The sequence below is a fragment of the Devosia sp. XGJD_8 genome (assembly GCF_046614475.1).
Lineage (GTDB): Bacteria > Pseudomonadota > Alphaproteobacteria > Rhizobiales > Devosiaceae > Devosia.
In genome coordinates this window covers 277,097-507,782 of record NZ_JBKJHF010000001.1, presented here as the reverse complement: position 1 = coordinate 507,782, position 230,686 = coordinate 277,097, and the positions used below count along the sequence as shown (strand labels likewise).

General features: G+C 63.7%; 191 protein-coding genes, 1 tRNA gene, 2 pseudogenes and 1 riboswitch (2 of these 195 cut by a window edge). Of the genes and pseudogenes, 94 read left to right on the top strand and 100 right to left on the bottom strand.

Annotated features, from left to right (window positions below; all coding sequences use genetic code 11):
- The 10 genes in view from ACLI1C_RS02350 to ACLI1C_RS02305 are tightly spaced (at most 6 nt apart) and all read left to right on the top strand, a layout consistent with a single transcriptional unit that may run on beyond the window.
- Window positions 1-471, top strand: the 3' portion of a protein-coding gene (locus ACLI1C_RS02350) for an N-acetyl sugar amidotransferase (protein WP_411395248.1). It extends 870 nt beyond the left edge of the window; 471 of the gene's 1,341 nt are visible here — the last part of the coding sequence; its start codon lies beyond the left edge, outside the window; the stop codon is at window positions 469-471.
- Window positions 468-1,229, top strand: a complete 762-nt coding sequence (gene hisF / locus ACLI1C_RS02345; RefSeq protein WP_411395247.1) for an imidazole glycerol phosphate synthase subunit HisF — start codon at window positions 468-470, stop codon at window positions 1,227-1,229. The genes ACLI1C_RS02350 and hisF overlap by 4 nt, the downstream gene beginning before the upstream one ends.
- Window positions 1,226-1,873 carry an imidazole glycerol phosphate synthase subunit HisH gene (hisH, locus tag ACLI1C_RS02340; RefSeq protein ID WP_411395246.1) on the top strand — a complete coding sequence of 216 codons (648 nt, stop codon included), beginning with the start codon at window positions 1,226-1,228 and terminating at the stop codon, window positions 1,871-1,873. Before hisF ends, hisH begins: the two co-directional genes overlap by 4 nt.
- A gap of 6 nt (window positions 1,874-1,879) precedes the next feature.
- Window positions 1,880-2,884, top strand: a complete 1,005-nt coding sequence (locus ACLI1C_RS02335) for a Gfo/Idh/MocA family protein (RefSeq protein ID WP_411395245.1) — start codon at window positions 1,880-1,882, stop codon at window positions 2,882-2,884.
- Between the two features lies 1 nt (window position 2,885).
- Window positions 2,886-3,608 (top strand): cytidylyltransferase domain-containing protein, encoded by a 723-nt coding sequence (locus tag ACLI1C_RS02330; protein ID WP_411395244.1) that lies wholly within the window; start codon window positions 2,886-2,888, stop codon window positions 3,606-3,608.
- Between the two features lie 4 nt (window positions 3,609-3,612).
- Window positions 3,613-4,419, top strand: coding sequence for an SDR family oxidoreductase (locus tag ACLI1C_RS02325; RefSeq protein ID WP_411395243.1), 807 nt, complete (start codon window positions 3,613-3,615; stop codon window positions 4,417-4,419).
- The gene (gene neuB / locus ACLI1C_RS02320) at window positions 4,416-5,447 is read left to right on the top strand and encodes an N-acetylneuraminate synthase (protein WP_411395242.1); all 1,032 of its coding nucleotides are present in this window, start codon (window positions 4,416-4,418) and stop codon (window positions 5,445-5,447) included. Before ACLI1C_RS02325 ends, neuB begins: the two co-directional genes overlap by 4 nt.
- Complete coding sequence (gene neuC / locus ACLI1C_RS02315) at window positions 5,447-6,586, top strand: UDP-N-acetylglucosamine 2-epimerase (protein WP_411395241.1); 1,140 nt, start codon at window positions 5,447-5,449, stop codon at window positions 6,584-6,586. Before neuB ends, neuC begins: the two co-directional genes overlap by 1 nt.
- Window positions 6,576-7,214: a NeuD/PglB/VioB family sugar acetyltransferase gene (locus tag ACLI1C_RS02310; RefSeq protein WP_411395240.1), complete on the top strand. Its 639-nt coding sequence runs from the start codon at window positions 6,576-6,578 to the stop codon at window positions 7,212-7,214. The genes neuC and ACLI1C_RS02310 overlap by 11 nt, the downstream gene beginning before the upstream one ends.
- A 5-nt stretch (window positions 7,215-7,219) precedes the next feature.
- Window positions 7,220-8,671, top strand: a complete 1,452-nt coding sequence (locus tag ACLI1C_RS02305) for an aminotransferase class I/II-fold pyridoxal phosphate-dependent enzyme (protein ID WP_411395239.1) — start codon at window positions 7,220-7,222, stop codon at window positions 8,669-8,671.
- A gap of 559 nt (window positions 8,672-9,230) precedes the next feature.
- Here the strand turns inward: ACLI1C_RS02305 and ACLI1C_RS02300 are convergent.
- The 3 genes from ACLI1C_RS02300 to ACLI1C_RS02290 form a co-directional block, all read right to left on the bottom strand.
- Complete coding sequence (locus tag ACLI1C_RS02300; RefSeq protein WP_411395238.1) at window positions 9,231-11,168, bottom strand: polysaccharide biosynthesis protein; 1,938 nt, start codon at window positions 11,166-11,168, stop codon at window positions 9,231-9,233.
- 58 nt (window positions 11,169-11,226) lie between these two features.
- On the bottom strand, window positions 11,227-11,793 hold the full coding sequence (locus tag ACLI1C_RS02295) for a sugar transferase (RefSeq protein WP_411395237.1): 567 nt from the start codon (window positions 11,791-11,793) through the stop codon (window positions 11,227-11,229).
- Window positions 11,794-11,935: 142 nt separating this feature from the next.
- Window positions 11,936-12,877 (bottom strand): NAD-dependent epimerase/dehydratase family protein, encoded by a 942-nt coding sequence (locus ACLI1C_RS02290; protein ID WP_411395236.1) that lies wholly within the window; start codon window positions 12,875-12,877, stop codon window positions 11,936-11,938.
- A gap of 707 nt (window positions 12,878-13,584) precedes the next feature.
- Here ACLI1C_RS02290 and ACLI1C_RS02285 point away from each other — a divergent pair.
- The 4 genes from ACLI1C_RS02285 to ACLI1C_RS02270 all read left to right on the top strand — a co-directional run bounded on the left by ACLI1C_RS02285 (window position 13,585) and on the right by ACLI1C_RS02270 (window position 18,307).
- Complete coding sequence (locus tag ACLI1C_RS02285; RefSeq protein ID WP_411395235.1) at window positions 13,585-13,797, top strand: hypothetical protein; 213 nt, start codon at window positions 13,585-13,587, stop codon at window positions 13,795-13,797.
- Between the two features lie 588 nt (window positions 13,798-14,385).
- A complete protein-coding gene (locus tag ACLI1C_RS02280; RefSeq protein ID WP_411395234.1) occupies window positions 14,386-15,192 on the top strand; it encodes a class I SAM-dependent methyltransferase in 807 nt (268 codons plus the stop codon).
- Window positions 15,193-15,270: 78 nt separating this feature from the next.
- Window positions 15,271-16,806: a sulfatase-like hydrolase/transferase gene (locus ACLI1C_RS02275; RefSeq protein WP_411395233.1), complete on the top strand. Its 1,536-nt coding sequence runs from the start codon at window positions 15,271-15,273 to the stop codon at window positions 16,804-16,806.
- A 439-nt stretch (window positions 16,807-17,245) separates the two neighbouring features.
- Window positions 17,246-18,307 (top strand): acyltransferase family protein, encoded by a 1,062-nt coding sequence (locus tag ACLI1C_RS02270; RefSeq protein WP_411395232.1) that lies wholly within the window; start codon window positions 17,246-17,248, stop codon window positions 18,305-18,307.
- A 931-nt stretch (window positions 18,308-19,238) separates the two neighbouring features.
- Here ACLI1C_RS02270 and ACLI1C_RS02265 read toward each other — a convergent pair.
- The 4 genes from ACLI1C_RS02265 to ACLI1C_RS02250 all read right to left on the bottom strand — a co-directional run bounded on the left by ACLI1C_RS02265 (window position 19,239) and on the right by ACLI1C_RS02250 (window position 24,458).
- Window positions 19,239-20,126, bottom strand: a complete 888-nt coding sequence (locus ACLI1C_RS02265; RefSeq protein WP_411395231.1) for a tyrosine-type recombinase/integrase — start codon at window positions 20,124-20,126, stop codon at window positions 19,239-19,241.
- Window positions 20,123-22,099, bottom strand: coding sequence for an AAA family ATPase (locus ACLI1C_RS02260; RefSeq protein ID WP_411395230.1), 1,977 nt, complete (start codon window positions 22,097-22,099; stop codon window positions 20,123-20,125). Before ACLI1C_RS02260 ends, ACLI1C_RS02265 begins: the two co-directional genes overlap by 4 nt.
- 95 nt (window positions 22,100-22,194) lie before the next feature.
- The gene (locus ACLI1C_RS02255; RefSeq protein ID WP_411395229.1) at window positions 22,195-23,418 is read right to left on the bottom strand and encodes a DUF4357 domain-containing protein; all 1,224 of its coding nucleotides are present in this window, start codon (window positions 23,416-23,418) and stop codon (window positions 22,195-22,197) included.
- Window positions 23,419-24,146: 728 nt separating this feature from the next.
- Window positions 24,147-24,458, bottom strand: coding sequence for a hypothetical protein (locus tag ACLI1C_RS02250; protein ID WP_411395228.1), 312 nt, complete (start codon window positions 24,456-24,458; stop codon window positions 24,147-24,149).
- A 179-nt stretch (window positions 24,459-24,637) separates the two neighbouring features.
- Between ACLI1C_RS02250 and ACLI1C_RS02245 the strand changes: the two genes are divergently transcribed.
- The 3 genes from ACLI1C_RS02245 to ACLI1C_RS02235 all read left to right on the top strand — a co-directional run bounded on the left by ACLI1C_RS02245 (window position 24,638) and on the right by ACLI1C_RS02235 (window position 31,225).
- Complete coding sequence (locus ACLI1C_RS02245; protein WP_411395227.1) at window positions 24,638-25,444, top strand: transglutaminase-like domain-containing protein; 807 nt, start codon at window positions 24,638-24,640, stop codon at window positions 25,442-25,444.
- Window positions 25,445-26,069: 625 nt separating this feature from the next.
- Window positions 26,070-30,548, top strand: coding sequence for a peptidoglycan-binding protein (locus ACLI1C_RS02240; protein ID WP_411395226.1), 4,479 nt, complete (start codon window positions 26,070-26,072; stop codon window positions 30,546-30,548).
- Window positions 30,549-30,838: 290 nt separating this feature from the next.
- The gene (locus ACLI1C_RS02235) at window positions 30,839-31,225 is read left to right on the top strand and encodes a septal ring lytic transglycosylase RlpA family protein (protein WP_411395225.1); all 387 of its coding nucleotides are present in this window, start codon (window positions 30,839-30,841) and stop codon (window positions 31,223-31,225) included.
- A 247-nt stretch (window positions 31,226-31,472) separates the two neighbouring features.
- Here ACLI1C_RS02235 and ACLI1C_RS02230 read toward each other — a convergent pair whose 3' ends face one another.
- The gene (locus tag ACLI1C_RS02230; protein WP_411395224.1) at window positions 31,473-32,423 is read right to left on the bottom strand and encodes a DUF72 domain-containing protein; all 951 of its coding nucleotides are present in this window, start codon (window positions 32,421-32,423) and stop codon (window positions 31,473-31,475) included.
- Window positions 32,424-32,558: 135 nt separating this feature from the next.
- On the opposite strand from ACLI1C_RS02230, the gene ACLI1C_RS02225 reads away from it, so the two are divergent.
- Window positions 32,559-33,380 carry a Ku protein gene (locus ACLI1C_RS02225; protein ID WP_411395223.1) on the top strand — a complete coding sequence of 274 codons (822 nt, stop codon included), beginning with the start codon at window positions 32,559-32,561 and terminating at the stop codon, window positions 33,378-33,380.
- A gap of 29 nt (window positions 33,381-33,409) precedes the next feature.
- Here the strand turns inward: ACLI1C_RS02225 and ACLI1C_RS02220 are convergent, their stop codons facing one another.
- Window positions 33,410-34,279: a Ku protein gene (locus tag ACLI1C_RS02220; protein WP_411395222.1), complete on the bottom strand. Its 870-nt coding sequence runs from the start codon at window positions 34,277-34,279 to the stop codon at window positions 33,410-33,412.
- 485 nt (window positions 34,280-34,764) lie between these two features.
- Here ACLI1C_RS02220 and ACLI1C_RS02215 point away from each other — a divergent pair, with 485 nt between their 5' ends.
- Window positions 34,765-35,001, top strand: coding sequence for a hypothetical protein (locus tag ACLI1C_RS02215; protein ID WP_411395221.1), 237 nt, complete (start codon window positions 34,765-34,767; stop codon window positions 34,999-35,001).
- Window positions 35,002-35,274: 273 nt separating this feature from the next.
- Here the strand turns inward: ACLI1C_RS02215 and ACLI1C_RS02210 are convergent, their stop codons facing one another.
- A complete protein-coding gene (locus ACLI1C_RS02210) occupies window positions 35,275-36,573 on the bottom strand; it encodes a DUF763 domain-containing protein (RefSeq protein WP_411395220.1) in 1,299 nt (432 codons plus the stop codon).
- Window positions 36,574-36,692: 119 nt separating this feature from the next.
- Here ACLI1C_RS02210 and ACLI1C_RS02205 point away from each other — a divergent pair, with 119 nt between their 5' ends.
- From ACLI1C_RS02205 to ACLI1C_RS02190, 4 genes are all read left to right on the top strand, one after another.
- Entirely contained in the window at window positions 36,693-36,932 is a 240-nt protein-coding gene (locus ACLI1C_RS02205) for a KTSC domain-containing protein (RefSeq protein WP_411395219.1), read from the top strand.
- A gap of 468 nt (window positions 36,933-37,400) precedes the next feature.
- Window positions 37,401-37,652 (top strand): hypothetical protein, encoded by a 252-nt coding sequence (locus tag ACLI1C_RS02200; protein WP_411395218.1) that lies wholly within the window; start codon window positions 37,401-37,403, stop codon window positions 37,650-37,652.
- Complete coding sequence (locus ACLI1C_RS02195) at window positions 37,652-37,843, top strand: DUF4167 domain-containing protein (RefSeq protein ID WP_411395217.1); 192 nt, start codon at window positions 37,652-37,654, stop codon at window positions 37,841-37,843. Before ACLI1C_RS02200 ends, ACLI1C_RS02195 begins: the two co-directional genes overlap by 1 nt.
- Window positions 37,843-38,865 (top strand): fatty acid desaturase, encoded by a 1,023-nt coding sequence (locus ACLI1C_RS02190; RefSeq protein ID WP_411395216.1) that lies wholly within the window; start codon window positions 37,843-37,845, stop codon window positions 38,863-38,865. The genes ACLI1C_RS02195 and ACLI1C_RS02190 overlap by 1 nt, the downstream gene beginning before the upstream one ends.
- 264 nt (window positions 38,866-39,129) lie before the next feature.
- Here ACLI1C_RS02190 and ACLI1C_RS02185 read toward each other — a convergent pair whose 3' ends face one another.
- The gene (locus tag ACLI1C_RS02185; RefSeq protein WP_411395215.1) at window positions 39,130-39,276 is read right to left on the bottom strand and encodes a hypothetical protein; all 147 of its coding nucleotides are present in this window, start codon (window positions 39,274-39,276) and stop codon (window positions 39,130-39,132) included.
- A 410-nt stretch (window positions 39,277-39,686) separates the two neighbouring features.
- Window positions 39,687-41,534, bottom strand: a complete 1,848-nt coding sequence (locus tag ACLI1C_RS02180; RefSeq protein ID WP_411395214.1) for an ice-binding family protein — start codon at window positions 41,532-41,534, stop codon at window positions 39,687-39,689.
- A gap of 292 nt (window positions 41,535-41,826) precedes the next feature.
- Here ACLI1C_RS02180 and ACLI1C_RS02175 point away from each other — a divergent pair, with 292 nt between their 5' ends.
- A complete protein-coding gene (locus tag ACLI1C_RS02175) occupies window positions 41,827-42,339 on the top strand; it encodes a L,D-transpeptidase (protein ID WP_411395213.1) in 513 nt (170 codons plus the stop codon).
- Between the two features lie 515 nt (window positions 42,340-42,854).
- On the opposite strand, the gene ACLI1C_RS02170 is transcribed toward ACLI1C_RS02175, so the two are convergent.
- On the bottom strand, window positions 42,855-43,412 hold the full coding sequence (locus ACLI1C_RS02170; RefSeq protein WP_411395212.1) for a diguanylate cyclase domain-containing protein: 558 nt from the start codon (window positions 43,410-43,412) through the stop codon (window positions 42,855-42,857).
- Between the two features lie 295 nt (window positions 43,413-43,707).
- On the opposite strand from ACLI1C_RS02170, the gene ACLI1C_RS02165 reads away from it, so the two are divergent.
- On the top strand, window positions 43,708-44,490 hold the full coding sequence (locus tag ACLI1C_RS02165) for a transglutaminase-like cysteine peptidase (RefSeq protein WP_411395211.1): 783 nt from the start codon (window positions 43,708-43,710) through the stop codon (window positions 44,488-44,490).
- A 66-nt stretch (window positions 44,491-44,556) separates the two neighbouring features.
- Here ACLI1C_RS02165 and ACLI1C_RS02160 read toward each other — a convergent pair whose 3' ends face one another.
- The 6 genes from ACLI1C_RS02160 to ACLI1C_RS02135 all read right to left on the bottom strand — a co-directional run bounded on the left by ACLI1C_RS02160 (window position 44,557) and on the right by ACLI1C_RS02135 (window position 63,541).
- Window positions 44,557-57,207 (bottom strand): DUF5801 repeats-in-toxin domain-containing protein, encoded by a 12,651-nt coding sequence (locus ACLI1C_RS02160; RefSeq protein ID WP_411395210.1) that lies wholly within the window; start codon window positions 57,205-57,207, stop codon window positions 44,557-44,559.
- A gap of 168 nt (window positions 57,208-57,375) precedes the next feature.
- Window positions 57,376-57,999 carry a ribbon-helix-helix domain-containing protein gene (locus tag ACLI1C_RS02155; RefSeq protein WP_411395209.1) on the bottom strand — a complete coding sequence of 208 codons (624 nt, stop codon included), beginning with the start codon at window positions 57,997-57,999 and terminating at the stop codon, window positions 57,376-57,378.
- Window positions 57,989-59,317 carry an HlyD family type I secretion periplasmic adaptor subunit gene (locus ACLI1C_RS02150; RefSeq protein ID WP_411395208.1) on the bottom strand — a complete coding sequence of 443 codons (1,329 nt, stop codon included), beginning with the start codon at window positions 59,315-59,317 and terminating at the stop codon, window positions 57,989-57,991. Before ACLI1C_RS02150 ends, ACLI1C_RS02155 begins: the two co-directional genes overlap by 11 nt.
- Complete coding sequence (locus ACLI1C_RS02145; protein ID WP_411395207.1) at window positions 59,314-61,458, bottom strand: type I secretion system permease/ATPase; 2,145 nt, start codon at window positions 61,456-61,458, stop codon at window positions 59,314-59,316. The genes ACLI1C_RS02150 and ACLI1C_RS02145 overlap by 4 nt, the downstream gene beginning before the upstream one ends.
- 305 nt (window positions 61,459-61,763) lie before the next feature.
- Complete coding sequence (locus ACLI1C_RS02140; protein WP_411395206.1) at window positions 61,764-63,164, bottom strand: TolC family protein; 1,401 nt, start codon at window positions 63,162-63,164, stop codon at window positions 61,764-61,766.
- A gap of 29 nt (window positions 63,165-63,193) precedes the next feature.
- Window positions 63,194-63,541: a hypothetical protein gene (locus ACLI1C_RS02135; RefSeq protein WP_411395205.1), complete on the bottom strand. Its 348-nt coding sequence runs from the start codon at window positions 63,539-63,541 to the stop codon at window positions 63,194-63,196.
- A gap of 812 nt (window positions 63,542-64,353) precedes the next feature.
- Between ACLI1C_RS02135 and ACLI1C_RS02130 the strand changes: the two genes are divergently transcribed.
- Complete coding sequence (locus tag ACLI1C_RS02130) at window positions 64,354-64,578, top strand: hypothetical protein (protein ID WP_411395204.1); 225 nt, start codon at window positions 64,354-64,356, stop codon at window positions 64,576-64,578.
- Window positions 64,579-64,938: 360 nt separating this feature from the next.
- Window positions 64,939-65,382 carry a MucR family transcriptional regulator gene (locus ACLI1C_RS02125; protein ID WP_411395203.1) on the top strand — a complete coding sequence of 148 codons (444 nt, stop codon included), beginning with the start codon at window positions 64,939-64,941 and terminating at the stop codon, window positions 65,380-65,382.
- A gap of 699 nt (window positions 65,383-66,081) precedes the next feature.
- On the opposite strand, the gene ACLI1C_RS02120 is transcribed toward ACLI1C_RS02125, so the two are convergent.
- The 3 genes from ACLI1C_RS02120 to ACLI1C_RS02110 all read right to left on the bottom strand — a co-directional run bounded on the left by ACLI1C_RS02120 (window position 66,082) and on the right by ACLI1C_RS02110 (window position 68,249).
- Complete coding sequence (locus tag ACLI1C_RS02120; RefSeq protein WP_411395202.1) at window positions 66,082-66,348, bottom strand: hypothetical protein; 267 nt, start codon at window positions 66,346-66,348, stop codon at window positions 66,082-66,084.
- A gap of 164 nt (window positions 66,349-66,512) precedes the next feature.
- Window positions 66,513-66,749, bottom strand: a complete 237-nt coding sequence (locus ACLI1C_RS02115; protein WP_411395201.1) for a hypothetical protein — start codon at window positions 66,747-66,749, stop codon at window positions 66,513-66,515.
- A 162-nt stretch (window positions 66,750-66,911) separates the two neighbouring features.
- Entirely contained in the window at window positions 66,912-68,249 is a 1,338-nt protein-coding gene (locus ACLI1C_RS02110) for an EAL domain-containing protein (RefSeq protein ID WP_411395200.1), read from the bottom strand.
- A gap of 343 nt (window positions 68,250-68,592) precedes the next feature.
- Between ACLI1C_RS02110 and ACLI1C_RS02105 the strand changes: the two genes are divergently transcribed.
- The 3 genes from ACLI1C_RS02105 (at window position 68,593) to ACLI1C_RS02095 (ending at window position 72,668) form a co-directional block, all read left to right on the top strand.
- A complete protein-coding gene (locus ACLI1C_RS02105; protein WP_411395199.1) occupies window positions 68,593-69,627 on the top strand; it encodes a polysaccharide biosynthesis protein in 1,035 nt (344 codons plus the stop codon).
- Window positions 69,615-70,898: an NAD(P)/FAD-dependent oxidoreductase gene (locus ACLI1C_RS02100; protein WP_411395198.1), complete on the top strand. Its 1,284-nt coding sequence runs from the start codon at window positions 69,615-69,617 to the stop codon at window positions 70,896-70,898. The genes ACLI1C_RS02105 and ACLI1C_RS02100 overlap by 13 nt, the downstream gene beginning before the upstream one ends.
- A 582-nt stretch (window positions 70,899-71,480) precedes the next feature.
- A complete protein-coding gene (locus ACLI1C_RS02095; protein ID WP_411395197.1) occupies window positions 71,481-72,668 on the top strand; it encodes an O-antigen ligase family protein in 1,188 nt (395 codons plus the stop codon).
- 189 nt (window positions 72,669-72,857) lie between these two features.
- Here ACLI1C_RS02095 and ACLI1C_RS02090 read toward each other — a convergent pair.
- Window positions 72,858-72,934 (bottom strand) — tRNA-Arg (locus ACLI1C_RS02090).
- A 637-nt stretch (window positions 72,935-73,571) separates the two neighbouring features.
- Between ACLI1C_RS02090 and ACLI1C_RS02085 the strand changes: the two are divergent.
- Window positions 73,572-73,919 (top strand): annotated as a pseudogene (locus tag ACLI1C_RS02085) (transglycosylase SLT domain-containing protein); the annotation flags it as partial.
- A gap of 54 nt (window positions 73,920-73,973) precedes the next feature.
- On the opposite strand, the gene ACLI1C_RS02080 reads toward ACLI1C_RS02085, so the two are convergent.
- Together ACLI1C_RS02080 and ACLI1C_RS02075 are read right to left on the bottom strand one after the other, a co-directional pair.
- Window positions 73,974-76,319 (bottom strand): PAS domain-containing protein, encoded by a 2,346-nt coding sequence (locus tag ACLI1C_RS02080; protein WP_411395196.1) that lies wholly within the window; start codon window positions 76,317-76,319, stop codon window positions 73,974-73,976.
- Window positions 76,316-77,848: an ATPase domain-containing protein gene (locus ACLI1C_RS02075; RefSeq protein WP_411395195.1), complete on the bottom strand. Its 1,533-nt coding sequence runs from the start codon at window positions 77,846-77,848 to the stop codon at window positions 76,316-76,318. The genes ACLI1C_RS02080 and ACLI1C_RS02075 overlap by 4 nt, the downstream gene beginning before the upstream one ends.
- A gap of 149 nt (window positions 77,849-77,997) precedes the next feature.
- On the opposite strand from ACLI1C_RS02075, the gene polA reads away from it, so the two are divergent.
- The 3 genes from polA to ACLI1C_RS02060 all read left to right on the top strand — a co-directional run bounded on the left by polA (window position 77,998) and on the right by ACLI1C_RS02060 (window position 83,222).
- A complete protein-coding gene (polA, locus tag ACLI1C_RS02070) occupies window positions 77,998-80,913 on the top strand; it encodes a DNA polymerase I (protein ID WP_411395194.1) in 2,916 nt (971 codons plus the stop codon).
- Window positions 80,914-81,447: 534 nt separating this feature from the next.
- Window positions 81,448-82,269, top strand: a complete 822-nt coding sequence (locus ACLI1C_RS02065) for a DUF1206 domain-containing protein (RefSeq protein WP_411395193.1) — start codon at window positions 81,448-81,450, stop codon at window positions 82,267-82,269.
- Window positions 82,270-82,742: 473 nt separating this feature from the next.
- Window positions 82,743-83,222 (top strand): DUF1810 domain-containing protein, encoded by a 480-nt coding sequence (locus tag ACLI1C_RS02060; RefSeq protein ID WP_411395192.1) that lies wholly within the window; start codon window positions 82,743-82,745, stop codon window positions 83,220-83,222.
- Here the strand turns inward: ACLI1C_RS02060 and tsaE are convergent.
- The 9 genes from tsaE to ACLI1C_RS02015 all read right to left on the bottom strand — a co-directional run bounded on the left by tsaE (window position 83,219) and on the right by ACLI1C_RS02015 (window position 92,610).
- The gene (gene tsaE / locus ACLI1C_RS02055; RefSeq protein WP_411395191.1) at window positions 83,219-83,644 is read right to left on the bottom strand and encodes a tRNA (adenosine(37)-N6)-threonylcarbamoyltransferase complex ATPase subunit type 1 TsaE; all 426 of its coding nucleotides are present in this window, start codon (window positions 83,642-83,644) and stop codon (window positions 83,219-83,221) included. The genes ACLI1C_RS02060 and tsaE overlap by 4 nt on opposite strands.
- A complete protein-coding gene (locus tag ACLI1C_RS02050) occupies window positions 83,644-86,037 on the bottom strand; it encodes a PAS-domain containing protein (protein ID WP_411395190.1) in 2,394 nt (797 codons plus the stop codon). The genes tsaE and ACLI1C_RS02050 overlap by 1 nt, the downstream gene beginning before the upstream one ends.
- Before the next feature lie 474 nt (window positions 86,038-86,511).
- A complete protein-coding gene (gene ahcY, locus ACLI1C_RS02045; protein ID WP_411395189.1) occupies window positions 86,512-87,912 on the bottom strand; it encodes an adenosylhomocysteinase in 1,401 nt (466 codons plus the stop codon).
- A 95-nt stretch (window positions 87,913-88,007) separates the two neighbouring features.
- Window positions 88,008-88,511 carry a DUF2937 family protein gene (locus ACLI1C_RS02040; protein WP_411395188.1) on the bottom strand — a complete coding sequence of 168 codons (504 nt, stop codon included), beginning with the start codon at window positions 88,509-88,511 and terminating at the stop codon, window positions 88,008-88,010.
- Between the two features lie 167 nt (window positions 88,512-88,678).
- Complete coding sequence (locus ACLI1C_RS02035) at window positions 88,679-88,990, bottom strand: HPr family phosphocarrier protein (protein WP_411395187.1); 312 nt, start codon at window positions 88,988-88,990, stop codon at window positions 88,679-88,681.
- A 29-nt stretch (window positions 88,991-89,019) separates the two neighbouring features.
- Complete coding sequence (locus ACLI1C_RS02030) at window positions 89,020-89,421, bottom strand: PTS sugar transporter subunit IIA (RefSeq protein ID WP_411395186.1); 402 nt, start codon at window positions 89,419-89,421, stop codon at window positions 89,020-89,022.
- A 178-nt stretch (window positions 89,422-89,599) separates the two neighbouring features.
- On the bottom strand, window positions 89,600-90,070 hold the full coding sequence (locus ACLI1C_RS02025; RefSeq protein ID WP_411395185.1) for an HPr kinase/phosphorylase: 471 nt from the start codon (window positions 90,068-90,070) through the stop codon (window positions 89,600-89,602).
- Window positions 90,071-90,079: 9 nt separating this feature from the next.
- Complete coding sequence (locus ACLI1C_RS02020; protein ID WP_411398187.1) at window positions 90,080-91,885, bottom strand: stimulus-sensing domain-containing protein; 1,806 nt, start codon at window positions 91,883-91,885, stop codon at window positions 90,080-90,082.
- A gap of 14 nt (window positions 91,886-91,899) precedes the next feature.
- Entirely contained in the window at window positions 91,900-92,610 is a 711-nt protein-coding gene (locus tag ACLI1C_RS02015; protein ID WP_411395184.1) for a response regulator transcription factor, read from the bottom strand.
- Between the two features lie 244 nt (window positions 92,611-92,854).
- Between ACLI1C_RS02015 and pckA the strand changes: the two genes are divergently transcribed.
- Window positions 92,855-94,447: a phosphoenolpyruvate carboxykinase (ATP) gene (gene pckA, locus ACLI1C_RS02010; RefSeq protein ID WP_411395183.1), complete on the top strand. Its 1,593-nt coding sequence runs from the start codon at window positions 92,855-92,857 to the stop codon at window positions 94,445-94,447.
- Between the two features lie 109 nt (window positions 94,448-94,556).
- Here the strand turns inward: pckA and ACLI1C_RS02005 are convergent, their stop codons facing one another.
- The 3 genes from ACLI1C_RS02005 to ACLI1C_RS01995 all read right to left on the bottom strand — a co-directional run bounded on the left by ACLI1C_RS02005 (window position 94,557) and on the right by ACLI1C_RS01995 (window position 97,385).
- Window positions 94,557-94,760, bottom strand: a complete 204-nt coding sequence (locus tag ACLI1C_RS02005) for a hypothetical protein (RefSeq protein ID WP_411395182.1) — start codon at window positions 94,758-94,760, stop codon at window positions 94,557-94,559.
- 548 nt (window positions 94,761-95,308) lie between these two features.
- Window positions 95,309-96,133, bottom strand: coding sequence for a cell wall hydrolase (locus ACLI1C_RS02000; protein ID WP_411395181.1), 825 nt, complete (start codon window positions 96,131-96,133; stop codon window positions 95,309-95,311).
- Window positions 96,134-96,701: 568 nt separating this feature from the next.
- Window positions 96,702-97,385, bottom strand: coding sequence for an HAD family hydrolase (locus ACLI1C_RS01995; protein WP_411395180.1), 684 nt, complete (start codon window positions 97,383-97,385; stop codon window positions 96,702-96,704).
- Window positions 97,386-97,536: 151 nt separating this feature from the next.
- Here ACLI1C_RS01995 and ACLI1C_RS01990 point away from each other — a divergent pair, with 151 nt between their 5' ends.
- Both ACLI1C_RS01990 and ACLI1C_RS01985 read left to right on the top strand, forming a co-directional pair.
- On the top strand, window positions 97,537-98,946 hold the full coding sequence (locus tag ACLI1C_RS01990; RefSeq protein WP_411395179.1) for a protein adenylyltransferase SelO: 1,410 nt from the start codon (window positions 97,537-97,539) through the stop codon (window positions 98,944-98,946).
- Window positions 98,947-98,957: 11 nt separating this feature from the next.
- Window positions 98,958-99,512: a gamma carbonic anhydrase family protein gene (locus ACLI1C_RS01985; protein WP_411395178.1), complete on the top strand. Its 555-nt coding sequence runs from the start codon at window positions 98,958-98,960 to the stop codon at window positions 99,510-99,512.
- On the opposite strand, the gene ACLI1C_RS01980 is transcribed toward ACLI1C_RS01985, so the two are convergent.
- A complete protein-coding gene (locus ACLI1C_RS01980) occupies window positions 99,509-100,921 on the bottom strand; it encodes a helix-turn-helix domain-containing protein (protein WP_411395177.1) in 1,413 nt (470 codons plus the stop codon). The two genes, ACLI1C_RS01985 and ACLI1C_RS01980, sit on opposite strands and share 4 nt — an antisense overlap.
- Before the next feature lie 121 nt (window positions 100,922-101,042).
- On the opposite strand from ACLI1C_RS01980, the gene ACLI1C_RS01975 reads away from it, so the two are divergent.
- From ACLI1C_RS01975 to ACLI1C_RS01940, 8 genes are all read left to right on the top strand, one after another.
- On the top strand, window positions 101,043-102,575 hold the full coding sequence (locus ACLI1C_RS01975) for an acyl-CoA carboxylase subunit beta (protein ID WP_411395176.1): 1,533 nt from the start codon (window positions 101,043-101,045) through the stop codon (window positions 102,573-102,575).
- A 10-nt stretch (window positions 102,576-102,585) separates the two neighbouring features.
- The gene (locus ACLI1C_RS01970) at window positions 102,586-103,464 is read left to right on the top strand and encodes a hypothetical protein (protein WP_411395175.1); all 879 of its coding nucleotides are present in this window, start codon (window positions 102,586-102,588) and stop codon (window positions 103,462-103,464) included.
- Window positions 103,461-105,476 carry an acetyl-CoA carboxylase biotin carboxylase subunit gene (locus ACLI1C_RS01965; protein WP_411395174.1) on the top strand — a complete coding sequence of 672 codons (2,016 nt, stop codon included), beginning with the start codon at window positions 103,461-103,463 and terminating at the stop codon, window positions 105,474-105,476. Before ACLI1C_RS01970 ends, ACLI1C_RS01965 begins: the two co-directional genes overlap by 4 nt.
- Window positions 105,476-107,596 carry a methylmalonyl-CoA mutase gene (gene scpA, locus ACLI1C_RS01960; protein ID WP_411395173.1) on the top strand — a complete coding sequence of 707 codons (2,121 nt, stop codon included), beginning with the start codon at window positions 105,476-105,478 and terminating at the stop codon, window positions 107,594-107,596. The genes ACLI1C_RS01965 and scpA overlap by 1 nt, the downstream gene beginning before the upstream one ends.
- On the top strand, window positions 107,593-107,997 hold the full coding sequence (mce, locus tag ACLI1C_RS01955) for a methylmalonyl-CoA epimerase (RefSeq protein ID WP_411395172.1): 405 nt from the start codon (window positions 107,593-107,595) through the stop codon (window positions 107,995-107,997). Before scpA ends, mce begins: the two co-directional genes overlap by 4 nt.
- Before the next feature lie 2 nt (window positions 107,998-107,999).
- The gene (locus ACLI1C_RS01950; RefSeq protein ID WP_411395170.1) at window positions 108,000-108,788 is read left to right on the top strand and encodes a DeoR/GlpR family DNA-binding transcription regulator; all 789 of its coding nucleotides are present in this window, start codon (window positions 108,000-108,002) and stop codon (window positions 108,786-108,788) included.
- Window positions 108,789-108,888: 100 nt separating this feature from the next.
- On the top strand, window positions 108,889-111,552 hold the full coding sequence (locus ACLI1C_RS01945; protein ID WP_411395169.1) for an EAL domain-containing protein: 2,664 nt from the start codon (window positions 108,889-108,891) through the stop codon (window positions 111,550-111,552).
- A gap of 71 nt (window positions 111,553-111,623) precedes the next feature.
- Window positions 111,624-112,664, top strand: a complete 1,041-nt coding sequence (locus ACLI1C_RS01940) for a Gfo/Idh/MocA family protein (RefSeq protein ID WP_411395168.1) — start codon at window positions 111,624-111,626, stop codon at window positions 112,662-112,664.
- Between the two features lie 12 nt (window positions 112,665-112,676).
- Here ACLI1C_RS01940 and ACLI1C_RS01935 read toward each other — a convergent pair whose 3' ends face one another.
- The 5 genes from ACLI1C_RS01935 to ACLI1C_RS01915 are packed head-to-tail and all read right to left on the bottom strand — an operon-like array spanning window position 112,677 to window position 117,937.
- Window positions 112,677-113,510: an ABC transporter ATP-binding protein gene (locus ACLI1C_RS01935; protein ID WP_411395167.1), complete on the bottom strand. Its 834-nt coding sequence runs from the start codon at window positions 113,508-113,510 to the stop codon at window positions 112,677-112,679.
- Window positions 113,507-114,355 (bottom strand): ABC transporter ATP-binding protein, encoded by an 849-nt coding sequence (locus ACLI1C_RS01930; protein WP_411395166.1) that lies wholly within the window; start codon window positions 114,353-114,355, stop codon window positions 113,507-113,509. The genes ACLI1C_RS01935 and ACLI1C_RS01930 overlap by 4 nt, the downstream gene beginning before the upstream one ends.
- Window positions 114,356-114,358: 3 nt before the next feature.
- A complete protein-coding gene (locus ACLI1C_RS01925; protein ID WP_411395165.1) occupies window positions 114,359-115,273 on the bottom strand; it encodes an ABC transporter permease subunit in 915 nt (304 codons plus the stop codon).
- A gap of 8 nt (window positions 115,274-115,281) precedes the next feature.
- The gene (locus tag ACLI1C_RS01920; RefSeq protein ID WP_411395164.1) at window positions 115,282-116,289 is read right to left on the bottom strand and encodes an ABC transporter permease subunit; all 1,008 of its coding nucleotides are present in this window, start codon (window positions 116,287-116,289) and stop codon (window positions 115,282-115,284) included.
- Window positions 116,290-116,341: 52 nt separating this feature from the next.
- Window positions 116,342-117,937, bottom strand: a complete 1,596-nt coding sequence (locus ACLI1C_RS01915; RefSeq protein WP_411395163.1) for an ABC transporter substrate-binding protein — start codon at window positions 117,935-117,937, stop codon at window positions 116,342-116,344.
- Between the two features lie 225 nt (window positions 117,938-118,162).
- Between ACLI1C_RS01915 and ACLI1C_RS01910 the strand changes: the two genes are divergently transcribed.
- From ACLI1C_RS01910 to ACLI1C_RS01900, 3 genes are read left to right on the top strand one after another with little or no spacing between them, the layout of a single operon-like run.
- A complete protein-coding gene (locus ACLI1C_RS01910) occupies window positions 118,163-118,558 on the top strand; it encodes a VOC family protein (protein WP_411398185.1) in 396 nt (131 codons plus the stop codon).
- A gap of 14 nt (window positions 118,559-118,572) precedes the next feature.
- Complete coding sequence (locus ACLI1C_RS01905) at window positions 118,573-119,037, top strand: hypothetical protein (protein ID WP_411395162.1); 465 nt, start codon at window positions 118,573-118,575, stop codon at window positions 119,035-119,037.
- Between the two features lie 26 nt (window positions 119,038-119,063).
- Window positions 119,064-120,002, top strand: coding sequence for an aldo/keto reductase (locus ACLI1C_RS01900; RefSeq protein ID WP_411395161.1), 939 nt, complete (start codon window positions 119,064-119,066; stop codon window positions 120,000-120,002).
- Window positions 120,003-120,012: 10 nt separating this feature from the next.
- Here the strand turns inward: ACLI1C_RS01900 and ACLI1C_RS01895 are convergent, their stop codons facing one another.
- From ACLI1C_RS01895 to ACLI1C_RS01885, 3 genes are all read right to left on the bottom strand, one after another.
- Window positions 120,013-120,951: a Gfo/Idh/MocA family protein gene (locus ACLI1C_RS01895; protein ID WP_411395160.1), complete on the bottom strand. Its 939-nt coding sequence runs from the start codon at window positions 120,949-120,951 to the stop codon at window positions 120,013-120,015.
- A 90-nt stretch (window positions 120,952-121,041) separates the two neighbouring features.
- Window positions 121,042-121,392, bottom strand: coding sequence for a VOC family protein (locus ACLI1C_RS01890; RefSeq protein ID WP_411395159.1), 351 nt, complete (start codon window positions 121,390-121,392; stop codon window positions 121,042-121,044).
- A 66-nt stretch (window positions 121,393-121,458) separates the two neighbouring features.
- Window positions 121,459-122,712: a glycerate kinase gene (locus ACLI1C_RS01885; RefSeq protein WP_411395158.1), complete on the bottom strand. Its 1,254-nt coding sequence runs from the start codon at window positions 122,710-122,712 to the stop codon at window positions 121,459-121,461.
- A gap of 114 nt (window positions 122,713-122,826) precedes the next feature.
- On the opposite strand from ACLI1C_RS01885, the gene ACLI1C_RS01880 reads away from it, so the two are divergent.
- The 5 genes from ACLI1C_RS01880 to ACLI1C_RS01860 all read left to right on the top strand — a co-directional run bounded on the left by ACLI1C_RS01880 (window position 122,827) and on the right by ACLI1C_RS01860 (window position 125,617).
- Window positions 122,827-123,516, top strand: coding sequence for a DUF1045 domain-containing protein (locus ACLI1C_RS01880; protein ID WP_411395157.1), 690 nt, complete (start codon window positions 122,827-122,829; stop codon window positions 123,514-123,516).
- On the top strand, window positions 123,513-124,643 hold the full coding sequence (locus ACLI1C_RS01875) for an alpha-D-ribose 1-methylphosphonate 5-triphosphate diphosphatase (RefSeq protein WP_411395156.1): 1,131 nt from the start codon (window positions 123,513-123,515) through the stop codon (window positions 124,641-124,643). Before ACLI1C_RS01880 ends, ACLI1C_RS01875 begins: the two co-directional genes overlap by 4 nt.
- A gap of 4 nt (window positions 124,644-124,647) precedes the next feature.
- On the top strand, window positions 124,648-125,214 hold the full coding sequence (phnN, locus tag ACLI1C_RS01870) for a phosphonate metabolism protein/1,5-bisphosphokinase (PRPP-forming) PhnN (protein ID WP_411395155.1): 567 nt from the start codon (window positions 124,648-124,650) through the stop codon (window positions 125,212-125,214).
- Window positions 125,215-125,277: 63 nt separating this feature from the next.
- Window positions 125,278-125,427, top strand: coding sequence for a hypothetical protein (locus tag ACLI1C_RS01865; protein WP_411395154.1), 150 nt, complete (start codon window positions 125,278-125,280; stop codon window positions 125,425-125,427).
- Entirely contained in the window at window positions 125,414-125,617 is a 204-nt protein-coding gene (locus ACLI1C_RS01860; protein WP_411395153.1) for a hypothetical protein, read from the top strand. Before ACLI1C_RS01865 ends, ACLI1C_RS01860 begins: the two co-directional genes overlap by 14 nt.
- Before the next feature lie 50 nt (window positions 125,618-125,667).
- Here ACLI1C_RS01860 and ACLI1C_RS01855 read toward each other — a convergent pair whose 3' ends face one another.
- Complete coding sequence (locus ACLI1C_RS01855) at window positions 125,668-125,892, bottom strand: hypothetical protein (protein WP_411395152.1); 225 nt, start codon at window positions 125,890-125,892, stop codon at window positions 125,668-125,670.
- A gap of 525 nt (window positions 125,893-126,417) precedes the next feature.
- On the opposite strand from ACLI1C_RS01855, the gene ACLI1C_RS01850 reads away from it, so the two are divergent.
- Window positions 126,418-127,467 carry a LacI family transcriptional regulator gene (locus ACLI1C_RS01850; RefSeq protein WP_411395151.1) on the top strand — a complete coding sequence of 350 codons (1,050 nt, stop codon included), beginning with the start codon at window positions 126,418-126,420 and terminating at the stop codon, window positions 127,465-127,467.
- Between the two features lie 14 nt (window positions 127,468-127,481).
- On the opposite strand, the gene ACLI1C_RS01845 is transcribed toward ACLI1C_RS01850, so the two are convergent.
- Both ACLI1C_RS01845 and rirA read right to left on the bottom strand, forming a co-directional pair.
- Window positions 127,482-129,299, bottom strand: a complete 1,818-nt coding sequence (locus ACLI1C_RS01845) for an ABC-F family ATP-binding cassette domain-containing protein (RefSeq protein ID WP_411395150.1) — start codon at window positions 129,297-129,299, stop codon at window positions 127,482-127,484.
- A gap of 217 nt (window positions 129,300-129,516) precedes the next feature.
- Window positions 129,517-129,978 carry an iron-responsive transcriptional regulator RirA gene (rirA, locus tag ACLI1C_RS01840; RefSeq protein ID WP_411395149.1) on the bottom strand — a complete coding sequence of 154 codons (462 nt, stop codon included), beginning with the start codon at window positions 129,976-129,978 and terminating at the stop codon, window positions 129,517-129,519.
- A 203-nt stretch (window positions 129,979-130,181) separates the two neighbouring features.
- Here rirA and ACLI1C_RS01835 point away from each other — a divergent pair, with 203 nt between their 5' ends.
- Window positions 130,182-130,502, top strand: coding sequence for an HU family DNA-binding protein (locus ACLI1C_RS01835; protein WP_411395148.1), 321 nt, complete (start codon window positions 130,182-130,184; stop codon window positions 130,500-130,502).
- Here ACLI1C_RS01835 and ACLI1C_RS01830 read toward each other — a convergent pair.
- Entirely contained in the window at window positions 130,473-131,681 is a 1,209-nt protein-coding gene (locus ACLI1C_RS01830; RefSeq protein ID WP_411395147.1) for an ROK family transcriptional regulator, read from the bottom strand. The two genes, ACLI1C_RS01835 and ACLI1C_RS01830, sit on opposite strands and share 30 nt — an antisense overlap.
- A 316-nt stretch (window positions 131,682-131,997) precedes the next feature.
- Here ACLI1C_RS01830 and ACLI1C_RS01825 point away from each other — a divergent pair, with 316 nt between their 5' ends.
- The 4 genes from ACLI1C_RS01825 (at window position 131,998) to ACLI1C_RS01810 (ending at window position 135,798) form a co-directional block, all read left to right on the top strand.
- Window positions 131,998-133,068 carry a DUF4037 domain-containing protein gene (locus tag ACLI1C_RS01825; protein ID WP_411395146.1) on the top strand — a complete coding sequence of 357 codons (1,071 nt, stop codon included), beginning with the start codon at window positions 131,998-132,000 and terminating at the stop codon, window positions 133,066-133,068.
- Between the two features lie 178 nt (window positions 133,069-133,246).
- The gene (locus tag ACLI1C_RS01820; RefSeq protein WP_411395145.1) at window positions 133,247-133,804 is read left to right on the top strand and encodes a TetR/AcrR family transcriptional regulator; all 558 of its coding nucleotides are present in this window, start codon (window positions 133,247-133,249) and stop codon (window positions 133,802-133,804) included.
- 158 nt (window positions 133,805-133,962) lie between these two features.
- The gene (locus ACLI1C_RS01815) at window positions 133,963-135,387 is read left to right on the top strand and encodes an MFS transporter (RefSeq protein WP_411395144.1); all 1,425 of its coding nucleotides are present in this window, start codon (window positions 133,963-133,965) and stop codon (window positions 135,385-135,387) included.
- Window positions 135,388-135,441: 54 nt separating this feature from the next.
- Window positions 135,442-135,798 carry a hypothetical protein gene (locus tag ACLI1C_RS01810; RefSeq protein WP_411395143.1) on the top strand — a complete coding sequence of 119 codons (357 nt, stop codon included), beginning with the start codon at window positions 135,442-135,444 and terminating at the stop codon, window positions 135,796-135,798.
- 20 nt (window positions 135,799-135,818) lie between these two features.
- Here the strand turns inward: ACLI1C_RS01810 and ACLI1C_RS01805 are convergent, their stop codons facing one another.
- The 5 genes from ACLI1C_RS01805 to ACLI1C_RS01785 form a co-directional block, all read right to left on the bottom strand.
- Window positions 135,819-136,874: an ABC transporter ATP-binding protein gene (locus tag ACLI1C_RS01805; RefSeq protein ID WP_411395142.1), complete on the bottom strand. Its 1,056-nt coding sequence runs from the start codon at window positions 136,872-136,874 to the stop codon at window positions 135,819-135,821.
- A gap of 10 nt (window positions 136,875-136,884) precedes the next feature.
- Window positions 136,885-140,085: an alpha-mannosidase gene (locus ACLI1C_RS01800; RefSeq protein WP_411395141.1), complete on the bottom strand. Its 3,201-nt coding sequence runs from the start codon at window positions 140,083-140,085 to the stop codon at window positions 136,885-136,887.
- Window positions 140,082-140,897 (bottom strand): carbohydrate ABC transporter permease, encoded by an 816-nt coding sequence (locus ACLI1C_RS01795; protein WP_411395140.1) that lies wholly within the window; start codon window positions 140,895-140,897, stop codon window positions 140,082-140,084. Before ACLI1C_RS01795 ends, ACLI1C_RS01800 begins: the two co-directional genes overlap by 4 nt.
- Entirely contained in the window at window positions 140,897-141,787 is an 891-nt protein-coding gene (locus ACLI1C_RS01790; protein WP_411395139.1) for a carbohydrate ABC transporter permease, read from the bottom strand. Before ACLI1C_RS01790 ends, ACLI1C_RS01795 begins: the two co-directional genes overlap by 1 nt.
- 286 nt (window positions 141,788-142,073) lie before the next feature.
- The gene (locus ACLI1C_RS01785; protein ID WP_411395138.1) at window positions 142,074-143,390 is read right to left on the bottom strand and encodes an extracellular solute-binding protein; all 1,317 of its coding nucleotides are present in this window, start codon (window positions 143,388-143,390) and stop codon (window positions 142,074-142,076) included.
- A 282-nt stretch (window positions 143,391-143,672) separates the two neighbouring features.
- Between ACLI1C_RS01785 and ACLI1C_RS01780 the strand changes: the two genes are divergently transcribed.
- Window positions 143,673-144,704, top strand: a complete 1,032-nt coding sequence (locus tag ACLI1C_RS01780; protein ID WP_411395137.1) for a LacI family transcriptional regulator — start codon at window positions 143,673-143,675, stop codon at window positions 144,702-144,704.
- Window positions 144,705-144,789: 85 nt separating this feature from the next.
- The gene (locus tag ACLI1C_RS01775; protein WP_411395136.1) at window positions 144,790-147,024 is read left to right on the top strand and encodes a putative bifunctional diguanylate cyclase/phosphodiesterase; all 2,235 of its coding nucleotides are present in this window, start codon (window positions 144,790-144,792) and stop codon (window positions 147,022-147,024) included.
- Window positions 147,025-147,063: 39 nt separating this feature from the next.
- On the opposite strand, the gene ACLI1C_RS01770 is transcribed toward ACLI1C_RS01775, so the two are convergent.
- From ACLI1C_RS01770 to ACLI1C_RS01755, 4 genes are all read right to left on the bottom strand, one after another.
- Window positions 147,064-147,363 (bottom strand): hypothetical protein, encoded by a 300-nt coding sequence (locus ACLI1C_RS01770; protein WP_411395135.1) that lies wholly within the window; start codon window positions 147,361-147,363, stop codon window positions 147,064-147,066.
- A gap of 397 nt (window positions 147,364-147,760) precedes the next feature.
- Window positions 147,761-147,970 carry a cold-shock protein gene (locus ACLI1C_RS01765; RefSeq protein ID WP_332688721.1) on the bottom strand — a complete coding sequence of 70 codons (210 nt, stop codon included), beginning with the start codon at window positions 147,968-147,970 and terminating at the stop codon, window positions 147,761-147,763.
- A 232-nt stretch (window positions 147,971-148,202) separates the two neighbouring features.
- Complete coding sequence (locus ACLI1C_RS01760; protein WP_411395133.1) at window positions 148,203-148,481, bottom strand: hypothetical protein; 279 nt, start codon at window positions 148,479-148,481, stop codon at window positions 148,203-148,205.
- Window positions 148,482-148,504: 23 nt separating this feature from the next.
- On the bottom strand, window positions 148,505-148,738 hold the full coding sequence (locus ACLI1C_RS01755) for a hypothetical protein (RefSeq protein WP_411395132.1): 234 nt from the start codon (window positions 148,736-148,738) through the stop codon (window positions 148,505-148,507).
- Window positions 148,739-149,171: 433 nt separating this feature from the next.
- Between ACLI1C_RS01755 and ACLI1C_RS01750 the strand changes: the two genes are divergently transcribed.
- The 3 genes from ACLI1C_RS01750 to ACLI1C_RS01740 are packed head-to-tail and all read left to right on the top strand — an operon-like array spanning window position 149,172 to window position 152,183.
- Window positions 149,172-150,404 carry a polysaccharide biosynthesis/export family protein gene (locus ACLI1C_RS01750; protein ID WP_411395131.1) on the top strand — a complete coding sequence of 411 codons (1,233 nt, stop codon included), beginning with the start codon at window positions 149,172-149,174 and terminating at the stop codon, window positions 150,402-150,404.
- Between the two features lie 44 nt (window positions 150,405-150,448).
- On the top strand, window positions 150,449-151,243 hold the full coding sequence (locus tag ACLI1C_RS01745; RefSeq protein ID WP_411395130.1) for a family 16 glycosylhydrolase: 795 nt from the start codon (window positions 150,449-150,451) through the stop codon (window positions 151,241-151,243).
- A gap of 46 nt (window positions 151,244-151,289) precedes the next feature.
- The gene (locus ACLI1C_RS01740; RefSeq protein WP_411395129.1) at window positions 151,290-152,183 is read left to right on the top strand and encodes a polysaccharide pyruvyl transferase family protein; all 894 of its coding nucleotides are present in this window, start codon (window positions 151,290-151,292) and stop codon (window positions 152,181-152,183) included.
- A 3-nt stretch (window positions 152,184-152,186) separates the two neighbouring features.
- Here ACLI1C_RS01740 and ACLI1C_RS01735 read toward each other — a convergent pair whose 3' ends face one another.
- The 7 genes from ACLI1C_RS01735 to ACLI1C_RS01705 form a co-directional block, all read right to left on the bottom strand.
- Complete coding sequence (locus ACLI1C_RS01735; RefSeq protein WP_411395128.1) at window positions 152,187-153,668, bottom strand: lipopolysaccharide biosynthesis protein; 1,482 nt, start codon at window positions 153,666-153,668, stop codon at window positions 152,187-152,189.
- A 14-nt stretch (window positions 153,669-153,682) separates the two neighbouring features.
- Window positions 153,683-154,684, bottom strand: coding sequence for a glycosyltransferase (locus ACLI1C_RS01730; protein WP_411395127.1), 1,002 nt, complete (start codon window positions 154,682-154,684; stop codon window positions 153,683-153,685).
- The gene (locus tag ACLI1C_RS01725; RefSeq protein WP_411395126.1) at window positions 154,677-155,936 is read right to left on the bottom strand and encodes an O-antigen ligase family protein; all 1,260 of its coding nucleotides are present in this window, start codon (window positions 155,934-155,936) and stop codon (window positions 154,677-154,679) included. Before ACLI1C_RS01725 ends, ACLI1C_RS01730 begins: the two co-directional genes overlap by 8 nt.
- Before the next feature lie 8 nt (window positions 155,937-155,944).
- Entirely contained in the window at window positions 155,945-157,156 is a 1,212-nt protein-coding gene (locus tag ACLI1C_RS01720; protein ID WP_411395125.1) for a glycosyltransferase family 2 protein, read from the bottom strand.
- 33 nt (window positions 157,157-157,189) lie between these two features.
- On the bottom strand, window positions 157,190-157,555 hold the full coding sequence (locus tag ACLI1C_RS01715; protein WP_411395124.1) for a hypothetical protein: 366 nt from the start codon (window positions 157,553-157,555) through the stop codon (window positions 157,190-157,192).
- Between the two features lie 8 nt (window positions 157,556-157,563).
- Window positions 157,564-158,235: a sugar transferase gene (locus ACLI1C_RS01710; RefSeq protein ID WP_411395123.1), complete on the bottom strand. Its 672-nt coding sequence runs from the start codon at window positions 158,233-158,235 to the stop codon at window positions 157,564-157,566.
- Between the two features lie 457 nt (window positions 158,236-158,692).
- Window positions 158,693-158,866 carry a hypothetical protein gene (locus tag ACLI1C_RS01705; protein WP_411395122.1) on the bottom strand — a complete coding sequence of 58 codons (174 nt, stop codon included), beginning with the start codon at window positions 158,864-158,866 and terminating at the stop codon, window positions 158,693-158,695.
- Window positions 158,867-159,398: 532 nt separating this feature from the next.
- On the opposite strand from ACLI1C_RS01705, the gene galU reads away from it, so the two are divergent.
- The gene (gene galU, locus ACLI1C_RS01700; protein ID WP_411395121.1) at window positions 159,399-160,331 is read left to right on the top strand and encodes a UTP--glucose-1-phosphate uridylyltransferase GalU; all 933 of its coding nucleotides are present in this window, start codon (window positions 159,399-159,401) and stop codon (window positions 160,329-160,331) included.
- A 69-nt stretch (window positions 160,332-160,400) separates the two neighbouring features.
- Here galU and ACLI1C_RS01695 read toward each other — a convergent pair whose 3' ends face one another.
- The 11 genes from ACLI1C_RS01695 to ACLI1C_RS01645 all read right to left on the bottom strand — a co-directional run bounded on the left by ACLI1C_RS01695 (window position 160,401) and on the right by ACLI1C_RS01645 (window position 173,013).
- Window positions 160,401-162,704: a Wzz/FepE/Etk N-terminal domain-containing protein gene (locus ACLI1C_RS01695; protein WP_411395120.1), complete on the bottom strand. Its 2,304-nt coding sequence runs from the start codon at window positions 162,702-162,704 to the stop codon at window positions 160,401-160,403.
- A 21-nt stretch (window positions 162,705-162,725) separates the two neighbouring features.
- Entirely contained in the window at window positions 162,726-163,637 is a 912-nt protein-coding gene (locus tag ACLI1C_RS01690; RefSeq protein ID WP_411395119.1) for a glycosyltransferase family 2 protein, read from the bottom strand.
- Complete coding sequence (locus tag ACLI1C_RS01685; protein ID WP_411395118.1) at window positions 163,634-164,641, bottom strand: glycosyltransferase family 2 protein; 1,008 nt, start codon at window positions 164,639-164,641, stop codon at window positions 163,634-163,636. The genes ACLI1C_RS01690 and ACLI1C_RS01685 overlap by 4 nt, the downstream gene beginning before the upstream one ends.
- A complete protein-coding gene (locus ACLI1C_RS01680) occupies window positions 164,638-165,789 on the bottom strand; it encodes a glycosyl transferase family 1 (protein WP_411398183.1) in 1,152 nt (383 codons plus the stop codon). The genes ACLI1C_RS01685 and ACLI1C_RS01680 overlap by 4 nt, the downstream gene beginning before the upstream one ends.
- Window positions 165,790-166,077: 288 nt before the next feature.
- Window positions 166,078-167,022, bottom strand: coding sequence for an N-acetylglucosamine kinase (locus tag ACLI1C_RS01675; RefSeq protein ID WP_411395117.1), 945 nt, complete (start codon window positions 167,020-167,022; stop codon window positions 166,078-166,080).
- A complete protein-coding gene (locus ACLI1C_RS01670) occupies window positions 167,019-167,684 on the bottom strand; it encodes an N-acetylmannosamine-6-phosphate 2-epimerase (protein ID WP_411395116.1) in 666 nt (221 codons plus the stop codon). The genes ACLI1C_RS01675 and ACLI1C_RS01670 overlap by 4 nt, the downstream gene beginning before the upstream one ends.
- Complete coding sequence (locus ACLI1C_RS01665; RefSeq protein WP_411395115.1) at window positions 167,681-168,544, bottom strand: carbohydrate ABC transporter permease; 864 nt, start codon at window positions 168,542-168,544, stop codon at window positions 167,681-167,683. The genes ACLI1C_RS01670 and ACLI1C_RS01665 overlap by 4 nt, the downstream gene beginning before the upstream one ends.
- Window positions 168,541-169,461: a carbohydrate ABC transporter permease gene (locus tag ACLI1C_RS01660; protein WP_411395114.1), complete on the bottom strand. Its 921-nt coding sequence runs from the start codon at window positions 169,459-169,461 to the stop codon at window positions 168,541-168,543. Before ACLI1C_RS01660 ends, ACLI1C_RS01665 begins: the two co-directional genes overlap by 4 nt.
- A gap of 186 nt (window positions 169,462-169,647) precedes the next feature.
- Window positions 169,648-170,889 carry an extracellular solute-binding protein gene (locus ACLI1C_RS01655; RefSeq protein ID WP_411395113.1) on the bottom strand — a complete coding sequence of 414 codons (1,242 nt, stop codon included), beginning with the start codon at window positions 170,887-170,889 and terminating at the stop codon, window positions 169,648-169,650.
- Between the two features lie 49 nt (window positions 170,890-170,938).
- Window positions 170,939-172,003 (bottom strand): ABC transporter ATP-binding protein, encoded by a 1,065-nt coding sequence (locus tag ACLI1C_RS01650; protein WP_411395112.1) that lies wholly within the window; start codon window positions 172,001-172,003, stop codon window positions 170,939-170,941.
- A gap of 158 nt (window positions 172,004-172,161) precedes the next feature.
- Window positions 172,162-173,013: a MurR/RpiR family transcriptional regulator gene (locus ACLI1C_RS01645; RefSeq protein ID WP_411395111.1), complete on the bottom strand. Its 852-nt coding sequence runs from the start codon at window positions 173,011-173,013 to the stop codon at window positions 172,162-172,164.
- A 214-nt stretch (window positions 173,014-173,227) separates the two neighbouring features.
- Here ACLI1C_RS01645 and murQ point away from each other — a divergent pair, with 214 nt between their 5' ends.
- Genes murQ through ACLI1C_RS01605 form a run of 8 tightly spaced genes read left to right on the top strand, consistent with a single transcriptional unit; the run spans window position 173,228 to window position 181,837 of the window.
- Window positions 173,228-174,181 (top strand): N-acetylmuramic acid 6-phosphate etherase, encoded by a 954-nt coding sequence (gene murQ, locus ACLI1C_RS01640; RefSeq protein WP_411395110.1) that lies wholly within the window; start codon window positions 173,228-173,230, stop codon window positions 174,179-174,181.
- 21 nt (window positions 174,182-174,202) lie between these two features.
- A complete protein-coding gene (locus ACLI1C_RS01635; RefSeq protein WP_411395109.1) occupies window positions 174,203-175,723 on the top strand; it encodes an ABC transporter substrate-binding protein in 1,521 nt (506 codons plus the stop codon).
- A gap of 55 nt (window positions 175,724-175,778) precedes the next feature.
- The gene (locus ACLI1C_RS01630; protein ID WP_411395108.1) at window positions 175,779-176,738 is read left to right on the top strand and encodes an ABC transporter permease; all 960 of its coding nucleotides are present in this window, start codon (window positions 175,779-175,781) and stop codon (window positions 176,736-176,738) included.
- The gene (locus tag ACLI1C_RS01625; RefSeq protein WP_411395107.1) at window positions 176,738-177,577 is read left to right on the top strand and encodes an ABC transporter permease; all 840 of its coding nucleotides are present in this window, start codon (window positions 176,738-176,740) and stop codon (window positions 177,575-177,577) included. Before ACLI1C_RS01630 ends, ACLI1C_RS01625 begins: the two co-directional genes overlap by 1 nt.
- Window positions 177,574-179,304 carry an ABC transporter ATP-binding protein gene (locus ACLI1C_RS01620; RefSeq protein ID WP_411395106.1) on the top strand — a complete coding sequence of 577 codons (1,731 nt, stop codon included), beginning with the start codon at window positions 177,574-177,576 and terminating at the stop codon, window positions 179,302-179,304. The genes ACLI1C_RS01625 and ACLI1C_RS01620 overlap by 4 nt, the downstream gene beginning before the upstream one ends.
- Window positions 179,301-180,290 carry a serine hydrolase domain-containing protein gene (locus tag ACLI1C_RS01615; protein WP_411395105.1) on the top strand — a complete coding sequence of 330 codons (990 nt, stop codon included), beginning with the start codon at window positions 179,301-179,303 and terminating at the stop codon, window positions 180,288-180,290. The genes ACLI1C_RS01620 and ACLI1C_RS01615 overlap by 4 nt, the downstream gene beginning before the upstream one ends.
- 10 nt (window positions 180,291-180,300) lie before the next feature.
- The gene (locus tag ACLI1C_RS01610) at window positions 180,301-181,422 is read left to right on the top strand and encodes an anhydro-N-acetylmuramic acid kinase (protein ID WP_411395104.1); all 1,122 of its coding nucleotides are present in this window, start codon (window positions 180,301-180,303) and stop codon (window positions 181,420-181,422) included.
- Window positions 181,415-181,837 carry a GNAT family N-acetyltransferase gene (locus ACLI1C_RS01605; RefSeq protein WP_411395103.1) on the top strand — a complete coding sequence of 141 codons (423 nt, stop codon included), beginning with the start codon at window positions 181,415-181,417 and terminating at the stop codon, window positions 181,835-181,837. The genes ACLI1C_RS01610 and ACLI1C_RS01605 overlap by 8 nt, the downstream gene beginning before the upstream one ends.
- A 3-nt stretch (window positions 181,838-181,840) precedes the next feature.
- Here ACLI1C_RS01605 and ACLI1C_RS01600 read toward each other — a convergent pair whose 3' ends face one another.
- Genes ACLI1C_RS01600 through ACLI1C_RS01590 form a run of 3 tightly spaced genes read right to left on the bottom strand, consistent with a single transcriptional unit; the run spans window position 181,841 to window position 184,789 of the window.
- Window positions 181,841-182,851: an NAD(P)H-quinone oxidoreductase gene (locus ACLI1C_RS01600; protein ID WP_411395102.1), complete on the bottom strand. Its 1,011-nt coding sequence runs from the start codon at window positions 182,849-182,851 to the stop codon at window positions 181,841-181,843.
- Between the two features lie 7 nt (window positions 182,852-182,858).
- Complete coding sequence (locus ACLI1C_RS01595) at window positions 182,859-183,848, bottom strand: fumarylacetoacetate hydrolase family protein (RefSeq protein ID WP_411395101.1); 990 nt, start codon at window positions 183,846-183,848, stop codon at window positions 182,859-182,861.
- The gene (locus ACLI1C_RS01590; RefSeq protein ID WP_411395100.1) at window positions 183,845-184,789 is read right to left on the bottom strand and encodes a DUF6282 family protein; all 945 of its coding nucleotides are present in this window, start codon (window positions 184,787-184,789) and stop codon (window positions 183,845-183,847) included. The genes ACLI1C_RS01595 and ACLI1C_RS01590 overlap by 4 nt, the downstream gene beginning before the upstream one ends.
- A 102-nt stretch (window positions 184,790-184,891) precedes the next feature.
- Here ACLI1C_RS01590 and ACLI1C_RS01585 point away from each other — a divergent pair, with 102 nt between their 5' ends.
- From ACLI1C_RS01585 to ACLI1C_RS01565, 5 genes are all read left to right on the top strand, one after another.
- Window positions 184,892-185,683 carry a helix-turn-helix domain-containing protein gene (locus tag ACLI1C_RS01585; protein WP_411395099.1) on the top strand — a complete coding sequence of 264 codons (792 nt, stop codon included), beginning with the start codon at window positions 184,892-184,894 and terminating at the stop codon, window positions 185,681-185,683.
- A 137-nt stretch (window positions 185,684-185,820) separates the two neighbouring features.
- On the top strand, window positions 185,821-186,282 hold the full coding sequence (locus ACLI1C_RS01580; RefSeq protein ID WP_411395098.1) for a tripartite tricarboxylate transporter TctB family protein: 462 nt from the start codon (window positions 185,821-185,823) through the stop codon (window positions 186,280-186,282).
- A 2-nt stretch (window positions 186,283-186,284) separates the two neighbouring features.
- Window positions 186,285-187,781, top strand: coding sequence for a tripartite tricarboxylate transporter permease (locus ACLI1C_RS01575; RefSeq protein ID WP_411395097.1), 1,497 nt, complete (start codon window positions 186,285-186,287; stop codon window positions 187,779-187,781).
- Between the two features lie 10 nt (window positions 187,782-187,791).
- Window positions 187,792-188,247, top strand: coding sequence for a MaoC family dehydratase (locus ACLI1C_RS01570; protein WP_411395096.1), 456 nt, complete (start codon window positions 187,792-187,794; stop codon window positions 188,245-188,247).
- 5 nt (window positions 188,248-188,252) lie between these two features.
- Window positions 188,253-189,782 carry an AMP-binding protein gene (locus tag ACLI1C_RS01565; RefSeq protein WP_411395095.1) on the top strand — a complete coding sequence of 510 codons (1,530 nt, stop codon included), beginning with the start codon at window positions 188,253-188,255 and terminating at the stop codon, window positions 189,780-189,782.
- Here the strand turns inward: ACLI1C_RS01565 and ACLI1C_RS01560 are convergent, their stop codons facing one another.
- The 7 genes from ACLI1C_RS01560 to ACLI1C_RS01530 form a co-directional block, all read right to left on the bottom strand.
- Complete coding sequence (locus ACLI1C_RS01560) at window positions 189,783-190,229, bottom strand: MaoC family dehydratase (protein WP_411395094.1); 447 nt, start codon at window positions 190,227-190,229, stop codon at window positions 189,783-189,785.
- Between the two features lie 4 nt (window positions 190,230-190,233).
- The gene (locus tag ACLI1C_RS01555; RefSeq protein ID WP_411395093.1) at window positions 190,234-191,595 is read right to left on the bottom strand and encodes an MmgE/PrpD family protein; all 1,362 of its coding nucleotides are present in this window, start codon (window positions 191,593-191,595) and stop codon (window positions 190,234-190,236) included.
- A 125-nt stretch (window positions 191,596-191,720) separates the two neighbouring features.
- Entirely contained in the window at window positions 191,721-192,683 is a 963-nt protein-coding gene (locus ACLI1C_RS01550) for a Bug family tripartite tricarboxylate transporter substrate binding protein (RefSeq protein ID WP_411395092.1), read from the bottom strand.
- A gap of 218 nt (window positions 192,684-192,901) precedes the next feature.
- A complete protein-coding gene (locus tag ACLI1C_RS01545) occupies window positions 192,902-194,059 on the bottom strand; it encodes a mandelate racemase/muconate lactonizing enzyme family protein (RefSeq protein ID WP_411395091.1) in 1,158 nt (385 codons plus the stop codon).
- Window positions 194,060-194,137: 78 nt separating this feature from the next.
- Window positions 194,138-194,890: a FadR/GntR family transcriptional regulator gene (locus tag ACLI1C_RS01540; RefSeq protein ID WP_411395090.1), complete on the bottom strand. Its 753-nt coding sequence runs from the start codon at window positions 194,888-194,890 to the stop codon at window positions 194,138-194,140.
- Window positions 194,887-196,839, bottom strand: coding sequence for an ABC transporter permease subunit (locus ACLI1C_RS01535; RefSeq protein WP_411395089.1), 1,953 nt, complete (start codon window positions 196,837-196,839; stop codon window positions 194,887-194,889). Before ACLI1C_RS01535 ends, ACLI1C_RS01540 begins: the two co-directional genes overlap by 4 nt.
- Before the next feature lie 146 nt (window positions 196,840-196,985).
- Window positions 196,986-198,386, bottom strand: coding sequence for an ABC transporter substrate-binding protein (locus tag ACLI1C_RS01530; protein WP_411395088.1), 1,401 nt, complete (start codon window positions 198,384-198,386; stop codon window positions 196,986-196,988).
- 385 nt (window positions 198,387-198,771) lie between these two features.
- On the opposite strand from ACLI1C_RS01530, the gene ACLI1C_RS01525 reads away from it, so the two are divergent.
- The 7 genes from ACLI1C_RS01525 to ACLI1C_RS01495 all read left to right on the top strand — a co-directional run bounded on the left by ACLI1C_RS01525 (window position 198,772) and on the right by ACLI1C_RS01495 (window position 206,788).
- Window positions 198,772-199,830 (top strand): ABC transporter ATP-binding protein, encoded by a 1,059-nt coding sequence (locus tag ACLI1C_RS01525; protein ID WP_411395087.1) that lies wholly within the window; start codon window positions 198,772-198,774, stop codon window positions 199,828-199,830.
- Window positions 199,831-200,227: 397 nt separating this feature from the next.
- Window positions 200,228-201,442 carry an ROK family protein gene (locus tag ACLI1C_RS01520; RefSeq protein WP_411395085.1) on the top strand — a complete coding sequence of 405 codons (1,215 nt, stop codon included), beginning with the start codon at window positions 200,228-200,230 and terminating at the stop codon, window positions 201,440-201,442.
- A complete protein-coding gene (locus tag ACLI1C_RS01515) occupies window positions 201,439-202,698 on the top strand; it encodes a M20 family metallopeptidase (protein WP_411395084.1) in 1,260 nt (419 codons plus the stop codon). The genes ACLI1C_RS01520 and ACLI1C_RS01515 overlap by 4 nt, the downstream gene beginning before the upstream one ends.
- A gap of 27 nt (window positions 202,699-202,725) precedes the next feature.
- Window positions 202,726-203,781: a substrate-binding domain-containing protein gene (locus tag ACLI1C_RS01510; RefSeq protein ID WP_411395083.1), complete on the top strand. Its 1,056-nt coding sequence runs from the start codon at window positions 202,726-202,728 to the stop codon at window positions 203,779-203,781.
- Between the two features lie 57 nt (window positions 203,782-203,838).
- The gene (locus ACLI1C_RS01505) at window positions 203,839-204,828 is read left to right on the top strand and encodes an ABC transporter permease (RefSeq protein ID WP_411395082.1); all 990 of its coding nucleotides are present in this window, start codon (window positions 203,839-203,841) and stop codon (window positions 204,826-204,828) included.
- A 9-nt stretch (window positions 204,829-204,837) separates the two neighbouring features.
- Entirely contained in the window at window positions 204,838-206,037 is a 1,200-nt protein-coding gene (locus ACLI1C_RS01500) for an alanine racemase (RefSeq protein WP_411395081.1), read from the top strand.
- Between the two features lie 10 nt (window positions 206,038-206,047).
- Window positions 206,048-206,788, top strand: a complete 741-nt coding sequence (locus ACLI1C_RS01495; RefSeq protein WP_411395080.1) for an ATP-binding cassette domain-containing protein — start codon at window positions 206,048-206,050, stop codon at window positions 206,786-206,788.
- Window positions 206,789-206,831: 43 nt separating this feature from the next.
- On the opposite strand, the gene ACLI1C_RS01490 is transcribed toward ACLI1C_RS01495, so the two are convergent.
- Complete coding sequence (locus ACLI1C_RS01490; protein ID WP_411395079.1) at window positions 206,832-207,677, bottom strand: helix-turn-helix transcriptional regulator; 846 nt, start codon at window positions 207,675-207,677, stop codon at window positions 206,832-206,834.
- Window positions 207,678-207,867: 190 nt separating this feature from the next.
- Between ACLI1C_RS01490 and ACLI1C_RS01485 the strand changes: the two genes are divergently transcribed.
- From ACLI1C_RS01485 to ribH, 9 genes are all read left to right on the top strand, one after another.
- Entirely contained in the window at window positions 207,868-209,385 is a 1,518-nt protein-coding gene (locus tag ACLI1C_RS01485) for a sugar ABC transporter ATP-binding protein (RefSeq protein ID WP_411395078.1), read from the top strand.
- Window positions 209,385-210,458, top strand: coding sequence for an ABC transporter permease (locus ACLI1C_RS01480; RefSeq protein ID WP_411395077.1), 1,074 nt, complete (start codon window positions 209,385-209,387; stop codon window positions 210,456-210,458). Before ACLI1C_RS01485 ends, ACLI1C_RS01480 begins: the two co-directional genes overlap by 1 nt.
- Window positions 210,459-210,486: 28 nt before the next feature.
- Window positions 210,487-211,593: a substrate-binding domain-containing protein gene (locus ACLI1C_RS01475; RefSeq protein WP_411395076.1), complete on the top strand. Its 1,107-nt coding sequence runs from the start codon at window positions 210,487-210,489 to the stop codon at window positions 211,591-211,593.
- A 68-nt stretch (window positions 211,594-211,661) separates the two neighbouring features.
- Entirely contained in the window at window positions 211,662-212,579 is a 918-nt protein-coding gene (locus ACLI1C_RS01470; protein WP_411395075.1) for a polysaccharide deacetylase family protein, read from the top strand.
- A 14-nt stretch (window positions 212,580-212,593) separates the two neighbouring features.
- Window positions 212,594-213,814 carry an L-2-hydroxyglutarate oxidase gene (gene lhgO / locus ACLI1C_RS01465; protein WP_411395074.1) on the top strand — a complete coding sequence of 407 codons (1,221 nt, stop codon included), beginning with the start codon at window positions 212,594-212,596 and terminating at the stop codon, window positions 213,812-213,814.
- Window positions 213,815-213,978: 164 nt separating this feature from the next.
- Window positions 213,979-214,128: riboswitch (FMN riboswitch) on the top strand.
- Between the two features lie 89 nt (window positions 214,129-214,217).
- Window positions 214,218-215,267, top strand: a complete 1,050-nt coding sequence (gene ribD, locus ACLI1C_RS01460) for a bifunctional diaminohydroxyphosphoribosylaminopyrimidine deaminase/5-amino-6-(5-phosphoribosylamino)uracil reductase RibD (RefSeq protein ID WP_411395073.1) — start codon at window positions 214,218-214,220, stop codon at window positions 215,265-215,267.
- On the top strand, window positions 215,248-215,856 hold the full coding sequence (locus ACLI1C_RS01455) for a riboflavin synthase (protein WP_411395072.1): 609 nt from the start codon (window positions 215,248-215,250) through the stop codon (window positions 215,854-215,856). The genes ribD and ACLI1C_RS01455 overlap by 20 nt, the downstream gene beginning before the upstream one ends.
- Window positions 215,832-217,052, top strand: a complete 1,221-nt coding sequence (gene ribB / locus ACLI1C_RS01450; protein WP_411395071.1) for a 3,4-dihydroxy-2-butanone-4-phosphate synthase — start codon at window positions 215,832-215,834, stop codon at window positions 217,050-217,052. The genes ACLI1C_RS01455 and ribB overlap by 25 nt, the downstream gene beginning before the upstream one ends.
- Window positions 217,045-217,488 (top strand): 6,7-dimethyl-8-ribityllumazine synthase, encoded by a 444-nt coding sequence (ribH, locus tag ACLI1C_RS01445; protein WP_411395070.1) that lies wholly within the window; start codon window positions 217,045-217,047, stop codon window positions 217,486-217,488. The genes ribB and ribH overlap by 8 nt, the downstream gene beginning before the upstream one ends.
- Window positions 217,489-217,612: 124 nt before the next feature.
- Here ribH and ACLI1C_RS01440 read toward each other — a convergent pair whose 3' ends face one another.
- The 12 genes and pseudogenes from ACLI1C_RS01440 to ACLI1C_RS01385 form a co-directional block, all read right to left on the bottom strand.
- Window positions 217,613-218,221 (bottom strand): hypothetical protein, encoded by a 609-nt coding sequence (locus tag ACLI1C_RS01440; protein WP_411395069.1) that lies wholly within the window; start codon window positions 218,219-218,221, stop codon window positions 217,613-217,615.
- Between the two features lie 361 nt (window positions 218,222-218,582).
- Entirely contained in the window at window positions 218,583-219,569 is a 987-nt protein-coding gene (locus ACLI1C_RS01435; protein WP_411395068.1) for a diguanylate cyclase, read from the bottom strand.
- A gap of 158 nt (window positions 219,570-219,727) precedes the next feature.
- Window positions 219,728-220,741: an ABC transporter ATP-binding protein gene (locus ACLI1C_RS01430; RefSeq protein WP_411395067.1), complete on the bottom strand. Its 1,014-nt coding sequence runs from the start codon at window positions 220,739-220,741 to the stop codon at window positions 219,728-219,730.
- 20 nt (window positions 220,742-220,761) lie between these two features.
- Window positions 220,762-221,787: a zinc-binding dehydrogenase gene (locus tag ACLI1C_RS01425; protein WP_411398181.1), complete on the bottom strand. Its 1,026-nt coding sequence runs from the start codon at window positions 221,785-221,787 to the stop codon at window positions 220,762-220,764.
- Between the two features lie 22 nt (window positions 221,788-221,809).
- Window positions 221,810-222,628, bottom strand: coding sequence for a carbohydrate ABC transporter permease (locus ACLI1C_RS01420; RefSeq protein WP_411395066.1), 819 nt, complete (start codon window positions 222,626-222,628; stop codon window positions 221,810-221,812).
- Window positions 222,625-223,485, bottom strand: coding sequence for a carbohydrate ABC transporter permease (locus ACLI1C_RS01415; protein ID WP_411395065.1), 861 nt, complete (start codon window positions 223,483-223,485; stop codon window positions 222,625-222,627). Before ACLI1C_RS01415 ends, ACLI1C_RS01420 begins: the two co-directional genes overlap by 4 nt.
- Window positions 223,486-223,547: 62 nt before the next feature.
- Window positions 223,548-224,852 (bottom strand): ABC transporter substrate-binding protein, encoded by a 1,305-nt coding sequence (locus tag ACLI1C_RS01410; RefSeq protein ID WP_411395064.1) that lies wholly within the window; start codon window positions 224,850-224,852, stop codon window positions 223,548-223,550.
- Between the two features lie 42 nt (window positions 224,853-224,894).
- Window positions 224,895-225,722, bottom strand: coding sequence for a sugar phosphate isomerase/epimerase family protein (locus ACLI1C_RS01405; RefSeq protein ID WP_411395063.1), 828 nt, complete (start codon window positions 225,720-225,722; stop codon window positions 224,895-224,897).
- Window positions 225,723-225,901: 179 nt separating this feature from the next.
- Entirely contained in the window at window positions 225,902-227,566 is a 1,665-nt protein-coding gene (locus ACLI1C_RS01400; protein WP_411395062.1) for an extracellular solute-binding protein, read from the bottom strand.
- Window positions 227,567-227,745: 179 nt separating this feature from the next.
- Window positions 227,746-227,988: pseudogene (locus ACLI1C_RS01395) on the bottom strand (alpha/beta hydrolase domain-containing protein); the annotation flags it as partial.
- A gap of 178 nt (window positions 227,989-228,166) precedes the next feature.
- Window positions 228,167-229,147 carry an ABC transporter permease gene (locus ACLI1C_RS01390; RefSeq protein ID WP_411395061.1) on the bottom strand — a complete coding sequence of 327 codons (981 nt, stop codon included), beginning with the start codon at window positions 229,145-229,147 and terminating at the stop codon, window positions 228,167-228,169.
- Window positions 229,140-230,686 carry the 3' portion of a sugar ABC transporter ATP-binding protein gene (locus tag ACLI1C_RS01385; protein ID WP_411395060.1) on the bottom strand. Its footprint extends 25 nt past the window's final position, so only the last 1,547 of its 1,572 coding nucleotides appear in the window; its start codon lies beyond the right edge, outside the window — the gene reads right to left on this strand; the stop codon is at window positions 229,140-229,142. The genes ACLI1C_RS01390 and ACLI1C_RS01385 overlap by 8 nt, the downstream gene beginning before the upstream one ends.

Sequence of the window (230,686 nt, the reverse complement as noted above, 5' to 3'; positions counted from 1 at the left end):
TGGCATCCGCAGAGCTGCTACTATTATGCCGTAGAGCATGGCGGCTTCCAAGCGTCTCCTGAGAGGACGCCGGGTACTTATAGCAAATATAACAGCATCGACGACCGTATCGATGACTTTCATTACTATACGACCGGCACGAAATTCGGCCTGGGTCGCGCCAGCTATGACGCAGCGCAGGAAATCCGCTCGGGCGATATTAACCGCGAAGAGGGTGTCTCGCTGGTCAAGCGCTTCGACCACGAATGGCCAGAGCGTTTTGCCGACGAAATCTTCCGTTATCTCAGCATCCCGGAGAACGAGTTCCCCGATGCCAGCCGCATGTTCGAAGAACCCATTATAACGCGTGAATATTTCCACACGCTGACCGACACCTTCCGCAGTCCGCATCTGTGGAAATGGCAGGACAATCGCTGGCAGCTCCGCCATGCGGTGTGGCACGAGAGCCAGGCGGCTGAAGGACAGTCGTGAAGAACTTCCGCATCATTCCACGCCTCGACATCAAGGGCCCCAACCTGATCAAGGGCATCCATCTCGAGGGCCTGCGGGTGCTGGGCGATCCGCACCTGTTCGCCGCCCGCTATTACGAAGCGGGCGCTGACGAGCTGGTTTTCATGGACATCGTCGCCAGCCTCTACGGCCGGAACAACCTCAGCAATATCATCGAGCGTGCCGCCGACCACGTCTTCATCCCGATTACGGTGGGTGGCGGTATTCGCTCAGTGGCTGACGCCAAGCACATTCTGCGGTCCGGGGCCGACAAGGTTGCCATCAATACAGCGGCCATCGGCCGTCCCCAATTGATCACCGAAGTCTCGCGGGAATTCGGGTCACAAGCAATGGTGCTCTCGGTGGAAGCCAAGCGGACGGCACCGGGCCAGTGGGAAGCGTTCACCGACAATGGACGTGAACGCACGGGCCTCGATGTGGTCGACTGGGTACGGCGCGCCGTCGACCTGGGCGCTGGGGAAATCCTGCTAACCTCGGTCGACCAGGAAGGCACCCGCAAGGGTTATGAACTCGCACTGATCGACGCGGTGACCGCCGCAGTCCCCGTGCCTGTCATCGCCAGCGGGGGCATGGGCACGCTCGAGCACTTCCGGCAGGCAGCGAACCTGCCGCATTGCCGTGCCCTGTCGATGGCCGACGTGCTCCACTATAACCGTGTGACGCTGCCTAGCATCAGGCAGGCGGCACGCGATACCGGCATGACGGTGAGGAGCCTATGACCACCCCCATCACACTGGTCGATTATGGCATGGCCAACCTGCTGAACGTCGCGCGGGCACTGCGACACTGCGGCGCCGATGTGCGTGTCGTCGAAAACGCGGCCGAGGTCAGCGTGGCAGACAAGCTCGTCGTGCCCGGCGTCGGCGCTTTCGAAAACAGCATGAAGGCGCTTCGCGCCCGCGGCTTCGACGGCCTGATCGCGCGCCATGTCGAGGCCGGAAGACCACTCTTGGGCATTTGCGTCGGCATGCAGATGCTGTTCGATGCCAGCGAGGAATTCGGCGAACATGGCGGTCTGGGCCTGTTGCCTGGCCGCGTCGTTAAGGTTCCGTCCATTGATACAGATGGACGTCCCCAGAGTGTGCCCCATATCGGCTGGAGCAACCTGGTGCCCCCCCAACAAGGTCGCGACTGGACCGGGACGCTGCTTTCCGAGCTTTCGGAGGCTCAGGCCAGCGTCTATTTCGTGCATTCCTTCGCCGCCCGGCCGGATCGTGCGGAGGATCGGCTGGCCGATTGCCTCTATGGCGGGCACCGCATCTGTGCAGCCCTGCAGCGTGACAACATCATGGCCACCCAGTTCCATCCCGAGCGGAGCGGAAACATTGGCCTCTCGCTGCTCACCAAGTTCATTTCTCTCTGAGATGGCATGATCGGTCCGGTTCAAAAGGTCCTGATCACCAGCTTGGGCAGCATTGGCCGGCGTCATTTGACCAATCTGCGCGCGCTGCTGCCTGAGGCGACCATCGGAGCCCTTCGCCTGACGGCCGGCAGCCTACCGCAAGGCGCGGCACCCGACCGGAGCTTCGAGACGCTGGCCGATGCGCTGGCCTTCGAGCCGGATGCCGCGATCATTGCCAGTCCAGCCTCGGAACATCTGCGCCTCGCGACAGAGCTAGTGGGGCGTGGCGTTCCGGTGCTGGTCGAGAAGCCCTTCGCGGTGACTGGCGAGGGGCTGGGGGCAGTTGTCGCGCTCGCCGAAGCCCGTAGTGTGCCGCTCCGCATCGCCTACAATCTGCGCTATCACCCGCTGCTGCGTCATGTGCGGCAGTTGGTGCAGGCGGAGGCCATCGGCCGGGTCATTTCCGTTCGTGCCGAGGTTGGCCAATACCTGCCGGACTGGCGCCCGCAGAGCCGATATCAGGATGGCGTTTCGGCCAACCCGGCTTTGGGTGGCGGCGCCCTGCTGGAGCTCAGCCATGAGCTCGACTATCTCTACTGGATGTTCGGCCGACCCGGGCGCGTTTTCGCCGCGGGAGGCACGCTGGGTGACCTAAACATCGCCGTCGAGGACATTGCGTCGCTCACCATGACCTATGACGCGCCCGAGAGGTTGATCAGCGTCCATCTCGATTTCCTGCAGCGCGCGGTCAGCCGCACCTGCAAGCTGATCGGCACGCAGGGGACCATCGTTGCCGACATTGTCAGCGGCCGGCTGGACCTCTACAATGCAGCGAGTAAAAGCTGGATGACCCAGCACCATTCGCCGCTCGATCCCAACCAGACCTACCGCGATGAAATTGCCGCGTTTCTGGCGTCCCTTTCGGGTAGCCAATGCGACCTGCCTTCGGGCTCAGAGGGTCTCGACGTGATGGGCATTATCGATGCTGCCAGGCGATCGATGAGCAGCCGACAACTCGAAGAGGTGCGATGAGATGAGCGAAGCGGGTTTTCGTTCGGTCGGTTTCATTTTCGCGAGGGGAGGCTCCAAGGGCGTGCCGGGCAAGAATATCCGCCCCTTGGCGGGCAAGCCGCTGATTGCGCATGCCATAGAGGTGGGCCTTGCCACCCCCGGGATCGAGACCGTCATCGTCTCGACCGACGACGCTGCCATTGCGGAGGTCGCCCGCGCCCATGGCGCCGAGGTGCCGTTCGAGCGCCCGGCAGAACTGGCCCAGGACAATTCGCCCGAGTGGTTAGCCTGGCAGCACGCGATCCGCTGGCATTATGACAATCGGGGGCGTTTTGATTGCTTCGTTAGCCTGCCGGCGACATCGCCCTTCCGGGTGGTGGGGGATGTCGCCGCGTGCATCGATATCGTCCGGCAAGACCCTGAGACTGACGCGGTCATCACGGTGACCGCGTCCAACAGATCGCCCTATTTCAACATGGTGACAATCGGGGCCGACCTTCTGGCAGAAGTCGTGATCAAAAGCGACGGCGCTGCGGCATTCCGGCGGCAGGACGCGCCGCCGGTATATGATATGACCACAGTGGCCTATGCGGCGCGACCCGATTTCGTGCTGGGCGCCGAACGGCTGTTCGCCGGTCGCGTGCGCGCCGTGACCGTCCCGGTGGAACGGGCCGCCGATATCGATACCGAGTTCGATTTCTGCATGGCCGAAGCGATTGCTGCGATGCAAGACGAAGGGAAGTGACAGCGTGACGAGCCTCCACAATCTCATGTCCATGACCGACCGGGTGGTCCTGGTCACTGGCGGCGCCGGTCATATCGGTCGCGCCATTTCGGCGGGGTTGGGCGAGCTCGGCGCTTCGATCTGCCTGGTTGACCGTTCCCAGCCGGCGCTGGACGACGCGCGCCGCGAACTGCAGACTGAGACACCGGATCTGCGCGTCGAAACGCTCTGCATCGACCTTGAGAACGAGACCCAGCGCGTCGGCATGGTCGAGGCGGTCACGGAAAAATTCGGGCGTCTCGATGTGCTGGTCAACAATGCCGGCTTTGTCGGCGACAGCACGCTCAGCGGCTGGGCCGTGCCCTTCGAACAGCAATCCATTGCCACCTGGCGCCGCGCGGTGGAGGTCAACCTCACCGCCGCATTCCATCTGTGCCAGGTGCTGGCGCCGCTGCTGCGCAGCTCGAGCCATGGCGCCATCATCAACGTCTCGTCCATCTATGGCAATGTCGGGCCCGACATGAGCCTTTATGACGGTACGGCGATGGGCAATCCCGCCGCCTATGCGGCGAGCAAGGGCGGGATGGTGCAGTTGACGCGCTGGCTGTCGACCGTGCTCGCCCCGGATATCCGGGTTAATTGCGTCAGTCCCGGTGGAGTGGCGCGCGGCCAGCCGGCGGCCTTTGCGGAGCGCTACGTGGCGCGTACGCCGCTTGGTCGCATGGGGCACGAGGATGATTTCAAGGGTGCGATCGCCTATTTCGCGAGCGACCTTTCCGGCTGGGTAACTGGCCAGAACCTGATGGTTGACGGCGGCTGGACCGCCTGGTGAGAGGATATGCCGTGGCGACGAATAGCGTTTTTATCATAGCCGAAGCCGGTGTGAACCATAACGGGGACACTGAAATGGCCCTGCGCTTGGTGGACGTCGCCGCCGATGCGGGCGCCGACGCGGTCAAGTTCCAGACCTTCTCGGCCGAGAAGCTGACCCGGCGCGGCGCGCAGAAAGCCGAGTACCAGAAGCAGGCGACCGGCGACGGCGACCAGCTCGACATGCTCAAGGCCCTCGAGATGTCGGTTGACATGCACGAGGCGGTGTTCGAGCGCTGCCGGGAGCGCGGCATCGAGTTCATGTCGACCGCGTTCGATGAAGACTCCTTCGACTATCTGGTGAAGCTCGGCATCAAGCGGGTGAAGGTGCCGTCGGGGGAAATCACCAACCTGCCGTTTCTGCAGCACATGGCCCGCGCAGGGTTGCCGCTAATCCTGTCGACGGGAATGGCGACGCTGGACGAAGTCCGCGATGCCGCGGACGTGGTGCGATCCCAGCCGACCGCGGGTGGCCTCACCGTGCTACACTGCACGTCGAACTATCCGGCGGCGCCCGAAGACGTGAATCTGCTGGCGATGCATACGATTGGGCGCGAGCTGCATGTACCCGTTGGCTATTCCGACCATACCCTGGGCATCACCGTATCGGTAGCCGCCGTGGCGCTGGGAGCGGAAGTGATCGAAAAGCACTTCACGCTCGATAAGAGCCTGCCGGGCCCGGACCATCAAGCCTCGCTCGATCCGCAGGAGCTGCTGGCCATGGTCGCGGCGATCCGGGTGGTGGAGGCGGCAAAGGGAGATGGCGTCAAGGCGCCGCGCGCGTCTGAATTGCCGGTTCGCAACCTGGTGCGGCGCAGCATAACCGCCGCTGCCAATATCGCGTCGGGAGCCGAGATTCGCAGTGCCGACCTAGTACTGCTGCGTCCCGGCAACGGCATTCCGCCTGCAGGGCTCGATACGGTCATCGGCCGGAAGGCGGCACGCGACATCGCGGCTGGACAAACGCTGGCCTGGAGCGACTTGGCCTGATGGGCAAGCGCCGGATTGCATATCTGACCGGAACGCGGGCCGATTTCGGGCTGATGCGCACCACACTGCTGCGGATAGCGGCGCAGCCTGATATGTCCCTGGCGCTCTATGCGACCGGGATGCATCTGGACCCGAGCCTAGGCAACACGATCCGGGAGGTGGAAGAATCCGGCCTCCCGCCGGCGACGATCATCGAGACGGAACAGGGCCATCCGAGCGGGGCGCTTACCGCATCCAATATCGGTCGGATCATCGGCCGGCTGGTCACTCTGCTTGCTGCCGACCGTCCTGACATCTTCCTGTTGCTGGGCGATCGGGGGGAGATGTTAGCGGCGGCCATCGCGGCGATTCATCTCAATATCCCCATTGCCCATATCCATGGCGGAGAACGGTCGGGCACGGTAGACGAGCCGGTGCGGCACGCCATTTCCAAGCTGGCGCACCTACATCTAGTTGCCACGGCCGGAAGCCGGGCTCGCCTGATCCGGATGGGGGAGCGCGACGACGCAGTGTATGTCGTGGGTGCGCCTGGGCTCGATCAGATCCTGCAATCGGCCAACCGCGACGCTGCCGCAGTCTTTGGGGCGCATGGTCTGGACTGGACCAAGCCGGTTGCCCTGCTGCTCTACCATCCGGTGCTTCAGGAAGCCGGGGCCGCGTTGGCCAGCGCGCAGGCGCTGATCGCGGCGCTAGTCGAGGCGAACCTGCAGATTCTGGCACTGAGGCCCAATTCTGACGCCGGCAGCGCCAGCATCGTCACCGCGCTTGAAGACGCGCGGGACAAGGGCCAACTTGTCTTGGTCACTCACCTAGCGCGCGAGGACTACCTGTCGGCATTGCGCCACGCGACATTGCTCGCGGGTAATTCCAGCAGCGGCGTTATAGAGGCCGCCAGCTTTGGAACGCCGGTGGTCAACGTGGGATCGCGGCAGAACCTGCGGGAACGCAACGCCAATGTCGTCGACGTGACCACGGACCCGGCATCCATCCGGGCCGGCATAGCGCGAGGGCTGGCTCTCGGGCGAACCGATGGCACAAATCTCTACGGCGACGGGCAGTCTGCCGACCGGATCGTTTCCACCCTGCGCGCGCTCGATCTGATGTCCCCCGAGCTACTGGCAAAAGTAAATGCATACTGAGCGCATTCAACTTCTTGGAGCCGGTGGGCATACGGCTGTGGTTGTCGATGCCCTCCTTGCCTCGGGTCAACCTGCCGACCAAATTGACGTCTGGACTCAAGGCCAGATCGAAGCCGGCCAGAATGTGCTGGGCATCGCCGTGCGGCATCTCTTGGTGCTTGCCGCCTTGGCCGGACTGCCGTTTCATATCTGCATCGGGGACAACCGCACACGCGGCAGGCTCTACGCCGAACTGAGCGCTCTGGACGCTCGGCCCTTCAGCATCGTTCATCCGGCCGCGACCGTATCGCCATATGCCACTATTGGCAGCGGAACCTTGGTGGCAGCTCGCGCGATCATCGCGCCACGGGCTGCTGTCGGCAAGGGTGGGATCATCAATCACGGCGCCGTCGTCGACCATGATTGCCATGTGGGCGATTTCGCGCATATCGCTCCAGGGGCTACCCTGGGTGGGGCCGTGCAGGTTGGAGACCTGGCGCTGATAGGCGCCGGCGCCAATATTCTGCCGTCGCGCAGGGTGGGTCGCGGCGGCACGATCGGCGCAGGCAGCGTCGTCGTGCAAGACACGCAGGAAAACGTCGTCTATGCAGGCGTCCCGGCAGCGCCCTTTGGGCAGAGGATTATTTAGTGTCGATGGACTCACTGACCGTTGCTGCGACTATGACCGTTCGCGATGCTCTTGCCCGGCTCGAAGCCACCGGCAAGGGCATATTGCTCTTGATGGACGATAGCGGCGCCTTCCTGCGCACCGTCACCGATGGCGACCTGCGGCGCCTCCTGCTCGAAGCCAATTCGCTGACAGATACGCTAGGCAAGCTGCCGCCCTTGACCTCCCAGACCCTGGGGCCGAACTACTCGCGCCGCGAGGCGCTCGACCTCATGAACAAGCATGCCATCAACAGCCTTCCGGTGCTGTCCGATGAGGGGCAGGTACTCGACGTCATCAGACGACAGGACATCGACAGCCAAGTGCTGCTGTCCACACCGCATATGGGCGAGTCAGAGCGAGATTTCGTCGAACAGGCCTTCCTCACCAACTGGATCGCCCCGCTCGGGCCCAATGTCGATGCCTTCGAAAAGGAACTCTGTGCCTACGTGGGATCGGCCCACGGCGCGGCCCTTTCCTCGGGGACGGCGGCGATCCATCTGGGATTGCGCCTGCTCGATGTCGGTCCGGGGGACCGCGTCTTCTGTTCGACGCTGACCTTCGCTGCCAGCGCCAACCCCATTGTCTACCAAGGCGCCGAGCCGGTGTTCATCGATTCCGAACCGTCGAGCTGGAACATGTGCCCCAAATCGCTCGAGCGCGCCTTCGAGGCCGCACGGTCGGAGGGCTGGATGCCCAAGGCCGTCATCATCGTGAATCTCTATGGCCAGAGCGCCGACATGGACCCACTGCTCGAGCTGTGCAACAGCTTCGGCGTGCCGATGCTAGAGGATGCTGCCGAATCCCTGGGCGCGCGATACAAGGGCCGCCAAAGCGGTACCTTCGGCAAGGTTGGCGTCTTCTCGTTCAACGGCAACAAGATCATCACCACGTCTGGTGGCGGCATGCTGGTGTCCGACGAGGCAGAACTGGTCGAGCGCGCCCGTTTCCTCGCCACGCAGGCCCGCGACCCGGCCCCGCATTACCAGCACAGCGAGATCGGCTACAACTATCGCATGAGCAATATCCTCGCCGGCGTCGGGCGGGGCCAGATCAAGGTGCTGGAGGAGCGGGTGGAATCGCGCCGCCGCAACTTCGCCCGCTATCACGAGGGCCTTGGTGATGTCGTTGCGTTGCACTGGATGCCCGAGCCGGACTGGAGCTTCTCCAACCGCTGGCTCACGGCCGCCACGGTGGAGGGCGGCATCAGCGCCCAGGAGGTGATCGTCAGGCTTTCGGCCGACCTGATCGAGGCGCGTCCTGTGTGGAAGCCGATGCACCTGCAGCCGGTCTTTGCCGGTTCCCGCTACTTCCAGGCCTCAAACGACTCCGTGTCGGATACCCTCTTCGCCAATGGCATCTGCCTGCCATCGGGCTCAAACCTGGACGATGGCCAGCAGGACCGCGTCGTCTCGGCCCTGCGGAAAATTCTGGCCTGACGCCAAGGCGTCAGGGCGCAGTGGGTCGAGGAAGGACGGAGCGCCGCGTCATTGTCGTCAAGCGCAAGCCGGGCGCCGAGCGCGGAGGGATGGTAGTCGTCCGCATAGTAGAAGTTTCTGCCATACTGGACCAGCGCGCACGCCGGCTAGATATGCTTCACGTCCGGCCCGGAACGGTGTGGAGTATGCTTTTGGCGAAGCTTGTGCTGCTGGAACCGGGCATACAGCGTCGTCAGTTCGTCCGGAAGGGAGCCGCGGCCGAGATAGGACAAGAAGTAGTAACGCTTGATGTCGATGCCGGCTCAGGGACCGGATCGACGATGGCGATGAGCAATCCCGTCCGCCGGAGGCCGGCGAACATCTGCTCCACTGCTGCTTGAGCGGCGCCTCGACGCCGATAGAGACACTTGATGCTTGTCGAACTCCACCCCGAAGGTCAACTGTTCGATCTCGCCCCGTTAGAGATAACTCCGGCGGATGGCGACCACGGTTCCCGAGGCCACTGGTCTGCTGGAAGGCGTCGATGTCACATAGGTTTGTCCGGACAGCCGTCGACGGCTCATACCGTACGAATCGAGCCTGTAGCCTCGGCAGGGACTTCCGGGGTGAAACCCGACACCAGCTCAAGCAGGATATCGAGGATCGCCCCCTTGTCCTCGCGCCGGAGAGCCTCTTGAAGCTGACGCAATTTTTCTGCCAGTTCGTCCCATCCAAAATGGTCTTCAACCGCCTTGAGAATACGCGGGTGGGCGGTTCTTTCGGACTCCGCCGAGATAAGCAATTCCTCGTAGAGCTTCTCGCCCGGGCGTAGGCCAGTGACCACGATTTCCATGTCTCCTTGGGGATTGGCTTCGTCTTTGACTTGATAACCCGACAGTTCGATCATGCGGCGGGCGAGATCGTAGATGCGGACCGGCTCACCCATGTCGAGTAGGAAGACATCGCCGCCCTCCGACATGGCGCCAGCCTGGATCACAAGTTGAGATGCCTCTTGGATAGTCATGAAGAAGCGCGTGACATCGGCATGCGTCAGCGTCAGCGGGCCACCGGCCTGTATCTGCTTGCGGAACAGCGGGACGACAGAACCCGAGGAGCCGAGGACGTTTCCAAACCTGACCATTGAATAATTGGTGCGATGGCTCGCTTCCCGAGGTGCTGCGGCAAGCCCCTGGAGAATCAGCTCGCCCACGCGCTTGCTGGCGCCCATGATGTTGGTTGGACGAACCGCCTTGTCGGTGCTGATCAGAACGAAATTGGCCACGCCGAGATCGCGCGCCGCAATCGCGGTGGTCATCGTGCCAAAAACGTTGTTCTTGAGGCCTTCGCCCGGATTGTATTCGACAATCGGGACATGCTTGTAGGCCGCGGCGTGATAGAGCGTCTCAGGTCGGTATTTCTGCAGGACTTGCCGCATGCGAACGTCGTCGCAAACGTCGCCTAGCAGCGGCACGACTTCGATAGTCGGGGCTGCATCATCCCGGTTGGCAAGTGCCTTGGAAAGTTCGGCATGGATGCCGTAAAGCGCAAATTCGCTGCGCTCGACCAGCACCAGAACCCGAGGTCCCACCGAAAGGATCTGGCGGCAGAGCTCGCTGCCGATCGACCCGCCGGCGCCGGTGACCATCACAACCTTACCCCAGGTGTTTTTCTCGAGCAGCGTCATGTTCGGCGCAATTGGGTCACGACCCAGTAGATCCTCGATATCCAGCTCGCGAAGCGAGGTGACCGTGAGGTGCCCCTGCGCCAGCGCGATGAGATCGGGAACCGTGCGGACGGTGATCTTTTCCCGGCGGATCCGGTCGAGGATTTCATTTCGTCGGCTCCGGCTGATCGATGGCATGGCCAACAATACGTCGCGGATATTTGCCGCTTCCACCAGTTCTGGAAGCCGGTTTGGGGCATGTATGCGCAGGCCGCCCATGATGGCACCGTGCAGCAAGACATCGTCGTCCAAGAAGCCGCAGACTTCGATTTCGGAGCTGTTGACCAAGGCGGCCGCCAGTTGTCGGCCAGCGGCGCCAGCGCCATAGATTAGGACACGCGCGCGTTGCGTTGCCCCCGGTATACCGCGCGGTCGACCGCCTAACCAACGTCGGGCCGCCAGACGAGTCAGGCCGATTGCGACGAGGAGCAGCAGTGGCTGCAGGATACCGATGCTGCGGGGAACGCCCGGAACCGACACAAGGGTAAAAATGGCTGCGAATATGACGCCGTATACTGCTATCGCCTGAACCGACTTTATGAAGGCAGACAATCCCGCGAAGCGGAAGATGGACTGATAAAGCCCCATGATGATGAAGATGGGGATCGCGATGACGACGGACGCACCTGCTGTCATCCACATGACGTCGGTCATCCACCGCCAATTATCGAGTCGGAGCGAATAGGCCACCCATACGCAGAACACGCAAAGCATGGCATCGAAACCAATCGCGAACGCTTGTTTGGCGGAGCGCGGCATCAACAGAACAGACTGGGCGAAGCGATTTGCGATCATGGAGTACAATCTTTTGGGGCAGCCGCCATATCAGGCTGGCCTACACGTGCGTCGGAACCTAATGCGCCACGCCTTCTCTCGTTAAGACCTTTTTGGCCGTTAAAATCACCACCTTTAGGTCGAGCGCAAGCGATCGATTGAGCAAGTAATATCGGTCGAAATCGACCTTATCTGCGACAGACATCTCATCGCGGCCATTGACTTGTGCCCAGCCCGTCAGGCCCGGTGCGAGCCTGTGCACGCCGGCTTTGGTACGCAGCTCGACCAAGTCATGCTGATTGAACAGCGCGGGCCGCGGCCCCACTAAGCTCATTTCGCCACGCAAGATGCACCATAGCTGGGGCAGCTCATCAAGGCTGCTCTTGCGCAGGAAACCGCCGAATGGCGTGACATAACTGTCCGGCTTTTCGAGAAGATGGGTCGCCGTGACCGGCGTGCCGGCACGCATGCTACGGAATTTGGGCATCTGGAACTCGAGATTGTCACGGCCCACGCGCTGCGACCAGTAGAGAGCCGGCCCCGGGGACGTCATCCTGACGATGAGGCCGATAACGAGCAGGGGAATAGCCAAGACTAGAAGCGAGCCGGCAGACACAACAATATCAATTACCCGCTTCGTCATCACCTTAGTCCACAATAGGGATCGTCGCTGCCCGAGCTATGCCCAAAGCGATATTGGACCGCAGTATACATCCGCCTCTGGCATGTCCAGCCTGCCCGTGTGGGAGGGCGTCGCGCTGAAATGGAAAGCCGATAGGCTTGTAATTTCACGAGGTGGTCGAGCGCAGTCCATCCCGAATGGACAGCGATGGTTGCCAGGAGAGAACAGATTTCGCTCGAGAGCAATCAATCCTTAGATCGCCCACAAGCTTGTCTATCAGAGCCTCCTTGTGCGCAACTTTGGCAGCATATTGAAGGAAACGCTTGGGGACGGGAATTAAGAAAGGCCGAAGCCCCAGGGCTTCAGCGCTCATCCTCAAGAAATCGGTTGTGGAAATATCCTGGTCGTCACTGACGAGAAATGTCTGGCCTGCTGCATGGGGGTGCTCTGCGCAGCGTATCAGGAAATCAGTCAGGTTGCCCACACCGACGAAGCTGCGCCGGTTGTCTGTCGCTCCGAAAGGAAGCGGCATTCCGAGTTTCAGCAAGGCCATCATCCTTGCAAAATTTCCCTTTGCACCGGGGCCGTAGACCATCGGCGGCCGCACAATGACAATTTCCATTCCCGTGGCTTGTCCAAGGCTGGTTAAGGCCACTTCCGCCATTAACTTCGATTTGCCGTAGTCGGTTTCTGGTGCGGGGATCGTTAACTCAGAAAAATGGCTCCCAGGCGCCGTCTTGCTACCTAATGCCGCTATAGAGCTTAGGAATACAAACCTTCGGACCCCTGAATCAGCCGCCCACTCTGCCATCCTGATAGTCAGATCGACATTGGCGGCGCGGAACTCAGCTTCAGGGTTTGCGGCATGTTCGCGGATGATATGCGCACGCCCTGCAAGGTGAAAAAGCACCGAAGCGTCATCAAACGCCGCATTCCCAGGCTCATCGAGGGAATACCAGTCGACGGCAGCGCCACCGGCAGATGAGACATCCCCCCTTGTCATCGCCGCAATTCTATAGCCGTGCCTCTCTAATGCAGCAACAAGCCGCGAACCAATGAACCCCGTAGCGCCCGTAACAATCGCTTTGGGGCAAAGAAGCTGGGTCATTACCTTGCCTTCGTCACTGAGTACCCTGTGAGTTCCAAACGCCAGCGCAGGCACACTTCGCTGCACATTACGAGATACTGTCATTACGACGGGGTGTCGAGCTATTGGCCGAAGCCCCCGGTTCGCTTTGCGAGGTTGTTTAGCAAGGCGTTTGGTATCGACGGATAGGTCCGTATTCAGGGAGGAAAAGGCCCGAAACGAAGGGCCTTGAGGATCGTTGTGAGTCCGGCTCCGAAGGAGAAGATGGCAAAGATCAAGATAATGGGTATCCAGTGACGGTGCCGGCTAATTCGGTCACGGCGGTAGAAGCCAAGCCGGAGAAGGCGTGGGAGCTGGACCCGAGAGACCCGTTGCAGCGAGGACCGAAGCTCAAGGGCAAGTTGGCGAAGCTGTTGGGCGACTGATGCCTGTGGAGAAGCATGAAGGGCATGGGTGGCCGGGGTAGCCAGCAAACTCCCCACTGATACTCCCGCAAGTGGGGCTCTTTTCGATAGGCCGGACGGGCTCTATTTCCTTGGGCTTTTAGACACTTAGCCCGTATTCACTTCATTAGGCCAAGAGCCACGCGACGTGAAACACTCCAACCAAGGGGTGCCACTAGGGGGGGACCTGAACCCTATTCAAAGGATCGATCCAAATTTTGAGCGGGTTGACACGACATACCTCACACTGAATATGACCAAATTGTCATGTTTGGAGTTATTTCGATGAAGCTCTTTTTCCTGACAGCCGCCTTTACCTCGGCGCTGTGTCTTCCCGCCTTTGCTTATTTAGATCCCGGGACAGGGAGCATGGTGCTTCAGGCCATTATTGCAGCTGTGGCGGTTTCGGGCGCGGCACTCGCCTCTTTTCGGCACAAAATCGGTTCCGCCTTTTCCTCGTTGACTGGCCGTCTGCGTCGTCCCCCCGCTGACAAGTAGATGCAGGACGCAACACGGTCCCCTGGATCTTTCCGGGATCCCTCAGGCTTTATTTTCGAGCGCGATCAAGAAGTTTTTCGGTGTGTGACGCACGCTGGCGCGACGGCTTTCGAAGCATCGCGTCCCATCCTTGAAACCCTTGTCGCCGACAAGCGGCTAGTTCCATTTCGCGACGTTGCCATAGAGACGGCAACATGGGCGCCCAGGGGCACTGCACATGTCTTGTCACACCCGCGGTTAGCGCCTTGGTCGTACCCCTACGAGTGGTCGTTCGCTCTGCTAAAGAAGGCCGCCCTATTTCATCTAGATCTGCAGATCGATCTACTGAAGTCGGGATACGTCCTCTCAGACGCATCTGCCTATAACGTGCAGTTTATCGGGCCGAACCCCATTTTTATCGATCATCTTTCAATCCGGCCCTACACCGATGGAGAATTTTGGACCGGGCATAGACAATTTTGCGAGCAGTTCATTGCGCCTCTCTTGCTCCGGGCATACCTTGGGGTTGCCCACAATAGTTGGTACCGCGGGAACCTTGAGGGAATACCGCTAGGCGACCTGGCCAATCTACTGCCGTTGCGCCGACGTATGCATTGGCAAACCCTTTCGAATATCGTGTTGCCGGCATATTTCCAAAAGAGAGCGACCAGCGATAAGGAAAGCACGTTGTCGCTGGAGGGTAAGAAGCTCCCCCGAACCGGGTACGTTGCTATGCTTCGAGGCCTGCACAACTGGATTGCCCGCTTAGGCCCTGCAGAGCGCAACAGAACTACGTGGGCAAACTATTCAACCACGACAACATACACCAGCGACGAAGCGACTCAGAAGGCGGACTTCGTCAGCGCCTTCATTTCCAAAAACCTACCCCGCACTGTTATTGATATGGGTTGCAACACTGGGGATTATAGTGAGGTCTGCCTGCGCAGTGGAGCCAGTCGGGTCGTCGGGTTCGACTTCGATCAGCAGAGCCTAGACAAGGCCCTGGACCGAGCCGCCGATTCGGACCTCGATTTTTTGCCTCTATTTTTGGACGCTCGTAATCCGGCACCGAGCCAAGGCTGGAATGGGGCCGAGCGTAGAGGATTTGCTGAACGCTACTCCGCCGATGCCGTGATTGCCCTGGCCTTCGAGCACCATCTCGCGATTGCGCACAATGTGCCACTACCTGAGGTGGTTGAGTGGATAGTCGGCCTGGCACCTGCTGGAATAATTGAGTTCGTGCCAAAAGAGGACCCCACCATCCAGAAGATGCTGGCTCTACGAACTGATATCTTTGACGACTACAACATCCACACATTCCGGCAATCCCTGTCCGCCGTAGCTGACATTCAGCAAGAATTTCAGGTGTCCAGCACCGGAAGGACGCTATTCGAATTCACTCGAAGCAGTCCTTGATGTTCCAACCAACGGACACTCCGCCGGAATACCCCAAACCAAGTTATCTGATGAGCGATGAGAATTCTAAGCAATGTAATGACACTGGGCCTTCTCGGCGCGGCGTCGGCCACCCCCGCCCTTAACTTCCTGGCTGCAAACCCAAACGGGACGATTCGAGGCCTGTCGCTGCTAGCATTTTCTGCCGCGTTCTTTGCTGCACTTACTCTAGCGGCGCTGGCTCTTTCGTTGCTCGTAAAGCTTCCCTTTTTTCGCTCCGCCTTGGTCATGAGCCTAGTGCCATTTCTCACGTTCTCATTCGGACTGGCTCAAGGCCCGCTTATTGACCGACCTTTACCCGGAGCGGTAATGATTGGCGTTTGGACCGTCGGGATTATCGCACTTTGGGCAATTTTCGCAAAGTTGTTCAGTTACAACCATTTCCGAAGCGCCGGGATCGCGTTTGTACTTATTTCTGCGACACTGCCACTTTTCACTGTTTTGGGGTCGGCCCGCAGCAGTAGCGACCCCACGAAACCAAGCGCGGACAACCTGGCCCTGCCGGTGGCTGCTAGTGCTAGCGAGACACTTAACGTGTACCACTTTGTGTTGGACGGATATGCTAGAGCGGATTCGTTGTTAGCAGTCTTAGGTTTCGACAATTCCCCATTTATTGCGGCCTTGGAAGAACGGGCATTTTCCTTCCCTACCAATACATATGCTAACTATCCCGTCACGTACCTGTCACTTGCTTCAACACTGGAGCAAAGACTTGTCGTGCCCGCAGGGCTCGGAACAAACGCCGACGAACACCTACCGTTTGTGCCAGCGCTTAGGGGGGACAATGCTTCGAAGAGAAGCTTTGTGAAGGCGGGATACTCCTACGCCCACTACGAGAATGGATGGTGGGTGCAATCCATGTGTGGGGAAGCCGTCGATTTGTGCATCGAGAACAGACCCCTGTTGAGCGAGACTGAGCTCACGTTCTTGTCGAACACACCAATTATCGCCGCGATCAAGCTTTGGTCTCCTACGACGCTTAGGTCGCTAACTGAGACTTTTACCGGCGGGCTAGGGATGATTGCCGATGCCTTGCCGCTCGACCGTCCCGGGCGGTGGTACACATTCCTACATGTGATGTCGCCACACTACCCGTACGAGTTCGCAAATGACTGCGGTTGGCGGTTTTCGGACCCCTCAGAGGAGTGGAGAGAAGTCGACAAGCCGCGTTACGTGAATGACATTCAGTGCACAAATAGGGCAATGCTACAGATCGTCGACAGGATAATCGGCGCCGATCCGAGCGCCATAATCTTGCTCCACTCTGACCACGGCTCCGCTTTCACCATTCGCCAGAGCCTCACGTTTGACGAATGGTCGCAACAGCAACTTGATGAGCGACTGGGCGTATTTGCAGCATTCCGGTTGCCGGACCTGTGTGATGAATGGTTATACAGCGGGATTTCGCCCGTAAACTTTCTCCGAATTGTTCAGGCTTGCGCCGCCGGAGCAGCCCAGCCAGAACTGTTGCCCGATCGTCATTTCATTACGTCTTGGACCGACAGAACCAGTGACGAATATGGCTCCGTGGCCGAATTTGAGTGCGACTCAACGTGTACGCCCCTCTTGAACTAACGGCATTTCCGTTAGGTGGTCCGGATGAGGTGCGGGGCGCGGCTGCAAAAGCCCCGGTACGCCGGCTCTACCTCTAGGAATGCCATCAGCACGGCAGTTACACTGCCGAGCGCCGCGTAGCGTCGGCGACATCGCCTTGTGCCAGGCGACGTGCTGCTCCAAGTTGATCATGGTTCAAATCCTATGGATGTGTTGTCACTTCAGGTGGGCATGAAAGCCAAGGAGCCCCGGTTGAATGCTAACCCTAAACCGAAGTATGAGTGCTCATGCTCAAGAAAATCGTCCGCTTCTGGAATAACTTGACTGCCCCGTTGGACTGCGAAGCTCACACCGTAAGCGGCGAGCCAATGGTCATGCGTCGTTCGCGTAGCGGCGAATGGGAAGTTCGCGGGCCTACGAACCAAGAAACCCGGGACGAACTGCAAGCGCAGGCCATAAAGTGACGATTGAAGGATCGACGCCCCGAGAGGCCGGCATAGACCTGCTGCGATCGCTTTCTGTCGTCTTGGTGGTGATGTCCCATTACGGTTTATTGCCAGAGTGGTTCCCGCTTGGTGGCTACCACGGTGTGATCGTCTTTTTTGCAGTGAGCGGCTACTGCATGGCCATGACGGCTCCCAAGAAAGAGTTCTGGTCATTTTGGGTCGCTCGATGCACGAGATTGCTGCCCGCCTTGGTAGTCTGCGCGCTTATCACTTTCGCGGTGGAAGCTGCGCTGTCGGCGGAACGAGGGCAGACCGGTCGTGACCTTATGCTGACCCTGTTCTGCATCCCCACGCTTGACGTGCCCTGTGAGGTCGTAAACGCCTGGGCAAAATCCCGAGATAGCGGCCTTCAATACCTTTTCGTTGACGGCGCCTACTGGTCATTGCTGGTCGAGTTCAGGTTCTACTTCGTATTTTCGATCTTCTATTTCGGCGTGTCGCGGATATGGCACCAAGGGAAACGCTTCACATGGGTGGCGGTCCTGGCTGCATCCTTGCTGGCATTCTCGCAGCCGGAGTTCGGCCAAGGAAGAGCGCGAGACTTCTTCCAGTACTTGCCCTTTTTCGCGTTTGGCCTGGCGGCCTTTCAGGTCCAGACAGGAGATCGGATTGCAGGATACGCTGGCCTCATCGCATCGATGCTCGTGCTCTGCAGCTATTCGATGGTGGGCATATCCTCAGTGTCGGCCCCGTTCGGCTTGGAAAGCACCATAAAATACTTGGCGCTCCTGTCGTTTAGTTTTTGGGCGATGCTGTGGAAGGCTCGACACTCTCGCTCAACAGTGCCCATCAAGTTTGTGGCTACGATTTCATACCCCTTGTACCTGATCCATCAGGACGTTGGGCTGGCTCTGATCGACTTCGCAGCCACCTTTGGACTTGATCCCCTGGCAACCAAGCTCGGTGTGGGCCTCATCGTAATTCTTATCGCAACTATCATCCACCGCACGGTGGAGATAAATGCACTTCGAATTGCCTATAGCTTTCCCTCGAAGGCCTCCGCCCGTCACGCCTAGTACGTGATCGCAGCGACCTGTTTCCTGTTGTACGAGACGCCGTCACATCTTTCTTAATGGCATAGGTCGCTCCATTCGGCATGATCCCGGTGACTGACAAAGTTCCTGCGGCTGCGAGCCTGTCGATGCGAATTGCCGCGAGCACTGCAGCGTCGCCTGTCACACCTCGCAACGAGCTCTGCCCGTTATTCTGGTTGCGGATATTATGCACGATGGCCGGGTCGACGCATTGGCCGATGAGAGCATCGATGCGGGTCTCCTCCAGGCCATAAGACTGGCTTTGCGGAAGTGGCTCGCGGCCTCCACGCCGCCGGAGAGATAGCTATTAATCTCGAAATGCTGATCGGCCACAAAGCTGATGCCTCCTGGATGCGGTCTGCCAGGACCGCGCTTTTCCCATTCGCGGTTGATGGAATCGGCCTCACGCTTGAGCAGGGTGGCACCGACGCCGCGCTTGTCGATCAGCAGCTCGGCATGGCCAAGTCAGGTGACGCCAATAGTTGTCCAGCCAAGGCTCACCAGCCGCCGTGGCATAGTATTTCGATCCGTGCCGATCGAGGTAGTGGCTGAGATAGGTCTGCACATCTTTTCGGTTCAAGGATCATAATACAATACAATCAATGACTTAATAGAAATCTGGCTGGTACGCCAGGATGTGAAACTGTCACTACAAATCGGACTCGCACTGCCCCAAGCAACCAGAAGGAATTCTGGCGCGACGAGCCGGACCTCCTTGGCGCCAAGCTGCCGGTGATTGCCTTGTGCTCCTGTCTGGGACACTCTTGGTTCCAGGTGAGCGCAGTCAGTGTCGACCGTATATCTCACTCGGGTCCAGGTGGCGGAACGCTACCCCCATATCTGTACATGCGCTGGCCAAGCTATCGAATGTGTGACCTCTGCCTTGGTGGGCTTGTGGCTAAGGACCCAACTTCTACTGCCAAACGTCGACATCGACATTCTCAACGTAGCGAGCCACAACGTTCATCGAGCGCCAGCCACCCACCCGCATGATCTTGAGGATGCCGTGGCCATCAAGCACGAGTTGCTGGGCTGCCCCCACACGCAAGGAATGGCCAGACACGTTGGATCCAGGCGGGGCTGGGGTCTCAGCAAGGCTAGCCAATTTCTTGAGCACGCGGGAGACAGTCAGCGGCTCCAGGTAGAGCGCAAGTGCCTTGGTCCGGTAAACGGGCCGCAGCAAGGGCCCGGAATCCGTCCCAATTGCTAAAAGCCATTCATCGACGAATTGACTGGTGCGGGTGGACAAATGCGCCGTGCGACCAGCGCCTTCGGGGTCGTTCTTGGCGCGCCGAACCAGCACGCTGTAGCGGCCATTGTCCTTCCGCGTGAAGTCACCGATGGAGAGGGCCACCAGTTCGCCGCGTCGGCACAATGTGTCGAAGCCGACAGTTACCAACACCTTGTCGCGCAATCCGATGAGATCGTTCGGGCAGACCGCAATGAGGGCATCGCACAGATCGGCCGTCAGCCCCAAGGCCTGCCTGGGTCGCGACGGCTGGGACCTGCGGATCCGGCGCATAGCCAGATCCACTTCAGTGTCCACGGTGGGGTCCACCAGCCTGCACAGCTGGTGAATCTTGCGAATGGCCAACAGCCGGTGCTTCATGGTGGCGGGTTTGAGCCGCGTGCCCTCGGCGCCCAGATAGGCCACGAGCGTTTCGACCGCTGCCGGAAGCGCTGGCACGCGCTTGCGACGACACCATAGGGCGAACAGCCCGAAGTCGCTCTGGTAGGCCTTCAACGTATGAACGGAATAGGCGCCGTCGAGGCGCCGCAGAGCCTTACGCCAGTCGATCATTTGGTGTTGCTCCCGCCACGCGCCGCATTCTCCGAGCGACGCGCCCGAACCGACACAGTCTTCTGCGGCCGCTGCTCGATGAGGACCTGGCCCTTGGTGATCTGGGCGGCGTTCTTGGCAAGGACCGCGGCGACCTGCTCGCCCGTGAGCAGACTCTGGGCCACGAGGGCCTCGGCCAGGGCGACAATGCCGGCCCGATGCAGGGTGACGATGCGCACCGCCCGGGTCAGAAGGCGCTTGAGACCCTTCTGCACCAGGTCGAACACCTCTTCGGTGTCGCAGTCGGCATGGATGAGCGTGTCATAGAGCCCCCACTCGCAAATGCCCCGGGTCAGCACCATGGTCGCCATTTCCAGATCGATCGCGGCACCGGAATGGGGACCCTTGTTGCCAACCACGACATCTGCCGCGCGCCCGGCAAGGTAAACCGTCACCAGATCCTCGAGCTCGTCGCGGTTGAGGAAGGATGGCAGCGGCATCGTCTGGGTGACGCCCCCGGAAACGCCATTAGCCAGAACGGAAACGCTCTTGACCCCGATGCCCAGCACTTCGGCGACCGTGGCATGCCCCGCCTCATGCACGGCAACAGCCTTGACCTCCTCGGCGCTGCGGGTTTCCTCGGGCACGACAGCCCAGAGGATGTCCTCCAGCATCAGCCCCCTGCCCTGGCTGCGGGCCCGGGATCGCGCAGCGCGCACAAAGCTCTCGATGCTGGCAGGCGTCGCACCAAGCGTGAAGCGAATGATCGCCGACAGGGCGGACGGGTCGATCTCGCCCCGAAGGTAGTGGACAAAAATCGCCAGCACCTCCTCCTCGGTTCGCGGTGCTCGAACGGTGACGCGTTGCTCGATGCGGCCCGCCCGGGTGAGGGCGCTGTCAATCCTAGTCACGTAGTTCGTGGCTGCTAGCAGCAGAACGGGCCTGCCCGAGGCGCGCAGGCGATCGACCTGGTTCAGCACGTGAGTAATCACGGTGGTCCACCACTGCCGGTCGCGTGGCTCAAGCGTGGCGCGATCGGGCAGTGCGTCGATCTCATCGAGAAAGCCGACCACGCAGTCGCCCTTCTGGAGGGCATCGAAGAAGGCGGCGCAGGCCTTGTTCACCCCACCCAGATGGCCATCGCTCGTGGTGAACCAGTCACCAATCGAGGTTGTCACCAACTGCCATCCAGCGGATCGGGCAATCGCGCCGGCAACCAGGGTCTTGCCCGTGCCCGGAGGGCCCTCAAGCACGCCGTAACGCAGCGTCGCGGGCAATGCGGCACCACTGGCGACCAACTTCAGCTGACCGACAGTGTCCTGGGCCCATGCGGCAAGATCGGTCGGCAGAGGCAGATCCTCGAGCAAGGGGTGCGCCGATCGCGTTTCGACCGACCCTGCTTCCGCCCTCTTGCCCGACAGCTGCCGGAGCCGACGAACGCAATCGGCCGCGCTGCTGCCGGGCCGCAGGGCCATGGTCAGCGCCGTCATGTCGAGCCCGGCCACATCGGCGTCCCGCAGACCGCACGCCACCTCACCGGTCAAGGCACGGATCGCGTGGCGCAACAGGCTGGCGCTGGCGAAGGGCAGCACGAGCCGGGCATCTGCCGCGGCAAGGATCATTGGCGGCAGCAGGGCAGCAGGGTCGGGCGAGCAGATCACCACGTGATCGCCGTCCGCGAAGTTTTCGAGCATCATGCTCACGACCCATTCATTGCCGTCCTTCTTGCGTTCCATGACGACAATGGTCGACGCATTGGCATAGGACCGCTCGATCTCAGCGGCCAGCGCCCGGGTCCAGCCGCCCGTGGGCGTGGTGATGAGGATGACGGTCGGAACCGCACTGGCCAGAGCCGCACGGACGGCGCCGGTCTTGATGGTCTTGAGGGCGGCAATGATCAAGGCCCTGGTGGGGGTCATGGCCTTGCCGTCGGTAGTGTCGGCATTGGCGGTGGTGTCGGTGTCGAAGTCGTCTTCGTTGGGCAGTTCGCGCATGGCATATCCTTGAGCTGCGGCCGGGCCGCGCTGTGTCTGGAAAGGGGAAGAGGCGATGCGAAGCGGCAATGGGCCGCTCCGCATGGGTGAGCGGCCTAGAGCCGCGGGCCCCGTTCGACCGGAGCCGCCAGGGGCCGCCAGATCTCGGGCTTGTGGCGCGAGCCCACCACGAAATTGGCGGCGCCCGACGCGGTGCTGAATGGCAGGTCCTTGGTCAGCAGCAGGTGATTGCCACTTTTGCGGAGGCCGCCGTCATAGAGCAGCTCCTGGCGCTGGCGCGAGGCGATGGACCCCGCCGATGGCTGGGGCGTGACGCGCACCTGGCTGCCCGCCAGCACGATCCACTGGCCGTCCTCGACCCGGGCATGGGCCACGACGCCGCAGGAGTTGAGGCGGTAGAAGGCCCGCCCCTCCGCCTCGCCCGCAGCGGGGTTGGCAGCCGCGCCGTCGCCGTCCGGCCAGAACTGAGCGACAGATTTTGTGCGCTGAGGGGCAGCTGCTCCGGTAAAGGCGAGGCCTGCCTCGCGCACCGCCGTGACCACCTGGAGCACGAACTGGTCAACCGCGGCAAACTCCGCGGCGGTGACGTCGGCTCCGACAGGCAGGTCCTTGTTGAGGCGCCTGAGGTCGACCGCTTCGTCCACTTCCCGTGTCAGCTGGCGCTCCGCCACCTTGACCTGCGCCTCGCTCAGGCTGTCGGCGCAGTCCACTGCGGCGATGACCAGCTCGGGCAGGCCGTAACGACGCAGATGCGCCCCCCAGGCGATGCGGCAGGCGGTATCGCCCGAGCGGCCGACATAGGCGGAATTGCCATAGAGCGCCAGATAGATGCCCTTGCGGCGCATATAGGGTTCGCGGGTGAAGAAGGCCCGGTCCACGCCCCGGGCGAAGAAGATTTCGGGGCGCGGCGTCACGATCTGGAGCCGGCGCAGTCCGCCCTTGCCCCTGTGCTCGGTATCGTTGTCCGAACCGCCCGCCGGATCCTTGGCCTTACGCAGCGGCGGCGTCACCCGCCGGCGCAGCAGGCTATTGCCATCGAGCAGGCCCGGCTCGATGGTGAGCACGCCATGCCGCACGAAGCGGGTGACGGCTTCGGCGGGATTGGCATGGTCGGGCAGCAGCGCCATGAGTTCGCCCAGCGTGGCAGAGCCGGTCTCGTCGATCTGGGCCAGCACGGCGACCTGGGTGCTGGCATCGATCAGCGGGTCGTCGATGAGCCCGGGCAGGTCATGCCAGTGCTCGGGCAGCCTGGAAGTGGTGATATCGTCCGAACTGGACTTGCAGGCGAGGTCGTCCCCGCCCAGAGTGGCCTTAGCCATGGGATGCTCCTGTTAGCGCAGTGAGTTCAACCTGTGGTTAGGCTGGCTGGGTGGTGAGACACCCAGTCAGCCGCCTCTGCCTCCTTGGAAAGCAGGTCCCCGGAAGGACTGGTGGCCGCAGGATCGGCCCGAGATCGAGCCGACGATGTGAGGGTTGCCGGGATCCGTTTTGCTGTCAAGCCCATGTTCTGGCTTTGTTCAAGATGGTTAACGGGCGGTGCCATCGGCGTCGGTTCGGGTGCGTTGCGGGCCTTTGGAAGAGCGGATTTGCCCTCGGCAGGGGCCTGCATTTGCTGCAAATGACCGATAATGGCTTGGCGCCTCGAGGGGTGACAGCCGCCATCGGCTCAGGGGTTGTGACAGGCGATGGCGGACGCGCCTGTCGACCCGCGGCGGCACTGCGGCTTGTTGGGTCGACCTCCCCCCACAGGCGGCTGGCCGGGGCCGCGCCGGGCGCCATGCAGGTCATCGGCCGGCTTGGGCCGCGCCGGTTCGAGGCTGCCCATCGCGCCGGCCGCCGGGCCCCGCCCCCGCGGGATGGTCTCGACCAAAGCGGGGGTGGCGCGGTTGCCGTGGCGGCGACCGGGGCTCGGCCCGGCGGGCCGTGCGACGATCTCGGGGCTTGATGTCGCCGCCGCGCCATGGCGGGGGACCTGAGCGCTGTGCATCTGGGCGCGTGCATCACTGCAGCTGGATCAAGGCTTGCCAGGCGCCATGCCAAGGCCCCTTCAAGGCTCCAGCGTATACAGCCGCACCATGGTGAGCGGAGAGTTTGGCATCTGCCAATAGACGCGCGCGGCGAGGTTGCTCCTGGCGCCGCTGCGCGCAACTTTGAGGCCGAGAGCCTGCGCAACCGCATCTTCCGGACTTGCCGCATCCACCAGGACGTCAGGCCTCACCTCTTCAGACGTCAGGTCAACAACTCGAAATTGCCTCAGCATCGCTTCAATCGCCGTTGCGTCCAGGGGCTCGCTAGAAGAAGGAAGCCCCGGAGGATTGGTTCCGGGGCTATCCACGCAAAACGGACTGGATGGGCTCATGCCTTGATTGCCGGAACGCAGGAACCAATTCAGTCACCGGGTCTGCCCGGCTCACGATGCCGATTTCACGATGAACTACCGCTACCGTCGCTATGGAACTGCCATAGTCGTCCCAAGTTTATGTGGGGCACCATCCAAGTCGATTTGCATGGATGCGCAGCGAGATGCGAGGATTGGGAATGCGGATCAAGGCTGGATATTCACTGACCTACGATTGTCCTCAGCCGACCCCCATGCTGCTGACGCTGAACATCCACCCGTCGCGTCGACATGACCTTCTTACCCCGCAGGTCGTGGGCTTCGTACCGGAGCTAGACCCGTGGGAATATCTGGATGTCTATGGCAACGTATGCACCAGGATAACTGCCCCAAAAGGCTCGTTGACGATATCTACCCAGTTTGAGATCTATGATCCGGGCCAGCCAGACATCGTCCCGCTCGATGCTCGACAGCATGACATCCGCGACCTTCCCGATGACACACTTATCTATCTCTTAGGCTCAAGGTACTGCGAGACAGACAGGCTAACCCACGTCGCATGGGAGCTCTTCGGGAAAACACCGCCTGGATGGTCTCGTGTTCAGGCCATTCTTGACTTCGTGCATCAGCACATTGTCTTCGATTATCAGAAGGCAGATGCAATCCGAACGGCATATGGCAGCTATATCGAAAAGACCGGGGTTTGCCGCGACTTCGCGCATTTGGCCCTAACGTTCTGTCGATGCATGAACATCCCAGCGCGGTATTGCACCGGATACCTGGGAGACATTGGAGTGCCGGCCAACCCCGATCCGATGGACTTCTCCGGATGGTTTGAGGTTTACCTGGGCGGCCACTGGTATACGGCCGACGCTCGGCATAACGAACCACGTATTGGCAGGATCCTGATGGGGGTGGGTCGCGATGCAACCGATGTGGCCATTTCAACCCAGTTTGGTCCAGCAACGCTGTCAAGCTTTTCTGTCACAACCTATGAGATTTCCTAAGGGCGTTCGGGCAACGCGGACCCCAGATGGCCGGCCGTGCCCTGGGGCTATCGCGGCCGGCCGCTCCATATCCTGTCCGCATCGGGGCGGCTGGCTGTGATCGGCGACCGGCGCGGCGGTAATCCGGGCTGGTCGCATGCCCGGTAGTCGCGCCGGCATCGGCACCCTGCCCAAGCCGGCGCCGCGGGGGCCAGACGAGGAACGCCCACCCAGGGGCTGGGTGGGCGTCTGACTACGGTCGATCACGCGGACACAGTACATTTCGCGCGCATTGATGCTGCGCCCCACTCATGAAAGAATTCTTAGCGGCTGTGATTGTCTCAGGCCCATTCTGCTCGTATTGCAACTTGCCGTTTTCTCGCGGGGCGGGCCACAGCGAAATGGCCGCACCATCACCGGTTCCGCCGGATCGACCGGCCATCCTGTCTCTTGCGCACGCGCACTTTCCAGATCTGTTTGCGAGGTGGACCTAGGTCCAGCAAAATCACTCGACTTAAGTCGCTTCCAATATCGTGGGGCCGGGGCGTTAATTTTGCCCTTGCCCGACCGACGGGATTGGCTCGTCGCGGTCGGCTGGCCGGGGATCAGGATGGGCGTACGGGTTCGACTTTGCGGACTGGTACTAGTGGCGCTGCTCACGGTGGGGCCGGCGCAGTCCCAAGACATCTTCCAGACCTTCCTTTCGATCATCAATGAAAATTCGCGTTCCGACCCGCGCAATCCCGCAATCGTCAGGCCGGTCGTTGACGCCGAGCTGCTGCAGGTCCAGCGCCAGCTTGCCGCCCTTGGCTATGATGTCGGCGTCCCCGATGGGGTGATGGGGCCACGCACGCGTCAGGCCATCGTGGCCTACCAGCAATCGATCGGCACCGTGCCAACCGGCACGCTTACCCTGGCGGAACGCGACCTGCTGTTCGGAGGCGGCGTCGCCATCGCACCTCCTGCCTCCGCGCCGCCCACCGGACGCCTCGACTTCGACCTGCTGCATGATATCGACCTGCCCGGCAATGATTTCCGCTCCGGCATGAGCGAGCCGGCGCTCAAGGGCCTCGCCCTCGATGGGTGCCTGGCGGCCTGCGCCGGCGACGGGCGTTGCCAGGCTTTCACCTACAATGCCCGGGCCAGGGTCTGTTTCCTCAAGACCTCCGGCACCAACCCCTCGGCATTCGGCGGCGCCATTTCCGGGCTGCGCAAAGGCATCGGCAGTCCCACCGGCGCTCCCATGGCCGCCCCTGAAGGGCTGCGGGCACTGCTGCCCGCCGAAGTGGCGCAGCTGCAGGCTGGTCTCAACCGGCGCGGTTACGATGCCGGTTCGCCGGACGGGGTCGTCGGCGGCAGGACCCGAGCCGCGATCGCCAGTTTCCTGGCCGACAATCCGGGTCGGGCAAGCCAGGACATCAACGTCGCCCTGATGCAGGCCGTGCTCGGCCAGACCAGTTCGCTTCCTCCTGCCGCGCCGGTTATCGACGCCGCCAGTTATCGCACACTGGAAGAGGCCGACCGCGACCTGGCGCTCATCGCGCTGGCAAGGGACAACAGTCTTCTCGATGATCGCAGGCTGCAAACCTGGTTCAGCCGAGACGCCCGCAATCGCGACTTCGGCGACAACTTTGCCCTCATCACGGCCTATGACAACGGCAACACGGTGGAGCGCGCGGCCATTCTGACGCGATATCGGCAGACCTTGATCGATGAGGCCAACGCCTTCGTCGCTGACCCCGCAAACCTGCAGTTCCGCATAAGACTGACCAACCATGTCCAGTTCGGTGTCTACGAACCGGGCAAGGGTCTGGCCATCACCCCCGGCCATCTCGACGTTCTCGCGGAAAAACGCATGCTCTACCGCACGATCGTTGCCGACAGGGTGTTCGGCGGGCTGACGCTCGATGCCCCCGATATTGGTCATGTTCCCGTCGCCGACCAGGCTGCCGCGGCAGCGCTGATCAACAGCATCGAGGCGCGCTCGGGCAACAGGCTCGGCAATATCACGGTGTGGCTGACGATCAGCGAAATCGGTATCGACCGCAACGCCGCCACGACCCCGCTTGCCGCCGACATTCCCATGACTGTCAGCATCGACAAGATCTCGTTGATGACCTATGGCCGCGACGGCAAGATGCTGGGTGAGGAAATAGAGGTCCTCTATCTTCCATCGGACGCCGTGCGCCCGCAGTCGGCTCCTGCTGACAATGGGCTGGTGGCCAGCAGGCTGGAGCTGCTGCAGGTCGAGGGGCACCTTGTCGTGCCCGGCGATCGCCAGGGAGGCGACACGCTCGGATATGCCCTGGGCGCCGGCCCGGGATATATGGAAAAACTCGCCCGGTTTCTCAACCTGGCGGCGATACGGCTCAACCCTGACCGCACAGCCGACTGGATCGAGGAGCCCGCGACGCGGGTATTGATGACCCAGGGCCAGCATCTGCGCGTCTACGGCAAGACCGCAAGCGAATTCCACCGCTTCGCCAATGAGTTCGACCGCCGCAAGGCCATGCAGATCTATTCCGGGGAGATCGTGCCCGAACTCATTGCGGCGGCGCCCAGCCTGCCTGCCAGTGTGGTCTCGATCAGCATTGCCCAATTGGGCGAATATGACTTTGCGAGCGGCAGCTTTCCGATCGCTTATCCTCGACCGCAACTCTTCGGGCTGCCGGACAATCTGGGTCGCCTCCGTTCGACGGCACTATACCAGAGCCTGCCATCGAGCCTGGCCATCGACGAGGCGACGGCCGAAGTCATGGTGCGGACGGCGAGCTATGGCCAGCCGGTGGTCTATGTCGCCACCTTTGGCACCCTGTCGCTGCCGCCGCCGGGCGTCGTCGCAGGCAATGCAGGCAACAGTACGGAGCAAGGGGACCCGCTCTACGGTGCCCTGGCTTTTGCGCCGGCTCGTGCCGGGATCTTTGCCGATCCCTGGCTGACGCAGCGTCTGCTGGACCTCGACCCGGCCATCGCGGTGCACGACCCCGAGGGGCCGCGCCCGCCGCTACCGCCGACAGCCACAGAACTGGCCCTCAGCCAGATTGCCGTTACCACCGAACTCGAGTTGCTCGGGCATGCTTACGACCGGTTGTTGTCGAAGGGCACCGCGCCTTCGATCATTGAAAGCCACCGGGATGTGCGTGCCGCCGACGAGTTCGCGGTCGCGGCACGGCGCCAGGAGATCGAGACCGCCCTTGTCGATGCATCACGGCGGCCTGTATGGCTCAGGGGCGTCATTGCCTTTGGCACCTACCGTACCGACACGGGCAGCTTCGAGGCCGCTGAGATTGATTTCTACGAACCCGAGGCAGGCGGCTTTTCCGCCAATTACCGCTATAGCCTCGTCGATCCGGGGCAATTGACCAACCTGCCCATAGCAGCTGACACCGCCAGGCAGATTGTCGAAACGTGGGGCCGACGCATGGAAGTCCTGGTCCAGGTCGACCTTGTCGATATCGCCAGCGATGCCGGCGTGGGCACTCCCACCTACCAGATTGCGCTCGACATCAATGAAATGCTGATCCTGACGGAGGCCGACGGTTCATCGGAGCCGCAAAAGCTGGTGGCGCGCGTCACGCCCAGCTCATCCTTGGCGACGGCCGCCTCGCAGCCCGGCTCCGCGCCGCCGTTGCGCCAGCTCGACCCAGAAACGCTTGACTACCTGCGCATCAAGTATGCCCCCCAAACCATGGACGACGCCGCCTATGAGCGCATGATGTCGGCCCGCTGGGCCATGGAACAGGTCAAGTGGGTGAGCGCGGAGGAGCACTTCTTTCCCGCCGGCACGGACCTGCTCAGCCCCGCCGTGCGGCAACGCTGGCTCCCCGACTTCAAAGTCTGGGCCCAGAGCCGGGTGGCCTCGCTTTCCGGACCGCTTCGGCTCGCATGCGCCAATGCCATCGGCAAGGACAACTGGTCGTCCCCGCTCCGGGATCCCATCCTCGCGCTGCAGCCCGACCTGGCCGAAGCGGCCCTGCTCGATCGCATCTCGGCGCGCTACGCCACCCGCCACATGACTGGCCCGGTCTATTTCGAGATCGAGGGCTATCTGATGGAGGCGCAGGTCTGCGGCAACGGCGTGGCTCCCTATCCTCTGATCGAGGGCCTCGGCCTCAAGGCCCCCGTGCGGAGCGGCGCCGTGATCAGGCTGGACAATGCCGTGATGCCCGGCACCGCTGAACGGCGCGGCATGGACGTCGATCTCCATGTCGTCATCGACAGCGTCGAAATGGTCGCGCACCCCCAAGGCGGCCAGGTGGGGATGCTGATCAATGCACGTTTCGACAGCGCATGGTACGCCGGCACCCCACCGGTCCAGGCGGCCAGCGCCGCCGATCTGGAGACCCTCCTGGCCGAGAGCAACGCCGCAACGGCCACCCCCACGCCGGAAAGCTGGGATATCGTCGGCCTCAGGCCCGGGCAGTCGCTGGAAGAAGCGGACGCGATCATCCGCAAGCATATGGCGGTGGCGGCCGTCTACGAGCGCCAGCAGGGTCAGCGTACAACGCCCTACTTCCACAATGAACGCTCCTATATCGACGCGACGCTGTCCGAAGCGATCACCCTGATCTACGAGCCCACCCAGTCAGGCGACGTGGTGTTTGTCATTGCCCGCCAGGTGGGCAAGCCCGGCGATACAATGCCGACCGACGATATCCTGGCCGGGCTGCGTGCCAAATACGGTCCGGAAGCTTCCGTAGGGATGCCCGTTCCGGGAAACTTCACCATACGCTGGCATTCGCAGCCCGAGCCGAGATCCAGCCGTGGCCTGAGCGACCTGCAGCATTGCGGCAATCCCAGCATCACGACCCAGCCGAACTGGACCCCCATCGAGGGTAGCGTCGAGGCTATGGATCCGAGCATCGTCGGCAACATCCAGGTGCGCGGCTACATGGTCCTGCCCGGTACCGCCGACCTTCATCCCGAATCCCTCGAACTCGGCATGCTCGACTGCGGCGTTTCCATCATGGCCAGCAAGGGCAAGAGCGGCAATAACGACTACCTGCAGATCCAGATGGTCGACTATGCCGGCTATGCCAGGGCCCATGCCGAAGCTCAGGTCTTGGCCCAGCAGGCTGCGCCCACCGGCCAAGCCGGCGCGCCTGTCCTTGATATCAAGTTCTAATCTTCCGCCAGACTCCGTATCCAGGAAAGGAACCCAAGCCGAGGTGCCGTCCGATGGTTGCTCGCAGCGAGTTGATCATCGCCGGCGGTTCGGCGCGTTCGATGGCCTGCGGCGAAAATCAGCAGCACCAGGTCGGGTTGACCATCCAGGACCGGACATAATTTGCTGCTGGCGCCACAAAGCTGTGGCGCCAAGGGGGGAGATGGCCAGGAAATGGCCTTGCTCCAGCCCGATACAGCACCTCTACCGGCCACATCCATTCAGCAAAAGGGCGCCCACAAACGCCATGAATGGAAAAAGGTTCCCTTATGCAGAAATTTTGCCGTGCCGCCCTGCTCACTCTCGCACTGGCTCTGCCGTCATCAGTACAGGTGGTAACCGCCGCACAGACGATTACCGGAGTGGCCTCCTGGTATGGACCGGGCTTTCATGGGCGGACCACCGCGAATGGCGAACGCTACGACATGCACGGCCTCACTGCTGCTCACAAGACCCTCGCCTTCGGGACGGAGGTCAAAGTGACCAACAGCACCAATGGCAAGGCCGTGATTGTCCGGATCAACGATCGCGGCCCTTTTGTGGGCAGCCGCATCATTGATCTATCGAAAAAGGCGGCAGAAGCCATCGACATGATCGGCCCCGGCACGGCCGCGGTCACCGTTCAGGTGCTGACCTGACCTGAAAGCTGTGAGGCACCCTCAAGCCACGGGCTGACTGGCACCAAGACGCACGCATTTCCCTCCTGGCACTGGGTTACCCCTCCAGCTGGGCGCCACCGGGATGGTCCGGGCCAGGAGCCATCGGTCAGACCGACGCGCGAGCGGGGACAATCAGCCTGGGAGTTGTGCTGGAGAACGCATCCGGAGCGACACGACTGAGGCTTTCGAGCCATTGTCGGTGGCCTGGGTCGGGCCGAAACGCCACCTACGGTCCCGGCAGCGGCTGATCCGGACCATTCTTGTCAAACTCCGAGAGGATTTTGGCGAGCATTGCCGCATTCTTGATCGCATGGCCGTCGAAGTCATTGTTGAAGTAGATCCACACCCGCTTGGCATGAACGTTCCGGATGCGGCCGGCCCATGCCGTCAGTTCATCATGGCTGTAATCGTGGCGATACCAGCGCTCAACGCCATGAAACCGGATGTAGACATCATCGGACGTCTTGATCACATCGTCTGGCAGGCGTGGCGCGCTGCACGAACAAAAGATGGCGCCCGCCTGCCTGAAGGCCGCGTAAACCGCGTCATTCCACCAGCTTTTGTGCCGAAATTCGATCACGTTGCGGCGGGCGGGATCGAGCTGGGCCAAAATGTTCCCAAGCCGGGCCGGCGAGTAATGATAGCTGGGGGGCAACTGGAACAGGAAGCAACCCATCAGCGGACCCAACAGGTCAGCGATATAGCCGAAATCCCGCACCAGAGTCCCGGTTCCGTCGAACGTCTTGATATGGGTGATCAGTTCCGACACCTTGACGGTATAGACCATATCCCGGCCTTCTGCCTGTTTGCGCCATGACTCCACCGTTGCCAGGGTCGGCCAGGCATAGAAGGGCGCGTTCAGCTCCACGGTGCTGAAATGGTCGGCATAATGGGCGAACCACTCCCTGGTCGGCATTTGCGTGGGGTAGAAGCTGCCTCTCAGGTGCCAATAGAACCAGCCCGAGCAACCGATGTTGAGGGACGGCGGCGCCGAGGCTTGTGGCGGGCTCCCGCTGGCTTGCGCCAGCAAGCGAGCTTTGTGCATCTTGCTCGCACGCAGGACCGTGATCTCGCGTTGCTTTATCCGCCTGGCCGCCCTTCTGGCGCGACGCTCTTCGATTGTAAGGGGTTCTGATTGGGCCATTCCCCAAAACAAGCCAGCGGCTAGATGGTTCACGCCAACTGCCAGGACGCGCGCGTTCTGCGCGCTACGACCACGATGGGTCTGACCAATGCTGCACCAGAGGCGGGCAGTGCTGACGGGAACGGAGCGGTCAATCTGGCGTTCCTGTCATCTGTGCAGGAGGCGCGAATGGCTGTTCGACCATATTGGAAAGGCTACCTCAAACTGTCGCTGGTGACCTGCGCCGTGACGCTGTCGCCGGCGACCACCCAGGGCGAGAAGGTTCGCTTCCATACCCTCAACCGCAAGACCGGTGAACGCATCCATACCCAGTATGTCGATGCGGTTTCGGGCAAGGCTGTTGATGATGACGATCAGACCAAGGCCTACGAGAAGGGCGAAGATGACTATGTCATCCTTGAAGAGGAAGACCTCGACGCCGTGCAGCTGGAAAGCGCCCGGACCATCGACATAGACGAGTTCGTTGAGGCCGATACCATCGAGTGGGTCTATCTCGACAGCCCCTATTTTGTCGTGCCCGCCGACGAGGTGGGCGAAGAGGCCTTCACGGTGATCAGGGAAGCCATGACGGATAGCGAGGTTGTCGGCATTTCGCGCCTGGTCATGGGGGGGCGTGAACGGGCCGTGATGCTGCAGCCCTGGGATAACGGCATCATCCTGTGGACCCTGCGGTACGGCGACGAGGTCCGCGACGAGGATGACTATTTCAAGAGCGTCACGGCGGGAAAGCCAGACGCCAAGATGCTGTCCATGGTCGAGGAGATCATCGAGGACCGCACCACGACCTGGTCTGAATCCATGGTGAAGGATCCGGTGCAGGACCGCTTGCTCGAGATCATCAAGTCCAAACAGGCGCCAAAGCGGAAGCCGAAAGCCAAGAGTGACGAGGCAGAGCCAGTCGAGCCACAGAGCAACGTGATCGACCTGATGTCCGCACTCAAGAAGAGCCTTGAGGGGAAATCCAGCGCCGACAAGAAGGCCCGTCGTTAACTGGCCTTCCGGCGTGCCGCTGCCGGTTTTTAACTGGCCTTCCGGCGTGCCGCTGCCGGTTTGGCGGCAGTGGCGTTATCCTTTTTCGATGTGGTCTTCTTCCGCACCTTTTTGCCTGGGCTTTCGCCCTCCCCCGCGCTGAGCCGCAGCGCCTCGAGAAGATCATTCGCCTTGGTGGGCTCGGGCCGGCGCAGGGGAACCACTTTCCGACCGTCGATCTTTGCCTTGACGAGCTCGGCAAGAGCCTCCTCGTAGCGGTCGTCGAACTTGTCAGGCTCGAATTCACCCGCCTTGGTCTTGAGGATGTGTTGCGCGAGCTCGAGCATCTCCGGCTCGATCTTGCGCTTCTTGATGTCCGCGAAGGCGTCTTTGGCAGAGCGCACCTCGTAGTCAAAATTGAGGGTGGTGGCGATCAGACCCTTGCGATGGGCACGGATCAGGACCGGGCGCAGGCGGCGGAATAGGACCGTGTGGGCGATGGCCGCGACCTTCTGCTGGCGCAGGGCCTCACGGATGAGGACGAAGCTCTCTTCCGTGGCCTCGGATGCCGGCAGGAGGTAATAGGGCTTGTCGAAGTAGGTCGGCTCAACACGGCTGCAGGCGATGAAGGCGTCGACGGTCAAGCTCTTGTCGCTGTCGGGTATGGCCGCAGCGATTTCCTCTGGCTCCAGAACGACATACGACCCCTCATGGGTCTCGTAGCCTTTGACCTGGTCCTCGGATTCGACGGGCTTATCGGTCTTGTTATCGACATAGATCCGCCGCAGCCGATGGCCGGTCTTGCGGTTGACCATATGCAGGGAAATTCGATCGGACGTGGTCGCGGCGGTGTACATCTTCACCGGGCAGACGATTTCGGCGATCTTGATCACACCAGTCCATACTGCTCGCGCGGCCATTACGTCCTCCGTTTCCGGAGGCAGAACGGGTAGAAAGCGCCAGACGTTCCACTCGTGACCGGCTCCGCAGTCTGCTCGCGCAAGGTCAATACGGCGCAGGGCGGCGCACGAGCGCAGGTGTGAACGCAGCAATATGCTCGCGGCGGTAGCGGGGTAGATGGCCGTCAGGGACGCAAGCTCCTGAGCGACACGTGGGCAGATGCCAACCGCTGACACCCAACGTGCCAGGTAAGAAACCGCAAAGTAAGCCGCACAATCACAGCGACGCCGTTTCAAGGGGTGCTACGGCACCAACTCTTCGCATCGCCAGTCCCGTGCGATACAGTGGAATAGGCTGGCGGTACCAGGCGCGCACCGACATCGGTTCCGCTGTCTCCATCGCCGCGTTTGTCGAAAGCGGCACGAAGGCGGCCTGATGCGAAAACCGTCCCAGTCCAGAACCGGTATACTGCGGGACGATGATTCTTCGTGCATGGGACCAACCCATGGCAATCAACCACGCCCCGGCAATCCTGAAGTGGCGCCAGGACGTTGACCGCTATGAGGGCGGCTTGTCCCCCTCTCTTCGGTCTTCTACCGTGTCGACTATGCTGTTCGGCTGCAACGAATGGATCCGCACGCATGCCGAGGCCGCGTCTCCAGAGGACATAGCGCGGATCGAGCATATCAGATCCGAACTCGAGGGTTGGCTGGCAGAACGAGGGTTGACCTTCTCCGGTTAACGGACGCAACGCAGGGTCTGGCCGCCGCCCCCATGGGTTTGAGTGATCGCCTGGCGACGACGTCACATCGGACATTCGTCTGAGCCCTCGCAACCTGTACCGGGCCATTTACCTCACTCTTTCTGGGCGAGGACCTCAACGCTGGCCGGTCCTGACGTTATCTTCTCACCAGGTTGGCCTGCCTTGCGACATACCCGGGGGGATCATCGACATGAGGTCGGCCTGCCTGCCTCCGGCGGAAATCGAACCAGGCTGCGGACCGGTTATGGCGCCTTAGGATGCACGTTCCGTTCCGTCATGGGTCGCCGGCCCATGCCTGGATCCGGCTACACCTGAAACGGTCGATGCGGACGTATGATCATCGAAAACCGTGCGACCGCCATAGTCACGCGAGCTTGCCCGCTCTCGTGCAATATAAGACTTGAGCGATGGGCCCGTGGCCGAGGCCTCAAGGATCCTTGCCTGTGCATCCAGTCGCTTGATTGCCCCCAGCTGCTCGTCCTGCCCCAGCCGCGACCTGGTCACGGCACCCTTCAGCACCTGGATGGTGCGGTCATAGACTGCCAACGGGACGGGAAACGGATGACCATCTTTGCCGCCATGAGCCATTGCGAACCGGCCGGGATCGGCAAAGCGATGCGGAGCGCCGTGAACGACCTCGGCAACCATTGCCAGCGATTCCACCGTCCGGGCGCCTACCCCTGGCACAAGAAGCAGTTGGGCGAAATCGACAGGTCCTCGATCGGCGGCCGCGGCCAAGCTGCCGTGGAGACGCCTGAGCATGACATCGCTGGGCCGCAGGTCGTGATGTTCGGGCATGACCAAGTGAGGCAGGAAGGGCTGGCCATTGGGCTGCTCGACCAGGCCACGCAGCTTTCCCACTTCCCGCACGATGGCGTCGGGACCGAGTGAGGTCAGAAGATCTACGCTTCCCGTCCTCGCTCCTGCCGCCCGAATATCGGTCAGGTTGATGATTTCGCCCTGAGCCTGTCCTTCGATCGCGGCGTGGGGCCGCTCCACGAAGCTGCTCAAGCCCTGGGAGGTCCAGTGATAGCGGCGTGCCTGGCCAGCATCGCCTTTCATGCCCTGCTGCACGACAACCCACTTGCCATCGGCCGCGACGATAAAGCCATGGAGGTAGAGATCAAAGCCGTCCTGGACGGCGGCACTGTCGACCTTGGCAACGAGACGGCTGGTGGAGGCCAGCGCGCTCCCGTCGAACCCCACTCTGTCCCCGATCGATATCAATTCGGCCGGGGTGCTGCGGGAGTGCTTGCCGCGTCCGCCGCAGACATGCAGGCCCAGCTCCTTCTCCAATGGCGCCAGGCCGCGCTTGAGAGCGCCGATCACGCTCGTGGTGATCCCGGAGGAATGCCAGTCCATGCCCATGACGGCGCCAAAGGATTGAAACCAGAATGGATGGGCCAGCCGCTGCAGCAGCTCGTCTCTGCCATACTCGGCAACCACCGCTTCGCAGATCAGCGCTCCAAGCTTGGCCATGCGTTCGCTCAGCCAGCGCGGGACTCTGCCGCCATGCAATGGGAGATCGGCACTGCCGGAACGGATTGCCACGACTACCTCTTGGGTTGCGAGCGACTATAACAGGGAACAAAGCAGAAACAACCATGCGTCGGCGTATCGGGCTGGGCAACCTTCCAGGCCGTGCCCGGTTGCCTCGAAGGAGGCCTGCCATGCCATCGAACCTGATCCGCAAGAGTTGTTACGACCCTGCGACGAAAATCCTCTCGATCTGGCTCGTCACCAACGGCAGACGCTATGACTATCTCGACGTTCCGCCGGAGACATACGGCGCGTTCAGCAGGGCCTTTTCCAAGGGCTGGTTCTTCAACCGGCATATTCGGAGTTCGTTCACCCTGCGGCAGGATGAGCATGGACGGACAGCCCCACCGGCGAACAGCGCCGGTGGGTGACGATACCAGCTTCAACTTGGCTTGCCTGCCCCGCCTCGCGTTCGCCACAAACCTCTGTCACAACTGCGCTTACGTTTTTCAGCCCCGTTGGCTGCGCCCGTCACCGGTTCACCGGCCCCGGCCCACCTCCTTCCAATTGCGAGCGTTAGGTACCCCTTGGCATATGCTGCTCTGGGTCATTGCCCGCGCGTTTCCCGGACCAAAGGCCCCGTGCCGAGCTCTATCGCGGCGGCGACTGCCTACGCAGTCACAAGGTCCAGGGACGTTCTGCGCCGCCGTAAGAGCAATTGGCTTGCACGCAAGGCGGCTCCTGTCGGCCTTCAGGCGCCAGTTCGGATCGGTGATGCCATCTCAGCGCGGCAATGGGCCGGCTCCATCGGAAGCCGGGTACCCGCTGCGCCGCAGGCACGAACGCATCGGGTCCCGCACCATCGATACGAACAGCATCAACCCAGAGAGATCTTTTTCATGGATGAGTTCAACTACAAGGCCAGCGCAGAGCTGTTTCCCAGCCGGCGCTACGCCAAGACCCAGCAGACCCGCTACCGCCGCTTCGCGACCGCGGCGGAGGCCATCCGCTACCTCATCGAGGACCTTCCCAGCAGCGGTCGCGCTGGCTCGTTCCTTGAAGTGGAGGAGAAGCGCTTTGAGGGCGAGGCTATCCGCGCGCTCTATGATGCCGCCGCCTATCCGCTTGGCAGACGGAAGATCGCTGCCTGATGAGTACTTTCAGCGCAAGAGCCAGCCGGCACGAGCCGCCAGCGGTCGATAAAAACGCCGCGATCGCACGACAGCAGCACTACCTGAGGCTGGCCGATGCACGGGTTACGGCCGGTGACCGCGTCGCGGCGGAAAACTACTTCCAGCACGCCGAGCACTTCCTTCGTTGCGCAATCGAAGGAACACGCTGATGAGCGAGATCGCACCAGGCGCCTCGTCAAGCGACCGGCCATGGCCGCAGATCATGTCCCGCTACCGCCAGCCTGACCGATGGCGCAGCACGCTCGAACTGGCGATCTCCCTCGCACCATTCGTCGTCTGCTGGGGACTGGCCTGGACCTCTCTGGCTTATGGCTTCTGGTGGGGCCTGGTGTTCACCATTCCCGCCGCCGGCTTCCTTGTCAGGCTCTTCTTGATCCAGCACGACAGCGGCCATGGCGCCTTTTTCGCGCACCGGCAGGCGGACGATTGGACGGGGCGCATCATCGGCGTTTTGACGGTGACGCCCTACGACTATTGGCGCCGAACCCATGCCCAGCATCATGCCACCGCCGGCAATCTCGATATGCGCGGCATCGGCGATGTCGAGACGCTGACGGTCAGCGAGTACCGGGCTCTGTCGCGGACGGGCCGACTGCGCTATCGGCTCTACCGGCACCCGGTCGTGATGTTCGGGATCGGACCGTTATGGCTGTTCCTGCTGCAGCACCGCTGGCCGGTCGGCATGATGCGCTCCGGCGCGGCACCCTGGATATCCACAATGGCCACGAATGTCGGTATCGCCCTGCTTGCTTTCGCGCTGGTGTGGTTATTCGGCTGGCAGGCCCTGGTGTTGATCCACCTGCCCGTCGTGATCATGGCGGCGGCGGCCGGAGTCTGGCTGTTCTATGTCCAGCACCAGTTCGAGACAACGCACTGGGCCGGGGCGTCGGACTGGCAGTTCAAGGAAGCGGCCCTGCACGGGTCGTCCTATTACGACTTGCCGGTCATTCTCGGATGGCTGACTGCCAATATCGGCATACATCACGTGCATCACCTCGCCAGCAGGATCCCGTATTATCGCCTGCCCGAGGTGCTCCGCGATTACCCCGAGCTTAAAGCTATCGGCCGGATTACCATTGCCGACAGCCTCCAGGGCGTGAAGCTGGTGCTCTGGGACGAGCGTCGGCGAAAGCTTGTCTCGTTTCGCGAGGCTGGAGCGCACCCATTTTGACCGGACAGGCGGTACAGCGATGAGGCATAGAGGGATAGGCGCGCATCTATGGGTGCAGTCCTCAAGTCCCTGCCGTCATCTCGTCGGGATGGTTTGTAATTTGATGTGATCGCGGCCGTCGAGCGCCGCTGCGGACGCTAAAGGTCCACACCGCACAACGCACAGGGCATGCCCTGGACTTCGCTGCGGTGCGCAGCCCGCACGGCAACGGCAGGTTCGCGGCCCTTCCCGGGCGGGCTCTTTGGGGGAGTGTGGGCTTGCCGCCTATCGCGGCTTAGCCGGCGCGAAGTGGGACAGGCCGGTGCGGTCTGCCGCCTGGCCGGCACCTTGGTCCTCGGCGCTCAGCAACAGGCCTGCAGCCGCCAGACCGGCCATGACGATAAAGGATAGAACCAGCAGCAGCGTGAGCATCTCATTTCTCCATCAGTGGCAATACTGCCCCTATAACGCCGCGATTTCACAATAGTTCAGACAATATTTGAAGATTACAACAGGCTTACAAGCACTGTAATTTTACTGAAATACTTTGTAGATGGACAGTTCGGAACCAGATATTCAGGTTTCTGATCTGGCCGCGACGGCTACGAAGGGCAGTTCCGCCCATCTCGAGACATTATCCGAAAGTCTAGGCAGGACCTGCCCTTGGCGCCGCACCCGCTGTCATGGTCGGGGACGATGGGTCCAAGATCGGGATCTGTCGCGCCAAAGGGGATCGGCACCCCGGCAACGGCAGGGCCGAACAGCGCCCGGCTTGGGCGGGATCGCAGGTGGTGCTGGCCTGGCTTAGCGGCCCATCGGCCTACGAGGAAGGATCTGCCGCCCTACCAGCGATAGGAAAGACGGCCGGTGCCGGAATAGGCGCTGCTATTGGTCGACAGGTCGGCCGCAACGGTGCCGCCGGCTCTGAAGCCATTGTCGAAGGCGACATCGAGGCCGACAGAGACCAGCAACGACGTCTGGTGAGCCGCGGCGCCCTCAACGGTGAAGCGCGAGCCGGGCAAGGCCTGGAACGAGGCTGTCTTGCTGGTATTGCCGCCGAAATCCTGCGCCAGCCCGACCGCCGAATTCAAGGTCACATGGCCACCCTCGAAATCGTGGGTCCAATCGGCCTTGATGCCGAGTTCGGCTCGGCCCGTCACCACGGTCTGGCCGTCATAGGCCAGCGCGAAGATCGGGCTTCCGGCAATGGTGGTCTCGGCATAGGCCGGCGTGGTGACCGCTTGCCCGCGCAGGCTCGCATAGGGGGTAAAATTGCCGAACCGGTGTCCGACCTCGATCTCGCCGGCCAGGTTATGCGCCGAAAAGCGGGCAGCGAAGCGATCAATGCCGGCAAAGGTCAGCACGCGTTCGGTGGTCACGTCGTGATAGCCGTAAGCCGCGACCGCGGCCACGTAAGTGTCGTCCTGCTCGGTTCTGCCGTAGAGAGCGGCGTGGAAGGCATCAGTCGTCCCATTGCCCAGGCCATCGGCGAGGCCGAAACTGGCGCCGCCCTTCGAAACCGACAGCCCCAGCATGGTATAGGGATCGAGCTGGCGTTCAAAGCCGGCGGCGATGCCGACGTCGCGCACGGTGCGATCATGGGTGGCCGTCGCGGCGCTCCCTGCAGTAAAGCTATAGCCCCCAAGGCCGGCGATCCAGACACCCCAGTCCTTGCTGGCTACAGCCGGATTGTCGAATGCCTCCAGCGCGGCAACGCGGCGACTGGCGGCAACCGGAGCATAGCCCATGACGCTGATCGTATTGTCCTCGTCATAGCCCGAGGCGCTCAGCACGCCCGGACCGCTTCGACTGGTCATCACCGTATCGAGAAATGAATCCATGGTCTGGGTGGCGGCCGGCGCGACGCTGGTCGCCACTTCGCCCGAGAGCTGCTGCAGCGCCAGAGCCAGCGTTGCCGCATCGAGGGTTGCCAGCGCCTGAAAGGCGAGCGGCAGGGTTCCGCCACCGGCACTATAGGCATCGATGGCCTGGGCAACGGCCAGGGCCGACGTCGAGCCCGTGCCGCCCAGCGCGTTCCCCACGCTGACCGAGGCTGCGGCCAGGCAGATGGCAATGACATTGGTGTCGAGCGTGACGGCGCCATTGCGCGCCAGCGCGGCGCCACAATTGATCGAGGCGCCGGTATTGAGCGTGATGCTGGTCAGCGCCAGGATGCGGCCGCGGAATTCCGATGTGGTGCCCAGGGTCGCCGAACTGCCGACCTGGAAATAGACGTTGGCCGCATTGGCGCCGTTGATGAGCAGGACGCGCGAGGCAGTGGCAGTGGTCAGCGTCGAGCCGATCTGGAAGACGAAGGTGGCAGCGGGATCGCCCTGTCCGTCAAGGATCAGATCACCGGTGATGGCCAGGGTCGTGGCGGAGGTGTAGGTGCCGGCCCGCAATGTCTGCCCGCCAATATCGCCGGCCACTACGTTTCCCGCGGGCAGGCCCGCCAGAATGTTGTAGGCGCTGGCCAGATCGGCCTGGCCCTGGGTCGAAATGGCATTGGCGGCATAGATCATGCCGTTGACGGTGCCGGGCGGGAACCCCACCACGGCGCTGCCCGGGCTAACGCCGACGTCGCCATCGATCACGGAAGGTCCGGTATTGGTCACGGTCGAGCCGGCCAGCACGGCAAAGCCGAATGGCGGGCCATAGGGCGCCGGCTGCGCACTGGCCTGGCCAGTCATGGCGCCAAGACCCAGCAGCAACGTCCCCCAGAAATGCCAAAGTATACTACGAAGCACTGGGGAATTACGCATAGACATTCCAATCGGACACAACGAACCACTGGCTTTTCCGACTGGAAAAACGCGCGACAACTCTAATTCCTGCAAAGATTTTTAGTTTCGTCCGCGCCACACGATTTTCGTGATATGCCGGGGTGGACTTCTCTACATAGAATTCAGCATAGGCGTGGCCGGGTTAAATTCAATCCGTATTCCAGCAATTTTGGTCGGTTCTCGATCACGTTTTAGGACAATGGCCATAACCAGGCGCCTGCTCACCTGTCTGATACTCCTCGCTACGCTCTGGACCGCTGCGCCGGCGCGGGCAGAGGCAACCCTGGTTGCCGTCGCCCCCGACATGGCGGCAGGGACCATCGTCGTGCGAACCGCCGAGCGCGCGCTCTACCTGGTGCTGCCGGATGGGCAGGCCCTGCGCTACAGCGTGGGCGTCGGTCGGCCCGACCGGCAATGGATCGGCACCACGGCGATCACCGGCAAGTATGTAAAACCCAACTGGGCGCCGCCCGCGGCGATCCGGAACGACTCGCCCGATCTTCCGGCGGTGATCCCGGGTGGCTCGCCGGCCAATCCCATGGGGGCCGCGGCCCTGACGCTGTCGGGCGGCGACTATGCCATCCACGGCACCAACCGGCCGGACTCGATCGGCGGCTTCGTCTCCTATGGCTGCATCAGGATGAGCAATGCCGATATTGTCGATCTGTTCGATCGCGTGGATCTGGGCACGCCGGTCATCGTCACCCGATGAGCGCGCCGTAAGGCAGCGCCGGGGAAACGTGTCGCGCCCGGTGGCTACATGGCCCGCGGTCCGGGCCGATGGCAGGGCCGACCCGACGGGGGAATGACCGATAACGGCTGGGCTATGAGATGCGCTGCAAGTGGGCACGGCCAGTCTGCCGGCCATGATTTGTCGCCGGATCGCATCCCGCTTGTGGGATGGTGCCATTTGGCGGTAGGGCCGCACCGCGTCTGCCGTCGCAGCCGGGTATCGAGCAGGGCGGTGACGGTGTGCGCGCTCAAGGTGGCCGGATTTGCCTGACCCTATCTTCAGGGTCTGGCCGCCCCGTGGAACGGCACCGTGAATCATCGGGGATGCCCTGTCGCCGACGACCGCGACAGCAATTGAAAGAACCTGGAGCCGGGCCGAACTTCTATCCCTGTCGTCTTGAGCCCCGGCCCCAGGACTAAGAGAAAGACGGCCGATGGCAGCTTGGCGCCAGCGGCCGCAACCGGAGCGCGAGCAACCAGGGACCGCGCCCTACGCTATTGGATTATCGTCGGTTTGCCCGACTGCCGCGCCTGATCGAGATGGGCGGTGGCCGCGGCCACGACGTCGCGGCGGGCGCGGCCGTCAAAACTGACGCCGCCAATGCTCATCTCGAGCTCGGCAATGCCGTCGGCAGTCATGAAGATGGTGTCGTCCACCGATTCGAGAATGCGGCTGCTGATCGCTTCGCCTAGGTGCAGCGGCGCGCCGCGGAGCAAGACGGCGAACCGATAGCCACTGACATGGGCCAGCAGATCGTCGCCGCGAATGGCCTGGCGGATGGCCTGCGCCAGCCAGGGCAGATTCTCGTCCCGCGCGCTCGCGGTCGCGTCCACCTGGCCGGTCCTGGTGCTGAGGTCGATGAGCAACAACACACCGGGCGCCTGCGCCTGTTCGACATCGAGCATGGTCATGAACCGGTCCCAGCGCAACGCACCGGTGAGCGGATCGAGGTCTCGTTGCCCGACATCGAAGGCGGCGGGCGCCACGTCGTTGCGCCGGTCGACCTTGTTGTCGCCTTTGCCCACCAGCCAGCCAAACCAGGATCTGATCATCTACACGCGCCCTCATCGACATCCGAGTACCACCCTGCATCAGGAGGTCTCAACCGTCGCTGACGGGAATGCCGACAATTTTAGTTTTCACGCCGAGCATCCTACCCGCTTCGGGTGAATACCTAAAGTTTTATCGATTTAAGTAACTTCAAATATACTTTGTCGTTTTCCACAATATTATTTCTCCATCGTTAGTCTCCTACCAGTACATCAGGAGGCTAGCTTGCTTCTCAATTTTGCATTTGCCGCAATTCTGTCTTTCAGCCCGACCGACACCTTGCCTCCGAAGCCGGGTATGAGCCCAAGCACCAGCAGCCATTATGCACGGTCGGAGACGCCGGTGCTGATCGCGCCGGGGGCAAGCGCCACCGTGGCTGCCGCTACTGTTCCGGCAATCACCCCTTCGCCCCGCGCCCCGATCAAGTCCCCCTTCACCGGGCTGGGCGTGTTTGGTTCGGTCGCTATTTCGGCGGCGCGCCTGCCAGCCGCCAGCCTGTGGCAGCGGGCCCGGGGAGATGACTACACCGCCCTGTTCGGCGCCGATTGCGCGGCGAGCGGCCTTAGCGGCTGCGGCAGCCGCTTTGCCACCATGTTGCGCGCTGTCTCCGCACGGGTCGCCGGACTCTCCGAGAGAGCCATGCTCGACCAGGTCAACCGAGCCGTCAATTCGGCCATGACCTACCGGTCGGACCGCGCAATCTGGGGCGTCGGCGATCGCTGGGCGACGCCCGTCGAAATGGCCCGCAAGGGCGCGGGCGATTGCGAAGACTTTGCCATTGCCAAATATTGGCTGCTGCGCAGCCTGGGGGTGGCTGACGAAAAACTACAGATGGTGGTGCTCCAGGACACGCGCCGCCAGCTGTTCCACGCCGTGCTGGTTGTCCACACAGCCTCGGGCGCCTATGTGCTTGACAATGTCACCAACCGACTGCAGCTCGACACCGCCTACGCCCAATACCAGCCCATCATGAGCTTTGCCGGCGGCAAGAACTACATCCACGGCTTTGCTGCAGGCAGCACGGCCGTTGCGGCCATGCCACGGGATTTGTCGGCGGTGGCGCCGGGTTTGGGGATGTAGACCGAAAACGTCTTCAAGAACAAAGGCCCGCTCGGATGAGCGGGCATTTCGATTTGTTGAGCAACGTCAGATAATCGGCTGTGGTGGATCATCATCGTTAAACGTCACCAGGATCTGAGTGCCGTTGTCGACGTGAATAGACGCGACATCCCTGAAGCTGTTGGCGCCGCCATCAGTGTCAACCTGCAGCGTGTAGTTCCCGCCGCCGTGGTCGAAAATGTTAACGTGGCCGTCAGTAAGGTTTGTGCCGCCCGCCAGGTGTCCGAGCAATTCACTCAGGTCGATGACATCGCCCTCGTTCTGATCGTAGTCGGCGATGATATCCTTGATGCCGCCCGTACCGGAATCCGCACCGATGACGAACCTGTCGGCGTTACTGCCGCCAGTCATCGTATCCGAGCCCAGGCCGCCGACGAGGATATCGTCGCCATCGCCACCGGTCAGGATGTCGTTGCCCGAGCTGCCGATCAGGTAGTCGTCGCCGGCGAGGCCGTTGAGGGTCTGACCCGCCGAACTCGCTGCAACTGTTAACACGGTGGGTGAGGGCTGGATCGTGCCGTTCTGTGCCCCGCTAGAAACGTCGCCATCCGCATCCACTTGCCAGACGATGAAGGTGGAAGTTCCAGTCGAGGTTGCCATAATGGACAGTTCGGCATTCGACGTGACGGTGAAGGTGTTGGAGTTATTGTTGTAGCTGGCGTCGAAATGGGCAGCGTTTAGCTTATTGACCAGATCGGCGGCAGCACTATCAAACCTCGCGTTGCTATTTCCGGAATTGCCAGGAACGCCAACATAGGACGTGCCCCCGATGTTGAACGTGATGTTTTCGTTGGCATCGGTGAAGTTGTTGATGCTGTTTTCGAAGTCGACCGTATAGGTCCATGACGTCGCGTTCACGATCGCGGCAGAGATTGCGAAGGACACCCCGGGATTGCCAGAAAGGGTGACGGCGTTGCTTACATTAAGATCGCTCGCCCAAGTGACACCCTTAGGCATGAGCGCCGAGCCCACAAGCGCCTTAAGGGCGTCGTAGACATTCTCCCCGCTTCTGGCGTTGGACTGGACGGTATGCGTGTAGATCACACCGTCCACGGTCAGTGACACCTTATCTCCCGCATCATATTGCGAAGCAAAGGTAAGCGTCGTGGACTGGGGCGAGGCACTAGCAGCCGCGGCCACTATGATGTCGTTGCCCGAGGTACCGTCGATGGGCCCCACCGTATCCAGTGTGAAGGCAACGTTGCTGTTCCCCTGAAGGCTGCCATCGGAGACCACAACATTGAGCGTGCCGCCAGCGGTACCGTTGTCGTCAATAGTGACCGTCGTGCCCGCATGGCTAGCCGAGCTCAGGCTGCTCGAGATAACGCTGGCACTCGATACGGTGAGCGTGCCCCCGTCCGGATCAGTTGCGTAGTGCAGGAAGGCAGCGTCGGGCACACCGAAGGCATTTGGGGTATTTGAGACCACCGTCAACCCACCCTGCAGTCTTGGTGCCTCGTTCACATTGGTGACGGTGACTGCAATGGTCTGTGTGTCCAGGCCACCCTTGCCGTCGGAAGCCTGCACCACAACGTCATAAACATTGTTGCCACCAGCGTCGGTCGGGTTCTCGTGGTCCGGCGCGGAGACAAAGCGCAGCGCTCCGGTCGACGTGTTGATGGAGAATTTCGCCTGGTCGGCTCCGCCAATGATCGAATAAGTGCGCGTATCGTTGTCCGCATCGGTGGCGTGTACCGTGGTAACGGCCGTTGCACCTTCCGCGACGTTGATTAACGCCGCATCACCGCCACCATTGGAGGTGATCACCGGGACTGCATTCGGCGGCAGTTCGACGTTGATCGTTAGCATCCCACCGGCTTCGTCACCATCGTTGTCGACCAGCACATAGTCGAACGCCAGCACGCCAGCGCTATTGTCTGGAGCGTAGTAGTCCCAGTCACCAGCGGCGTTGAGGCCGTTCTGGACGAAGTTGAAGATTAGCTTGCCGCCAAGATCATCCATGATGACGATCTGGGGGCCATCTTCCGCGATTGTGTAGGTTTCCCCCTTATAGCTGAAGGACGCGATGTGACCGCCGTCAGCACCGAACTTGTCGCCGCTGTCGAGGATGTTGCCGCTCGGGTTGCCCGGGAGCGAGCCGGTGAGGGTCGCCGCCAGCTGAGATGCGTTGGTTACGGCGATGGCCTGGTCGGCATCGCGCGGGGCCATCGGATCGATGTAGTTAGTATTGACGATGCCGCCAAAACCTACGGCATAGACGTGGTCGATCTGGTTCCCGTTATACGTTCCGTTGAGGAAGCTCAGCCAGTTGTTCTGCTCGGTGCCTGCGTCAAGCGAGGATCCGCCCTGCGGGTCGCCATCAGTCAGGAAGTAGAGGTTGGTCTGGTCTGCGTCGCCAAGAGTTGCGCCGATGTTCGCCGTAAAGTGGGTGCGGATAAAGGCAGCGGTCGTATCGTACTCGGTGGCGGCAACAAGGTTGCCGGAGTTGTAGCTGTTGACTTCAGAGATGGCGCCTGCCGCATTCATCGTGAAGCGGCCCTCGAAGGTCGCTCCATCGTTGAAACTGTAGATCACGATCTCATTGTAGATGACATCGGAGGAACCGAGCAGGTTCTCCACTGCATCCTGCAGCAACTGAAGGCGCGTCTGCCCTCCCCCGACGCTGCCGTTCATGCTCAGAGACAGGTCAACCACGAGGATGGCGTTCACAATCGGCTTGACGCCGGCGATGGCGGTTGCCTCTGCACCGTCGCTCAGAGGAACATCATCCACAACACTCAGGCTCACATAACCGGTTGCCTGGGTGGTGCCATCCGACGCCACGACCTGAACGGCATTAAGGTTGAGCAGCGTCTGAAGATCGTCGCCGAAGGTATTGTCGAAAGCGCCTGAAAGGGTCGCAGTAACAGTAATGTTTCCACTGACCCCCGCGGCAATGGGGCCGCCGGACAGAGTCAGCGTGATGACCTTGACACCATCGACGAAGCCCTCAAGCAACCCGGTACCCGCGCCCTGCCAGGTGATCTGGCCAGCCGCGGAACTGGTATCGCCGTCGATCCCAAGTCCGCTCGTGTCGAAGCTGAAATCGGTTAGCTCCTCCGTACCAGCCTCAAAAGTCAGTGCCACCGACTTGACCAAAGCGCTTGCCATTGGAGAAGTGCCGGCCGGCAGATCGTCCTCATCGAAAGCAAGGCTGTCGCTGTCGCCACCTGTCGGTGGGGTGTAACGGTTCAGAACCTCGAAGGAGAGCGACGCCGTATCGGTGTCGCCGTCGCTGTCGGTAACGGTGAAGGTCAGCGAGTCGGTAGCCGAACCGGAGGCAACATTGTCCTTGGCGTTAAAGCTGTAGGCGCCGTCTGCCTGGACTTTGAGCGTACCGTGGGCGGTTTCGATCGACTGGGACCAGCCGCCGGCACCAAAGACGAGCTCGGTGTTATTGATATGCGTCACAGTGGCCCCGTCGGCACCGCCAACGAATCCGAGCATCCCTGTCTCGAAGTCCAGCTCATCGAGAATAACGAGCGGCTCGTCGCTCGCGGTCGGCACATCGTCGTTGAAGGTGACCGTCAAGGTGCCATTGGTGGTCGAGTCGTCCGCATCGGTGATGGAATAGATGAGGCCGACACTGTTGTCGTTCTCGCCATTGTCGCCTCCGGTATGCAGGACATTGCCCTTGAGCTCGACCGTATACGCCCCCGTCGCCGGGTCGGTCACGGTGACGGTGAACACAACGCCGCGCGTCCCCGTTGCCGTCAGGACGTTAGAATCCCAAGTTAAAGTCACCTGCTCCAGGCCAATGGTGGCCGGGGTGTTGTGGAGCCCAGCAAAGCTGAACACTCCAGGTGCGTCGCCGCCCACACTGCCGCCGAGCGTACCCGAGAAGCTGGCATCAGCCACGACCGGTGCGGGGTTGGCACCGTCGAGGCCGTCGTCATCAACCTGAGCCGTATGTGAGCCAGTAGCGGGAACATTGGCGTCTTTCACGTCAAAGGCGAAATTGGCGGTTGACGTATCGCCGTCGGTGTCAGTCACCGTGAAGGTGCCATCGACGTCTATGGAAGCCCCCGAGGTCGGGTTATCGGCCTTGAACTCATAAGTCCCGTTCGCCTTCACGCGCAGTTCGCCGGCACCGATATCAACCCAGCCGGACCAGTTGTCTGGCTGATCGAAAGCAACCTCGGCGCCATTGACGTGCGTCAGCGTGGCGCCGTCGGCGCCCTGAACAAAATCGAAGGCCCCTGTAACAGTCGCCCCTTCATTGACATTCTGCGCGGCTTCGTTGCTGGCCACCGGCACATCATCGACCACGCGCACCGAGAGCGTATCAATCGCTATGTCGCCGTCTGCATCTTCGACTCGAACGGTGAAGTCCTCGAACAGGGTGTTCTGACCGTCTCCATCCGGATGATTTTCATCGCCCAGCAAGTGGTAACTGTAGCTCACAACGCCAGTCGCCGGGTCGTAGTCGGTGATCGAAAGAGTGTTGCCAAGCGGTGTAGCGATCGATGTGGCAGTGAATACGCCGGCAGCAATGACGGTGTGTGACCCGATCTTGAGCGCCTCAACCCCGTCTGCCGATGTGATCGTGAAACTGCCACTCGCCGAAACCGGACCTTCCCCGATCGTGCCCACAGCCGATCCACCCGAAAGACCATCCTCCTCAACAGAGAGGTCGCCGCCGTGTGCCTTGGGCGACAGGCCGGTGATCTTTGGAGCCGAGTCTTGAATATGGATCGTGAACGCCGCGGCGGCCGCATCGCCGTCACCATCAGCAATGGTCACACCGAAGTTGAGGTCTACATCAATGGTGGTGTTGACCCGAGCGACAGAAGCCAGCGCTACCTTTCCGCCGCCGCCACCCACGCTTTGGCCGGTGATTTCGATGTAGTCGATGAATTTGCCGACTGGCGCGGAAAAGGTGTGGGACATTGGACTTACCAGCGATCCAGCGCCCGAATTGGTGCCGTCCGTGAAGTAGACAACAAAGCCCAGGCTGTCGCCGGAGAAACTCTGGAAGGTAAGGCTGGCCTCGGAAACGGCAGGGCCATCGAATGCACTCACCGAATAGGGCCCAGCTCCGTCGAAATCATTGGCATCGCCGAAGTCGAAGCGGAGCATCTCACCCGACCCGAGATTGGCGTTGGTCACGCCCCAGCCGTTGGCCGAACCGTTGACCGTCCGCAGGTCGCCGCCGGCGCTCCAACCAGACACGATGGCCAATGGCTCGCCGGTTCCCGACCCGCCAGAGGTCAGAATGTAGGCCATGTCTGGGCCGGCTCCGAACGAGGTCGAACCACCGATGGTGACGGTCTCGGTGTCCCCATCCAACGGGCGGAAGGCCTCATGGACGTACTTGCCGTTGGCGGTGTCCAGGGTGATGGTGAAAACAGGATTCGACTGATCGCCTGTGTGAGCAATCAGAACATTTCCGACAGTAGTATACTGAACGTCGGCACCTCCGGAGGTGAGGTCATCGGGCAGTTCAGTAAAGCTTATCGTCCCGATGCCGTCTGCGCCCGACTGGAACTCAAAGGTCCCTTCGACGGCGCCGGCTCCATTGGCCGCACGGATGTCGGTTACCCCGCCGAAGTCCGGTGTGTCGTCGTCTACGTCGAAATTGAGCGTCCCGGTAGCCGTATCGTCGTCGCCATCGGTGATGGTGTAGCCCAGGTTGAGGACAAGATTGTCCTCGAACTCGGTCTCGGCGCCATCGTTGAGGAGGTCGGGATCGGTGAAGGGATGAGCGAGCGGGGCGTGCATGGTGAGCACGTATTCGCCCGCGGCGTTGAGCGTGGCGGTGAACACGGCACGGGTCGCCAAGCCGAAGGTCATCGTACCGGTCAAGGTGCCGCCCGCGCCGGACGGAGTCCAGGCGATGGCAACATCGACGATGTGGCCGATGCCATCGTCGTCGACGAAAATAGCCTTGATCGGGCCGGTCTCGCCCTTGGCGTTGGTCACCGAGGCATTGGCGCCGAAGGCAATGGACTTGAGCCCATCGGAGCCGGCATCGAAGTTGATCGTGCCCGCGGCAATCTTGCCGTCGGTGTCGTCACCCGGGCCTCCGGCAAGGCCACTGGCCTGGCTGTCGTCATCGAGGCCGTTGAGCACGGTGTTCATGCCGACATTGTCGATCAGCGCGCCGTATTCGTCCTGGGTGCCGGTGCCCTGGAACTTGAGCACAGCATCGTCCATGGGTGCCGTCACCGTGATGGTGATGGTGTGCCACTGGTTGACGGCGTAGACGCTGTCGTCGGAGTCAAAGACCTTCTCGCCACCGAAGTAGACTTCGAGGCCGGCCGTGTTGCTGCCATTGGCGCGCGGCGCATACTGGAAGGACAGCTGATAGGGCTGGCCGGCTTCGGTGCCATTGATGGCCTGCTCGATCGCGGCCTCGGTCCCGAAGGCATGAGAACCAGCGCTGCCGGTATTGCCGTTCGACTGCGTGTCGCTGTCCAGCTCGACAACGGAGGTGGTGTTGCCACCAACACCACCGGCACCGCCGGTCTGAACTTCGAACGGTACGTTGCCGGCCTTGTTCCAGCCAGTGATGCTGTTGAAGATATCCCAATTGTTGTTGGACAGGCCGTGGCCGGATTCGAAGCCGCCATTGGCAACCAGATCGGCACCAAGGGTTGTCGCCGTCACGCCGGAAACGGCCGGACCGTCATCCTCAAAGGAGATCAGCTTGCCCAGATCGATACTGTCGCTTTCCTTATCGCCGTCGCCGTCAGTCACCGTGACCTTGAGCGAGAGCTTGCCGGCAAGGTTTTCAATGCCGGTAGCGTAGTTGCCATCATTGCCATCGTTGGACTCGTCGTGGTCGGACGGATCGTCATGGCGGATGGCGCGGAACTGGTTGACGGTGACAGACCCGTCTGCCGCAACCGCAATGGTGAAGACGGTGTGATCGCCCGATGCGGACTTGCCGTAGATGACCCCGCCAACATTGCTCAGCATGATGTGGCTGTTGGTTGCGGTGTCATAGAGACCCGAGCCGGAGGCATTGACGACCAGGGCATAGACCTTGGAGCCGAGTCCGTCCGTACCGGCATCGACCGTTTCGGAGAAGAGGCTGGCAGCGGAGATGCTGGCAAAACCGATCGCGCCGGGAGCGGCAGACGGATTGGTTTCGTCATTGTTCTGGGCCGCGCCCATTTCGTCCTGCACCGAGCCGGTCGTGCCGACCGACTCGTCAAGAACCAGGGCGGCACCCTGCTTGGCCGACAGATCGACCGTCGGACCATCGTCCTCGAATTTGATGCGGTCACCGATGTCGATGCTGTCGCTGTCGCTGTCGCCATCATGGTCGGTCACGGTGACCTTAAGGCTCACCAGACCGCCAGGCAGCGATTCCGGCGAGGTCGACTCGTCATGGTCACTGGCATTGTCATGCTCGAGAGCACGGTACTGGAAGACGCGAACGTCGCCGTCGTCGGCATCCACCGCGATGGAGAATACCGGCACATGGGCGCCGCCGCCATCGACGAAGTAACCGACCACCGCCGAGCCCACCAGCTTGAGCAGGATCGTGCTGTTGGTCTGGGCATCGGTGAGGCCGGTGGCGCCAGCCGACAGGTTCAGCGCGAAGGCGACGGTGCCGGGCTTGTCTGCACCGACTTCATTGTCCAGCGTGAACAGGCTGCCATTGCCGGCCTTGACGTAACCGATCAGCTGTTGGCCGGAATAGGGATCGCGGGTGCGATCGGATGCCGACGCGTGCAGTTCGTCATTTTCATTGCCAGAACCGCCAAGGGACTCGTCGAGCACCAGCTTGCCGCTCCACTTGAGGTCAATGTCGGCTTCCGGGCTATCGTCGTCGACATTGATCTTGAACGAACCAAGGGCGCTGTCGCCGTCTCCATCGGTGACCTTGTAGCCGAGGTTAAACTCGATGTTGTTCTCGTCATTGCCGGCAGGATGGTCGATGGCTGCCAGTTGAGTGACCTTGTAGGCACCGGTGGCAGAATTGGTGATCTCGATCTTGAGGACATTGGAGCCGTCCTGCTTGATCCAGAGAGTTTTTCCGTCCTGAGACAGGCTGTGGGTGAAGCCGCTCGGCAGGCCGGTGGGAGCCACCAGCAGCACCGAACCGGCACCATCGGCGCCATAGGTATGCGCCAGCACGCCCGTCGTGTTGTTCGGGGCGGCATCATCGCCCGGGCCGCCTTCAATGCCGCCAGGAAGGTCGTCGTCCTCCAGCGAAATCAGGGCATTGACGCCGACGGCTGGGCCATCATCCTCAAACTGGATGACGGCAGAAATGTCGACCGTCTCGGTGTCCTTGTCGCCGTCGCCATCGGTCACGGTGACCTTGGCAAAGATCCTGTTGGCAGCCAGCGCGAGCGTGTCGTCGTCGTTGGCCGTGTTCGGATGATCCAGCGAAACATACTGAACCATGGCAAGCTTGCCGGTGGCCGGATCGATGGCAATGGCGAAGGCAGCATATTCGTTGTCGCTGCCATCGGGTGTGCCGTCACCCCCGACTTCATAGCGGCCGACAATCAGACTGCCTTCCTTGAACAGGTGAATGTCACGGCCATCGGTGGTGTAGAGGCCGGAATGGACATTGTCGCCATTCAGCGCGAGCTCATAGCGGACGCTGTTGTTGGCAGCCGGACCATCGGCACCAAAATCGGTCGTGATCGACAGCACGGCATTGTCGCTGATGGCGTAGCCGATGGGGCCGAAGTTGGGCGCGATATCGGCATCGTCACCCTTGCGTACGATCGGCGCAAAGACATTGGCGACGGTGGTGCCGGCGAAGGCGGAGGTCGACGATACATCATCATCGGGCACATCGATGCCCGGCGTTTCGTCGTGGATCAGGGTCGTGCCCTGGCGAACGCCGGCCTGGACTGTCGGACCGTCGTCCTGAAACTTGATGCTGCCGCCGATATTGACCCAATCGGTCGCCACATCGCCGTCAAAATCGGTGATGGTGACAACTGCCTTGATCGAGTTGCCGATCAGCGCGACAGCCTCATCGTGATCGCCGGTAACGTTGTGCTTGATCGAGATGTATTGGACGATCGACAGCGTGCCGTCGGCACCCATATGGATCGCAAAGGCTGCCGGTTCGGACGCGTGACCCAGACCGTTATTGTTGAGATCGACACGCCCCACCACCAGGCCGTTCTCAACGCTGAGCAGAATCCGAGCACCCTCGGTCGTGCGCAAGCCCGAGTCGACCTTGCCGCTTTCGCCATTTAGGGCGAGCGACCAGGCCACCCTGGCGTTGTCGTCAGCCCCCGCGGTGATGCTGGCAGTGACCACGCCGCTCTCTGTCGCATATTGGGGACCCTGATCCATGTGCGGATCCGTCCCCTTGTTCCCGACCGACTGGAACAGGTTGCGAACGGCATTGTTGGTGGTGTCATCAGAATCCGGCTGCGGATAGCGCGACTCATCGACCGAAAGGGTTCTATTGCCGATGCCGGCATCGACTTCCGGCACATCATCCTTGATCTTGATCTTGAAGACATCGGCGAGGACGACGCTGTCGCCGTCATGGTCGGTCGCCTTGATCACCGCACCGAAGTCGATGGACGTCACATCGCCATAGACATCGTCCTGCAGGTCGAAATTCTCGCCATTGGCCCAGTCGTGGTCGAGCTGGTCGATCAGCTCGAAGGCGTAGCTGCCATCGGCGTTGATCGTCAGCTTGAAGACGGGTCGGTCCTCGCTCTCGTCAAAAGACTGGCCGATGCCGGTCTTGTTGACAAAGCCCCACAGCACATTGCCCTGCAGGTCGTAGCTCAGTTCGCGCCCCTGCGACTGCAGGCCGAGCTGGCTCAGTGTCGCACGCGTCTGCGTTTCGCCAATGAAGCTGAAGGTCAGGGCGTCATCGGCACCCGACTTGACCAGGTGCCCCAGCGAGCCGGTCACCTTGGCAGCGCCACCGAAGACGGTTGTGTAGGAGTCATTGCCGTCAACGCCATCGGGATAGGGGTCGGGGCGCGTCCCCGAAGACCAGCCCGTCTGGATTTCCTGTTCATCGACGATCTGGGTCTCGGAACGGCCTCGCACCAGCTCGGGCACATCATCCTTGATCTTGATCTTGAAGACATCGGCGAGGACGACGCTGTCGCCGTCATGATCGGTCGCCTTGATCACCGCACCGAAGTCGATGGACGTCACATCGCCATAGACATCGTCCTGCAGGTCGAAATTCTCGCCATTGGCCCAGTCGTGGTCGAGCTGGTCGATCAGCTCGAAGGCGTAGCTGCCATCGGCGTTGATCGTCAGCTTGAAGACGGGGCGGTCCTCGCTCTCGTCAAAAGACTGGCCGATGCCGGTCTTGTTGACAAAGCCCCACAGCACATTGCCCTGCAGGTCGTAGCTCAGTTCGCGCCCCTGCGACTGCAGGCCGAGCTGGCTCAGTGTCGCACGCGTCTGCGTTTCGCCAATGAAGCTGAAGGTCAGGGCGTCATCGGCACCCGACTTGACCAGGTGCCCCAGCGAGCCGGTCACCTTGGCAGCGCCACCGAAGACGGTTGTGTAGGAGTCATTGCCGTCAACGCCATCGGGATAGGGGTCGGGGCGCGTCCCCGAAGACCAGCCCGTCTGGATTTCCTGTTCATCGACGATCTGGGTCTCGGAACGGCCTCGCACCAGCTCGGGCACGTCGTCGCGGACCGATATCTTGAAAGCGCTGGCCAGGATGACGCTGTCGCCATCATGGTCGGTCGCCTTGATCACCGCGCCGAAGTCGATGAAGAAGATGTCCTGACCCGGCACTTCCAGGGCATAGTTTTCGCCGTTGCCGTTGTCGTGATCGAGCTGGTCGATGAGCTCGAACCTATAGGTGCCATTCGCCTCGATGGTCAGCTTGAAGACCGGTCGATCCTCTTCATTGAATTCAATGCCGATGCCGTAGGCATTGACAAAGCCCACCAGCGCGCCGTCCTGATCAATATCAAAGCTGAGCTCGCGGCCCTGCGAATGCAGGTGCAGAGCGCCCAATTGCGCACGAAGGGCGGCCTCATCGATGAAGGAGAATGTCAGCGTCTCGTCGGCGCCGGACTTGACGAGGCCCGCCAGCGAACCGGACACGGTTGCGCCGCCACCATTCTCGTCTCCTGGACTGCCGGTATAGGAGTGATCCCAGTTGCCGTCCTCGGGGCTGGTGCCCGTGGACAGCTTGGTGTCAATATCGTCTTCGTTGACTGCAACCCATTGCTTGGCGCCCTCGACCAGAATGGGCATATCGTCGTCAACGACCACCGAGAAGGCGCCATCGACAGTGTCGCCATCCGCATCCCGGGCAGTGAAGTTGAAGTTCAGGACAATATCATCCTCGCTGCCGCTCTGGGCATGGTCGAGATTGTCGTACAGCTTGACGGCGAACTGGCCGCTGCCATCATCGGAGAGGCTGATCTCGATAACCACGCGCACCGCTTCACCCTGGCCTGCGGTACCGGTCAGAACGGTACCGTCGGCGTTGAGCGTGAAGACGATCTCGTCGCCGCCCGAGGTCAGCGCCTCACCTTTGTGACCGGCGACGCCGACAGCATTATTGGTGAAGAACACCGCGCGGCCACCTGCCAGGACATCGTCCTGGTCATAAACACCGTCGATAAAGGTATCGGAGCCCTTGTCGCCAGTGTCGGCCCCCCAGCTGATGCCAAGCGAACCGGTGGCGCTCGTCGCCTGACCGGGATTGTCGCCGAGCGAATCGTCGTTGCCAATCCCGGCGCTCAGACTATCCTCGTCGAGGCCTACCAATGACTGCCCGGAACCGATGATCGGGCTATCATCCTCGATGCCGATCGTCAGGGTCGCGGTTGCCGTGCCGCCGCGCCCGTCATTGGCGGTGACGGTCAGACCCATAGCGATGACGTCCTCGCCCGACAGCGGGTGGTCTACGGGCTGCATCAGGCGCACGAACACTATGCCCGTCGGGCCGCCGACGGTGATGTCGAGCACGGTCAGGCCCCCGGCCTTGCCGATCAGGTGATCGGTACCCACACCGTCCCAAACGACCGGAATACCATTCGAGGTGAGGGCGATATTGGGAAGACCCAGGGTGAAGGTCAGCGGGTCGCCATCCGGATCGGACGCCGCGAGGTTGATGAGGAAATAGGCCAGGTCCGTGGTGTCAAAACCCGCTGGACTGCCGTCCGCAAGGCCAAAGGTCAGCCCTTCCTCGGACAGGTTCAGCGTATAATTGCCAAAGGCGAATGCCGGCCGGATATTGGTCGGGTATAGTTCCTCGAAATTGCGCTCACCAAACGACAAAGCCGTCGGCGGCAGCAGATCGCCTATATCGAAGGCATCACCGATGCCGCCAACTGGGACTTCGAAATTGCCGCCCGAGCTTTGGGCGCCACCCGCGCCGCCGGGGCCCGCGGCCGCCTCGATGCCGTTGGCCTCGAACAGAGCCGCCACGGTCTGCGGCGGGATTTCGATGTCGCCGATGAAGATGGTGAGACCCTGGATGGCACCACCTGGAACGACGATGACCGAGCCGTCCGCCTGCACGAATTCGAGGTCGGCCCCGTTGACGCGGGGCTGGTCGACGCTGGCCGTGGCCGGCAGGCGCAGAAACTCGCCATCCTCGATCTCGATAACCACCGGCGCCTGATCGGGTTGAGTTGGATCGATGGAACCGGGCTGGACTGGCGGGGCATCGGCCTGCGCCACCAGGATCGGATCGACCCCCAGCTCGGGACCGGTGGATGCAGTGCCTTCTCCAGCCCGGATGCTCTCGACCATGTTCAATCCCCTCAGACGCAATTGCGGTTAACTAGGGGTTAAACATAGCTGTTGGCCAAGACCTCTACAATTGTACGGCGCGGACGAAAGCATATCCCGATATATGCAATTGCAAAATACTTGCTTAACCTTAATCCAAACAGCATATCCTGATATGCTGTTTGGTGGTCAGTGGATGATGAAGCCCACCAGCACGGTGGCAGGCGCCGGCGGCGGGATGATAATCCGCGCCTGGGTGCGTCTCTCGTGATTGTCCACCTTGATCGACAGGCCGCATTCAATCGCCATGCCCGGCTCCAGCTCGGCGAACAGGGCTTCGGCCGGCCGATCCAGTATCAGCTGAGCCTTCTCCACCGGGCCGGATTTGGAAAGGACCGTGCGCAAGTAGCGTACGAATTCATCATTCACGCGAACCAGACGTTTGTTTCGGTCGAGGGCGAATGAGGGCGTGGGCGCCATCTGCATCAATTTGACTACGGCCAGCGGCGTCGCCAGGGGCGCAATGCGCGTGCTTTCATCCAAGAGTCGCTTGACCACCGCGCTGCGTATCGTGCTTGAGGCGTTGACGCCCGACACCCGGGCCTGGCCAAGCAGTTCGCGAACCAGGTCGGCGGTTTTGCGGTTCTCAAGGTTGGCCATGCGCGCTATGGCGTCCCAGAACGCGCCTTCGAGGCGCAGTCCATGCCGGCCGGTCTCGGTCACAACGGTGCGGAATACCGGCACGGCCCAGGCCGGGGCCTCCGGCGCTGGTTCAGACAGGCCTTCGCCCCAAGCCCGCACATTATCGCTCAATCAGTGCCTCCTGCTGGACCTTGTTGATGGGCTTGAGCAGGTATTGCAGGATGGAATGCTGGCCCGTGATAATGTCGACACTGGTCACCATGCCCGGCAGGATGGCCAGGTCCTGACCACGATAGGTGAGCGACGTCTGCTCCGCGCGCACCGTGACGAGGTAATAGGTTTCACGAGTATTCTCGTCCACGAGGCTGTCGGCCGAGACATTCTCGACAACGCCATCGAGGCCTCCGTAAACGGAGAAGTCATAGGCGGTGAACTTGATGCGCGCCATCTGACCGGGAATGACAAAGGCAACGTCGGCGGGTCGCAACTTGGCTTCCACCAGGAGGAAATCGGATTTGGGGACGATGTCGAGGAGCCTCGATCCCGCCGTGACGACGGCGCCAATGGTGGTGACATCGATGCTGTTGACGATGCCATCGACCGGCGAGCGGACATCGGTGCGCGCCACCCGGTCCGCCGCGCCGCGCAATTGCTGTTCGGCACTGGCCAGTTCGGCACGACGCAGCGTCAGCTCCGACAGCGCTTCCTGGCGAAACTGCTGATCGGCCTGCTGCACCTGCAACTGCGCCTCCCGCAAAGCCGCGACCAGCCGGCCGGTACTTTCTTCGGCCGCCGCGATCTGTCCGGACAGATCGCCCACCTCGGCCTGCAGCGCCAACAAATCCGTTCGAGCCGCCAGCCCCCGTTCGGCCATGGGCGCCACTAGGTCGAGGCGCTGCTGGGCAATGTCGAGATTGCTGGTCAGCCGCGTCCGGTTGGCGGCGACCTCATTGAGTTCGCGCTGCCGCTGTTCGACGCGCTGGGCCAATACATCATTGGTGCTGACCAGACTCCCAAGGCGCGACACCAGCAGATCCATTTCCGCCGCGCAGACGGCAGGGGCCTGGTCCGCCACCAGGGCGGGGCAGCTGTAATCAGCCGCGCTCAGGCCAGCACTCTCGATGCGCAATCGCTCCACCTGAGCCTGCAGCGCAAGCACGCGCGCCTCCACCTCGCCGGCACTGGACGCCGTCGTCGTATCGTCCAGACGAATGAGCATCTGACCGGCAGAAACCTGTTCGCCCGACCGCACCAGAATGTCGGTGACGACACCCGCTTCGGCGCTCTGAACGATCTGGGTCTTGCCCGAAGGAATGACCTTGCCCTCGGCCCGACTGAGCTGATCCACCTCGGCCCAGTTGGCCCAGAGCAGGAACGCCACCAGCACGGCGCCGACAATGGCAATGATGTAGGTCCAGGAGCGGGGCGGATCGTCGGTGGGAAGACGATAGGACTGGGCGACCTCTCCACCCGAGCGCTGAAAGTTCATGCGCTTTCTCCCCGCGCCCGCAACTGCGCCAGGACATCGTCCTTAGGTCCATCGGCGACGAGGCGGCCATTGTCGATCACCATCAGGCGCGTGACCAGCGACAGGAGGCTATAGCGATGAGTGGCGATGATCACCGTCTGGTCGGGCATCAGGCTTGCTTCCAGATGCTTGATTAGTTGCCGCTCGGTGGCCAGGTCCATCGAGCTCGACGGCTCGTCGAGAAACATCACCTTTGGTTCGACCAGCATGGCGCGTGCCAGCGCGATGGTCTGGCGCTGCCCACCCGACAGCAGCGCACCACGCTCGCCCACCGGCATGTCGTAGCCCTGGGGGTGTCGCGACACGAACTCCTCGACCCCGGCGCGCTTGGCGGCGAGCAGAACCCGCTCTTCGCTGGCTGAGGGATCGCTCATGATGATGTTGTCGCGCACCGAGCCGTTGAAGATCTCCGGATCCTGCACCACAAGCCCCACGGCGCGGCGCAGGTCGGACGGATGATACTGGTCGATGTCGATCCCATCGATCGACACCTCTCCCTCAGTGGCGCGGTGGAAGTTTACCAGCAGACGCCCGATAGTGGTCTTGCCCGAGCCAATGCGCCCGATAATGCCGACCTTCTCGCCTGGCTGGATCGAAAAGGAGATGCCATCGAGGACAAAGACCTTGGATCCCGGATAGGCGAACCGGACCTTACTGAAGGTCAGCCGACCAGCCTGGACCACACGCTGCATCTGGCCCTGCCGGCTGGGTCGCTCATCGGGCAGTTTCATGATGCTATCGACGGTGCGATAGGCCTCCATGGCCGTGCGCGCCCGCAGCAGGGTGCTGGCGATCATGCCGATGGGCGCGATCAGGCGATTGGAGAGCATCATCGCGGCGATGATGGCGCCGGTGGTCACATCGCCCGTCGTGAACGCGTAGGATCCGCCAACGATGATGCCGACAAGGGAGAGCTGCGACAGCGCTGCCGTTGTGTTGGTGGCAACCGATTGCAGCATGCGCAACTGGTCCTGCGTGTGGGAGGAGGCCAATACCGCCGCCTCCCAGCGCCGGAGGAGCTGCCCTTCGGCGCGCGATGCCTTGACGGTCTGCACGCCGGTCAGTGCCTCCACCAGCACCGAATTGCGCGCCGAGGATTCCGCCAAAGCCGATTTGACAGCCCTGCCCGACAGCAGGCCCACGACGAGCGTGACAATGAGCGCGACGAGGCCCGCCAGCAGCGGCAGGACGACCAGCCAGCCAACGAGCATGGCTATGATATAGGCGAAGATGCCCAGAAACAGCGCGTCGACGAACATGACCAGGGTGCTGGCGGCAACGAATTCGCGCAGCACCTCATATTGCCCGATGCGACTGACAAAGGCGCCGGTGGAACTGGGGCGCGAGGCCATGGGGGTGTTCAGGACCCGGTCGAACAGCGCCGATGACAGGCGGAAATCAATCGAGCGACCGACAAACTCGATGACACCGGCGCGAGCCAGTTTCAGCAGCAGGTCGAACACCGCGACCATCGCAATTCCGATCGCCAGCACCCAGAGCGTGGTTTCCGCCGAATTGGGCAGCACCCGGTCATAGACGTTCATCGTGAACAGTGGAAAGGCGATCGCAAAGACGTTGATGAAGGCTGCGGCCAGCAGGACGTAGCCGATGCTGACGGCGTGGCCGCTGACCGCGCTCCAGAACCAGTGGCCGCTCCGCGCGAACCGGCGCCCGGAATCTTCCCGGACGCCCTCAAAGTTCGGCGCTGCCAGCAACAGGCGCGCCGGCTTGCCTGCATTGAGCAGCTTGGCGTCGAAGGTGGCCTCCGCGCCGAGCAAGGGGTCGTAGACGCGGTAGGCGCGACGGCCAAGCTTGCGCAGGATCACCAGGGGCGGACGATCGCCGGGCAGCAGAATGGCAGGAAAGTCGTATTCCTTGAGACGGGCCAGTGCCCCATCCAGCGGCCTTGTGGTGACGCCGATCCGCCCGAACGCGGCGTCGATGAGGCCTACATCCATCAACCCGTCGCGCAGCGGCAATCCCGCAGTCAGCGTTGCCGGAGAGTCGGACTTGCGCCAGGACCGTGCAAGAAAGCGAACGCAGTCAAGAACAGGATCGTGACCGACCGAATGCGCAGCATCAAGGGAAGAAACGGCCGACATATTCAGCTCGCCGCCTGACGGTTACTCATGGAGGCTCCACAGCGGGGCACCACATTTCAGATATCTAAAAACAGTATATGATACTACGCGACAAAATACCGTAAACGGCCAATACCGCGTGCCAGAATAGTTAATGGCCGACGACGTTCACCGCCCGCAGTATTTCAAAAGATTGTTACTGCGGCCCGGATACTTGCGTGGCATCGGCCGGCACGCGCTCGGGCGAGGAACGGCGATCGCGAACCAGGGCCGCCGCAATCGGGCTGACTGTACGTCGACGCACTCGCAGCGGCCCCGGCGGGCGACTACATGCCGGGCAGATGCAAAGGCTTGAGCAGCGAGGGCGCGGCATTCTCCCAGGACGGCGTCTCCAGCGCGGCACGGGTATTTGAAGAAGCGGTCTTGGGCGCCTTGACATTCATATAGGCCAGGAGATCGCCACTGGCGGCCAATAGGCGGTACTCGGCAAACATCACGCTGTACAAGGCGGTCTGCTGGAGGATTTGGACATTGACCCTGGTATTTTGCGCATCCAGTACATCGAGGAGCGAGCGCTCGCCGATATTGAACTGCTCGCGATAGGAGGTGATCAGCTCGCGTGAGGACTGCAGCTGCTCATTATAGGCCCTGGCCAGTTCGCCCTGGCTCTGCAGCCGCAACCACGACTCGCGGACGGCCTGCTCGACCTCGCGCGCGGACTGGTCAAAGACCAGCTTGGCCTCGCTTTCACGCCGCAGCTCTTCCTGGACATGGGCGTCTTTGATGCCGCCGTCGTAGATATTCCACCGCAGCGTCAACCTTGCACTGAGGTCATTGGTCAATCCGGTTGAGCCCGACAGGTCATAGCCAGTCGCAGCCCGGCCCTCAAGCTGCAGCTTGGGCATGAAGGCCGACTCGGCCTGGTCAACCAGGGCCGCCGCAGCATCGATGTCGGCCCCTGCCGTCAGCATGCGCGGATTGGTCAGGATGCCCTTGGCGATCGCCATTTCAAGGGTCGCCGGCAGGGCCGAACCGGGACGCGAGGGCAGCGTGACGCCATTGGGCGCCATGCCGACATAGGTTCTGAACTCGATATTGGCCGCTTCGAGCTCGACGGCCGCCTCGGTCAACCGCGCACGGGATGCAGCCATCCGCTCAATGGCCTGGAACCGGTCGGCCTCGGTCAACTGCCCGCTCTCGATCGCCGCCGCCACATCGCTGACCATGGCTTCATGGAAAGCCACGTTCTGTCGGGTCAATTCGACAATCTGGTGCTGCAGCAGGACCTGGTAATAGACGCGCGCGATCTGCAGGGCGATGAACTCGCTTCGCTCCAGCACGCGATATGACGCGCCATCGACGCGCGCCGCCTGCCGCGCCACTTCGGCATCGCGGAAGCCGCCGTCAAACAGATCGAAAGTGGCCGACACCCCGATCTGGGCCGGATAGAGCACATCGCTGCCGATACCGGCAGCGCGACGGCTGGGAGAATCGAGCAACTGCACGCCGGCCGATGCGTCCAGATCAATGCGCGGTGCATAGAGACCGAGCGCCTGACGCAGTTCAAAGCCGGTGGCATCGTGGTTCTGGACGGCCTGGCCAATCTCGGGATTGGACTCCATCGCCACCTGCACGGCCTGATGCAGCGGCATGGCCTGCACTGGCGCCAGCAAGACCAGACTGGAAACGCCAGCCAAAAGCGCCCGGACAAACACTGCATAACGCATTCTTCAAATTCCTCTATGCAGTCGACAGACTATCGAAACGAAATGAACCGCCGGTAAAAGCAGTCGCATTTCTGAATCGATTCTTCGTCCAGGGTGCCGTTCTTGAGATAACCTGCGGCAGCCTCACAGGCCCAGCGCGCTTCCATTGCCCAAACATAGGCTGACCGGCGATTGGCAAGAACGCGCGGATCTGACATGGCGCCACGAGCACTCTCGAAATTGGCCACTACTGTCTGATTGATAGTGCTGGAATCAAGCGATGCGAGCGTTGATTGCCCATAACTCTGGCACAGGCCACCTTGGTGATATCCCAGGTCCGCCGCATTTGCCGAAACAGCCCAAATACTGGCAAGCGCCAGAATTAGCTTGAAAGCCAAACCCCGCATCGACAGACGCCCCCGTCCCCAAAGTAGTTTTTAGCTAGAACCATTTCGATGCATTTGCAAGCGGACTTTAAGGTTGTGGTTCTCGGCATGCCCGGAGAGTCTTTTTTTTGCAACGCCTGCCCAGGCCCTCCCGGTTTCATTGTTGCTCGGCGCAGCAGGGAAGTCCTCGATCCCTTGGGACTGGGCTGCGCGCAGTAATTGGGCGGCAATCAACTTTTCCGGCGACGGTTGTGCGGTGAGAGCCCTGCTGTCCGGCCTGACTGGTCGCCAGCATTGGTTCGGCGACCAGGCATGGCGCGCCGCCTCAAGAGAAGGCAGGTGGCGTGGTCAGCGGGCGTGGCGACGGCCTGCGGTGATCCTGCGCAGGGCGGGACGTGCAATGAGCACCACGCCGGCGGCGCGCACTGTGGGTGGCGCGGCCTGGACCTCGGCAGGAGCCGGCGGCGTGGGCAAATGATCGATAACGCCAAAGCGCCGACGCAGGCCCGGCCCCGGCCGCAACCGGCGCGGCCGGCAGGCGATCGATCGGGCCGCATGCCGGCGCGGACCCTACCGGCGACGAGGCGCTTGATGGGCGGCCCAATCGGACCGGGGCGCGCCGCCGGTGCATGGGGGGCCTGAGGACCCGTCCGCCCGGCCGTGACCGATCCGCCGCAAGGCCGCCGCCCCTGAGGCCGGATGCGCAGCACCGCCGCGAGGCTGACTTGATCCACAACAATATCGCCAGTATCGACCGGTTCCGGCCCGGCAGGGCATGGACTTTTTTCCCGCCCTCGGATCACATGCCCAGTCGGGGGGAGATCATGATGTTCCATGGATGGGCATTGGCTTATGCCGACGGGATCGAGGCGGGTCGCGTTGCGGTCAAAATCACGGATGGTCACGGCTATGTTTATGGCTTTGCTGACCTCGACCTCGCCTTTGCTGCCGAAGAACTCTATCTGGTCGACGAAGAGCTGGGGCACCGCATTCCCGTTACTCTGGTGGCCATCGACTCCGAGGGCCGCCTCCAGGTGACCAGCCCCTAGGCCCTGACCACGGTGCCGGCAAAGCCAGATCCACCGCCGCTGCTTCCCCCCTTTGGCGGCGGGCTGACTTCAATCGTCCCGGCGCGGCCCGTATCCTCGCTGGGCGAAACGCAGGTGCGTGGCCGGAAGGGGCCGGCCAGGGCGCGATCTCGGCGTTGCAGCCGGTCGGTGCAGTGTCAGCCTGGATGTCGTGGACAAACCGACAAAAGCACTGGACGGTTCGCCCGACGTGCTAATGCTCTCTTAGCCAAAGACGAACCGAAAACAGTCCAGGCACTGGACCAGGCGCCAACGACTGGGCAGATTTGCCAGGTTTTGCCGGAGAAGGCCCTATCGATGAGTGACACTCCTGAGCCTAGCATGACCGATGCCGTCCGCCTTGAGCAGGTTGCCGAGATCGTCTCCGCCTATGTTGCCAACAACGCCGTATCACCCGCAGACGTGCCGGCGCTGATCGCCAGCACCCATCGGGCAATGGCTTCGCTGTCAGCGCCCCCCGCCAGGGAGCAGGCGGAAGAGCTCAAGCCGGCGGTGCCGATCCGGAAATCAGTCACGCCGGATTTCATCATCTGCCTGGACGACGGGAAGAAGTTCAAGTCGCTCAGGCGGCACCTGAGCGTCCTGGGCATGACGCCCGATCAATATCGCGCCAAGTGGAAACTGCCATCGGACTATCCGATGGTGGCTTCCAATTATGCCGCAATCCGGTCTGCGCTGGCGAAGTCCAATGGCCTGGGCCGGACGGGTGCAGCAGCACCCGCATTGACCAAAAAGCGCGGCCGGAAGCCTCGAGCCGAAGCGTAGATCCCATTCGCGGCCATACGCAGCAGGCCCGGGACACCCCGGACCCGCCGGGCGTCAACCTTGACGGTCAGGACCGAGAACGGGCGACCTCTACCGCCGTGGCCGGGCGCCTCGCGGGACGGTCAAGGAGAGGGGAGCCAGGCGTTGGGCCGGTTCGGGGCCACGCCCATGCTGGTATCCGCCGCCGGTACAGTGCCGCATGGACCGTGCCATGGCCTGGCAGCCGATCCGGGCGTGCAGTAGGACACCTGGTGGACATCGCACCGGACGGGACCTCGACCAAACACTGTCCGGCCCTGTTCCCCCTCTTGTCTCCAGCGGCAATCTGGACGCGGGGCCATTGAATTTGCCGATTTGGTGCTTGTCCTTGGCAATCAATAGACGGTTGATCAACTATCGGGGGACGCCTGCCCGCTTAATGATCCGCGGGCGGCGGGCTCAGGTGGAAGCCACGGTGAGCCGCGACTTGGGATGGCTGAAGCGGTGCGTCGTTTCGGCATGACGCGGATGGGGAACGTGGGATGATCAAGACCAGGACGATTGCGCGATACGGAACCCTTGCCGGCTTGGTACTGGCAAGCACCGCTCTTTTGATGGTGGTCGGGCTCTCGCTCTGGCACCTGGTGACGTAATTGGGCGGGCGCAATGGTATCGGGAACCATGTGGCAGGCGCCGGCAGCTTCCCCTTGCACTGGCCTGTCAGGCTTTGATGTCGCCTTTCCAGATCAGCCTTATCTTGCCGGCGTCGTCGCGAGACCAGACTTCGGTTGGACGTGCCGGGTCGCCAAAGACCGCAATCAGGTGAAAGGCGCCGCTTTCCGCCTCGTCTCTCGTTGTATAAGGACCCAGCGACTTTCCTTCCCTGTCTACCCACCAGGCTCCACGACTTTGCAGCACGATGTAGAGGCACGTCGGGGCGCGCCTGGATTTCGGACCGAGGAAGCTCTTTTCGTCGTTCCCAGGCATCGGAATGTCCCGCGACTTATCCCAATGATGGTCCGCACCGATTGGTTGCAGGGGAGGCCATGCGCCACGGCGCGGTGCCCTTCACCTGTCCTTGCAAGCATCAACGACACGGTCCCGGTTACGCGCCCCGCCGATATCCGGGCTGAAATCAGACCGGCAAAGGGTCAGTGCATCTTGCCGCGCACGTTGGCCTCGAATGCCGTCCACCACGTCACCAGTTCGAGCACCTGCATACCTTTACTAGGGTATTTCTCGGCGATGGCTTCAAGAAGGCAAATCTCCTCATGGACCAAAGGAAGATCGGCGATGGGATAGACCCCGGTCTGCTGGATGCCTTGAATGTAGGCAGCGAGGGTCCCTCGACTGACGATGATGCGCTGGTCGGCTTCGTCTGGGGTCATCCAGTTATGATGCAGACATCTTTCTGCTGGCGTCAACCGAGGCGCCTGTCCCTCGGGCGCAGCCGGACCGGACCCGTCTTCGGTCGGCCCATGGCCATGGGCAAATGGCGGACAAGGCCGTTGGTGATCACGGACCGTGCCATGGCCGGTGGTGGCTCTGCGTCACTTGGTGGCGCTTGCGCTTCGAAGCAACCGCTGGGGCAAAGGGGACGTGGCGATGCTCAGCCGCTCAACCAAGGCCATGGCGTCGCCGGGGTGCATCGGCCTGCCGAGGAAATATCCCTGCGCGGTCCCCACCCCCAGCTTGCGCAGGGCCTCGAGTTCGACCGCTGTCTCCACCCCTTCCGCCAGGATTTGGCTCTTGGTCTCGCGACCGAAATGCACCAGCGCGGCCGCCAGGGCGTTACGCGCCAGGTCGTCCTGGATGTTGTGAGTGAGGCTTATGTCCAGCTTGATGATGTCCGGTTGCAGCGCCAGGATGTGGCGCAAACTCGCATAGCCGGCGCCTGCGTCGTCGACAGCGAGCCGAATGCCGTTGACGCGAAGTTCGTTCAGGGCGCTGCAGAGCGCATCGTAATCGTCAACGCTGGCATGTTCGGTGATTTCGACGACAACCCGCTTTGCATGCTTTCTGGCAATGGCGTGGGCGAGAGCGCCAGAGGTTACGGTGTCCGGCGAGACATTGAAGGTCAGGTAAAGATCGCGGGGAAACTGGTCCAGCAGCACCAGGCCTTTTTGAATTGCTCTCATCTCGAGCTCGACGCCCAGTCCAACTGAAGCGGCCATCTTGAACCAGATGTCTGGCGTCCAGTCTTCCGGCCCGGCAAAGCGTGACAGGCACTCAAAGCCAAGCAGGCGATGATCGGCAATCCGAATGATCGGCTGTACCACGATCGACAGCTCGTCGTGGTCGAGGACCTTCTGGATACGCTCCAGATTGCCCCGATGCTCGGTCGTGGCGTCGATTTCACGTCCGATCAGAACGGCTGTCAACTCGGCCACGGCACGCATCATCTTGAGGTCGCGCAGGTTCAGCGATGGCTGCGGCTCGGTGCTGATGCAGCAGAACATGCCGTAGGTTCGCCCATCGTTCAGCTTGATGGGAACGCTCATATGCGCGCGGATGCCCATGTCCGTGGTGAAGGGCATGCTGGCCGCGAACGGCTCGTCGAGAACATCCGGCATCAGCTCCGGAAGGCGGCCCTCAAGGATGTGCCGACAGTAGACGTAGTCAAGCGGCATTGAATCGCCAGGCTTGATCACATACTCGAGGCCAGGCGCATCGACTTCGCGGAAATAGGTGCGATCCTCCACGAATTCCGAGACATAGGCCACCTGCATTCCCAGATGAACCCGCACTGCTTCCAGGGCCCGTCGCAAGGAATAGTCCGCCTTGTCGTCCAAAGCAGTCGCGAGGCCCTTGAAGTCGAAGATGTCTAGCTCGTCTGCGCGCATGAACAGCCCTGCCTCGAACCCACTGTGGCGCCCGGTGATGTTCAAGCGAGTGGCCGGGAGAGTCCTGGCCGGCCGCCACCGACTTGGTGCGAGGCGCTACGAAATATCCTAACGCAGTACCATAGCACACAAGACTTAAGCGTTTGTTGCTGCGCGGTCGCGCTTTGCGCCGAACATGAATATTGCTGGCCTATTCGTATTGAGGTGACTTGCGAACCAGCATTAACCAAGTCTTAAACTGTGTTAAGATTTGGTTAAATTGTATTAAAATTTGTGCTAAAACCCTTCCTGCGGCGTCGACCTGTAGCGGCGCAACCACTTGGCGGGGTTGGTTATGCAGTCTGATTTTGCGTTCTTGGTACATCCCAGAAATACGCTGCGTTCGGATATGGGTATTCTGTTCGGACGGCCGTTTGCCCTGGTGCCGGAAGTGGTCTGGCGGACCGCCTTGAAGCATTTGCCGGTGCCGCCCATGGTGACCGGCAAGATGTCTCGCGTTGACGTGCCTGGCAAAGTCATGGGCAGGATTATTACCGTCCCGCTTACGCCAAGCCAGCTGCTGACCATGCCCCGAACGAAAGTGCAGGCGCGCATCTCGGCGGCGATCGACATGGCGCGTGATCTCGGAGCATCCGTGGTTGGCCTGGGGGCCCTCACCGCTCCGGCCTCGGTCGGCGGCAAGGCCTTCGCCAAACGCGAGGACATCGGCGTCACCAATGGCAACGCCTTTACGGCTGCCATGACCCTGCAGGCGATGGAGAAGCTGACGGCTTCGCTGGGCCGCGATCCGCTGATCGCCATTGTCGGCGCCACGGGTAGCGTAGGCTCATGCCTGACCCGGCTCTACGCCCGCAAGCATGCGGGCCGGCTCTTGTTGGTGGCGCGCAACGAAAAGCGCCTTCTCGCGCTGGCTGCCGATGTGCGCCGCGACGGTGTCGAGGCCAGCGTCAGCACCGACATGGCTGACGTGTCCAGGGCCGATCTTGTCGTGCTGCTTACCTCATCCCCCGATGCGCTGCTGCGCAGCGAACACCTCAAACGGGGCGCGATAGTCCTCGACGATACGGTACCCCGCAATACCGACGAAAAACTGCTGGTGGAGCGCCCGGATGTGCTGATCGTCGATGGCGGCCTGGTTGAGATCCCCGGCTTCGACCTGCGCGGCTCCATCGCACTCGCGCCCAAGCTTGCCTATGCGTGTCTCGCCGAGACCATGCTTCTGGCGCTTTCCGGGCATCAGGGCCACTTCTGCATGGGGGAAGCCCAGGTGGATCAGGCCGAGCATATTCTGGAGCTCTCCATCAAGCACCAGCATTTGGGGTTTCAGCTGGCACCTTTCCGCTCATTCGGAAAGCTGATCCTCGACGCCCCGACGCGGACTGTTGCAGCACCGGTAGAGGAGCTGGTCTCATGCGCCGCGTAGTCATATTGGGCGGCGGCTATGCCGGCCTGCACGCCTTTTCCGCACTGCAGTCCCGACTTCGCGCGCTTGTCGCACGTGGTGACGTGGAGCTGATCCTGGTCTCGCGGGATGGGCATCACACCTATCACGGCTGGACCGGAGAAGTGCTGGCCGGCGACTTGCCGGTGGCCAGCACCCTGACCGCACTTGCGCCGCTGCTGGGCCGCAGTTTCATGCAAGGCGAAGTGGTTTCAGCGGACCTTGCCGGCAGAACCCTGAAGGTCAAGACCGCAGAAGGTCAACAGGACCTCCGCTTCGATCACCTGGTGATTGCCGCGGGATCCGTGGATCCGTTCGACCGAATTCCCGGGCTGGCCGAGCACGGCTGGTGCGTCAAGGATTGTGAGGACATGCAGAGCCTGGTGGGGCGGCTTGACGGCTGGACGGCAGCTGCGGCCAGGACGCGAAACGTCGTCGTGGTAGGCGGAGGCCTCGCCGGCGTCGAAACGGCCTCTGCGCTCGCCGCCCGCTTCGGCCGAAGCCGGGCAGGAAAGGTCAATATCCATCTCGTCTCCTCAAGCGAACAGCTGCTGCCGACCCTGCGTCCCGACTTCAACCATATAGCCGAGACAGCAACGCGCACCCTTGTCGAACAGGGCGTGCAGCTCCATCAGGGCAAGCGCGTGGCGCGGATCGGGGAAGACCAGGTGGAGCTAGCGGATGGCAGGACCCTTGCTTCCGATCTTTCGGTCGTAGCGGCCGGGGTAAGTTTCCGTGTCCTGCCGGGCACAGAATCCTTGCCGCGCAACGCGGCAGGGCAAGTCATCGTCAATGACGATCTACGCGTGCGGGGGAGCTACAATATCTGGGCCGCCGGCGACATTGCCGCCGTCCCGCATCCCGACACCGGCGAGCCCTGTCCTGCCAATGCCCTGTGGGCCATGAAGCAGGGCGATTGTGTCGGGCGCAACATTGCCCGCTCGATCAGGGGCCAATCCGTCAGAGGTTTCAATTTCCGTGGCCTCGGACAAGCGGCCGGACTGGCTGGCCAGCGGGGTATCACCGAACTCTATCGGCTCCAGTTTACCGGCCGGCTTGCCTGGGTGATCCGCGTGCTTTTCTTCGCCTGGTACATGCCTTCGCGCCGCGGCGCCCTGTCGGTCGTTGCGCAGCTGTCCAAGCATTCCTGGAACGCGATGATCGGCGCTGTCTCGCGAGGCGGCCATGCCGCTTCCGGCCAGACAACCGACGTTCAGGCACCGGTAGCAAATCTGTCGGGCCGCCCGCGATGAAGCCAACGCGGCACGGCAGCCTGCCCGTCCGCGGTGCGCCCGGTGAAGAACCTTTTCGGCCGCACTGAAAGCCGGCGCACGAGGCGACGGTCGATCCAGTGTCGATCGACACCCGGCGGCTGCCGCGCAGCCCGGTGTTGTGCGGATCCATGCGCGTAAGTGTGGTACGCTGCATTCGGCGGCGCAGCTCCTCCTGCACTGATGGCAAGGGATCAATGGCCGAGGCCTCGGCATGTCGACGCTTCGCGCAAAGCCAACGTCGCGTTTGACGTCGCCCTGTTGATCGCGCCTTGCTCCGCCGCTATTCCGGAGGCTGAATGCTTGCCGATCGGCGCTGGTCGACAAGCCGATGGCGCGGCGGTCCGGCGCATGTAGCGAAGTGCTGGCAAGGCCCCAGGATCAAGCGGTCAACCCAGATAATGTCAGCTCCACCAATCTGAGACATGAAACACCATGCACTTCCTTCCTAGAACAGATGGCGGGCTGGCCGATGATTTTGACGAAGCAGCCGCAAACAGCTATTGGGCGAACGCCGCAGCCGGGTGATCGATGGGCGATCCAGTAAGCAGCAGGACCGAACCAGTGCTCTCCAGCCTCGCCAGCGCGCTCCTGGCAATTGCCGTTGCCGTGACCATCCTGCCACCTGGCTATCCGGCCTATATAGGTGCCTATGCCGCTCTGGTCGCTGCAATGCTGGCCTTCCTGGTTTACGGCTGGCGTCAACGGGCCACGTTTTCGCATCCCACGTCACTGGCCATTCTGGCAGCGATTCTGCTGGTGGCGGCGGCCCTGCCCTTCGTCTATCGCGGACCGCCGGACCTCCTGGCGCCCGTGCTGGTCCTGCCTATGCTCGCGACCATCGCGCTGGGCCTGCTGGCACGGCCGGCCGCGTGGGTGCTTAGCCCCGTTGTGTTTGCAATGATCTGTCTTGTCGGGTCATTGATTGCCCTGGTTGGCGGCGCCTACGAGCATCTCTTGCTGGGTGTCTACCGGCCGGGACTGGGCAACAACCCAATCCATTATGCGACGCTGGCAGCGATGTCGGGATGTCTGGCCCTGGTGGGTGTGGTCTCGAGCGGGGCGCCATGGCGCTATCTCTTTCTGCTCGGGCCGGTCTTCGGGCTTGGTTGTGCGGTGATTGCGGATTCGCGCGGACCAATGCTTGGCACGCTCGCCATGGCAGCGGTCGGTATGGTGGCGCTCACCGTCTGGCTGTGGCGAGACAACCTGTTCCGCATTGCTCTCCTCATCAGCACGGGCATTGCTGTCGGCCTCATCGTCTATTTGGTGGGCAGCGGCAATGCCCGGGTCGCCGGCATCGTGCAAAGCGGATTGGACATCTTTCGCTTCACCGGCGGCTCGGACGACATCCGGGCGGCACTCTATGCGTCGGCCATCGAAATCCTCAGGACGTCTCCTGTGGTCGGCGTCGGCCTGGGGCAGATCATGGTGACAGCCCAGACCCTGTTCCCCGAACTGGTCCTGGGCACTGGTCTCGAAAACCTGCATGCCGACTGGGCCAATTTTGCCGCCATGGCAGGGGCAATGGGCCTGCTGGCCTGGCTGCTGTTGCTGGCTGCGCCGCTGCTCCTGCTGGTCGGCCGCCGGGCACGCCCAGATCGGCCAACGGTGCTTGGATCACTCCTGCTCACCACGGGCCAGCTCACGCTGGGCGTGAGCAACGCCACCTTCGGTATCCTGCCGCAGACCGTGATCTACGCCGTAGCGCTGGGTTATTTCCTGGCCTGGACGCGGCGGCGATCGCAGTAGACCCGATCCTCGCGGAGTTCGTCAGTGCTGAGAACGCGATGGCTCCAACTTTTCCTGGTACCCAGGGCTGAGTGATGTGAGCGGAGCGGAGCGGGTTCTATTGCCATTCTGTTGCCAAGCCATCGACAGGCAGCGCGCCAGCTCGCGCAGCCTTATCCGATAAACCATTGATGTACTTAAAGAAATTATTGGCGCACCCGTCGCGATTCGAACGCGAGACCTCTGCCTTCGGAGGGCAGCGCTCTATCCAGCTGAGCTACGGGTGCATCCGTGGGCGCGGGGACGTGCCCCGGCTGAACAGGGCGCAACCTAACCAAAGCCGGTGATGGGCGCAACGGGGGTTTTCGTCCTTTTGTGGGGCGGCGGGCTTGGGGCGGGCCTGGCTTAGGGGCAAGGAGACAGCGTGAGGCAGTCACTCGCCGACTTCGGTGGGCGGGATACGCCTGTCTCCCCACCATGGCACTCACCGCCGTACAGCTCTCGTTTCTCCCCGCCCCGCCGCCTTGTCAGCCGTCGCGCTGTCTCCCTCAGCCCGCCCCGTCAGATTTTCGCAGAGACACAGGCTCCCCCGCCTTGGACACAGCCGTACTGCGACCCCCTCATATCCCCCGCCACGAACCTGCCATCAGTCTGCCGTTTTTGGCGCCTATCGCGCCACAGGGATAAATCTGCTAGAGTGTTGGCATGGCTTATAGAACGACGATCGGCAGCGGCACACGGCTCCTGGGCGCAATTACGCTGCTGGCACTGGCAGTTTCAGGCTGTTCGATGAGTTCGTTCAAGCCGGCCCCTGGCGGGGCTACTGCGGCCCTGGCCAGCTTTGCCACTCCGGCGACGCCGGCCGGCCATGTGCCCGATGCTGCCGTGGTGCCCGCGGCGCCCAGCGCGCTGGGCTATGCCAATGCCTCGCTCGATCCGCTGATCGCCCATTATTCCCAGCAATATGATGTGCCCGAGGCGCTGGTGCGCCGCGTCATCGTGCGCGAGAGCAATTACAATCCGGCGGCGCGCAACGGGCCCTATTACGGGCTGATGCAGATCAGCCATGCCACCGCCAAGGGCATGGGCTATCGAGGTTCGGCAGCGGGCCTGCTCGATGCCGAGACCAATCTGCGCTATGCGGTACGCTATCTGGCGGGCGCCTATATGACGGCGCGGGGCAATCATGACCAGGCCGTGCGGTTCTATTCCCGCGGTTACTATTACGACGCCAAGCGCGCCGGCCTGCTGGAGCAGACCGGCTTGCGCTAGCGGTCGGCGCAACCTCTCGTAACGATTTTCAGCCGGGTGCCGGCTGGCCGCGCCTCAGCCGGCGCGGCCGAGCAGCAGCCGCGAAATCTGGGTTTCAAGCTCCGCCTGCTGATAGGGCTTGGAGAGGCGCGGCAGGTCGGTGGTCGTGCCCGAAGGCAGGTCAGCATAGCCGGTTGCCAGCAGCACAGGCAGGTCCGGCCACAGGGCCCTGGCCTGCTCGGCCAGCTCCACGCCGGTCATGCCGGGCATGGCATAGTCGGTAATCAGCACATCGATGCGCTGGCCGCTGGAGAGGATTTCCAGCGCCTGCTTGCCCGAATAGGCTTCGAGGGCGGTATGGCCGAGGTCTTCGACCATATCGACCGTGCTCATATTGATCAGGGCGTCATCGTCCACGACCAGTATCGTGGAGGCCGCCGGAGCGGTGACGGTTTCTGCTGGCATTTCTGGCGCTTTCTCGACGGGGTCAGACGATATGGGCAGCCATAGCTCGGCCGTGGTGCCCTGTCCCAATTTACTGCTGAGCCGCAGGGCGCCGCCTAATTGGACGGCAAGCCCGTGAACCATGGAGAGGCCGAGGCCTGTCCCTTTGCCGAGCTCCTTAGTGGAGAAAAATGGCTCAATTGCGCTCTCCAGCGTGGCGGCATCCATGCCGGTGCCGGTGTCGCTGACCCGCAGCCGCAGATAGCGCCCGCGCAGCTCGGCGTCGCCGTCGCGCTGATCGAGCGCAAAGGTCAGCCTGCCGCCTTCGGGCATGGCGTCGCGGGCGTTGACGGCGAGGTTGAGAATGGCCAGTTCGAGCTGGTTGGGGTCCACCTTGGCGGGGGGCAGGTCGGAGGTGATGGCGTAGTCGACGGTGATGAGCGGGCCGATGGAGCGCTCCATCAGACCGCGCATGCCCTCGAGCAGGGCGCTGAGATCGGTCGGTTCGGGCTTGAGGTCCTGGCGCCGCGCAAAGGCCAGCAGGCGCGAGGTCAGCGAGGCGCCGCGATGCGCGCCCTTGAGGGCGCCGTCGATGAAGCGCTGGATCTGCGGATCGTCGGGCAGCCGCTTGCGCAGCAGTTCGAGATTGCCCTGTATGGCGGCCAGCAGATTGTTGAAGTCATGCGCCACGCCGCCGGTCAGCTGGCCGATGGTCTCCATCTTCTGGGCTTGGCGCAACTGCTCCTCGGCGCGGCGGCGTTCGGTCATCTCGCGGAAAAAGGCGGCCCCGCCCACGATCTGGCCCTCGCCGCCGCGCAAGGGCGCATGCTGGCTTTCCAGCACGACATTGCCGCTGGTCTGGGTGGTCAGCTCGATTTCCTCGATCGGTCCGGAAATGCCGGCCAGCGCATCGCGCAGGCGGTGCTCGATGCTGTCATGCTGACCATCGCCGATGACGCGGGCCAGCGGTCGCCCCAGGACGGCCGCTGCCGGCAGGCCGAAAATGCGTTCCATCACCGGGTTCCAGATGGTCACCCGCAGGTCGGTATCATAGGCCACAATGCCGGCCGGCACGCTGGTCAGCAGCAGGCCGGACAGGGCCCTCTCGCCGCGCAGCGCCTGCTGGGTGCGTTCGCGCTCGGCGGCAATCGCCGCCAGCAGCCGCTCGCGTTCGGCCTCGGCCGCCTTGCGCTGGGTGATGTCGGAGCTCACGCCCACCAGGGTCTGCGGTCGGCCGAAGCGATCGGGCAATACGCGGGCGCGGATATCGAGCCAGTGCAGGCTGTCATCGGGCCAGCGCACCCGGTGCTCGAGCACAAGGTCGGCGCCGGTATTGATCGCGTCATCCATGGCCCGCTGGAATTGCGGCTGGTCGGCCGGCAGCACGGCCTCGATCAGGTCGGCAAACAGGAAGGCATCGCCGTGCCGGCGCCCGTAATTGGACATGAACTGATCCGAGCCGGTCAGCCGGTGCTCGGCGATATCGAGTTCCCAGGAGCCCATGCGCCCGGCCAGCAGCGCGGTCTGCAGGCGCTGCTCGGCCTCGCGCATTTCTTCGAGATAGTGCTGCGCCTGGTACTGGCGGCGCCGCCCGCGCAGGGCATTGTCGACCACGTTGAGCAGGGTCGTGGGGTGGAATGGGCGGTCCAGCACGATGATATTGCCCAAGATCACCTGCAGTTGCGCGATCAGCGGCGTCAGGTCAGGGGTCTGGCCGCGCTCACTGAGGATGACAAAGGGAAAGTCCGACCAGGGCTCCTGCGCGTCGATCCAGCGCTTGAGCGGGGTCAGGTCGGCATATTGCAGGGCTTCGCCCGCAATGATGGCAAGGCCGGCGCCCTGTTCGAGGCCGGCCACGACCTCCGCTATGGAGCTGCATGCATCGGCCGCGCGGCCGGCATCGACGAGCAACCCGGCGGCAACCGCGCTGTCGCGGCCGCGGGGCGCCAGAATGAGCGCGCGTTCAGACCTGATCACACCCGGTTGTCTCCATTGGCAGGCCCGAAGCGGCTATCGCCCTCAGCGCCGAGCAGGGGATCGCTGCTGCCCGTATAGGTCGGCACGCCGCGCAGCACGCCCTGAAAATCCTCCAGCGGCTTGCCGATGGCGATGCCGCCACTGCCGATGCGGTATTCGCGAATCGTGTCTTCGTGACGGCCGCTGCGCTTCTTGATGACGGACATAGCACGGCGCACGCGTCCGGCGGCCTCGAAATAGCGCAGCAGGATGACGCTGTCGGCCAGATAGGTGATGTCGACCGGCGACTTCATGTCGCCCACCAGGCCATGCTGGGCCACGGTGATGAAGGTCGTGGCGCCCTGGCGGTTGAGATACTGCAGCAGCTCATGCATGTGCAGCAGCAGGCTCTGCTCCTCGGGCATGGAGGCCTGGTAGCCATTGAGGCTGTCGATGACCACGGTCTTGACCTGGGCCGCATCGACCCGGTGGCGCACGCGATGGGCAAATTCGCCGGGCGAGAGTTCGGCGGCGTCCACCTGCTCGATCAGCAGGTTGCCGCTTTTCTCCAGCCCCTCGAGGTCGATCCCCATGGCCTCGGCGCGGGCGAAGAGCAGGCCCAGTTCCTCGTCGAAGATGAACAGCGCCGCCTTTTCGCCGCGCTCCACCGCGGCACGGGCGAAATGCAGGGTCAGCAACGACTTGCCCGAGCCGGCGGGACCCAGCACGAGGGCGCTTGAGCCGCGCTCGACCCCGCCGCCCAGCAGGGCATCGAGCTCGGCAATGCGGCTGGTCAGGGGCGCACGATCGTAATGGGTGCGGTGTTCATTGGCCACGAGGCGCGGGAACACGTCGACACCCCCATGCTTGATGGTGAAATCGTGAAAGCCGCCGCGATAGGCCTGGCCGCGATATTTGATGACGCGCAGGCGGCGCCGCTCGGCGCCATAGGTGGGCGCCAGTTCCTCGAGCCGGATCACGCCATGGGCCACCGAATGGACGGTCTTGTCATTGGCTTCGCTGGTCAGATCGTCCAGCATCAGCACGGTGGCGCCATTGCGGGCAAAGTAGTGCTTGAGCAGCAGGATCTGGCGGCGATAGCGCAGCGAGCTCTGGGCCAACAAGCGGATTTCGGAGAGGCTGTCGAGCACTATGCGGTCGGGCTTGTGCCGTTCCACCACCTCGAACATGGCCTTGGTGGCCTCGCCCAGTTCGAGATCGGACGAATAGAGCAGGGTCTGCTGCTGCTCGCTGTCGAGCAGGCTTTCGGGCGGGGCCAGTTCAAAGATTTCGAACTTGTTGTCGATCTCCCAGCCATGCGAATTGGCGGTCAGGCGCAGTTCGGATTCGGTTTCCGACAGGGTGACATAGAGCCCGGTCTCGCCCTTGGCATGGCCCTCGAGCAAGAATTGCAGCGCAATGGTGGTCTTGCCGGTGCCGGGGCTGCCCTCGAGCAGGTAGAGGTGCCCGCGGGCAAGGCCACCCACAAGGATATTATCGAGCCCGGCAACGCCCAGCCTGGCCTTCTGGCTTTTCGTTATTTCCGACATGACGCTGCGTACCGTGCTCCTGACTGGGGCATTTCGCCCAATTCTTGGCAACGCCGCGAACTTGTGCCCGGTTCCCGACGCCGCGGCTCTTTTGCCGCCTCGCCAACTGCCCTAATGTCCCGCTTCGCTGCGAATACGGAATCGGTTTCATGCATCTGCTGCTCGTCGACGGCTCGGGTTATATCTTCCGCGCCTTTCACGCCCTGCCCCCGCTCAACCGCAAGTCCGACGGGCTGCCGGTGGGGTGCGTCCAGGGCTTCTGCAACATGCTGTGGAAGCTGATGGAAGACCTCAAGGGCGAGGACGAGCCGACCCATATGGCGGTGATCTTCGACGCCAAGGGCAAGACGTTTCGCGACGACTTCTTTCCCGATTACAAGGCGCAGCGCCCGCCGGCGCCCGAGGAGCTGGTGCCGCAGTTTCCGCTGACCCGCTCGGCCACGCGCGCCTTCAACATTCCCTCCATCGAAATGGAGGGCTGGGAGGCCGATGACATCATCGCCACCTATGCCTGCAATGCCCGCGCCGCCGGCGGCAAGGTGACCATCGTCTCGTCCGACAAGGACCTGATGCAGCTGGTGGAGCCCGATGGCTCCATCCGCCTGCTCGACACCATTCCCCGGCCCGGCCAGCCGCCGCTGCGCTGGATCGGCGTCGATGAGGTGTTCAACAAGTTCGGCGTCACACCCGACAAGGTGATCGACGTGCAGGCGCTGTGCGGCGACAGCGTCGACAACGTGCCCGGCGTGCCCGGCATCGGCATCAAGACGGCGGCCGAGCTGATCAATACCTATGGCGATCTCGAGACCCTGCTCGCGCGCGCCAGCGAGATCAAGCAGAATGCCAGGCGCGAAAAGCTCATCGCCAATGCCGAGCTGGCGCGGATTTCCAAGCGCCTCGTCACCCTCGAGCAGAAGGTGCCCGTCGCGCTCGATCTCGACGCATTGGCCCGCCAGCCGATCGAGCCGGGCAAGCTGTTTCCCTTCCTCAAGGCGATGGAATTTGCCACCATCACCAAGCGTCTCGCCGGCCTGATCGGTGCCGATCCCGACGCCTGGGAGCCCGATCCGGAGCTGGCGGTCAAGCAGGCCAGCCCGATCGGCTTCAACAACGAGGCCCGGGCCGAGGCCCGCGCCGCGCGTGCCGAGGCCGCCGGCAAGGCCGAGGCGCCGCTGGTGCTGCATGCCGCGGCCGAGCATGAGCGCATCAAGTCCATCCCCTGGACGCCCGAGGCCTATGAGATCATCCGCGACGCTGCGGGCCTGCAGCGCTGGATCGACGCCATCTACCGGACCGGCCATGTCGCCACCGATACCGAGACCACCGGGCTCGACAACCAGACGGCCGATCTCGTCGGTATCAGCTTTTCCATCCGCCCCGGCACGGGCGCCTATCTGCCGCTCGGCCATGCCAGCGGGGAAGGCGACATGTTCGGCACCGGCAAGGCGGAGGGGCAGATGGACATCCGCCTCGCGCTCGACATGCTGCGGCCGCTCTTTGCCGACCGCTCGATCCTCAAGATCTTCCACAATGCCAAATATGACCTGGGCCTGCTCGCCCGCTATGACATTGCGGTCAATTCCATCGATGACACGCTGCTGCTGAGCTATGCGCTCGATGGCCCGCAATACAACACCATGGCCGAGCTGGCCGATCACTGGCTGGGGGTACCCGGCACCTCGATCAAGGAGTTGATCGGCTCGGGCAAGGGGCAGATCACCTTTGCCCAGGTCGAGATCGACAAGGCGGCCCGCTATGCCGCCGAAGACAGCGACATGACCATCCGCCTCTGGCAGATCCTCAAGCCGCGCCTCGCCGCCGAGAACATGACCACGGTCTATGAAACCCTCGAGCGCCCCCTGGCCCCGGTGCTGGGCCGCATGGAGGGCCGCGGCATCCATGTCGACCGGCAGATTCTCGCGCGCCTGTCGGGCGATTTCGCCCAGCGCGCCGCCGCGCTCGAGGCCGAGGCCTATGAACTGGCCGGCTCCAGCTTCAACCTGGGCTCACCCAAGCAGCTGGGCGAAATCCTTTTCGACCGCATGGGCCTTGAAGGCGGCAGCAAGACCAAGACCGGCGCCTGGTCGACCGGCGCCGACGTGCTGGAAGACCTGGCGCTCAAGGGCGTACCGCTGGCCCGCACCATTGTCGACTGGCGCCAGCTCACCAAGCTGATGGGCACCTATACCGATGCCCTACCCAATTACATCAACCAGCGCACCGGCCGCGTCCACACTACCTATTCCCAGCATTCTGTGCTCACCGGGCGCCTATCGTCCAACGATCCCAACCTGCAGAACATCCCGGTCCGCACCAGTGACGGCCGCAAGATCCGCACCGCCTTCGTCGCCGCCCCGGGCAAGATCCTGATCAGCGCCGATTATTCCCAGATCGAGCTGCGGGTTCTGGCCCATATCGCCGATATCCAGGCGCTCAAGGATGCCTTCGAGGAGGGCCTCGACATCCATGCCATGACGGCGTCGGAAATGTTCGGCGTGCCGGTCGAAGGCATGCCGAGCGACGTGCGCCGCCGCGCAAAGGCGATCAATTTCGGCATCATCTACGGCATTTCCGCCTTTGGCCTCGCCAACCAGCTGGCCATTCCGCGCGGCGAGGCGGGCGACTATATCAAGACCTATTTCGAGCGCTTCCCCGGCATCAAGGACTATATGGACAGCCAGCGCCGGCGGGTGAAGGAAGACGGCTTCGTCACCACGATCTTCGGCCGCAAGATCAACTTCCCCAATGCCAATTCCTCCCATGCCGCCGAGCGCAGCTTTGTCGAGCGCGCCTCGATCAACGCCCCCATTCAGGGCTCGGCCGCCGACATCATCCGCCGCGCCATGATCCGCATGGAGCCAGAACTCAAGAAAGCCGGCGTCGAGGCCGACATGCTGCTGCAGGTGCATGACGAACTGATCTTCGAGGTCCCGCTCGGCACCGAGGAAGGGGCCATGACCGCCATCAAGCGCGTCATGGAAGGCGCCGCCGAGCCAGCAGTGCGGCTCTCCGTGCCGATCCAGGTGGATGCCCACGCGGCCCATAACTGGGATGAAGCGCACTGATCGACGGCCATAGGCAAAATCGCTCCGGTGGAGCGATTTTAGTCGATCAGGCCCGGAGAGCTACGCTCGCAGGGCCCGGACGCGCCGCATGCTCGATCAGCACCTCCCCCTTGATGGGCTCCGACCCGTCCCGCAGGGGCAAATCGCTCCGGTGGAGCGATTTGAGGCGAGGAGGATGGGAGGGGGTGACGGGAGCCCGACGTCAGTGCCAACCAACCCCCACCCTTGATCCCTCCCCACAAGGGAGGGAGACGATGAACATGGACGTCAGTGCCAGCGCCTCCCTCCCCTTGATGGGAGGGACCGAGGGTGGGGTGGAGCCCTGCGAACCGAAGAGGGAAGGCCACCATGCCCAAATGGTACCTCCCCGGCGGCGCCGCACCGCCGTTTCGCGCATCGGCGACGTGGTTCACCGCCAGACTGCCCCCTGGGCGCCTCGCAGCTGGTTAGCTTTCTACCCCCCGCAGGACGCGGCAACGGAACTACCCCGCCGCCCCGTCATTACCTTCCCGTCCCCCACGAGGAAGCGCCCCCATGTCCAATCATTTTGAAACGCTCGCCCGGCTCGGCTATGGGGCGCGCGGTGTTGTCTATCTGCTGCTGGGGGGCCTGGCCCTGGCCTCGGCCCTGTGGGGCGGGTCGGATGCGGAGGGGTCGTCCGACGCGCTGTCGAGCCTCCTCGGTCTGCCCTTCGGGCGCATCCTGCTCGGGCTCGTGGCGGTGGGGCTGTTTGGCTATGTGCTGTGGAAGATGGCGCAGGGCCTGCTCAATGCCGATGATCGCGACGATGACCTGGAAGGCTTTGCCAACCGGGCCGGGCAGCTGATTTCGGGCGGGGCGAACCTGTTTCTCGCGCTGAGCGCGGCGCGGCTGGCGCTGAGCCTGGGCGGCGACAGCGGCGGCGGCAATGGCGAGGAAACCGCCTCGGCCTGGCTGCTGCAGCAGCCCTTCGGCCCGTTCCTGCTCGGCGTCGTCGCCTGTGGCGTCCTGGCGGCCGGCGGCATCCAGGCCTGGTACGGGTTGACGCATGGCTATCGCAAACGGCTGTCGCTGCCGGCCGCGCATGCCAAGTGGATGGACCCGGTCTGCGCCTTCGGCCTTGTCGCCCGCGGCGTGGTCTTTGCCATTATCGGCGGCTTCCTGTTCTACGCGGCCTTCACCGTCTCGCCCGAGCAGGCCGGCGGCACGGCCGAGGCGCTGGACTATGTCCATGCCCTGCCCTTCGGCCCCTGGCTCTATGGCCTGGTCGCCCTGGGCCTTGTAGCCTTTGGCGCCTATAGCGTGATCGAGGGGCTCTATCGCCGCATCGATGCGCCGGGCGTCAGCGACCTGCGCAACGCCGTCCCCGGCGCCTGAGCCGCCGACAGGGCTGCAACGATGGCCCCCTCATCCACCCAATCCTACCTCCCCCCTCCAGGGGGAGGTTTCTCTCCACTCATTTGACTCGATCCAGCCCCACCCACCATCATCCCCAACTTATCCCGCTCCGGCGGGCTGGCGTAGAATAGGCCCGTCACCCCGCACGGGCGGCCTGCAGGCGAACAGTGGCTGGGGTGGGCCGGGCGTGGGTTTTGCCTCTCACGCAGGTTCGAGTGCCGGCCGCAGCATGCGAGCGTTCATGCTGCGCGATAACCGGTCCTGTTCCAAAAACCGGCACCCCAGGGCGGGTGTCGTCTCGTTTTAAATTTACCAGAGGCGAAAGCCGCCTCGGGGTCCGTCCGCTTTTGAAAACCGCGCTGCAGGCGGCGCTCGCGGCTGCCCGCCTCCAAGCGCTCACAATTGCGCAATAGCGTCGTCGCTTCATTGTCGCCTGAGGGGAGCGCCAAGCCATGCCAGAACATCTCGCCGCCACGCCCAATCCTGCCCATGTCCGGCCGCAGGCGGGCGGGCTCATCGCCCGCTTTCTCGATGCGCAGAACCATGTCTATCCGCAGGTGCTGCATGAGCTGCGCACCGGGCAGAAGCGCAGCCACTGGATGTGGTTCATCTTCCCGCAGATTGCCGGGCTGGGCCACAGCGCCATGGCCGAGCGCTTCGCTATCGGCGATCTCGAGGAGGCCCGGGCCTATCTGGCCCATCACATCCTCCATATACGCCTGCAGGAATGCACCAGCGCCGTGCTGCTGCATGCGCCCGGCGCCGCCGCGCCGCGCACGCTGGGCCAGATCTTCGGCGCGCCGGACGATCGCAAGTTCCATTCCTCGATGACGCTGTTTCACCGCGCCGATCCGGATGAGGCCCTGTTCACCCAGGCGCTCGACGCCTTCTTCGATGGCGCAGAGGACCAGGCGACCCTCGACCGGCTCTAGCGCTGCGGGCGGGTCACCGAGACCAGCCGGCATTCGCCGCCGGGCGGAATGGCGAGGGCAACGACCAGCGTCGCCGCCGCGACGATTTCCGGCGCGCGCTCGGCCCATTCGACCAGCACGATCGCCTCGGGATTGTCGAGCAGCCCCAGCTCCTCCACCTCGCGCGGATCGCCAAGCCGGTAGAGATCGGCATGCAGCACCGGGCCCCGGGCCGTGTCATAGGGCTGCACCAGCGCAAAGGTGGGCGAGGGCACGTCGAGAAGCGGATCGCCGGCGAGGCTGCGGATGATGGCGCGGGCCAGGGCCGTCTTGCCGGCCCCGAGATCGCCCTCGAGCAGCACGAGGTCGCCCGGCGCGAGGTCTGCCGCCAGCTCGGCCCCCAGGGCTGCGGTGGCGGCGTCGTCGGGCAGCAGCGTCGCCATTATTCGGCGACGCCGGCCATGGCGCTGTCGCGCGGCAGGTTGACGATGATCCGGCTGCCGCGCGGCTCGCGCTTCTCGGCACTGATTGTGCCGCCATGCAGGTTGACGAAGGTCTTGACGATGGCCAGCCCCAGCCCCGCGCCACGCTGGCGGCCGGAGGGCGTATCGATGCGGGTCTGGATCGCGGCGCGCATCTCGTCGGTGACGCCCGGGCCCTCATCCTCGATGATGAACAGCATGCGGTCGGCCCGCAGGCTGACCGAAAGCCGGATTTCCCCGCCCGGCGGGGAGAAGCGGGCGGCATTGGAGAGCAGGTTGTACAGCACCTGCACGATGCGCGTGCCATCGGCGATGAAGGGAGGCATGCCCTCCTCGATATCGACCACGAGGTTGATCGGCTTCTCGCCCGAGATTTCGGGGAAGGTCGCCGAAAGCCCGGCCTTGGCCTTGTCGACCAGGCCATGCACGTCGAGCAGTTCGGGCCGCAGTTCGGCAATGCCGGCATCGACCGAGGCGAGGTCGAGAATATTGTCGATCAGCACACCGAGGGTCACCGAGGAGGCGCGGATATAGTCGATATAGGCGCGCTGCCGCTCGTTGAGATTGTCGCCCTCGCTGCCCGCCAAAAGGTCGGCAAAGCCGATGATATTGGTCAGCGGGCTGCGCAATTCGTAGGAGACGTTCTCGACGAAGGCGTCCTTGAGCAGGTCGGCAGCGACCAGGGCGTCGTTGCGCTCCTTGAGCACCTTGGAATAGCTGGCGCTCTCGGTCACATCGAGAAAGGTCATCATGGTCTGCCCGTCGGGCAGGCGGGTGATCGCATAATCGAGCAGCCGCCCGTCCGAGCGGTTGAGCCGGCCGGTCTGGTCGGAGCGGGTGGGGTTGAGGTCGATGATGCCGCGCTTGAGATTGCGCCAGATGCTGGCGCCGTCCTCGGGAATGGCCCTGCCGCTGGCTTCGGCGATCTGGTCGATATGGGGGTGCTGCCCCAGCGTATTCATCGGCAGCTTCCACAGCGCCGAGAGGCGCGGATTGGACAGAGCCAGCCGGCCATTGGTGCCGAACACTGCCACGGCCTCGCTCAGCGCATTGATGGTTTCGCGCTGCACATTGGAAAAGGCCTTGTTGGCCGATTCCAGCTTGAGCCGCTCGGTAATGTCCTCAAAGACATAGATCACCCCGCCCGCCGCGCCGGCCGGCGCCGAAACCACCTTGATGGTGCGCCCGTCCGGCAGGTGCCAGGGCTCGTTCTCATGCGGGGACTTGCGGGTGTAGGATTCAAGGTGCTTGGTGCGCCAGGTCTGGTAGTCGACCTGGTTGGGCAGCATGCCCTCGGTGCGCAGCTTGTCGAGAATAGCCCGTTCGTCCAGTCCGGGCACGAGGAAGGTGCGGCTCAGACCCCACAGACTGGCATAGGCCTCGTTGAACTGCACCAGTTCGCGCTTGGCGTTGAAGATGGCGATGGGCGTGGTCAACGCGCCGATAATGCCGCCAATATGGGCCAGCCCGATGGCGGCCGGGCGGCTGGCGTCATCCTCGAGCGGACGGAGATAGCCGGCGCGGCCACCGGCAACGGCAAATTCCACCAGTTCGAAGGCGCCCTGCCCGGGCCAGGACACCGGCAGCTGCGCCGGTTTGTCGCCAGCGGAACAGTCCATGATATGCTGCTTGAGCTGGGCGGTATCGAGCAGTTCGGGCGGCGCGCTTTCGCTGCCATTCTTGCCCAGCGCCTTGGCCAGCTGCAGATAGGCGGCATTGGCATAGACCAGCCGATATTTGAAATCGCGCGCAAAGGCCGGGTTGGGCAGGGCAGCCAGCACGGCGCGCACGCTGCTCTGGTCGCCCGTTGCCGCGGCCGCCACCAGCGTCGGTTCGGCACCTGGCTGCAGGAAGGCGGGCCGCAGGCGCATAGCGGCGCCGCCACCCAGCACCCAGCCATTGGCGCGGATCAGCCTGCCGTCGAGCGCATTGAGGCTGACACCGAAGGCGTGGCCATGCACCCGCAGGTCCTCGAGCAATCGCGCCAGCTTGTCGGCATCGCCGGCACTGAGCCAGCTGGGAAAGTTCAGCACGCTTTCGGGCTGCCGGCCAATGGGCAGCACGGCAGACGCCTGGCCCAGCAGCTTGGCCTGGCCGTCATTGTTCTCGGTCCAGAGGATCGTGACTTCGCGCGTCCCCGACAGCAGCGCTTCATATTCATCGACCAGCGCCCGCAGGCTGGCAATCTGCTCGCCGGCGCGATGGCGGGCGACCTTGCCATTGACCAGCATGGTGCGGACCACGGCCATGGCGAGCAGGGCGAAGGCCCCTGCCCCGGCGGCGACAGCCAGCGGCGCGGCGCCGACAAAGTTGGCCGGGGTGATGCCCTGCGCCAGCGCCGGGACCGCCGTCATCAGGGTAAGAGGGGCTGTCGCGAGTAGTGCGAATCCCCAATGCTTCCGGAAGTGATCCGGCGCCATGCGCTGCCCTCTAGGTCTGTTTATCGTTGCCAGCCCGGTTCGCAAAAGAACCGGTACGCCTGCACTTGAGCGAAGTGGCCAAACGCGGAGTCCCAAAGGAATCCAACCATCTCCAAACCGGTTGCATGTCCCCCAGCACCCGAATCACCTTGACCATACCGGCCCGGGGAATCGCCTAAAAGAGTCTTAATGAATCCCTATTGCGGGCAAGCAGGCATATCGGCCCTTGACGCAGAACGAAGCAGGAACCCTTCGAACCGGTCGCGTCGCGGCAAATCGCTCGAATGGCGCGACGCCGCCGACGACCACGGGGAGCGCTGAGATCGGGGCCAATCACCCCCAGCCAAGGCATGCAAACAAGAACGCCCGCGGCCGAGGCCGCGGGCGGGATGTAAATCGCAGTCGAACTCAGTAGCGGTATTCGCCCGACTTGAACGGCCCGTCGGTCGAAACGCCGATATAATCGGCCTGGTCCTTGGTCAGCTTGGTCAGCTTGGCGCCCAGCTTGGCCAGGTGCAGTTCGGCGACCTTTTCGTCGAGATGCTTGGGCAGGACATGCACCTTCTTCTCGAGCTTTTCGCCATTGGTCCACAGTTCGATCTGGGCCAGCGTCTGGTTGGAGAAGCTGGCGCTCATCACGAAGCTGGGGTGGCCGGTGGCATTGCCCAGGTTCACGAGACGACCTTCCGACAGCAGAAGCAGGCGCTTGCCATCGGGCTTTTCGATCATGTCGACCTGTGGCTTCACATTGGTCCACTTGAAGTTGCGCAGGGCGGCAACCTGGATCTCGTTGTCGAAGTGGCCGATATTGCAGACGATGGCCATGTCCTTGAGGTTGCGCATGTCGTCGAGCGTCAGCACATCCTTGTTGCCGGTCGCGGTGACGACGATGTCGGCACGCGGGGCGGCATCGGCCAGCGTCACGACCTCGAAGCCCTCCATGGCGGCCTGCAGGGCGCAGATAGGGTCGACTTCGGTGACGAGCACGCGAGCGCCAGCGCCGCGCAGCGATTCCGCCGAGCCCTTGCCAACGTCGCCATAGCCGCAGACCACGGCGACCTTGCCGGCCATCATCACGTCGGTGCCGCGACGAATGGCGTCGACCAGCGATTCACGCGTGCCATACTTGTTGTCGAACTTGGACTTGGTGACCGAGTCATTGACGTTGATGGCCGGGAAGGGCAGCTCGCCCTTGGCGTGCAGCTGGTAGAGGCGCATCACGCCCGTCGTGGTCTCTTCCGAAACGCCGCGGATGGCCGCGCGAATGGTCGAGAAGAAGTTCGGCGACTTGGCCAGGCGCCGCTTGATGGTGGCGAAGAAGATTTCCTCTTCCTCATTGCCCGGCTTGTCGAGAATGGAGATGTCCTTTTCGGCCTTGGCGCCGGTCAGGATATACATGGTGGCGTCGCCGCCATCGTCGAGGATCATGTTGGGCGTGGCGCCCGGCCAGTCCATCATGCGGTCGGTGAAGTCCCAGTATTCTTCCAGCGTCTCGCCCTTATGGGCAAAGACCGGGATGCCGGCGGCGGCGATGGCCGCGGCAGCGTGATCCTGGGTCGAGAAGATGTTGCACGAAACCCAGCGCACTTCGGCGCCGAGCGCCACGAGGGTTTCAATCAGCACGGCCGTCTGGATGGTCATGTGCAGCGAGCCGGCGACGCGGGCGCCCTTGAGCGGCTGGGCGGCGGCGAATTCCTCGCGGATGGCCATTAGGCCCGGCATTTCGATTTCGGCGATTTCGATTTCCTTGCGGCCAAAGCCGGCAAGGGAAATGTCCTTGACCGCATAATCGGTCGATTGGGTGGTCATGGTTGAGCTCCGGGCGCAATGAGGATCGTTGCCCCTGCTATACGCAAGGGCGCGATCCGGATCAACCGGAGACATAAAGAAATGTTTATATCTGACTACCGATAGGCGGGATAGCGGCGCCGGAACGGCATGCTGGCAAAGCGCCACAGGCCCGACAGCATGAGATAGCCCAGGATGAAACCGCCACCGGCGTAGAGAATGCCCTCCATGGTGACGGGCACGGCCGGTCGGTAATTCTCCAGCGTGCGCTGGCCGATATCGGTATCGAGGTAGGCGGGCAGCGATTGCAGCCGTTCCACGGCGCCCGCGCCCTCGATGCGGGCCAGCGTGGCACTGAGATTGTCGTAGCGCTGGAAGGTGGCGGTCATCGAGGTGCCGCGGCCGGCCAGAAAATCGTCATTGGAGGCATTGTAACGCGCCAGCGCCGCTGGCCGGTCGAGCCCGCCGGCCGCCGCCGCGCGGTCGAAATCCTCGGTGATGACGCGCAGCTCATCCACCGCCCCACCCAGGCGCTGGGTATATTGCTGGGCATATTCAGGAAATTGACTGAGGACGACAGCGAGGCTCAGTCCGCCAATTCCGGCAACAATCCGCCGCATGCGCTTCTCCAGGTTCCCGCCAGTCAATGTGAGAGAAGCCAGAGCGTTCCGCAATGGCTGAGGGATGATGCAATCCGACCTCACCCACCGGCTGGGTCTACCTCCCCATTGTGGGGAGGGTGTGAGGCGGTGATGGCCACTGGTCTCCAGGCGACTGAATTCGCGCCCTACTCGACCGCCCCGTCGCTGTCCTCGTCAAAGCCGTTGTTGACCAGCTCGACAATGGCTTCCAGGGCCTCGCGGGCCTGTTTGCCGCTGGCCTGGACCAGGATGGTGCTGCCCGGGCCGGCGCCCAGCATCATCAGGCCCATGATGGAATTGCCGTTGACCGACGTGCCATCCTTGATGACGTTGATCGAGGCGTCGAAGCATTCGGCCGTGCGCACGAAGCGGGCCGAGGCACGGGCATGCAGGCCCTTGCGGTTGACGATGGTCAGCTGTTGGGCGACCGCCCGGCTGCCGCCGGCAGCCCCGTCCATCAGAGCGCTCTCCGGCGGGCAGGGGCCATTTAGGTCGCTCCGAGGATGGAATTGGCGACGGTGATATATTTGCGGCCCGCTTCCTGAGCCAGGTTCACCGCATCCTTGATGGCCATGTCGCCCCGCACGCGGCCGAGCTTGACCAGCATGGGCAGGTTGACCCCGGCGATCACTTCGACCACCCGGTTCTGCATGACGGAAATGGCGAGATTGGATGGGGTGCCGCCAAACATGTCGGTGAGAATGATGACACCGGCGCCGTCATCGGCCCGATCGACCGCCGCAAGGATGTCGTTGCGCCGGTTTTCCATATTGTCGTCGGGACCGATCGCGATGGTTTCGCAGAAGTCCTGCGGCCCCACGACATGCTCGAGAGCCGACTTGAATTCGTTGGCAAGCGCACCGTGCGTCACCAGAACCAGACCAATCATGCAACGTCCCCAGCCTGCCGGATCACACCAATGACATGGCGCTCACGGCATTCCAGTAAATTCTGCCCCCTGTCCACATGACGCTCAAAACAGGCGCCACGCAAACCCGAACCCGGCCCAGCAGGACGAGCATGATTCAGTTTCGGCTCGGATGGCACGGGATTCAAGTGGTATTTTGTCACGGCGCGGCCGTCTCGGCTGCGAGCGCCGCGATGGCTTCGACCACCAGCAGGACCTGGTGGCCCAGGCTGATGACATCGCCATAGGGGACCGGAGCGCGGGCGAGCCTGGTCCCGGCGATCTCGGTCACCATGGCGTCTTCCTCGAGCATGCGCACCAGGTCCGGGACCAGGTCGATCACCAGATGGAGCGTCACGAGGCTCTTGTGCGGTCGCCGGATGATGCCGCGCCCGCGCAGCTCGATAAGGCCGGCGAGGCTCTCGGGCGCCCGCATGCTGAGATCGCGCCCGGTCTGCACCAGGTCGACACGATCATCGGAGACGAGAAAAGCCGGCAGGCCGCGGCCCTCCCAGCGGTCGAGCAGGGACAGGGCAAGGACCGACTTGCCGGCCCCTGACTGGCCGCGCAACAGCAGGCCGGTGGACCCCAGAAGCAGCCCCGTGCCGTGCACATTGGTGGGTTTGTTCATGGCGCCAGTCTATTTGCGGGCGCGGGGCAACACAACCGTGAACACCGCGCCGGAGCGATCCTCGCGATTGCGTGCGCGGATCGTGCCCTTGTGGGCTTCCACGATCTGCTTGGAAATCGACAGGCCCAGCCCCGAATGATCGCCGAAGCTCTCGGTATCGGGGCGGTCGGTGTAAAAGCGCTGGAAGATCTTGCCGAAGTCGCCAGTGATGCCGCGCCCCTCGTCGGTCACGGTCACGGTGATCTGTTCGGGGTCGGTGACCAGGGCCACGCGCACCACCCCGCCCTCGGGCGAGAAGGAAACCGCATTGTCGATCAGGTTGGCAAAGACCTGGGCCAGCCGGCTTTCATGCCCGTTGATCACGGCCGCGCCCTTGCCGACGCGCTTGTCCATGACCACGGTGATGCCGCGCCCCAGCGCCATGTCCTTCTGGATCGAGACCATGGCCTCGGCCAGCTTTTCCACATCGACCCGCTCGGAGCCTTCGCGCGCCAGCTCGGCGTCGAGCCGGCTGGCGCTGGAAATGTCGGTGATCAGCCGGTCGAGGCGCTTGACGTCATGCTGGATGATGGCGTTGAGCCGCTCGCGGTCCTCGGCGCGCTTGGCCAGGGGCAGCGTTTCCACGGCGCTGCGCAGCGAGGTCAGCGGGTTCTTGAGCTCATGGGCCACGTCGGCGGCAAAGCGTTCGATGGCCTCGATGCGGTTGTAGAGCGCATCGGTCATGCGGCGCAGCGCCCCGCTGAGATGCCCGATCTCGTCGGGCCGGTCGGTGAAATCGGGGATTTCCGCGCGGGCATTGCCGGCGGTCTGCACCCGCTCGGCAGCCTCGGAGAGCCGTCGCATCGGCCCGGCTATGGTGCCGGCCATCAGCAGCGAGAGCACGATCTGCACGCCCGCGGCGATCATGGCGATGCGCAGGATGCTCCAGCGCTCCTGCGCTACGATGGAGTCGATATCGCCCGGCGCGGTCGACAGCAGGATCGCCCCGACGACGGCACGCAGGCGCTGCACCGGCACGGCCACCGACACGACCAGCTGGTTCTGCGCGTCGACGCGCACGAAATCGGCCGGGGCACCGGCCAGGGCCGAGGCGACCTCGGGATAGCGGCTGCCTTCGTTGATGCCATATTCCTGGTATTTGGGGAAATTGTCGCCCGGCACCCAGCTCAGCACGGCATTCCACCAGTCCCACAGGAAGAAGTCGTTGCCCTTGGTCTCGATGACCTGCCGGATCACCTCGCCGCGGGCATAGATATTGTCGCTGTCGAGGATCATCAGCCCGCCCTGGTCGTAGATGCGGGCGCGGGTGCGGGTCGGGGTGATCAGGTTGCGCAGCAGCGGCGCCACCCGCTCGGGGCTGATGGGGAATTCCAGGCTCGGATCGAAATAGGAGAGCGAGGACACCGTGCCGTCGCCCTGCAATTGCAGCAGCCGGTCGGGATTGACCGAGATCACGTCGCTGTCGGCGGTGGCCGAGGCGGCGATGGCGGCGGCGATGATCTCGCCCTGCACGCGCAGCGACTGCACGCGGGCGTCGATCAGCCCGGCGCGCCACTGGTTGAGATAGAGAATGCCCACCACCAGCACCAGGAGGCCCGCCAGGTTGAGCACGATGATGCGCTGGGTGAGGCTGGAAAAGATGGTGAAGTTGAGAAAGCGGCCAATGGCGCTACTGACCTTATAGGCCGGCGCCAGCACCAGCCGCCACCGGTTGGCAGCGGACTGCCGCTCCGGCTTGGGCGCAGGCTCGTCCGGCCCCGGCGCGCGCCACTCGGACGACGCGTCGGGCTTGTCATGCAGATCCGGATCGAGGATGGCCACTTTGGTGCCTATTGCTCCTTGAAGCGATAGCCGACGCCATACAGCGTCTCGATCATTTCGAAGTCGTCGTCAGTTGCCTTGAACTTCTTGCGCAGCCGCTTGATGTGGCTGTCGATGGTGCGGTCGTCGACATAGACCTGGTCGTCATAGGCGGCGTCCATCAGCGCATTGCGCGACTTGACCACGCCCGGGCGCAGGGCCAGCGCCTGGAGGATGAGGAATTCGGTGACGGTCAGCGTCACGCGCTGCCCCTTCCAGGTGCAGGTGTGGCGCTCTTCGTCCATGACCAGCGCGCCGCGCTCGATCAGTGCCTTGGCGCCCACTTCCTGGGTGCCGGGGGGCGTGGAGGGATCGCGCGGCGCGGAGCGGCGCAGGATGGCCTTGACGCGCTCGACCAGCAGCCGCTGGCTGAAAGGCTTGGTGATGAAGTCGTCGGCGCCCATCTTGAGCCCGAACAGTTCGTCGATTTCCTCGTCCTTGGATGTGAGGAAGATCACCGGCACATCGGATTTCTGGCGCAGGCGGCGCAGCAGTTCCATGCCGTCCATGCGCGGCATCTTGATGTCGAGGATAGCCAGGTCCGGCTTATCCGTCGTCAGGCCCTCGAGGCCCGAGGCACCGTCGGTATAGGTAGCGACCTGATATCCCTCAGCCTCCAGCGTCAGCGAGACGGAGGTCAGAATATTGCGGTCGTCATCTACCAGGGCGATCTTTGGCATGAGCTGCCTTTCTTGTTCGGACGCTTGCAAACATGCGGCACTATTGGCCGGATGCATGCTTGCAGGCGACAAATACGCATTAAATAAGGCGCGGCCAAGGGCAGCATGCGGTCCGGTGCGATGTTTGGACGCGATGCAACTTCAGTCTTACGACCGATTTCGGGATGGTTGTAGCACACCTTGACCCCGTATTTTCAGCTTCATGCAGGCGGCGACCTTGCCGCGAGCGACGGAGCGAGACGAGATGACCCTGTTCGACCACGAAGCGCTGAGGAGCACGATTGCCGCCCGGGCCGGCTCGGTGTCGCTCAACGATATCGCGCCAGTGCTGGTTGCACGCTCGCTTCAGGGTGAGGAATCCGAGCTGACCGCCGATGGCGCCGTCTCGGTGCGCACCGGCGCCTTTACCGGCCGCTCGCCCAAGGACAAGTTCATCGTGCGCGACGGACTGACCGATACCACCGTGTGGTGGGACAATTCGGGCGCCATGAGCCCGGCCCAGTTTGACCTGCTGCTGGCCGACGCCATCGCTGCCATGGGCGGGCATGGCCTGTTCCGGCAGGACCTCCTGGCTGGCGCCGATCCACGCCACCAATATGGCGTCACCGTGCTGACCCCCAGCGCCTGGCATGCCCTGTTCATCCGCAACCTGCTGATCCGCCCCGGCGAAATGGTCGAAACCGGCAGCAATCCGACCCCGGTCACCATTGTGCATGTGCCCCATTTCAGGGCCGATCCGGCCCGCCATGGCAGCCGCACCGATACGGTGATCGCACTCGATATGAGCCGCAATGTGGTGATCATTGCCGGCACGTCCTATGCTGGCGAGATCAAGAAGAGCGTGTTCTCGCTGTTCAATTTCCATGCGCCGCGCCAGGGCGTGCTGCCCATGCATTGCTCGGCCAATCTGGGCAAGGATGGCGAAGCCGCGCTGTTCTTCGGCCTCTCGGGGACCGGCAAGACCACGCTGTCCAATGACCCCAACCGCCCGCTGATCGGCGACGACGAGCATGGCTGGAGCGCGGACGGCGTCTTCAACCTCGAGGGCGGCTGCTACGCCAAGACCATCAATCTCAATCCCAAGGCGGAGCCGGAAATCTTCGCGGCGACCAGGCGTTTTGCCACGGTGCTGGAAAATGTCGTGCTCGACGACGCCAAGGTGCCGGTGTTCGATGACGTGTCGCTGACCGAAAATACCCGCGCCGCCTATCCCATCCATGTGCTGCCGGCCATTGCCAAGGGCAGCGTGGGCGGCACGCCCAAGACGGTGGTGTTCCTCACCGCCGATGCTTTCGGCGTGCTGCCGCCCGTGGCCCGGCTGACGCCAGAACAGGCGGTCTACCATTTCCTCTCGGGCTATACCGCCAAGGTGGCCGGCACCGAGCGGGGTGTCACCGAACCGCAGGCGACCTTCTCGGCCTGCTTTGGCGCCCCCTTCATGCCGCTGCACCCCACCGTCTATGGCGACATGCTGGCCGAAAAGCTCACCAGCAGCGGCGCCACGGCCTGGCTGATCAATACCGGCTGGACCGGCGGCGGCTATGGCACTGGCAAGCGCATCGACATCGCCTCCACCCGGCGCCTGTTGACCGCGGCGCTCGATGGCAGCCTCGACAATGCGGCCATGCGCACCGACGACCTGTTCGGCTTCGAAGTCCCGCTGGCCGTACCCGGCGTCGAAGCCAGGCTTTTGACTCCGCGCCTCACCTGGGCCGATGCCCAGGCCTATGACCGGCAGGCTTTGCATCTGGCCGGCCTGTTCCGCGCCAATTTCGAGAAGTTCGGCGACGCCGCCAATGCCGCCCCAGGACCGCGCCTGGCCCAGGCAGCCGAGTAACAGTCTCCTCCCGAGACGAGACGGGGCGCCCTTGCCGGGCGCCCCTTTTTATGGACGAAGCTGCTCCCGGCACGACGTCGCGCCGGTGCCGCTGCGTCGAATGCTAATCCTACTGGTTGGCGAGGAGCGCTCCGCCGGCGCCACCGGCCGCTGCGCCAACGACGGCCCCGCCGTAGCCACCGACCGCTCCGCCAACAACGGCGCCGGCCGCGCCGCCCAGGGCCGCGCCGCTCATGGTTCGCTGGGTCGTGGTGCAGCCGGCAAGGGAAAGCGCGGCAACCACGACCAGCGCCACAGAAGCAGATTTCTTCATTCTATGTCCTCCAAGGAATCAACCCGCGCATTTCAGTCTGTGCTTCGCGGCAAAAGAAGGGCTTCCCCGACGCCCCAGGCCTCGCACTCCCTCCCCTTGAGGGATGGATCAAGGGGGAGGGGCTAAGGCACCACTCCTCTTCATGCCCCACTCACCCCGGATTTGCTTGAGAGTGCAGCGATCGTCCTCCACTTATCCCCCTCTCCAGAACCTGTGGCACAATCCTCCCCATCACTCCGCATGGGCGGCCTGCAGGCGAACAGTGGCGGGGTGAGCCGGGCGCGGGCTTTGCCTCTCGCGCAGGTTCGAGACCTGGCCGCAGCATGGCGAGCGATCATGCTGCGCGAGAACCGGGACTGTTCCAAAAACCGGCACCCCGAGGCGGCTACCGTCTCGTTTTTAAATTTCCAGAGGCGGCATCCGCCTCGGGGTCCGCTCGTATCCTAGCAACCGCGCGGCGTCAGGCCAGGGCGGTGTCGAGCCGTGGCCGCAAGAAGGCAAGGCGCCGCGCTCGAAGGGCGGGGGCGTATCACGATGCGAGGGGAGCCCTAGTTGGGCGAGTAGAAGATATGCGAGCCGATCTGGGCGACGGCATTGTAGGTGTTCGACCAGGAGGGACGCACTGCGGTCGTGTGATAGTAGAGGGCCGAACCGGGCACGGCGCCGACCTGTTCGCCCAGGGCGAACTCGGCATAGACCTGCTGCGCCAGCTGGGAAGAGCGCGCCCAGGCGCGGCGTTCGCCCGGCGCATCGGCGCGGCCGTCGCAGGCGAAGGTGAACTGGCAGCGATAGCGGCCCTTGTCGGCATTCTGGTAGATGACGCCGCACAGGGTCGAGGGGAACTTGCTGGAGCGGGCGCGGTTGACGATGACATTGGCCACCGCAAGCTGGCCCGCGGCGCTTTCGCCACGCGCCTCGTGATAGATGGCCTGGGCCAGGCAATCGCGTTCCGCATTGGCATGGTCGAGGCGCTTGGAGAGCGGCTGGTAGCTGGTCTCGACATAGGCGGCGAGCGCCGAGGGATTGAGCGCCGGCTGCGGCCGCGCTGCGGGGCTGGTGAAGCTGGCAATGGCCGAGACGGCGCTGTTGCCGCCCAGCGAGCCGCGGGCGATGTAGCCCAGCAGCACGTCGGAGGTCAGCTCGCCGGGATCCTGTCCGAAGACATTGGCGGCGCGCAGGGCCTTCTGGCGTTCGACATAGTTGGTGAGCAGGGCGGCGGTCAGCGGCTGCTGGCCGGGCGCCAGCGGCGTCATGGTCGGGCCGATGGCGGGCTGGGCCCGCACGGCGACCAGCTCGGCCGGCACCTGCAGCGGCGTCACATCGGCGGTGCGAATGGCCTGGGCATGGGCAGGGGCGAGGGTGATGAACAGCACGAGCGCAACCGCGCACAAGGCAAGAGCACGCAAGAGCGTACGCGCTGCAATATCCTGCCAGGTCTGCCCCAATGCGTCGTCCTTGCCCCTGAGCCCGTCCGGCCGTTTCCGGCGAGCCTTCTATTCGGATCTGTTGCCAGACCCCCGTCACTTCCCGGCGGGCACCCTATCCAAGGAAGCGGGCCGATGGAAGTCGAAATTTACCACTGCTTAACCATAGCAGTTAGCATCTTAAAGTACGGTTAACCGAGCCGGCGCCGGATGAAAACCCAGGAACCAGAAGGACTTGGCTAGTGGTGAAAAGGGGCTTGAGGCAGTCGGTAAAAGTTTACGCATTCCCGGCCGGGCCAGTGCGTTTTGCAGTGGACATGTTGCGGAGCGGAAACAGGGGAGAGGGATGCCGGGAGTAAGAACCCCGATCGGGGCCAACTACCCCCACCCTTCGTCCTTCCCCACAAGCGGGACGGAGACGATGAGTACGGGCCTCTGCCCTGGTGCCTCCCTCCCCTTGTTTGGGAGGGACCGAGGGTGGGGTGATGGACGCTACCGAGTTCGACGTCGGTCGGCGTCAGTCCTTGTCGAAGGCAGCCAGGCGGACGTGGTCGAGGCTTTCCATCACCGCAATGCCCAGGGCACGGATTTCTTCGCTGGGATGAACTAGGTCGGGCACCATCACGGTCTGCATGCCGGCCGCATGGGCGGCATGGACGCCGGCATGGCTGTCCTCGAGCGCCAGGCAATGCAGCGGGTCGACACCCAGGCGTCGCGCCGCCGTCAGATAGGGTTCCGGATGCGGCTTGGGATTGACCACATCGTCGCGCGTCACGATGGTCTCGAACAGGTCGAGCAGACCGGCCGCACCCAGATGGTACTGGGCATGGGGATTGCGCGACGAGGTGGCGACGGCGGTAGGGATATTGCGCTCGCGCAGCTCGGTGACCAGTTCGCGGGCGCCGGGCTTGACCGGCACGCCGGCATGGCTGCGCTCGCGCATGATCACCCGGCAGCGCTCGTCAAACAGCGAATAGGGGAAGCTGACGCCATAGGCCTCGATCAGCAGCTGATTGGTGCGCTCGTGGCTGCCGCCCACCATGGACATATGCACGGCATCGGTCATCTCGAAGCCGAGATCGGTACAGACCTCGAAGACGATGGTCCGGAACACGCTCTCGGTATCGAGCAGCGTGCCGTCCATATCGAAGATGACGGCCTGGAAGGGCGCGAGGCGCAGGATATCGCTCTGGGGTTTCATCCCGCTCGATATAGGGCGATTTGTTCGCGCTTGCTAGGCAGGCGGGCGAAGGGCTGGGTTGCAGCGCGGCAGTTTTGTGACGTGCTGGCGCAACGCATCCGTTTTCTCGCGTGCTGGCGCAACGCGGGCGCTGTGCTAGCGTTGCGCCGAGATGTCCCAGTTCAGACCCGCCCAGAATCACCTGTCGCTGGGCGACGCCTTCTTCGATCGCGTCGCACCCGCCGATTTTCCCCAGACCATCCTGCGCCACCGCGACCAGCGCTGGGCGCAGCGCATGGGCCTGGGCGATCTCACCCAAGCGCAGTGGCTCGCCCATTTCGGCCGCTTCGAGCCCCTGCCCGGTTCGTTGCCGCAGCCGCTGGCGCTGCGTTATCACGGCCATCAGTTCCGCAGCTACAATGCCGATCTGGGCGATGGTCGCGGCTTCCTCTTCGCCCAGGGGCACGACCTGGTCGATGGGCGGCTGCTCGATTTCGGCACCAAGGGCTCGGGCAAGACGCCCTGGTCGCGCGGCGGCGATGGCCGGCTCACCCTCAAGGGCGGGGTGCGCGAGGTGCTGGCCACCGAAATGCTGGAGGCGCTGGGAGTCTACACCTCCAAGAGCTTCTCGCTGGTCGAAACCGGCGAAGCGCTCTATCGCGGCGACGAGCCCTCCCCGACCCGTTCGGCGGTGCTGGTCCGGCTCAATCACAGCCATATCCGCATCGGCACCTTCCAGCGCCTCGCCTATCTCGAGGATGCGGAAAGCCTCGCCACACTGCTCGACTACGCTGTCGCCCAATACTATCCAGAACTGGCCGACGCGGCCGACAAGCCTGCCGCCTTCCTCGAAGCGGTGGTGGGCAAGGTGGCGAAACTCGGCGCGCAATGGATCGCCGCCGGCTTCGTGCACGGGGTGCTCAATACGGACAATATCAACATCACCGGCGAGAGCTTCGACTACGGCCCCTGGCGATTCCTGCCCGCCTACGACCCCGATTTCACCGCCGCCTATTTCGACGAGACCGGCCTCTACAGCTTCGGCCGCCAGCCCGACACCCTGGCCTGGAACCTCACGCGCCTGGCGGAAAGCCTCTTGCCCCTCTCCAGCATCGAGGCCCTGGAGCCGGCCCTCAACACCGTGTGGCCCATCTTCCGCGCCGAGCTGCCCCGGCAGATGCTGCGCCGGCTCGGGCTCAAGCCGCGCGATACCGAGACCGATGGCGCCTTCGTCACCGATCTGTTCGGCTTCCTCTCGGCCAGCAAGGCGCCCTATGAGCAGTTCTTCTTCGACTGGCGCGGCGGTGCGCTCAGCGCCGAGCGGGCAGCGCGCAGCCCCTCGGCCAGCCTCTACGCCACCGAGGCCTTCCGCCCCGTCGCCGCCGGCCTCGAGCACTATGGCCCGGCCGACGACGTCAATCTCGGCCATGCCTATTTCGCCCGCGCCACGCCGCGCACCATGCTGATCGAAGACATGGAAGCCATCTGGGCGCCCATCGCCGAAGCCGATGACTGGCGCTTGTTCGAAAGTACGCTGGCGGACATTGCCGAGATGCGCGATGCCTATGGCATCAAGCCCTGAGGAGAACACCCATGCCCATCTATAGCCTCGACGGCGTCGCACCGCAGATCAGTCCGGATGTCGGCTGGATCGCGCCGGACGCGGTGCTGACCGGCGATATCGTCGTCGGCGCCGATGTCGGCATCTGGTTCGGCGTGGTCGCCCGCGGCGATATCGAGCGCATCAGCATCGGGGCGCGCAGCAATGTGCAGGACAATTGCGTGCTGCATACCGACAGCCAGCACCCGCTGGTGATCGGGGAAAACTGCACTATCGGTCACGCGGCAATCGTCCATGGCTGCACCATTGGCGACAATACGCTGATCGGCATGGGTGCCACCGTGCTCAACGGCGCCGTGATCGGGAAGAACTGCCTGATCGGTGCCAATGCCCTGATCACCGAAAACAAGGTCATCCCCGACAATTCCATGGTCGTCGGGGCCCCCGGCAAGGTGATCCGCCAGATCGACGATGCCGGCGTCCAGGCCCTCACGGCCTCGGCCGAGCGCTATGTGCGCAATGCCCGGCGCTATGCCTCGGGGCTGGTCGAGGTCACGGCCGGTCCCGGCAGCTTCGAGCCGGCCTAGCCGATCTCGTAAGGCACGATACTCCGGCGGTCCGTGGGCACGCTGATGCTGGCGGCGAGCGGGGGCACCGAGCGCTGCGGGCAATTGCGTCGCTCACAGATGCGGCAGGAAATCCCGATCGGATCGAACTGTGCCCGCGCCAGGTCGACATCGGCGCCATAGACGGTGCGGCTGGCATGGCTCATCTCGCAGCCCAGCGCATAGGCATAGCGGCGCGTCGTGCCGTGATAGCCGCCCGAGCGCTTCTCGGACGACCAGGCGAGGCACAGATAGCGGTTGCCATCTGGCGTCTCGGCCAGTTGCCGGATGATCTCCCCCCGCGCCTCGAAGGCGCGATGCACGTTCCATAGCGGGCAGGCGCCGCCGAAGCGGGCAAATTGCAGCGCCGTCGCCGAATGGCGCTTGGTAATGGTCCCCGCCGCATCCACCCGGGCAAAGAAGAATGGCACGCCCCGCTCGCGCGGTCGCTGCATGGTCGAGAGGCGGTGGGCGATCTGCTCGAGACTGGCGCCAAAGACATGGGCCAGTTCCTCAATGTCGTAGCGATAAGCCTCGGCCGCCTTGAGAAAGGCGCCATAGGGCATGTGCAGGGCGCCGGCGAAATAGTTGGTCAGCCCCATGCGGGCAATGGCGCGCGCCTCCTCGGTCTTGAAGCTGGCGGCGTCGAGCAGCTGGTTGAGCAAGGTCGCCTGTTCGAGCCCGCCCAGCATGGCGGCGATCTGGAAGAACTGGGTCGACTGCTCCAGCCGGCTATTGACCCAGAGGTCGCGATTGGCGCGATCGAACTGCACCATGGCGTCGCCCGTGGCCGGCGGGGTCAGCACGACGCGGATATTGTGGGTCTCGGCACAATAGACAATCAGCCGCCGCAGCCGGTCGGGGCCGAATTCGCCCAGCTCGCTTGCCAATGCCTCGGCAGCCCGGTCGAGCGGGTCGATATAGTTGTCGGCATAGTGGAAGAAGTCCCGCACCTCCTCGTAGGCCGTCTGCAGGCCCGATTGCGGGTCCCGCGTCAGCGCGGCGTCGACGCTGGCCAGCCGCTCGTTGGATTTGCGATAGCTCTCATAGAGCCGCAGCATGGCCCGCGCCATATCCGGCGCATTGGAGGCGACGGTCTTGAGTTCCTGCAGGTTGGGGGCGCTTTCGCCAAAGACCGGGTCGGCCAGTGCCTCGCGCAGGTCGGCGACCAGCCGGTCGCTGGCATCGGTCATCAGCTCGGACAGGTCGAGGTTGAAGCCATCGGCCAGGGCCAGCATCACCGAGGCGGTCAGCGGGCGCTGGTTGGATTCGAGCTGGTTGATATAGGAGGCCGAGATATCGAGCCGCGCCGCCAGCTCGCCCTGGGTCAGCTTGTGCTGGGTTCGCAGCGCCCGCAACCGGGCCCCGGCAAAGACCTTGCGCGCCGCCATCTTCACAACTCCACAACATCACAAGATCGATCTTGTGTGATTGTAACAGCTCCGCGCTTTGCTGTCTTGGGCCCGGCGCCACATCGGCGTAAGGTGCGGGCCACAGTCCGGGAGACCGCCCATGCAAGAGATCATCGCCGCACTCGAAGACAAGCGCGCCCAGGCGCGGCTGGGCGGCGGGCAGCGGCGGATCGATACGCAACATGGCAAGGGCAAGCTGACGGCGCGCGAGCGGCTCGACGTGCTGCTCGATCCCGGCTCGTTCGAGGAATACGACATGTTCGTCACCCATCGGGCGACGGATTTCGACATGGCCGAAACCATCATCCCGGGTGATGGCGTGGTCACCGGCTGGGGCACGATCGAGGGGCGCCTGGTCTATGTGTTCAGCCAGGATTTTACCGTCTTCGGCGGCTCGCTCAGCGAAACCCATGCCAAGAAGATCTGCAAGATCATGGACCTGGCGCTGCAGAATGGCGCGCCGGTGATCGGGCTCAACGACTCGGGCGGCGCCCGCATCCAGGAAGGCGTCGCCTCGCTCGGCGGCTATGCCGACGTGTTCTGGCGCAATGTGCAGGCCAGCGGGGCCGTGCCGCAGATTTCGGTCATCATGGGCCCCTGCGCCGGGGGTGCGGTCTATTCCCCTGCGATGACCGACTTCATCTACATGGTCAAGGATACGAGCTACATGTTCGTCACCGGGCCGGATGTGGTCAAGACCGTCACCAACGAAACCGTTACCCAGGAAGAACTGGGCGGCGCCTCGACACACACGAAGATCTCCTCGGTCGCCGATGCGGCCTTCGAAAACGACATTGAAACCCTGCTCGAAGTGCGGCGCCTCTTTGCCTACCTGCCGCTCGCTGCCGGGCAGAAGCCGCCGCGCCAGCCAACTCATGATCCGGTCGATCGCCGCGACATGAGTCTCGACACCATCATCCCCGACAGCGCCAACAAGCCCTATGACATGCGCGAGGTGATCGAGAAGGTGGCCGACGAGGGCGACTTCCTCGAAATCCAGAAGGACCATGCCGGCAATATCCTGTGCGGCTTCATCCGGCTTGATGGCGAGAGCGTCGGCGTCGTCGCCAACCAGCCGCTGGTGCTGGCTGGCTGCCTCGACATCAATGCAAGCAAGAAGGCCGCCCGCTTCATCCGCTTCTGCGACAGCTTCGAAATTCCCATCCTGACCTTTGTCGACGTGCCCGGCTTCCTGCCCGGCGTGGCGCAGGAATATGGCGGCATCATCAAGCATGGCGCCAAGCTCCTCTTCGCCTATGCCGAAGCCACCGTGCCGCTTGTCACCGTCATCACCCGCAAGGCCTATGGCGGGGCCTATGACGTGATGGCATCCAAGCACATCAAGGCCGACGTCAACTACGCCTGGCCCTCAGCCGAAATCGCCGTGATGGGCGCCAAGGGCGCCACGGAAATCCTCTATCGCTCGGAACTGGGCGACAAGGCCAAGATCGCCCAGCGCACCGCAGAATACGAAGCCCGCTTCGCCAACCCCTTCGTCGCCGCCGAACGCGGCTTCATCGACGACGTGATCATGCCGCATGGCACAAGACGGCGGGTGATCCGGGCGTTTGCGACACTGCGGCACAAGCAGTCGAGCATGCCGAAGAAGAAGCACGATAATATTCCGCTGTGAGGGGGTGAGGATGGATAACAACGAAAATAAAGTGGTCCTTACAGACGCTGCCGAAGAAATGGCCAACCTTTGGCGAACACTGTTTGAGATAACGGGGCAGGACAACAAGCCAACCTACTCCGTTCTCGCAACTTGGTGTGGCGTGGACACGAAGTCATCCGACTTGGCAAGAATTTTAGGTACCGTTGCTCGGCGTATTGGTGAACTTAAGGAGTTGGTTGAATCTAGTGATCATCCCTTGCTGGCGCCAACCTATCGTGAAGATCTCTTGACTGGTCTATCGAAAATGGCCCTCCCCCTTCTGCCATCGACAATGAACCAAGAGTGGAGAACCAACAAAGCGAAGATTCACCCGTCAGAAGTGAGCTTGGTTAATTCGTTTGGTCATATTGCGCGCGCCTATCGACCGTTGAAGGTCATCGGCGACAGTGAGAGGGAACAGCTTCTGGAGCAAAGCCAGGCAATCCTGGAAGAAATTGATGCTTCCGAAGAGATTGCTCCTTGGGCCAGACACCTAGTCCGGTCGGGTCTAGTCGACCTGATATTCACCTTGCGACATCTTCCACAGCTAGGCCACGGTGTTGCCGCTCTCGAGATCGAGACATTTTACCACAAGGCAGCGCAGGTAGAACGGCGGTCCAATTCAGAAGGGGAAGGAGTCGCATCGAAGATGGGGCACTCCTCGATCTTGAAGGCGGTCAATGTCGCGATGTTCGCGCTAAACCTCGTCGCGGTCCCACCTCAGGCTGAGGAGTATGCTGGCTGGTACGCGAGTAAACTATCTAGCGTCTTTTCGACTAGTATCCCGGCGTCCCCGACGCATCGGGCACCGGACAGTCCGCTGATGCTTCCGAAGCGCCCCGAGGATGACCGCGAGCTAATGGAATGATCACCAAACTCCTCATCGCCAATCGCGGCGAAATTGCCTGCCGGGTCATCAAGACGGCGCGCCGAATGGGCATTGCCACCGTCGCGGTCTATGCCGATGCCGACCGGGAAGCCCTGCATGTCCGCATGGCGGACGAGGCCGTGCATATCGGGCCGTCGCCGGCCAAGGACTCCTACCTCCAGATCGACAAGATCATCGCTGCCTGCCGACAGACTGGCGCGCAGGCGGTGCATCCGGGCTATGGCTTCCTGTCGGAAAACCCCAAATTCGCCGAAGCGCTGGAGGCCGCGGGCATCATCTTCGTTGGTCCGCCGGTCAAGGCCATCGAGGCCATGGGCGACAAGATCACCAGCAAGAAGCTGGCGGCCGCGGCGGGCGTCTCGACAGTGCCCGGCCATATGGGGCTGATTGCCGATGCCGACGAGGCCGTGACCATTGCACAGCTGATCGGCTATCCGGTGATGATCAAGGCTTCGGCCGGTGGCGGCGGCAAGGGCATGCGGATCGCCTGGAATGATGGCGAGGCGCGCGAGGGTTTCGAGCGCTCCAAGTCCGAGGCCGCCTCGTCCTTTGGCGATGATCGCATCTTCATCGAAAAATTCGTTACCGAGCCGCGCCATATCGAGATCCAGCTGATCGGCGATAGCCATGGCAATGTGCTCTATCTCAACGAGCGCGAATGCTCGATCCAGCGTCGCAACCAGAAGGTCATCGAGGAGGCGCCTTCGCCCTTCCTCGACGAGGCCACCCGCCGGGCCATGGGCGAGCAGTCGGTCGCACTGGCCAAGGCGGTTGGCTATACCAGCGCCGGCACGGTTGAGTTCATCGTCGATGCCGAGCGCAATTTCTATTTCCTCGAGATGAACACGCGCCTGCAGGTCGAGCATCCGGTGACCGAGCTGATCACCGGGCTTGATCTGGTCGAGCTCATGCTGCGCGTCGCAAATGGCGAAAGGCTGCCGCTGACGCAGGATCAGGTGCAGCGCAAGGGCTGGGCCGTGGAAAGCCGGCTCTATGCCGAGGACCCCTATCGCAGCTTCCTGCCCTCCACAGGCCGTCTGGTGCGCTATCGTCCACCGGCCGAAAGCGCCTCCGAGACGCTCGCCGTGCGCAATGATACCGGCGTCTTCGAAGGTGGCGAGATTTCCACCTTCTACGATCCGATGATCGCCAAGCTCTGCACCTGGGCGCCGACCCGGCTGGAGGCCATCGACGCCATGGCGGTGGCGCTGGACAGCTTCGAGGTCGAGGGCGTGGGCAACAACCTGCCCTTCCTCTCCACGGTCATGGATCAGGAGCGGTTCCGCGACGGCCGCCTCACCACGGGCTATATCGCCGAGGAATTTCCCGAGGGCTTTCATGGCGCCAGCCTGCCGCGCGGCAGGCTGATCGAGGTCGCGGCCGCCGCGGCGATGATGCGGTTGACGCAGGAGGACCGCAAGGGACTCGTGCGTCACTCGGCCATGGGCACGGCCATCGAGGCCTATGGCGAATGGGTGGTGGTGATCGGGGGCGAGCAGATCCCGGTCAGGCTGCACCGGCTCGACCCGTCCGGCAGCTGGGAGCTCAACCTCTTCGATACGGCGCTCACCGCCAGCAGCTTCACATGGCTCCCCGGCGGCACGCTGGCCACGATTGACTGGTCGACCGGCGAGACCGCGGTGCTCAAGGCCAATGCGACGACGTCGGGCTTCCGCATCCGCTATCGCGGCGCCGACCTCAAGGTCATGGTCCTGCGCCCGCATGTGGCGGCCCTGCTCAGGCACATGCCGATCAAGGTCCCGCCCGACATGAGCAAATACCTGCTCTGCCCCATGCCGGGCCAGGTCGTGCGCATCGATGTCGCCGAGGGTGATATCGTCGAAGATGGGCAGACCCTGGCCATTGTTGAGGCGATGAAGATGGAAAATGTGCTCAAGGCCGAAAAGCGGGCGCGGGTCAGCAAGGTCCATGCGGTGCCGGGTGCCGTGCTGGCCGTGGATCAGGTGATCCTCGAATTCGAGGCGGTGTGATGAGCGACAAAGCCAACTTCGCCCAATGGGCCGCGCTGGCCCAGAAGGAACTCAGGGACACCCCTGTCGCCGCGCTCGACCGCGACTATGGCGGCATCACCGTCAAGCCGGTCTATTTCGGCGAAAACTCCGAAATCCCCGGCCAGGAGCCATTCACCCGCGGGGTGCGCGCCACCATGTATGCCAACCGGCCCTGGACCATCCGCCAGTATGCCGGCTTCTCGACGGCGCGCGAGTCCAACGCCTTCTACCGGCAGGCCCTGGAAAAGGGCCAGAAGGGGCTCTCGGTCGCCTTCGATCTCGCCACCCATCGCGGCTATGACAGCGACCATCCGCGCGTCATCGGCGATGTCGGCAAGGCGGGCGTCGCCATCGACACGGTGGAAGACATGAAGATCCTGTTCGACGGCATTCCGCTCGATCAGATGAGCGTGTCGATGACGATGAATGGCGCGGTGATCCCGGTGCTGGCCATGTTCATCGTCGCCGCCGAGGAGCAGGGCGTGCCCCAGGCCAAGCTCGAGGGGACCGTGCAGAACGACATCCTCAAGGAGTTCATGGTCCGCAACACCTATATCTATCCGCCCGAACCCTCGATGCGGATCGTCGGCGATATCATCGCGCATACGGCGCGGCACATGCCCAAGTTCAATTCGATCTCGATCTCGGGCTACCACATGCACGAGGCCGGGGCGACCGCGGTGCAGGAGCTGGCCTATACGCTTGCGGACGGCATGGAATATGTCCGCGCGGCCCAGGCGCGCGGCCTCGATATCGACGCCTTTGCCGGACGGCTGAGCTTCTTTTTCGGCATCGGCATGAACTTCTTCCTCGAAGTCAGCAAGCTCCGTGCCGCGCGGCAGCTGTGGAGCGAGATCATGACCGGGCTGGGGGCGAAGGACCCCCGCAGCAAGATGCTGCGCACCCATTGCCAGACGTCGGGCGTATCGCTGACCGAGCAGGACCCGCACAACAACATCGTGCGCACCACCATCGAGGCGCTGGCCGCGACGCTGGGCGGCACGCAATCGCTGCATACCAACAGCTTCGACGAAGCCATCGCGCTGCCGACCGAATTTTCCAGCCGCATTGCCCGCAATACCCAGCTCATCCTGCAGCATGAAAGCCGCATCACCGACGTCGTCGATCCGCTGGGCGGCTCCTATTATGTCGAGGCACTGACGGCGGAGCTGGTCACTGGCGCCAAGGCGCTGATCGGCGAAGTCGAGGCGATGAACGGAATGACATTAGCCGTTCAGACTGGTGTTCCAAAGATGGCAATCGAGGAGGCCGCGGCCCGCCGCCAGGCCCGCGTCGACCGTGGCGAGGATGTCATTGTCGGGGTCAATCGCTACCGGCTTGACGTCGAAGACGCCATCGATGTGCGCGACATCGACAACGCCAAGGTGCGCCTCGAACAGATCGCGCAGCTGCAACGCGTCCGCGCCAGCCGCGACGAGGCCAAGTGCCAGTCGATGCTCTCGGCCCTGCGCGAATATGCAGCGAAGGATGAGGGCAATCTGCTCGAAGCGGCCATCGAAGCGGCCCGCGCCCGCGCTACTCTGGGCGAAATCTCGGCCGCGATGGAAGATGTCTTCGGCCGCCATGCAGCAATTACCCGCGTTATTTCAGGGGTTTATGCCGACGGCTATGGCGACGATCCGGAATTCGCGGCCATTGCCGGCCGCATTGCCGACTTCAAGGCCGCCAGGGGGCGTGCGCCGTCCATCTTCATCGCCAAGATGGGCCAGGACGGGCATGACCGCGGCGCCAAGGTCATCGCCTCGGCCTTCGCCGATCTCGGTTTTGCTGTCCATATGGGCGATCTGTTCGAGACGGCCCCGGAAGTGGCCGCGCATGTCGACGAGCTCAAGGTCGATGCGGTCGGGGTCTCCTCGCTGGCCGCCGGTCACAAGACCCTCGTACCCGAACTGATCGACGCACTCAGGGATCGCGACCTGGGTGAGGTCACCGTCATCGTCGGCGGCGTAATCCCCGAGCAGGACTACGAATTCCTGTTCGACGCCGGCGTTGCCGCGATCTTCGGGCCGGGGACCAATGTGCTCAGCGCGGCATATTCCGTGCTCAGCCAGATCGAGGGAAGGCTGAGCAATCGATGATCGGCCGCCTCAATCACATCGCCATCGCAGTCCCCGACCTTGCCGCGGCCTCGGCCAGGTATCGCGACCTGCTCGGCGCGCAAGTCGGACCACCGCAGGCGCTGCCTGAGCATGGCGTCACCGTCGTCTTCATCGATACCGGCAACAGCAAGGTCGAACTGCTGGAGCCGCTGGGCGCGGATTCGCCCATCGCCGCCTTCCTTGCCAGGAGCCCCGGCGGGGGGATGCACCATATCTGCTTTGAGGTCCCCGACATCAGGGCGGCCGCCGCCACGCTTGCTGCGGGGGGAGCGCGCATCCTCGGTGACGGAACGCCCCGGACCGGCGCCCATGGCAAGCCGGTGCTGTTTTTGCATCCGAAAGAATTCGATGGCACCCTGATCGAACTCGAAGAGGTTTGATCATGAGCGACGCTACCGTACGGCATCGGGCCATCCTGGAGCTGGCCCGCACGCATAACCGTGTCACCGTCGAACAGCTATCGGCGCATTTCGCTGTTTCGGTGCAGACCATCCGCAAGGATCTCAACACGCTTTGCGACCAGCGCCAGCTCAGCCGCGTGCATGGCGGCGCCACCCTGCCCTCTGGTGTCGAAAATCTCGAATACGAGGCCAGACGGCGCATCGCCGCCCAGGCCAAGGACGCGATCGGCAAGGCCGCCGCAGCCCTCATTCCCAATGACGCCTCGCTTTTCATCAATATCGGCACCACGACCGAAGCGGTGAGCCAGGCCCTGCTCGACCACGCGGGCCTGCTGGTTGTCACCAACAACATCAATGTCGCCAACCGCATGCGGGTCTATCCGCGCTTCGAGGTCGTGATTGCCGGTGGCGTGGTGCGCCCGTCCGATGGCGGTATTGTGGGCGAGGCCGCGGCCGGGTTCTTTTCCCAGTTCAAGGTGGACTATGCCATTATCGGCGCCTCGGCGCTGGACGAGGAGGGCGCCCTGCTCGACTACGATTTCCGCGAGGTGAAGGTGGCGCAGGCCATCATCGCCAATGCGCGCCATGTCATCCTGGTGGCCGACCAGGGCAAGTTCGCCCGATCCGCGCCGGTGCGGATTGCCCGCATCGACCAGATTGCCACCTTCGTAACCGACCATTGCCCTTCCGAGCGCTTCCGCGCGCAGTGTGCGACGGCCGGAGTCGTCCTGATCGAAACAGAAGAGCAAGGTGCGTTAGCGGGGCGCTAACCAAAGGGCGAGTTTGGCGATGGCGTAAGCCAAGCATAAACCCGGCCAGCGCATTATAGGCAGTCCGGTCATGCGACCGACAAGGCACTTGAGAGATCGCTTGAGCTCGAACGCCACACATCTGCAGGAGCATCGCCTGAGCTGGCTGCGGCCCACGCTGTTGCCGGCGCTGGTTGCGCTTATCGTGCTGGTGGCGGGCGGAGTAGCGCTCGATCGCCAGACCAATGTACTTGATGAGGAGCGCGCCCGCGCCGTCGTACTGGCCCAGGTCTCGCTGATCCGTGCCAAGCTCGAAGGCAATATCAACGGCAATATCCAGCTGGTGCGTGGGCTCGTCTCCACCATCTCCACCGAACCACGCATGGACCAGGATCGCTTTGCGGCCCTGGTCTCCAATCTCTTCGAGGAGCAGAGCCAACTGCGCCTGGTCGCGGGTGCCCCCGACCTTGTCGTCAGGATGACGTACCCCTTTGCCGGCAATGAACGCGCCATCGGCCTGGACTACCGGAAATCCCCGGCTCAGCGCGACGCAGTGCTCCGGGCCCGCGATACCGGAAAGCTGGTCCTGGCGGGCCCTGTCGACCTGGTGCAGGGCGGCCGCGGCTTTGTCGGGCGCTTTCCTGTCTTTGTCGATACACCGGCCGGCCGCACCTTCTGGGGTGTCGTATCCGCCGTGGTCGATGTGGAACGCCTCTATGCCGATAGTGGCCTGACCGACAGATCCCTGACGATCGACATCTCGATCACCGGCAAGGATGCGACCGGTGGCGACGGAACCCGGTTCTTCGGGCCAGATCTCACCGCCCAAAACCCCGTTACCGCCTCGGTGATCCTGCCGTCGGGCTCCTGGGAAATCGCCGCCATACCCAGGGGTGGCTGGACGGCTACGCCGGGGAGTTTCTGGCGGCGGGCCGCGATGGTCGCCGCAGTCGCATTGATCCTGCTGCCCATCGTCATCACCGGGCGACTGATGGGCGAACGGCAACAGCATTTCCGCGAACTGAAATCGCGGGAAGCCGAACTCGAGCGGCTGTCGCGCCGGCTGGGCCTGGCGCTGGACGTGTCCAAGGTCGGCGTCTGGGAAATGGACATGACAAACGGCCGGGAGACCTGGGACGACCGAACGAACGAACTTTACGGGCTGCCCAATGACGGCGGGTCCCGCAGCCACGATCACTGGAAGGCGGCCGTCCACCCCGACGACCAGGAAAAGGCGGAGAACGACTTCCGCCGGACGATTGCCAGCGGGCGCTATGAATCGATGTATCGCGTGCTGCTGCCGGACAATACGGTGCGGCATGTCCGGTCCGTGGGCGCGCTGTACCGTGAACCGGGCGTGCCGGACAAGGTTGTGGGCGTCAACTGGGACGTGACTGCCGATGTGGCGCTCAATGAAGACCTGCGCCGTGCAACCCAGCTGACCGAGGCCCGCAACCAGGAACTCGAAGCGGCCCGCATTCGCATCGAGCACAATGCCCTGCATGACAGCCTGACGGGCCTGCCCAACCGGCGCTATCTCGACGAGATGCTCAACCGCCATGCAGCCTCCGGTTACGAGGGAACCGGCAGCATAGCCCTGCTCCATATCGACCTGGACCGTTTCAAGCAGATCAATGACACGATGGGCCATGCAGCGGGCGACGCCATGCTGATCCACGCCAGCGGCGTCTTGCGCCGCAATTGCGGCGACACCGATTTCGTGGCGCGGATCGGCGGGGACGAATTCGTCGTGCTGACCACGGCCAGCGATGGAGACATCTATCTCGGCACGCTTGCCGAACGCATCGTGCGGGAGATGCGCCAGCCTGTCGTCTATGAAGGTCATCAATGCCGCTTCGGGGTCAGCATCGGCATCGCCGCAGATCGGCAGGCGGTGCTCGACGTTAAGCGGCTTCTGATCAATGCCGATATCGCGCTCTACCGGGCCAAGGCGCGCGGCCGCAATCGCTTCGAGTTCTTTTCCGAGACGCTGCAAGCCGAGGTGGTCCGCACCAAGCGGATCGCAGACGAGATTCTTGGCGGCCTCGAGCGCAGCGAATTTGTGGCCTGGTTCCAACCCCAGTTCGACGCCAAGACCCTCGACGTGGTCGGGGTCGAGGCGCTGGCGCGCTGGCAGCATCCGACCGAGGGCATCAAGACGCCCGACGCTTTCCTGCAGGTTGCCGAAGAACTCAATGTCGTGGCGACCGTCGACCGACTGATCCTGGAACAGTCGCTGGCCGCGCTCAGCCGCTGGGACGCCATGGGTCTGGGCGTGCCACGCGCATCGGTCAACGTTTCGCTGCGGCGCCTGAATGACGAGGACCTGATCAAGGGCCTGCGTGAACTCGATATCGAACCGGGCCGAATTTCGTTCGAACTGGTGGAGTCGATCTATCTCGATGAAGGCGATGCGATCGTCGGCTGGAATATCGACGAGATCAAGAAACTGGGCATCGATGTCGAGATCGACGATTTCGGCACCGGTTACGCGTCGATCGTTTCGCTGCAAAAACTGCGCCCGAAACGGCTCAAGATCGACCGGCAACTGGTCAATCCGATCCTGGTGGATCCGGCGCAGCGGCGCCTGCTGGCCTCGATTGTCGATATCGGCAAGTCGATGGGTATTGAAGTGGTGGCAGAGGGCGTCGAAACCATGGCGCATGCCGCGATCCTGCGCGACCTGGGCTGTGACATATTGCAGGGCTACGCCTTCTCCCGGCCGCTCAGCGCCGCGGACTTTGAAACATTCCTTGTCACCAAGGCCTGGCGCAAAGCGTCCTGACGCCCTTCTCAAAGCGGCTGGCATGAGGCATTGATCGGTCCCGCAAGACGGCGTGAACGAGGAGTGCTGGCATGAGTGACGCGCAGGGGCGGTTCGGGATTGGCGTTATCGGCGCAGGCATGGGCGCCAAGCCGCATGCCCTGGCGCTGCAGTCGCTGGCCAAGGACATTGCCGTGCTCGGGGTCTATCGGCGCGATGCCGCTCAACGCGCCGCATTCTGCAGCACTTATGGCTTCCCTGAAGCGGAAAGCTACGAAGCGCTGCTGGCCGATCCGCGCCTCGATGCCGTGCTGGTGCTGACGCCACCCAATGCGCGTGAAGCGATCGTCGCGGCGGCGGCCAAGGCCGGCAAGCCTGTGCTGCTGGAAAAGCCGGTGGAGCGCACGCTGGCGGCGGCGGAACGGATCGTCGCGCTCTGCGACGCGGCGGGCGTCACGTTGGGCGTCATCTTCCAGCATCGCTTCCGCCGCGCATCCCGATATCTGGCAGAAGCCGTGGCAGAAAACCGCTATGGGCGGCTAGAGGCGGTGCATCTGGTGGTGCCATGGTGGCGCCCGCAGGAGGGCTATTACGACCAGCCGGGTCGCGGCACCTTTGCCCAGGATGGCGGCGGCGTCCTCATCACCCAGGCGATCCACTCGCTCGATCTGATGCTCAGCCTTTGCGGCGAGGTAAGCGCGGTCACGGCCATGGCCAAGACGACACGGCTGCACCAGATGGAAACCGAGGATTTCGTCTCGGCCGGGCTGGAATTCGCCAATGGCGCCGTGGGCGCGGTCATGGCAACCACAGCCAGCTTTCCCGGCGGCCCCGAGAGCATCACCCTTAACTTCGAGAGGGCCAGCGCCACGCTGACGGCCGGCAATCTGACGATCCGCACGATGGCAGGCGACACCATCACCGAGGGCGAGGCCAGCGAGGGCGGCGGCGGGGCGGATCCGATGGCCTTCCCCTTCGACTGGCACGCCGCGCAGATTGCCGATTTCGCCGATGCCGTGCGCCATGGGCGGCAGCCGGTCAGCACCGGTCATACGGCTTTGCATGTCCACCGCCTGATCGACGCGATGATGACGTCGGCCAAGGCCGGCAAAAGGGTGGTGGTGGGCGCCTAAGCGCCGGCGGGGCTACCCCGCCAGCGCCGCCTTCCTGGCCAGGCGTGCCCTGATGCTCTCCACACTGGCATTGGGCGTCGCGGCGAACAGCGTGCGGGTATAGTCGTGCTGCGGATTGCCGAACACCTCGTCGCGCGTGCCGTGCTCGACCACATCGCCGAAATACATGACCATCACCTCGTCGGCGATGTAGCGCACGACGCTCAGATCATGGCTGATGAACACATAGGTCAGCCCGAACTCATCCTGCAGGTCCTTGAGCAGGTTGAGGATTTGCGCCTGCACGGAAAGATCCAGCGCCGAAACGGGTTCATCCAGCACGAGGAAGCTGGGATTGAGCATCAGCGCCCGGGCAATGGCGATGCGCTGGCGCTGGCCGCCCGAGAACATGTGCGGGTAGCGGTTGAAGTGCTCGGGACCGAGGCCAACCTTGAGCAGCATCTGCATGGCCTTCTGCCGCCGCTCGTCATTGGACATGTCCGTATTGAGCAGCAGCGGCTCGGCGAGCACCTCACCGATCTTCTGGCGCGGATTGAGCGATCCATAAGGGTTCTGGAAGACGATCTGCACCTTCTGGCGCATCTTCCTGGTGACACCATGGCTGGCATCGACGGTCTCGCCGTCGATGAGGATTTCGCCGGAGGTCTGCTGGTCGATCAGGGTGATCATGCGGGCCAGCGTGGACTTGCCGCAGCCGCTCTCGCCGACCACGGCCAGTGTCTTGCCCTTTTGCAGCTTGAAGTTCACGCCCTTGACGGCATGAACCACCTTGGCCGGACGGAACAGGCCGCCCGCGGTGACATAGTCGCGCTTGAGATTGCGCACTTCGAGGACGGGCGTGGTCATCGGCCGGCCTCCAGGTCATGAGCGAAATTGTAGTCGGACACGGTGGGCAGGCGATCGCCAACGGCATTTTCCGGCAGGGCCGACAGCAGCGCGCGGGTGTAGTTGGACTTGGGGTTCTCAAAGAGGGTCAGCACGTCGGCCTCCTCCATCTTGTGCCCCTTATACTGCACGATTACGCGGTCGGCCGTCTCGGCAACGACGCCCATGTCATGGGTGATCATGATAAGCGCCATGCCGGTATCGGCCTGCAGTTGGACCAGCAGATCGAGGATCTGCTTCTGGATGGTCACGTCGAGCGCGGTGGTGGGCTCGTCGGCGATCAACAACTTGGGGCTGCAGGCCAGGGCCATGGCAATCATTACGCGCTGGCATTGGCCGCCGCTCATCTGATGCGGGAAAGCGCCGAGCCGCTCGGCGCCATCCTTGATGCCGACCAGTTGCAGCAGCTCGATTGTCCGCTGGCGTGCCGCACGGCCGCGAAGGCCCATATGGCGGTTGAGCACTTCCTCGATCTGGAAGCCGATGGTGAAGCAGGGATTGAGGCTGGCCACGGGCTCCTGGAAGATCATGGCGATTTCCTTGCCGATGATCTTGCGCTTTTCGTTGGGGTCCATCCGCAAGAGGTCGCGCCCCTCAAACTCCATCTTGTCTGCGGTAACAGTCGCGGTATTGGGCAGCAGGCCCATCACCGCCAGCATGGCCACGGACTTGCCGGAGCCGGATTCGCCCACAATGGCCAGAACTTCGCGAGCGTCCACGGAGACATCGATGCCGTCCACGGCCTTGAACAGGCCAATGGAGGTGTCGAAGGCCACAGACAGATTCTTGATTTCAAGCAGGGGCATGGATCAGCTCCTCTTGAGCTTGGGATCAAGCGCATCGCGCAGGCCGTCGCCGACGAGATTGATCGCCAGCACCGTGATGAGAATGGCCAGACCCGGCAAGGTCACCACCCACCAGGCCCGCAGGATGAACTGGCGGGCTTCGGCGAGCATGGTACCCCATTCGGGGGTCGGCGGCTGGGCGCCAAGGCCGAGGAAGCCAAGGGCCGCCGCGTCAAGAATGGCACTGGAAAAGCTCAGCGTCGCCTGGACAATCAGTGGCGCCAGGCAATTGGGCAGGATGGTCTTGAACATCAGCCGCAGATGGCCCGCACCGGCCACGCGGGCGGAGGTCACATAGTCCTTGCCCATCTCCCCCAGCACGGCCGAGCGCGTCAGGCGCACGAAATGGGGCTGCAGCACGAGCGCGATGGCGATCATCATGTTGATGAGGCCCGGGCCGAGAATGGCCACCAGGACTAGCGCCAGCAGCAGCGAGGGGAAGGCCAGGATCAGGTCCATGATGCGCATCAGCAGCGTATCCACCCAGCCGCCCGCATAGCCGGCCAGCAGGCCCACGGCGATGCCGGTGATCAGCGCGATCACCACCACGACGGTGCCGATCAGCATGGAATATTGCGAGCCATGGATGAGGCGCGAAAGGATGTCGCGACCCACGGCGTCGGTGCCGAGCAGGAACTCCGGACGGCCGCCTTCGAGCCAGGCGGGGGGCACCAGCAGCGCATCGCGATATTGCTGGATGGGCGAATGGGGCGCGATCCAGTGGGCGAAGATCGCCGTCAGCACCAGCAGGATGAACACGACGAGGCCGATGACGGCTCCGCGGTTGACGGAGAAGTAGAACCAGAACTCGCGCAGCTGGATCAGCGGACTGATCTTGGGCGCGGCGTTGGGGTCGGCGACGGTAACGGGATTGGACATGTCGCCTCCTAGTTATGCCGGATACGGGGATTGATGAGCCCGTAGAGCACATCGACGATGAGGTTGACCGCCATGACGATGAGCGCGATCAGCAACAGACCGGCCTGCACCACGGGGTAATCGCGGCGCGAGATGGCGTCGATCATCCATTTGCCGATGCCGGGCCAGGAGAAGATCGTCTCGGTGAGAATGGCGCCGGCCATCATCACCCCGACCTGCAGGCCGATCGTGGTCACCACGGGGATCAGCGCATTGCGCAGGGCATGCACGCCGATGACCTGTCCAGGCGACAAGCCCTTGGCGCGGGCAGTGCGGACATAGTCGTCACCCAGCACTTCGAGCATGGCCGAACGGGTCTGCCGGGCGATCACTGCGAGCGGGATCGTGCCCAATGTGATCGTCGGCAGGATGAGGTGCCGCAGGGCCGAGACGAAGGCGCCATCCTGCCCCGAGAGCAGGGAGTCGATGGTCATGAAGCCGGTGACTGCCGGGAAGAAATACAGCAGATCGATACGGCCCGAGACGGGCGTCCAGCCGAGATAGCCGGAAAAGAAGATGATCAACAGCAGGCCCAGCCAGAAGATGGGCATGGAATAGCCAACAAGGGCGGTGCCCATCAGCGTCTGATCGAACCAGGTGCCGCGCTTGACCGCGGCGATGATGCCAGCGGGAATGCCGAGCACGACGGCAAAGATGGTGGCGCAGAAGGCCAGTTCCACGGTGGCCGGGAACAGGGTCAGGAAGTCGCGGATGACCGGACGCTTGGTCGAGATCGAGGTGCCGAAGTCGCCCTGGAAGATGCCGGAGAGGTAGTCCCAGTACTGCACCCAGATCGGCCGGTCATAACCGAATTGGGCAAGGAGCGCCTGGTAGCGCTCGGGCGAAACGCTGCGCTCGCCAGCGATCATGAGAATGGGATCGCCGGGCAGGACCCGGACGAAGGCGAAAGCCACGATCGTGATACCGATGAAGGTCGGTATGATCAGCAGCAGGCGATTGAGGAGGAATCGGATCATGTGTTTTTGGGGATGCCGGGGGCAGCAGCGCCGCCCCCGGACTTAGTCCCGATTACTCGGTGATGTCGACGCCGTCAAAGGCATGCGTGCCCTTGGGGTCCATGACATAGCCGGTGACCTTGGTGCTCATCGGCATGAAGACCAGCGAATGTGCAATGGTTGCCCACGGGGCTTCGCGCTTGAACACTTCCTGGGCCTTCACATAGAGCTCGGTGCGAGCGGCCTGATCGGAAATGGTCTTGGCTTCTTGGACGAGGGCATCGAATTCCTCGTTGCACCACTGGGCGCGGTTGGCGCCGCCAACGGCGTCACAGCCAAGCAGCACGGCAAGGAAGTTGTCCGGATCGCCATTGTCGCCGGTCCAGCCAAGCAGCACGGCGCCGTCACGATCGACCTGCGACGACTGTTCCAGGTATTCGGCCCATTCCATCGAGACGATCTCGACGGTGACACCGACTTCAGCAAAGTCAGCCTGGATCAGTTCAGCCATGCGGCGGGCATCCGGGTTATACGGACGCGACACCGGCATTGCCCAGACCTTCATCGAGAGATTCTCGACACCGGCTTCAGCCAGCGCGGCCTTGGCGGCTTCCGGATCATAGGCATCGTCGACGGTGGCTTCGTCATAGGACCACATGGTCGGCGGGATCGGGTTCTTGGCGATTTCGGCATTGCCTTCGAACACGGCGTCGATGATGGCCTGCTTGTCGATGGCCATGTTGAGCGCCTTGCGGACGGCGGCGTTGTCGAAAGGAGCCTGCTGGGTGTTGTAGGCGAGGAAGCCGATATTGAGGCCTTCCTGCTCCATCATCTGCAGGTTCGGATCGGCCTTGATGACTTCAAGATCGGCCGGGTTCGGATAGGGCATGATGTGGCATTCGCCGGCCTGCAGCTTCTGCAGACGGACGGCCGGATCGGTGGTGATGGCAAAGACCAGGTCGTCGATGGGCTGCACGCCATTCCAGTATTCGTCGAAGCTGGCATAGCGGATGGCCGCATCCTGCTGGTAGTTGACGAACTGGAACGGACCGGTGCCGATAGGCTGCTGGTTGAGCATGTCGAGCGTGCCGGCAGCTTCGAGCTGTGCGGCATATTCGGCCGACAGGATCGAGGCAAAATCCATCGCGAGGTTGGCGATGAACGGGGCTTCCGGGCGCGAGAGGGTGAACTTGACCGTGTAGTCATCGACCTTTTCGATGCTGGTCAGCAGGTCGCCCATCGACATGGAGTTGAAATATTCCCAGGTAATGCCGGTCGAATAGGCATACCACGGGTGATCGGACTTCCACTGGCGCTCGAAGCTGAACAGGACGTCATCAGCGTTGAAGTCGCGGGTCGGGGTGAAATAGTCGGTGGTGTGGAATTTCACGCCCTGGCGGAGCTTGAACGTATATTCCAGGCCATCCTCGGACACTTCATAGCTCTCGGCCAGGCCGGGCTCGGTGGTCGAAGCGCCCTTGGTGAACTGCACTAGGCGGTTGTAGATCGGCCGGCTGGAAGCGTCGAAGGTGGTGCCAGCGGTATAGGGCGCCGGATCGAAGCCTTCCGGCGAACCTTCCGAGCAATAGACCAGGGTCTTGGCCTGTGCCGCGCCAGCGGTCAGCGCAATAACCGCCGATGCCGCAAGCAGGGTTTTCATCAATTTCATGATTGTTGTCTCCCGAAACTTATTATGCGCACCCGGCTTGCCAACCGGGGCTTGGGCGCCAACAAAGCGTAGATTCTACGGGAGCGCAATGGTTGAGTTTGACCATTTGGTCAATATGGTGACAGGCGGAACGTCATTCCACAGGATTGGACGGTTTTGAAATGATCCGTTCGGCGGCTCTGCGACGGCTTGACCCGGCGGACCCGCTGGTGATCCATGCACCGCATGACCCAATCTCTCGCCACTGTCGCACTTCTCGTCGCCGACTACGATGATGCCATCACGTTTTACTGCGACCGCCTTGGATTCAATCTCGTCACCGATACCGACCTGGGCGGCGGCAAGCGCTGGGTGCTCGTTGCACCACCGGGCCAGAATGGCGCGCAATTGCTGCTGGCCAAAGCCGACGGTGACACGCAGCGCGCCGCGATCGGCAAGCAGGGCGGCGGGCGCGTGATGTTCTTTCTCAACACGACCAGTTTTGCGCGCGACCATGCTGCACTAGTCAAGCAGGGGGTCCGCTTCCTTGAGACGCCACGGCATGAAGCCTATGGCTCGGTGGCGGTATTCGAGGACCTTTACGGGAACAAATGGGACCTTATCGAACCCAAAAAGCCCTGATCCTGGCATTGTGCATGGCGGTCACGCCCGCTGCTGCCCAGCAGCCAGGCTGGCACTATTCGCCTCTCCCCGGCGAGGGAGACCGCGCCGCCCTGGGCTGCGATCGCCATGCGACACAAGATGACTTTGTCTGTCTCGCGGTACGTTGCGAGGACGACTTCACCACCGGCGTGCATGTGCACACCAGCCGACCGGGAAAACTGGGCCTATGGGAGATGACGCTCGACCGGGAGAATGCAAGCCTGGCAACCGAACCGTCCGGCGCACCCTATGGCGGGAAGTTCATCAAGGATGCGGACTGGCTGCTGGAGCGCATTGAGCAGGGCACTTTCGTCTACCTTCGCCATGTCGATGATGAGGCGGGCAGCTTTGCCTATATCGACCTGACGGGATCGCTCCGTGCTATCAACAGGGCTCTGGCCTACTGCGCGCCGCGCGTTCCCGCGCCAAGCGAACCGAATGATGGCGCAGGCGTTTAGCCTGCACACACAACTGGAGAAGCACCATGGATCGCCGCCCGCTCGGACGCAGTGAACTTGTCATCGAACCCCTGGTCCTGGGCGGCAACGTCTTCGGCTGGACCGTCGACGAGAAGCAGGGCTTCGACATTCTCGATGCCTATGTCGAGGCGGGCTTCACCGCTATCGACACGGCAGAAGGCTATCCGAACTGGGTGCCCGGAAACCCACCCGGCATGAGCGAGACGATTATCGGCAACTGGCTCAAGGCGCGCGGCAACCGCGAGGCGGTGCATATCTTCACCAAGGTCAATTCGGGAAAAAGCCCGGGCGGGCTTGGCGCCGAAGCGATCCGCACGGCCGTCGAAGCGTCGCTCAAGCGGCTGCAGACCGACTATATCGATCTCTATTTCAGCCACTGGCCCGATGCCGAGACCAGCCACGAGGAAACGCTCGGCGCCTATGACCCCCTGGTGCGCTCGGGCAAGGTGCGGGTTATCGGCGCCTCGAACTACACCGCCGCCATGGTCAAAGAGGCCAATGACACCGCGGTGATCAAATCGCTGCCGCGCTACGAGGTGCTGCAGCCGCGCTACAATCTCTATGACCGCGCCGAATTCGAAGCGCTGCGCGACGTGGTGCTGGAGGAAAATCTCGGTACGGTCGTCTACTACAGCCTCGCCGCAGGCTTTCTCACCGGAAAGTATCGCAGCAAGCCCGACTTCGGCAAATCGCCGCGGGGTGGCGGCGCCGAGAAATATCTCGATGCCAAAGGCGAGCGCATTCTCGCCGCGCTCGATCGGGTCGCCAAGGCCAATAGCGCAACGCCCGCCGAGGTTTCCCTGGCCTGGCTGGTGGCTCAGCCAGGTGTCACCGCGCCCATTGCTTCAGCAACCTCGGTCGAGCAGGTAAAGAGCCTTGCCAATGGGGTGCGGCTCAAGCTCAGCGAAGACGACCTCAAAGCGCTGACCGAGGCTGGGCAGTAGGCGTTTCAACCTACCACTCGAAATCCGGACCGTTCTCGCGGGCGCCCATCAAGAAGACGTCGCTCATCAAGCGCAGCGGCGCGGCGTCCACGTCGCTTTGGTGACGGTCGAGCAGGTCGGCAAAATGATCGTACATGGCGGCGTATTCGGCGTCGCCATGCTCGAGCACCAGTTGATCGTTGACCAATAGCCGCCGCCCGCCGCCTTCGAGCTTGACCACGTCGCCCGTGCCCGTCTCAAAGCGGATGGTCCAGATCTCGCCGCTCTCTTCCAGCCAGTTGAAACCAGCCGACATCCTGGGCTGGTGTAACTGGCCGGATTTGAAGGCGATCTCGACATCGATCGGGGTCTGCCGGTTGGCCGGGAAAGTGAGTTTGGCACTTTCCACAAAGACCGGGAATGGCATCACCTTGGTGAAGATGGACAGTGCATTGATCCCGGGGTCGCACACGCCGAAGCCGCCGGGCTCCCAGACCCAGTCCTGACCGGGATGCCATTTGCGCACGCTTTCGCGCCAGTCAATGCGGACCGATTTGACGCCCTGCTCGGCGATGATCGCCTTGGCCCGATCGACCGCCGCATTATACTGGGAATGCCAGGTCTGATAGAGCACCCGGTCAAGCCGCTGCGCATGGGCAATCAGGTCGTCGAGCTCGGAAATGGTCGTGGTGGGGGGCTTTTCCATCATCACGTCCTTGCCGGCGTCGAGCGCCTCGCGGACATATTGATGGCGGATGCCCGGTGGGGTGCAGATCGATACCAGCCCGATATCGGGCAGGGCCGCATAGAGCTCGGCCGGTGTCTTGAATACCGGCAGGCCATTGTGACTCAGCCCGCGCATCGACACCGTCGCCGCCAGTTCGAAATCGTCGGATGCGTCGATCACTGGCAGGTGCTGGTCCTGTGCGATCTTGCCCACGCCGATAACGGCGATCCTGCGCTTGGCCATGAGACGGCTCTCCTTGAAAGTGCCGCGTATAGAACAGAGCGACCCCATCCCTGCCAAGGGGCCGAGCGTGGAATTGTATGATTTTTGTTGTCAGGTGGCGGGTGGCTGCCACAGCTCGATATGGTTGCCTTCCGGATCGATGATCCGTCCGAAGCGACCCGTTTCGGCACTATCCCATTCTTCAGGACGCGTTTCGACGGCAATGCCCGCATCTGTCAGTTGGGCGATCAAGCCATCAAGGTCATCGACCCGGATATTGAGCATGGTCTGGCGGTCGGCGGGAAAATAGTCGCTATCGGACATGAAGGGGGCAAAGACCGTGGGGCCTGCTTGCTGGTTCCAGAAGCCGGTGATGCCAAGATGGGTCTCATACCAAGCCTTGAGCGCCGCCGGGTCCCGGGCCCGGAAGAAGACGCCGCCAATGCCAACTGCCTTTGCCATGTCCCGTTCCCCTGACTTGCGATCGCCGATAACAGCCTAGCGCGTCTCGCGGAAGCGTACCAACGCCTAGCGGATCACGATGGCACGGAAGTCGTTCACATTGGTGCCGGTCGGCCCGGTCACCAGCAGGTCGCCTATGGCATTGAAGGCGCCCCATGCGTCATTGGCTGCCAGCGCTGCCAGCGGATCGAGGCCCGCCTTACGCAGGCGCGTTGCCGTTCCGCCATCGACAAAGGCGCCGGCATTGTCTTCGGAGCCATCGATGCCATCGGTATCGGCTGCCAGGGCACTGATGCCCTCTACACCATCAATAGCGATGGCAAGGGCAAGCAGGAATTCGGCATTGCGACCGCCCCTGCCCCGGCCGCGCAGCGTCACCGTCGTTTCCCCACCCGAGAGTAGCACGACCGGTTTCTTGAAGGGACGGTTGCGCTGCGACACTTCGCGCGCCATGGCCGCCAGGACCTGCGCCACGTCACGCGATTCCCCCTCAATGGAATCGGAAAGGATCGCCGCCTCGATCCCATGCTGGCGCGCCAGCTCGGCCGCTGCCTCGAGCGAGAGAGCGGCGGAGGCGATGGTGCGCACGCTGTTGCGGGCAAAGACCGGATCGCCCGGCAAGGGCGCGAGATTGTCGTCCCCCGCCAGGAGGGCGTGGGCATGAGGCGGCAGGTCGAGCCGGTAGAGATTGGCATATTTGCGCGCCAGCTCGCGCGTGCCGGCCATGGGAATGGTCGGGCCGGAAGCGACCACTGCCGGGTCATCGCCCGGAACATCGGAAACGACCAAGGTAGCGACACGCGCCGGGGCACAATGGGCTGCCAAGCGCCCGCCCTTGATGGCGGAAAACTGGTTGCGGATCAGGTTCATCACCGAGATCGGCGCGCCCGAGGCCAGTAGCGCGCGGTTGATCGCCTGCTCATCGTCGAGCGTCAGGCCCGGGGCCGGCGCTGGCAACAGCGATGAGCCGCCGCCCGAAATCAGCGTGACGACAAGATCGTCCGGGCTCAAGCCCGATACTGTCTCCAGGATGCGCCGGGCCGCGAGAAACCCGGCCTCGTCGGGCACCGGATGAGCGGCCTCGACAATTTCGATCCGTGAACAGGCCTCGGCATAGCCATAGCGGGTCACCACCAGCCCGGTGAGCGGGCCATCCCAGGCCTCCTCGAAAGCCCGCGCCATCTGGGCCGAGGCTTTACCGGCCCCGATCACCACGGTGCGACCCGCCGGCCGTTCCGGCAGGTGCAGGCGCACGCCCAGGGCGGGTTGCGCCTGCGCCACGGCACGGTGAAACATCTGTTCAAGCAGGGCGCGATCCATCGTTTCTCTCGGCTTGCGATTCGCTGCGGGCAAGGGTAGCCAGCATGAGGCTGCGTGCACAGGTGTCAAACCACCGACACAGAGTACGCCTAGCGGCTGGGGTGAGGAGTTTCCATGACCGAACGATTCGCGATCTATTTTGCCCCGTCCGCCACCAGCAACCTCTGGGAACGGGCTGCCACCTGGCTGGGGCGGGACGCCAACGATGGCGACCTGTTCAACGGACCCGTGGCCGGCATCGACCGGGACCGGCTACTCAACCTCACCCAGTCCGCCAATCGCTATGGCTTCCACGCCACGCTCAAGGCGCCCATGGCGCTGGCCGATGGCTACAACGAGGCCGACCTGCGTGCCGCGCTGGACGAGTTTGCTGCGCGGCACCGGCCGGTCAACCTGGGCAAGCTCAGGCTGGCATCCCTCCAGGGCTTCCTCGCCCTGATGGTCGATGGCGAGAACGAGGCACTGGCCGATTTCGCGGCGCACGTGGTGGAGGATTTCGATCCCTTCCGTGCGCCGATGTCGACCAAGGATTATGCCGCCCGCGCGTCCAAGGGGCTCAGCGAGCGGCAGATCGAACTGCTCGGCGCCTATGGCTACCCCTATGTATTCGAGCAGTTCCGTTTCCACATGACGTTGACCGACCGGCTCGGGGATGAGGATGCGCAGGACATCGCGCAGGCCGCCGCCACATGGTTTGGACCCGTGCTTGAAGACGAGGTCATCCTGGACCGGCTCAGCCTGTTTCACGAACCCGAGGCCGGCAAGCCATTTCGCCGGGTCGGCGATTTCAGGCTGGGCGCATGAGCAGCATCGCTTTCCGCAATGGCCGCATCGTCCTTGGCAACGAGGTGATCGAGGGTAGCCTCGCGGTCGAGGACGGGCTGATTGCCGGCCTTGCCGCAGGGCCATCGCAGGTGGGCGAGGATCTCGATGGCGACTACCTGATCCCCGGCCTCGTCGAGTTGCATACCGACCATCTTGAAAACCACTATCGTCCCCGCCCCGGCGTGTTCTGGGATGCGCGGGCGGCCCTGCATGCGCACGACGTGCAGATTGCCGGCTCCGGCATCACCACCGTGTTCGATGCCGTGCGCATCGGCTCGGACAGCGACATGCCCGAAATGGGCAAGCATGTGGAGGCGCTCACCGGCGCCATTGCGAGCGGGCTGGGCGATGGCTGGCTGCGTGCCGATCACCTGATCCATCTGCGCTGCGAATTGCCGAGCCACGACGTGATCGAGCAGTTCGAGACCCATGCCACCCATCCCGAAGTCCGGCTGGCTTCGATGATGGACCATACGCCCGGGCAGCGGCAGTTCCGCTCGCTGGACGACTACAAGCGCTTCTATGGCGCCAGGCGCTCGCCAGAGGAGCTTGAACGCTTCATTGCCGACCGCCTTGCCGACCATGCCCGCTATTCGGAGCCGCACCGCACCCATATCGTGCGCCGTGCCGGGAAACTGGGCCTGTCGCTGGCCAGCCATGACGATGCGACCCTCGCCCATATCGAGGAGGCTGCCCGCGATGGCGTCGCCATCGCCGAATTCCCCACCACACTGGAAGCGGCCGCTGCCGCCCATGATGCAGGGCTCGCAATCCTGATGGGCGCGCCAAATGTGGTGCGTGGGCGCTCGCATTCGGGCAATATCTCGGCGACTGATCTGGTGCGGGCAGGACTGTTGGACATTTTGAGCTCGGATTATGTGCCGTTCGCCCTGATGCAAGCCGCTTTCATCCTGCCCGAACGGGTTGAAGGCCTCTCACTGGCCGCCGCCCTCGCAACGGTGACGCGCAATCCGGCCAGGGCCGCCGGATTGGATGACCGTGGCGAAATCGCCATTGGCAAGCGGGCCGATCTGGTGCGCGTGCAGGTGATTGGCGGCATGCCGGTGGTGCGCGGCGTCTGGCGACAGGGCAAGAGGGTAAGCTGACGGCATGGTGCAATCGCTCGGATCACTTGTCCTGGTCGTGGGGCCCTCCGGGGTTGGCAAGGACACGCTGATCGGGGGCGCCCGCCAGGCCCTGGAGAATGACAAGCGTTTCGTCTTTGTCAGGCGGCTCGTGACGCGCCCGGCCGATGCCGGCGGCGAGGAGCATGACAGCGTCGACCCCGAGACGTTTCGGCAGATGGAGGCGGCTGGCCGCTTTGCGCTCTCCTGGGACGCGCACAACCTGCGCTATGCCCTGCCTCTGAGCGTCGACACGGATCTGGCCCTGGGCAAGGTGGTGGTGGCCAATGTGTCGCGCCATGTCGTGGCGGAGGCACGTGCCAAGTATCCCGCCTGCGCCGTGGCGTTGATCACCGCCGAGATTTCCCGGCGCGCCGAGCGCCTGGTGCGCCGCGGTCGCGAGAATGCCGACCAGATCACGGCGCGGCTGGCGCGGGAAAGCGCCCCGGTGCCGGCCGGCATTACCCCGATCATCATCGACAATTCGGGCCCGCTGGCGATCAGCATCACAGCCTTCGTCATGGCCCTGCGCAGCATTGCTGCACAAGAATAGGGCTCCACGTGAACCAGTACCGCGCTGGCGCGTTGCATGGGATGCAAGCGTCAGGAGTTTTCTATGAGTCGCAATGGATTGTATGCCGTGATCGCCATCCTGCTGGTCGCGATCGTCGGTTTTGGCCTCTACTCGTACCAGCAGCAGCAAGCACGCCCCGGCGTGGAGGTGCGCATCGACGAGCAGGGAGTGTCAATCGATGGCAATGGATAGCGATGAGGGCGTTCGTCGCCAGGCCATCGCAACAGCCATAGCGGCAGAGTTGGACCGTCAGGCGCGCGAGGGCGCGACCCGTGTCGATATCGAGGCCCTGGCTGAAGCGATCGATATTGCGCTGGATCCCGTGCCTCCGGTGAGTGAGGGCAAGCGCCCGCAAGAGCTCAACGCGACGAACGACGACTAGCCACGTGGCCATTTCGGGAATGCAAAGGCGAGGCACCAGCCTCGCCTTTTTCATGCTGCTGGGTCGAGCGTACCGTTGCGAACGGCCTGCGACACGGCAAAGTGGGCCTTTTCAACCGTTTCGAAATGTTGGCCATCGATGGCAAAGGCGGGCAGCTTAACGGCAAGAAACCGATATCCATCGGCATGGGGCACCACGACGCCGAGCGGTTCGCCGGCGACTTCGATCACTATGGGCTTGTGGGCCTTGGCCCGGTCGAGACTGCGTTCCTGCATGGGTGGATTCTCCACTTGCGCATTGCACAGGCCAATAATGGGTGAGCGAAGGAGCTTGCACCATCCTGGCCGGCAACGCTGGGGTTCTATCGGAAGAGTGAGACGAAGGCGTGACGGAGGTCACATTCGTTTCGAGCGACAGGTCCCTTGCCAGCGTTTGGCGTGGAGGTCGGAGCGTACGTACGAGCAACCTGCATGGATGGTGAAGGTAATCGATGTAGTCATCTTCATTCCTTTCCCGCTGGTTGAACGGCAAACATCGGCATGTGCCGATGCAGTGACGGCAAGATAGGAGCGTTTGGGCGCGATTGCTAGTGTGGGCACCGCCAGAGAATGCAGAATTTCGAGAAAAGGCTGCTCGACATTGGTCGTGTGCCAGCAAATCTGAGCATTGATATGTTACCGATTTGGCGCTCGTCCGCCTTGCAGAGCAATGGGACGCTTGAAGTGGGAGGGACAATCTGGTGTTGTCCCTGCTCAACGAGCGTCACCACCAGATGAAGGTGGGTCCGAGGGGTAGATAAATTGTCCGAAGACGACGTGCCGGCTGCCAGCAAGGGCAAGCGCGGCGTCAAGCCATCCGGCAAGCCGACGCTCAAGACCATCGCGCAGATGACCGGCTTTGCCGTAACCACTATTTCCCGCGCCCTCAACAATGCGCCGGAACTGGCCCAGGAAACGCGCGACCGGGTGCAGAAGATAGCAGCGGAGATTGGCTATCTGCCCGACCGGGCCGCGCTTCGCCTCAAGACCGGCCGCACCAATGTCATCGCCCTGGTGCTTGAGCCGGATGAGCAGATCTATGGCTTCGGCTCTTCCATCGTCACCGGGCTGACCGAAGCGGTGCGCGATACGGCCTACCACATCGTCATCACACCCTTGTTCCGCAATGTGCAGCCGCTCGAGCCGATCCGACACATCGTGCGCAACCGCATGGCCGATGGCGTTATCTTCTCCAAGGCAGAGAGCTTCGACGAACGTATCCGCTTTCTCATCGACAATGACTTTCCCTTTGTCAGCCACGGCCGCACCAATTGGCCGGAGGCCCATCCGTCCGTCGATTTCGACAATGAAGCCTATGCCTATGGCGCCACGATGCGGCTGGTCAGCAAGGGTTGCAGGAAGATATCGATCATCCTGCCCGACAGCGCGCTGACCTATACCGACCACCTGAAGTCTGGCCTCACACGAGCCGCCCGGGAGGCAGGCGTTGACTATGAGTTCGCCGCCGACGTCAATCTGGGCAGTCCGACAGACGCCATACGCACCTATGTGATGAAGCGCACCAAGCGTCCGGACGGGCCCGATGGTTGGGTCTGCGCTTCGGAAGTCTCTGCCCTGGCAGTGATTGGCGCGCTCAACGACAGCGGTAAGCAGGTGGGCCAGACCGCTCACGTCGTGTCCAAGCAATCGTCGGAGATGTTCGCCCAGTTCCAACCCGGCGCCGAGACCGTATTCGAGGATTTCGTCGATGCCGGCCGCCACATGGGCGCGTTGCTGCTGCGCCGCATCGGCGGCGAAGCGCCCGAGAACCTGCATTATCTGGCCAAGCCGAAATTCGACTGGGCGAGCTGAAAGGCTGACGGCGCCTAGCCTTCCAGCTCTTCCCGCAGCAGTTCGAGTTCCATCCACTGCTCCTCTGCCGCGGCCCGTTTGGCCTCGGCCTCGATCAGGGCCTTGGACTTGGCGGCGAAGCCGGACGGGTCACGGGTGTAGAAGTCGGGGGCCGTCAGCGCGGCGTTGATCGCCTTGATCTCGGCCTCGATCCGCTCGAGCTCCTTGGGCAGGGTTTCGAGCGCATGCTTTTCCTTGAAGCTGAGCTTGCGCTTGGCACTGGCCGCCGGGGCAGCCGCGGTCTGCGCCAGGCTGGTCTTGCCGGCGCGATGCGCCTTGGCACTGCCGCGCGCGGTAACGCCTTCGCCACGCTGGATGACCATATCGGAATAGCCACCGGCATATTCGATCCAGACGCCCTCGCCCTCGGCAATGATCACCGAGGTGGCGACGCGGTCGAGAAAGTCGCGGTCATGGCTGACCACGATCACCGTCCCGGCATAGTCGCTGACCATTTCCTCGAGCAGGTCGAGGGTTTCGAGATCAAGATCGTTGGTCGGCTCGTCCAGCACCAGGAAGTTGGACGGCAATGACAGGGCCCGCGCCAGCGCCACGCGGGCGCGCTCGCCACCCGAAAGCTTGCCGATCGGCGTATTGGCCTGTTCGGGGCTGAACAGAAAGTCCTTCATGTAGCCCACGACATGCTTGGGCTGGCCGTTGATCTGGAGCGTATCCGAACCGCCACCGGTCAGCGCGTCCTTGAGCCGCGTATCAGGGTCGAGCTTGGCGCGGCCCTGGTCGAGCATGGCCAGTTCCAAGGCCGAGCCGAGCTTGATAGTGCCGCTGTCGGGCTGCAGCAGGCCGGTCAGCATCTTGATCAGTGTGGTCTTGCCCGCACCGTTGGGGCCGACAATGCCGATACGATCGCCGCGCAGCACGCGGGTCGAGAAGTCGCCCACCACGGTGCGGTCGCCATAGCTCTTGGAGATATTTTCGGCTTCCACCACCAGGGCGCCGGAGGTGCGGCCCTCGGAAACCTGCATATTGACCGAACCGGTAACGCGACGCTGCTCGCGCCGCTCCTGCCGTAGGTTGCCCAAGCGCTCAAGTCGCCCCACATTGCGCTTGCGCCGCGCGGTGACGCCGTAACGCAACCAGTGCTCCTCACGCACAATCTGGCGGTCGAGCTTGTGACGGTCGCGCTCTTCTTCTTCGAGCACATCGTCGCGCCAGGCTTCGAAGGCAGAAAAACCCTTGTCGAGGCGCCTGGTAACGCCGCGATCAAGCCAGACGGTGGCCCGCGTCAGGTCGGAAAGGAAGCGACGGTCGTGGCTGATCAGCACCATGGCCGAGCGCAGCGAATCGAGTTCAGCCTGCAGCCATTCGATGGCCGGCAGGTCGAGATGGTTGGTGGGTTCGTCCAGCAGCAAGATGTCGGGCTTGGGCGCCAGCACCCGGGCCAGCGCGGCGCGGCGGCCTTCGCCGCCCGAAAGGTTTCTTGGATTCTCGGCGCCGGTCAGACCCAGCGAGCTCAGCAGATACTGCGCGCGATACTCGTCGTCGCCAGGCCCAAGCCCCGCTTCGACGTATTCCAGCGTCGTTGCATAGGCGGAAAGGTCCGGCTCCTGCGGCAGGTAGCGCAAGGTAGCGCTAGGCTCGACGAAGCGAACGCCACTGTCATGCGTCACATCGCCGGCGGCGATCTTGAGCAGGGTTGATTTGCCAGAGCCATTGCGGCCCACCAGCGCGATGCGCTGGCCGGGCGACACGATAAGCTCGGCGCTCTCCAGCAGACGCGTGCCGCCAAAGGTCAGTTGGATATTCTGTAGCGAAAGAAGGGGTGCTGCGGCCATGGCGCGGATAGAGCATAGCTAGCGGACAAAGAAAAGGCAGGTCAGGGCGTTGAGGACCCTGACCTGCCCGGGGAGACGGTAGCAGCAAGCCCCGTCGTCTCGGCGCGGCGATGATCGTCGAGCCCCCCAGGACCGATCAGCACCGCGCTATGACGGGAGAAAACCATAAAATAACATGAGTGTCAAACTCATGTTATTCGCTCCGTCGAACTGGTCCCTAGTGCGCGGGCTCCATCACCGCTTCGAGCGTGCTGAGCCCGAGGCGGTCACGGATGGAGCGTTTCTTGCTGGCAAGGTCGGCAATAGTGTAGCTGGCCAGCACCTCGAAAAACGCGCCCAGAGCTTCGCGCAGCGCCCCGTTGAGGTCGCATTCCCCGATCAGCGGACAATCGGCGCCATCCTCGAAACACTCGGCCATGGCAAAGCTCTCCTCGGTGAGCTTTATGGTGTCGAGCAAGGTGATGTCTTCCGCCTTCTTGCCGAGGCGGATGCCGCCATGGCGGCCGCGCACCGTGGCCAGCAGGCCATTCTCCACGAGCGGCTTGATCAGCTTGAACAGGAAAAGCTCGGATATGTTGTAGGCCCGGGCGATATCGGCGACCCGGCTGAGGCCCGGCTCATTGACGGCGCAATAGACCAGGGTACGGATCGCATAGTTGGATTGACGCGTCAGTCTCACTGCGGACCTCTCTTGGGGTGGGCGTGAAGGGCGATGGCCCTCAAACAGGGCTTTGCCGCTTCATAGAATGACCGCCAGCTTATAACCATTCTAAAAAATGTCAATTTAACTTGAGATTAGGGTTCATCTTTCGACGCGGTGTAGCCTCGACTCGACAGGAGCTTAACTTCCACCTATGAATTTAAGAGCTGGGGGACATAGCTTTGAACAAAACAATCACGCGAGCCATGCTCAGTGACGTTGCCGCTCGTCGCGCAGGCGTCAGCAAGGCCGATGCTGCCGCGGTCTGTGACGCAATGTTTGCAATGATCGGCGCAGCCCTGATGCAGGCAGAAACCGTCAAACTCACCGCTTTCGGTTCACTTCAAGTTCGCTCGCGGGCCGAGCGGCTGGGACGCAATCCGCGCACCGGAACCGAGCATCGCATCCTGCCCAGGCATACGGTGGTTTTCACGCCAAGCGGACACCTGCGGGACAGTCTTGACCGCGCTGCATCAACCAGTCAGGTCCGCCAGCGTGCGTGAGAAGTAGCGACGATAGAGCGTGAGTTGAGCGGCCCCCATTGCTGGTGCCAAGGCGCCAAGATGGCCCGGCAACACCTGGGGCGGGACAAAGGCGGCAACGGGCAGTCGCTGCAACTCGGCTTTCAGCTGCGTCACCAGCCGTGCGGTGATTGATGCCGGCATGATGCCGTCCACGACCACCAAGCCGCTTTCAATCACCGTCGTAGTGTTAAACGCCACTCTGGCGAGTGCTCTTGCGCTGTCGGCAATCCACTGGTCGAGCACGCCGCCGAAGCCCGCCCAGTCCCATTCATCGATCCGCGTGGAATCGACCGCAAAGCCCGCTTCCGCGAGGCGCTGTTCGAGTGCGGTCAGCGAGGCAACGAAATGGGCGGCCTGCAGGCGCCCGCCGTCGTCGCTCACCAGCATGGATCCCAGATTGGCAGAATTGCCGCTCGGCCCCTCCCACAGGGTCCCCTGCCCCACAATGCCGGCCGCGATATAGCGCGAGATCAGAAAATAGATGAAATCGGCAGGTCGTGGCCGGGGGGATGCGATGAGCTCTGCCCAGCAGGCGGCATTGCCGTCATTGACTGTCGTCACCGCCAATCCGGTACGGCGCCCCAGTTCATCGGCTATTTCCAGCTTGTCCCAAAGCATACGCTGCGCCTGCGGAGCGTCGACCAGATGCAGATTGCCGGCGATATTGGTGGGCATGGCCACGCCAAGATCGCGCAGTCGCTCGCGCTGCGGGTCCGGTAGGTCCACCCCTATGGTGTTGATCATGCTGGCGATGTCGGTCGCCAGTCTGCTGGCATCGGGGAAGGCATGGTCGCGATGCTGGCGCGCCAGCACCTGTCCATGCAGGTCGACCAGTACCGCCTCGACATGACGCCAGCCGATTTCGACGCCCAAGGCATAGGCGCCGTCGGCACGCAGGAAGATCGGGGTTGCGGGCTGCCCGCGACGCCCCCGCAGCACGTCGCCACGGGACGTCAGCCCAGCCTGTTCCAGGTCTGTCAGAATGGCCGAGACGGTCTGTGGTGCCAGGCCGGTCAGGCGCGCAATCTCGGCATTGGATACGCCGGCATTGAAGGCAATCACTGTCAGCACGGCACGCTCATTGGCCCGGCGCAGCCCGTGATGCTGCAACCCGCGCCCTCCGGCATCGAACACGTCACGCACCGGTTCGAACGTCATCTGCGCATCCCAATGTCGGCGTAATGCCCGACGTCCAGCGCGCGGGTGCGCCCGCGCGATCTGGCCTGATCAAAATGAAAGTATCCACGGCGCCGCAAACGCCGCGAAAAGGATTCGAAATCGTGTTCGGCAGCCGCCGAATAGGGTCCGCCGCACTGGTTCCCGTGGCGAATGGATCGGTAACAGCGGCTGTGTTGTCTATTGGGAGATTTTCCGGTGCGATCTGACTGTGCAAGGATATGGTCTTCCAACCGGTCAGGCCCTGCCTCACAATGCGCAGTCTGGGGAGAATTCCGGGCACTTTGGGGGGTGAGTTTTGCAGGGCATCGAGCTTTCGCGCCGCTTTTATTTCGAAGCTATCCGCCCATGGCTGGACGGCGCGGGCCCCGGACTCAAACATTCCGCGGCGCTGATCGGCTATGGATCTGAACTGCTGGGCTTTGATGACGAGATATCCAAGGATCACAACTGGGGACCAAGGGTTCATCTCCTTGTTTCGCGTGAGGATTTCACTGCCCATGCCCACCGCCTGGTGGAGGAGTTCTCGACCGTTGCCCCAGCCGAGTTTCTCGGGGAACCGATTGGCTGGCGGAGCCGGCCTCATCCTCCGGCAAGTGGATCGGAGGCCGTTGGCGCCGCCGATCATGGTCTTGAAATCCACACCCTTGAGAGCCGGCTGGACGGCGCATTAGCAATCCAATCCCTGGATGGGCTTGGTCCGCTGCAATGGCTTGGCCTGTCCGAGCAGCGGCTGCTCGCCTTTACCGCAGGCGCGGTCTTCCACGACGATGACAACCGCCTGACCCAGGCGCGGGCGGCACTGTCTTATTTTCCGCGGGATGTGTGGCTCTACAAGATTGCCTGTCAGTGGCGGCGTATTGCCGAGGAGCAGGCCTTCGTTGGCCGGGCTGGTCAGGTGGGAGACGATCTGGGCTCCCGCGTCATCGCGAGCCGGCTGGTGCGCGACGTCATGCGGATGGCTTTTCTGCTGGAGCGGCGCTACGCGCCATATGCGAAATGGCTGGGCAGCGCCTTTGCAAAGCTCCCGCTGTCGGCGACGTTGGCGCCGCTCCTGAACAACGTCCTGGAAGCCCCCCAATGGCAAGAACGCGGCAATACCCTGGCCTCGGCCTATCTTGCATTGGCGCATCGGCAACAGGCCGACGGGATTGGCGTCGGGGTGGAGCCCGTCATCGGCCCCTATCACGAGCGCCCTTTTGCCACGATCAATGCGGATGACCTCATCCAAGCTACGGTGGCGGAAATCGAGGATCCGATCATTCGGGCCCTGCCAGTCGTCGGTTCGCTGGATCAGGTGACCGACCTGACCCCGGTTCTCGAGGATGCCCGGGCAGCCCAGCGCATGATGGCGGTCCTACTAGGTTGACGGTTCCGAGTGGTGCGGCCAATGGGGCCGCGCCGACGCTGGGGTATCCTCAACTGACACATAGCCGACTCATTGACCGAGCTGACATTGAGCCGGTTTGAGCCGTTCCTTGCTTGAGGCATTGAGGAAATGCCAGCACACTTGACTTCTGCATGGTGAGTGACTACACACTCTATTTATGAGCACGAACCTTAAACTCTCCGATGCCGATACCCGTCGCGCCAGCATCATTGCAGCGGCCCTCTCGGTCTTTGCCCAGTCGGGCTATGGCTCGACGCCGGTCGCCGCTGTCGCGGCCAAGGCCGGCATTTCGCAGGCCTATGTGTTCAAGCTCTATCCAACCAAGGAAGTGCTGTTCGTGGCGGCCATGGAGCGCTGCTACGAGATCATCCTCGAAACGCTGACGGCTGCAGCTGATACAGCCCCTGACGGCAGTCCCGAGGGCATTCTGAAGGCCATGGGTGAGGCGTATGCCCGGCTGATAGTCGACCGGGACGTCCTGATGATCCAGGTTCACGCCCAGAGCGCTGCCGATATCCCCGCGGTCAAGGCCGTGGTGCGGCGGGGGCTTGCCACGCTGGTGCGCCTCGCCAAGGCGCGCTCGGGGGCCAGCGACGCGGCCGTACAAAGCTTCATCGCCTTCGGCCAGCTCTGCCACCTTATCGTCACCACCGACCTGACCGAGCTCAACGACGACTGGGCACAAACACTGTGGAAGGGGATGAGCCACTACTGAGAACGCACCGCGCGGCCCGCTGGGCAGCCCCGCCGACCACGATAAGACCACCCGTTTCGACCGCACGCATGGAAACAATCCAGGCCAAGCCGCCAAACGCAGCCCATTCATCGTCAATTTAGTGAGTGATTAATCACTCAAATTAGGAGAACTCGATCATGACAACGCTTGCTCAATCCCTTCCCGCTTCCCGTAGCGCCAGTCGATGGCTGGCGCTCGCTTTCCTCGCCCTGGCCCAGTTTCTCGTGGTGCTGGACGCCTCCATCGTCAATATCGCCCTGCCCCGGCTCGGCCAGGGACTGGGCCTCGATCCGTCGCTGTTGAGCTGGGTCATTACCGCCTATGTACTGCCGTTTGGCGGCCTGCTTCTGCTGGGCGGGCGTCTGGCTGACCGCATTGGCCACCGCACCATTTTTCTCGTCGGGACGGGCGGCTTTATCGCCGCCTCGCTGGCAGCCGGACTGTCCCCCAATGGCGGCTTGCTGCTGGCGGCGCGCGCCGTGCAGGGCGCTTCGGCGGCACTCCTCGCCCCCGGCGCGCTTTCGCTGCTCATGCAGCTATTCCCTACGGGCCAAGGCCGAGACAAGGCACTGGGCATCTGGGGCGCCGTGGCCGGTCTGGGCAGCGTTGCCGGGGTGCTGCTCGGCGGCGTCCTGACCGCACAGTTCGGCTGGGCGTCGATCTTCTTCATCAACGTGCCAGTGGGCCTGTTCGTCCTCACCAGCATTCCGTTCCTGATTGGCCGTGATCAGGTCGCGGCGACCCGGGCGCCCCTCGATATTCCGGGCGCCCTTACCGTCACGGCCGGCCTTGTCGCCATCGTCACCGCGCTCTCAGTGGTGCTGGAAATCGGCTTTCTTGCTCCGCTGACCCTTGGCCTGCTTGCTGCAGGCATCGCTCTGCTGATTGCTTTCGTCGTCATCGAGATCAAGTCGAAGGCACCCCTGGTCGATTTCCGCATCCTGGCCAACCGCGCCGTCAGCACCGGCAATGTGGCCGTGGTGTTGATAGGCGGCGCCGTCACGGGCCTCTTCTTTGCCCTCTCGCTCTATATGCAGGACGTACTGGCCTATGACGCGATGAAGGCCGGCCTCAGCCAGTTGCCGCTGGCCATGACGCTGGTGTTGGTGGCCGGCATGGCTCCTGCCGCCATCGCACGCCTCGGTTCGCGCGACACCCTGGTCGCCTCCTTGTTGACCTTTGCCACAGGCCTTGCCTGGCTTTCCTTCGCGCCGGCCGATGCGAGCTTCCTCGTCCATCTGCTGGGGCCGAGCCTGCTCATCGGCACCGGCCTCGGCGGCGCCTTCGTTGCGGGCACGGAACTCTCCGTTTCGGGCGTCAGAGAAGCCGATGCCGGCCTTGCCAGTGGCCTGGTCAATACCAGCCAGCAGATCGGGTCGGCCATTGGCCTGGCGGTGATCTTCACCATCTCGGCCACCCGCGCGATCGCACTGGCCGAAGCCGGCATGCCGCCAGTCGAGGCGCTGAGCGCCGGTCACAGCTGGGGTTTTCTCACCGCTGCGGGCCTTGCCTTGCTCGCCGCTGCCACTACCGCCGCATTTGGACCGAGGACGGTCCGCTAACCCTGCAGCCGGCGCAATGGTGCGTCGGCGGACCATTTTCAAAGGAAACTGAACATGACCACCCTCGAATACACGGCCCAATCGAACCGCAAGGCCGGCAGAATCGCGCCGCGTTACTTTTCCTGGTCCGCCTATGCCATCCCTGTATTGATCCTCAGCGGCTTCGGCCTCGTCACCACAATTCCTGTCGTCTTGCTGAGCTACGCGGTGTTGCGCGATGCGCGGGTCAGGGCACTGCGCTGGTGGGTCGGGCTCACGGCTGGTCTCTTTGCCATCCCCTTCATCGGCAGGCTGTTTCGGGCCGATGCCGAAGCCAGTCTTTCCTCCATGCTGCATCCGGCCATGGCGGCGGCGATTGTACTGTCGTCACTGGTGGTGATCAGTAAGATCATCAGAAGCCACCGGGGGTGACCGGCATGGTCGGTCGAGCGCTAGCGGAGCGCGCGGCCGGCCTCGTCAAAGAGATGGACTGCGTCGGGCGGCACACCGATGTGAACCGTCTGATGCAGCTGCAGGTCGGGGGCACCATCGAGCTTAACCGTTACGAGGTCACCGCTCGGCAGCTCGACATAGGCCAGGGCATATTCGCCGAACTGCTCGATCACCGACAGGGTTCCCGTCAGGTCCGCATTGGCCGCATCGGCCAGCACCAGGTGCTCGGGCCGGATGCCGATGGTGCGCACATTGGCCAGCTGCAGGTGGGTCAGGGTGAGGCTTTTGTTGCCGGGCAGGACCAGTTTTCCGGCTTCGATGGTCACCGGGGTGAAGTTCATGCGTTGGCTGGCGATGAAGCCGGCGACGAAGGTGTTGACGGGGTTGCGGTATAGTTCGAGCGGGGTGCCGACCTGTTCAATCCTACCCGCATTGAGCACCACGATGCGGTCGGCCAGGGTCATGGCTTCGACCTGGTCGTGAGTGACGTAAATCATTGTGGCCGTTAGCGTATCGTGCAGCTTGGCAATCTCGATCCGGGTCTGGGCGCGCAGCGATGCGTCGAGGTTGGAGAGCGGCTCGTCGAACAAAAATACCCGCGGATCGCGCACGATGGCGCGGCCGATGGCGACGCGCTGGCGCTGGCCGCCGGAGAGGGCCTTAGGCATGCGATCGAGATATCCTTCGATCTGCAGGATCCTTGCCGCCTCTCTAACCCGTTGATCTATTTCATCTTTTGGTGTCTTGGCGAGTTTGAGACCGAAGGCCATGTTGTCGTAGACGGACATATGGGGGTAGAGCGCATAGCTCTGGAACACCATGGCGATGCCCCGCTGAGGCGAGGGTATGTCGTTGACAACCTTGCCGCCGATCGAGATATCCCCGCCCGAAATCGGTTCGAGCCCGGCGATCATGCGCAGCAAAGTGGACTTGCCACAGCCCGATGGGCCGACAAAAACCACGAACTCGCCGGACTTGATTTCGAGGTCGACGCCGTGGACGACCTCGACCGAGCCATAGGACTTGCGGACGCCCCGCAGCGAAACATCGGCCATGGTGGTCTCCTCAGGTTTCGATCAGCAGCGTGGCGATTTCGAAGGGGCGCAGAGACAAAGTCACGCCATTGTCCTTGAGCTTGAGCGGCTTGCTGTCGCCCTCTTCCATCAGGTTGACGCTGCGCACCGACTTGACGGGGATGCCGAAAGTGATGGTGGCCTCGGCGCGGATATTGGCGTGTTCGAAGATGCGCAGCACCACGGCATCGGACTTTTCCGCCTTCTTGACTGTCTCGAGCGTGACGTTGGACTGGTCGACGCTGGCAAAGCTGAAGCTCGAAAATTCCGCGGCCGGATGGGCGGCGTGCTGGCGCGAGCCGATGACGGCCACCGGATTATTAAAGCGTTCGGCGGCCCGATGCACGTCGGCCAGATCGGCCACGCCGTCATGCACGAAGAGCGCGTAGCGTAGGCGATGCTCGCCCAAATCGGCCTGCGGATCGGGGAAAACCGAGCCGCGCACCAGCGTCAGGCGGACGGATTGTTCAAGACAATCATAGGCATACTTGCAGTCGTTGAGCAGGGCGACACCGAAGTCGCTCTCGCTGAGATCGACCCAGCGATGCATCGAGGCCTCGAAGCGCGCCTTGTCCCAGCTGGTATTGCGATGGGTCGGCCGCTTGACGTGGCCGAACTGGATTTCCGAGCGGATCTCCGAAGTATTGAGGTCGAAGGGGAACTGCGCCTTGAGCACGGTATGGCGCTCCTGCCAGTCGATGAAGGTGTCAAACTCGACCTGGCGCGCGCCGGCGGCAAGCGAGATGACCTGGACGACGGTGGAGGCCTGGTAGGTGCGCTCGACGCGGATAGCGGCGCGATGCGGGCCGGTCTCGACCACCGAGATGGTGGCCTTGGCGTCGGCCAGGGGCCAGAACTGTTCCTCGAAGTAGCGGTCGATATCCCAGGCGTCCCACTGCATGGGCTTGTCTTCATAGGCGATCAGACGATTGGCCTTTTCGCCCCTGGCCAGGGTCTCGCGATTGCGCGTCTTGTCGAAGACCGAGGTGATCTCGCCGGCCTTGTCGAAGGTGACCTTGAGCAGTTCGTTTTCGAGATGGGTGGTCGAGACCGAGAGGGGCGTCGTGTGGTTGGCGGCGCCGCCGGCAATGACTTGTCCCCCTGTCCAGCCGAGGGGAGCAATGTTGGATACCGGGGCGCCATAGCCGCTTGAACCGTCGGCAAAGGCGAGTTTCTGGATGGGCTGGATGCCCTCGGCCGTGGCGAGCGAGGCGCCTTCCAGCACAGTTTCGTCACCGAGATGAACGATGAATGAACGGGTCTGGCCGGTGAAATTGAACAGGCGCAGCTGATCGGCGCCGGGCTTGGCGAAAGCCTGGGCGGCAGAATGCCAGGGACCGTTTTCGGACCCCAAGGTCGAAAAGATCTGACCATATTCATTGTCGCTGTCGACATAGACCTCGGGGATGGAGGTGCCCGGCAGGATGTCGTGGAACTGGTTGATGAGGACCAGCTCCCAGAACTCGGCCAGCGTGGCAGCCGGATAGGGCGCGCCCGCCTGGGTCAGCGCCATGGCGCCCAGGAATTCCAGCTCGCGCAGGAGGCGCTCGGCCTTGCGGTTATTGGCCTTGTTCTTGGCCACCGAGGTCAGCGTACCGCGATGGTATTGCAGGTAGAGCTCGCCATTCCAGGTGGGGAACTTGCTGCCGGCCGCATCCATGCGCTTGCCGAGGCGATCAAGGAAGGGAACGATGCCTTCGAGCTTGACGCGCGGGGCGCCGGGAATGCCGCGCTCGAGGCGGATGCCGCGCTCGATCATGCCGCGGGTGGGGCCGCCGCCGCCATCGCCATAGCCATAGGACATGACGACTTCGTTGTTGACGGCCTTGGGCTCGTAGCGCTTCCAGGCGCCCATGGTCTCGGAGACGGAGAGATCGCCATTATAGGTGGTGAAAATCTCCTCGCTCTCATAGCGCTGGGCGGTGATGAGCTGGGCCTTGGTGACGGTGCCGTCGATGCCGCGCCAGAAGAAGGTGTCGTAGGGGAAGCGGTCGGTATCGTTCCAGCTGAGCTTGGACGTGACGAAATATTTGAGCCCGGACTTTTCCATGACCTGGGGCAGGTTGGCGGAATAGCCGAAGGTGTCTGGCAGCCAGACCGTCTTGGGGTCGACGCCGAATTCCTCGAGGTGGAAGCGGCGGCCGCGCATGATCTGGCGGACGAGTGACTCGCCCGAGACGATATTGACGTCTGGCTCCACCCACATGGCGCCTTCGATCTCGAACTGGCCGGACTTGACCCGCTTCTTGAGGCGGGTCCAGAGCTCGGGATAGTCCTGCTTGAGGAAGTCGAAGAGCACCGACTGGTTATACATGAAGATGAATTCGGGATACTCCTCCATGAGGTTGAGCACCGTGGCAAAGCTACGGCCGGTCTTGTCGCGGGTATGCATGACGCGCCAGAGCCAGCCCACATCGAGATGGGTGGAGCCGACCGCGGTGACCTGCGGCTGGGTCTCGGTATCGACCAGCTTGTAGATTTCGGCGGCGATCTTTTCGGCGGCCCCGAGCGAGGCTGCCAGGCCTTCGGCATGGCCATCGCGGCGATCGAGCGCGCGCAGGGCGCGGTCGACAATGGCCAGGATGGCGTGGCGGCGCGAGTCGGACTGATGCAGGCGGATGGCAACGTCGAGCGGGGTCTGCAGGTCGTAATAGAGCTTTTCGGCGCGCTCATTGCGCGTGAAGAACTCGACGGTGAAGCCGACCAGAGGCCGATCAAAGAAGGTGAAGGCATTGACCAAAAGGGTATGCTTGCTGCCCGGCTTGGCCTTGCGCTCGATCACCAGTTCGGTGTGGTTGCCATCGAGTGCCTGGGCGATCTTGCCGTCGAGATAGGCGAGGCATTGCGGGTCGGTCGAGCCGGGGCGATCCTGCCACTGGCTGGTGAACTTGAGCACCAGGGTCTGGCCGCGCGCCGCTTCGGGCACGGTGACTTCGGCGGCAAACCAGGTATGGCCCTGCTTCTTGGCCCAGACCGAATGGGGGCCGAACTGCTCCCACTTGCGCCAGTCGGCAGCCAGGGCCGCCTCCGCCGTCACATCGGCGCGCTGGACATGCCACTGGAAGGGCGCGTCGGGAATGGGTGTCAGGATCTTCTGCTCCAGATCGGCGCAGAGCCGCAGGAGCTTGCCTTCCATCTTGAGGTCATCGTCCAGCAGAGCGAGCTTGGACGAAAGGGGGTTGGAATAGGTCATCCTTTGACTCCGACACCGGCGAACCCTGTGTTCATGTTTCGCCGCAACAAGAAATAGACGCCGATCGCCGGCGCTGCGTAGATGATGGAAAAGGCGGTCAGGAAGCCATAGTTGATGGCGCCCTGCTGGCCGAAGGCCGCGTAGAGCCCCACAGACATGGGAAAGGCATCCTGCACCCGCGCAAAGATCAGCGGCAACAGGAACTCGTTCCAGGCGCCGGTGAAGCTGAAGAACCAGACCACGGCAATGCCGGCCCGCGACATGGGCAAGACGATGCGGGTGACGATCTGGAACAGGCTCGCCCCTTCCACATAGGCGGCTTCCTCAAGCTCGATCGGCACGGTGTCGAAGAAGTTCTTGAGCAGCAGCAGGGTGAAGGGGAGATTGAGAATGGTCAGCGCGATGATGACGCCGAACTGGTTGAGCAGCCCGCCGCGCTGGGCGGCAAAATAGAGCGGCACCAGGACGCCCGCCGAGGGCAACATGCGCAGCAGCACCAGCGTCCAGAGGAAAGCATTGCGCCCCGGAATGCGCAGACGCGACAGCGGATAGGCCGCCGAGATGCCGACCACGACGCTGAGCGTGGCCGTGCCGGCGGCGATCAGCATGGAATTGAGGAATTGCCGCCCGGCATTGCCGCTGACCGCCAAGGCGAAATTGTCGAGCCCGATGCTGCGCGGAATTTCGAGCTGGCCGGTCGAGAGCGGATTGAAGGCATTGAGGATGAGCCAGGAAAAGGGGCTGACCCAGATGACGGCCATGAAGCTCAGCGCAATGGCGGTGAGGCGCGAGGTGGCGGGATTGGATTCCATTATTTCGGCTCCCGCAGCATGCGCAGATAGACCAGCGACAACAGGCAGACAATGACCAGCATGGCGACGGAAATCGCGCTGCCAAAGCCCAGATTGCCGCGTGAAAAGCTCTGATTGTAGAGAAACACCGCCAGCGTTTCGGTCTGCCGGCCGGGACCACCGCCGGTCATGGCGTAGATCAGCGGGAAATAGGTGAAGGTCCAGATGGTGATGAACAGCATATTGGTGGCAATATGCGGCCGGATGATCGGCAGCTGCACCATCCAGATGCGCTGGAACGGGGTGGCGCCATCGACCTTGGCCGCCTCGACCACTTCGCGCGACACCGAATCCAGCGCGGCCGAGAACAGCAGGTAGGACCAGGCTGTGCCTTTCCAGACATTGGCGATGGTGACGATGGGCAGGGCGTATTCGTTGATGAAATTGATCGGCGCAAAGCCCAGCGGCACGACGATGAGCTGGTTGATCAGTCCGGTCTGGGCCGTGGTGGCCGACCAGAGAAAGGCCGCGACGATATCGGGCAGCAGCCAGCCCAGCATGATGCAGACTTCCACCACGGTGCGAATGGTCGACTGGCTGCCGCGCAGCAATGCGGCCAGGAGGAAGCCGAGCACGGACTGGCCGACAATGGCCGAGAAGAAGACGAAGATGACCGTGGTCCAGAGCGATTCAAGGAAGCCGCGGCGGGTGAACAGGCGCTCGAAATTCTGCAGGCCGACCCAGCTCCACTCCACCGACTTGCGGCCCACCAGGGCCAGATCGGTAAAGCTGAAGGCGAAGGCCCAGGCCGTGAAGTAGAGCAGCGCGCCGATCAGCAATGCCGCCGGCAGCATGCCGAGACCAAGAACCAGGAGATTGCTGGTGAGCCAGGGATTGGCCTGGTTTTTCATGGCGATACTCGCTTGGACATGCAGGCTCCGCAAACTCGATAGGCACCCTCCCCCTCTGTGGGGAGGGTGGTGGCACAACCGGGGCTAACCGACACCCCCTCCCAGCCTCCCCCATCAAGGGGGAGGTGCCACGCGGTGGGCGCTGCACCATCTCAGGATGGGCCCCGGCTCACGGCCGGGGTGACACTGTGGGTGGGCGACGCCGGAGTTCCGATCCAGCCCCACTCCCCCGTCACGGCGACGCCCGGAGGACAGTCGGGCGCCGCCGCGTCGGGAGGGGACTGCCTTACTCGTAGGTGATGACCTTCTCTTCGCCGAATTCGTCGACCAGGGCATCGTGGTAGTTCTGGACGACTTCCTCGACCTCGACGCCATCGAGCAGGTCGGACGTGGCCTGCTGGATCAGCGCGGAGACTGTCTGGTAGCCGGGGACCGTGTCGCGGCCGGTGGTATCGGCGGCGAGCGCCGTCGCTTCGGCCAGGAACGGATCGGCGGTATATTCCGGGCTTTCCGAAATATCGGTGCGCACCGCCATGCGGTGATTGGCCAGGGTCCAGGCCTTGAAATTGGCTTCATCGAAGATCGAGGTGATCAGCTTGAAGGCCATTTCCTTGTCAGCGGCGGCGGCATTGATGCCGATGGTCCAGCCGCCCGAGATATTGGTGGTTTCCTTGGTGCCCGGCTCGCCCGAACCCGGCCATGGGGTCCAGCCCACCTGGGCGTCGCGCTCTTCGCGGCTGGGTGGATTGTTGCAGTCCCAGAGGCATGCATCTTCCCAGGAGCCGGAGGCGAGAATACCCAGATTGTCATCGGCCAGGGCCTGGCGAACGGCGGCGCCGATATCGGTGGCGTAGTTGAGATCGGCCGGGTTCAGTTCCTGGGCGACATAGACCTGGTGATAGAGATCGAAGGTGCGGCGCAAAGCCGGGCTGTCGCCGATCCACTGATTGGTCTCGCGGTTGAGCAGACGGTTGCGATCGCCCTCGGGCACGTCGGCGCCGAGCAGGGCCATATAAACGCCCTGCATTGTGGCGGCTTCGGCCTGCTTGGTGCCGGCCGGCAGCTGGAACGGATATTGCACGCCCGCTTCCTTGAGCTTGGTGGCGGCATCGAGAATGTCGGCCCAGCTCTTGGGCTCCCAGGGCATGGCAATGCCGGCCTTTTCGAAATTGGACTTGTCGTACCAGAGCATGCGCACGTCGGTATCGGTGGGCAGGGCATAGACATTGCCCTGGTAGGAGGCGACTTCGAGCAGGCCGGGCAGGTAATACTGGTACTGGTCCCAGCCGGCGGCGAGCTCGTTGAGCGGGTGGAGATAGCCGGCCGAGGCCAGCTCGGACACCATGAAACTATCGACCAGATTGACGTCGGCGGCAGTGCCGGCGCTCAGATCGAGCGCGATACGCTGGTCATAGCCCTGGCCGGGCAGCTTGATGGCGTTGACGGTTTCGCCGGTTTCGGCCTCGAAGGCCTCGATGCCGGGCTCCACCAGAGCGGCGATCCATTCGGCATACATGAACGACACTTCGGCCCTGGCGGGGATCGCTGCGGCGGCCAGCAGCGACACTGCGGCCACCGTGGTCAGAAAACCTTGCTTGAGCATCCAACTCCTCCTCTGCTGCTCGCGCCGCCTCTGTGAGCGGCCTCGCGCGGAACCTCGTTCAGCGCGCCGTCAGGTAACCACAGGATATGCAACGTTGCAATTGGAAATCGCATTGGGACAGGATGGATGACATTTTTCGAATAAAGCTTATGTTTTTCATTGATTTAAGATTTGTGCAATCGTTTCAGCTCTCCCCCACTGGCGTGTGTATCGTTGCAAAATTTGGGTAGTTTGGTTTCCGCCTCCGCCGGTGTAAAAGCGAGGCATGGGGACGTTGAGCGCATGAGCCAGAAGACGATTGCAGGCAGCAAGGGCCGGAGCGGACAGCGGGTTACGCTGCGCACCATTGCGGAGGTGACGGGGCTGAGCCTGTCGACGGTGTCGCTGTCGCTGCGCGGGGGCACGACGCTCAAGCAGGAGACGCGCGACAAGGTGGCCGAGGCCGCCAAGGCACTGGGCTATATTCCCGATCGCGCCGGCGTGCGGCTGCGTACGGGCAAGACCAATGTCATCGCGCTGGTGCTGGACGGGGCCGAGGATTCGATCGATTTCGCGCGACAGATGATCCAGGGGATCGGCCAGGCGATCCGCGGCACGCGCTACCACCTGACGGTGATCCCCGAATTCGAGCGGAACCTGAGCGCCGACACGATCCGCTACATTCTGGACAACCGCACGGCGGACGGGGTCATCATCACCCATACCGGGCCGCGCGACAAACGCGTGCAGATGATGATCGACGCCGACTTTCCCTTTGTCAGCCATGGGCGGACGGAATTCTTCACGCCGCACCCCTATCACGACTTCCACTCCGAGGTGTTCGCCACCATGGCGGTGGAGCGGCTGGCGAGCAAGGGATGCCGGCAGGCCATGCTGGTGATCGGGGACGACAGCACGACCAATTACCACAATATCGTCACCGCCTTTCACCGGGCGACGGCGCGGGCGGGCATGGGCGGGCAGGTGCTGGAAGGCACGATGGGCATCACGCCGGCGGAGATGCGCAAGATCGGGCTCGACCTGGCGACGGGCGCCGGGCGGCCGGATGGCATTATCTGCGACAGCGAGATGCGTACCATCGCGCTGGTGGGCGGGCTGCAGGAGGGCGGACTGGTGCTGGGGCGGGACGTGCACCTGGTCTACAAGCAGACCTCGGGCATATTGCCGACGCTGTTTCCCTCGCTGGACAGCATCCGCGAGGATGTGTTTGCCGCCGGCGGGGAGCTGACGCGGCTGCTGCTCAAGCGCATAGAGGGCGCCGACATCGCCGAGCTGCAGACCATGGCGGAGCCACAGGCCAACTGGCGCAGCTAGGCCGAAGCGTGCATTTTTACCGGCGCCGAGTCAGCCATCGTTAGTGATCGGCGGGTATACTGCAGGACCCAACCGGTGTGCGCAGTTGACCAGCTCGACGATCCAGACGACCTCGCTGTCCAAGCAGATCACCTACCTCTCCTTCGCACTGGCCACGGTGCTGATCGCGAGCCTGGCCGGATTCGGTTGGTGGGCGGCCTCCAATATCGATGATCGCTCGATCGCGCGGGAAGCGCGGGCGGTGAATGTGGGCCTGGCCGAGATCGCCCAGCAGCTGCCGGTCGATCAGGACACGGCGGCCATCTGGGACGATGCGGTGATCAATCTGCGGGCCGGCAACCAGCCGTGGATCGCCGACAACCTCGCCGACTGGATGAGCAGCTATTTCGGGCATGATCGCGTCTACATCCTCGACGCCCAGAACCGGCCAGTCCGCGCCGTCGAGAACGGCGTGGTGGTCGAGGGCCTCTACCAGCAGGACCGGACCGTGCTCGCCCCCCTGGTGACGGCGCTGCGCGAACAGATGGCGGATGCCGCAAGCGGATTGACGGATTCGACGGAGGCGGTGACCGGGCTGGGCGTGCGCGACCTGGTGGTGCTTGAGGGCAACCGGCCGGCGCTTGTCAGCGTACGCCCGATCGTTCCGTCCAGCGCAGAGGTGCAGCAGGCGCCGGGTTCAGAATTCCTGCATATATCACTGCGCCTGGTGGGCCAGTCCGTCGCCGCGGAAATCGGCGAGAGGTTCGAAGTGCGGGACCTGGCCTTCGAAAGCAGCGCAGAGGCCACGGACGAGCGGATCGCTGCGCCCCTGCTCAATGCACAGAACCGGATTGTCGGTTTTTTCACCTGGGTGCCCGACGAGCCCGCCTACGAGCTGATCCGGGACACCGCGCCGGCAGTCGGGGGCGGTGTCGCCATCGGGGCGCTGGCCGTGATCATGCTGCTCGGCCGGCTGCGGCGAACCTCGACCCAGCTGGAAGACAGCAAGGCGCAGGCCTCGTTCCTGGCCTTTCACGACGCGCTGACGGGCATTCCCAACCGCGCGCTGTTCGAGGACCGGCTGGAGCAGGCGCTGGCAAACCGGCGCCGCACGGGCGCAAGCCTTGCGCTGCACTATATCGACCTGGACCGGTTCAAACATGTGAACGATACGCTGGGCCACCCGGCCGGCGACGAGCTGATCCGGCGCGGCGCCAAACGGCTCGCGGCGCTGGTCGACGAGGTCGATACGGTCGCCAGGCTCGGCGGCGACGAATTTGCGATCATCCAGTTCGAGGTGGCGGACGTGCAGGCGGCGCTGGCCCTGGGCCAGAAGATCGTGGCGGCGTTCGAACCACCCTTCGACATCGCCGGATCGGAGGCGCGCGTTGGCGCCAGCGTGGGGGTGGCAGTGGCGTCGGATTCCGCCACCACGGCCGAGGACCTGATGCGACAGGCCGATATCGCCCTCTATGAGGCCAAGGACAATGGCAGGGCGCGCTGCCAGCTGTTTGCCGGCGAACTTGATGATGCGGTGCGCGAAAAGCGGGCGCTGGAAATGGACCTGCGGGCCGCCCTGAAAGCGGATGGCGGGCTGCACCTGGTCTATCAGCCCATCTTCAGCACGCATTCGGGCGCGGTGGTGGGGGCAGAGGCGCTGGTGCGATGGGCGCATCGCGAGCGCGGTCCACTGCCGCCGGCCAGCTTTATCGGACTGGCCGAAGAACGCGGCCTCATCGGGCAGCTGGGCATGTGGGTGCTGGGCGAGGCCTGCCGCTATGCCGTCAGTTCGCAAGTGCCGTGGGTGGCCGTCAATGCCTCTCCGCTGCAGTTTCGCGACGAGCGATTTGCCGACCGGGTCTTTGCCGTGCTGGACGAGACCGGGCTGGAGGCCAGGCGCCTCGAGATCGAGATCACCGAAGGATTGTTGCTGCAGAATTCGCCCATGGTGCAGGACACGCTGATGCGGCTGCGGGCGCGGGGCATCCGGATTGCGCTCGACGATTTCGGAACGGGCTATTCCTCGATCAGCTATCTGCGCAACCATGGCGTGGACAAGCTCAAGATCGATCAGTCATTCACGGCACAACTGGGCAGGAACAGCGAGATCGACGGCATTGTGCGCTCGATCATCGACCTGGGTCGGGCGATGCATATGGGCGTTACGGCCGAGGGTGTCGAGACCGAGGCGCAGCGGATGCTGCTGGGCGAGATGGGATGCAACCAACTGCAGGGTTACCTGCTGGCCAAGCCGATGACGCCGGTGGATCTGGAGAGAATGCTGGCGGCCAAGGCGACGGGTGCGACCGGAGGCGGACAAGCCAGGCCAATGGCAGGCTGAAGCCACGCGCCAGACTGGCTGGCGCGTGGAAGGATGTGGCTACATGCCGACAGCGGCCTGGGTCGGCGCGGCATGGGCAGATGCCCGCGTCGTCGCCTGCTTGGCGCGCGAGAGGGGATAAGCGCCCGCCTCGTAAAGGGCCCTGATGGCCTTGCCTTCAAAGCGGCGTTCGTCGACCTCAAGGAAGGAGCCCGCCAGAGCATTCTCTGGCAGTTCCTCGATGCAGTACTGAACGGCCTCAGACGCCTTGGCGAAGCGCCGATACTGCGCTGACGCCGTCTTGGCGTAGCGCTTGGCGACGAAAAGTTCGGCTCTGGCGTTGTAGTCGATGTCCACCATTGGAATCTCCTTTGGAGTGAATCGCCGGGCGGCGACGCAAGCGGGACGGGGTGTCCTGGTGCTTGCGGGGAAGCGGATAGTCGGGGCTGCGATACAGCCAGGACAGCTGCTCACTCGAAAACGTCGTGTCGCCGATGGTGAGACGGGCGCCATGAAGGCTGACGGGAGCGGCTTCCTCTAGTGCGAAGCGAATTGCCTGGGCGGCGGTGTGGAAGCTACGCGCTCCCTGCGCCGACGCGGTTTGCCAGTCGCTGCCGAGATAAAGCTCGGCGCGAGCCTGGAAGTCTGGATATGTCATATTTTCTCTGGCGATCCGGCAATGCGCACGGATCTCTTTCTAGTGCTCCGGCAACCTGCCGGAGAGATCGGGCCCGCACGGGGCGGGCCCGGCAGTTTCTTACTGAACGAGCGTCAGGTTTGCAGCCGAAGCCTTGCCATCACGGCCGGTCTCGAGCTCATAGGTAACCTTGTCGCCTTCATAGAGGCCATTGAGGCCCGAACGCTCGACGGCGGAAACATGGACGAAAGCGTCCTTGCTGCCATCTTCGGGCGAAATGAAGCCGAAGCCCTTGGTGGAATTGAAAAACTTAACGGTGCCGGTGATCATGGCTAAAGGCCTATCTTATCGTGCCCCGGCCAAATCAAATGGCCAGAAAGCATCATTGCTGCACCACAACATGTGGGGCAGGTCTAACACGCTCTCAAAAACAGGGGGGTAGCGAAAACCGGAAAACCGGGATCAGATAGCCATGTGAGCTCAAACGTATGAGGGCTATATAGGGGCTATTGGCGCAGATAACAAGGGCGCAGCGAATCCCGGTGCGCCACGCCCCTCCATTCTAGAGCAGAACGAGCATGCACTCGGCCACCTGCTGGGTCACATCATAGGTCGCCGGCGCCTCCTCGCGCGCCGCGAAAGCGCCCAGCTCCCGAAGCTGTTCGCCGGTGAATTCGAGCTCATAGCGCGGCGGGGACTTGCGCCCCGACTGCATCGTGCTGAAGGCGGAGGCGCGTTCCCAGCCTTCATAGCGACCGGCCGGCAGGAAGATCCCGCGGGCCAGTTCGAACTCGTCCTCGGCGTGAAACGAGACAGCTTTCGGCTTCTTGCCCTGGCGCATTGGTTTCTCCTGCGGAAGGTGGCCTATTCGAACAGGCCGGGCGGAATGCGGCCGATTTCCAGCAGGACAATCGGGGTGTCATAGGCATCGGTCTCGATGTCGACCTCCTGGGAGAAGGCGACCACGCCTGCGCGCATGGGCCCGAGCCGTTCCGCCGTGGCGATGGCCAGGGCCTCGGTCTTGCAGGGCCGGACAACGTCGGCAATCAGTTTTGAGCCCTTGAGGGTAAATCCCTGGACCAGATAGGCAGTCGACATGGCAGGTTCCTTGATGAACGAGGGAACGAGCCGAGGCTCGCTTGATCGAGATGGCGATGGAGTGACGGAGGGTGCGGGCATCGTCGATGCCGCTCAGCGCGCCCACATGCAGGAGGAGTGTCCAACCAGTCGGCGGTGAGCGCGGGTGGCGCCGCCATTGCCGATTCTGCAGACGAGTCTACAGCACGCCGGGCCGCACGGATATGGCTCGCTTGGCGGCCCCAAACGGCCTGCCGCACCGGCTGACGGAGCGCATGTCTGCCTTGAGCCTTGCGGGCAGCATGACCAATTTGCCCGCGAAAGCCGCAGGAAACAAGGGATTTTGCGATGCGGGCTCGCATGGCCGGGCACGGGATTAGGTGCAGGGCTGCCCCATTGCGGGCACCATCTGCGTCAACCATCCTCGTTGATGCAGAGCAGCAAGGACTTGCCCATGCGAAACGACTCGATGCGGATGCGACGCGCCATCGGTCACTGTGGCTGGCTGGCACTCAGCCTGATCCTGGTGGGTGGGGCGACGGCGAGCGAGCCCTACCTGCTGTCGGTTTCCGACAAGATTGCCGTCAAGGTGGTCGCGTGGAAAGCCGGCGAAGCGACATTCGAAGAGCTCACCGCGTTGGGTGGCGAATATGTCATCGGTGCCGATGGCCAGGCCTCGTTCCCGTTTGTCGGCGCGACGCAGGGGGCCGGCAAGACAACGACGGACCTGGCCGCCGCGCTGGGCAGCGAACTGCAGCAGGCCCTGGGCCTGCCGGTGGCACCCGATGTCACGATCGAGATTGCAGAATATGGCCCGATCTATGTGAGCGGCGATGTCAGCACGCCTGGTGAATATCCGTTTGCCCCGGGCCTCACCGTGATCAAGGCGCTAAGCCTGGCCGGTGGCGAACGCCGCGCCGCCGATGCGGCCGGCCGGCCCGAGCGGGAATTGCTGACCACGTCGGGCGCGCTCGACGTGCTCAAGGACGAACATGTGCGCCTTTTGGTGCGGCGGGCGCGGCTCGACGCAGAGCTGGCCGGCGCCGAGACCGTGACGCTGCCGCCAGAGTTGGCCGAGGTCGAGGGCGGTCAATCGCTGGTGACTGCCGAAGAGGCCATCCTGTTGGCCCGGCAGCGCCAGATGGCGGCGCAGACCACCTCGCTCGACGAGGAAGTGGCGCTGCTGACGCGCGAAATCGAGACTTTCGAGCAGAAGCGGACGGCGATGGAGCGCCAGCTGGAGCAGGCGCGCGAGCAGCTGGGCAAGATTACCCAGCTTTCCGACGATGGGCTGGCCCTGGCCTCGCGCGTCACGGCGCTGGAAACCAATGTGGCAGACCTCGAAGGGCGGTTGCTCGACATCGATACGGCGAGCCTGCAGGCCCGCCAGGATATCGGTGCGGCGGAACGCGAGCGTGCCGAGCTGGGCGACAGGCGCATTTCTGACCTGTCGCTGGAACGCCAGACCGTGGATGGGCAGATCGCCGCGCTGGCACTGAAGATTTCCAGCCAGGAAAAGCTGTTGCAGGAAGCGGCACTCTATTCGGGCGTCTCAGTGGCTACCGGCGGCACGCAGCCGAGCTACCAATACACGATCATCCGCGAAGGCGAGGAAGTCGCCGCGGAGATGAGCACGGCAGTGCAGGCGGGGGACGTCATCGTCGCCCGGCTCACCCTTGCCCCATGAGGCAGCAAACAACCCGCTCCCCCTACCAGCGTAAAGGCGTTGTCATGACCGATGTGATGCATGGACGAATGCGGGCCACCGCGCCGCTGGTAGCGGGCCTAGTGCTGCTACCGGTCGCTGCCCTGGCGCAGGGCACGAGCTTTCACGATGATTTCGCCCGCCTCGACGGCGGCCGCTGGTATGTCTCGGATGGCTGGTCCAACGGGGCGCACCAGAATTGCACCTGGTCGAGCGGCCAGGTGACGGCCAGCAACGACCTGCTCAAGGTGGGCTTTGCGCCGGTGCCCAAGGGCGAGCGGCAATATGGCTGCGGGGAAATCCAGACCAAGCAGGCCTTTGGCTATGGCACCTATGAGGCGCGCCTCAAGACGCCGGCCGGGTCGGGGCTGAACGCCGCCTTCTTCACCTATATCGGGCCCCAGCAGGGCAAGCCGCATGACGAGATCGACTTCGAAATCCTGCTCAAGGACACCTCGATCGTCGAGACCACCACTTTCGTCAACGGCAAGAGCGGCGATGGCGCGGTGGGCGCGGGGCAGAAGCACACCCTGCCCTACCCGTCCGACAGCGACTTCATCACATATGCGATGACCTGGGAGCCGGACGAGATCCGCTATTACATCAATGGCGAACTGGTGCGGACATTGACCGATCCGGTCATGATCCCGAGCCATCCGCAACGCATCTTTTTCAGCCTCTGGGGCACGGACACGCTGACCGACTGGATGGGCGTGATGACGCCACCAAGCGGCCCGATTGCCATGGAGGTCGACTGGGTCGCCTTCACGGCGCAGGGCGAGAGCTGTGCCTTTCCCGAATCCGTGCTGTGCGCGGACTGAACGTGGCGTCGAGCGCGACCATCCCGAATGTAACGAGGGCCTATAGATGAAACTGGTGTTCTTCCGCGGCAAGGTGCCCAATTTCGGCGACGAGCTGAACCTGCATGTCTGGCCGGCTTTGCTGCCCAAGGGCTTTCTCGACGAGGACGAGAGCGAGCTGTTTGTCGGCATCGGCTCGATCATCGGCACCCAGCTCGACCCCAAGGCGCGCAAATTCGTCATGGGCTCGGGCTATGCCGGCTATATGGGCCTGCCGGACGTGCATGACGGCAGCTGGGACATCCGCTTCGTGCGGGGGCCGCAGACCGCCAAAAAGCTCAATATTTCCCCTGACCTGGCGATCTGCGACAGCGCCGTGCTGCTGCGGGCCATGGAGCTGCCGAAGCCCGCAAAGGATGTCGGCATTGCCTTCATGCCGCATTACGAGAGCCTCGAGCGGGGCAACTGGGCCGAGGCCTGCCGGCTGGCGGGAATGACGCTGATCGACGCCACCGAGCCGGTGGACAAGGTGCTGGGCCAGCTGCGCGGCGCGAAACTGCTGATCACCGAGGCCATGCATGGCGCCATCGTTGCCGATGCGCTGCGCACGCCCTGGATCGCCGCCAAGCCGATCTATGGCGGGCATCACATGAAGTGGCTCGACTGGGCCGGGGCGCTGGATATCGATCTGCGGATGAACCTGCTCAAGCCCACCAGCGTGCTGGAATACTATATCGGCCGCACCGGGCGCGGCGGGGGCCAGGGCAAGGTCGGCAGGCTGAGCCGCTCGCCGCTGGCGCGGCTGCCCAATGCCATGCTGACAGAGGCGGCGGCGCGGCATCTGCAGGACATGGCCAAGCTGGCGCCCCAGCTGAGCGCCGACAGCGCCATTGCGCGGGCGACCGAGCGGGCGCAGGACGCGGTGGCGCGCTTCGTGCAGAGCCGGGTTTCGGTCAGCTAGCGCCTAGGGGCGGCGCACCAGCGTCGCCCGGATCTGCATGATCCGGCGTCGGCCGAGCAGCAGCACGAGCGCCCCATAGACGAGGCCGCAGGCCACTATGGTGGCGCCCAGCCGCAGCAGCGGCTCTGCCGCGGGCAATTGCGCCTGGACCAGGAGGCCCGCCCCGAGCATGACGGTGGTGGCAAAGACCGGCAGCGCGAAGCTGGCAAGGTAAGCCCAAGGCGAGATGCCGAGCAGGCGCACCACCATGTAGACGGTGGGCATCCACATGATGAAATTCTGGATGACCAGCGCATTGGTCAGCGCGCTGACGCCCCAGCCGCTGAACAGGAAGACGTAGAGCACGGTCACGGCCTGCTTGCCGGCCATGTAGTAGAACCAGAGGTCGGCCTGGCCCTGGCTCTTGACCAGCGAGGCCTGCAGCACGCCCACCGCGGTCAGCAACCCCAGCGCGCAGAGCGCCTGGACCACCGGCACGGCCTCGATCCATTGCGGGCCGAAGGCGAAGGGGATGAGGTCGGCGGCGATCAGCGCCAGGCCGGCAAAGACGGGAAAGGCAATGATCGAGGAGGCGAAGGTGCCGAAGAGATAGGCGTCGCGCAGTTTGTCGGGCTCGCGCTGCATGGAGGAGAGCAGCGAATAGGAGACCAGGTTGAGGGCGCCGGTGATGAGATCGGTGAGGATCTGGAAGATGCGGCGGGCAAAGCTGTAGATGCCGAGCCCGGCGGGGCCCAGGAGCGCACCGATCAGCAGCTGGTCGATGCTGATCGTGGTGATGAAGTGATTGCCGGTGGAGAAGAGGCCGAAGGCGCGCAGGTCTTTCAGCGCTTTGAGATCAAAGGTCAGGCCCGGGCGCCAGCGCGCGGCGACAAGGGCGCCGATACAGGTGACGATGGAGGTGGCCAGCTGCGAAAAGGCCAGTGCCCAGAGACCGAAGCCGAGCCACAGCAGGGTGAGGCAGCCGATGGCTGCGACCAGTGACGCCATGGTGGTGCGCAGGGCGATCTTGCGGAAGGACATGCTGCGCACCAGCAGCCCATTGGACACGGCGGCGGCCATGTCGAAGACGACGCGCAGCCCGATGAAGGGGATGAGCAGGGCCAGGTCCGGCTCGGCAAAGCTTGCGGCAAGGGAGCCGGCAGCAGCGACGATGATGGCATAGATCACCAGCGCCGCGCCGACGCAGAGCCAGAAGACGGCATCGAGATGGCGCGGGGTGATGGTGTCGCGCTGGATCAGCGCATCGCGGAAGCCGGCGGGGGCGACGGCCATGCCGACAGTGGCGATGCTGGCGGCGAAGGCGACAATGCCGAATTCGGCGGGGCCGAGCACGCGCGAGGTGGCCATAAAGACGATGATGCCGAAGGCAGCCGGGGCGAAGCTCGACAGCATGGACCACAGCGCGCCCCGCAGGGCGGCGGCGGCGCGGCCGGTCTTGACGTGGCCGAGGTCCGGCCCGGCAGCAAAGCCGTTCATGGTGGTCATGGTTGAACCGATCGTCAGTGCCCCGGATGGCCGGCTTGGGCGCGCTCGCGCACGAAGCTGTTGAATTCGGGCGTCACACGGCCGAGCAGGCGGATGGCGAGGCCGCGGCTGCGCAGCCGCCAGGCATCGCGTGGCGGCAGGTGGCCGGCAATGCCCGGCGCCAGGAGGGCCTTGGTGATGCCCTGGGCGCGCGCCTGGGCGGAGGCGGCAAAGAGCGGGTTGGTGAGAAAGCCGGCCCGCTGGGCGGGGGTCGCGTCATGCCAGACCTGGCGCTGCAGGGCCTGGATGGAGCGCTTGAGATCAAGCTCGCGCCGCAGGTAGGAGCTCTTGAGTTCGGCATTGCGGGTGGTCTGCTCTGCATTTTCCGCCCAGACCGCCAGGGGCGTCATGGCGACATAGACGGGCTCGGCAATGGCGAAGGTGCGCAGATATTCCTGCAGGGTGGCGGTGCAGGCATACTGGATTTCCAGCTGGCTGCGGGCATTGCGCGACCAGAACAGGCCGCCATTGGAGACGCCGATGCCGATCAGCAGCGAGAGGCGGAAATTGTGCGCCTCATAAAGGCCCTCAAGGAAGAGGTCGTCGAGCACGCCCTTTTCGCTCAGATGGGCCCTGTCGGTTGCACTGGCATGTTCGACCAGCTGGTTGCGCAGCACAATCTCGATGTCATGGGTCCGGCACAGCGCGATGTTTTCCGCGCAGAAGGTGGGCAGGATGAAATTGTCGTCCTCGACCACGCAGAAGTAATCGGCGCGATGGGGGTTGGTTGCGGTGAAGCAGGCATCGATATTGCGCGAGGCAAAGAGCTGCGGCGCATTATGCGTGTAGCGGATGCGGGCATCGCCCATGGCTTCGCAGACGGCGCGGCCCGACTGGGCGGGATCGTCGTCATAGACGTCGCAGATCCAGTTTTGCCAGGTCTGGTCGATCATGGTTTGCAGGGCGCGCTTGAGGGCGGCGGGGCGTTTGTAGGTCGGGGTGCGGATATGGACCAGGCCGGCGGCGAGTTCACGCATCGATCAGTCCCTTATGATGGTGGGAGAGGGGAGAGGCGGCACGGAGGCGGGCCTGCGCCTGGGCGCGCAGCGCCAGGAGGCCCTGGGCGGCATAGATGAAGGTCGCGACCGCCAGGATGGAGCGCACGGAAAACTCGAAGAAGACCTCGACCTCGATGAAGCTGCGCAGGATCATCAGCAGCTGCAGGCCCAGCAGCATGGCATTGGGCGCATTGGGCCGCAGCAGGGCATAGGCGGTGATCATGGCGCCGCCGCCATAGATGATGAGGATCTGCAGCAAGAGGCCGACCAGCCCGATCTCCACGGCGTTGGAGATATAGGTGTTGTGGAAATTGAAGCCGGCGCCGGAGGGGACCAGGAACATGGCCCACAATTCCTCGGCGGGGGCAAAGCCGCTGACCCAGAAGGCCCGGTAGCCCAGCCCTTGGAGCGGGCGCTCGGCAATGAAGCTGAGGCCCGTGGCCCAGAGCTCGGTGCGGCCGGTGAGGGTTGGATCCTTGCCCGAGCCTTCCAGCACATCGGCGAGCAGGGCATCACCCATGGTGAGGACGAGCAGAGCCAGCGCCGCCAGGGCGATGGCGAGGAGTCCGGCGAGGAAGAGCTTCTGATAGGGGCTGAGGCGGCCGGTCAGCATGACCAGCCCGATGATCGCGACGCAGGGCACGACCATGAGGATGGCCCCGGCCGATTGCGCCAGGACCAGCAGCGGCCCCGAGACGAGCAGCCCCCCGAGCGCGGAAAGCCGCAGCAGGGGATGGGCGCCGCGATCGGCTGTCATGGCCATGGCGATGAGGGCAAAGACGGCGATATGGGCGGCAAAGGCGTTCTTGCTGCCGAAGATGCCCAGCCAGGCGGCCCCGCCATTGCGGCCGATCACCACGCTGGCCACCACGCCAATGGCGTAGACCACAAAGAGCCCGCGCATCAGCGTCGTGGTGGAAATGCGTCCGGTGATGACCACCGCCACGACCAGGGTGAAGGCCAGTTGCAGCCCGTAGCGCAGGCTGTTGTCGGGATATTGCGACCAGAGCGCGGTCAGCAGGCAATAGGCCGGCAGAAGCAGGACGATCCACCAGCGCATGACGCTGTCGATGCTCTGGGGGATGTTGGTGACGATCAGGAGGCCGCCGCAGGCGATGAAGACCAGAGCCGCGAGAGAGCCCAGCATGGCATTGAGCACCAGGGCGGCCAGGGCCGCGAAGGTGAGTACGGCCGCGACGTTGATGGTGAGATAGTGGCCGCGGGCGGGCATGGGCGCCATCATGAGACTTCGGCCCGCAGATGGGCACGCGAAACGGGCTCGCGCAGACGCGCCAGGGGGATGAAGCCCGCCGCATAGCGCGAGGCCTTGTCCGGGCAGACGACATCAATGGGGTGGCCGCGCCCCAGATCGGCAAGGTCGCGCCAGGCTTGCCTGGGGCGTGGCGCTGCCCAATCCATGTCAGCGACGCGAACATAGTCGGGCACGCGGAGCCCGGATGGACCAAGCTGCAGCGCATTGACGGGTGACAGGCCGGGCGCGGCAACCGACCGTCGCCGGCCCTCGATGAAGGCACGCCCAAGCCGCAGTGCGAGGCGCGGGTGGCGCGCCAGCAGTGACAGTGCCTGGGCGGGCTTGCGACCCTTGATGGCGGCGACGAGACGCTCGAAGGCCAGACCGTGCTGCAGCTGCGCATGTCGGGCCGCGAAAGCAGCCGCCAGCGGTGGCGACAAGGCGCCGAGCCGGAGGGTCATGGCATGCTGGCTGTCGAGCATGGCGGCCAGATCGGTGACCGAGAGGCGATGGGAAATCGAGCCGCTGTGGCGACGATAGAGGTAATAGGGCTCGGGCAGCACAACCATGGTGGCCCCGGCCAACAGCAGGCGCAGCACCAGGTCAAAATCCTCGCCGATACGCAGGCTCTCGTCATAGCGCAGGGCGCCCAGCATATCGGCCCTGATGAGCGGCTTGAGATAGCCCAGGGGCGCAGAGCCATCGAAGCCCGCGCCGATCCACTGTTCGGTCGTAACGGCAAAGAGGCTGTCCTGTTCGGCACCCAGCAGCAGGCTGACAGGCGAACCGTCTTCGTAGAAATGCAGCAGGTCGTCGGCGACGATATCGGCACCGCTATGGGCGGCGGCGGCGAGCAGGCGCTCGAAACGCTCCGGGTGGATGATGTCATCGGCGTCGACGACCGCGATCCACTGCCCGCGCGCTGCAGCAAGCCCGCGATTGCGGCAGCGCGCAGGCCCGCCATTGGCGGGGGCCTTGATCAGGCTGACTCGCGGGTCGGCGCGCATGAACTGCTCCACCAGCGCCACACTGTGATCGCCCGAGGCGTCGTCGCAAACGATCAGCTCGATATCGGCAAGGGTCTGGCCCAGCACCGATTCGATGGCCGGAACCAGCTTGTCGCCCGCCTGATAATTGGCCATGACCACCGAAACCAATGGCGCCGCGGCCCGTGCCGTTTGAGGGCCGGTCGATCTCATGATGTCACCGTTTGTTGGTTCGACCAGCCGAAGCTAGGCCGTGCCGCCGCCCAGGGTGCGGTCGAGTTCGGTCAGCATGTCGCCAAGCCTGGCGATCTGCGTATCGATCTGCCCGATCCGCTTGGTGGCAAGGGCAGCATTGTCCTCTGCCTCGCGGATCGACTGTTCGTCCTCGCTGCGGCGTTCGGCATATTCACCAGAATTGTCCAGCAGGCTCGCTGCCTGGGCGTGATAGGCATCCAGCCGCTGCTGCAGCCCCAGCCGCTCCCGCGTCGCATCCTCGATCGCTGCCGCTATCGTGCGCCGAACCCGCATCAGGCGATCCAGATCGGTATTGGCATCGCGCTGGGAATTGCGGGTGCGGAACAGCTTGGGCGGCAGGGCCGGAATGCGTGCCATTATGATCCTCAGCGACTGCCGGTGCGGGAAATCACCACCTTGACCGTCTTGACCAAGATGATCAGATCGCCCGCAAAAGTCCATTCCCGAACGTACTGGCTATCAAGGCGAACGCGCTGATCGTAGTCCACATCGCTGCGACCGCTCACCTGCCATAGGCCGGTAATGCCTGGTCGCGTTGCGGCATAGGCCTCGATCTCGCCTGCATAGCGCACAACTTCATCATGCACGATCGGACGCGGACCGACCAGACTCATCTCGCCACGAATGACATTGATCAGCTGGGGGAGTTCATCGAGGCTGGTCACCCGCAGGAAGCGACCAAGCTGGGTCACGCGCGGATCGTTGCGCAGCTTCTGGGTCGCCTCCCACTCGGCGCGGGCCTGCGGAAACATTTCGAGGTGTCGCGCCAGTGCCTGCTGGGAATCGACGACCATGGAGCGGAATTTCAGGCAGCGAAAGCGCTTGCCATTGTGGCCGATGCGCTCATGGCCAAAGAAGATGGGGCCGCGGTCGGTCGAGAACATGATGACCGCGATGAAGAACATGGCCGGCAATGCAAAAAGCAGCATTGTCGATGCGGCAATCACATCGAAGGCCCGCTTGGAAACCCCTCCTTTCGGCACTTTCGTCTTGGATGTCTGGCTCGATACATCAAGTTCGGCATTTACGATCGACATGTCGCTATCTCACTAAAGGGGTGCCTGGAAGGTTACAATTTCGCTGTCCGAACCATTCTTTCCTGGTGCATAAGTAAAAATGTACGCGTTTTTTACAAAACGTACGAAGCACCATTGGCTAGCACAATATATCTGACGCTGTTTTTCCAAACAAGACTTGGAAATGCCAAGGAGGCGCGATTCATCAATGCCTGGGCATGAGACTGGACGCGCCGCTCGACCATCGTCAGGAGGAGGGGAACATGATTGCCATCGGGCTAGCAACCCCGGGGCTGCATATCTGCGATGCGCCTGGAATGCCGCAAAATCGGCCAATTTACCGCTGATCGCCACAATGCGCTGCGTCGGGCCCGGGCGTGACTCAAGCGACGGGCAATAGATCGAAGACGCTTCTGGTCAAACGAAGAACGACTGCAATCATATTGCAGAAGCTGAATGTATTCTTGAAAGGGCGCGACTAGAGCTGAAAAAGGAAAACGACGCCGTTCCACAGCAGGTAGGCGCCAACCCAGCCCAGCGCGAGCACAAGCAGAGCGACAACGCCCCAAGGCCATGCGAAGGCCGCGCGCTCCACAGGCAATTGCTGGCCCGTCTTTTGGACGACCGGCTCATCTGGCCCGTCTTTCCTCATGTCGTCCCCTCCCCAAAGGCTTCTGCCTCGGTCCAAATGCGCTCCCACTGTTGACCGAAAAGCTTAACGACAGGTCACATGTGGAAGACGTTCTCGGGCCTCCGCCCAGGCCCAGCAGTCTCTGCGCATGCGACTGCCGACATGCGGCCGCAAGGCTCGCGGCCAAGGCTCAAGTGTCCATCTTGCGTGAACACTGCCCTTGCCTCCGTCAATACAATGTCCACTGCGGCGGCACAATGCGCGAGCCATCACGGTTTTTTGCGGATCGAACAGGATCGGCCGTGACGCCAAGAAAACGCTGCGACTTATACTTCCGAGCAGAGTGGTATGTCAAAGCCGCCATATAGAACGCAACATGGACGCCAATCAATATAGATGGCAGCGCCGGGCCCGAAATGGGGCACTTTTGTGTCGCGTGATCAGTTCGAATTGGAAATTAAACTACCCCTTCAGCGCATCATAGCCATGCATTTCAAACGGGGATTTTCGTTGGACTTGCCTATGCGATCTGTGGTGCCCTTTTGCTGTTTCTATGCTCAATCAGGAGTTTGCCGTGGTTAAGCGCGTCAGAACAGCAGTGTTTCCGGTCGCGGGGCTTGGTACCCGGTTCCTTCCGGCGACCAAGGCCTTGCCGAAAGAAATGCTGACGGTCGTTGACCGTCCCCTCATCCAATATGCCGTGGACGAAGCCCGCGAGGCCGGTATCGACCACTTCGTCTTCGTCACGGGCCGCAACAAGGGCGTGATCGAGGACCATTTCGATCGCCAGTTCGAACTGGAGACGACCCTGGAGGTCCGCGGCAAGGTCGCGGCGCTGTCCGAACTGCGCAAGGACCTGCCCTCGGCCGGCCGCACCAGCTTTACCCGGCAGCAGGAGCCGCTGGGCCTGGGTCATGCGGTGTGGTGCGCCCGCGAGATCGTGGGTAACGAACCCTTTGCGCTGCTGCTGCCGGACATGCTGTTCCGCGGCAAGCGCGGCGTGCTCAAACAGATGATGGAGACCTATGAGGAGACCGGGGGCAACGTGATCGCCGTCGAGCAGGTGCCGCCGGCTGAAATCTCGTCCTATGGCGTGGTCGCACGCGGCGAAGGCCCTGACGCGGGGTTCCGCATCACCGGGATGGTGGAAAAGCCCAAGCGCGAAGAGGCGCCATCCAATCTCATCATCTCCGGCCGCTATATCCTGCAGCCGGACATCTTCACCCTGCTGGCCGATCAGCCGCGCGGCGCGGGGGGCGAGATCCAGCTGACCGACGCCATGCAGACGCTGATGCAGCAGCAGCCCTTTGTGGGCGTGCAGTATGAGGGGCAGAGCTTTGACTGCGGCTCCAAGATCGGCTTTCTCACCGCCAATGTCGCCTATGCGCTGGGCCGTGAGGACATTGCCGGTGATTTCCTGGCGGCCCTGTCAAAGCTGCGGCTCGATGCGGCGCTGTCGGATGGCCTGCGCCACGCAGCTGAATAGCCAACCTCCCCCATGAACAAACGGCGCGCCCACATCAGGGCGCGCCGTTGTTTTTTGCCTGTCTGGCGCTTAGCGGGGAGCGGGTTCGACCGCGGTTTCCACCTGGTAGTAGCGCTGATAGACGTCGACGAAGCGTTCGACGCCGCCCACCTCGCTGTAGCGGGGCAGCTTCTTGAAATCGACCTTGTTGAGCACGACGCCGAGCACTTCGCCCGACAGGCCCGGCTCGCGCTCGATGAGCGTGCGGACGAGGCGCCGCGGGGTCTTGCCCCATTCGGCCAGCAGGATGAAACCGTCGGTCCAGGGGAGCACGGACATGGCATCCACCACCGGCCCAAGCGGGGGCAGGTCGATCACCACATAGTCGAATTCGCGGCGGGTTTCGGCCAGGAATGCCTGCATGGCCGAGGAGGCGAGGAAGTCGTTGGTCCGCCCGACGACACCGGAGGTGTTGGCCGGGATGGTGACGAGGCCGGTCTGCTCATCGGTGATGGCGATGTCGCGCCAGGCCTTGCCTTCGGCCAGATCCATCAGGCCGAACTCTCCGGCACTGCCGATCAGGCGGCTGGCACCGGGCTGGCGCAGGTCGGCATCGACCAGCAGGACCTTGCTGCCGCTGCCCACCAGCATTTCAGCGAAGGACACCGCGAAGGTGGACTTGCCCTCGCCCGGCAGGACCGAGACGATGCCGACGACACCGCCGCCGCCCTTGCGGGAGGAACGCAGCGCCAGCTTGGCGGATTTCAGGGTTTCGAGGAACGGGGTGGACGGCATGTTGCCGCCGCGCCCGGCGACCTGATTGCGCAGGAAGCGGTGGATGAGACCGGCGCGCTGCCTGCTGTCGCGCCCCGACTTGCCCAGATCGAGCGCCGGCAGATAGCCCAGGAAGCGCAGGCCCAGTTCCCTGCTGACCTGGGCGCCGGTGCGGAAGGCGCGCTCGCGCAGCTCGTTGATGGCGCCAAAGCCCAGTCCCATGAAGAGGCCTGCGAGCAGTGCAGCGGCCAGTACGATCATGGTGCGCGGGCTGGAGGGCGCTTCGGGCAGCAGGGCCTCAGTGATCACCCGGACGGCGGGAATCGGGAAGGACTGCTGCTGGACGGCCTGTTCGTAGCGGCTGAGGAAGGAATTGTAGAGAATGCCCAGCGCGGTCGAGCGCTGCTGCAGTTCGGTCAGCTCGACCTGGGCCTGGCCGATGTCGCCGACCGCCTGGCCTTCGCTGGTAATGTCCCGGCGCAGGCCGATTTCCTGCTGCTGGGCAATTTCGAGCCGGGTGAGATATTGTTCGTTGAGGCCCTGGAGCTGGGCGAAGATCTGGCTGTTGAGGGCGGCCAGTTCGGCATTGAGCGCCACCAGTTGCGGGTGGTCGGAGCCGAAGGCGCTGGTGACCTGGGCGATGCGGCTGACGAGATTGGCATGCTGGGTGCGCAGATTTGCACTCTCGGCGCTCACCTCTTCGGCCTGGGTCAGCAGCGCGACGCTGTTGGCCGCCGCCTCGGGGCCAGCGGCGATGACAGCCTGCAGCTGGTTGGACTGCGCGCGGATGCGGGCTGTCTCGGCCTGCGCTTCGGCGAGCTGATCGGACAGGGCCTCGATACGCTGATTGCTCAGGGCGCGGTCCTGATCGACCGAAAGGCCGCTTTCCTCGCGGAACTGCTGAATAGCCTGATTGGCCTCGCGCTGGCTGGCACCGATCTCGGCCAGCCGCTGCTGCAGCCAGTCCGCCGAGGCCCGTGTCGCATCGAGATCGGCATTGAGCTGATCCTGCACCACGGCATTGGCATAGGCCCGGGCAATGCGCTGGGCGAGCTCGGGCGAGGCCGCCTCGTAGCCGACGCGGATAATGGAACTGCGCCCCATGCGATCGACCTGAACATCGGCCCGCAACATGCCGGCCACGTCATCGACGCTCGCCTGCGGGGGAGCGGCATTGGTGGCCTCGCTGCCGCCCAGAATGGGAGAGAGCAGCCCGGCAACAATGCCGCGCAGCCGCCCGGTGAAGGAGGGCGGCGGGCTGAGGAATTCTGCATCGGTGGTGAGACTTTCGGCTTCGGCCACGGCCGTGGCGATGCGGCTCGAGCGCAGTACCTCGATCTGGTTGAGCACCTGCGATTCGAGTTCGACAGCGCTGACCGAGACGGCGGCGTCATCCACGACCTGCTCGAGATTCTTGTCGATCAGGATCTGCCCGGCGGAGACATAGCTGCGGGGGGCCAGCACCAGATAAAGCGCGGCCAGCGCCAAGGCGATGCCAAGGCAGAGGGTGATGACCCGCGCCTGCCGGCGCAGCAGGGCAAAGACCCGGTCGAGGTCGATGAACTTCAGGTCCGATGGTTGCGGCGCCATCGATTCGGGATTGTAGCCTCGTTCAAGCATATCTCGCCTCCGCGGCGTCAATCAGGGTGAGTGGGGCGCCTGGCGCGCGGCGCCATCGCCATAGTGGACGGCCTGGCGGACGCCCATGATGCCGCCGACGACTCCCATATGGAGCACGGCGCGCAGCAGGTTCTTGCGCCGGCCGATGGGCGAAAATGCGGTCGCGCCGGCCATGGCGACGCAATAGCTGGCCTTGGCCATGGCGATGGCCGCAGCCGGCAGGCGCGCGCCGCGCAGCAGCATGCCGTGGGTCTGGCCCATGCGCAGCCGCCGGCGGATCAGCCAGGCCATGGCGGCCCGCTCGGCCGGCACGGGTTCATAGACCAGCGCCCCGGGGGCCTCGGCAATGGTGCCGCCCAGCGCGGTCAGGCGGTGGAAATAGTCGGTGTCCTCGCCGCCGGACTGGCCCAGGGCCAAATCGAAGCGCAGTGCGGCGAAGGGCGCGGCACGCCGGATCAGCACATTGCAGGTATAGCCGGTGCGGATGGCGCCATTGACCCTTACGGGCAAGGTGGAATGGAAATCGCCCTCGACCATCCAGGCGGGCGTTCTTGTGTCATAGACGGCGCGAACCGGTCCGAGCACGGCATCGGCGCGGGTGAGGCGGGCGGTGTCCAGCAGCTCGCCGAGCCATTGCGGCGAGACGGTTTCGTCATCGTCGATAAAGGCCACATAGTCGGCCGAGGCCGCATCGAGGCAGGCATTGCGGGCGATGCAGATATTGGCAGCCGGGGCGTGCAGGTAGGTGATCGGCCAGCGGAAATCGCGCGCCATGGTCTCGACCAGGTCCTGGGCCGAGGGCGAGGCGTCATTGTCGGCGATGATGACGCGGATATCGACATCGCCAATGGCCAGCGCCGCCAGCGAGTGCAGCGTCTCGGCGAGGAAGGGGCGGCGGAAGGTGCAGATGCAGATATCGACCGAGGCCATCATGCCACTCCCATGCGGGGCCGGGCAGTGGCGGTGCGCGCCAGATGCAGCCAGAAGCCGGCAGACCAGGCGAAATGCATGATCATGGCCGCGACGCCAACCAGCGGCGCCAGCACTATGGGCAGGCCATATTCGGCGAAATGCTGGCGCGTCGCCACGGCGCCGAGGGCAAAGCAGGCGAGGCCCCAGGCCGCCATCGGCACCAGAAAACCCCAGTGGAAGACGGACAGCACGGCAAGCAGCACGGCCGGCAGAATGACCAGCGGCAGCATCTGGCGCGCCCGCGGCCGCATACGGTGCTTGAGGATATTGCGCGCCCTGCCCCCGCCATAGCCGAAATACTGCCGGAACAGGCCGGAAGCGGTGGCGCGGGGGAAATAGGTCATCGACGTCGCATCGGTCAGCCAGACCCGATAGCCCGCCTGGCCGAGACGATAGTCGAGCTCGGCATCCTCGTTGAAGCGGAAGGTTTCGTCATAGCCGCCGACGGCGCGATAGGCCGCAATGCTCATCAGGGCGTGGTGGCCGTGGTCCACGTGCTGGGCGGACTTGCCGGTGCGATGGGCGGAGCCGCCGGTGCCGACCAGCGAGTTCTGCGCCGTGGCCACGGCGCGCTGGAAGGTGCTGCGGCCCACCGTGGTCATGGGCACGACGATGCTGTCGACGCCCAGCCGTTCGGCCTCTGCCACCAGGACGCGGCAATAGTCGGGCGGGTATTTACCATGGGCGTCGATGCGGATGACGTATCTGGCGTCGCCGCCATGCTCGGCAACGGCCAGGTTCATCGCGGCGCTCTGGATGCGCCGGGGATTGTGCAGCAGGGTGACGCGGCTATGGCGCGCCGCCACGTCGGCGGCGATGGCCTGGGTGCCGTCAGTGCTGCCACCGTCGGCCACCACAATCCGGGCGTCCATTGCCTCGGCCTCGACAAGCAGGTCATCGAGCAGGCGCCCGATATGGCGCGCCTCGTTGAGAGTCGGCACGACGATGAGACAGGTATTGGTCATGCGGCCTCCGTCAGCGATTGCCTGGCTGTCTTGAGGCTGGCGAGCTGGTCAACAAGGGTCCGGCAATTGTCGGCCGTTGCGGCGAAATGCTCGGGCGGCAGCGCTGCGACCGCGCGAGCCAAGGTGGCGAGGCGTTCGGGGGTGAGCCCGCCCAACATGGCGCGCAGCGTCTCGGGCGCAATGTCGGGCAAGACGATGCCGATGCCGTGGCGTTCGACGAAGGCAGCGGTCTCCGTGCCGGCCAGCGCCACGGGAATGGCGCCATGCAGGCACCCTTCATAAATGCGGTTGGGCAGCAGCCATTGCGAGTTCTGCCCGGCCTCGAAGAAGTCGATGGCCCAGGCGAGGTGGACGTCGGAATAGATGGCGGGCAGATCGTCCGGATTCCGGTAGGGCCCCTCGAAGTGCAGGTGCGGACGGCCTGCCACCGCGGCGGGAAAATCGTCAAATTCATTGAGCGCCGGCCGGCCGCGCAGCACGACCTCGACCTTGCCCTGCATCGCCGTGGCAAGGCCATCGAGCGCGGCAAGCGAGCGGGCGCAGCGCAGCGCGCCGAACCAGCCGATGCGCAGGGGTGAGCCGGCGGCAGACGCGGCAAGCGCTGGATTGGCGCCCCGGGCACCACCATCCCACAGTACCTTGTTTTCGACGACCTGCGCCGGGGGCGCGCCGTGGATGTCGAAATAATTGCGCAGAAAGGCGGGCGAACTGGTGATGAGGAGCGACGCCTTCTTGCTCCAGTGCTGCTCGGCAGCGCGCATGGCCGTGCCGACGGCATCCTGGCGCAGCATCAGCCGGTGGATATCAAGGCACTCGTAGACCATAGCAGGGCTGCCGGCCCAGTGGTCCTGCAGGCGGCTGGCCAGAGCCAGCATTTCGAGATTGCGCGCGATGATCAGATCGGGCTCCTGCAGCCGGGTGACCCAGCGCCGCAGGCCGGCCGAGGCGCGCACGGTTGCCGTCAGCCGCTGGACGAAGCGCGCGTCGAAGGTCTCATCGAGTTCGAGATAGGTCCCCACATCGAGGCGTGGCACGGCCGTGCCGGCCCGGCGAAAGCCGACGACATCGATGGTGGCGCCGCCGAGGCGCAACATGTCGATCCGCCGTGCAGTGGCGGGGTCCGCCAGATTGGGGACGAGATAAAGCACTTTCAGCAACGACGCGTCTCCTGTCGCAAGCGGTGGCCCGGCTTGTGGCGGTGTGTAGCGGGTTGCTCGCAATTGCTCGCGAACAGGGCACAGCCAGGGGCTGTTGGTGTTGCGGCGCCCTGCCTCCAGGGACGCTCACATGTCGTCCGCGCAAGTAGGAACCGTGAGGGGCGCACCGTCAATGCGGGCGGGCGGGCAACTGAACTGCGGTCAGTGCATGCCTGAAAAAGGGCTCAATTGTCAGGGTTTGGCGCCAGCAATTGCCGCCAGCATGCTGGCGGAATGCTGCTAGTTTGCAGGCAATTGCCTGGTCAGCAGGGCCATCCAGGCGCGGTGCCTGCCCGCCTGCAATTGGGCAGCCGCCAAAGCGGCATCGCCTTCGGCCCGGCTCACATCATGGCCGGCGAGGCTGGCGGTGATTTCGGCGAAAATGGCAGGATGCAGGTCGAGCACGCCACCCACGAAGCGGAGGGGGTGCTCACCGGCGCGCGACAGCAGCGCGGAGCCCAGCTGGGCGAGTTCGACGCCGGCCTGGCGCAGGATGGCGAGGGCCAGTTCATCGCCCTCCCCGGCCGCCCGGCCGACGGCGACGGCCAGGGTGCCGATGCGGCCCCGATCGCCGCCATAGATGAACTGGCGGACGTCATGCCACTCCCGGCCGCCGACCAGTGCGAAGAGATGGTCGGCGAGGGGCTGGGCTGCGGCGAAGCTGCCGTCGCGGTCGAGGATGCGATAGAGGCGATCCAGCGCCTCAAGGGCAATCCAGCTGCCCGAGCCGGCATCATCGATCAGGATGCCGCGGCCGCCGACGCGAACCGTGTCGCCAGCGGCCGTGACATGAATGCCGATCGAGCCGGTGCCGGCGGAGACCAGATGCCCCTGGCCCGGCGCGAAATGGGCGACATAGGCGAGGACGATATCGTCGATGAGAAGGATGGCGGCCGCGTCGACGCCGAAGATGGCCTCGACCAGTGCCGCGACCTCGGTGGCGACGGCCGAGCCGTAGCCGGTGATGCCTGCCGTGATGCTGCCGGGCTCCAGGCCGGCATCGCCAAGCGCCTGCCGGACGGCGCGCAGCACGGCATCGAGGCGGTGGTTCTCGGCCGGGTTGAAGATGTGGCCGGTGGCGCCGGAGACCTTGCCGCGGCCCAGGATTTCGCCATCGGGCGTGCAGGCGACCCAGCGGCTGGCCGTGCCGCCAATATCGAGCCCGAGATGGACGGGCCGGCTCATGCCGGAACGCCGGCCTGAACGAAGAGACGGGTGATTTCGCGCGGATTGGTGATCATGGTGCCCACAACAACGGCATGGGCGCCGGCATCAAAGGCCTGCCGCACCAGTTGCGGGGTATTGTAGCGGCCCTCGGCCACAACCGGCACGGAGAGGCGCGAGGCCAGCGTTTCGAGCAAATGCAAATCGGGTGCCTCCGGCCGGGGCTGGGTCACGTCGATATAACCCGAAAGCGTGGTGGCGACATAGGTGGCGCCCCAATCGGCGGCGGCAAGGCCCTCGTCGACGGTCGAGATGTCGGCAAAGACCTCGGCGCCCAGTTCCTCGCGGATGCGGCGGACCAGCCGCCCGGGGTCCTCGCCGTCGCGGGGGCGCGGGGTGCAGTCGAGCGCGACAATGTCGGCGCCGGCCGCGACGATAGCCTCGGCGGCGGCGAAGTCGGGCGTGATATAGACCGGGTAGCGGTCCGAAAAGACCTTGTGGATGCCGATGACCGGCAGGCCGGCGGCCCGGACCGCGGCGATATCGTCAGGCCCATTGGCGCGGATGGCCACGGCGCCGCCATCGCGGGCGGCGAGCGCCATGGCCCCCATGAAGAGAGGACCGTGCAGGGGATTGTCCGCCCGCGCCTGGCAGGAGACGACGAGACCGCGAGGCAGCCTCACTTGACGGCGCCCGAGGTCATGCCGGCGATGAATTGCTTCGAGAGCACGATATAGATGATGATGATGGGCGCCGCCGAAAGCGTGAGCCCGGAGAATAGCACGCCCCAGTCGGTGGTGTATTCGCCCATGAAATTGGTCAGGCCCTGCGGCAGGGTCTTGAGATCGTCGTTCTGGATGAAGACCAGCGGGAAGAAGAAGTCGTTCCAGATCGGCACGACATTCTGGATGCCGGCAATGACCATGGCCGGGCGCACCAGAGGCAACATGATGGACCACATGATGCGGGCCTCGCTGGCGCCATCCATGCGGGCGGCATCTTCGAGCTCGCCGGGCAGGCTGCGGATGAAGCCGGTCATGATGAAGACCGTCGTGGGCAGGCCCATGGCCGTATAGACGAAGATCAGCGAAAGCTGGTTGTTGAGGATCGAGAGGTCCCGCATCAGCATGAAGAGCGGGATGATGGCGAGCTTGAGAGGCAGCGTCAGGCCGGCCAGGAAGAACATCAGGATGAAGTTCGAACCGGTAAAGGCATAGCGCCCCAGCGCATAGGCGGCCATGGTCCCCAGCGTCAGGATCAGCACCATGGAGGCGCCGGTGACGACGAAGGAATTGAGCAGGTAGCGCAGGAAATTGGTCTCGTTCCAGATCTTGAGGAAGTTCGCCACCTGGGTGAAATCGGGAATGGCGAAGGGCGACTGGAAGATCTGCGGCGTGGTCTTGAAGGCCGAGAAGACCATGATGATGATGGGCGCCAGCATCAGGACCGTGTTGGCGATCAGGATGATCTGCAGCAGGCCATCGCGGCCCAATGTGCCCATGATGCCGCGGCGGTCGTAGTAGCTCGCCTGTGCCGTGCTCATACCTGAATCTCCCGGGCGCGCAGCCGCAGGGTCATGACGGTGGCGAAGGCGGCGATGAAGATGAAGATCAAGACGGCCAGCGCGCTGCCCAGGCCGAAATCCTGCTGGCCGGCCGACACGTTGCCGAAGGCGGTGCGATAGAAATAGAGGCCCAGCACGTCGGTGGAGCCATAGGGCGAGCCATCGAGGCCCGCCATGATGTAGGGCAGCTCAAACCAGTTGAAGGCGCCCACGAAGAGCAGGGTGAAGACGATGGTGGCGCTGGGGGCGACCAGCGGCCAGACGATCTTGGAAATCTTGACCCATTCGCTTTCGGTTTCCATGCGCGCCGCATCGAGGATTTCACCCGGAATGCGCTGCATGCCAGCGAGGAAGACCAGGGTGGGAAAGCCCACCATATGCCAGGCCTGGGCCGCGATCAGCGCCCAGAGGGCGGTGGAGCCCTGACCCAGCCAGGGCTGGGCCAGCCAGTCGAGGCCAATGCCGCGCAGGCTGATATTGACCACGCCGAACAGGGGATGAAGGAAGAGCTTGAACAGGTAGGCGACGATGATGGTCGACAGCACCACCGGCAGGAAGACCGCGATGCGGTGGAAGCGGGCGCCGGGCAGCTCGCGCCAGAGGGCATAGGCGAGGAGGAACCCCAGCCCGTTCTGCAGCACCATCAGCGCAAAGAAGACGATGACATTGTGGGTGAAGGCATTGATCGTCCAGCTGCGATAGGGCTCGACGAACAGCACGGTGTGGAAGTTTTCCAGCCCGACGAAATCGCCCCGACGCAGGCCCTGCCAGTCGAAGAAGGCATAGGCGAAGGCCGAAATGATCGGATAGACGATGAACAGGGCGACAAAGGCCAGCGGTGGCACAATGAGCACCGTGATCCAGAGGCCGCGGCCGGTCATCCGAAGGTGGGGCATTGGGGTCTCGCTTGCTTGCGGGGCTCGGCGACTGCCGCCACCCCCACCCGGCCTCCCCCTGAAGAAGGGGGAGGAGGCGTTCTGCGTGTTGGGCAGCATCCCCTCACACCCACCGTCCGTTCCTCCCCCTTTGAGGGGGAGGTCAGGTGGGGGTGCGGGGGAGCCGAGGGCGGAGGGAGGGCCGCCTTACTTCTGGAAGGGCTCGTACCAGGCGGCGAGGCCGGTGGTGAGGGCTTCACCAATGGCTTCGGGCGTGGTTTCGCCGGCGAAGAGCTTCTGCATTTCGCCCTGGATCAGCACCGAGCCGGAGGGCTCGCCATAACGGAAGTGCGCCAGCATCAGATAGGGGATGGAAGACTGGTTGAGCTCGTTGACCTCGGCCAGCAGGGGATTGTCGAAGGTGACGCCCGGAATGGTCGAGATATTGCTCAGCGTGTTGGCGAAGGCCTGGCCGAATTCCTGGCTGGCCAGGTAGTTGAGGAACTTGATCGAAGCTTCCTTGTTGGCGCCGGCGGCATTGGCTGCATAGCCGCCGTCGAAGTAGAGACCAACCAGCTTGTCATCCTCGACCGTCTTGCCGGGGGCCGCGAAGACGCCCAGTTCGATATCGGGGTTCTGGGCCTTGAAATTGGCGACCTCATAGGAGCCGCCGATGAACATGCCGGCCATGCCCGAGGCAAAGAGCTGCTGGGCGGAGGGGTAGTCGAGGCCGATGAAGCCATCGGGGAAGTACTCCGCAGCGACTGCGGCAACCTCGCCCAGCGCGCCGGTGAAGCGCGGGTCGGTGAAATCGGCGGTGCCGGCCATCAGCTCGTCGTAGAAGGCCTTGCCCATCAGGGAGGAGCCGAGGCCGAATGTGACGGTCTCGTTCTGCCAGGCGGTCGCGGTGCCATTGGCAAAGGGGATGACGCCGGCATCCTTGAGCGTCTGGCTGGCGGCGACCAGTTCATCCCAGGTCTGGGGTTCGGCAAGGCTGTTGGCGTCGAAGATGGCCTTGTTGTAGATCACCAGTTGGGTCTGGCTGGCAAAGGGCACGGCATAGACCACGCCGTCCGAGCGCATGCTTTCGGCGGCAAGCGCGGGCTCGGCGAATTCGGCCAGAGCCGGGACGGTTTCGGTGCTCAGCGGCTCGAGATAGCCAGCGGCCGCGACGTTTTCGAGCCCGCCATAGGCGCGCACCATCATGACGTCAGGACCGGTGCCACCGGCCAGGGCGGTCGAGAGGATGGTATTGTAATTGGCGGCTTCGAAGGTCTCGAACTTCACCGTGATGCCGGGATTGGCGGCTTCGAACGTGTCGATGAAGGTTTCATAGGCGGCACGGTCTTCCTGGCGCCAGCTCCAGAATGTCAGGTCCTGGGCGAGTGCCGGGGCCGCGACGAGCACGGCGCATAGCGCAGCGCCGATGCGGATCAGTTTGGTCTTCATGGTGTTCCCTCTCCTTGTGACTTTGTTTTTCATGGACTGTGCCGGTGCCCTAGGGCTCCAGCCGCCGGCCATCAGCGGCGGAAAAGTAATGAGCCGCGCCCGGCGCCACCGTGATGGTGACCAGTTCATCGGGCGCAAACAGATCGTTGGGGGTGGTGCGGGCCGACAGCAGGGTGTTGTCGGCGAGGCGCGCATAGACATAGGCGTTGTCGCCCAGATATTCGGTATAGACCACGGTGGCGGTGAGCCCCTCGCCCCCCTGCCCGCGCTGCAGCTGCACCGCATCGGGCCGCAGGCCCAATTTGAAGGCCGAGCCAGGCGGCAGGGCACCCGTCGCCACCGAGCCGCCATTGGCGACGCCGAGGCGATCACCATCGCGCGTGACATCGACCAGCGTCATGCGCGGCGAGCCGATGAAGGTGGCGACGAAGGTATTGGCCGGGGTTTCATAGAGCTGGCGGGGCGAACCCACCTGCTCGATGCGGCCGGCATTCATCACCACGATCTTGTCGGCCAGGGTCATGGCCTCGACCTGATCGTGGGTGACGTAGATCATGGTGCCGCCGATATCGCGGTGGAGCTTGGCGATCTCCAGACGCACATCGGAGCGGAGCGCGGCGTCGAGATTGGACAGCGGCTCATCGAGCAGGAACACGTCGGGCTTGCGCACCAGGGCGCGGCCGATGGCGACGCGCTGGCGCTGGCCGCCGGAGAGCTCGCGCGGCTTGCGCTGCATCAGCGGCTCGAGGCGCAGCATGCGCGACGTCTCGGCAATGCGGCTTTCGACCTCGGCCTTGTCGAGGCCCATCAGGCGGGCGCCGAAGGCCATGTTTTCGTAGACATCCATATGCGGGTAGAGCGCGTAGGACTGGAACACCATGGCAATGCCGCGGCGCGAGGGCGCGACGTCGTTCATGCGGTGGCCATTGAGGAAGAATTCGCCCTCGCTGATCGGGTCGAGCCCGGCAATCAGGCGAAGCAAGGTCGACTTGCCGCAACCGGACGGGCCGACAAAGACGACGAATTCGCGGTCACCGATTTCCAGATCGATGCCATGCAGCACATCGGTGGTGCGAAAGCGCTTCCTGATACCGCGCAGCGAAAGCTGAGCCACTATGCCCTCCGTATGCTCCCGCGCCATGCGGGTCCCTCGCCGTAGCTCTCCCTCAAGAGCGTCAACATGGAATACTAAATTCCTATTTTTGATAGTGTCAAGAATATTATATTTTGCACAGGGTGCGCGAAATTCGGAAGGACCGGGCCTGCGCCGGTTCAGCGGGTCTTGAGGACGGTGACCGCGGTCTCGCTATTGTGGATGTAATCGGGCGCGTCGGCCTGGCGGCGCACCAGAAGGATGAACAGCATATCCATCAGCATGAGCTGGGCGTCGCGCGAGGTGATGGCGGAGGAGCGCACCCGCTCCTCGTCGGCGACGGTGAAAAGATGGATATCGGCGAGGTCGAGCAGAGGATTGGGCTGCAGGCCGGTGACGGAAATGACGGCCGCGCCGCGCTGCTTGGCGACTTCGGCAATGCGCAGGGTTTCAAGGCTGCGGCCGGAATGGGAGAGAGCCAGCAAGGCATCGTCGGGGCCAAGGCCCGAGGCATTGGCCACCTGGATATGGGTATCGCTTTCGATCAGCACGGTGCGGCCGATCTTGAGCAGCTTGTAGGAGAAATCCCTCGCCACCAGGGAGGAGGCGCCGACGCCGGCAAGCTGGATCTTGCGCGCCCGGGTCAGGGCATCGAGCGCCCGGTCAATGGTCTGCTCGTTGTTGGCGGCGGTGGTTTCGCGCATGGAGAGCAGCTTGCTGCCGATCAGCTTCTGCAGGATCGTCATGTAGCTGTCGCTGCTGTCGATGGAGCCGTGGATGATGCCGCCCGGCGCCTGCCATTCGAGGGCCCTGGCCTGGTTCACCGCCAGCTTGAGCTGCTGATAGCCGGCATAGCCCATCTTCTGGCTGAACTTGACCACGCTGGACTGGCTGCGGCCCGTCGCTTCGGCCAGCCCCTGGGAGGACAAAGCCAGCATGCGCTCGGGATGATCGATGATGAACTGCGCAATCTGCCGGTCGGCCTGGGTCATGGACTCCAGCTTGGCGCCAAGTACCTTCAGGATGGACATGTTTCCCCCATACCGCATTTCAGTCGAGACGAGCCGGCCGGCACGACTAGGGCCGAAGCGCCCGGCAATGCAATGCCGGGGCCCGGCAAATCCCGCCCGGCGCCGCTAGCCAGTGTGCCGCACTGCAGGCGCATTTGGAATACAATATTCCAAGATTGATTGACATCCGGAATATTGGCTCATAGCATTCCCACCAGATTTGAGTGAGGGCACTATGGCAAGAAGCATCTTGATGGCAGAGCTCGACCAGCTCGTCTCGGAGGCTCGCAACCCCGCCACGATGCAGATCGACCTGATGTCGACCACCGAGATCCTGGCTGCCATGAACAGCGAGGACACCAAGGTCGCCGAGGCCGTCAAACGCGAGCTGCCGCAGATTGCCACCGCCGTGGACCGGATCGTCGAGGCCTTCCAGGCCGGTGCGCGGCTGATCTATATGGGCGCGGGCACCAGCGGACGGCTCGGCGTGCTGGATGCTTCGGAATGTCCACCCACATTCGGCGTGCCCGAGGGCATGGTGATCGGCCTGATTGCCGGCGGCGACCTGGCCCTGCGCCACCCGATCGAGGGGGCCGAGGACGATCGCAACGAAGGCCAGAAAGACCTCGAGAAGATTGCACTCACGGCGCAGGACGTCGTGGTGGGCATCGCGGTCAGCGGCCGCACGCCTTATGTGATCGGCGCGCTGGAGCATGCCAAGGCGGTGGGAGCCACGACGGTGGCGCTGTCCTGCAACCCGGACTCCACCATTGCGCGCCTCGCCGATATCGCCATTTCGCCGGTGGTGGGACCGGAGGCGCTGACCGGCTCGACGCGGCTCAAGTCGGGCACGGCGCAGAAGCTGGTGCTCAACATGCTGACCACGGCCAGCATGATCCGCATCGGCAAGACCTATCAAAACCTGATGGTGGACGTGAATGCCAGCAATGAAAAGCTGCTGGCACGGGCGGTCCGCATCGTGATGCAGGCGACCGACTGCACGCCGCAACAGGCAGAAGCCGCGCTCGAACTGACCGACAATGACGTCAAGCTGGCCATCCTCGTGCGGCTGACCGGGCTCGACGTCACGGCGGCACGCAATACGCTGCAATCGGCGGGCGGCTTTTTGCGCCGCGCCATCGAGGGCAAGGGCGCACAATCAATTGAAATGTCCGCCGCCAAAGGCTGACATGGACCTGGAGGGAATGAAATGATCTGGACCAATTCACGCAAACTGGCCGCGGGGCTCGCCATCGCGACCGCCCTGTCGAGTGTCGCTGTCGCCCTGCCGGCCCAGGCCGCAACCCTGCGCATGGCCTGGTCGCAGGACGCCACCGGGCTCGACCCGCACAAGCAGACGGCCTTTTCGTCGCTGCGCCTGCTCGAACTCATCTATGAGCCGCTGGTGCGGCTCGACCCCGAGCTCAATATCGTGCCGGCCATTGCGGCGAGCTGGGAATTTGCGCCCGATGCCAAGACGCTGACCTTCAAGCTCGACCCCAATGCCAAATTCTCCAATGGCGAGACGGTGACGCCGGCCGACGTCAAGGCGTCGTTCGAGCGCGTGCTCGACGAAGCCACCTCGGCCGCGGCGCGCTCGAACTTCCTCTCCATTGCCAGCATCGATACGCCTGACGACGAGACGGTGGTGTTCAACCTCAGCACGGCTGATGTGCCGATCCTGGCCGCCATGGCCAATATCAACGCCGCCATCGTGCCGGCCAGCGAGATCGCGGCCGGCTCGATCGGCACCACGGCGCTGGGCTCGGGCCCGTTCAAGCTCGACAGCTGGGAGCCCAATGCCAAGGAAGTGCTGAGCGCCAATCCCGAATGGGCCGGCGGGGAGCTGGCCATCGACGGCATCGACGTGACCGTGCTGCCGGACGAAACCGCCATTCTCGCCTCGCTGCGGGCCGGGCAGATCGATTTCGCGCTGATCAACGATCCGCTGATTGCGACGCTGGTGCCCAACGAGCCCAACCTGCAGCTCAACCGAGTGGGCGGGCTGGCCTATAACGTGCTGCAGCTCAATCCGTCGCGCCCGCCGATGGACAACCTGCTGGTCCGCCAGGCGATGTCCTGCGCGATCAACCGCCAGGAAATCATCGATGCGGCCTTGGTGGGTGAAGGCGTCGTGACCGGGCCGATGACCGTGCCGGCCTTTGCGCAGGATCCCAATTCGCTGTTCTGCTACGAGCAGGACGTGGAGAAGGCCAAGCAGCTGATGGAAGAGGCCGGGATGGCCGAGGGCTTCACCGCCACCGTGATCGCCGCGACAGGCGAGCCGCCGGTTGCGGCATCGGAAGCGCAGGTGCTGCAGGCGCAGCTGGCCGAGATCGGCGTCACGCTTGAGATCGAGATGATGGAGCTCAATGTCTATGTCGACACTTGGCTCAAGGGTGATTTCGACATGGCCGTGGCCCAGAATGGCGGCCGCCCGGATCCCTATCCGATGTATAACCGCTACTTCACCAAGGAAGGAAATCTGCTGGGCGTGTCGAACTTCGTCGACGATACGCTCGACAGCCTGATGAAGCAGGGCCAGGCCGAAACCGATCCGGCCAAGCGCGTCGAAATCTTCCAGGAATTCGAGCGGCACCTGGCCGAGCAGGCACCCTGGCTGTGGCTGTCGACCTCCTACACCTATACGGCGCAGCTCAAGACCGTGACCGGCTTTGAGCCCTCGCCCACCGGCACGCTGTTCGGCCTCACCAAGGTCGCCATCCAGTAGCGTTTACCGGGGCTGGCCGACGGCCAGCCCCCACTCCTTCAGAGACCCCGGTCCGATGCACTATCTGGCACAGCGCCTGCTGACATTTCCGCTGATCCTGCTTGGCGTATCGGTCCTGGTCTTCGTGTCGATCCGGCTGATCCCCGGCGATGCCATCACTGCCATGCTCGGCACCGAGGCCGGCATGCTGACCCCCGACCAGCGGGCGGCGCTGGCCAGCTATTTCGGCATAGACCAACCGGTCTGGTCGCAATATCTGCGCTGGCTGGGCGGCCTGCTGCAGGGGGACCTGGGCATTTCGACCATCTATGCCCGCCCGGTCTTCAGCATCATCCTCGAACGTTTTCCCCTGACGCTGGAGCTGGCGCTGCTGGCCATGCTGATTGCGCTCAGCATCGGCATTCCGCTGGGCGTTCTGGCGGCCACCCGCAATGGACGGCCCAGCGACCTCGGCGTGCGCCTCCTAGCCATGCTGGGGCAATCTACCCCCAGCTTCGTGCTGGGCATCATGATCATTTTCGTGCTGTCGGTGGCGTTCGGCGTCGTGCCGCCAATGGGGATATTCACCCCGCTCTGGCAGGACCCGCTTGCCAATCTCAGCCAGCTGATCTTTCCCGCCATCACGCTGGGCTTTGCCTTTGCCGCCTCCGTCACCCGCATTTCCCGCTCGGCCATGCTCGACGTACTGAGCGAGGACTATGTGCGCACCGCCCGCTCCAAGGGCGTCCCGGCGCTGAGCGTCGTCTGGCACCATGCGCTGCCCAATGCGCTGATCCCGGTGGTGACGCTGTCGGGCGTCGAGTTCGGTTACCTCCTGGGTGGCGCGGTGATCGTCGAGCAGATCTTTGCCCTGCCCGGGCTGGGGCGGCTGGTGCTCGATGCCATCAGCCAGCGCGACTATGCGCTGGTGCAGGGCACGGTGATCTTCATTGCCTTCAACTTCCTGGTGGTCAACCTGCTGGTCGACCTGGCCTATGCCGCGCTCGACCCGCGTATCCGGCTGGGAGGCAAATGATGGCCATCATCAGCGCCTTGTTCCGCCATCCCTCCGGCCGCATCGGCATGGCGATCATCGTCGTCTACCTGCTGGCGGCACTATTGGCCGCCATTGGCCTTACGCCGCATGACGCGCTCAAGATGTATACGATCGACCGGCTCAAGCCGCCGAGCCCGACCTTCTGGATGGGCACGGACCTGCTGGGCCGCGACACGCTGAGCCGGCTGATGCTGGGCATCGGCCAGTCGCTCAACATTGCCTTTGCGGCCGTGGCCTGCGCGACCATTGCCGGCTCGGTGATCGGGCTGCTCGCCGCATGGTGGGGCTCGCTTTGGGACGGCATCCTGATGCGGCTGATGGACGTACTGCTGGCCTTCCCGGCGATCCTGTTGGCGCTGCTCATCATCGCCATTGTCGGCCCGGGGACCTTTACCAGCGTCACCGCCATCGCGATCGTCTATACGCCGATCTTTGCCCGGGTGGTGCGCGGCCCGGCCCTGTCGCTCAAGCGCCGCGACTTCGTCGATGCGGCGCGGACCTTCGGCAGTTCACAATTCTATGTGCTGACCCGGCACCTGCTGCTCAACCTCGTGGCGCCTCTGGCCGTGCAGGTGACGCTGGCGCTGGCCTGGGCCTTGCTGACCGAGGCGGGGCTGTCGTTCCTGGGCCTGGGGACCCAGCCGCCGACGCCGTCGCTGGGCCTGATGCTGTCCGAGAGCAAGAACCTGATGCAGCAGGCGCCCTGGCTGATGCTGTTTCCGGCGCTGACCATCATGCTGGGCATTCTGGGCTTCAACCTGACCGGCGATGCGCTGCGCGACATTCTTGATCCGCGCACGCAGGGGAGGAGCGCATGAGCCCGTTGCTGGCTGTCCGCGACCTGCATGTCGGCTTCGGCCGCGACCCCAAGGCCAATGAGGTGGTGCGGGGCGTCAGCTTCGACCTTTCCGCCGGCCAGACGCTGGGCATCGTGGGCGAGAGCGGGTCGGGCAAGTCGGTCACGGCCCTTTCGATCAACCGGCTGGTCGACTTTGGTGGCGGGCGCATCACGGGTGGTTCGATCACGCTGCAGCGCGCCGATGGCAGTGCGCTGGATATTACCGGGGCCACCGAAAAGACCCTGAGGCAGGTGCGTGGCCGCGATATCGGCATGATCTTTCAGGAGCCGATGACCTCGCTCAATCCGGTGCATACTATCGGTGCGCAGATCGAGGAAGCGCTGCGGCTCAATCGGGGCCTCACCGGCCAGGCGGCGCGGAGCGGCGCGCTGGACATGCTCGACCGCGTCCGCATTCCCGATGCGAAATCGCGCCTGGGCTATTATCCGCACCAGCTGTCGGGCGGGATGCGGCAGCGCGTGATGATCGCCATGGCGCTGGCCAGCAGCCCGCGCCTGCTGATTGCGGACGAACCGACCACGGCGCTGGACGTGACCGTGCAGGCGCAGATCATGGCGCTGCTGGCCGAACTGCGCGAAGAGACCGGCATGGCGATGATCTTCATCACCCATGATATCGGGCTAGTAGCCGGCATTGCCGATCGCATCATGGTCATGCAGGGGGGCCTCGTCGTCGAGCAGGACGAGACCGACGCCGTGCTCGACCGGCCGCAGCATGACTATACGATGCACCTGCTCAGCGCGGTGCCGCACTTTACCGCCGGCAAGGCAGCGCGCAGCGATGGGCCGCGCGGCACGGGAACCAAACCCGTTGTCGTGGTCGATGACCTCGTGGTGCGCTTTCCGGTGGGCCGCAATCCGTTCCGCCCAGCGGGCGCCGTGCATGCCGTGGATGGCGTGGATTTTGACCTGATGCCCGGGGAAACGCTGGGGATCGTGGGCGAGAGCGGCTCGGGCAAGTCGACCACGGCCCGCGCCATATTCGAATTGACCGAACGGAAGCGGGGGCGGCTCACCGTCACCTCCAGCCGGTCGCGCCGGCCGATCCAGATGGTGTTCCAGGACCCCTTCGCCTCGCTCAATCCACGGCTCAATGTCGAGGCGCTGCTGGCCGAGCCGGCCATCGCCAATGGGCAGCGCAAGGACGCGGCATTGCGGGAGCGCATGACATTCCTGCTCGACCGGGTGGGCCTGCCCGCCGATGCGCTGACGCGCTATCCGCACCAGTTTTCGGGCGGCCAGCGGCAGCGGCTGTGCATTGCCCGGGCGCTGATGCTCAATCCGGACGTTGTGGTGCTGGACGAGGCGGTGTCGGCGCTCGACGTCTCGGTGCAGGCCAAGGTGCTGGACCTGCTGATCGACCTGCAGCGCGAATTCGGGCTCGCCTATCTCTTCATCTCGCATGACATGGCCGTGGTGGAACGCATCGCGCACCGCATTGCGGTGATGTTTGCCGGGCAGATCGTCGAGATCGGCAATGCCCAGGCGGTGCTGTCCGATCCGCAGCATAGCTATACCAAGCGTCTGATTGCCGCCGTGCCAGCCATCGAGCGGCGCAACCAGCATTTTTCGCTCGATGCCACGCAGGTGCCTTCGCTGGTGCGCCCGCCAGGCTATGAACCACCCGAAGCGGCGTGGCGGCAGGCCGGTGGCGATCATCAGGTGCGACTGGAAACGGTGACATGAGTTTTGCTGAACAGTTCGAGCGGGGATTTGCGCCGCTTGCCGCCTCGATCGAGACGGGCCGCATCCCCGGCGGCGTGCTGGGCGTGGTGGATGCACAGGGCAATCGGGCGGTTCGTGCCATGGGCGCCGCGCAACTGGTGCCCGAGCGGCGGCCGATGACGGAGGAGACCTGGTTCGACCTCGCCTCGCTGACCAAGGTGCTGTTCACCACAGAACGCATCCTGGCGCGGGCGGCAGAAGGACGGATCGATCTCGATGCGCCGCTTATCAGCGTGCTGCCCGACTTCCGGCAGTACAATCCGGACAATTGGGAGCGGCGGATCACCTTCCGCCAATGCCTGGGACACCAGACGCCGTTTCCGGCGGTGTTTCCGCTCTATACCTATGGCCGCGATCCGGACCTGCTGCGCACCTTTCTGCTGCAGCACGAATGGAAAGCCGGCCCCTCGGTCTATTCCGACCTCAACTTTCTCCTGCTCGGCCTCGTGCTGGAGCGGATCGAGGGCCGGACCATTCGCGCCTTCGATCCGGGTCCCGGTTTTGCGTGGGCGGCCGATCCGGCGCAGGCGGCGGCGACCGAGGACTGCACCTGGCGCCATCGCGTGCTGGTGGGCGAGGTCCATGACGACAATTGCTCGGCGCTGGAAGGCGCCGGCCATGCGGGGCTGTTCGGCACTGCGGACGCGATCCTCGATTTTGCCGCGGCGCGGCTCGGCGATAGCGATGCCGGCGCCCTGATCCGCACGCCGCTTTCGGCGCGGCGCACGCATGGCTGGGAACGGCCCTATGAGGGCTGGTCGGGCGGGGAGCACTGCTCGGACAGCACGATCGGCCATACCGGTTTTACCGGCACGGGCCTGTGGATCGACTTTGCGCGCGGCCATGCCTGGACGCTGCTCACCAATCGCGTGCACCCCACCCGCCACTTCGACAGCGGCATCGTGGCGCTGCGGCGCGCGGTGGGCGATTTGATCAACAGCAAGTAGGAGACGCAGGATGGAGCCGATCTGGGCCGTTGGATTGATGACGGGAACCGTGCTCGATGGCTATATCGACGTGGCCCTGCTGCGCACCGATGGCGAGACCATAGAAGAGTTCGGTCCCTATACCCTCGCCCCCTATCCGCAGTCGATTCGCAGCCTGCTCGAGGAAACCCTGCGCCAGGGCCTCGTCTGGCAGTTCGAGGGGCCCGAGCCCGCCATCTTTGCCGAGGCCGAGGAGGCCATTACCCGGGCCCAGTCCGCCGCCGTGGCCGACCTCGTCCGCGCTGCGGGGCTTGAACCGGCCGATATCGGCATTGTCGGCTTTCATGGCCAGTCGGTGCTGCATCGGGCGCCGCAGCCGGGCCGCATCGGCGCCACGCGGCAATTGGGCAATGGGCAGCTGATGGCGAACCTGCTGGGCATCCGCGTCGCCTATGACTTCCGCTCTGCCGATGTGCGGGCCGGTGGCCAGGGCGCGCCGCTCGCCGCGCTCTATCACCAGGCGCTGCTGCGCCGACTGGGCTATGTCGATGGCCGCACCGCCGTGCTCAATCTGGGCGGGGTGGCCAATATCACCTGGTGGGATGGTGCCGACCAGCTCATTGCCTTCGATGTCGGGCCGGCCAATGCGCCGATCAACGACTTCATCCGGGGCCTGGGCCTGGGCGACATGGATCGCGACGGGCAGATGGCGCTGCGCGGACAGGTCGACGAGGCGCGACTGGAACGGCTGCTGACCCATCCCTATCTCAGCGCGCCCTTTCCCAAATCGCTCGACCGCTTCGACTTTTCGGCGCGCATGGCCGACGGGCTTGGCCCGGAGGACGGCGCGGCGACGCTGACGGCCTTTACCACCGGCGCGGTCGGCAAGGCGCTCGACCTGTTGCCCAGCCGGCCCGAGCGGCTGGTGGTGTGCGGCGGTGGGCGGCACAACCCGGCCATCATGGCCATGCTCGCAAAACGGGCGGGGGTCGAGGCGGTTTCGGCCGACACGCTGGGCCTGCGCGGGGATGCGGTGGAGGCGGAGTGCTTCGCCTTTCTGGCGGTGCGCGTGCTGCGCGGAATGCCGATCAGCTTTCCCACCACGACCGGCGCGCCGCATCCGATGACGGGCGGCCAGCTGAGCCATGGGTGAGCTTGCCGTCACCGTCACCAGCCAGCCCGATGCGGCCGAGCTGGCGCAGATCGGCGACAACCTGGCCAGCTTCAACGAGAGCGATGTCGGGCCCGCCGGGCGCCAGGCCATTGCCGTGCTGGTGCATGCAGAGGGGGCGCTGGTGGCAGGCCTTTCGGGCTATACCGCCTGGGGCTGGCTCTATGTGCAATGGCTCTGGATCGCCGAGGCGCAGCGCGGACAGGGCCTTGCCGGAAGGATGCTGGCCGAGGCAGAGGCGGAAGCCCGCCGGCGCGGCTGCCACGGCGCCTATATCGATACGTTCAACCCACAGGCGCTTCGTGCCTACCAGAAGGCCGGCTATACGGTGTTCGGCACGCTGGCGGACTTTCCGCCGGGCCGCAGCCGCAGTTTCCTCTCCAAGCCCCTGACCTGAGCCCTAGCGAACCGGCCGCTCCCCGGCCAGGTCCGGGCGCATGAGCAGGACGACCTTGCCGATCTGGGCATTGGCATCGAGCATGGCATGGGCGGCCTGGACCTCCCCCAGCGCAAACTCGGCATGGATGCGGGTGGTCATGCGGCCATCGGACAGCAGGGGCCAGACATTGGCGACCAGCGCGGCGGCAATCCGGCCCTTATATTCGGGCGGGCGCGGGCGCAAAGTCGAGCCGGTCAGGGTCAGGCGGCGGCGTACGAGATCGCGCGTATTGACCTCTGACAGCGGAGACTGGTGGCTGGCGATCAGCACCAGGCGGCCATCATAGGCCAGCAGGTCGAGCTGGGTCTGGATATTGGGGCCGGCCTGGGCGTCGAGGGCGACGTCGATACAGTGCTCCCCGGCCGTGGCGCGGATCTGCGCGGCCCAGTCATCGCGATAGCTGAAGACAGCGTCGGCGCCGGCGGCCTGGCAGACCGCGCGCTTTTCGGGACTGCCGGCCGTGGCGAAGACGCGGGCGCCGCGGAGCTGCTTGGCCATCTGGATGCCGGCGAGGCCAACGCCGCTGCTGCCGCCCTGCACCAGGAGCGTTTCGCCCTGCCCCAGCCGGCCGAGCCAGATGATGTTGTTCCAGGCCGTGAAGAAGGCCTCGGGGAGCGAGGCGGCCTCGACGAAGCTGAGGCCGGAGGGCACGGGCATGCATTGCAGCGCCGGGACGACGACATAATCGGCATAGGCGCCGCCATTGGTGAGGGCGCAGACGGCGTCCCCCACGGCAAAGGCCTCGACGCCCGCCCCCACGGCCGCGATGCGGCCGGCAGCGTCGAGGCCGGGAATGTCGGTCGTGCCGGGCGGCGGCGGATAGAGACCGCGGCGCTGCTGGATATCGGGCCGGTTGACGCTGGCGGCGTAGATCTCCAGCAGGACTTCACCCGGGCCGGGTACCGGCATCGGGCGATCGACGATCGCCAGGACTTCGGGCCCGCCGGGCCGGGTTATCTCGACAACACGCAAGGCTGGTTCAATCCTTCCAGTCGTGGCGAATGGTGCTGGTCAGGCGCCCCAGGCCTTCGATCTCGATATCCATGGTGCCATCGATCTGGTGCATGTTGACCGAGCGGTGGCCATCGGGGAACTTGCCGACACCCTTGGCGGAGGTACCGAAGCAGATCACGTCGCCGGGCTCCAGCGTAAAGTAGCGGCTGGCCTCGGCCACCACCTGCTCGATCTTGAAGCGGTAGCTGGCGGTGGAGTCGACGGCGAAGGGCTCGCCATCGAGCCAGCCTTCGACCTTGAGCGCGTTGGGGTCGGCCACTTCATCGGCGGTGGTGATCCAAGGCCCCATCGGACCGAAGGTGTCGGTGGCCTTGGAGCGGGCGTGATAGACGAAATAGACGTCGTTGTCGTCGGGGCCGTGGCGATTGCGCCAGGACAGGTGATGGTCGCGCATCAGGTGCGGCTCGCGCGTCGTGGCGATGGAATCCATGCCGAACTTCATGCCATGCGAGGTGACATCGTTGACGATGGTGTAGCCGAAGAGCGCGGTGCGCGCCTCCTCGTCGGTGAGGTCCTTGCAGCGGCGACCGACAATGCCGGCCAGCTCGAGCTCGGGAATGGTCTCGCCATAGTGCTGCTTCATGATGATGGCCTTGCCGTGCCCGACCAGGCTGGAAGGGGCCTTGAAGAAGAAGTTGGGCACGCCCGGATCCTTATGGGCGGCCTTGCGGATGCCCATATTGTTGAAGGCGACGCCGACGATCTTGCTGGGATTGGGCTGCGGCGGGAGCCAGTCGAGCCTGGCCGGATCGAGCAAATCCACCCCGCCCGCAGCGGCCAGCGCCCTGGCGGCGCGTTCCAGCTCCGGCTTGCCCGCTTCGATGAAGTCATTGAGGCTCATCGGCGCGGCGCCGAGGCCGGCATGGCGATAGAGGGCTTCGAGCGTGGCGGCCTGCTCGCCGACCTTGGCGATCAGGGTCTTGCGGCCATCGAGAATGACGGTTCCGAGTTTCATATGCGGGCCTCCAGGCCAACCAGTTTTGCGGGATTGTCGCGCACCATGGTGGTGACATCGGTTTCGGTGAAGCCGAGGCCCAGCAAGAGGGCGACGGCCTGGCGCAGGCCCTCGACCGGGCTCGGATTGTCGACCTGGCCGAGATCGGAGCCGATCGAGGAATTGGCGACGCCGGCGGCCTCGATATGCTGCTTGAGTTCGGCGGGCGAATAGGTGTTGAAGCGCGAGTCCACATAGAGACAGGCGGACTGCTCGACCACGGCGCCAAGCGCCGCCAGCTCGGCCGTATCGGCATGGGTGAAGTGAAGCCCATACATCGGGTGGTTGATGACCAGACGCTTGATGCCGCGCTTCCGCGCCTCGTCGAACAGGACCCAGATTTCGGCGACATGCAGATGGCCCGACGACAGGATGGCGTCATGGGCGGCGATCATGTCGAGGATTTCGCGGACCGTGTCGAGCAGGTCGCCATTATCGTCGAGGACGGTGAGGGGCCGTGGCTTGCGGAGCTGGATATTGGACTTGAGCTTGCCGCCCCGGTGGTTGGACCGGATGTGGTTGGCGGCATGGGCGGTGGGCATGAAGACCATCTTCGTGCCGCTCTTGAGATGGAAATCGACCACGGCCGGATTGAAGCCGCCGGTGGAATTGTTGAGCACCAGCGAGCCATACATGGCCACGCCATGGTGCGAGAGGAGCCGCTCCATGATGGGCAGGAACGGGCCGACCGAATAGTGGTGATCCTTGAACAGGATGCCGCGCAGGCCAGCCGCGGCGGCCTGTTCGACCGCCTCGAAATGATCGAGCTGGCGGGCCATGGTGGACGGGCCGGAATGGACATGCAGATCGACGGCGCCCTGCAGCAGACGGTCGATGGTGGCGGGGTCGATGCCGGCGATGATCTGCCTGGCTTCGGCTCTGTTGTCGTCGTTCTCAGCCATCTTTCACGGCGCTCCCTGCTGGACTGCGCCGACCTATCCACCCTTGCGTGTGACGGACAAATCCACTCTATTTCGTTTCCGGCAGGCGGAAAGTGACTGAGAATGGCTGAGCGTGACGAGGATGCGGTGCGGGCCGCGAGCCGGGTTCTGGCGGTGTTGCAGGCGATGAACCGGGAGCCGCATTCGACGCTGCATTCGCTGCATGGGGCGACCGGCCTGCCCAAATCCACGCTGGTGCGGCTGCTGAAGACGCTGACAGCCGACGGCTATGTGAGCAGCGATCCGCGGCATGCCGGCTATCAGATCACCTCGCTGGTGACCTCGCTCAGCAGCGGCTTTCACGGCGACCCGCTGGTGGTGGAGGCCGGGCGCGCCTGGGCCATCGGGCTCAGTGCGGAATTCAAGTGGCCGGTGGCGATCGCCGCCTTTGACCGCGATGCGGTCGTCGTGCGCTATTCGACGGTCTATGACAGCCCGATCTCGCCGTTTCACGCGACCATCAACATGCGGCTGAGCCTCTTCACCCGGGCATTGGGACGGGCGTACCTGGCGTCGTGCAGCGACGAGCAGATCGACACCATGATCGCGCGCGCCGGATCGGGCGATTCCCTCGAAAGCGCAGAAGCCAGGGAGCATGACCGGGTGTGGCGCATGGTGCGCACCACGCGCGACCGCGGTTTTGCCATGCGCGACCCCAATGTGGAGCCGCGCACCTCGGACACGATTGCCGTGCCGATCTTTGCGCGCGGCGTGGTGCAGGCGAGCATCGGCATGACCTATTTCCGGGCGGCCACCAATGCGTTCGGCTCGCGCGATGCGCTGGTGGCAGCGCTGAAGCGGGCCGCAGAGGGGATCGGCGCCGAGGTCGACCGGCTGACCGCACACCAGAAGTAACCGCGACTTTCCGCCTGGCGGAAACCACCCCGGCCGATATTGTTCCGCAACCGCCCAACGGCGAGTTTCGCGCAGGTCAATCGGGCTGGGTGTCGCTTCGCAATGAGAACACCGCGCCAACCGGGAGGGGGCCCCTCATGACAATGAATTCAGAACTGCTCACCGCACTGATCTTTCTCTTTTTTGGCGCCGTCGCGGTGGTCGTCGGCTGGGGTTATGGCCTTGGCGATCCCTCGGCGCTGGGCTCCGGCGCCATGCCGGTGCTGGCAGGTGGTGCGCTGGTGATCCTGGGCACGGCCCAGCTGTTGCGCACGCGTGCCGCGCACCGCGCCGGCGAGCGCCTGGCCAGTGCCTTTCCACGCACCGAACTGCGGCCCTTGCTGATCATTCTGGCCGCCATCCTGGCCTTTGGCGTGCTGATCGACCGGGTGGGGCTGATCCCCGCCCTCACCGCGCTCATCGCCATCAGCTGGTTCGCCGAGACGGGCGGGCGCTGGCGGGAGCTGGCCCTGGTGCTGCTGGCCGTGGTGACGCTGATCGTTGCCATCTTCTATTTCGGGCTGGGCATTCCGTTCCGCCTCGTCGCCTGGAGGTTCTGAGGATGGATCTGTTCGCATCCCTGGCCATGGGCCTGCAGGTCGCCGTCACGCCGATCAACCTGCTCTATTGCCTGATGGGCGTGACCCTGGGCACCGCCATCGGCGTGCTGCCGGGCGTGGGGCCGATCATCACGATCTCGCTGCTGCTGCCGCTGACCTTCGGGCTCTCCCCCGAAGCCTCGATCATCATGCTTGCCGGCATCTTCTATGGCGCGGCCTATGGCGGCTCGACCACGTCCATCCTGGTCAACCTGCCCGGCGAGGCCTCCTCGGCCGTGACCTGCATCGACGGGCACCAGATGGCCCGCAAGGGCCGGGCGGGCGCGGCGCTGGCCGTGGCGGCGCTCGGCTCGTTCTTTGCCGGCACGGTGGGTACGCTGATCATTGCACTGGCCGGGCCGCCGCTCGCCTCCATCGCCATGCGCTTTGGCGCGGCGGAATATGCCGCACTGGTTTTTGTGGCGCTGCTGAGCACGGCGGCGATGACGCGGGGCGGGGTGATCAAGGGGATCGGCGTGGCCCTGTTGGGCATGGTGTTCGGCACGGCCGGCTCGGATGTGTCGACAGGCATGTTCCGCTTCACCTTCGGCATGGCCGAAATGCGGGACGGCGTGGACTTCGCCGTGCTGGCCGTGGGCCTGTTTGCCGTGGCCGAGATCATCAGCAATATCGGTTCGCCCCAGGGCGAGGCCGTCTCGGCCAAGAATATCGGACGGCTGTGGCCCACGCGCGACGACTTCCGCCGGTCCTGGCCAGCAGTGCTGCGCGGCACGGGGCTCGGCTCGCTGCTCGGCGTCCTGCCGGGAGCCGGTCTCGCGATGAGTTCCTTCTCGGCCTATATGGTGGAAAAGAGCATCGCCAAGGAGCCGGACCGCTTCGGCCAGGGCGCCGTCGAGGGTGTCGCCGGACCGGAATCGGCCAACAACGCGGCGTCGCAGACCGCCTTCATCCCCACGCTGCTGCTGGGCGTTCCCGGCAGCCCGACCATGGCCCTGATGCTGGGTGCCTTCATGATCCATGGCGTGCAGCCGGGACCGCGCATGATGGGCGACCATCCGCAACTGTTCTGGGGCCTGATCGTGTCGATGTGGGTGGGCAACCTGCTGCTGGTGGTGCTCAACCTGCCACTGATCGGGCTCTGGGTCCGGCTGCTGCGCGTGCCCTATCACTGGCTCTATGTATTCGTGTTGGGCTTTGCCTGTGTCGGCGTCTTCACCATGAGCTCGTCGCATTTCGACATCTACTCGCTCGTATTCTTCGGCGCGCTCGGCTACCTGCTCAAGGCGGCCGGCTGCAACCCGGCCCTATTCATCCTGGGCTTCATTCTCGGACCGATGTTCGAGGAGAATTTCCGGCGGGCGATGACGCTGTCGCGCGGCGACCCGATGGTGTTCCTCGAGCGTCCGATCAGCCTCACCTTCGTGCTGATGGGCGTGGCGGTGCTGCTGGCGACGACGACATCGTTTGTGCGGCGCGGCCGGGCCGAGGTGACGGAATGAGGGCGGGACCATGCTGACCGTCGAGAAAGCCGCGGACCTAGCCGCCCATGCCGGCCAGCTGCTCGGCCGGTCGGACTGGGTCAGCATCGACCAGCAGATGATCGATGCCTTCGCCAACCTGACGGGCGACCGGCACTGGATCCATGTCGATACGACCCGGGCCGAACAGGAGATGCCTGAGGGGCGCACCATTGCCCATGGGCTCCTGCTGCTATCGCTGATCCCCAACCTGCAGCATGAGATCTATGCGGTGACGCGCCGGGGGGCTGGGCTCAACTATGGCTATGACCGGGTCCGCTTCGTCAGCCCGGTGCTGGTGGATAGCCGGGTGCGGCTGGCCATGACGCTGATCGGCGTGCAGGCCCATGCGCAGGGGACGCGCCTGCTCACCGAGGCGACCATCGAGATCGAGGGCCGCGACAAGCCGGCGCTGGTGGCCAACAACATCCTTCTGCTGAAAGACTGATCGTGATGACCGGATACGAAGAGGGACGGCTGCTGCACCGGATTCTGGCCAATGCAGCCGATGGCGGCGAGGCGATCAGCTGCGAGGGCGAGAGTGTGTCCTGGGCTGAACTGGCGCCGCGCGTGCTTGACCTGGCGGGAGCGATCGCCGCGGCGCCTGGTGACGGGGATCGCCCGATCGCGCTGATCGGGCTCAACTCGCTCGATCTGGTCATCGCCTATCTGGCCATCATTGCCGCGGGCCGCTGCGCGGTGCCCCTGCCCGTCTCTGCCACTGCCGAGACCGTGACGGGAATGATCGATGATTGCGAGCCCGCCCTGGTCTTTGCCGATGCGGCAGGACTTGCCCTGATCGGGGAGCGGGCGGCGGGCCGGGTGATCGCACTGGAGCCGCAGGCGGGTGGCGAAGTCGCGCTGGGCGACTTCGTGGCGCGCGGCACGCGACTCGCTGCGCCCGTGGACGTCGGCGGCAGCACCGACTTCAACATCATCTACAGTTCGGGCACGACGGCCAGGCCCAAGGGCATCGTGCATTCCCATGCCATGCGCTACCGGCAGGCGACGCGCGGCGTGTTCCGCATCGGGCCGGCCAGCACGATGCTGCTGGCGACGCCGTTCTATTCCAACACCACGATCATGCCGCTGCTGGCGACGCTGGTACATGGGGGCCATGTGGTGTTGATGCGCAAATTCAGTGCTTCGACCTATCTGGCGCTCGCCGTGCAGCATGGGGCGACGCATACAATGCTGGTGCCGGTGCAGTATCAGCGCATCCTGGCTGAAGCGGATTTCGACGCGCATGATCTCTCCGCCTTCGTGCTCAAGCAATGCACGGGCGCGCCGCTGACCGCGGGACTCAAGCAGGCGGTGATCGCGCGTTGGCCGGGCGGGCTGTTCGAAATCTATGGCCTGACCGAGGGCGGCTGCACCTGCATTCTCGACGTGGCGACCTGGCCGGACAAGGCCCATACGGTGGGCCGGCCCGGCACCAACAATGACATCCGTATCATCGATGAGGCCGGCAACCTGCTCCCGGTGGGGCAGGCGGGCGAGGTGGTGGGGCGCTCGCCGGCGATGATGTCGCGCTATTTCCGCAATCCAACGGCGACGGAAGCCTTCTATTGGCGCGACGCGGCGGGAGAAGTGTTTCACCGCACCGGCGATATCGGTGCCTTCGACAAGGATGGATTTCTGGTCCTGCTCGACCGCAAGAAGGACATGATCATTTCGGGCGGCTTCAACATCTATGCGACCGATCTCGAGCGGACGCTGCTCGACCATCCCGAGGTCGAGGATGCCGCCGTGATCGCCGTGCCCAGCGCGCAATGGGGCGAGACGCCGCTTGGCCTCGTGGTCATGCGGCCGGGCTCGGCCACGGATGGGCCGGCGCTGCTGGAATGGGCCAATGGCCGGGTCGGCAAGCTGCAGCGGCTGAGCGCGATCGAGCTGCGTCCGACACTGCCCCGTTCGCCGGCAGGCAAGCTGCTGAAGCCGGAACTCAAGAAACCCTATTGGGACACGGCGCCGGCGGGCTGATCAGGCGCGACGCGCCGGGATCTGGCCGATCGACACCATGGTCATCACCGTCTCGCCAGCCTGGTTGATGACCGATACGCGCGTGCGGATGACGCCGTAGCCTGGGCGGGTCGAGCGCTGGACGTCGATCACTTCGCGGGTGACGTGCAGGCTGTCGCCGGGGCGCACCGGCTTTTTCCAGCGCAGCTCGTCGACGCCCATGCCGACAATCGGCGTGTCGCCATAGCCGCCGGACTGGATGAAGAGGCGCATGGACAGGGCCGCCACCTGCCAACCGCTGGCGATGAGACCGCCGAAGCGCCCCGCCGCTGCCGCCGCCGGATCGGTGTGCATGGGCTGGGGGTCGTTGACCTGGGCGAAAGCGATAATGTCCTGATCGGTCAGGATGATAGCGGGGCTGATCCAGGTCTCGCCGATGACGAAATCTTCAAGAAAACGGGCGGCCATGGCGCTAGTGCCGCAGCCGGGAGAAGACGGCATCGACATCGTCTGCCGCTTCCAGGGTCATCAGGCGGTCGATGAGTTCGTCGCGTAGCTGGGGCGCGATGACGCCGTCCACATTGGCGCGGAACTTGTCAAGATAGACCGCGTCGGGCGCGGGATTGCGGCTTGTGCCGAGCATGTCCTCGACAGTGTGGCTGAGCACGCGGCCGTCATTCATGGTGATCGACACCACGGCGCGGGAGCGGCTGGTATCGGCGGCGGCAACCGGGTCGGGCACGTGAATCACCTTGTCTGCCAAGGCGTTGATCACCGGGTCGTGCAGGCTGGAGGGGGCATAGGCGGACTTGTCGAAGCGGCCCAAAGCCAGGGCTTCGGCGACGGTGTGCTGCAGGCTGATGCGGCCATGCCAGGAGCTGCGGGGCCGGCGCTTGTCCTCGACCGGTTCGCAGACGGTGCGGAAGGAACGCGCCATGATGGCGCAAGAAATCTCGCGGATTTCTGCAAGCATGATGGCGTTTTTCTGGCGCAATGCTAGCGCGGCGGAGATGAAGGGCATCAGGGTATAGGCGCAGGGATAGAGCTTGGAGGCGATGTTGAGCACCTCCCAGCGCGAGCCGAGTTGGTCGGTCAGCGCGGCGAAGTTGAAGTCGGTCTCGGCCTGGACGTGGCTGCGGTACCAGCCGAAGCGGCCCTCGAACACCAAGTCCGGACCGGTAATGCCATGCCTGGCCAAGGCGACGGCGCGCAGGGCGGCGGCGGCGGCGAAGCCGACATGCATGGTCTTGGTGGAGGTGCCATCCTCGAAGGAGGCAATGGAGCCCGAGGAGAGGCTGGCGGCGGTACCGATGGCATCGACCATCTGGCTGTGCGGCAGGCCGCGCAGGCGGGCGACGGCATAGGCGGCGGCGAAGACGCCATAGACGCCGGTGGGATGAAAGCCCATTTCGTGCATGCGCACCGGGGTGACCATGCCGAGGCGGCAGACGATCTCGGAGCCGACCAGCAGGGCCTCGAGCAGCTGGCGACCGGAAAGGCGGGCGGACTGTGCTACGGGCAGGATGGCGGCGGCGATGGCGCAGGTGGCGTGGATATTGGTGGCGAGATGGGTGTCGTCGAATTCCAGCACGGCCGCGGCGACGCCATTGACGAAGGCGGCATTGGCCGGCGAAGTCTCGCGGGCATCCATCAGGCTATGGGCGCCGCGCCCCCCGGCATCCGCATCGGCAACGGCGCGCCGGGCGGCCTCGACATTGTCGTGGCCATTGGAGGCAATCATCACGCCGATCACGTCGAGCAGCCGGAGCTTGGTGTTGTGGACCACCTCGGCGGGGGCGGCATCCAGCGAAAAGCCGATTGCCCAATCGGCCACCTGCGAACTCACACCAGTCATGGGCATCCCTGCTACAGTGGCGCCCCGATCGGGACGCGGATTCTCAAAAAGCGGCGGCCGGCAGCGTGATTGTATGCGCTGCCGGCCGCCGGGGTGTCGTGCGATTATTTGGCGAGGCCGAGCCCGGTGAGCAGGGTCTCGAAGCGCTCGTAGTCGGAGCGCAGGGCCGAATCGAGCATGGAGCCGGTCATGAAGCGCGGCGACACGCCGGCCTTGCCGAGCCTTTCGACGAAAGCCGGATCGGCATTGGCCTCTTCCAGCGCCGCCTCGATGGCCGCAACGACGTCGGCGGGCATACCGGCGGGACCCATGACCATCTGCCAGCCGGTGCCGGTGATGCTGTCATAGCCGCTTTCGAGCAGGGCCGGCACGTCGGGGAATTCGGCGATGCGGTCGGCGCCCGGCACGGCCAGTGGCGTGACCGTATCCTGGCGCACCTGCGGAATGGCCGCGGCATCCATCATGAACTGCACGTCGCCGGCCAGGACGGCCTGCACGACTTCGGCAGCACCCTTATAGGGAATGTGGGTGGCCTCGATGCCCATGACGTTGAGCATATCCACGGTGGCGACGTGGCCAGTGGAGCCGACGCCAACCGAGCCGTAGTTCATCTCGCCGGGATGGGCTTTGCCATAGGCGACAAATTCTTCGAGGTTGCTGACCTCCAGCGACTTGGAGGCGACCAGCATGCGGACCGCTTCACTGACATTGGCGATGGCGGTGAAATCGACAAAGGGGTCAAAGCCGACATCGGCCAGATGCGGCGCGGTGGTGAAGATGGCATTGCCTGCCAGAAGGAGGGTCGAGCCATCGGCCGGTGCGCGCGACACCTGCTCGGCGCCGATGGCGCCACTGGCGCCGCCCACATTCTCCACCACGAAGTTGACGCCCAGACGCCGGCTCAGCTCATCGGCGACCAGACGCCCAACGGTATCGCCCGCGCCGCCCGCCGCGTAGGGCACGACCATGGTCACCGTGTCGACAGGATAGGTCCCCTGCGCCCAGGCGGGGCTGGCCGCCGTCAGTGTCATGGCCGCCGCAATGGTCAAACCCGCATACATGTTCATCACTCACCTCCCAGTGCGTTTTTTTGGCACTTATACCGTTTGGCAGCTAGCCCGGTGTGGCGCATGGAGACGCTCCTGGCTTTCCGTCTGCCGGAAAGTGCCGTGCCGCGTCTTGGCGGAGCCGGGGCAATTGCTGCACAGCCAGTGGTTCGGATCGTGGGATAGTGAGCGGATCCCGCAGGAGGGGGCGCGGCGCCGAGTGGTCGGCGCCGGCCGGTTTACTCGAACCAGGTGGTTCCGGGATATTGGTGTGCCCTGGCCACTTCTTCATTCAGCTCCAGCCCAATGCCCGGCCGGTCGCTCATTGTGATCTTGCCGTTCTTGATGATGTCGCCGCCATCGGTGATCGTCGACCAGTAGTCGCGGTGGAACCAGTGGAACTCCAGCACCAGGAAGTTGGGGATGGTGGCGCAGACATGGGCCGATGCCATGGTGCCGATCGGCGAGGACACATTGTGCGGCGCGAAGGGGATCGAATAGAGATCGGCCAGCTCGGCGATCTTGCGGCATTCCGACAGCCCGCCGCATTTGGGGATATCGGGCATGATGATGTCGACGGCCTGCTGCTCGAGCAGCTTGCGGAAACCGTGGCGCAGATAGAGGTTTTCGCCGGCGCAGATCGGGGTCGAGGTCGAGCGGGTGATCTCGGCCATGACGTCGATATTCTCGGGCGGCACGGGCTCTTCGAGCCACATCAGCTGGAGATGCTCGAGATCCCGCGCGAGGCGAATGGCGCTGTGCTTGTCGAGGCGCGTATGCAGGTCGCACGCCACCTCCACGCCCTTGCCGGCGGCTTTCACCACCATCTCGGCCAGCTGCACCATGCGGTCATGCTCCCACTTGTTGGGAGTCATGTTGAACCTGTCCTTTTCGTACCAGCCGGTTTCCGAGCCGGTATGGCCATAGGCGCGGATGTCCAAGTCGACCTTGAGTGCGGTGAACCCGGCCGCCAGGACCTGATCCACCTCGGCCTGCACCTCGTCCATGTTCATGCCGGGCGAGACTTCGCAATCGCAATAGACGCGGATGTCGTCGCGGAACTTGCCGCCCATGAGCTCATAGATCGGCACCTTGAGTGCCTTGCCCTTGAGATCCCAGAGCGCGATCTCGATGCCCGTCAAGGCGGTGATCAGCGCACCGGCAAAGCCGCCCTCGAAGACGAGGCTGCGGCGGATTTCCTCGAAGAGCGCATCGATGGCGAAGGGATCGCGGCCGATCAGTTTTTCGGCCAGTTCCTTTTCGATGATGGCGATGGCCTGGTGGCCGCCATGCACGCATTCGCCCAGGCCGGTAATGCCGGCATCGGTTTCGATCCGCACCCAGAGATGCATGCAATGGCCACTGGTCGCGGCCGTCTTGACTGCTGTGATCTTCACTTGGCTCCCCTCAGAACCTGATACCCCTACCCTGGCGCTAGCCCGAGATGCCCGGCATGGGCGCCACCGGACACTGCGTTACGCCAGGACCTCCTCTGCCGGATCCGCGAATGCCGTGACGCCGACATGCAGGTGGGACTGCAGGGCGTATTGGTAGCGAATCCGATCTCTCAGCTCCAAGGCGTCCACCACGGCAGCATGCTGCTCGTAGGTGTCGTCCGTGAAGTTATGCAGCTCCTTGCCCCGCTCCATGATGCGGATGATGACCGGCTTCATGATGCGATAGACGTCGCGCACTGCGCGATTATCGAGGATCGAGACCAGGCGCAGATGGAAGCGGAAATCCATCTCGGACGCCTCCGCAATCGAGCCCGCGGCGCGCAGCTGTGCATTGATGGACCGCATGGCCGCGATATCGTCGGGCCGCATCTGGTCGAAGATGGCATCGACGGAGCCGACCTCGATCAGCTTGCGGAAGCCCTGGATGTCGTTGAACGTGCGGCGCGAGATGTCGAGCGTATTGAACGAGAACAGGTCGAGCGCGCGCTCCATGCGGTCATCGACGATGATGGCGCCGACCTTGGGGCGCACCGAGACGATGCCATAGGCCTTCATGATTCGCATGGCCTCGCGCACCGTGTTGCGGCTGGCCTGAAAGCGCTCGCACAATTCCCGCTCGGTTGGCAGGCTGTCGCCCACGCCGAGCCCCCCGTCGGAGATGAGGCCACGGATGTTGGCCACCATGGCATCCACCGCCGAGGGGATAGAGCTGCGCACAATGGAGGCGTTCAGCGCGCTGCCGGCTGCCCCCATCCGAGACGGATCGTTCATCCCTTGACGGCCCCGACGGTGAGACCTTCCGAGAGGAAGCGCTGGGCATAGACATAGAGCACAGCGACCGGAATGGCCGTCAGGAGCGACGCCGCCATCAGCTTGCCCCAGGGCAGGATGTCGCCGACCACCAGCGATTGCAGCCCGATCGGCAGGGTGCGCAGGGATTCACTGGTGATGAAGACAAAGGCGAACAGGAATTCGTTCCAGGCATTGGTAAAGGCAAAGAGGGTCACCGACAGGATGGCGGGCGCGGCGAGCGGCAGGGTGATGCGCCAGAAGATATAGAGCTGACTTGCGCCATCGATGCGCGCCGCTTCCTCGAGTTCGATCGGGATGGATCGGAAATATCCCATTAGCACCCAGGTGGCGAAGGGCAACAGAAATGTCGGATAGGTGATGATCAGCGCGGTGTGGCTGTTGATGACACCCATGGTGGTCAGCGTCTGGTAGAGCGGGATGAACAGCAGCGTGCCGGGCAGCAGATAGGTGATGAGCAGCAGCGTGGTCAGCAGGCCCGCGCCGCGGAACCGCAGGCGCGACAGGGCATAGGCGGCCAGAGAGGCCAGCGCCACCGAGACCAGCGTGCTCAGGGCCGCGACGAAGACCGAGTTCATCAGCCAGGTCAGGAAAGGCGTATCGCGCAGGAGCGAGGTATATTGCTCGGTGGTGGCCGGCTCGGGCCAGAAGATGGAGCGCCGTTCGCTGATCTGCGTCGTGGTCTTCAACGAGGTCGTGATGATCCAGTAGAAGGGGAACAGCACGAAGACCAGCAGCGGGGTCAGCACCAGGAGGCGCGCCAGCGGGCCGGCATTGGAGCGCGCCTGCTGCCGGAAGATGGGCTGCAACGGGGACCGGCCGGTGGCCATGCGCACCCGGCGCACCACCCATTCCATGGCGGCGAAGACCAGCTGAATGGGAAGGAAGAACAGGTCGATGATGATGTTGACCAGCCAGGTGCCGCCCGCGAGCAGGCGGTCGGCAAAGCCCGGACCGCGCTCGGAGGCGCCATCGCGCCGGTCATCGTGGCGCATGAAGCGTGCCAGCAGCCAGATCAGGATGGCCATCAGGGGCGCAACGCTGAAGGCGATGGCGATGCCCGGACCATATTGCAGGGAGCCGAGCGCCTTTTCATAGGCCAGGATGGAATAGAGCTTGGTGGCGCCGCTGGGCCCGCCACCGGTCATCAGGAAGGGCAGACCGAACTGGTTGAAGGTGGAGATGAATGACAGCAGCAGGGTGACGACGATGACATAGCGCAGGCCGGGCAGCGTGACATTGCGGAAGCGCTGCACGGCATTGGCGCCATCGACCTGCGCGGCCTCGAGCTGTTCGCGATCGACGGCCTTGAGGCCGGCCAGCAGCAGCAGGACGAAGAAGGGAATGCCTTTCCAGACATTGACCGAAATGATGCTGCCCATGGCCATGCCGGGATCGGACAGCCAGCCGAGCGGACGATCGATGATGCCCACACCCTGCAGGATGGGATTGAGCCCGCCGAACATGGGATCGTAGATGCTCTTCCAGGCCAGGGCGGTGACGATTTCCGGCACGATCCAGGGCAGCAGCATGATGCCGCTGAGCAGGCTGCGGAACGGCAGGCGGCTGTTGAGGATGAGCGCCACGGTCATGCCGATGACGAATTTGAGCAGGAGCGACCAAAAGGTGAACTGGATGGTGTTCTGCATGGACTGCAGGAAATCGCTGCTGGTCCACAGGCGCTGATAGTTGCGGAACCCCACGCTGGTGGTTTCGCCGGTCAGGAAATTGAGCGATGTCGTGCTGATGAAGATGGCGCTGACAAAGGGCCAGAAGATCAGCAGCGCCATGATGAGCACCATGGGCAATACAAACAGGTAGCCGACCTTCCAGTCGCGACCGAAGAGGTTTTCCAGACGCTTGCGCAGCGTCGGACGGGCCTGAGCCGAACCCATCGTCGTCAAGATCATCCGATCTTCCATGCCTATGCTCCATCGGGGCCCTGAACCCCTGTCGAAAGAGAAAGCAGCCGCGCGGCTCACAGGCAGCGCAGGCACCGGTCAGTCGATAGACGCGACGGGGCAGCAGACTGCCCCGTCGCGCGGCCCCAGATGGGCTACATGATGCCGCCTTCTTCGAAGATCTGGACGATCTTGTTGTGGGCGTCGGTCACGGCCTCCTGCGAGGTCATGCGACCGGCAATCACGTTGCCCATCGACTGTTCCAGCACGCCCTGGGCGCGAATGGCGTCGATCTGCGCGGCCGGCTGGGCCGGCCAGGACGGGCCGATGAACGGCTCCGGCACGCTGACCTGGTCCTTGATGATCGCGTAGTTCGGGTCGGCCGCGATCAGCTCGTCGGTCCAGAGGTTTTCATAGGCGGGCATGAACAGGCCGCCAGCAACCGCCGACATCGGGGTGAAGTTGGCCGGGTCGAGCAGGTCGAGGGCCAACTGCTTGGCGAGCTCGACATTGGGCGCGCCCTTGAAGACGGTCAGCCAGCCGCCCACGGCACCGCCATCGCGGCTGTCACCGTTATTGGCATTTGGCTGACGCAGCAGGACCGTGCCCGGGAAGACCGGGTTGTTGTCGCGCTTGGCCGCCGCATAGACCGAGAAGGCGTTGTGCGTATAGCCGACGCTGCCGGCGAGATAGGCCTCGTTGTTGGAGATATCGCCCCAGCTTTCGACGCCCGGCGGCAGCATGGCGGCGTATTTGCCGTTGCGGTCATAGGTTTCGCGGACGAATTCATAGGCCGCGACGGTTTCGGGGGAATCGAATTCCACCTTGGTGCCGGTGGCGTCGGTGAAGTGGCCGCCAAAGGCATTGAGAATGCCCGAGGCAACGCCCCAGCCGTCGCCGGACTGGTTGACGGTGAGGCCCCAGCCCCAGAACTCGTTGTCGGGGTCGGAGATGGCCAGAGCCGCCTCGCGCCGCTTTTCCCAGGTATCCAGGCTCGCCGGATCGATGCCCTTTTCGGCCAGCTTGTCGCCGCGGAAGAAGGTGCCGGTGGTGTTGGCGATGAAGGGGATGGCCATCCACTTGCCATCGATCTTGCCGATGCTTTCGGCATTGATGCCGCGCATGACATTGCCGTAGCGGCTGATGGCTTCCTCGACCACGTCATTGACGTCCTCGAGCAGGCCGAGCAGGTGCATCTGGGGCACCGAGACGTTGCTGGTATAGGCCAGATCGGGGGGATTGCCGGCCTTAACGGCGGCCGACATCTTGCCCAGGAAGTCGCCGAAGGATTCCGGATTGGTGGTCGAGATATCCAGCTCGGCACCATTGGCGGTGGCGAACTTGGTGACGGTGTCGCGGAACAGGTTCTGGGCCGCTTCGAAATATTCGGTGCGGTGAATGACGGTCAGCTTGCCGGCGGCGCCCTGGGGCAGGTCCATTTCCGGGGCGGCGTCCTGCGCAAAGGCGGGCAGGCCGTTGCTGGCAGCCCATAGGCCGATACCGGCCGCCCCGCCGGTCCTCAACACGTCACGGCGATTAAACTTATTCGACGTCATGCTTCCGTCTCCTCCTGTTGAAACATGGCTGAGCGCTCGCGAACCCATCGGGTGGCGTGAAAAACTATCGCAATGCGCCTCGTCCTCCCCGGGTGACCGAGCCTCCCGCTCCGTCACGCGTTTCCACCGCCACGCGGGTCTTTTGTCCCATCATTGGCAGCGAATAGACAAGAATTAGGAGATGAATGGGCACGGAGTCAACCTTTTGTCCCACAAAAGACTTGATGCGATTTTGCGGCCGCATTAGACACGAGGTGGGATGCGATGACCTGCGCCCCGCTGCCGGGGAGGGCAGCGGGCCACCGAGGTGATTGCGTTATCTGTTGTTAGCTTGCCGGCCGCGCCAAGGCGGGCGAGCGCCCACCATCGACCTGGGGAGGAAAAGATGGGTGCCGTGACAATCCGAGACGTTCGCAAGAACTATGGCAGCGTGGAAGTGCTGCACGGGATATCCATCGACATTGCGGACGGGGAGTTCGTGATCCTGGTCGGCCCCTCCGGCTGCGGGAAATCGACGCTGCTGCGGATGATCGCCGGCCTCGAGGACATTACCGGCGGCGAGATCGAGATCGCCGGGATGGTGGTCAACGACCTGGCGCCCAAGGACCGGGACATCGCCATGGTGTTCCAGTCCTACGCGCTTTATCCGCACATGACGGTGGAGGAGAACATGGCGTTCTCGCTCCGCCTCGCCCGGGTGCCGAAGGACGAGATCAAGCGCCGTGTCGCCAGCGCCGCAGTGGTGCTGGGGCTTGACCCCTATCTCGAGCGCTATCCGCGCCACCTGTCGGGCGGGCAGCGGCAGCGCGTCGCCATGGGGCGCGCCATCGTGCGCAATCCGCGGGTGTTCCTGTTCGACGAGCCGCTGAGCAATCTGGACGCCAAGCTGCGGGTGCAGATGCGCAGCGAGATCAAGCTCAATCACCAGCGGCTGAAAACCACCACGGTCTATGTAACGCATGACCAGGTGGAAGCCATGACCATGGCCGACCGCATCGTGGTGATGCATTCAGGCAATATCGAACAAATCGGCACGCCGCTCGAGCTTTACGATCACCCGGCAAACCTGTTCGTGGCGGGCTTTATCGGCTCGCCCGCCATGAATATCATCGGCGGCACTGTTGCCGGATCGGCGTTCCGCTTTGCCGATGGCACAAGCATCGACCTGGGCGCCCTGCCCAAGGGCGTCAAGGACGGCCCGATCACCATGGGCGTGCGCCCCGAACATCTGCGTCTCGACCCCAAGGGCATCATGGCCGAGGTCGTCGTCATCGAGCCGACCGGCTCGGAAACGCAGGTGACGCTGAGCCTGGGCGGGCAGGACCTTGTCGGGGTGTTCCGGGAGCGCATCAGCGCGCAACCCGGCCAATCCATCGGCATCGCCTTCGACAAGAGCCTGCTGCACCTGTTCGACAACGACACTGGAAAACGCATCCTGCGCTAAGGCTGCGCGGCGGCAGGTCAACAAGATTGGGCCCTTGCCCCCCGGTGGCACAGTCAAGCGCATTGAGTCCGGGCTAATGCGGCCGGGCCCAAATTAGCCGTCCAACCGCCTCGACCTGTCGGAGTTGCATTCGCTGGTGGTTGCCCGGCAAAGGGCACTGTTGGGTGTCGGACCTAACCGCTTGGCTCTTTGCAGCCCTGACCATCTGAGTTCCTGGTACCTCCTCCGGCGGTCGCTATCCGGGTGGCCAGCGGGCCGACAGGTCGTTGCCTTCAGCATCTTCAAACCTGCGAAACTGGCGCATTCCCGCCGCGGTTGACCTGGGACAACACGCTTGACTTCTCTTCGCATCCGTAATTAGTTCGATCAGTCACCGAACTAATTGAAGGCGTACGGCGTGTCTCAGACCACTCGTATTTCGCGGCAGTTTTCCCTTCGCTCCGTCATGGAGGTGATCGTGCAGGGTGGTTCGGTATCCCGCGCCTCCATCGCCAAGCAGACGGGACTCTCCAAGCAGACCATTTCCGAAATCGTACGCCAGCTCGAGGAAGAAGGCTGGGTGCAGGAAACCGGACGCACCAGCGGTCACGTCGGCCGTACCGCCGTTACCTATGAATTGGTCCCCTCCGCGGCCTATATCGTGGCGGTCGACCTCGGGGGCACCAAGGTCCGCGTTGCCATCTGCGATCTTTCCAGCCACGTCTTTGCCGAGGAAACCGAGCCGACCCACCCGGCCGGCGGTCAGGCCATCGTCGCCCAGATCGCGGCCCTGTGCTGGAAGACTGCCGACAAGGGCGGCGTCGCGCGCAACAAGCTGCGCATTGCCGTGGTCGGCGCGCCGGGCGCGCCGCAGCCTGAGACCGGCCGCGTGCTGCTGGCACCGAACATTGCCGGCTTCGACCAGATGGACGTGGCCGGCGCGCTGGAACAGGCACTTGGCTTTGAGGTGATGCTGGAAAACGATGTCAACCTGGCCGTTCTGGGTGAGAGCTGGCTGGGCGCCGGGCAGGGCATCGACAATCTGGCCTTCATCGCGCTGGGCACTGGCGTTGGCAGCGGACTTATCCTCAATGGTCAACTGGTGCGCGGCGCCACCAACGCCGCCGGAGAGCTGGGCTTTCTGCCGTTCGGCGCCGATCCCTTCGAGCTGGAATCGCTGCGCGCCGGCGCCTATGAACGCAAGGTCGCCTCGGTCGGAATCATGGCTCGCTACCGCGATGCAGCGGGGCATGACGCCACCGTGCCTGCCATATTCGAGCGCGCAAATGCCGGAGAAACGGCGGCAGTTGCGGTGCTGGACGAGACAGCGCGCTATCTGGCACGCGGCATAGGCGCCATCGCCGCGGTGGCCAATCCGGAAAAGGTCATTCTTGGCGGGTCCATCGGTGCCCGGCCGGAACTGGTCGAGCGGGTTCGCCACATGTTGCCGCTCTGCTTTCCCTACCCCGTCGAGATCGCGGCCAGCGTCCTGGGCAATCATGCTGCGCTGGTCGGGGCAGCCGCTATCGGGCTCAGCCATCTACACAATACACTGTTCGGGACCGAAACCCCGGAATCGCGGATTTCCCTGCCGCCGGCCAATGCCGTCTCGCTGCGCGAGGCATTGCTGTGAGCGCGAACCTTGAGGCACGACTTGGTGCTGCCCTGGATCGCGACGATGCGATAGCGCTGCTGCGCGGCGCCATCGGTTGCGACAGCATCACCGGCAACGAAGCCAATATGGTCTCCTTCCTCGTCGGCCAGATGCGGTCCCGAGGCGTGGACGATATCGAAACCGCGGACTTCCTGCCCGGTCGCCCCAATGTCTGGGGCGAACGTCGTGGCACAGGCGGTGGGCCGCGCCTGCAGTTTGTCGGCCATACCGATACCGTCCATGTCGATGGCTGGCGGGAGCACTGGGCCGGCGATGCACGCGAAAATCCGTTCGGCGCGCCGATTATCGATGGCGAGATCTGGGGTCGCGGAGCGGGTGATCTCAAGGCCGGCATCTGTACCAGCCTGGCGGCGCTGAGCCTGCTCGACCGCGCCGGCATTCGCCTGAAGGGTGACGTGGCCTACGCCTTTGTCGGCGATGAGGAAAGCGGCCAGCCTGGTACCGGCGTCTCTGCCGGGATCAAGCATCACCTCGCGCGCATCGAAGCTGGCTCGATCGCCCGGCCCGATTTCTGCATCTATGTCGAGCCGACCCGGCTGGCGGTCTATCCGGCCCAGATGGGCTTTTTCATCGCCGACATTTCCATCACCGGCAAGTCCGCCTATTTCGGCGTGCCCGAACTGGGCCATGATGCACTCAAGGCCAGTCATGCGGTAATGGCGGCGCTTTGGGCGCATTCCGATGCCATATCGGCGCGCGCCGAACACCCGCTCGTCGGCAAGGGATTCCTGCTGATCACCACCCTGGCCGGTGGAGGCTTTATCGCAGTGCCCGAAGCCTGCACGCTGTCGCTGATCCGCAAGCTCCTGCCCGGGGAATCGCTCGATGCCGCCGCGGTGGAACTCGAAGCGGTCATCCGGGGTGCCGTCGCCGATCCGGCGATCACCATCAAGATCGCCTATCCCGCCGGTCGGGACCATGCACTGGGTGGCTCGGCCACCGAGACCGACCCTGCCCACCCCGCCGTGCAATTGCTCAGCGACACCGTGGCGGAAGCGATGGCGGGGCGCGGCGGAATCGAGGGAGCGCCATTCTGGTCGGAAAGCCCATTCTTCGCGAACCGGCTGGGCGTGCCCACCGTCTATTGCGCGCCGGGCGATATCCGCAACTGCCACACCTTCGAGGAGCGCGTCAGCGTTGAGGAGTACCTCGCCGGCGTGGTCGCCTTCGCCAGTTTCATCGCCCGCTATTGCGGCGTGGAAGACCCATTATAGGGACATCAATTCAAGGGAGACTGCACAATGAAGACCACCAAACTGCTGATACCGGCCCTTCTGGCCGCCACGCTGCTCAGTCCCGCCGCCTTCGCGCAGACGGTCGGCCCCAATGGCGAAAGCGCCACCCCGTCCTCCGATGTCGTGCTGGGCGACGAGGATATCGCGGCCCTCGCCGGCAAGGGCTACAAGGCCGCCCTGCTTTGGCACACCTCATCAGACTTTATCAATGCCGTGGCTGCCGGCGCCAATGACGAATTCGCCCGCGCTGGTGTCGATGTCGTCGTCACCACCGATGCCGGCTTTGATGCCGCCAAGCAGCGCTCCGACATCGAGACCGCCCTGGCCGCCGGTCCCAATGTCATCCTCTCACTGCCGCTTGATCCGGTCACCTCCGCCGAGGCCTTCAAGGAGGCTGTCGCCTCGGGCGTGGAACTGGTGTTCCTCTCGAACCTGCCGGCTGGCTATGTACATGGCACGGACTACGCCGCCATCGTCACCGACGACCTGTTCCAGATGGGCAAGCAGGCTGCGGATGTGCTGGCCGACGCGATCGGCGGCGAGGGCCAGGTGGGGTATATCTTCCACGATGCCGCCTACTACGTGACCAACCAGCGCGACCAGGCCTTCAAGACCACGATCGAAGCCGATTATCCCGGCATTGCGATCGTCGCCGAACAGGGTATCTCCGACCCGGCCCGTGCAGAGGAACTGGCCAGCGCCATGCTGCTGCAGAACCCCGAGCTCGACGGTATCTACGTCACCTGGGCCGAACCTGCCGATGGTGTGCTTGCTGCCCTGCGCAGCGCCGGCAATACCACGACCAAGATCGTGACGCTCGATCTCTCCGAGCCGATTGCACTCGACATGGTCAAGGGCGGCAATGTCGCCGGCATCGTGGCCGACGAAGCCTATGAACTGGGGCGCGCCATGGCAGCCGTCGGCCTCAAGGCACTGCTGGGCCAGGAAACCCCCGAATTTGTGGTTGCCCCTGCCCTAACCGTCACCGCCGACAGCGTCGCCGAAGGCTGGCAGCAGTCCCTGCATCGCGAGGCACCGGAATCGGTGCTCGCGGCACAGTAATCCTCCCGGGGCGGGGGCAATGGTGCACCCGCCCCACTTCACTTCCAGGAGGCAGTCATGGCCACCCCTGACACCGCATCCGCAGCCCCCTCGCTGCTTGACCGCCTGACCGGGGCCAATCTGCAGCAATATGTGGTCTATGTCGGCTTCATCGCCATTTTCATCTTCTTCGCGGTGGTGCTGCGCGACAGCGGCTTCCTCACCCAGCGGAACCTGGTCAACATCATCCTGCAGACGGCCCCCGTGACCATTATGGCCATTGGCCTGGTCTTTGCCCTCTCGGCCGGCGAGATCGACCTGTCGATCGGCTCGACCGTCGCGGTCTCGGCGCTCTGCGCTGCCATGGCCATGGCGGCCATGCCTCAGGTGGCGCTGCCGGTGGGCATCGCGGCCGGGCTTGGCGCCGGCCTGGCAGTCGGCTTCGTCAATGGCGCATTGGTGGCCTGGCTACGCCTGCCCAGCTTCCTCGTGACGCTGGCGACGATGGGCCTCATTGCCGGGGTGGCGCGCTCGCTGACCCAGCTGCGCTCCATCCCCGTCACCGACCCCACATTCACCGGCATCTTTGGCTCGGGGGCGGTGTTCGGTATTCCTTCGCTGGTCATCTGGACCATAGCCGCCATTGCCATCGGCCACTTTGCCTTCCGCCAGACCCGCTTCGGCGCTCATGTGCTGGCGACTGGCGACAATGCCCGCGCTGCCATGGTCACCGGCATCAAGGTGCCGCGCATCCGGCTTGCCGTCTTTCTGATCAGTGGCGCCATGGCGGGTTTGGCGGGCCTGCTCTATTCGGGGCGCCTACAGGCCGCCAAGTACACGCTGGGCGAAACCGATCTGATGACGGTGATTGCCGCAGTGATCGTCGGCGGCACGCTGCTCAATGGCGGCAAGGGCTCCATCATCGGGGCGCTGGTAGGCTCGCTGATGATGGGCATGCTCAACAACGGCCTGATCCTGATGGGCCTTTCCGTTTCCGACCAGATGATCGTGCGCGGCCTCATCATCCTCGTTGCGGTTGCAGTCTCGCTGCGCGAAACGGCACGATAGGAGCCAATCATGTTTCTCGACGTTCTTCGCCGCCGCAACCCGGACTTCATCACCGCCGCCATGGCGCTGCACCAGGCAGGGCGGATCCCGGCCAATGCCTATGTACTTGATCTCGACGCCGTCACGGCCAATGCGCGGGTGCTCAAGACCGAGGCGGACCGCCATGGCCTCACCATCTATGCCATGACCAAGCAGGTCGGCCGCTCATCGAGCTTCTGCCGCGCCGTAATGGCGGGAGGAATCGAAAAGTCGGTGGCCGTGGACATGGCCTGCGCCCGCGCCACCCACAATGCCGGAATGCAGGTTGGCCATCTGGGCCATCTCTCCCAGATTGCCCGCCACGAAGCGGATGCCGCTGCCGCAGTTCTACGTCCGGACTACTGGACCGTGTTCAACGAGACCAAGGCCCAAGAAGCCGCCTCCGGCGCCAACAAGGCCGGCCGGATCCAGAACCTGCTCGCCCGTATCAAGGCCGAGGGCGACACCTTCTATCGCGGCCATGAGGGCGGTTTCGATGCCGAAGACATCCTCGCGGTGGCCGACGCGATCGACGCGCTCGACGGCGGACGCTTTGCCGGCATCACCACATTCCCGGCTTTGCTGTTCGACCACAGCAGCCGCAAGGTGAAGCCCACGCCTAACCTTGCCACCCTCACCCGCACCGCCGAGGCGCTGCGCCGGGCCGGGCGCACCGACATCGCGGTCAATGCACCGGGCACCACCTCCTCAGTGCTGCTGGCGGCCCTGGCCGAAGCCGGCGCTACCCAGTGTGAGCCGGGCAATGGCCTGCATGGCACAACGGCGCTGCACGTGGTGGAAGACCTGCCCGAACTGCCCGCCGTGCTTTACCTCACCGAGGTGTCGCATCTCTCGGGCGGCAAGGCCTATTGCCTTGGCGGCGGGTTCTATATCGACCCGATCTTCCCCGATTACCCCGTCAAAGCGATCGTTTCGCCCGAGCCGACCACCGCTGCTGACGCCCTGCGCGAAGTCGAAATCCCTCCGCCTGCCGCCATCGATTACTACGCCATGATCGACGCCACCGGCCCGGCCGCGTCGCGCCCAGGAGACACGGCAGTGTTCGGCTTCCGCGGCCAGGCTTTTGTCACCCGTGCCTATGTGGTGGGCGTGTCGGGCATTTCCACCGGCGATCCCAAAGTCGAGACCATCGAAAACAGCTTCGGCCAGCCCGAAGCCTGGCCACTCTAGGAGGCATGCGATGAACCAGCCCGTGCTCGCGCTCAACAATATCCGCAAGAGCTTCGGTGGCGTCGTCGCCATCGAGGATTTCAGCCTCACCGTCCACCCCGGCGAGATCGTCGCGCTGGTGGGCGACAATGGTGCCGGCAAGTCCACGCTGATCAAGATCATCTCGGGCGTCCATGCCCCGACGTCAGGCAGCATCGTGATCGAGGGTGAAAGCGTCGCCATGTCGAGCGCCACCAAGGCACGCGAGCACGGCATCGAAGTCGTCTATCAGGACCTGGCGCTCGCCGACCAGCAGTCGGTCTACATGAACCTGTTCCTCGGTCGCGAGCTCACCAGGGGGCCCTTCGGGCAACTTGACCGAAATACCATGGTGGCCGAAACGCAGCGGCTGGTTGATGAACTCGACGTTCGTATTCCCTCGCCGCATGCTGCGATCCGGGACCTGTCCGGCGGCCAGCGCCAGGGCATAGCCATTGCGCGAGCCACCCGCTGGGCAAAGAAGCTGATCCTGCTCGATGAGCCCACGGCTGCCCTCGGTGTCGCCGAAACGGCACGGGTCGAAAACATCGTTGCCTCGCTCAAGGCCCGCAGTATCGGCGTGCTGATCATCAGCCACAGCCTCGACCAGGTTTTCCGCCTGTCCGACCGCATTTGCGTGCTGCGTCGCGGCAAGCAAATCGGCATCCGCAAAACGTCCGAGACGGACAAGAACGAGATCGTTTCGATGATCACCGGGCTCGAAGCAGCTTAGCGCCCACGCTGGCACAAATAGCGGGTGACGCCTGATCTGTCTTTCAGTGCATCCCCCCAATCTTTGGAGGAACATCAGAGTTTGGGTGGTGGCGGACCTCCTGCAGGGTCTCGCGTGTCGGACGGTCCGCTGGCGGCCTTGCCTGACCGCCCGATGGGAATGATCTAGCGTAGTTTGACGGCGTCTTGCCGACATACTGAAAGAAGGCGCTGGAAAAGGCCGAACTGGATGAAAAGCCAACTTCAAAGGCGGTCTGGGTAACCGACAACCGTTCCTTGCGCAGCAGTTCCATTGCGCGGTTCATCCGCAGTTCCCGGACAAAGTCCCGCCAGGTCTGGCCCAGTTCGACTTGCATGTGCCGCCGCAGGGTGCGCTCGGACATGCCTGCGAACTGGGCGGCTTCCGGCAGCGTCACGCTCGGTCCGCGACGGGTGGCGAAGTCGATCACCTTCTGAAGGTTGGAGTTCTCGGCATAGGGTGTCCACAGGATGCGCTCGTGGCGGAACCATTCGGGGACCATGTCACCAAGCGTGACGTAGAATGAACGAGCCTTGCGGTCACGCGTGCCGGTGTCGGGGCCCCAACGCAGGGAATGCTGCAGCAGGGTGGCCGCAAAGTCGCCGACCGGGCCGACCCAGCAGCCATCGTGATGCCAGCTGACTTCTTCGTGGCAGAACTTGGCGACGAGACCCGTCGAGAGGACGCGGGCGCGAAGGCGAAACATGCGCCCGGGTGGAATATAGACCATGTGATCGGGAGGAATGACCCACTCGCCGGCATGGCCGAAAAGCTCAAGCTCACCCGTCAGGCAGCGTACAAGCTGCCCGCCGGCCTCTGCCTCGGTCTCGAAGTCGAAGCGGCCCTCGAAGGGCTGGGAATGGCTCGACATATCAGATCGCACCGCAAACCAATTCTCCGTCACCTGAACTTTCATTGGAATCCCCGCTTGTCCGAACTTCGCTTATAATTGTCCGAATATCGAATGCAGGACAAGTCCGATATCGGCAATATCCTGGCAGATCGCATATTAGAGGCCAACGCGAATGGTCCGCGGTTGACGGAGGAGAACCAGATTGAAAATGGCCAGTTCACAGGCCCCCGTGCTGACACTGGCGCAACTGAACAAGCGCTTTGGCGGCACCCATGCCGTACGCAATGTCGGTTTCTCCCTGGCGGCCGGCGAGATCGTGGCGCTGCTCGGCGAAAATGGCGCCGGCAAGTCGACCCTGATCAAGATGCTGGCCGGGGTTCATGCGGCCGACAGCGGTCGCTTCCTGTTCCGCGGCGCTGCCTTCGATCCCCGTGACGGCCATGCCGGCATTGCCTTCATCCATCAGGATCTTGGGCTTATTGAATGGATGACGGTGGCCGAGAACATCTGCCTGATGCGGGGCAATTACCCGCGCCGCTTCGGTCTCATCGACTGGCGGCAGTCGAGCAAGGCAGCGCGGGCAGCCCTTGCCATCGTTTCGGCGGATATCGACCCCGAGACACGAGTGCGGGACCTGACGCGCACGGAAAAGTCGCTCGTCGCCATCGCGCGCGCCCTGGTTCACGACGTGCAACTGATCGTGCTCGATGAGCCTACTGCCAGCCTGCCCCAGGCCGATGTCGAGATACTGCACAAGGTTCTCAGATCGCTGCGGGCACGCGGCGTTGCGATCATCTACGTGTCGCACCGTCTCGACGAAGTCTTTGCCATAGCGGATCGCGCCGTGGTGCTCCGCGACGGCTATCTCGTCGCCGACGAACCTATTGCCGGTCTGGATGGCGAGCGCCTGGTCGAACTGATCATCGGCGGCATGGCGAAGGACGTATTCGTTCGCCCACCACGCCCGCAAGGCACCGAAGTCGTACTGCGCGTGGACGGACTGGTCGTCCAGGACGTTGGCCCCGTCAGCTTTGCACTTCATCGCGGCGAGGTGCTCGGCCTGGTCGGGCTTCGTGGCGCGGGTCAAGAAGCAGTGGGGCGCGCACTCTTCGGCCGCGCGTCCATCGGCGCGGGCGAGGTGCACTTGCGGGGCGGTCCGGCAATTGATTGCCGCAATCCGCTCGAGGCCATCCGCGCCGGCATAGTCATGGTGGCGGGCGACCGCTACGAGGAATCGGTGGCCCGTGGCCTCACTGTGGCGGAAAACCTCTTCCTCAATCCGTCGCTCACCGGGCGACGGATTGTGGATTTTGCAGCGCCGGAAGCGGAGACCGCCAAGGCAGCCCAAATCGGTCGCACCTTCGATATCCGCCCCAATGACCCGTCGGCGCCGATCGAGACCCTTTCGGGCGGAAACCAGCAGAAGGTGGTGATCGCGCGCTGGATGCAACTCGACGCCGACGTGCTGATCCTTGAGGATCCCACTGCCGGGGTCGATGTCGGGTCCAAGGCGGAAATCTATGCCTTGCTGGCCAAGGCACTGGAGGATGGGCTTGCCGTTCTCCTGATCTCCACTGATTTCGAAGAGGTGGCGGCGCTCAGCCACCGGGCCTGCGTGTTCCGCAATGGCAGCATCACAACCGAACTCGAGTCCGAGCGGCTATCCGTCGAAACGCTCTTGAGCGCTGCATCCCTAGAAACAACGACAAGGCAGGAGTACGCCTGATGGAATCCTTGCGATCGACGGCGCTTGAGCCGACCGCCGGAGAACTCTCACACCTCAAACCGGGTGCCCGTCTGGCGCGCATCGTGCCGGTCTATGGCCTGCCCCTGCTGACGGTGCTGCTGATCCTGTTCTTTTCGCTGCTGCTCCCCGACACCTTTCCCACGGTGCTCAATCTGCGCGCCATACTGGGGGAGAAGTCAGTCATTGCACTGCTGTCGCTGGCGGCGATGATCCCGATGATGACGGGCCGTATCGACCTCACAGTAGGCTACGGCATCGTCATCTGGCACATCCTGGCGATCAGCCTGCAAACCGTCTACGGGCTCCCCTGGCATGTCTCGGTGCTCATCGTGCTATGCGGGGGCGCCTTGCTGGGGGCCATCAATGGCCTCCTGGTGGAAATCGCCCGTATCGACAGCTTCATCGCCACGCTGGGCACCGGCACCGTGATCTACGCCATCGCACTTTGGCATACAGACGGACGGCAGGTGATCGGCATGCTGCCGCCCGAATTTACCGCCATCCACACCACCAACCTGTTGGGTCTGCCGATCTCGGCCTTCTATGTGCTGGCCATTGCGCTGGTGCTGTGGATCGTCTCGGACTTCCTGCCGATCGGGCGCTATCTCTATGCCATCGGTGCCAATTCCCGCGCGGCCGAACTCAACGGCATCCGGACCCAGCGTTTCGTCATCGGCGCTTTCGTCGCCTCGGGGGTGCTGGGGGCACTGGCCGGCATCGTGCTCGCCGCCAAGCTGCGCATCGGCCAGGCCAGCGTGGGCCTCGAATTCCTGCTGCCGGCCCTGGTTGGCGCATTTCTGGGCTCGACGACGATCAAACCCGGGCGCGTCAATGTCTGGGGCACCATGGTGGCCGTGATCATCCTGGCAGTGGGCATATCCGGCATCCAGCAGATGGGCGGCGCCTTCTTTATCGAACCCTTGTTCAACGGCGCGACGCTGCTCGTGGCCATCGGTATCGCCGGCTATGCCCAGCGCCGCCGCGGCTCGGTGCGCCATGCCCGGACACCGGCACAGCCCGAAGCGGCGGCCGACCAGACATCCAAGTCCTAACGACCCGTCTTCAAGGAGGAAAGAAGACATGAAGAGACTGCTTCAGACAACGGCGCTTGCCAGCCTGCTGCTGGCCATGCCGATGGCATCGCCCGCCTGGGCCGATGCGGTGAGCGACGCCAAGGCCTATGTGGCCGAGATCACCAAGCCCAATCCGCCCTGGACCGGACCGACCACCGGACCGGTCGCCCAGGCCGGCAAGACCATCGTCTATGTGGCCGCCGACCTGCGCAATGGCGGCGTGCTGGGGGTGGTCAGGGGTGTCGAGGAGGCCGCTGCGGCCATCGGCTGGGACGTGCGCGTCATTGACGGCGGCGGCACGGTTTCGGGTCGCTCGGCAGCCATCCAACAGGCCATCGCGCTGGCCCCGGACGGGATCATCCTGGGTTCGGTCGACGGCAATGAACAGGCCGAGGGCATTCGCCAGGCCGATGCCGACGGCATCAAGGTCGTCGGCTGGCATTCAACCGCCACCACCGGCCCGTCCGACTCGCTGCCCATCTTCACCAACATCACCACCGATCCGCTGGAAATCTCGCGTGCCGCCGCGTCATTCGTGGTCGCGGACAGCGAGGGCAAGGCCGGCGTAGTGATCTTTACCGACAGCGTCTACGAGATCGCCATCGCCAAGTCCGACGCCATGGCCGAGGTGATCAGGGCCTGCGACACCTGCACGCTGCTGACCACCGAGGACACGCCACTGGCCGAGGCCTCGACCCGCATGCCGCCGCTCACCAACGCCCTGTTGCAGCGCTACGGCGAGAGCTGGACCCATTCGCTGACCATCAACGACCTGCCGCTCGACTTCATGGCGCCTGTGCTGCAATCAGCCGGCAGGGCTCCCGATGGTTTCCCCCGAAACGTCTCGGCTGGCGATGGCTCGGAGGCCGCCTTCCAGCGCATCCATCAGAATTACTATCAGTGGGGCACAGTGGCCGAGCCGCTGAACCTGCACGGCTGGCAGGCAGTCGATGAACTCAACCGCGCCTTCGCCGGCGAGGCCGATTCCGGCTATGTCGTGCCGGTTCATCTTTTCCTGCCCCAGAATGTGAACGAGGACGGCGGCGCCAACTTCGTCTTCGATCCCGACAACGGCTATCGCGACGCCTACAAGGCGATCTGGGGCGTCAGCTAGCCACCCGATACCGGCGCACGGCACGCCCGTGCGCCGACCTTCCCAAATTGCCACAGGAGAAGTTCCAAATGCCCGGCGCATTCTGGCCAGATGATATTCGACTTGTCATTTCGATATCCATGCAGTTCGAAGCGGGCGGCGAGGCGCCGTACGGGCCGGGCGGGCCCTTTTCGGGCTTTATCGACATGGATCCTACCTATCCCGATTTCCCCACCAAAAGCTGGTATCGCTACGGCTATGTCGAGGGCCTGCAGCGCATGATGGACCTGTGGGACAAGCACAGGGTGAAGGTCACTTCGCATATGGTCGGGTCCGCCGTCGATCGCAGCCCGGCGGTGGCCAGGGAAATCGTCGAACGCGGACACGAAGCGGCGGCCCATGGGCGTGACTGGATAATGCAGGTCAATCTGCAGGAGCCCGAGGAACGCAAGTTCATACGCGACAATGTCGACTCGATCCGCCGGGCCACCGGCGTGGCGCCGACCGGTTACAATGGCGCGGCCATGCGGGGCACCATCAACACGCTCAAGATCCTGCAGGAAGAGGGCTTCAATTATCACATCGACGACGTGAGCCGCGACGAGCCCTTTGTCATCCCGGTGCGAGGCCGCGATTTTGCCGTGGTGCCCTATTCGGTGACGCTCAACGACATCATCCAGTTCGAGGGCTACAAGTTCACCAATACCGAGTACGAGCGCCAGCTCCAGGACGAGTTCGACGTGCTCTACGAAGAGGCGGCCAACCGTCGGCGGATGATGTCGATCTCGACTCATGACCGAGTGCAGGGCCGGCCCTTCAGGGTGCGCTCGCTCGATCGTTTCCTCAATTACGCCCTCAAGCACAAGGGCGTCGTCTGCCTGCGCAAAGATGAGATCGCAGCCTTTGCCCTGAGCGAGCCCAGCATCGTCCGCGACATCAACACCCATGACGAATGGGCCGATTGGGAGCGCCGCAATGGCGCCCAGCGGATTACGCCGATCGCATAGGCCTGGAGCGCACCGTGACTGACATTGCAATCATTGGTGGGGGTATCGTCGGTGTCGCAACCGCGCACACGCTGCTGAACCGGCATCCCGGGATCAGCGTCACCGTGCTGGAAAAAGAAGACAGCCTTTCCCGCCACCAGACCGGTCGCAATAGTGGGGTTGTCCATGCCGGCATCTATTACGCCCCGGGAAGCCTAAAGGCCGAGTTCTGCCGGCGCGGCCTGGCTGCGACTTTCGCCTATTGTACCGAGCGCGGCATTGCCCTGGAGCGGCCCGGCAAGCTGCTGGTCGCCACCAGCCCGACCGAGATGCAGCGGCTGGCGGCGCTGAAGGCGCGGGCAGAGCAGAACGAGCTGGAGGTGCGCGACGTCACGGCCGCCGAGCTGCGCGAGCTGGAACCCAATATCGTGGGGCTGGGCGCCCTGTTGAGTCCTGCAACCGGCATTGTCGATTATCCGGGCATGGTGCGCTCGATGGCGGCGGAAGTCGTAGCTTTGGGCGGCGACATCCGGTTTGGTGCCGAGGTGACGAGTATCACCGAAACCCCCAACGAGGTCCGCGTGGAGCTCGGCGACGGCCAGGAGCTGCGGGCGCGGCATGTCATTGCCTGTGCCGGGCTCAATGCGGACCGGCTTGCGGCCATGTGCGGCCTGGCCGAGGACTTCTCCATCGTGCCGTTCAAGGGCGAGTATTACCGGTTGGCGCCGCGCCACGACGCCGTCGTCAGCCACCTCATCTATCCGGTGCCCGATCCCGAGCTGCCCTTTCTGGGCATCCATCTGACGCGGATGATCGGTGGCTACGTCACCGTCGGGCCCAACGCCGTCCTGTCGCTGGCGCGCGAGAACTACGGCAAGCTGGCGGTGAATGCCGGCGATGTCGCCGACATGGCCCGGTCTCCCGGCTTCTGGCGGGTCATGCGGAACAATCTGCGTTCCGGCCTGGCCGAAGCGGCCAATTCAGCGTTCAAGCACCGCTATCTCAAGGCCTGCCAACGCTATTGTCCGTCACTGGAACTAGGCGATCTATTGCCGCATCCAGCAGGTATCCGGGCACAGGCGGTGATGCGGGATGGCACACTGGTCCACGATTTCCTCATCAGAAACACCGCGCGCACTATCCACATCTGCAACGCCCCGTCCCCGGCCGCGACCTCGGCGCTGCCCATCGCCGATCATATCCACAAGCTGGCTATGGGCACCTTTGCCCTCAAGGGAAACAGCCCTGCTGCTTGACCTGCGGACCTGTCGCTGCCCTGGCGGCCGGGGTAGAATGAGTACCGCGTTGGGGAAGGCCTGCTCATCCGGGCTTTTCCAACAGCAGTCACAGCTGAGATGGCTTCACCGGTTACGCCTTTGTGCCCACTTGATCTCGTCGGCCTCACTCCCTATTCCAACATCAGTGTTCTCAGGGCGGGGTGAAATTCCCCACCGGCGGTAATTGTGTCTTTCGGCACATCAGCCCGCGAGCGCCCATCCCTTGGGGTGGGGTCAGCAGACCCGGTGTAATTCCGGGGCCGACGGTATAGTCCGGATGGAAGAGAACCGATGATTGTGCACGCGCGCTTTCCGTTCACCGGACAGCGCGTGTTCGTCGTCATTTGCCCTGGAACGCGTCTGTAGTGACGACGGAACGGGCATGAACACAGCCATAGGCATTTTCAATCCGGATATCCTGCCGCAGCCGATCCTGCGCGCCTTCGCGCGCGCGCTGGATGCGGCGCGGGCCAATGAAGGGGCCACGGCGCCCAACCCGCCGGTCGGCTGCGTGTTGCTCGACGCCGCGGGGCGGGAACTGGCCGTCGGCGCGCATAGGCGAGCGGGGCAGGCTCACGCCGAAGCCGGGGCCATCGTGCTGGCCCGCGCGGCTGGCCTTGCCGACAAGATCGACAGCGTCGTGGTGACGCTCGAGCCCTGCAATCACCAGGGCCGCACGCCGCCTTGCGCGGAGGCCATCCTGAGCACCGGCGCACGCCAGGTGTGGATCGCGTGCCGCGATCCCAACCCCCAAGTGAAAGGTGGCGGCGCCGAGCGGCTGCATGCTGCAGGGCTCGATGTGCACTTCTTGTCCGATCTGCGTCATCCAGGGGCCGCCCCGCTTCTTGCTGATGCCGAGCGGTTGCTTGCGCCGTTTTCAAAGCGAAGCCGCACCGGCCTGCCGTTCATTACCATCAAGCAGGCCATCTCTACATCGGGGCTCATGCTACCGGCGGCGGGACAGAAGACCTTCACCAGCGCAACCTCACTTGAACTGGCTCATCGCTTGCGCCGCCGAGCCGACGCCATCCTCACCGGCTCCGGGACGGTTTTGGCGGACAACCCGCTGTTCACCGTGCGGCATGTGCCCGACCACAGCGACAAGCAGCGCATGCTGGTCATTCTCGACCGGCGGCGGCGCGTTTCCGCAGACTATCTGGACGCCGCCCGGCAGCGCGGCTTCGCCGTGCATCTCGTCGATGATCTGGATCAGGCGCAGGGCATGATCGGGACTGCCGGCGGGATGGAAGTGCTCGTCGAAGCCGGCCCGACCCTGACCGCGCATATGCTTGAAACGGCCCTATGGGACGAGCACGTGCTGATCGAACAGGCCGCCAGCGCGGACGGCACCGACCGGGTGACGCTGCGCCGCAATCGGGCCGCCACTTCTTTTTTAACGGGAAAGGAAAGAGATGTTCTCGGGCATCATTGAAACACTGGCGCCTGTGACGCTGGCCGCGCCCAGCGGCGGGTCGCTCGAAATCGAACTCGAAAGCGGCTGGCGCGACCTGTCGCTGGGCGAAAGCATTGCGGTCAACGGCGTGTGCCTGACCGTGACACGGTTCGATGAAACGGGCCGGGCCCGGTTCTTCATCAGCCCCGAATCCCTGGTCCGCACCACCCTTGGTCGTCTTGCCGCGGGCGACAAGGCCAATCTCGAACGGGCAGTCACCCTCGATACCCGCCTCTCGGGACACCTGGTGCAGGGGCATGTCGATGGGCTGGCGCGGCTGGTGGAGCGGGTCGAGGCCGACGGCGCCTGGCGACACGTCTTCCTGCTGCCCGCCGCACTGGGACGCTATTGCGTCGAAAAGGGCTCGATCGCGCTCAACGGCATCAGCCTGACCATCAATGGCCTTGAGGACCGGGAGGATGGTGTTGCCGTGCTGGTGACCATCATCCCGCATACCTGGAACCATACCAATCTGCACGCCCTCGCCACCGGCGACGACCTCAATGTCGAGGTCGACGTCATGGCCAAATATGTGGAGCGCCTATGTCTGCCCTATCTCAGGCCCTGACCCAATTGCGCAATGGCGGCATGGTCATCCTGGTCGACGACGAGGATCGCGAGAACGAGGGCGATCTTGTCATTGCCGCCGAATATGCGACACCGGACGCCATCAACTTCATGGCCCGCCACGGTCGCGGCCTGATCTGCCTGGCGCTGACCGGCGCGCAGGTGGACCGGCTTGGCCTTGCCCCGATGGTGGCCAACAATCGCGCGCGCCGTTCAACGGCCTTCACGGTTTCCATCGAGGCCGTCGAGGGTATCACGACCGGCATATCGGCCCATGACCGGGCCAGAACCGTGCAGGTTGCGAGCGACCCCGGTGTCAGGGCTGCCGACATCGCCTCCCCGGGCCATGTCTTCCCGCTGCGGGCAGCCGAGGGCGGCGTGCTGGCGCGCGATGGCCATACCGAAGGGGCCATCGACCTCATGCTTCTGGCCGGCCTGCGGCCCGCCGGCGTGATCTGCGAGATCATGCGCGACGACGGGCAGATGGCGCGCCGCCCCGATCTCGATATCGTCGCCCGGGAGCACAATCTTCCCGTCCTGACGATCCGGGACATCATCGCCCATCGCCTGGCAAGCGAAACGCTGGTGGACGAGGTGGCGCGGTCGGAGCTGCCCACCCAGTATTCGCCAATCCCGCTGGAGGTTCGCGCCTTCCGCAGCCGCCTGGACGGCACCGAACATCTGGCCCTGATCCGCAATCCCCTGGGCAGCATCCCGCTGGTGCGGCTGCATTCGGAGTGCCTTACCGGCGATGCGCTCGGGTCGCTGCGTTGCGATTGCGGGCCGCAATTGCAGGAATCCCTGCGCCAGATCGCCACCGGCGACGGCGGCGCCCTGATCTATCTGCGGGGGCAGGAGGGCCGGGGCATCGGGCTGGCAAACAAGATAAGGGCCTATGCCTTGCAGGATCAGGGTCACGATACGGTCGAGGCCAATACCGCGCTGGGCTTTGCGCCCGATGCCCGCGACTACGGCATTGCCGGACAGATCCTGCGGGGGCTCGGCATCGCGCGGTTGCGGCTGTTGTCGAACAATCCGGACAAGGCCCTGTCGCTTGAGCAGTTCGGCATCGACGTCGTCGCGCGCCTGCCGCTCGAAATCCCCGCCAATCCCCATAACTGGCGCTATCTCGCCACCAAGCGAGACAAGTTCGGCCACACCTTCACCCCCCAGTCTCCAGAGAGCCAGAATGTCTGAAACCACACCCCGCCTCGCCATCATCGTCAGCCAGTTCAACCCCGAGGTCACCCATGGCCTGCGCGATGGAGCGCTGGCCTATCTCAGCGAGAACGGCGTCGCGATTGCGCCGGACGATATCTACCCGGCCCCGGGCGCCTTCGAAATCCCGCTCATCGCCAAGCGGCTGGCGCAATCAGGCTTTGACGGCGTGATCTGTCTTGGTTGCGTCATCAAGGGCGATACGGCGCATTTCGAATATATCAGCGAGGCTGCCGCCCATGGCCTGATGCAGGCTGGGCTTGAAACCGGCAAGCCCATCACCTTCGGCATATTGACGACCTTTACGGACGAGCAGGCCATCCTGCGCAGCCGCAGGGACGAGCATAACAAGGGTCGGGAAGCCGCCGCTGCCTGTCTGGAAGCCCTGCGGACGCTGGACGCCATCGGCGGCTAGGACACTGGGATCGCCGACCCGGCCCGGCTGGCTGGACTTAAAGGCCTTGCTGGCAGTCAGCCGCCCACTCAGCAGACCGGCAGCTTTCGGGAATGGCTGGTCGATGGACCGCAAGGCGCCTGGATCACCGCGATACAGGCGGCTTGGGCCGGGGAATGCCGACCTCGTTCATGTCGATCTGGGGCCGGAACACTGCCTCGGCCTTGCGAACGGCCATTTCGATACGGGCATTGATCTCATCTTCGCCCTCGGCATCGTCCCACACCGTGTCCTCCCACTGGGCGCTGCGCCTGCGGTCCGAGGGGCCCTGCGCGCCCTGGCGCGTCTGGATGAGCATCTTTGCCGCCTGTGTCACATCCCCGTGCACGCCGCTTATGATGTCGTAGGGCTCGACAGCGCCGGCACCGAGCAGGGCATGGACCCGATAGCGCCGTGCGCGCATCCGTCCGAAGAAATCGCCATCCTCGGCGAGCCGGCGCAAGATTGGTGAATAAATGTCATGTCCCGATTGCGTCGGCTGCGGCTCGTCATCCTCGTCGGCACGCGCAGGGGAGCGGACCCATTTGAAGATATCGCGCGCCTCGTAGAATTCACTCAGCGCGATCTCCGCCAACTCCATGCGTCGCCGGCCGGCTTCCTCGTTCCGCCATGCCGAGAGACTTTTGATCCCCTGCCAGGCAGCAAGCGCGGCAGCAATCGCAACAACCCAGTCCGGAACACTACCATAATCCATGCGGTCATCCCCTCATCACAGCGCTTGTATGACCATAGTGCCGGAATGGAGTGTCGCCAAAGCCAATGCGCGTATCCACCGGACTTGTCATGATGACGCTCCTGCAGATGTCATTGGACACGCCTCGCAATGGGCACAGGATCACCGTGAGCCGCAACTCCAAGTGGGAACAATGCACCTCTCGGCTGCGCGCCCTCCCCAGGAGCCACGCAGGAACGTCCGCCTTGCCTTGACACATCGCGGCCGAAACCTGACCAGGAATGCGCTGCGGGGTTTCGCTGCTGGCAGGTCAGAGCGGGACACATTGGGACGGCAGAGCGTCGGCCAGCTCGTAGACCATTTTGGTTGGCCGGAGGGTGATCTACATGGCGGCCCGCGTGTCTGAAATGCTGTCGGTGACGATGCGGTTTCGACCCGAACGCTTCGCGTTGAGCAAGGCCGTATCTGCGCGGTGGAACACGCTGAGTACGTCCTCACCGCTCATCGCTTCGGCAGCCCCCATACTGATAGTGACGGGCACGCGCGCAGTAGCAATCGCGAGGCCTTCCACCATGCCACGTAATCGCTCGGCGACGTCGACGCAGCCCGCCAGGTCGGTGCACGGCAGGAAAATGCCGAACTCTTCCCCGCCCAGGCGACCTACGATATCGGTGGCGCGCAGCCCCGATTTCAGCGTATCCACCAAGGCCTTGAGCACCTGATCGCCAACGTCGTGGCCATATTGGTCATTGATAGACTTGAAGTGGTCGGCATCAATCATGAGGCAACTGCTCGCCGACTTACTCCGGCGGCCCAACAGTAGCTCCCGCTCGCACATGTCGAAAAATGTCTTGCGCCTCAGTGCGCCTGTCAGGCCATCAATCGACGCCAGGCGCCGCAACTCAAGCTGCTCGTTGACGAGGGCGGCCAGGTCTTTCAACAGCCCCAATTCCTGCTGGCTGATGTCCCTCGGTGCAGTGTCGATGGCGCAAACGGCGCCAAGGGCAGCCCCGTCCGACGATACGACAGGATAGCCCGCATAGAATCTGATATGGGGATCACCGACAACCAGAGGGTTGCTGTCGAAGCGCAAGTCCTGCGTTGCATCCGTCACAACCATCGCGCCATGTTCCAGCATGGTGTGGGCACAAAACGACGCGCTCCGAGGGGTCTCTGTAGCTGCCAGACCTATGCGAGACTTGAACCACTGCCGATGGTCATCAACCAACGTCACCGCGGCAATCGGCACCCGCAGGGCCGCTGCAACGATCCGCGTGAGGCGGTCAAAGGTCTCCTCTGGTGCTGTGTCGAGAATATCGTATCGGCGGAGGACCTGCAGACGCAGATCCTCGTTTGTATCGCTGGACAACAGCACCTCCTCTGCATCTGACTGGATCGTAATCTGCACAGCTTAACGATTGATCGTTCGGCCACGCAGATCCCACCATCCATTGGCATTTGTGATGCCTAAACAGAGTTCACCTGCCTCTCAAGGCAAGCACGGACCTGACCACGTCATTCCGAAGCTCACAGCTCCCCGTCCATTCTGGCGCCTTTGGCGTCAAATCGGAGGACGTCCGCATCGCTGGCCTGCAGCACGACCGCGTCGCCATGCACGAAAGCGGACGTGCCGGGCGTGCGGACAATCATCGGTTCGTCTGCGCCGATGTCGACATAGACGTAGGATTCGGAACCGAGATGTTCGGTGCGCAGCACCCTACCCGCCCAGCCTTCGCCACTGGCGCTGACGGTCAGGTGTTCCGGACGCACGCCGATTGTTGTGGCACCAAACCGTGCCGCATGCTCGCCGGCCAGCAGGTTCATCTTCGGCGAGCCGATGAACCCGGCCACGAACAGGGAAGCGGGTCGCTCGTAAAGGTCCAGTGGCTTGCCGACCTGCTCGACCCGACCCGCATTGAGCACAACGATACGATCGGCCAGGGTCATGGCTTCGACCTGATCATGCGTCACATAGATCATGGTCGTGTCGGGCAGCGACTGCTTCAGCGTCGCGATTTCGAGGCGGGTCTGCACGCGCAGGGCCGCGTCCAGGTTGCTCAGCGGCTCGTCGAACAGGAAGACCTTGGGATCCCGCACGATGGCGCGGCCGATGGCGACGCGCTGGCGCTGACCGCCCGAAAGCTGCCGCGGCAGGCGCTCGAGCAGGGGCTCTAGCTGCAGCTTGCGGGCAGCATCGCGCACCTTGGCCTCGATCTCGGCCTTGCCGAGCTTCTGGATCTTGAGAGCGTAGGCCATGTTGTCGAAGACGCTCATATGGGGATAGAGCGCATAGGACTGGAACACCATGGCGATGCCGCGCTGCGATGGCGGCACCTTGGTCATATCCACGCCGTCGATGCTCAGCGTGCCGCCGCTGACCGTCTCCAGTCCCGAAATGCACCGCAGCAGGGTGGACTTGCCGCAGCCCGAGGGACCGACGAAAACCACGAATTCGCCGGACGGGATTTCCAGATTCACATTCGTGAGGATGTCGAAGGCGCCGAAGCGCTTGTCGAGATTGGTGATCGTGAGCTTGGCCATGGATGCAATTCCGTGTCGTCCTAACGGACGAACACGGCCTTTTCGGTTTCGCGTTGATCAAAGAGACGGAAGGCGGTTTCGGCCTCGTCGAGCCGGAAGGTATGGGTGGCAAGCCGTTCCAGGTCGATCTTGTGCGTGCCGATGGTCGTCAGGATGTCCTGGTATTCGTTGATGCCGAAATACCAGGAGCCGAACACGGTCAGCTGTTTGCGGATGAGCTGGTCGCTGGGGCGGATGGTGGTCTGGGCATTTTCTCCGACAAAGGCCATGCGGCCGAGCGGGGCGAGCGCATCGAGCGCCATATTGTGCGCGACGGTATTGCCCGAGCAATCGATGGCGCCGGTGAGGCCCTCTCCGCCCGAGAACTCCCGGATGGCCTCGACTGCCTGGGGATCGGTGGGATCAAGCACCAAGTCGGCACCGAGCCTTTCGGCGAACTCCCTTCTTTCGGCAATCGGGTCGAGCGCCACCACCTGGCCACCCAGCGCCTTGGCCGCGAGCACGCCGCTCGACCCCATCGGCCCCAGGCCCCAGATGCCGATGCGCGACAAGCCGTTGACGCCCACCTTGCGGCAGGCGGAGAACAGCGTGCCGAAGGCGTCGGTCGAGATAGCGGCGGCTACAGCCGACATGTGCTCGGGGACCTTCAGGAGGTTGCGCGCCGGCACTTTGAGGAATTCGGCATTGCCGCCATCCATGGTGAAGCCGAGGCATTTCCACTTGGCGCAGAGGTGCATGTCGCCCCGCCGGCAATGGGCGCAGACGCCGCAACCGACAGCGAGATAGACAGCAACGCGATCGCCGACGGCGAACTCGGTAACCGCCTCGCCGGTGGCCACCACGGTGCCTGCCGGTTCGTGGCCGCAGACGAAACCGCCCGTTGCCTCCCCGCCCCCGACCACGGCATTGCCATAGTAGAGGCTCAGGTCGCTGCGGCAGATGCATGAGGCATGCATCTCGACCAGCACATCGTCGGGACCGACCTCGGGTACGGGGATCGAACGGATTTCCACCTGCTTGTTGCCGGGAAGGAAGACGGCTTGCATCTGGGACACGGAATCTCTCCTGTTATTTGACGGCGCCGGCCGTGAGGCCGCGCACGAAGGATCGCTGCATGGCGAGGAACAGCACGACGAGCGGCGCGAAAGCGATCAGTCCGGCGGCAGCGATGCCGCCATAGTCGACGCCGTAGCGGCCCTGCAGGCTTGCCGCCCCCACGGTCAACGGCTTGAGGGTTTCCGTCTGGAACACCACCAGCGGCAGCAGGTATTCCTGCCAGGCGAACAGAAAGACGATCAGTCCCAGGGACATGAGCCCGGGCTTGACCACCGGTACGACGATGGTGAGGAAAATCTTGAGCAGGCCAGCGCCATCCATGACGGCGGCTTCGACCAGTTCATCGGGCACGTCCTGCATCACCGTGCGCATCATGAAGACCGAGAACGGCATCAGCAGCGCCGCCTGGGGCAGGATGACCCCGATACGGTTGTCGATGAGCCCGGCCGCCTGCAGGTTGCCGTAGAGCGCCACGATCACCGAAGGCGCCGGCACCACGAGGCCGGCCAGGAACAGTGCGAACAAGATTTCCTTGCCCGGAAAGCGCAGCTTGGCAAAGGCAAAGCCCGCCAAAGGCGCCGTCAGCAGCACCAGGATGGTGACGCTGACCGCAGTGATGACGCTGTTCATGAAGTAGGTGGCAAAGCCCGCTTCATTCCAGATCCGGCCGAAATTGGCGAAATTGATCGGCCAGCTCAGCGTCAGCGGCCCGGAAAACAGGTCGGCCTCGCTGCGGATGGCGGCCAGGAAGACGAGATAGACCGGCACCAGCGCATAGAGCACGAATACCAGGAGGATGAGGTTCTGGACGAGACGGGTATTTTTGGTCATGGCTTCCTCAGGAGTGCAAAGGCGCCGGCGCTGATGCTGAGGACGATGATGAGCAGCACCACAGAGAGGGTGGCCGCGTAGCCGAAGTCACCGACCAGGAAAAAGGTCTTGTAGATGTGGGTCGTCAACACCTCGGTCGCATAGCCGGGGCCGCCCTGGGTCGTGACCCAGACCAGGTCGAAGAAGCGCATCGCCTCGATGGCGGCATAGAGCCCGAGAAAGAGCGTGGAGCCGCGCAGCAGGGGCACCGTGAGGTCCCGGAATTTGCGCCACCAGCTCGCTCCGTCGATTGAGGCGGCCTCGTAGAGGGCCGGGTCGATGGACTGGATGGCGGCGAGATAGATGATCACGCAAAAGCCGAAGAAGGTCCACGCGCCCACCACATTGAGCGACAGCAGCGCGGTGTCTTCCTGCGCCAGCCAGGCGCCGCCCAGCCCGCCCAGCCCGATTGCTTCCAGCCCGAAATTGAGCAGGCCGAAGATCGGATTGTAGATCCAGCCCCAGATGATTCCGGCGACGACCAGGGGAATGGTGCGCGGGATGAAGTAGATAGCCGCCAGCCAGCGCACCACATTGGCATTGCGCTCGGCCAGAATGGCGGCAATCACCAGCCCGGCCAGCAGTGGAAAGGCCAACGTCAGCACCACCCAGATGGCATTGTGCCAGAGCGCGACCCAGAACACGCCGTCACCGAGCAGTCGCTGATAGTTGGCAAGGCCGATGAAATCGCCGGCAATGCCGTTATCCCAGTCAAAAAAGCTGAAGCCGAAGACCTGCAGGATCGGCAGGCCGACGAAGAGCAGGTAAAGGGCCAGTGAAGGCGCCAGAAACAGGTAGGCGGATCGGGTGGTCAGCATGGCGCACTCCCATTGGGGCTTGAAGCGGTGGGCTCCCGTGGAGCCCACCGCTTGCGAAGGTGTCAGGGCACCCAGCGCTCGCCATTGTCGATGGCGGTCTGCCAGGCCGTATCCATGGCGGCCAGGAATTCATCGACGGTGACGTCGCCACCGATTAGCCGCTGCAGTTCGGCATAGAGCACCTGCGTCATGCTTTCGGGGAGCGTGGTATGCAGGTCGTAGAAGTTGGTATCCGGCGTGGCCAGGCCTTGGGTGTAGAACGACTTGACGATGGGCAGCGCATCCCACTGCTCGAGCTCCTCGGGGGTCGTGCCGATCGGGACGAGGAAGCCCTTCTCCACCCAGACTTCGCGGCTCGCCGGCGAGATCAGGCAGTTGATGTAGGCTGCCGCAGCATCCTTGACGTCCTGGCTAGCGTTGGCGGAGACCTGCCACTGCGAGCCTTCACCCCACATCGTGCCGGGCGCTACGCCCTCCCCGATCGGAGGCAGCATGAAGACGCCGAGGTCGAACGAGGCCCCCCGCGCCATGTCCTGCAAAACCCAGGAGCCGGTGATGGTCATGGCGGCCCGGCCGGCCAGGAACAGCGCATTGGCTTCATCATAACCGATGCCGTTGAAGCCGTTGGGGAAGTAGCCGTTCTCAGCCCAGGACTGGAACGTCTCGGCGGCCAGCTTGAACTGGTCGTTGGCCCAGGGCGTATCGCCGAACAGCACTTCCTCCTCGGCAGCCTTGCCGGCGCTCAGGCCCAGCAGCAGGCTCAGCGTATTGGTGGCCGGCCAGCGATCGCGATTGCCGAAGGCGATGGGGGTGATACCCTTTTCCTTGAAGGCCTCCACCGCCGCCTGGAACTCGGCATAGGTGGTGGGGACGGCGATGCCGTTTTCCTCGAAGAGAGCCGGGTTGTAGTAGACCCCCATCAGATCCTGCTCCATCGGCACGCCATAGATGGCGCCCTCGAAGCTGTTGCGACCACGGTAGAAGTCGTTGATGCCCTCCCAGCCATACTGCGTGTAGTAGTCATCGAGCGGGGCAAGGGCGCCGACCCGGGCATAGCCGGCCAGCACCGACGCGGCCGGCCAGGTATAGGCGAGGTCCGGCGTCTTGTTGGCTGAAACAGCAAGTCGATAGCTGTCGCGGATGCCGATCGAGGGCGCGATGGTGCGCAGCACCGTAGCGCCGTTGAGGTCAGGCTCGCAGGTGCCGATCAGCTCGTCCATTGCCGGGCCGGCGGCGGTGATGCCCGCCATCGCAAACTGGTCCCACTGCGTCACCACGGTCTGGGCAGATGCCGTCTGGATCGAGACGCTGGCGGCGATGCCGGCAGCAAGCATTAACGGCAGGTGCCGCTGGGTCGAAAGTGTCATAGTTTCCTCCTTCTATGAACGGGAATTGGGTAGCGTGCCGTTTCAGGCCAGCAGTGAACGGATGTAGTCGTGAGCGCGTCGGGCCAAGTCGTCAGGCTCGACGTTGCGGCGATTGAAGCCGATCTCCATCGTCAGGTAGCCGTCGAAGCCCTCGGTCTTGAGGGCGTCGAGCAGGCTGCGGTAGTCGACCACGCCGCTACCAGGCGGCTCGCGGTTGACGTCGGCGAGATGGATGTGGGTCAGGTCGCGGCCCAGGCGATGCACGTAGTCGGTGGGCACTTCGTTGCGATAGAGCGTGTGGAAGGTGTCGAACATTGCCTTGACGTTGGGGCGGTCGACTTCCGCCAGCATGGTGATCAGGTCGTCGCAATCGTCGACCAGGTTGCTGTCGGACGCAGTCGGCTCGACGGCAACGGTGATGCCCAACGGACGCGCGAAGTCAGCGATTTCCATCAACGCCTCGCGGCTCCAGGCCCAGGCCTGGTCGCGGCTGGTGCCGTAGACCTGCCAGCCGGCAACATAGAGCAGTGTCTTGCCGCCCCATTCAGCGCAGAGCTCGGCCACCTGCTTGTACTGGTCGATGGCGCCGGCACGCTCCAGGGGATTGGCCGAGGCGACGTTGAAGCCGGGGCCGCCGCCGGGGGCGGGCAGCATGCTCGACACCGCCAGCCCGTTGTCGTCCAGCACCTGCCGGATCTCGCGGCGGCGTTCCTTGGTGAGATATTCGGGATAAGCGTGCGGGCTGGCCGCGCCGATCTCGATGCCGTCATAGCCGATGCGGGCGATGCGCTTGATGACCTCTTCAAGCGGATAGGCCGGCACCCATACCGGAAAGCTCGAATAGACCCAGGTATTGAACGCCAGTTTCAAAGGTTCCTCCTCCTTCAGGCAAAGCGGCTCCGACTTGGGAATCGGGAGATTCCAAGGGAGGGCGTCAGCTTCTGCGCGCCGAAAAGTGCTTGTGTTGGTCCGTATGGCTTAGGGTACTGCGCCGGCCGGCAACACCCGAAAAGATGTCCAGAATGGATAAATTTCGCGCAGATTCGACGCTAGGAGAGGTCGAGTTCGCGCATGACGGTTTCGGCGCGACTCTGCGCCGCCGCCAGCGCGGCGGCACGGCTCTTCTGCCCGCTGAGCATGTCGTGAATTTCTTCTCCGGCAATGCCGATCAGGGCAGAAATGCCCGGTACTGGCGGACGTGGCCAGGCGCGCAGCACACCCTGGCGCGCGATGGCATCGACGATGCCGATGACCGGCGAAAGCGCCTGCACCTCGGGATCCCGGTTGACGCTGAAGCGCGGACTGGCAAGGCTGCCATTGGCCATGAACAGCTTGGCCGCGCCAGCCGATGTCAGTGCCGTAAGCGCCGCCCAGGCGGGTGCTACCCTCTCCTCGGCAATGTTGCCCGGGATGGCGAGAGCGTAGCCGCCAAGCGGGGAAATCGGCCTGCCGCTCAGTCCCGTGGGCTGAGGCACGTAGCCCGTCCTGCCGTAGGCCGGAGAAGCGGGGTCGCGCTCGAACAGGTTGACGAGCAAGGTGTGGGCATAGGCAAGCGCTGCATGGCCGCCTGCATAGGCACGGGCACGATCGTACCAGGTCATGGTGAGGATATTGGGCGGCGATACTGGCAGCAGTTCGGTCAGATAGTCGGCGGCGGCCTGGGCAGCTTCGCTGTCGAACATCGGGCGCAGATGTTCTGCGGTGGTGTCCTCCGGCATGAAGCCGTCCGGCGTTCGACCAAGGTTCACAATGGGCTGGCCGTGCGCGGCCATTACGACCATGAAGGTGTGGCCCAGCGCCGTCCCCCTGCCACCATTCCAGGCGATGCCGAAACGGCCATGCTCGGGCTCATGGAGGGCCCGGGCAACCTCAAGCGTCTCGGCCGTTGTTTGCGGGGGCGTCAGGCCGGCATCCTTCAGCAGGTCCGTGCGGTAGGCGAGCAGCTCCGCCGTGCTCAGCAGCGGAATGCCGTACTGACGGCTCCGGCGGCGTGTGCTCGCTACAGCGTCCGGCAGGAAGTCGGCCATGTCCATTTTCGACCCGGCGATCAGGTCATCGAGGGGGCGTAGCCGGTTCCTTCGAACCATGTCGCCGAACCAGGGCAGGTCGCAGGCGATGAGATCGTATGCCGAGGCCAGGCGATGTCCGTTTTGGACGATTTCGTCCCGCAACCGGTCGATGGACAAGGCCTTGGAGCGGATCGGAACGCCCAGGATCATCTCGAACTGCTGTTTGAGCGCGTTCATGGCCATGAACGTCGGGTCGGCGTGAACCAGCAGGCGCAGACCGCGTGGCAGTGCGAGCTTGCTTTCCAACACGGTCGGCGGGGCAATCACTGCCGACATGTTGTCTGCCGGCTTCCGCACCGGCTGCGAGCCACGACCGGTCATCTGCTCGATCAGGCGGTGGGTATGGCCATTGAAAAGCTGCCACCGACGCAGCAGTTCGGAAGAGGGGTGCATGGAAAAGGAGCGGCCCGTGGTGGTGCGGGGACGCCTGACAATGAGGCCATCCTCGACCAGCCCCTCGATAGCGCGGAAGGCTGTGCCGTAGCTGAGCCCGGATGCCGTTGCCAGGGACGACATAGTGGTCAGCCGGCCGCTGACGTGATTGCGCATCAGATGGAGCACGATGCCCAGGTTCCGGGGATCGATGCTCAGGCTATCGCTGCCCTTGCCGCGCAGGGCAGCGATGAACTCGATGGTTTCCAGCATGGCGGCATTCGACGCCAACTGGATTTGCGACGAATCTGCCTCATAGGGCCCTTCCGGGAGTCCTTCGGCCGTTTCAGACTTCCGGCGCTTGCGGTTTATCGCCACGGATTGCACCTGATTTGGGTCGTGCCCCGACAGTCAGCCGTGGCCGCGGCGGAATCTCCGCCGCGGCCATTGCATCAGGGCACTGGCCGGAGTTCAGCTTCCGTTACGATACGCTCTGCATCTTCAGGAAGCAGCCATCCATCTGCAAGAAGTTCGTCGACCGAGGCACGCCCCTGGGCCACGTAATTCTGCTGCGCGCCGACGACGCCGTAGAGTTGTGAAGCTTGGCTGTGCCAAAATCGACCCTGATGCCCGAAGGACCAGGCGCAGGGCAGCCCTTCGACAGGCATCGCGCGCTTGAGATAGGTGGCGGTGGGGACGTCGAGGCAAGACGCAGGGCGTCGACGAAGGCGATGGTCTCCAGCATGGCGGCATTCGAGGCCGCATCGACCCCGTAGGGACCTTCAGGCAGGTCACCGCTCGGCTCTACGGGGTCGAGACGGTCTGGCCACTGCTGGCTCACCTTTCACGGCATGATGGCCGGTCGCCCGGTCGTCAGGCGGGACGTGTGCCCGCCTGACTCAGGGCCACGGCGAGGATGATGATCCCCCCACGGGCGATGAGTTGCTGGGAATATTCGAGGCCCATCAGGATCAGACCGTTGTTGATCACGCCGATCATCAGCGCGCCGATGATCGAACCGACCACCGTGCCCTTGCCGCCGAAGAGGCTGGTGCCGCCTAGCACGACCGCTGCGATCACCGACAGTTCGTCGCCTTCGCCGAGCTGGAAGCGCCCGGTCTGCAGCCGGCCAGCATAGAGCATGCCGGCGATCGCGGCGGTCACCGCGGAGATAACGATGACCCAAAGCTTGATCTGGGCGGTATTGATGCCGCTGTAGCGCGCCGCCACAACATTGCCGCCGACCGCCAGTACCTGGCGGCCGAACTTGGTGCGCCGCAGCACGACGTGACCGATGACGCCGATGACGAGCATCCACAGCAGCAGGGTGGGAACCGGCCCGATATTGCCGCCGCCGAAAATTGCCGGATAGGTGCGGTCGAGCACAGGAATGGCGGCGGTTCCCGAAATCCACATAGCCGTGCCCTTGGCGATGCCCATCATGGCCAGCGTGGTGAGAAACGTCGGGATCATCAGTCGCGTCGACAGGAAGCCGTTGATCAGCCCGACGGTAACACCGGTCATGATACCCGCCGCGATACCGGCGGGCAGTCCGCCCCAGGCGACCGCCATTGCCGTGGTCACCGAGGCGAGACCCGCCACTGCGCCAACGGACAGGTCGATCTCGCCGGACGACAGCACCAGCGTCATCGCCACCGCCATGACGGCAATCACCGCGGTCTGCCGGGTGATATTGAGGATGTTGTTGGGGGTCAGGAAGCCCTTGTCGTGAAGCGTCAGGGCGAAGAACAGGAACACGACGACGAAGCCGATATAGATGATGTTCTGCCGCCAGGTGCGCTTGAAATAGCCCCAGGGCGTTTCGCGACCTGCGATTGCCATAGTTTCAGACATGATTTCCTCCCCGCTGCACGATCAATTGCAGCTTCTGTTCGGCGCGCAGTTCGTCTGCATCGCCGGTACTGTTCAAAAGGTCAGACTTGTCGATCGTTTCGACCAGCCGGCCGCCCGACATCACCGCGATGCGGTCGCTGACGGCCGCCAGCTCGACGAGTTCGGACGAGATGAAGATGATGGATTTGCCCTCGGCCGCCAGGGCGCGCACGAGGCGCAGCACTTCGCCCTTGGAGCCGATGTCGATACCGGCCGTAGGTTCATCCAGGATGAGAATGTCCGGATCAGTCGCCAGCCACTTGCCGATGACGATCTTCTGCTGGTTGCCGCCGGACAGGGAATTGGCCGGCGCCTCGCGCGACGCCGTCTTGATGGCGAGGCGCTTGATCAGGTCGTCCGTCGTGTTGCGCGACTTGAGGCGATCGACAAAGGGGGTCGAGCCGAGGCGCTTGAGGATCGGCAGCTCGATATTGTCCTGGATGGAATGGTTGAGCACCAGGCCCTGCCGGCGGCGGTCTTCCGGCACGAGGGCCAGGCCGAGTTCGGTGGCCTGCCGCGCCGAACCGATGGAAATCGTCTGGCCGCGCAGCGTAATGGTGCCGCCGGCAATTGGCTCGAGCCCGAACAGCATGCGGGCCAGCCGGCTGCGCCCTGCCCCCAGCAGGCCGGCAATTCCCAGCACTTCACCGCGCCGCAGCGAGAAACTGACATCACCGCTGCGCCGCAGCTTGCTAGACAGATGCTCGACCTTGAGGATGATGTCATCCTGCGCCGCAGAATCCGTCGTGAATTCGGATAGGTCGCGGGTTTCCTTGCCCATGATGTCGGCGATCAGCGTCGCCAGCGTGTACTCAGCAATAGGACGGCTGTCGATCAGCCGGCCGTCGCGCAGCACGGTCGCATGGTCGGCGATGCGGAAGATTTCATCCATGCGGTGGCTGACATAGATGATGGCCTTGCCCTCGCTCCGAAGGCGCCGCAGTAGATCGAAGAGGATATCGACCTCACCCGCGGTCAGGGCGGAAGTCGGCTCATCAAGCACCAGCACCTCGGCATTCTGCGAAAGGGCCTTGGCGATCTCGGTCAGTTGTTGCTGACCGGTGGAAAGGTCAGCCACCAGAGCAGCCGGATCCACGCTCACCCCCATCGAGGTGAATATCTCGGCACTGCGCCGTTCCATCACCCGGTCATCGATCAGCCCCGCCGGGGTCAGGGGTTCGTTGGCAAGAAACACGTTCTGCGCCACGCTCAGCGTCGGCACCAGACTCATTTCCTGGAAGATCATGCCGATGCCCTGTTGCCGGGCCAGCTCCGGCGAGAGGCGATCGAACGCCCCTCCCCCAATGACGATGCTGCCGCTATCGGGCGCCTGGACGCCCCGCAGGATCTTGAGAATGGTGGACTTGCCGGCGCCGTTCTCGCCTAGAAGGGCATGGATTTCGCCACGCCGCACGCTGAGGCTGACGTCCCGCAGGGCATGGACGCCGCCAAAGCGCTTGGAAATGGCATTCATTTCCACTGCGACCGGCTTTTCCGCCA

What these genes read in the sequence shown, in the direction of transcription:
- hisH (WP_411395246.1), top strand. Translation starts at nt 1,226, where the DNA reads ATGACCACCCCCATCACACTGGTCGATTATGGCATGGCCAACCTGCTG.
- ACLI1C_RS02335 (WP_411395245.1), top strand. Translation starts at nt 1,880, where the DNA reads ATGATCGGTCCGGTTCAAAAGGTCCTGATCACCAGCTTGGGCAGCATT.
- ACLI1C_RS02330 (WP_411395244.1), top strand. Translation starts at nt 2,886, where the DNA reads ATGAGCGAAGCGGGTTTTCGTTCGGTCGGTTTCATTTTCGCGAGGGGA.
- neuC (WP_411395241.1), top strand. Translation starts at nt 5,447, where the DNA reads ATGGGCAAGCGCCGGATTGCATATCTGACCGGAACGCGGGCCGATTTC.
- ACLI1C_RS02310 (WP_411395240.1), top strand. Translation starts at nt 6,576, where the DNA reads ATGCATACTGAGCGCATTCAACTTCTTGGAGCCGGTGGGCATACGGCT.
- ACLI1C_RS02305 (WP_411395239.1), top strand. Translation starts at nt 7,220, where the DNA reads ATGGACTCACTGACCGTTGCTGCGACTATGACCGTTCGCGATGCTCTT.
- ACLI1C_RS02300 (WP_411395238.1), bottom strand. Translation starts at nt 11,168, where the DNA reads ATGATCGCAAATCGCTTCGCCCAGTCTGTTCTGTTGATGCCGCGCTCC.
- ACLI1C_RS02290 (WP_411395236.1), bottom strand. Translation starts at nt 12,877, where the DNA reads ATGACCCAGCTTCTTTGCCCCAAAGCGATTGTTACGGGCGCTACGGGG.
- ACLI1C_RS02285 (WP_411395235.1), top strand. Translation starts at nt 13,585, where the DNA reads ATGAAGCTCTTTTTCCTGACAGCCGCCTTTACCTCGGCGCTGTGTCTT.
- ACLI1C_RS02280 (WP_411395234.1), top strand. Translation starts at nt 14,386, where the DNA reads ATGCATTGGCAAACCCTTTCGAATATCGTGTTGCCGGCATATTTCCAA.
- ACLI1C_RS02275 (WP_411395233.1), top strand. Translation starts at nt 15,271, where the DNA reads ATGACACTGGGCCTTCTCGGCGCGGCGTCGGCCACCCCCGCCCTTAAC.
- ACLI1C_RS02265 (WP_411395231.1), bottom strand. Translation starts at nt 20,126, where the DNA reads ATGATCGACTGGCGTAAGGCTCTGCGGCGCCTCGACGGCGCCTATTCC.
- ACLI1C_RS02260 (WP_411395230.1), bottom strand. Translation starts at nt 22,099, where the DNA reads ATGCGCGAACTGCCCAACGAAGACGACTTCGACACCGACACCACCGCC.
- ACLI1C_RS02255 (WP_411395229.1), bottom strand. Translation starts at nt 23,418, where the DNA reads ATGGCTAAGGCCACTCTGGGCGGGGACGACCTCGCCTGCAAGTCCAGT.
- ACLI1C_RS02250 (WP_411395228.1), bottom strand. Translation starts at nt 24,458, where the DNA reads ATGAGCCCATCCAGTCCGTTTTGCGTGGATAGCCCCGGAACCAATCCT.
- ACLI1C_RS02245 (WP_411395227.1), top strand. Translation starts at nt 24,638, where the DNA reads ATGCGGATCAAGGCTGGATATTCACTGACCTACGATTGTCCTCAGCCG.
- ACLI1C_RS02235 (WP_411395225.1), top strand. Translation starts at nt 30,839, where the DNA reads ATGGAAAAAGGTTCCCTTATGCAGAAATTTTGCCGTGCCGCCCTGCTC.
- ACLI1C_RS02225 (WP_411395223.1), top strand. Translation starts at nt 32,559, where the DNA reads ATGGCTGTTCGACCATATTGGAAAGGCTACCTCAAACTGTCGCTGGTG.
- ACLI1C_RS02220 (WP_411395222.1), bottom strand. Translation starts at nt 34,279, where the DNA reads ATGGCCGCGCGAGCAGTATGGACTGGTGTGATCAAGATCGCCGAAATC.
- ACLI1C_RS02215 (WP_411395221.1), top strand. Translation starts at nt 34,765, where the DNA reads ATGGCAATCAACCACGCCCCGGCAATCCTGAAGTGGCGCCAGGACGTT.
- ACLI1C_RS02205 (WP_411395219.1), top strand. Translation starts at nt 36,693, where the DNA reads ATGCCATCGAACCTGATCCGCAAGAGTTGTTACGACCCTGCGACGAAA.
- ACLI1C_RS02200 (WP_411395218.1), top strand. Translation starts at nt 37,401, where the DNA reads ATGGATGAGTTCAACTACAAGGCCAGCGCAGAGCTGTTTCCCAGCCGG.
- ACLI1C_RS02195 (WP_411395217.1), top strand. Translation starts at nt 37,652, where the DNA reads ATGAGTACTTTCAGCGCAAGAGCCAGCCGGCACGAGCCGCCAGCGGTC.
- ACLI1C_RS02190 (WP_411395216.1), top strand. Translation starts at nt 37,843, where the DNA reads ATGAGCGAGATCGCACCAGGCGCCTCGTCAAGCGACCGGCCATGGCCG.
- ACLI1C_RS02185 (WP_411395215.1), bottom strand. Translation starts at nt 39,276, where the DNA reads ATGCTCACGCTGCTGCTGGTTCTATCCTTTATCGTCATGGCCGGTCTG.
- ACLI1C_RS02180 (WP_411395214.1), bottom strand. Translation starts at nt 41,534, where the DNA reads ATGACTGGCCAGGCCAGTGCGCAGCCGGCGCCCTATGGCCCGCCATTC.
- ACLI1C_RS02175 (WP_411395213.1), top strand. Translation starts at nt 41,827, where the DNA reads ATGGCCATAACCAGGCGCCTGCTCACCTGTCTGATACTCCTCGCTACG.
- ACLI1C_RS02170 (WP_411395212.1), bottom strand. Translation starts at nt 43,412, where the DNA reads ATGATCAGATCCTGGTTTGGCTGGCTGGTGGGCAAAGGCGACAACAAG.
- ACLI1C_RS02165 (WP_411395211.1), top strand. Translation starts at nt 43,708, where the DNA reads ATGAGCCCAAGCACCAGCAGCCATTATGCACGGTCGGAGACGCCGGTG.
- ACLI1C_RS02160 (WP_411395210.1), bottom strand. Translation starts at nt 57,207, where the DNA reads ATGGTCGAGAGCATCCGGGCTGGAGAAGGCACTGCATCCACCGGTCCC.
- ACLI1C_RS02150 (WP_411395208.1), bottom strand. Translation starts at nt 59,317, where the DNA reads ATGAACTTTCAGCGCTCGGGTGGAGAGGTCGCCCAGTCCTATCGTCTT.
- ACLI1C_RS02145 (WP_411395207.1), bottom strand. Translation starts at nt 61,458, where the DNA reads ATGTCGGCCGTTTCTTCCCTTGATGCTGCGCATTCGGTCGGTCACGAT.
- ACLI1C_RS02140 (WP_411395206.1), bottom strand. Translation starts at nt 63,164, where the DNA reads ATGCGTTATGCAGTGTTTGTCCGGGCGCTTTTGGCTGGCGTTTCCAGT.
- ACLI1C_RS02130 (WP_411395204.1), top strand. Translation starts at nt 64,354, where the DNA reads ATGATGTTCCATGGATGGGCATTGGCTTATGCCGACGGGATCGAGGCG.
- ACLI1C_RS02125 (WP_411395203.1), top strand. Translation starts at nt 64,939, where the DNA reads ATGACCGATGCCGTCCGCCTTGAGCAGGTTGCCGAGATCGTCTCCGCC.
- ACLI1C_RS02120 (WP_411395202.1), bottom strand. Translation starts at nt 66,348, where the DNA reads ATGCCTGGGAACGACGAAAAGAGCTTCCTCGGTCCGAAATCCAGGCGC.
- ACLI1C_RS02115 (WP_411395201.1), bottom strand. Translation starts at nt 66,749, where the DNA reads ATGACCCCAGACGAAGCCGACCAGCGCATCATCGTCAGTCGAGGGACC.
- ACLI1C_RS02105 (WP_411395199.1), top strand. Translation starts at nt 68,593, where the DNA reads ATGGGTATTCTGTTCGGACGGCCGTTTGCCCTGGTGCCGGAAGTGGTC.
- ACLI1C_RS02100 (WP_411395198.1), top strand. Translation starts at nt 69,615, where the DNA reads ATGCGCCGCGTAGTCATATTGGGCGGCGGCTATGCCGGCCTGCACGCC.
- ACLI1C_RS02075 (WP_411395195.1), bottom strand. Translation starts at nt 77,848, where the DNA reads ATGTCGGAAATAACGAAAAGCCAGAAGGCCAGGCTGGGCGTTGCCGGG.
- polA (WP_411395194.1), top strand. Translation starts at nt 77,998, where the DNA reads ATGCATCTGCTGCTCGTCGACGGCTCGGGTTATATCTTCCGCGCCTTT.
- ACLI1C_RS02065 (WP_411395193.1), top strand. Translation starts at nt 81,448, where the DNA reads ATGTCCAATCATTTTGAAACGCTCGCCCGGCTCGGCTATGGGGCGCGC.
- ACLI1C_RS02060 (WP_411395192.1), top strand. Translation starts at nt 82,743, where the DNA reads ATGCCAGAACATCTCGCCGCCACGCCCAATCCTGCCCATGTCCGGCCG.
- tsaE (WP_411395191.1), bottom strand. Translation starts at nt 83,644, where the DNA reads ATGGCGACGCTGCTGCCCGACGACGCCGCCACCGCAGCCCTGGGGGCC.
- ACLI1C_RS02050 (WP_411395190.1), bottom strand. Translation starts at nt 86,037, where the DNA reads ATGACGGCGGTCCCGGCGCTGGCGCAGGGCATCACCCCGGCCAACTTT.
- ahcY (WP_411395189.1), bottom strand. Translation starts at nt 87,912, where the DNA reads ATGACCACCCAATCGACCGATTATGCGGTCAAGGACATTTCCCTTGCC.
- ACLI1C_RS02040 (WP_411395188.1), bottom strand. Translation starts at nt 88,511, where the DNA reads ATGCGGCGGATTGTTGCCGGAATTGGCGGACTGAGCCTCGCTGTCGTC.
- ACLI1C_RS02035 (WP_411395187.1), bottom strand. Translation starts at nt 88,990, where the DNA reads ATGGACGGGGCTGCCGGCGGCAGCCGGGCGGTCGCCCAACAGCTGACC.
- ACLI1C_RS02030 (WP_411395186.1), bottom strand. Translation starts at nt 89,421, where the DNA reads ATGATTGGTCTGGTTCTGGTGACGCACGGTGCGCTTGCCAACGAATTC.
- ACLI1C_RS02025 (WP_411395185.1), bottom strand. Translation starts at nt 90,070, where the DNA reads ATGAACAAACCCACCAATGTGCACGGCACGGGGCTGCTTCTGGGGTCC.
- ACLI1C_RS02015 (WP_411395184.1), bottom strand. Translation starts at nt 92,610, where the DNA reads ATGCCAAAGATCGCCCTGGTAGATGACGACCGCAATATTCTGACCTCC.
- pckA (WP_411395183.1), top strand. Translation starts at nt 92,855, where the DNA reads ATGACCCTGTTCGACCACGAAGCGCTGAGGAGCACGATTGCCGCCCGG.
- ACLI1C_RS02005 (WP_411395182.1), bottom strand. Translation starts at nt 94,760, where the DNA reads ATGAAGAAATCTGCTTCTGTGGCGCTGGTCGTGGTTGCCGCGCTTTCC.
- ACLI1C_RS01995 (WP_411395180.1), bottom strand. Translation starts at nt 97,385, where the DNA reads ATGAAACCCCAGAGCGATATCCTGCGCCTCGCGCCCTTCCAGGCCGTC.
- ACLI1C_RS01990 (WP_411395179.1), top strand. Translation starts at nt 97,537, where the DNA reads ATGTCCCAGTTCAGACCCGCCCAGAATCACCTGTCGCTGGGCGACGCC.
- ACLI1C_RS01985 (WP_411395178.1), top strand. Translation starts at nt 98,958, where the DNA reads ATGCCCATCTATAGCCTCGACGGCGTCGCACCGCAGATCAGTCCGGAT.
- ACLI1C_RS01980 (WP_411395177.1), bottom strand. Translation starts at nt 100,921, where the DNA reads ATGGCGGCGCGCAAGGTCTTTGCCGGGGCCCGGTTGCGGGCGCTGCGA.
- ACLI1C_RS01975 (WP_411395176.1), top strand. Translation starts at nt 101,043, where the DNA reads ATGCAAGAGATCATCGCCGCACTCGAAGACAAGCGCGCCCAGGCGCGG.
- ACLI1C_RS01970 (WP_411395175.1), top strand. Translation starts at nt 102,586, where the DNA reads ATGGATAACAACGAAAATAAAGTGGTCCTTACAGACGCTGCCGAAGAA.
- ACLI1C_RS01965 (WP_411395174.1), top strand. Translation starts at nt 103,461, where the DNA reads ATGATCACCAAACTCCTCATCGCCAATCGCGGCGAAATTGCCTGCCGG.
- scpA (WP_411395173.1), top strand. Translation starts at nt 105,476, where the DNA reads ATGAGCGACAAAGCCAACTTCGCCCAATGGGCCGCGCTGGCCCAGAAG.
- mce (WP_411395172.1), top strand. Translation starts at nt 107,593, where the DNA reads ATGATCGGCCGCCTCAATCACATCGCCATCGCAGTCCCCGACCTTGCC.
- ACLI1C_RS01950 (WP_411395170.1), top strand. Translation starts at nt 108,000, where the DNA reads ATGAGCGACGCTACCGTACGGCATCGGGCCATCCTGGAGCTGGCCCGC.
- ACLI1C_RS01940 (WP_411395168.1), top strand. Translation starts at nt 111,624, where the DNA reads ATGAGTGACGCGCAGGGGCGGTTCGGGATTGGCGTTATCGGCGCAGGC.
- ACLI1C_RS01935 (WP_411395167.1), bottom strand. Translation starts at nt 113,510, where the DNA reads ATGACCACGCCCGTCCTCGAAGTGCGCAATCTCAAGCGCGACTATGTC.
- ACLI1C_RS01930 (WP_411395166.1), bottom strand. Translation starts at nt 114,355, where the DNA reads ATGCCCCTGCTTGAAATCAAGAATCTGTCTGTGGCCTTCGACACCTCC.
- ACLI1C_RS01925 (WP_411395165.1), bottom strand. Translation starts at nt 115,273, where the DNA reads ATGTCCAATCCCGTTACCGTCGCCGACCCCAACGCCGCGCCCAAGATC.
- ACLI1C_RS01920 (WP_411395164.1), bottom strand. Translation starts at nt 116,289, where the DNA reads ATGATCCGATTCCTCCTCAATCGCCTGCTGCTGATCATACCGACCTTC.
- ACLI1C_RS01915 (WP_411395163.1), bottom strand. Translation starts at nt 117,937, where the DNA reads ATGAAATTGATGAAAACCCTGCTTGCGGCATCGGCGGTTATTGCGCTG.
- ACLI1C_RS01910 (WP_411398185.1), top strand. Translation starts at nt 118,163, where the DNA reads ATGACCCAATCTCTCGCCACTGTCGCACTTCTCGTCGCCGACTACGAT.
- ACLI1C_RS01905 (WP_411395162.1), top strand. Translation starts at nt 118,573, where the DNA reads ATGGCGGTCACGCCCGCTGCTGCCCAGCAGCCAGGCTGGCACTATTCG.
- ACLI1C_RS01900 (WP_411395161.1), top strand. Translation starts at nt 119,064, where the DNA reads ATGGATCGCCGCCCGCTCGGACGCAGTGAACTTGTCATCGAACCCCTG.
- ACLI1C_RS01895 (WP_411395160.1), bottom strand. Translation starts at nt 120,951, where the DNA reads ATGGCCAAGCGCAGGATCGCCGTTATCGGCGTGGGCAAGATCGCACAG.
- ACLI1C_RS01890 (WP_411395159.1), bottom strand. Translation starts at nt 121,392, where the DNA reads ATGGCAAAGGCAGTTGGCATTGGCGGCGTCTTCTTCCGGGCCCGGGAC.
- ACLI1C_RS01885 (WP_411395158.1), bottom strand. Translation starts at nt 122,712, where the DNA reads ATGGATCGCGCCCTGCTTGAACAGATGTTTCACCGTGCCGTGGCGCAG.
- ACLI1C_RS01880 (WP_411395157.1), top strand. Translation starts at nt 122,827, where the DNA reads ATGACCGAACGATTCGCGATCTATTTTGCCCCGTCCGCCACCAGCAAC.
- ACLI1C_RS01875 (WP_411395156.1), top strand. Translation starts at nt 123,513, where the DNA reads ATGAGCAGCATCGCTTTCCGCAATGGCCGCATCGTCCTTGGCAACGAG.
- phnN (WP_411395155.1), top strand. Translation starts at nt 124,648, where the DNA reads ATGGTGCAATCGCTCGGATCACTTGTCCTGGTCGTGGGGCCCTCCGGG.
- ACLI1C_RS01865 (WP_411395154.1), top strand. Translation starts at nt 125,278, where the DNA reads ATGAGTCGCAATGGATTGTATGCCGTGATCGCCATCCTGCTGGTCGCG.
- ACLI1C_RS01860 (WP_411395153.1), top strand. Translation starts at nt 125,414, where the DNA reads ATGGCAATGGATAGCGATGAGGGCGTTCGTCGCCAGGCCATCGCAACA.
- ACLI1C_RS01855 (WP_411395152.1), bottom strand. Translation starts at nt 125,892, where the DNA reads ATGCAGGAACGCAGTCTCGACCGGGCCAAGGCCCACAAGCCCATAGTG.
- ACLI1C_RS01845 (WP_411395150.1), bottom strand. Translation starts at nt 129,299, where the DNA reads ATGGCCGCAGCACCCCTTCTTTCGCTACAGAATATCCAACTGACCTTT.
- ACLI1C_RS01830 (WP_411395147.1), bottom strand. Translation starts at nt 131,681, where the DNA reads ATGACGTTCGAACCGGTGCGTGACGTGTTCGATGCCGGAGGGCGCGGG.
- ACLI1C_RS01820 (WP_411395145.1), top strand. Translation starts at nt 133,247, where the DNA reads ATGAGCACGAACCTTAAACTCTCCGATGCCGATACCCGTCGCGCCAGC.
- ACLI1C_RS01815 (WP_411395144.1), top strand. Translation starts at nt 133,963, where the DNA reads ATGACAACGCTTGCTCAATCCCTTCCCGCTTCCCGTAGCGCCAGTCGA.
- ACLI1C_RS01810 (WP_411395143.1), top strand. Translation starts at nt 135,442, where the DNA reads ATGACCACCCTCGAATACACGGCCCAATCGAACCGCAAGGCCGGCAGA.
- ACLI1C_RS01805 (WP_411395142.1), bottom strand. Translation starts at nt 136,874, where the DNA reads ATGGCCGATGTTTCGCTGCGGGGCGTCCGCAAGTCCTATGGCTCGGTC.
- ACLI1C_RS01800 (WP_411395141.1), bottom strand. Translation starts at nt 140,085, where the DNA reads ATGACCTATTCCAACCCCCTTTCGTCCAAGCTCGCTCTGCTGGACGAT.
- ACLI1C_RS01795 (WP_411395140.1), bottom strand. Translation starts at nt 140,897, where the DNA reads ATGGAATCCAATCCCGCCACCTCGCGCCTCACCGCCATTGCGCTGAGC.
- ACLI1C_RS01790 (WP_411395139.1), bottom strand. Translation starts at nt 141,787, where the DNA reads ATGAAAAACCAGGCCAATCCCTGGCTCACCAGCAATCTCCTGGTTCTT.
- ACLI1C_RS01785 (WP_411395138.1), bottom strand. Translation starts at nt 143,390, where the DNA reads ATGCTCAAGCAAGGTTTTCTGACCACGGTGGCCGCAGTGTCGCTGCTG.
- ACLI1C_RS01780 (WP_411395137.1), top strand. Translation starts at nt 143,673, where the DNA reads ATGAGCCAGAAGACGATTGCAGGCAGCAAGGGCCGGAGCGGACAGCGG.
- ACLI1C_RS01770 (WP_411395135.1), bottom strand. Translation starts at nt 147,363, where the DNA reads ATGGTGGACATCGACTACAACGCCAGAGCCGAACTTTTCGTCGCCAAG.
- ACLI1C_RS01765 (WP_332688721.1), bottom strand. Translation starts at nt 147,970, where the DNA reads ATGATCACCGGCACCGTTAAGTTTTTCAATTCCACCAAGGGCTTCGGC.
- ACLI1C_RS01760 (WP_411395133.1), bottom strand. Translation starts at nt 148,481, where the DNA reads ATGCGCCAGGGCAAGAAGCCGAAAGCTGTCTCGTTTCACGCCGAGGAC.
- ACLI1C_RS01755 (WP_411395132.1), bottom strand. Translation starts at nt 148,738, where the DNA reads ATGTCGACTGCCTATCTGGTCCAGGGATTTACCCTCAAGGGCTCAAAA.
- ACLI1C_RS01750 (WP_411395131.1), top strand. Translation starts at nt 149,172, where the DNA reads ATGCGAAACGACTCGATGCGGATGCGACGCGCCATCGGTCACTGTGGC.
- ACLI1C_RS01745 (WP_411395130.1), top strand. Translation starts at nt 150,449, where the DNA reads ATGACCGATGTGATGCATGGACGAATGCGGGCCACCGCGCCGCTGGTA.
- ACLI1C_RS01740 (WP_411395129.1), top strand. Translation starts at nt 151,290, where the DNA reads ATGAAACTGGTGTTCTTCCGCGGCAAGGTGCCCAATTTCGGCGACGAG.
- ACLI1C_RS01735 (WP_411395128.1), bottom strand. Translation starts at nt 153,668, where the DNA reads ATGACCACCATGAACGGCTTTGCTGCCGGGCCGGACCTCGGCCACGTC.
- ACLI1C_RS01730 (WP_411395127.1), bottom strand. Translation starts at nt 154,684, where the DNA reads ATGCGTGAACTCGCCGCCGGCCTGGTCCATATCCGCACCCCGACCTAC.
- ACLI1C_RS01725 (WP_411395126.1), bottom strand. Translation starts at nt 155,936, where the DNA reads ATGCCCGCCCGCGGCCACTATCTCACCATCAACGTCGCGGCCGTACTC.
- ACLI1C_RS01720 (WP_411395125.1), bottom strand. Translation starts at nt 157,156, where the DNA reads ATGAGATCGACCGGCCCTCAAACGGCACGGGCCGCGGCGCCATTGGTT.
- ACLI1C_RS01715 (WP_411395124.1), bottom strand. Translation starts at nt 157,555, where the DNA reads ATGGCACGCATTCCGGCCCTGCCGCCCAAGCTGTTCCGCACCCGCAAT.
- ACLI1C_RS01710 (WP_411395123.1), bottom strand. Translation starts at nt 158,235, where the DNA reads ATGTCGATCGTAAATGCCGAACTTGATGTATCGAGCCAGACATCCAAG.
- ACLI1C_RS01705 (WP_411395122.1), bottom strand. Translation starts at nt 158,866, where the DNA reads ATGAGGAAAGACGGGCCAGATGAGCCGGTCGTCCAAAAGACGGGCCAG.
- galU (WP_411395121.1), top strand. Translation starts at nt 159,399, where the DNA reads ATGCTCAATCAGGAGTTTGCCGTGGTTAAGCGCGTCAGAACAGCAGTG.
- ACLI1C_RS01695 (WP_411395120.1), bottom strand. Translation starts at nt 162,704, where the DNA reads ATGCTTGAACGAGGCTACAATCCCGAATCGATGGCGCCGCAACCATCG.
- ACLI1C_RS01690 (WP_411395119.1), bottom strand. Translation starts at nt 163,637, where the DNA reads ATGATGGCCTCGGTCGATATCTGCATCTGCACCTTCCGCCGCCCCTTC.
- ACLI1C_RS01685 (WP_411395118.1), bottom strand. Translation starts at nt 164,641, where the DNA reads ATGACCAATACCTGTCTCATCGTCGTGCCGACTCTCAACGAGGCGCGC.
- ACLI1C_RS01675 (WP_411395117.1), bottom strand. Translation starts at nt 167,022, where the DNA reads ATGAGCCGGCCCGTCCATCTCGGGCTCGATATTGGCGGCACGGCCAGC.
- ACLI1C_RS01665 (WP_411395115.1), bottom strand. Translation starts at nt 168,544, where the DNA reads ATGAGCACGGCACAGGCGAGCTACTACGACCGCCGCGGCATCATGGGC.
- ACLI1C_RS01660 (WP_411395114.1), bottom strand. Translation starts at nt 169,461, where the DNA reads ATGCCCCACCTTCGGATGACCGGCCGCGGCCTCTGGATCACGGTGCTC.
- ACLI1C_RS01655 (WP_411395113.1), bottom strand. Translation starts at nt 170,889, where the DNA reads ATGAAGACCAAACTGATCCGCATCGGCGCTGCGCTATGCGCCGTGCTC.
- ACLI1C_RS01645 (WP_411395111.1), bottom strand. Translation starts at nt 173,013, where the DNA reads ATGTCCATCCTGAAGGTACTTGGCGCCAAGCTGGAGTCCATGACCCAG.
- murQ (WP_411395110.1), top strand. Translation starts at nt 173,228, where the DNA reads ATGGCAAGAAGCATCTTGATGGCAGAGCTCGACCAGCTCGTCTCGGAG.
- ACLI1C_RS01635 (WP_411395109.1), top strand. Translation starts at nt 174,203, where the DNA reads ATGATCTGGACCAATTCACGCAAACTGGCCGCGGGGCTCGCCATCGCG.
- ACLI1C_RS01630 (WP_411395108.1), top strand. Translation starts at nt 175,779, where the DNA reads ATGCACTATCTGGCACAGCGCCTGCTGACATTTCCGCTGATCCTGCTT.
- ACLI1C_RS01625 (WP_411395107.1), top strand. Translation starts at nt 176,738, where the DNA reads ATGGCCATCATCAGCGCCTTGTTCCGCCATCCCTCCGGCCGCATCGGC.
- ACLI1C_RS01620 (WP_411395106.1), top strand. Translation starts at nt 177,574, where the DNA reads ATGAGCCCGTTGCTGGCTGTCCGCGACCTGCATGTCGGCTTCGGCCGC.
- ACLI1C_RS01615 (WP_411395105.1), top strand. Translation starts at nt 179,301, where the DNA reads ATGAGTTTTGCTGAACAGTTCGAGCGGGGATTTGCGCCGCTTGCCGCC.
- ACLI1C_RS01610 (WP_411395104.1), top strand. Translation starts at nt 180,301, where the DNA reads ATGGAGCCGATCTGGGCCGTTGGATTGATGACGGGAACCGTGCTCGAT.
- ACLI1C_RS01605 (WP_411395103.1), top strand. Translation starts at nt 181,415, where the DNA reads ATGGGTGAGCTTGCCGTCACCGTCACCAGCCAGCCCGATGCGGCCGAG.
- ACLI1C_RS01595 (WP_411395101.1), bottom strand. Translation starts at nt 183,848, where the DNA reads ATGAAACTCGGAACCGTCATTCTCGATGGCCGCAAGACCCTGATCGCC.
- ACLI1C_RS01590 (WP_411395100.1), bottom strand. Translation starts at nt 184,789, where the DNA reads ATGGCTGAGAACGACGACAACAGAGCCGAAGCCAGGCAGATCATCGCC.
- ACLI1C_RS01585 (WP_411395099.1), top strand. Translation starts at nt 184,892, where the DNA reads ATGGCTGAGCGTGACGAGGATGCGGTGCGGGCCGCGAGCCGGGTTCTG.
- ACLI1C_RS01580 (WP_411395098.1), top strand. Translation starts at nt 185,821, where the DNA reads ATGACAATGAATTCAGAACTGCTCACCGCACTGATCTTTCTCTTTTTT.
- ACLI1C_RS01575 (WP_411395097.1), top strand. Translation starts at nt 186,285, where the DNA reads ATGGATCTGTTCGCATCCCTGGCCATGGGCCTGCAGGTCGCCGTCACG.
- ACLI1C_RS01570 (WP_411395096.1), top strand. Translation starts at nt 187,792, where the DNA reads ATGCTGACCGTCGAGAAAGCCGCGGACCTAGCCGCCCATGCCGGCCAG.
- ACLI1C_RS01565 (WP_411395095.1), top strand. Translation starts at nt 188,253, where the DNA reads ATGACCGGATACGAAGAGGGACGGCTGCTGCACCGGATTCTGGCCAAT.
- ACLI1C_RS01560 (WP_411395094.1), bottom strand. Translation starts at nt 190,229, where the DNA reads ATGGCCGCCCGTTTTCTTGAAGATTTCGTCATCGGCGAGACCTGGATC.
- ACLI1C_RS01550 (WP_411395092.1), bottom strand. Translation starts at nt 192,683, where the DNA reads ATGAACATGTATGCGGGTTTGACCATTGCGGCGGCCATGACACTGACG.
- ACLI1C_RS01540 (WP_411395090.1), bottom strand. Translation starts at nt 194,890, where the DNA reads ATGAACGATCCGTCTCGGATGGGGGCAGCCGGCAGCGCGCTGAACGCC.
- ACLI1C_RS01535 (WP_411395089.1), bottom strand. Translation starts at nt 196,839, where the DNA reads ATGATCTTGACGACGATGGGTTCGGCTCAGGCCCGTCCGACGCTGCGC.
- ACLI1C_RS01530 (WP_411395088.1), bottom strand. Translation starts at nt 198,386, where the DNA reads ATGACGTCGAATAAGTTTAATCGCCGTGACGTGTTGAGGACCGGCGGG.
- ACLI1C_RS01525 (WP_411395087.1), top strand. Translation starts at nt 198,772, where the DNA reads ATGGGTGCCGTGACAATCCGAGACGTTCGCAAGAACTATGGCAGCGTG.
- ACLI1C_RS01510 (WP_411395083.1), top strand. Translation starts at nt 202,726, where the DNA reads ATGAAGACCACCAAACTGCTGATACCGGCCCTTCTGGCCGCCACGCTG.
- ACLI1C_RS01505 (WP_411395082.1), top strand. Translation starts at nt 203,839, where the DNA reads ATGGCCACCCCTGACACCGCATCCGCAGCCCCCTCGCTGCTTGACCGC.
- ACLI1C_RS01500 (WP_411395081.1), top strand. Translation starts at nt 204,838, where the DNA reads ATGTTTCTCGACGTTCTTCGCCGCCGCAACCCGGACTTCATCACCGCC.
- ACLI1C_RS01495 (WP_411395080.1), top strand. Translation starts at nt 206,048, where the DNA reads ATGAACCAGCCCGTGCTCGCGCTCAACAATATCCGCAAGAGCTTCGGT.
- ACLI1C_RS01490 (WP_411395079.1), bottom strand. Translation starts at nt 207,677, where the DNA reads ATGTCGAGCCATTCCCAGCCCTTCGAGGGCCGCTTCGACTTCGAGACC.
- ACLI1C_RS01485 (WP_411395078.1), top strand. Translation starts at nt 207,868, where the DNA reads ATGGCCAGTTCACAGGCCCCCGTGCTGACACTGGCGCAACTGAACAAG.
- ACLI1C_RS01480 (WP_411395077.1), top strand. Translation starts at nt 209,385, where the DNA reads ATGGAATCCTTGCGATCGACGGCGCTTGAGCCGACCGCCGGAGAACTC.
- ACLI1C_RS01475 (WP_411395076.1), top strand. Translation starts at nt 210,487, where the DNA reads ATGAAGAGACTGCTTCAGACAACGGCGCTTGCCAGCCTGCTGCTGGCC.
- ACLI1C_RS01470 (WP_411395075.1), top strand. Translation starts at nt 211,662, where the DNA reads ATGCCCGGCGCATTCTGGCCAGATGATATTCGACTTGTCATTTCGATA.
- ribD (WP_411395073.1), top strand. Translation starts at nt 214,218, where the DNA reads ATGAACACAGCCATAGGCATTTTCAATCCGGATATCCTGCCGCAGCCG.
- ACLI1C_RS01455 (WP_411395072.1), top strand. Translation starts at nt 215,248, where the DNA reads ATGTTCTCGGGCATCATTGAAACACTGGCGCCTGTGACGCTGGCCGCG.
- ribB (WP_411395071.1), top strand. Translation starts at nt 215,832, where the DNA reads ATGTCTGCCCTATCTCAGGCCCTGACCCAATTGCGCAATGGCGGCATG.
- ribH (WP_411395070.1), top strand. Translation starts at nt 217,045, where the DNA reads ATGTCTGAAACCACACCCCGCCTCGCCATCATCGTCAGCCAGTTCAAC.
- ACLI1C_RS01440 (WP_411395069.1), bottom strand. Translation starts at nt 218,221, where the DNA reads ATGGATTATGGTAGTGTTCCGGACTGGGTTGTTGCGATTGCTGCCGCG.
- ACLI1C_RS01430 (WP_411395067.1), bottom strand. Translation starts at nt 220,741, where the DNA reads ATGGCCAAGCTCACGATCACCAATCTCGACAAGCGCTTCGGCGCCTTC.
- ACLI1C_RS01425 (WP_411398181.1), bottom strand. Translation starts at nt 221,787, where the DNA reads ATGCAAGCCGTCTTCCTTCCCGGCAACAAGCAGGTGGAAATCCGTTCG.
- ACLI1C_RS01420 (WP_411395066.1), bottom strand. Translation starts at nt 222,628, where the DNA reads ATGACCAAAAATACCCGTCTCGTCCAGAACCTCATCCTCCTGGTATTC.
- ACLI1C_RS01415 (WP_411395065.1), bottom strand. Translation starts at nt 223,485, where the DNA reads ATGCTGACCACCCGATCCGCCTACCTGTTTCTGGCGCCTTCACTGGCC.
- ACLI1C_RS01410 (WP_411395064.1), bottom strand. Translation starts at nt 224,852, where the DNA reads ATGACACTTTCGACCCAGCGGCACCTGCCGTTAATGCTTGCTGCCGGC.
- ACLI1C_RS01400 (WP_411395062.1), bottom strand. Translation starts at nt 227,566, where the DNA reads ATGCTGGAAACCATCGAGTTCATCGCTGCCCTGCGCGGCAAGGGCAGC.
- ACLI1C_RS01390 (WP_411395061.1), bottom strand. Translation starts at nt 229,147, where the DNA reads ATGTCTGAAACTATGGCAATCGCAGGTCGCGAAACGCCCTGGGGCTAT.